The 227628-nt window shown below is 65.7% G+C and carries 205 protein-coding genes, 1 pseudogene and 1 riboswitch (2 of these 207 running past the window's edge); of the genes and pseudogenes, 87 read left to right on the top strand and 119 right to left on the bottom strand.

All coding sequences use genetic code 11. From position 1 onward, the window contains the following. A protein-coding gene (locus tag M2650_RS11920; protein WP_425602544.1) for a serine hydrolase domain-containing protein crosses the window boundary here: on the bottom strand, positions 1-123 show its start. The gene continues 1269 nt to the left of window position 1, outside the view; 123 of the gene's 1392 nt are visible here — the first part of the coding sequence; it begins with the start codon at positions 121-123; its stop codon lies beyond the left edge, outside the window. A 94-nt stretch (positions 124-217) separates the two neighbouring features. Between M2650_RS11920 and M2650_RS11915 the strand changes: the two genes are divergently transcribed. Together M2650_RS11915 and M2650_RS11910 are read left to right on the top strand one after the other, a co-directional pair. Continuing rightward, entirely contained in the window at positions 218-814 is a 597-nt protein-coding gene (locus M2650_RS11915; protein WP_249474781.1) for a LemA family protein, read from the top strand. A gap of 157 nt (positions 815-971) precedes the next feature. Beyond that, positions 972-2876, top strand: a complete 1905-nt coding sequence (locus tag M2650_RS11910; protein ID WP_249474780.1) for a M48 family metallopeptidase — start codon at positions 972-974, stop codon at positions 2874-2876. Between the two features lie 821 nt (positions 2877-3697). On the opposite strand, the gene M2650_RS11905 is transcribed toward M2650_RS11910, so the two are convergent. Continuing rightward, complete coding sequence (locus M2650_RS11905; RefSeq protein WP_249474779.1) at positions 3698-4561, bottom strand: LysR family transcriptional regulator; 864 nt, start codon at positions 4559-4561, stop codon at positions 3698-3700. Between the two features lie 99 nt (positions 4562-4660). On the opposite strand from M2650_RS11905, the gene M2650_RS11900 reads away from it, so the two are divergent. Then, positions 4661-5431: a hypothetical protein gene (locus M2650_RS11900; protein ID WP_249474778.1), complete on the top strand. Its 771-nt coding sequence runs from the start codon at positions 4661-4663 to the stop codon at positions 5429-5431. Positions 5432-5626: 195 nt separating this feature from the next. Here the strand turns inward: M2650_RS11900 and M2650_RS11895 are convergent, their stop codons facing one another. Further along, complete coding sequence (locus tag M2650_RS11895; protein ID WP_249474776.1) at positions 5627-7222, bottom strand: GMC family oxidoreductase; 1596 nt, start codon at positions 7220-7222, stop codon at positions 5627-5629. Positions 7223-7350: 128 nt separating this feature from the next. Here M2650_RS11895 and M2650_RS11890 point away from each other — a divergent pair, with 128 nt between their 5' ends. The 3 genes from M2650_RS11890 to M2650_RS11880 all read left to right on the top strand — a co-directional run bounded on the left by M2650_RS11890 (position 7351) and on the right by M2650_RS11880 (position 9675). Further along, the gene (locus M2650_RS11890; protein ID WP_425602543.1) at positions 7351-8703 is read left to right on the top strand and encodes an NTP/NDP exchange transporter; all 1353 of its coding nucleotides are present in this window, start codon (positions 7351-7353) and stop codon (positions 8701-8703) included. Between the two features lie 94 nt (positions 8704-8797). Beyond that, complete coding sequence (locus M2650_RS11885) at positions 8798-9289, top strand: DUF922 domain-containing protein (RefSeq protein WP_249474774.1); 492 nt, start codon at positions 8798-8800, stop codon at positions 9287-9289. Between the two features lie 38 nt (positions 9290-9327). Beyond that, positions 9328-9675 (top strand): DUF1304 domain-containing protein, encoded by a 348-nt coding sequence (locus M2650_RS11880; RefSeq protein WP_249474772.1) that lies wholly within the window; start codon positions 9328-9330, stop codon positions 9673-9675. A 117-nt stretch (positions 9676-9792) separates the two neighbouring features. Here M2650_RS11880 and M2650_RS11875 read toward each other — a convergent pair whose 3' ends face one another. Together M2650_RS11875 and M2650_RS11870 are read right to left on the bottom strand one after the other, a co-directional pair. Then, complete coding sequence (locus M2650_RS11875; protein WP_249474771.1) at positions 9793-10266, bottom strand: hotdog fold domain-containing protein; 474 nt, start codon at positions 10264-10266, stop codon at positions 9793-9795. Positions 10267-10339: 73 nt separating this feature from the next. Beyond that, positions 10340-12814: an acyl-CoA dehydrogenase gene (locus tag M2650_RS11870; protein WP_249474770.1), complete on the bottom strand. Its 2475-nt coding sequence runs from the start codon at positions 12812-12814 to the stop codon at positions 10340-10342. A gap of 194 nt (positions 12815-13008) precedes the next feature. On the opposite strand from M2650_RS11870, the gene M2650_RS11865 reads away from it, so the two are divergent. The 7 genes from M2650_RS11865 to M2650_RS11835 all read left to right on the top strand — a co-directional run bounded on the left by M2650_RS11865 (position 13009) and on the right by M2650_RS11835 (position 28930). Beyond that, positions 13009-13596: a TetR/AcrR family transcriptional regulator gene (locus M2650_RS11865; protein WP_249474768.1), complete on the top strand. Its 588-nt coding sequence runs from the start codon at positions 13009-13011 to the stop codon at positions 13594-13596. 49 nt (positions 13597-13645) lie between these two features. Next, positions 13646-15451: a phosphoenolpyruvate carboxykinase (GTP) gene (locus M2650_RS11860; RefSeq protein ID WP_249474766.1), complete on the top strand. Its 1806-nt coding sequence runs from the start codon at positions 13646-13648 to the stop codon at positions 15449-15451. 243 nt (positions 15452-15694) lie between these two features. Then, positions 15695-18709, top strand: coding sequence for a TonB-dependent receptor (locus M2650_RS11855; RefSeq protein WP_249474765.1), 3015 nt, complete (start codon positions 15695-15697; stop codon positions 18707-18709). Between the two features lie 342 nt (positions 18710-19051). Continuing rightward, the gene (locus M2650_RS11850) at positions 19052-22072 is read left to right on the top strand and encodes a TonB-dependent receptor (RefSeq protein ID WP_249474763.1); all 3021 of its coding nucleotides are present in this window, start codon (positions 19052-19054) and stop codon (positions 22070-22072) included. Between the two features lie 464 nt (positions 22073-22536). Next, positions 22537-25578, top strand: a complete 3042-nt coding sequence (locus tag M2650_RS11845) for a TonB-dependent receptor (RefSeq protein WP_249474762.1) — start codon at positions 22537-22539, stop codon at positions 25576-25578. A gap of 132 nt (positions 25579-25710) precedes the next feature. Next, on the top strand, positions 25711-27288 hold the full coding sequence (locus tag M2650_RS11840; RefSeq protein ID WP_249474760.1) for a tetratricopeptide repeat-containing sulfotransferase family protein: 1578 nt from the start codon (positions 25711-25713) through the stop codon (positions 27286-27288). 73 nt (positions 27289-27361) lie between these two features. After that, a complete protein-coding gene (locus M2650_RS11835) occupies positions 27362-28930 on the top strand; it encodes a tetratricopeptide repeat-containing sulfotransferase family protein (RefSeq protein ID WP_249474758.1) in 1569 nt (522 codons plus the stop codon). Positions 28931-29055: 125 nt separating this feature from the next. Here M2650_RS11835 and M2650_RS11830 read toward each other — a convergent pair whose 3' ends face one another. Further along, complete coding sequence (locus M2650_RS11830; RefSeq protein ID WP_249474756.1) at positions 29056-29925, bottom strand: XOO1806 family protein; 870 nt, start codon at positions 29923-29925, stop codon at positions 29056-29058. Positions 29926-30042: 117 nt separating this feature from the next. Beyond that, positions 30043-30972, bottom strand: coding sequence for an Hsp33 family molecular chaperone HslO (gene hslO, locus M2650_RS11825; RefSeq protein WP_249474755.1), 930 nt, complete (start codon positions 30970-30972; stop codon positions 30043-30045). Between the two features lie 41 nt (positions 30973-31013). Between hslO and mtgA the strand changes: the two genes are divergently transcribed. The 3 genes from mtgA to M2650_RS11810 all read left to right on the top strand — a co-directional run bounded on the left by mtgA (position 31014) and on the right by M2650_RS11810 (position 33248). Next, the gene (gene mtgA / locus M2650_RS11820; RefSeq protein WP_249474753.1) at positions 31014-31742 is read left to right on the top strand and encodes a monofunctional biosynthetic peptidoglycan transglycosylase; all 729 of its coding nucleotides are present in this window, start codon (positions 31014-31016) and stop codon (positions 31740-31742) included. A 104-nt stretch (positions 31743-31846) separates the two neighbouring features. Beyond that, a complete protein-coding gene (locus M2650_RS11815; protein WP_249474751.1) occupies positions 31847-32860 on the top strand; it encodes a glycosyltransferase family 2 protein in 1014 nt (337 codons plus the stop codon). Then, positions 32820-33248, top strand: coding sequence for a CBS domain-containing protein (locus M2650_RS11810; RefSeq protein ID WP_249474750.1), 429 nt, complete (start codon positions 32820-32822; stop codon positions 33246-33248). The genes M2650_RS11815 and M2650_RS11810 overlap by 41 nt, the downstream gene beginning before the upstream one ends. A gap of 834 nt (positions 33249-34082) precedes the next feature. On the opposite strand, the gene M2650_RS11805 is transcribed toward M2650_RS11810, so the two are convergent. The 7 genes from M2650_RS11805 to M2650_RS11775 form a co-directional block, all read right to left on the bottom strand. Next, positions 34083-34439, bottom strand: coding sequence for a hypothetical protein (locus M2650_RS11805; protein ID WP_249474748.1), 357 nt, complete (start codon positions 34437-34439; stop codon positions 34083-34085). 57 nt (positions 34440-34496) lie between these two features. After that, positions 34497-36452, bottom strand: coding sequence for an AsmA family protein (locus M2650_RS11800; RefSeq protein ID WP_249474743.1), 1956 nt, complete (start codon positions 36450-36452; stop codon positions 34497-34499). Beyond that, entirely contained in the window at positions 36449-36826 is a 378-nt protein-coding gene (locus tag M2650_RS11795) for a hypothetical protein (protein WP_249474742.1), read from the bottom strand. The genes M2650_RS11800 and M2650_RS11795 overlap by 4 nt, the downstream gene beginning before the upstream one ends. A 74-nt stretch (positions 36827-36900) precedes the next feature. Further along, a complete protein-coding gene (trhA, locus tag M2650_RS11790) occupies positions 36901-37542 on the bottom strand; it encodes a PAQR family membrane homeostasis protein TrhA (RefSeq protein ID WP_249474740.1) in 642 nt (213 codons plus the stop codon). Positions 37543-37768: 226 nt separating this feature from the next. Beyond that, entirely contained in the window at positions 37769-39373 is a 1605-nt protein-coding gene (locus M2650_RS11785) for a peptide chain release factor 3 (protein WP_249474738.1), read from the bottom strand. A 170-nt stretch (positions 39374-39543) separates the two neighbouring features. Next, a complete protein-coding gene (locus M2650_RS11780) occupies positions 39544-40461 on the bottom strand; it encodes a peptidoglycan DD-metalloendopeptidase family protein (protein ID WP_249474736.1) in 918 nt (305 codons plus the stop codon). Beyond that, positions 40449-41552 carry an NHL repeat-containing protein gene (locus M2650_RS11775; RefSeq protein WP_249474735.1) on the bottom strand — a complete coding sequence of 368 codons (1104 nt, stop codon included), beginning with the start codon at positions 41550-41552 and terminating at the stop codon, positions 40449-40451. The genes M2650_RS11780 and M2650_RS11775 overlap by 13 nt, the downstream gene beginning before the upstream one ends. 94 nt (positions 41553-41646) lie before the next feature. Then, positions 41647-41766: riboswitch (SAM riboswitch) on the top strand. A 79-nt stretch (positions 41767-41845) separates the two neighbouring features. Between M2650_RS11775 and metX the strand changes: the two genes are divergently transcribed. Genes metX through M2650_RS11760 form a run of 3 tightly spaced genes read left to right on the top strand, consistent with a single transcriptional unit; the run spans position 41846 to position 45182 of the window. Beyond that, positions 41846-42877 (top strand): homoserine O-succinyltransferase MetX, encoded by a 1032-nt coding sequence (metX, locus tag M2650_RS11770; protein WP_249474733.1) that lies wholly within the window; start codon positions 41846-41848, stop codon positions 42875-42877. Then, the gene (locus M2650_RS11765; protein ID WP_249474732.1) at positions 42874-44091 is read left to right on the top strand and encodes an O-succinylhomoserine (thiol)-lyase; all 1218 of its coding nucleotides are present in this window, start codon (positions 42874-42876) and stop codon (positions 44089-44091) included. Before metX ends, M2650_RS11765 begins: the two co-directional genes overlap by 4 nt. Positions 44092-44102: 11 nt before the next feature. Then, positions 44103-45182, top strand: coding sequence for a homoserine dehydrogenase family protein (locus M2650_RS11760; protein WP_249474730.1), 1080 nt, complete (start codon positions 44103-44105; stop codon positions 45180-45182). 252 nt (positions 45183-45434) lie between these two features. Here the strand turns inward: M2650_RS11760 and M2650_RS16555 are convergent, their stop codons facing one another. The 4 genes from M2650_RS16555 to M2650_RS11735 all read right to left on the bottom strand — a co-directional run bounded on the left by M2650_RS16555 (position 45435) and on the right by M2650_RS11735 (position 53464). Then, the gene (locus M2650_RS16555; RefSeq protein ID WP_345779860.1) at positions 45435-47489 is read right to left on the bottom strand and encodes a glycosyl hydrolase family 18 protein; all 2055 of its coding nucleotides are present in this window, start codon (positions 47487-47489) and stop codon (positions 45435-45437) included. Between the two features lie 1291 nt (positions 47490-48780). After that, positions 48781-50064, bottom strand: a complete 1284-nt coding sequence (locus M2650_RS11745; RefSeq protein ID WP_249474729.1) for a c-type cytochrome — start codon at positions 50062-50064, stop codon at positions 48781-48783. Further along, positions 50061-50618 carry a (2Fe-2S)-binding protein gene (locus M2650_RS11740; protein WP_249474728.1) on the bottom strand — a complete coding sequence of 186 codons (558 nt, stop codon included), beginning with the start codon at positions 50616-50618 and terminating at the stop codon, positions 50061-50063. The genes M2650_RS11745 and M2650_RS11740 overlap by 4 nt, the downstream gene beginning before the upstream one ends. Further along, positions 50615-53464, bottom strand: a complete 2850-nt coding sequence (locus M2650_RS11735) for a xanthine dehydrogenase family protein molybdopterin-binding subunit (protein ID WP_249474726.1) — start codon at positions 53462-53464, stop codon at positions 50615-50617. The genes M2650_RS11740 and M2650_RS11735 overlap by 4 nt, the downstream gene beginning before the upstream one ends. 130 nt (positions 53465-53594) lie before the next feature. On the opposite strand from M2650_RS11735, the gene M2650_RS11730 reads away from it, so the two are divergent. Beyond that, complete coding sequence (locus tag M2650_RS11730) at positions 53595-54302, top strand: response regulator transcription factor (RefSeq protein WP_249474725.1); 708 nt, start codon at positions 53595-53597, stop codon at positions 54300-54302. Between the two features lie 132 nt (positions 54303-54434). Here the strand turns inward: M2650_RS11730 and M2650_RS11725 are convergent, their stop codons facing one another. Beyond that, positions 54435-55787, bottom strand: coding sequence for a sensor histidine kinase (locus M2650_RS11725; RefSeq protein ID WP_249474723.1), 1353 nt, complete (start codon positions 55785-55787; stop codon positions 54435-54437). Between the two features lie 340 nt (positions 55788-56127). Here M2650_RS11725 and M2650_RS11720 point away from each other — a divergent pair, with 340 nt between their 5' ends. Together M2650_RS11720 and M2650_RS11715 are read left to right on the top strand one after the other, a co-directional pair. Beyond that, positions 56128-62325 carry an ESPR-type extended signal peptide-containing protein gene (locus M2650_RS11720; protein ID WP_249474721.1) on the top strand — a complete coding sequence of 2066 codons (6198 nt, stop codon included), beginning with the start codon at positions 56128-56130 and terminating at the stop codon, positions 62323-62325. A gap of 153 nt (positions 62326-62478) precedes the next feature. Beyond that, a complete protein-coding gene (locus M2650_RS11715; protein WP_249474719.1) occupies positions 62479-64353 on the top strand; it encodes a S8 family peptidase in 1875 nt (624 codons plus the stop codon). Positions 64354-64530: 177 nt separating this feature from the next. Here the strand turns inward: M2650_RS11715 and M2650_RS11710 are convergent, their stop codons facing one another. The 3 genes from M2650_RS11710 to M2650_RS11700 all read right to left on the bottom strand — a co-directional run bounded on the left by M2650_RS11710 (position 64531) and on the right by M2650_RS11700 (position 67555). Then, positions 64531-65580 (bottom strand): DUF5700 domain-containing putative Zn-dependent protease, encoded by a 1050-nt coding sequence (locus M2650_RS11710; RefSeq protein WP_249474717.1) that lies wholly within the window; start codon positions 65578-65580, stop codon positions 64531-64533. Positions 65581-65796: 216 nt separating this feature from the next. Beyond that, positions 65797-66807 (bottom strand): alpha/beta fold hydrolase, encoded by a 1011-nt coding sequence (locus M2650_RS11705; RefSeq protein ID WP_425602542.1) that lies wholly within the window; start codon positions 66805-66807, stop codon positions 65797-65799. Positions 66808-66883: 76 nt separating this feature from the next. Further along, positions 66884-67555: an alpha/beta fold hydrolase gene (locus tag M2650_RS11700; RefSeq protein ID WP_249474714.1), complete on the bottom strand. Its 672-nt coding sequence runs from the start codon at positions 67553-67555 to the stop codon at positions 66884-66886. Positions 67556-67819: 264 nt separating this feature from the next. Between M2650_RS11700 and M2650_RS11695 the strand changes: the two genes are divergently transcribed. Then, the gene (locus M2650_RS11695; RefSeq protein ID WP_249474713.1) at positions 67820-68191 is read left to right on the top strand and encodes a helix-turn-helix domain-containing protein; all 372 of its coding nucleotides are present in this window, start codon (positions 67820-67822) and stop codon (positions 68189-68191) included. Between the two features lie 24 nt (positions 68192-68215). Here M2650_RS11695 and M2650_RS11690 read toward each other — a convergent pair whose 3' ends face one another. Further along, entirely contained in the window at positions 68216-69598 is a 1383-nt protein-coding gene (locus tag M2650_RS11690; RefSeq protein WP_249474712.1) for an L-serine ammonia-lyase, read from the bottom strand. Positions 69599-69647: 49 nt separating this feature from the next. Between M2650_RS11690 and M2650_RS11685 the strand changes: the two genes are divergently transcribed. After that, a complete protein-coding gene (locus M2650_RS11685) occupies positions 69648-69881 on the top strand; it encodes a glutaredoxin family protein (RefSeq protein ID WP_249474710.1) in 234 nt (77 codons plus the stop codon). A gap of 827 nt (positions 69882-70708) precedes the next feature. On the opposite strand, the gene M2650_RS11680 is transcribed toward M2650_RS11685, so the two are convergent. The 3 genes and pseudogenes from M2650_RS11680 to M2650_RS11670 form a co-directional block, all read right to left on the bottom strand. Continuing rightward, positions 70709-71290, bottom strand: a complete 582-nt coding sequence (locus M2650_RS11680) for a YceI family protein (RefSeq protein ID WP_249474708.1) — start codon at positions 71288-71290, stop codon at positions 70709-70711. 70 nt (positions 71291-71360) lie between these two features. Further along, positions 71361-71909: pseudogene (locus M2650_RS11675) on the bottom strand (cytochrome b); the annotation flags it as partial. Beyond that, a complete protein-coding gene (locus tag M2650_RS11670) occupies positions 71906-72604 on the bottom strand; it encodes a YceI family protein (protein WP_249474706.1) in 699 nt (232 codons plus the stop codon). The gene M2650_RS11670 and the pseudogene M2650_RS11675, both read right to left, overlap by 4 nt. Positions 72605-72753: 149 nt before the next feature. Between M2650_RS11670 and M2650_RS11665 the strand changes: the two genes are divergently transcribed. Further along, positions 72754-76272 (top strand): hybrid sensor histidine kinase/response regulator, encoded by a 3519-nt coding sequence (locus M2650_RS11665; protein ID WP_249474704.1) that lies wholly within the window; start codon positions 72754-72756, stop codon positions 76270-76272. Between the two features lie 31 nt (positions 76273-76303). Here the strand turns inward: M2650_RS11665 and M2650_RS11660 are convergent, their stop codons facing one another. The 6 genes from M2650_RS11660 to M2650_RS11635 all read right to left on the bottom strand — a co-directional run bounded on the left by M2650_RS11660 (position 76304) and on the right by M2650_RS11635 (position 81783). Then, on the bottom strand, positions 76304-76717 hold the full coding sequence (locus M2650_RS11660) for an REP-associated tyrosine transposase (protein WP_249474703.1): 414 nt from the start codon (positions 76715-76717) through the stop codon (positions 76304-76306). A 99-nt stretch (positions 76718-76816) separates the two neighbouring features. Beyond that, positions 76817-78337, bottom strand: coding sequence for a hypothetical protein (locus M2650_RS11655; RefSeq protein ID WP_249474702.1), 1521 nt, complete (start codon positions 78335-78337; stop codon positions 76817-76819). Between the two features lie 253 nt (positions 78338-78590). Next, positions 78591-79655 (bottom strand): uroporphyrinogen decarboxylase, encoded by a 1065-nt coding sequence (hemE, locus tag M2650_RS11650; protein WP_249474700.1) that lies wholly within the window; start codon positions 79653-79655, stop codon positions 78591-78593. 101 nt (positions 79656-79756) lie between these two features. Beyond that, positions 79757-80011 (bottom strand): WGR domain-containing protein, encoded by a 255-nt coding sequence (locus tag M2650_RS11645; RefSeq protein ID WP_249474698.1) that lies wholly within the window; start codon positions 80009-80011, stop codon positions 79757-79759. Between the two features lie 132 nt (positions 80012-80143). Next, positions 80144-81244, bottom strand: a complete 1101-nt coding sequence (gene aroB / locus M2650_RS11640) for a 3-dehydroquinate synthase (RefSeq protein WP_249474696.1) — start codon at positions 81242-81244, stop codon at positions 80144-80146. Continuing rightward, on the bottom strand, positions 81241-81783 hold the full coding sequence (locus M2650_RS11635; protein ID WP_249474695.1) for a shikimate kinase: 543 nt from the start codon (positions 81781-81783) through the stop codon (positions 81241-81243). Before M2650_RS11635 ends, aroB begins: the two co-directional genes overlap by 4 nt. Before the next feature lie 75 nt (positions 81784-81858). Between M2650_RS11635 and M2650_RS11630 the strand changes: the two genes are divergently transcribed. Continuing rightward, the gene (locus M2650_RS11630; RefSeq protein ID WP_249474693.1) at positions 81859-82062 is read left to right on the top strand and encodes a dodecin family protein; all 204 of its coding nucleotides are present in this window, start codon (positions 81859-81861) and stop codon (positions 82060-82062) included. 88 nt (positions 82063-82150) lie between these two features. Here the strand turns inward: M2650_RS11630 and M2650_RS11625 are convergent, their stop codons facing one another. Then, positions 82151-82987 carry a kinase gene (locus tag M2650_RS11625; protein ID WP_249474691.1) on the bottom strand — a complete coding sequence of 279 codons (837 nt, stop codon included), beginning with the start codon at positions 82985-82987 and terminating at the stop codon, positions 82151-82153. Positions 82988-83004: 17 nt separating this feature from the next. Between M2650_RS11625 and pdxH the strand changes: the two genes are divergently transcribed. From pdxH to M2650_RS11605, 4 genes are all read left to right on the top strand, one after another. Continuing rightward, positions 83005-83601 (top strand): pyridoxamine 5'-phosphate oxidase, encoded by a 597-nt coding sequence (gene pdxH / locus M2650_RS11620; RefSeq protein ID WP_249474690.1) that lies wholly within the window; start codon positions 83005-83007, stop codon positions 83599-83601. Between the two features lie 133 nt (positions 83602-83734). After that, positions 83735-84532 (top strand): cobalamin-binding protein, encoded by a 798-nt coding sequence (locus M2650_RS11615; protein ID WP_249474689.1) that lies wholly within the window; start codon positions 83735-83737, stop codon positions 84530-84532. A 196-nt stretch (positions 84533-84728) separates the two neighbouring features. Further along, positions 84729-85124 (top strand): DoxX family protein, encoded by a 396-nt coding sequence (locus tag M2650_RS11610; protein ID WP_249474688.1) that lies wholly within the window; start codon positions 84729-84731, stop codon positions 85122-85124. Between the two features lie 7 nt (positions 85125-85131). Beyond that, on the top strand, positions 85132-85629 hold the full coding sequence (locus M2650_RS11605) for a hypothetical protein (RefSeq protein WP_249474687.1): 498 nt from the start codon (positions 85132-85134) through the stop codon (positions 85627-85629). A 123-nt stretch (positions 85630-85752) separates the two neighbouring features. On the opposite strand, the gene M2650_RS11600 is transcribed toward M2650_RS11605, so the two are convergent. From M2650_RS11600 to M2650_RS11590, 3 genes are all read right to left on the bottom strand, one after another. Next, positions 85753-86229: a DUF4426 domain-containing protein gene (locus M2650_RS11600; RefSeq protein WP_249474686.1), complete on the bottom strand. Its 477-nt coding sequence runs from the start codon at positions 86227-86229 to the stop codon at positions 85753-85755. 10 nt (positions 86230-86239) lie between these two features. Beyond that, a complete protein-coding gene (gene proC, locus M2650_RS11595) occupies positions 86240-87094 on the bottom strand; it encodes a pyrroline-5-carboxylate reductase (protein ID WP_249474685.1) in 855 nt (284 codons plus the stop codon). Between the two features lie 67 nt (positions 87095-87161). Next, positions 87162-87860, bottom strand: coding sequence for a YggS family pyridoxal phosphate-dependent enzyme (locus M2650_RS11590; protein ID WP_425602541.1), 699 nt, complete (start codon positions 87858-87860; stop codon positions 87162-87164). 132 nt (positions 87861-87992) lie between these two features. On the opposite strand from M2650_RS11590, the gene M2650_RS11585 reads away from it, so the two are divergent. From M2650_RS11585 to M2650_RS11575, 3 genes are all read left to right on the top strand, one after another. Next, complete coding sequence (locus M2650_RS11585) at positions 87993-89030, top strand: type IV pilus twitching motility protein PilT (protein WP_249474683.1); 1038 nt, start codon at positions 87993-87995, stop codon at positions 89028-89030. Between the two features lie 143 nt (positions 89031-89173). Continuing rightward, positions 89174-90304, top strand: a complete 1131-nt coding sequence (locus M2650_RS11580; RefSeq protein WP_249474681.1) for a PilT/PilU family type 4a pilus ATPase — start codon at positions 89174-89176, stop codon at positions 90302-90304. 128 nt (positions 90305-90432) lie between these two features. Then, positions 90433-90888 carry an FKBP-type peptidyl-prolyl cis-trans isomerase gene (locus tag M2650_RS11575; RefSeq protein WP_249474679.1) on the top strand — a complete coding sequence of 152 codons (456 nt, stop codon included), beginning with the start codon at positions 90433-90435 and terminating at the stop codon, positions 90886-90888. Between the two features lie 132 nt (positions 90889-91020). On the opposite strand, the gene M2650_RS11570 is transcribed toward M2650_RS11575, so the two are convergent. Further along, positions 91021-91557, bottom strand: a complete 537-nt coding sequence (locus M2650_RS11570) for a DNA-3-methyladenine glycosylase I (protein WP_249474678.1) — start codon at positions 91555-91557, stop codon at positions 91021-91023. A gap of 92 nt (positions 91558-91649) precedes the next feature. Here M2650_RS11570 and M2650_RS11565 point away from each other — a divergent pair, with 92 nt between their 5' ends. From M2650_RS11565 to M2650_RS11550, 4 genes are all read left to right on the top strand, one after another. After that, the gene (locus M2650_RS11565) at positions 91650-92429 is read left to right on the top strand and encodes a sterol desaturase family protein (protein WP_249474677.1); all 780 of its coding nucleotides are present in this window, start codon (positions 91650-91652) and stop codon (positions 92427-92429) included. 46 nt (positions 92430-92475) lie between these two features. Continuing rightward, on the top strand, positions 92476-93039 hold the full coding sequence (locus M2650_RS11560) for a YqgE/AlgH family protein (RefSeq protein ID WP_249474675.1): 564 nt from the start codon (positions 92476-92478) through the stop codon (positions 93037-93039). Next, entirely contained in the window at positions 93032-93514 is a 483-nt protein-coding gene (ruvX, locus tag M2650_RS11555; RefSeq protein ID WP_249474674.1) for a Holliday junction resolvase RuvX, read from the top strand. The genes M2650_RS11560 and ruvX overlap by 8 nt, the downstream gene beginning before the upstream one ends. Positions 93515-93666: 152 nt before the next feature. Further along, entirely contained in the window at positions 93667-94593 is a 927-nt protein-coding gene (locus tag M2650_RS11550; protein ID WP_249474673.1) for an aspartate carbamoyltransferase catalytic subunit, read from the top strand. A 152-nt stretch (positions 94594-94745) separates the two neighbouring features. Here the strand turns inward: M2650_RS11550 and M2650_RS11545 are convergent, their stop codons facing one another. The 4 genes from M2650_RS11545 to mgtE form a co-directional block, all read right to left on the bottom strand. Next, positions 94746-95537, bottom strand: coding sequence for a carboxylesterase family protein (locus tag M2650_RS11545; protein WP_249474671.1), 792 nt, complete (start codon positions 95535-95537; stop codon positions 94746-94748). 15 nt (positions 95538-95552) lie between these two features. Further along, a complete protein-coding gene (locus tag M2650_RS11540; protein ID WP_249474669.1) occupies positions 95553-95921 on the bottom strand; it encodes an MmcQ/YjbR family DNA-binding protein in 369 nt (122 codons plus the stop codon). Positions 95922-95984: 63 nt separating this feature from the next. Continuing rightward, on the bottom strand, positions 95985-96596 hold the full coding sequence (locus M2650_RS11535) for a CPBP family intramembrane glutamic endopeptidase (RefSeq protein WP_249474667.1): 612 nt from the start codon (positions 96594-96596) through the stop codon (positions 95985-95987). Between the two features lie 36 nt (positions 96597-96632). Next, positions 96633-97994 carry a magnesium transporter gene (mgtE, locus tag M2650_RS11530; protein ID WP_249474665.1) on the bottom strand — a complete coding sequence of 454 codons (1362 nt, stop codon included), beginning with the start codon at positions 97992-97994 and terminating at the stop codon, positions 96633-96635. A gap of 159 nt (positions 97995-98153) precedes the next feature. On the opposite strand from mgtE, the gene M2650_RS11525 reads away from it, so the two are divergent. Next, positions 98154-98531: a hypothetical protein gene (locus M2650_RS11525; RefSeq protein WP_249474663.1), complete on the top strand. Its 378-nt coding sequence runs from the start codon at positions 98154-98156 to the stop codon at positions 98529-98531. Between the two features lie 993 nt (positions 98532-99524). On the opposite strand, the gene ptsP is transcribed toward M2650_RS11525, so the two are convergent. The 16 genes from ptsP to M2650_RS11445 form a co-directional block, all read right to left on the bottom strand. Continuing rightward, positions 99525-101234 carry a phosphoenolpyruvate--protein phosphotransferase gene (ptsP, locus tag M2650_RS11520; protein ID WP_249474662.1) on the bottom strand — a complete coding sequence of 570 codons (1710 nt, stop codon included), beginning with the start codon at positions 101232-101234 and terminating at the stop codon, positions 99525-99527. Next, positions 101234-101503: an HPr family phosphocarrier protein gene (locus M2650_RS11515; RefSeq protein WP_249475047.1), complete on the bottom strand. Its 270-nt coding sequence runs from the start codon at positions 101501-101503 to the stop codon at positions 101234-101236. The genes ptsP and M2650_RS11515 overlap by 1 nt, the downstream gene beginning before the upstream one ends. Before the next feature lie 32 nt (positions 101504-101535). Further along, on the bottom strand, positions 101536-101928 hold the full coding sequence (locus tag M2650_RS11510; protein ID WP_249474661.1) for a PTS sugar transporter subunit IIA: 393 nt from the start codon (positions 101926-101928) through the stop codon (positions 101536-101538). Between the two features lie 263 nt (positions 101929-102191). Next, positions 102192-102575 carry a hypothetical protein gene (locus M2650_RS11505; RefSeq protein ID WP_249474660.1) on the bottom strand — a complete coding sequence of 128 codons (384 nt, stop codon included), beginning with the start codon at positions 102573-102575 and terminating at the stop codon, positions 102192-102194. After that, on the bottom strand, positions 102572-103528 hold the full coding sequence (locus M2650_RS11500) for an RHS repeat-associated core domain-containing protein (protein ID WP_249474658.1): 957 nt from the start codon (positions 103526-103528) through the stop codon (positions 102572-102574). The genes M2650_RS11505 and M2650_RS11500 overlap by 4 nt, the downstream gene beginning before the upstream one ends. Positions 103529-103542: 14 nt before the next feature. Continuing rightward, positions 103543-108834, bottom strand: coding sequence for an RHS repeat domain-containing protein (locus M2650_RS11495; RefSeq protein WP_249474657.1), 5292 nt, complete (start codon positions 108832-108834; stop codon positions 103543-103545). Between the two features lie 217 nt (positions 108835-109051). Further along, positions 109052-109945, bottom strand: coding sequence for an RNase adapter RapZ (gene rapZ / locus M2650_RS11490; protein WP_249474655.1), 894 nt, complete (start codon positions 109943-109945; stop codon positions 109052-109054). Positions 109946-110112: 167 nt separating this feature from the next. Next, complete coding sequence (hprK, locus tag M2650_RS11485) at positions 110113-111060, bottom strand: HPr(Ser) kinase/phosphatase (RefSeq protein WP_249474653.1); 948 nt, start codon at positions 111058-111060, stop codon at positions 110113-110115. Continuing rightward, positions 111057-111539 carry a PTS sugar transporter subunit IIA gene (locus M2650_RS11480; protein WP_249474651.1) on the bottom strand — a complete coding sequence of 161 codons (483 nt, stop codon included), beginning with the start codon at positions 111537-111539 and terminating at the stop codon, positions 111057-111059. Before M2650_RS11480 ends, hprK begins: the two co-directional genes overlap by 4 nt. 16 nt (positions 111540-111555) lie before the next feature. Continuing rightward, positions 111556-111882, bottom strand: coding sequence for a ribosome hibernation-promoting factor, HPF/YfiA family (hpf, locus tag M2650_RS11475; protein WP_249474649.1), 327 nt, complete (start codon positions 111880-111882; stop codon positions 111556-111558). A gap of 179 nt (positions 111883-112061) precedes the next feature. Further along, positions 112062-113495 (bottom strand): RNA polymerase factor sigma-54, encoded by a 1434-nt coding sequence (locus M2650_RS11470; RefSeq protein ID WP_249474647.1) that lies wholly within the window; start codon positions 113493-113495, stop codon positions 112062-112064. 44 nt (positions 113496-113539) lie between these two features. Continuing rightward, a complete protein-coding gene (gene lptB / locus M2650_RS11465; RefSeq protein WP_249474646.1) occupies positions 113540-114259 on the bottom strand; it encodes an LPS export ABC transporter ATP-binding protein in 720 nt (239 codons plus the stop codon). Further along, a complete protein-coding gene (lptA, locus tag M2650_RS11460) occupies positions 114259-114792 on the bottom strand; it encodes a lipopolysaccharide transport periplasmic protein LptA (protein ID WP_249474645.1) in 534 nt (177 codons plus the stop codon). The genes lptB and lptA overlap by 1 nt, the downstream gene beginning before the upstream one ends. Continuing rightward, a complete protein-coding gene (lptC, locus tag M2650_RS11455) occupies positions 114770-115336 on the bottom strand; it encodes an LPS export ABC transporter periplasmic protein LptC (RefSeq protein WP_249474643.1) in 567 nt (188 codons plus the stop codon). Before lptC ends, lptA begins: the two co-directional genes overlap by 23 nt. Beyond that, positions 115333-115884: a KdsC family phosphatase gene (locus M2650_RS11450; protein WP_249474641.1), complete on the bottom strand. Its 552-nt coding sequence runs from the start codon at positions 115882-115884 to the stop codon at positions 115333-115335. Before M2650_RS11450 ends, lptC begins: the two co-directional genes overlap by 4 nt. A gap of 8 nt (positions 115885-115892) precedes the next feature. After that, positions 115893-116894, bottom strand: a complete 1002-nt coding sequence (locus M2650_RS11445; protein WP_249474639.1) for a KpsF/GutQ family sugar-phosphate isomerase — start codon at positions 116892-116894, stop codon at positions 115893-115895. 140 nt (positions 116895-117034) lie between these two features. Here M2650_RS11445 and M2650_RS11440 point away from each other — a divergent pair, with 140 nt between their 5' ends. From M2650_RS11440 to M2650_RS11430, 3 genes are all read left to right on the top strand, one after another. Continuing rightward, on the top strand, positions 117035-117271 hold the full coding sequence (locus M2650_RS11440; RefSeq protein WP_249474638.1) for a BolA family protein: 237 nt from the start codon (positions 117035-117037) through the stop codon (positions 117269-117271). A gap of 106 nt (positions 117272-117377) precedes the next feature. Continuing rightward, complete coding sequence (murA, locus tag M2650_RS11435; RefSeq protein WP_249474637.1) at positions 117378-118634, top strand: UDP-N-acetylglucosamine 1-carboxyvinyltransferase; 1257 nt, start codon at positions 117378-117380, stop codon at positions 118632-118634. A 2-nt stretch (positions 118635-118636) separates the two neighbouring features. Then, entirely contained in the window at positions 118637-118951 is a 315-nt protein-coding gene (locus M2650_RS11430) for an EF-hand domain-containing protein (protein ID WP_249474636.1), read from the top strand. Positions 118952-118989: 38 nt separating this feature from the next. Here the strand turns inward: M2650_RS11430 and M2650_RS11425 are convergent, their stop codons facing one another. The 5 genes from M2650_RS11425 to purM are packed head-to-tail and all read right to left on the bottom strand — an operon-like array spanning position 118990 to position 122722. Beyond that, complete coding sequence (locus M2650_RS11425) at positions 118990-119682, bottom strand: DUF3108 domain-containing protein (RefSeq protein ID WP_249474635.1); 693 nt, start codon at positions 119680-119682, stop codon at positions 118990-118992. A 2-nt stretch (positions 119683-119684) separates the two neighbouring features. Continuing rightward, entirely contained in the window at positions 119685-120485 is an 801-nt protein-coding gene (locus M2650_RS11420; protein WP_249474633.1) for a DUF3108 domain-containing protein, read from the bottom strand. After that, positions 120482-121147, bottom strand: a complete 666-nt coding sequence (gene purN, locus M2650_RS11415; RefSeq protein WP_249475045.1) for a phosphoribosylglycinamide formyltransferase — start codon at positions 121145-121147, stop codon at positions 120482-120484. Before purN ends, M2650_RS11420 begins: the two co-directional genes overlap by 4 nt. Positions 121148-121152: 5 nt before the next feature. Further along, entirely contained in the window at positions 121153-121644 is a 492-nt protein-coding gene (locus M2650_RS11410; protein ID WP_249474631.1) for a hypothetical protein, read from the bottom strand. A 43-nt stretch (positions 121645-121687) separates the two neighbouring features. Continuing rightward, the gene (gene purM / locus M2650_RS11405; RefSeq protein WP_249474630.1) at positions 121688-122722 is read right to left on the bottom strand and encodes a phosphoribosylformylglycinamidine cyclo-ligase; all 1035 of its coding nucleotides are present in this window, start codon (positions 122720-122722) and stop codon (positions 121688-121690) included. 123 nt (positions 122723-122845) lie between these two features. On the opposite strand from purM, the gene M2650_RS11400 reads away from it, so the two are divergent. The 3 genes from M2650_RS11400 to hda are packed head-to-tail and all read left to right on the top strand — an operon-like array spanning position 122846 to position 125795. Then, positions 122846-123919 carry a DUF2066 domain-containing protein gene (locus M2650_RS11400; RefSeq protein ID WP_249474629.1) on the top strand — a complete coding sequence of 358 codons (1074 nt, stop codon included), beginning with the start codon at positions 122846-122848 and terminating at the stop codon, positions 123917-123919. A 5-nt stretch (positions 123920-123924) separates the two neighbouring features. Next, the gene (locus tag M2650_RS11395) at positions 123925-125100 is read left to right on the top strand and encodes an AI-2E family transporter (RefSeq protein ID WP_249475043.1); all 1176 of its coding nucleotides are present in this window, start codon (positions 123925-123927) and stop codon (positions 125098-125100) included. Continuing rightward, positions 125097-125795: a DnaA regulatory inactivator Hda gene (gene hda / locus M2650_RS11390; protein ID WP_249474628.1), complete on the top strand. Its 699-nt coding sequence runs from the start codon at positions 125097-125099 to the stop codon at positions 125793-125795. Before M2650_RS11395 ends, hda begins: the two co-directional genes overlap by 4 nt. A gap of 172 nt (positions 125796-125967) precedes the next feature. On the opposite strand, the gene murU is transcribed toward hda, so the two are convergent. From murU to M2650_RS11370, 4 genes are all read right to left on the bottom strand, one after another. Further along, positions 125968-126720 carry an N-acetylmuramate alpha-1-phosphate uridylyltransferase MurU gene (gene murU / locus M2650_RS11385; protein WP_249474626.1) on the bottom strand — a complete coding sequence of 251 codons (753 nt, stop codon included), beginning with the start codon at positions 126718-126720 and terminating at the stop codon, positions 125968-125970. Next, positions 126717-127724, bottom strand: a complete 1008-nt coding sequence (locus M2650_RS11380; RefSeq protein ID WP_249474624.1) for an aminoglycoside phosphotransferase family protein — start codon at positions 127722-127724, stop codon at positions 126717-126719. The genes murU and M2650_RS11380 overlap by 4 nt, the downstream gene beginning before the upstream one ends. Before the next feature lie 950 nt (positions 127725-128674). Further along, positions 128675-128962 (bottom strand): GlsB/YeaQ/YmgE family stress response membrane protein, encoded by a 288-nt coding sequence (locus tag M2650_RS11375; protein WP_249475040.1) that lies wholly within the window; start codon positions 128960-128962, stop codon positions 128675-128677. 69 nt (positions 128963-129031) lie between these two features. Continuing rightward, positions 129032-130522, bottom strand: coding sequence for a M20 family metallopeptidase (locus M2650_RS11370; protein ID WP_249474622.1), 1491 nt, complete (start codon positions 130520-130522; stop codon positions 129032-129034). Between the two features lie 196 nt (positions 130523-130718). Here M2650_RS11370 and M2650_RS11365 point away from each other — a divergent pair, with 196 nt between their 5' ends. Then, positions 130719-131051 (top strand): ComEA family DNA-binding protein, encoded by a 333-nt coding sequence (locus M2650_RS11365; RefSeq protein ID WP_249474620.1) that lies wholly within the window; start codon positions 130719-130721, stop codon positions 131049-131051. Between the two features lie 149 nt (positions 131052-131200). Next, positions 131201-131797 (top strand): HutD/Ves family protein, encoded by a 597-nt coding sequence (locus tag M2650_RS11360; protein WP_249474618.1) that lies wholly within the window; start codon positions 131201-131203, stop codon positions 131795-131797. A gap of 918 nt (positions 131798-132715) precedes the next feature. Here the strand turns inward: M2650_RS11360 and M2650_RS11355 are convergent. The 17 genes from M2650_RS11355 to M2650_RS11275 form a co-directional block, all read right to left on the bottom strand. After that, positions 132716-134344 (bottom strand): flavodoxin domain-containing protein, encoded by a 1629-nt coding sequence (locus tag M2650_RS11355; RefSeq protein WP_249475038.1) that lies wholly within the window; start codon positions 134342-134344, stop codon positions 132716-132718. 8 nt (positions 134345-134352) lie between these two features. After that, on the bottom strand, positions 134353-135318 hold the full coding sequence (locus M2650_RS11350) for an FAD:protein FMN transferase (RefSeq protein WP_249474616.1): 966 nt from the start codon (positions 135316-135318) through the stop codon (positions 134353-134355). Positions 135319-135381: 63 nt separating this feature from the next. Continuing rightward, positions 135382-136188 (bottom strand): DUF4198 domain-containing protein, encoded by an 807-nt coding sequence (locus M2650_RS11345; protein ID WP_249474614.1) that lies wholly within the window; start codon positions 136186-136188, stop codon positions 135382-135384. A 46-nt stretch (positions 136189-136234) separates the two neighbouring features. Continuing rightward, entirely contained in the window at positions 136235-136750 is a 516-nt protein-coding gene (locus M2650_RS11340; RefSeq protein ID WP_249474612.1) for a DUF2271 domain-containing protein, read from the bottom strand. Between the two features lie 21 nt (positions 136751-136771). Continuing rightward, complete coding sequence (locus tag M2650_RS11335) at positions 136772-137419, bottom strand: PepSY-associated TM helix domain-containing protein (RefSeq protein ID WP_249474610.1); 648 nt, start codon at positions 137417-137419, stop codon at positions 136772-136774. Beyond that, a complete protein-coding gene (locus tag M2650_RS11330; RefSeq protein ID WP_249474608.1) occupies positions 137416-138102 on the bottom strand; it encodes a Fe2+-dependent dioxygenase in 687 nt (228 codons plus the stop codon). Before M2650_RS11330 ends, M2650_RS11335 begins: the two co-directional genes overlap by 4 nt. Before the next feature lie 50 nt (positions 138103-138152). Continuing rightward, positions 138153-140561: a TonB-dependent receptor gene (locus M2650_RS11325; RefSeq protein WP_249474607.1), complete on the bottom strand. Its 2409-nt coding sequence runs from the start codon at positions 140559-140561 to the stop codon at positions 138153-138155. A 93-nt stretch (positions 140562-140654) separates the two neighbouring features. Then, the gene (locus M2650_RS11320; RefSeq protein WP_249474606.1) at positions 140655-140975 is read right to left on the bottom strand and encodes a non-heme iron oxygenase ferredoxin subunit; all 321 of its coding nucleotides are present in this window, start codon (positions 140973-140975) and stop codon (positions 140655-140657) included. Between the two features lie 128 nt (positions 140976-141103). Next, positions 141104-141661, bottom strand: a complete 558-nt coding sequence (locus M2650_RS11315; RefSeq protein WP_249474605.1) for a GNAT family N-acetyltransferase — start codon at positions 141659-141661, stop codon at positions 141104-141106. Continuing rightward, a complete protein-coding gene (locus M2650_RS11310; protein WP_249474603.1) occupies positions 141658-142896 on the bottom strand; it encodes a cysteine desulfurase in 1239 nt (412 codons plus the stop codon). The genes M2650_RS11315 and M2650_RS11310 overlap by 4 nt, the downstream gene beginning before the upstream one ends. Beyond that, positions 142893-144140, bottom strand: a complete 1248-nt coding sequence (gene sufD / locus M2650_RS11305) for a Fe-S cluster assembly protein SufD (protein WP_249474601.1) — start codon at positions 144138-144140, stop codon at positions 142893-142895. Before sufD ends, M2650_RS11310 begins: the two co-directional genes overlap by 4 nt. After that, a complete protein-coding gene (gene sufC, locus M2650_RS11300) occupies positions 144140-144904 on the bottom strand; it encodes a Fe-S cluster assembly ATPase SufC (RefSeq protein WP_249474599.1) in 765 nt (254 codons plus the stop codon). The genes sufD and sufC overlap by 1 nt, the downstream gene beginning before the upstream one ends. Position 144905: 1 nt before the next feature. Beyond that, positions 144906-145364, bottom strand: a complete 459-nt coding sequence (locus M2650_RS11295; protein WP_249474597.1) for a lysozyme inhibitor LprI family protein — start codon at positions 145362-145364, stop codon at positions 144906-144908. After that, positions 145361-146800 carry a Fe-S cluster assembly protein SufB gene (sufB, locus tag M2650_RS11290; protein ID WP_249474596.1) on the bottom strand — a complete coding sequence of 480 codons (1440 nt, stop codon included), beginning with the start codon at positions 146798-146800 and terminating at the stop codon, positions 145361-145363. Before sufB ends, M2650_RS11295 begins: the two co-directional genes overlap by 4 nt. 11 nt (positions 146801-146811) lie before the next feature. Then, entirely contained in the window at positions 146812-147261 is a 450-nt protein-coding gene (locus M2650_RS11285) for an SUF system Fe-S cluster assembly regulator (RefSeq protein WP_249474594.1), read from the bottom strand. A gap of 113 nt (positions 147262-147374) precedes the next feature. Then, on the bottom strand, positions 147375-147611 hold the full coding sequence (locus tag M2650_RS11280) for a hypothetical protein (RefSeq protein WP_249474593.1): 237 nt from the start codon (positions 147609-147611) through the stop codon (positions 147375-147377). Positions 147612-147622: 11 nt separating this feature from the next. Continuing rightward, positions 147623-148060 (bottom strand): hypothetical protein, encoded by a 438-nt coding sequence (locus tag M2650_RS11275; protein WP_249474592.1) that lies wholly within the window; start codon positions 148058-148060, stop codon positions 147623-147625. On the opposite strand from M2650_RS11275, the gene M2650_RS11270 reads away from it, so the two are divergent. Both M2650_RS11270 and M2650_RS11265 read left to right on the top strand, forming a co-directional pair. After that, positions 148050-148520 carry an SET domain-containing protein gene (locus M2650_RS11270; RefSeq protein WP_249474591.1) on the top strand — a complete coding sequence of 157 codons (471 nt, stop codon included), beginning with the start codon at positions 148050-148052 and terminating at the stop codon, positions 148518-148520. The genes M2650_RS11275 and M2650_RS11270 overlap by 11 nt on opposite strands. 147 nt (positions 148521-148667) lie before the next feature. Continuing rightward, positions 148668-150896 (top strand): DUF5916 domain-containing protein, encoded by a 2229-nt coding sequence (locus M2650_RS11265; protein ID WP_249474590.1) that lies wholly within the window; start codon positions 148668-148670, stop codon positions 150894-150896. A 217-nt stretch (positions 150897-151113) separates the two neighbouring features. Here the strand turns inward: M2650_RS11265 and M2650_RS11260 are convergent, their stop codons facing one another. The 13 genes from M2650_RS11260 to fusA form a co-directional block, all read right to left on the bottom strand. Then, positions 151114-151851, bottom strand: a complete 738-nt coding sequence (locus M2650_RS11260) for a hypothetical protein (RefSeq protein ID WP_249474588.1) — start codon at positions 151849-151851, stop codon at positions 151114-151116. Then, positions 151848-152579, bottom strand: coding sequence for a hypothetical protein (locus M2650_RS11255; protein ID WP_249474587.1), 732 nt, complete (start codon positions 152577-152579; stop codon positions 151848-151850). Before M2650_RS11255 ends, M2650_RS11260 begins: the two co-directional genes overlap by 4 nt. Continuing rightward, positions 152576-153133, bottom strand: coding sequence for a DUF1439 domain-containing protein (locus M2650_RS11250; protein WP_249474586.1), 558 nt, complete (start codon positions 153131-153133; stop codon positions 152576-152578). Before M2650_RS11250 ends, M2650_RS11255 begins: the two co-directional genes overlap by 4 nt. A 58-nt stretch (positions 153134-153191) precedes the next feature. Next, positions 153192-153614 carry a hypothetical protein gene (locus tag M2650_RS11245; protein WP_249474585.1) on the bottom strand — a complete coding sequence of 141 codons (423 nt, stop codon included), beginning with the start codon at positions 153612-153614 and terminating at the stop codon, positions 153192-153194. A gap of 67 nt (positions 153615-153681) precedes the next feature. Continuing rightward, the gene (locus tag M2650_RS11240; RefSeq protein WP_249474583.1) at positions 153682-154239 is read right to left on the bottom strand and encodes a M23 family metallopeptidase; all 558 of its coding nucleotides are present in this window, start codon (positions 154237-154239) and stop codon (positions 153682-153684) included. A 10-nt stretch (positions 154240-154249) separates the two neighbouring features. Then, a complete protein-coding gene (locus tag M2650_RS11235) occupies positions 154250-154954 on the bottom strand; it encodes a tellurite resistance TerB family protein (RefSeq protein ID WP_249474582.1) in 705 nt (234 codons plus the stop codon). Positions 154955-155031: 77 nt separating this feature from the next. Further along, positions 155032-155571 carry a hypothetical protein gene (locus M2650_RS11230; protein WP_249474581.1) on the bottom strand — a complete coding sequence of 180 codons (540 nt, stop codon included), beginning with the start codon at positions 155569-155571 and terminating at the stop codon, positions 155032-155034. Positions 155572-155667: 96 nt separating this feature from the next. Beyond that, positions 155668-156306 (bottom strand): LysE family translocator, encoded by a 639-nt coding sequence (locus M2650_RS11225; protein WP_249474580.1) that lies wholly within the window; start codon positions 156304-156306, stop codon positions 155668-155670. A gap of 124 nt (positions 156307-156430) precedes the next feature. Continuing rightward, positions 156431-156730, bottom strand: a complete 300-nt coding sequence (locus M2650_RS11220; protein WP_249474578.1) for a hypothetical protein — start codon at positions 156728-156730, stop codon at positions 156431-156433. A gap of 105 nt (positions 156731-156835) precedes the next feature. Beyond that, positions 156836-157246: a DUF2784 domain-containing protein gene (locus M2650_RS11215; RefSeq protein ID WP_249474576.1), complete on the bottom strand. Its 411-nt coding sequence runs from the start codon at positions 157244-157246 to the stop codon at positions 156836-156838. Positions 157247-157337: 91 nt separating this feature from the next. After that, positions 157338-157724, bottom strand: coding sequence for an HU family DNA-binding protein (locus tag M2650_RS11210; RefSeq protein WP_249474574.1), 387 nt, complete (start codon positions 157722-157724; stop codon positions 157338-157340). Between the two features lie 220 nt (positions 157725-157944). Further along, positions 157945-158442: an REP-associated tyrosine transposase gene (locus M2650_RS11205; RefSeq protein ID WP_425602548.1), complete on the bottom strand. Its 498-nt coding sequence runs from the start codon at positions 158440-158442 to the stop codon at positions 157945-157947. A gap of 229 nt (positions 158443-158671) precedes the next feature. Beyond that, positions 158672-160735: an elongation factor G gene (fusA, locus tag M2650_RS11200; protein WP_249474570.1), complete on the bottom strand. Its 2064-nt coding sequence runs from the start codon at positions 160733-160735 to the stop codon at positions 158672-158674. 250 nt (positions 160736-160985) lie between these two features. On the opposite strand from fusA, the gene M2650_RS11195 reads away from it, so the two are divergent. Continuing rightward, complete coding sequence (locus tag M2650_RS11195) at positions 160986-161417, top strand: OsmC family protein (protein ID WP_249474568.1); 432 nt, start codon at positions 160986-160988, stop codon at positions 161415-161417. Positions 161418-161427: 10 nt separating this feature from the next. On the opposite strand, the gene M2650_RS11190 is transcribed toward M2650_RS11195, so the two are convergent. Continuing rightward, on the bottom strand, positions 161428-163281 hold the full coding sequence (locus M2650_RS11190; protein WP_249474566.1) for a TonB-dependent siderophore receptor: 1854 nt from the start codon (positions 163279-163281) through the stop codon (positions 161428-161430). A gap of 189 nt (positions 163282-163470) precedes the next feature. On the opposite strand from M2650_RS11190, the gene M2650_RS11185 reads away from it, so the two are divergent. The 5 genes from M2650_RS11185 to M2650_RS11165 all read left to right on the top strand — a co-directional run bounded on the left by M2650_RS11185 (position 163471) and on the right by M2650_RS11165 (position 169172). Next, positions 163471-164364 (top strand): LysR substrate-binding domain-containing protein, encoded by an 894-nt coding sequence (locus tag M2650_RS11185; protein WP_249474565.1) that lies wholly within the window; start codon positions 163471-163473, stop codon positions 164362-164364. Then, positions 164361-165035, top strand: a complete 675-nt coding sequence (locus tag M2650_RS11180) for an alpha/beta fold hydrolase (RefSeq protein WP_249474563.1) — start codon at positions 164361-164363, stop codon at positions 165033-165035. Before M2650_RS11185 ends, M2650_RS11180 begins: the two co-directional genes overlap by 4 nt. Before the next feature lie 103 nt (positions 165036-165138). Then, entirely contained in the window at positions 165139-165894 is a 756-nt protein-coding gene (locus tag M2650_RS11175) for a glycine zipper 2TM domain-containing protein (RefSeq protein WP_249474562.1), read from the top strand. Between the two features lie 473 nt (positions 165895-166367). Beyond that, positions 166368-167249, top strand: coding sequence for a bile acid:sodium symporter family protein (locus M2650_RS11170; protein WP_249474560.1), 882 nt, complete (start codon positions 166368-166370; stop codon positions 167247-167249). Positions 167250-167504: 255 nt separating this feature from the next. After that, positions 167505-169172, top strand: coding sequence for an amidohydrolase (locus M2650_RS11165; RefSeq protein ID WP_249474558.1), 1668 nt, complete (start codon positions 167505-167507; stop codon positions 169170-169172). Positions 169173-169259: 87 nt separating this feature from the next. Here M2650_RS11165 and M2650_RS11160 read toward each other — a convergent pair whose 3' ends face one another. After that, a complete protein-coding gene (locus tag M2650_RS11160; RefSeq protein ID WP_249474556.1) occupies positions 169260-170135 on the bottom strand; it encodes a PhzF family phenazine biosynthesis protein in 876 nt (291 codons plus the stop codon). Positions 170136-170208: 73 nt separating this feature from the next. On the opposite strand from M2650_RS11160, the gene M2650_RS11155 reads away from it, so the two are divergent. The 5 genes from M2650_RS11155 to M2650_RS11135 all read left to right on the top strand — a co-directional run bounded on the left by M2650_RS11155 (position 170209) and on the right by M2650_RS11135 (position 176972). Then, entirely contained in the window at positions 170209-172827 is a 2619-nt protein-coding gene (locus M2650_RS11155; RefSeq protein ID WP_249474554.1) for a bifunctional aspartate kinase/diaminopimelate decarboxylase, read from the top strand. Continuing rightward, the gene (locus M2650_RS11150; RefSeq protein WP_249474553.1) at positions 172817-173332 is read left to right on the top strand and encodes a hypothetical protein; all 516 of its coding nucleotides are present in this window, start codon (positions 172817-172819) and stop codon (positions 173330-173332) included. Before M2650_RS11155 ends, M2650_RS11150 begins: the two co-directional genes overlap by 11 nt. Next, positions 173333-174691, top strand: a complete 1359-nt coding sequence (gene murL / locus M2650_RS11145; RefSeq protein WP_249474551.1) for a UDP-N-acetyl-alpha-D-muramoyl-L-alanyl-L-glutamate epimerase — start codon at positions 173333-173335, stop codon at positions 174689-174691. Then, positions 174672-176057, top strand: coding sequence for a UDP-N-acetylmuramoyl-L-alanine--D-glutamate ligase (murD, locus tag M2650_RS11140; RefSeq protein ID WP_249474550.1), 1386 nt, complete (start codon positions 174672-174674; stop codon positions 176055-176057). The genes murL and murD overlap by 20 nt, the downstream gene beginning before the upstream one ends. 183 nt (positions 176058-176240) lie before the next feature. Next, positions 176241-176972 carry a dienelactone hydrolase family protein gene (locus M2650_RS11135; RefSeq protein WP_249474549.1) on the top strand — a complete coding sequence of 244 codons (732 nt, stop codon included), beginning with the start codon at positions 176241-176243 and terminating at the stop codon, positions 176970-176972. Positions 176973-177142: 170 nt separating this feature from the next. Here M2650_RS11135 and M2650_RS11130 read toward each other — a convergent pair whose 3' ends face one another. Then, positions 177143-178141 (bottom strand): polyprenyl synthetase family protein, encoded by a 999-nt coding sequence (locus M2650_RS11130; RefSeq protein ID WP_249474548.1) that lies wholly within the window; start codon positions 178139-178141, stop codon positions 177143-177145. Between the two features lie 163 nt (positions 178142-178304). Here M2650_RS11130 and M2650_RS11125 point away from each other — a divergent pair, with 163 nt between their 5' ends. Then, on the top strand, positions 178305-178778 hold the full coding sequence (locus M2650_RS11125) for a single-stranded DNA-binding protein (RefSeq protein WP_249474546.1): 474 nt from the start codon (positions 178305-178307) through the stop codon (positions 178776-178778). 348 nt (positions 178779-179126) lie between these two features. Beyond that, positions 179127-180809: a right-handed parallel beta-helix repeat-containing protein gene (locus tag M2650_RS11120; protein ID WP_249474545.1), complete on the top strand. Its 1683-nt coding sequence runs from the start codon at positions 179127-179129 to the stop codon at positions 180807-180809. Positions 180810-180837: 28 nt separating this feature from the next. Here M2650_RS11120 and M2650_RS11115 read toward each other — a convergent pair whose 3' ends face one another. Further along, positions 180838-181752 carry a c-type cytochrome gene (locus M2650_RS11115; protein WP_249474544.1) on the bottom strand — a complete coding sequence of 305 codons (915 nt, stop codon included), beginning with the start codon at positions 181750-181752 and terminating at the stop codon, positions 180838-180840. Positions 181753-182066: 314 nt separating this feature from the next. Between M2650_RS11115 and M2650_RS11110 the strand changes: the two genes are divergently transcribed. Next, positions 182067-183734 (top strand): GAF domain-containing protein, encoded by a 1668-nt coding sequence (locus tag M2650_RS11110; RefSeq protein WP_249474543.1) that lies wholly within the window; start codon positions 182067-182069, stop codon positions 183732-183734. Next, a complete protein-coding gene (locus tag M2650_RS11105; protein WP_249474540.1) occupies positions 183731-184381 on the top strand; it encodes a response regulator in 651 nt (216 codons plus the stop codon). Before M2650_RS11110 ends, M2650_RS11105 begins: the two co-directional genes overlap by 4 nt. A gap of 11 nt (positions 184382-184392) precedes the next feature. Here M2650_RS11105 and M2650_RS11100 read toward each other — a convergent pair whose 3' ends face one another. Continuing rightward, positions 184393-184812: a nuclear transport factor 2 family protein gene (locus M2650_RS11100; protein WP_249474539.1), complete on the bottom strand. Its 420-nt coding sequence runs from the start codon at positions 184810-184812 to the stop codon at positions 184393-184395. Positions 184813-185239: 427 nt separating this feature from the next. Next, positions 185240-185869 (bottom strand): glutathione S-transferase family protein, encoded by a 630-nt coding sequence (locus M2650_RS11095; protein WP_249474537.1) that lies wholly within the window; start codon positions 185867-185869, stop codon positions 185240-185242. A gap of 290 nt (positions 185870-186159) precedes the next feature. Here M2650_RS11095 and rfbB point away from each other — a divergent pair, with 290 nt between their 5' ends. From rfbB to rfbD, 4 genes are read left to right on the top strand one after another with little or no spacing between them, the layout of a single operon-like run. Next, the gene (gene rfbB, locus M2650_RS11090; RefSeq protein ID WP_249474536.1) at positions 186160-187215 is read left to right on the top strand and encodes a dTDP-glucose 4,6-dehydratase; all 1056 of its coding nucleotides are present in this window, start codon (positions 186160-186162) and stop codon (positions 187213-187215) included. After that, positions 187216-188097 (top strand): glucose-1-phosphate thymidylyltransferase RfbA, encoded by an 882-nt coding sequence (gene rfbA / locus M2650_RS11085; RefSeq protein WP_249474535.1) that lies wholly within the window; start codon positions 187216-187218, stop codon positions 188095-188097. 10 nt (positions 188098-188107) lie between these two features. Then, entirely contained in the window at positions 188108-188665 is a 558-nt protein-coding gene (gene rfbC, locus M2650_RS11080; RefSeq protein ID WP_249474534.1) for a dTDP-4-dehydrorhamnose 3,5-epimerase, read from the top strand. Continuing rightward, positions 188662-189558 carry a dTDP-4-dehydrorhamnose reductase gene (rfbD, locus tag M2650_RS11075; protein WP_249474532.1) on the top strand — a complete coding sequence of 299 codons (897 nt, stop codon included), beginning with the start codon at positions 188662-188664 and terminating at the stop codon, positions 189556-189558. The genes rfbC and rfbD overlap by 4 nt, the downstream gene beginning before the upstream one ends. Positions 189559-189760: 202 nt before the next feature. On the opposite strand, the gene M2650_RS11070 is transcribed toward rfbD, so the two are convergent. After that, positions 189761-191488: a peptide MFS transporter gene (locus tag M2650_RS11070; RefSeq protein WP_249474530.1), complete on the bottom strand. Its 1728-nt coding sequence runs from the start codon at positions 191486-191488 to the stop codon at positions 189761-189763. 265 nt (positions 191489-191753) lie between these two features. On the opposite strand from M2650_RS11070, the gene M2650_RS11065 reads away from it, so the two are divergent. The 3 genes from M2650_RS11065 to M2650_RS11055 all read left to right on the top strand — a co-directional run bounded on the left by M2650_RS11065 (position 191754) and on the right by M2650_RS11055 (position 197283). Then, a complete protein-coding gene (locus tag M2650_RS11065; protein WP_249474528.1) occupies positions 191754-193718 on the top strand; it encodes an OPT family oligopeptide transporter in 1965 nt (654 codons plus the stop codon). Between the two features lie 120 nt (positions 193719-193838). Further along, on the top strand, positions 193839-195908 hold the full coding sequence (locus tag M2650_RS11060; protein ID WP_249474526.1) for a S9 family peptidase: 2070 nt from the start codon (positions 193839-193841) through the stop codon (positions 195906-195908). Between the two features lie 121 nt (positions 195909-196029). Next, positions 196030-197283: a DUF819 family protein gene (locus tag M2650_RS11055; RefSeq protein WP_249474524.1), complete on the top strand. Its 1254-nt coding sequence runs from the start codon at positions 196030-196032 to the stop codon at positions 197281-197283. Positions 197284-197375: 92 nt separating this feature from the next. On the opposite strand, the gene M2650_RS11050 is transcribed toward M2650_RS11055, so the two are convergent. The 7 genes from M2650_RS11050 to M2650_RS11020 form a co-directional block, all read right to left on the bottom strand. Continuing rightward, positions 197376-197600, bottom strand: a complete 225-nt coding sequence (locus M2650_RS11050; RefSeq protein WP_249474522.1) for a YbdD/YjiX family protein — start codon at positions 197598-197600, stop codon at positions 197376-197378. 40 nt (positions 197601-197640) lie between these two features. Further along, positions 197641-199722, bottom strand: a complete 2082-nt coding sequence (locus M2650_RS11045; protein WP_249474520.1) for a carbon starvation CstA family protein — start codon at positions 199720-199722, stop codon at positions 197641-197643. A 148-nt stretch (positions 199723-199870) separates the two neighbouring features. Then, entirely contained in the window at positions 199871-200872 is a 1002-nt protein-coding gene (gene corA, locus M2650_RS11040; RefSeq protein ID WP_249474518.1) for a magnesium/cobalt transporter CorA, read from the bottom strand. A gap of 16 nt (positions 200873-200888) precedes the next feature. Then, complete coding sequence (locus tag M2650_RS11035) at positions 200889-202112, bottom strand: lipoprotein N-acyltransferase Lnb domain-containing protein (RefSeq protein ID WP_249474516.1); 1224 nt, start codon at positions 202110-202112, stop codon at positions 200889-200891. Further along, entirely contained in the window at positions 202099-202968 is an 870-nt protein-coding gene (locus M2650_RS11030) for a CorC family transporter (RefSeq protein ID WP_249474514.1), read from the bottom strand. Before M2650_RS11030 ends, M2650_RS11035 begins: the two co-directional genes overlap by 14 nt. Before the next feature lie 177 nt (positions 202969-203145). After that, entirely contained in the window at positions 203146-203634 is a 489-nt protein-coding gene (gene ybeY, locus M2650_RS11025) for an rRNA maturation RNase YbeY (RefSeq protein WP_249474511.1), read from the bottom strand. Between the two features lie 38 nt (positions 203635-203672). Continuing rightward, on the bottom strand, positions 203673-204653 hold the full coding sequence (locus tag M2650_RS11020) for a PhoH family protein (RefSeq protein ID WP_249474509.1): 981 nt from the start codon (positions 204651-204653) through the stop codon (positions 203673-203675). 100 nt (positions 204654-204753) lie between these two features. Here M2650_RS11020 and M2650_RS11015 point away from each other — a divergent pair, with 100 nt between their 5' ends. The 6 genes from M2650_RS11015 to M2650_RS10990 all read left to right on the top strand — a co-directional run bounded on the left by M2650_RS11015 (position 204754) and on the right by M2650_RS10990 (position 212072). Further along, the gene (locus tag M2650_RS11015; protein WP_249474507.1) at positions 204754-205455 is read left to right on the top strand and encodes a TetR/AcrR family transcriptional regulator; all 702 of its coding nucleotides are present in this window, start codon (positions 204754-204756) and stop codon (positions 205453-205455) included. Then, positions 205452-206426: an HlyD family secretion protein gene (locus M2650_RS11010; RefSeq protein ID WP_249474505.1), complete on the top strand. Its 975-nt coding sequence runs from the start codon at positions 205452-205454 to the stop codon at positions 206424-206426. Before M2650_RS11015 ends, M2650_RS11010 begins: the two co-directional genes overlap by 4 nt. Positions 206427-206678: 252 nt before the next feature. After that, positions 206679-207620: an ABC transporter ATP-binding protein gene (locus M2650_RS11005; protein ID WP_249475036.1), complete on the top strand. Its 942-nt coding sequence runs from the start codon at positions 206679-206681 to the stop codon at positions 207618-207620. Continuing rightward, positions 207617-208720, top strand: coding sequence for an ABC transporter permease (locus M2650_RS11000; protein ID WP_249474503.1), 1104 nt, complete (start codon positions 207617-207619; stop codon positions 208718-208720). The genes M2650_RS11005 and M2650_RS11000 overlap by 4 nt, the downstream gene beginning before the upstream one ends. A gap of 105 nt (positions 208721-208825) precedes the next feature. Continuing rightward, positions 208826-210652 (top strand): DUF1800 domain-containing protein, encoded by a 1827-nt coding sequence (locus tag M2650_RS10995; protein WP_249474501.1) that lies wholly within the window; start codon positions 208826-208828, stop codon positions 210650-210652. Between the two features lie 25 nt (positions 210653-210677). After that, a complete protein-coding gene (locus tag M2650_RS10990; protein ID WP_249474499.1) occupies positions 210678-212072 on the top strand; it encodes a DUF1501 domain-containing protein in 1395 nt (464 codons plus the stop codon). Positions 212073-212186: 114 nt separating this feature from the next. Here the strand turns inward: M2650_RS10990 and M2650_RS10985 are convergent, their stop codons facing one another. From M2650_RS10985 to miaB, 3 genes are read right to left on the bottom strand one after another with little or no spacing between them, the layout of a single operon-like run. Further along, on the bottom strand, positions 212187-212402 hold the full coding sequence (locus M2650_RS10985) for a hypothetical protein (protein ID WP_249474497.1): 216 nt from the start codon (positions 212400-212402) through the stop codon (positions 212187-212189). 20 nt (positions 212403-212422) lie between these two features. Continuing rightward, complete coding sequence (locus M2650_RS10980; RefSeq protein WP_249474495.1) at positions 212423-212917, bottom strand: GNAT family N-acetyltransferase; 495 nt, start codon at positions 212915-212917, stop codon at positions 212423-212425. After that, entirely contained in the window at positions 212914-214305 is a 1392-nt protein-coding gene (gene miaB, locus M2650_RS10975; protein WP_249474493.1) for a tRNA (N6-isopentenyl adenosine(37)-C2)-methylthiotransferase MiaB, read from the bottom strand. The genes M2650_RS10980 and miaB overlap by 4 nt, the downstream gene beginning before the upstream one ends. Before the next feature lie 148 nt (positions 214306-214453). Here miaB and M2650_RS10970 point away from each other — a divergent pair, with 148 nt between their 5' ends. The 6 genes from M2650_RS10970 (at position 214454) to M2650_RS10945 (ending at position 219544) form a co-directional block, all read left to right on the top strand. Next, a complete protein-coding gene (locus tag M2650_RS10970) occupies positions 214454-215371 on the top strand; it encodes a lytic transglycosylase domain-containing protein (RefSeq protein WP_249474491.1) in 918 nt (305 codons plus the stop codon). Positions 215372-215647: 276 nt separating this feature from the next. Continuing rightward, a complete protein-coding gene (gene petA / locus M2650_RS10965) occupies positions 215648-216271 on the top strand; it encodes a ubiquinol-cytochrome c reductase iron-sulfur subunit (RefSeq protein WP_249474490.1) in 624 nt (207 codons plus the stop codon). Between the two features lie 3 nt (positions 216272-216274). Continuing rightward, positions 216275-217546 carry a cytochrome b gene (locus tag M2650_RS10960; RefSeq protein ID WP_249474487.1) on the top strand — a complete coding sequence of 424 codons (1272 nt, stop codon included), beginning with the start codon at positions 216275-216277 and terminating at the stop codon, positions 217544-217546. 79 nt (positions 217547-217625) lie between these two features. Next, positions 217626-218324, top strand: coding sequence for a cytochrome c1 (locus tag M2650_RS10955; RefSeq protein WP_249475034.1), 699 nt, complete (start codon positions 217626-217628; stop codon positions 218322-218324). 148 nt (positions 218325-218472) lie between these two features. Beyond that, positions 218473-219108 carry a glutathione S-transferase N-terminal domain-containing protein gene (locus tag M2650_RS10950; protein ID WP_249475032.1) on the top strand — a complete coding sequence of 212 codons (636 nt, stop codon included), beginning with the start codon at positions 218473-218475 and terminating at the stop codon, positions 219106-219108. A gap of 10 nt (positions 219109-219118) precedes the next feature. Continuing rightward, entirely contained in the window at positions 219119-219544 is a 426-nt protein-coding gene (locus M2650_RS10945; protein WP_249474486.1) for a ClpXP protease specificity-enhancing factor, read from the top strand. A gap of 110 nt (positions 219545-219654) precedes the next feature. On the opposite strand, the gene M2650_RS10940 is transcribed toward M2650_RS10945, so the two are convergent. The 4 genes from M2650_RS10940 to M2650_RS10925 form a co-directional block, all read right to left on the bottom strand. Then, the gene (locus tag M2650_RS10940; RefSeq protein WP_249474484.1) at positions 219655-219975 is read right to left on the bottom strand and encodes a DUF3301 domain-containing protein; all 321 of its coding nucleotides are present in this window, start codon (positions 219973-219975) and stop codon (positions 219655-219657) included. A gap of 155 nt (positions 219976-220130) precedes the next feature. After that, positions 220131-221504, bottom strand: coding sequence for a DUF2272 domain-containing protein (locus M2650_RS10935; protein ID WP_249474482.1), 1374 nt, complete (start codon positions 221502-221504; stop codon positions 220131-220133). A 65-nt stretch (positions 221505-221569) separates the two neighbouring features. Continuing rightward, on the bottom strand, positions 221570-222433 hold the full coding sequence (gene nadC / locus M2650_RS10930; protein WP_249474480.1) for a carboxylating nicotinate-nucleotide diphosphorylase: 864 nt from the start codon (positions 222431-222433) through the stop codon (positions 221570-221572). Further along, positions 222430-222699 (bottom strand): Trm112 family protein, encoded by a 270-nt coding sequence (locus tag M2650_RS10925; RefSeq protein WP_249474479.1) that lies wholly within the window; start codon positions 222697-222699, stop codon positions 222430-222432. Before M2650_RS10925 ends, nadC begins: the two co-directional genes overlap by 4 nt. 58 nt (positions 222700-222757) lie before the next feature. Between M2650_RS10925 and purE the strand changes: the two genes are divergently transcribed. Continuing rightward, positions 222758-223261 carry a 5-(carboxyamino)imidazole ribonucleotide mutase gene (purE, locus tag M2650_RS10920; protein ID WP_249474477.1) on the top strand — a complete coding sequence of 168 codons (504 nt, stop codon included), beginning with the start codon at positions 222758-222760 and terminating at the stop codon, positions 223259-223261. Then, positions 223258-224400, top strand: a complete 1143-nt coding sequence (locus M2650_RS10915) for a 5-(carboxyamino)imidazole ribonucleotide synthase (protein ID WP_249474475.1) — start codon at positions 223258-223260, stop codon at positions 224398-224400. The genes purE and M2650_RS10915 overlap by 4 nt, the downstream gene beginning before the upstream one ends. A gap of 80 nt (positions 224401-224480) precedes the next feature. On the opposite strand, the gene M2650_RS10910 is transcribed toward M2650_RS10915, so the two are convergent. Continuing rightward, positions 224481-225227 carry a hypothetical protein gene (locus M2650_RS10910; protein ID WP_249474473.1) on the bottom strand — a complete coding sequence of 249 codons (747 nt, stop codon included), beginning with the start codon at positions 225225-225227 and terminating at the stop codon, positions 224481-224483. 158 nt (positions 225228-225385) lie between these two features. After that, on the bottom strand, positions 225386-225964 hold the full coding sequence (locus M2650_RS10905) for a superoxide dismutase (RefSeq protein ID WP_249474471.1): 579 nt from the start codon (positions 225962-225964) through the stop codon (positions 225386-225388). A 125-nt stretch (positions 225965-226089) separates the two neighbouring features. Between M2650_RS10905 and grxD the strand changes: the two genes are divergently transcribed. The 3 genes in view from grxD to M2650_RS10890 are tightly spaced (each overlapping or abutting the next) and all read left to right on the top strand, a layout consistent with a single transcriptional unit that may run on beyond the window. Beyond that, on the top strand, positions 226090-226410 hold the full coding sequence (gene grxD / locus M2650_RS10900) for a Grx4 family monothiol glutaredoxin (protein ID WP_249474469.1): 321 nt from the start codon (positions 226090-226092) through the stop codon (positions 226408-226410). Beyond that, complete coding sequence (locus M2650_RS10895) at positions 226407-227156, top strand: SDR family NAD(P)-dependent oxidoreductase (protein WP_249474467.1); 750 nt, start codon at positions 226407-226409, stop codon at positions 227154-227156. The genes grxD and M2650_RS10895 overlap by 4 nt, the downstream gene beginning before the upstream one ends. Further along, on the top strand, positions 227153-227628 hold the 5' portion of the coding sequence (locus M2650_RS10890) for a YhgN family NAAT transporter (protein ID WP_249474465.1). It continues 121 nt past the right edge of the window; the window shows 476 of its 597 coding nt (coding positions 1-476); its start codon is at positions 227153-227155; the stop codon falls past the right edge of the window. The genes M2650_RS10895 and M2650_RS10890 overlap by 4 nt, the downstream gene beginning before the upstream one ends.

The raw sequence follows: 227628 nt of genomic DNA, 5'->3' as shown, positions 1-227628 counted from the left end.
CTGCGAAGCGCTGTTCCAGCGCAGGGGCGTCTGCGCCCCCGACGTCAGCGCCAAAGGCAACAGCAGGCCGACCAAACCCATCCGCCAATGGCGCCGATGCGGTCGGATGCGGTTGCCTTTCATCGGAGGTCTCCCCTGCGTATGCTGCGGCTTCAGCCGTCTTCTGCCGGATACTAATCGGTATTAAACGGACTTTGCATGAACAAGGGGAACTTTGATGCTTACTCTGTTGATCCTGCTGGGTATTGTGGTGGTGTTGGCATTTTGGGCGGTAGGCATCTACAACGGCCTGGTGACGGCCCGGAACGCGTTCAAGAACGCCTTCGCCCAGATCGACGTGCAATTGCAGCGCCGCTTCGACCTGATCCCCAATCTGGTCGAGACCGCCAAGGGCTATCTGAGCCACGAACGCGAGACCCTGGAAGCCGTCATCGCCGCCCGCGGCGCCGCGGTGTCCGGCCTGGCGGCGGCCAAGGCCAGCCCCGGCGATCCGGCCGCGATGGCCGAGCTGGCCAATACCCAGGGCGCCCTTAACAGCGCGCTGGGCCGGCTGCTGGCCGTGTCCGAAGCCTACCCGGACCTGAAAGCCAACCAGAACATGATGCAGCTCACCGAAGAGCTGACCAGCACCGAGAACAAGGTCGCATTCGCGCGCCAAGCCTTCAACGATTCGGTGATGGCCTACAACAACAAGCGCGAGGTGTTCCCGTCCAGCGTGGTCGCCGGCATGTTCGCTTTCGCGCCCGCCGCACTGTTGGAGATCCCGGAAGAGAAGCAGGCCGAAGTGCGTGCGGCGCCGAAGGTGGAGTTCTGAGGAGTGCTTTAGTCCCTCTCCCGCTGGGAGAGGGGTTGGGGTGAGGGTGCGGCGGAGTGACGACGCAACACGATCGCCGTAGCTTCGCCGAACCCTCATCCGCCCTCCGGGCACCTTCTCCCGAGGGGAGAAGGGAAGAGCAGGAGCATCGCACCCGATGAACTTCTTCGAACGCCAGGCCGCCGCGCGGCGCACTTCCACGCGCCTGATCGTGCTGTTCTCGCTAGCGGTGATCGGCATCGTGCTGGCGGTGGATCTGGCCATGTTCGTCGTATTCGGCGGCGGTGCCGGAGGATTGGCGCTGACCACGATCGTCACGCTGGCCATCATCGGTTTGGGTTCGCTGTACCGCATCGCCTCGTTGCGCGGTGGCGGCGAATCGGTCGCGCTGCAGTTCGGCGGCGTGCCGGTGCCCGAGGGCGCTACCGATACCAAATTGCGCCGCCTGCGCAACGTGGTCGAAGAGATCGCGATCGCTTCGGGCGTGCCGGTGCCCAAGATTTACGTGCTGGAGCACGAAGCGGGCATCAACGCGTTCGCCGCCGGCTATTCGCCTTCCGATGCGGTCATCGCGGTGACCCGCGGCGCGCTCGAGCAACTCAATCGCGACGAACTGCAGGGCGTGATCGCGCACGAATTCAGCCACGTGCTCAACGGCGACATGCGGCTCAACATCCGCCTGATCGGCGTGCTGTTCGGGATCCTGATGTTGGGCCTGATCGGCCGCAAGATCCTGCAGCACGGCGGCGGCCGCGGCCGCGGCGCCGGCGCGGTGCTGGTCGCAGCGCTCGTCGCGCTGGCGGTCGGCTATATCGGCCTGTTTTTCGGCCGCATGATCAAAGCCGGCGTTAGCCGCACCCGCGAATCGCTAGCCGACGCGTCCGCAGTGCAATTCACCCGCCAGACATCGGGCCTGGCCGGCGCGCTGAAGAAGATCGCCGCCGGCGAAACCGGCTCCGCGCTCGCCCAGCGCGGCGATGCCGAGGAAGTCAGCCACATGCTGTTCGGCGACGGCGTCGGCTTCTCCGGCCTGTTCGCCACGCATCCGCCGCTGCTGCAGCGGATCCAGGCGCTGGAGCCGTCGTTCCGCGCCGACGATCTGGAGCAGCTGCGCAGGCGCTGGCGCGCGGACCCGCCGAGCGCCTCCGACGAAACGCCGGCCTCCGGCGCGGCATCCGAGCGCCGCTCGCCGCTGCCCATCGCGCCGGTGCTGCTGCCTGCCGCCGCTGCGGAATTGAGTCTGACTCCGCCGATGGTGGCCGAGCAGGTGGCGCGTCCGTCGCCGGACGATTACCGGCGTGCCGACAGTATCGTCGCCTCGATCCCGGACGACCTGCGCGACCTGGCCAAGCAGCGCGACGCAGTGATTCCGTTGCTGCTGGGCCTGCTGCTCGACGCCGAGCCGCAAGTGAAAGCCAAGCAACGCACCGAGATCCAGGCGAGGCTGGGCGCGGACACGGCGACCGCTGCCGATCGGCTGAAGGTCGAGCGGCTCGATCCCTTGCATCCGATGCTGCGCCTGCCGCTGGCGGCGTTGGCCTTCCCGGTGCTGCGCCTGCGGCCGCGGCCCGGGCTCGATGCGTTCATGGACACGGTGCACGCGGTGGTCAATACCGATGGCCGCGTGTCGCTGTTCGAATACTGCCTGGGCCGGCTGTTGGAAGTGCAGGTGCGCGAATCGCTGGACCCGTCGCGCTACGCGCGCTTCGGCAGGCGCAAGCCCGGCAACGTGAAGCAGGAGTTCGCGACCTTGCTGGCGGTGGTCGCCCAGGCCGGCCACGAGAACGCCGCCGACGCGCAGCGCGCCTATCTGGCCGGCATGCAGCGCGTGCTGCCGCGGGACCACTTGCCTTATGCGCCGCCTGCGGCAGGCGCGCTGGCGCTGGATGCCGTGTGGGAACCGCTGGACGCGCTCGACCCGCTGGCCAAGCAAGTGATGGTGGAGGCGATCACGGCGGCGGTCAGCCACGACAATCGCGTCACCGTCGCTGAAGCCGAGTTGCTGCGCACGATCTGCAGCGTGCTTCATTGCCCGCTGCCCCCGATGCTGGAACGCAGCTAACCGCTTTTTTGTCGAGCGGGCTCGCCCCGCCGCGCTTGCTCCACCTCTGTAGAGCGGAGCTCGCTCCGCTGCTCTTCGCTCTTGAGCCGTTCGCTCTTGAGCCGTTTGCCCTTGAACCGTTCGCCCTTATGCCGTTGCTCTCATGCCGTCATCCCAGCGAACGCTGGGACCCATCTTGCTTGTGCTCCTCAAGCCGTCATCCCGGCGAAGGCCGGGACCCAGGCCCGCGCCCTGGCCAGTTGCGCTGCGACTCGCGCCATGGACAAAGGCTTCCGGGCTGCGCCCGGGTCACTTTCTTTGCTGGCCCAAAGAAAGTAACCCAAGAAAGGGCCTGAACTGCGGTGCGAAGCGTCGCACCTGAAGTCCGCCAGCGGCCCGGCTTTCGTCGTGGGTGACCTTCTTACGCAGGTACTAGATTTTGATTCGTAGCCTATGGGTGACGCGGCTTTTGCGGATGTGCGCTAAGGAGGCGTTCTGATCGATCGCCTCGGATCTAAATGTCGAAGCGACGGAGGAATCACGAGAGCCGGTGAGAAGGGCCAAGAACACGGGGGAGCCCCATCGCCGGGATCCCTTCCAAAGGCCCTTTTTCTTTGGTTACTTCTCTTTTTGGGCCCCACAAAAAGAAAGTAACTCGGCCGCGGTTTGAGCGGACGAAACCCCGGCCTGAAAGGCCGGCAGATAGCCAGAACCCCCAAGCCAAGGCAGCGGAGCAAGCTCCGCTCTACACAGACCAACCGCAAAGGCGCTGGATCCCTTCGCGGGGATGACGGCTTGAAGGGCAAGAGCGGCGGGGCAAGCCCCGCTCTATAAAGAACTGACTACGCGGAGATCGCCGCCAATCTGAGCAATGCCGCGTCTTCGCTGCGTAGCTCCCTCTCGCTGCCGACCAAGTGGATCTCGTTCGTGCACACGCGCCGCTTGAGGCGATGCACCTGCACTCGCGAGCGGTAGGCGCGGCCCAGCGCCGAATCCAGCGGCACCACCGACCAGCCGCGGCTGTTCGCGACGCTTTCCAGGGCTTCCTCGAGCTCTTCGAAATGATCCGTGCGGTTCCAGGGCTGCGGCAGCGGGATGCCGTTGGCTTCGAACCAGCGGAAGAAGACGTATTCGAATTCTTCGTAGGTGACGAAGGGCAGGGCCGGGATGTCTTCGGGCGCAGGCGAGCCACGCCGCGATTTCGGTCCGACCAGCGCCAGTTCCTCCTCGCCCAACAACACCGAAGCGATGCCTGCAGTGACCAGCGGCCGATAGCTGACGCCGAGCGCGACGCGCCCGGTTTCCAGCAGCGTTTGCACGCCGCCGGCGGTGCGGAACAGCACTTCCACCGGCCGGTCGCGCGACAGCAACTGCAGCAGGCGCGGCACTAGGCGATAACGTCCGAATCCGGATACGCAGGCGATGCGCAGCGGCTCCAGACCATCGGCCTCGCCGATGCTTTCCCAGGCGTGCTGCAGGTCCAGATAAGCGCGTTCGATCGAGGCGGCCAGGGCCCGTCCGCGCGGCGTGAGGGCCAGCCTTCTCCCGGATTTGCGGAACAGTTTCGCGCCGAGCAGGCGTTCGAGTTGTTGCAGGTCGTAGGTGACCGCGGACGGTGATTTGTGCAACTCGCGCGCGGCCGCGATCACGCCGCCGCTGGCGACCACGGTGCGGAATACGGACAGGCGCTTGAAGTCGGGCTGCATGCGTCCATTCTAGGGGCTGGAACGCAAGCGCGGACATTTGAAATAGTCCTCGCGGCCCGTTGCGGCTAGCCTGATCGGGTCCGAAAAGAGACCGGCTCCATGAAACGCTTGATCCTCGCGCTGGCCGTGTCGGCGACGCTGTCGGCGGCGATCCCGGCCGCCGCGCAGACGTCCACCCGCGACAGCGGCGACGCCGCGCATCTGTACGGCTATTTCGCCAAGCCCGGCATGGAGGCGCAGTTCGATGAGGGCTATCGCACCCATCTGCGCTGGCACAAAGCCAAGCGCGATCCGCTGGTGTGGTACGGCTGGTACGTTGGCCATGGCGACCGCGTCGGCATGTTCATCGACGGCAGCTTCGGCGCGCCGTTCGCGGCCTTCGACCAGCGCGTCGACCCTGCCGGCGACGGCGCGGATGCGCAGAAGAATTTTTCGCCGCACGCGCAGACCGCCTTCCGCGCGAGCTATCGCCTGCGCCGTGAATTGAGTACGGGGTTTCCGTTGGAGCGGTGGAAGCCGTCGAAGAGCGTGCAGGTGTTCCACTACAGCGTGCGTCCCGGCAGTGCCGCCCGCTTCGAAAGGGCCGTGCGCGCGGCGCGCGAGTCGTTGCTGCGCCAGGCCGACGCGCCACCGCATACGTGGTACGAGTTGATCGTCGGCGGCGACACGCCCGGTTACATGCTGATGGTCGCGCGCGACGATTGGGCCGGTTACGACGCGCGCGGCGAGAGCCTGGAATCGCTGGTCGCTGGTGTTGCGGACACGACCCGCAGGCAGGGTTTACTGGAAGACCTGGCCGCTTCCTTCGCTGAAGCGAAAGTCGAAACCTGGGATTACCGAGAGGATTTGAGTCTCATACCGCAATCTTGATTTTCTCGTTTTAGCTGTCATCCCGAGCGCAGCGAGGGATCTACTCATCCGATCCCTGAAAGCAGATCCCTCGCTGCGCTCGGGATGACAGCTAAAAGAGAAGCGTCGGATCCGTAGGGTGGGCCTTGGCCCATCATCACACCATCGCATTTCGTCACGATCTTTCGGGTTCGCGATAGTGGGCGAAGGCCCGCCCTACATGCGGATCAGGTCTGCGGCGCGCTCGGCGATCATGATCGTCGGCGCATTGGTATTGCCGCCGATCAACGTCGGCATCACCGAAGCGTCGACCACGCGCAAACCGTCGACACCGCGCACGCGCAGCTGTGGATCGACTACCGACGCCCCGTCGCTGCCCATGCGGCAGGTGCCGATCGGGTGGTAGACCGTTTCGGCCTTGGCGCGGACGAATTCGGCCAGTTCGGCGTCGGACAGGTCGCTGCGCTCTGGGAAGATCGGCGCGCCGCGGTAAGGATCGAAGGCCTTCTGCGCGAACACTTCGCGCGAGATCTTCGCGCATTCCACCATCATCTTCAGGTCGAAACCTTCCGCATCGCTCAGGTAACCGGCCTCGATCCGGGCCTTGGCCGCGGGATCGGCGCCGTTCAGCCGGATTCGGCCGCGGCTGCGCGGACGCAGGAAGCAAGCGTGCAGGGTGTAGCCGTCGCCTTTCAAACGTTTCCTGCCGTGGTCGTCGAGCATGGCCGGCACGAAATGGAATTGGACGTCGGCGCGCTCGTCCGGTGCGTAACGCGAGCGCACGAAGCCGCCGGCCTCGGCGATATTGCTGCTGCCCGGCCCGCGATGGCCGCGCAGGTAGTAGTTGAAGGCGATCGTGGCGTCGCCGACCCGGTCGTAGCTGACGCCTTTCGTGCAGTGCTGCAGCGTGCAGATATCAAGATGGTCCTGCAGGTTCCGGCCGACGCCTGGCGAGTCGACCGCCACGTCGATGCCGTTTTCGCGGAGTTCCGCCGCCGGGCCGATGCCCGACAGCATCAGCAGCTGCGGCGAGTTGATGGCGCCGCCCGATAGCAGCACTTCGCGTTCGGCGCGTGCGAGCGTCTGCCTGCCTCCGTGCGAATAGGCGACGCCTGTCGCGCGGCCGTTGTCGATGACGATGCGCTGCGCCAACGCGCCGGTGTGCACGCTCAAGTTTGGGCGCGGCTTGACCGGGTCGAGATAAGCGACCGCCGACGAACAGCGCGCGCCGCCGCGCTGCGTGACCTGGTACAGGCCCACGCCTAGCTGCGTCGGACCGTTGAAGTCGGTATTGGCCGGGTAACCCGCCTGCTGGCCCGCAGCGATGAAGGCATGCGACAACGGGTTCGTATAGCGCAAGTCGGACACGGTCAACGGGCCATCGCCGCCATGCAGCGTGTCGCCTCCGCGGCTATTGCCCTCGCTGCGCTTGAAATAAGGCAGCGCAGAAGCCCAATCCCAACCGGTGGCGCCTTGCGTGGCCCAATCGTCGTAGTCGCCCGGCACGCCGCGGATGTAGCACATCGCATTGATCGAACTCGACCCGCCGAGCACCTTGCCGCGCGGCCACCACAGCATGCGGTGGTTGAGTTGGGGTTCGGGCGCGGTGTCGTAATTCCAGTTGACGCCTTTCTGGCCGACCAGCTTGGCCAAGCCCGCCGGCATGTGGATGAAGGGATGCCAATCGCGCGGGCCGGCTTCCAGCAGCAGCACCTTGATGGCGGGGTCTTCGGACAGCCGGTTGGCCAATACGCAGCCGGCCGAACCCGCGCCGATGATGATGTAGTCGTACGTCGCGGAAGAATCGGGCATCGGCGGAAGGTAGGTGGCGAAGTTAGAGCATATGCTCGGCGCAGGTGTCGGGCGCAGCGGTAGCGCGTCGCGCAGGCATCGGCTAACGTGCCGCGAACCTGACCAAGGCCGCGTGTCCCGCGCCACCCGTGAACAGCCCAGCTCCCGCGCATCGCCTATCCCGTTTCCGCGCCGCGTTAGGCGATTCGCCGCCATTGTGGTGGGCGATGCTGTACTTCTTCTGCCTGCTCACCGGCTACTACTTGCTGCGTCCGGTGCGCGAGGCGATGGGCGCTTCACGCGACGCCGCCACGGTATTCCCGCAATGGATGATCGATTGGTTCGCCATTCGCGGCATCGCGCTCGAAGAATTCATGCTGCAGGCGCTGTTCACCGGCACTTTCGTGATCATGCTGCTTCTGCAGCCGGTTTACGGGGCGTTGGTGAGCCGGTATCCGCGGCGAGTGTTCCTGCCGGTGGTGTACGGCTTCTTCATCGCCTGCCTGGTGGCGTTCTATTTCGCTTTTCGCGCCGAATTGCCCGGGCGCGGCATGGTGTTCTTCATCTGGCTGACGGTGTTCAACCTGTTCGCGGTGGCCGTGTTCTGGAGCTTCATGGCGGACGTGTTCAACAACGACGAGGCCAAGCGCGTTTACGGCTACATCGGCGCGGGCGGCACGCTGGGCGCGATGATCGGCCCCACCTTGACCCGTTTGCTGGTCGAGCGGATCGGCATCGCCAACCTGCTGCTGGTATCGGCGCTGCTGCTGAGTTTGTGCATCGTCTGCATTCTGCGGTTGCGCATATGGGCGGTGCAGCGCGAGCGCGAGCGCGGCCGCAAGAGCGGCGAAGTTCCGATGGGCGGCCAAGTGCTGGCGGGCCTCAAGCTGATCGCGCAGGAGCCGCTGCTGCGGGCGCTGGCGATGCTGACGTTCTTCGGCGTCGGCGTGGGCACTTTGCTCTACAACGAGCAGGCGGCGATCGTCAAAAAATTCTACGACACGCCGGAGGCGAGGACCGCGTTCTTTTCCAGCATCGACCTGGCGGTGAACGGCCTGACGTTGACGGTACAGGTGCTGCTGACGCGCTTCCTGCTGTCGCGCTACGGCATCGGCCCGGTGCTGCTGATTCCGGCTATGGCCATCCTGGTCGGTTTCTGCGCGCTGGCGGCCTCGCCTTTCCCGATGCTGGTGGCGGTGATGCAGGTAGTGACGCGGGCGAGCGAGTTTTCGCTGGCCAAACCGGCGCGCGAGACCATCTACACCCGCGTCGGCCGCGAATGGCGCTACAAGGCGGCCACCGCCATCGATACGGTGATCCACCGCGGCGGCGATGTCACTTTCGCCTGGGTGCACAAGGCGTTGTCGGCCGCCGGCTCGAGCATGGTGTTCCTGGCCGGCGTCGGCGTAGCCGTAGGCATGACCTTCGGCGCTTGGCGCGTGATCCGGGCGCAGCGCACGCTGCCGGACAATGCGGATGCCGCGGAAGAGACGCGACGATGAGTCGCTGCAGCAGAGTCGGATGAGGCGAGCTGCCGTTGGATTGTTTGCGCTGGCCGCATTTTTCTGCAGTCAAGCCGCCGCTGCGGAAGCGGACTTGAAGGTCGAGGAATCCACCGTCTATTACCCGGTGTACGGGCGCAATCCGGAGGAACTGTTGCGCACGCTGCGCGTGCCGGACGGCCGCGGCGCGGAGCACGGCCTGACTCGCTCCGATTTCCAGGTCGAAAGCAGCTTCGTCCAGGACAACCGGCGTTGCCTGGTGCGGGACCTGACGATCCGGCTGAAGATCCGGATCGACCTGCCGCGCTGGGACGATGCGTCGCCCATGCCCGCATCGCTGCAGGAAATCTGGGGAACGATCAGCGAACGCACCCGGCAACACGAGCTGCGGCACCGGCAGAACGCGCTCGATGCCGCCGAAGAGCTGCGCCGCATACTCGGCGAACGGCCGCCCGAGACGGACTGCGCGGAACTGTCGAAGGCGCTGCGCCGCGAAACCGGCCGCGTGCGGGCGCGCTGGGAGTTACGCGATCGGCTGCTGGACCAGCGCGACGTCCTGCATCTGCAGATCCGCCGCTCGCGCTGAAGGCGTAATATCGCCGCCATCCCGCATCGGATCCGGCCATGCAGATACTGGCCCAAGCCCTCACCGTTATCGTCGCACTGCTGCACGCCTATTTCCTGGTGCTGGAGATGTTCCTGTGGACCAAGCCGCTCGGGCTCAAGGTCTTCGGCCAATCGCGGGAAAAAGCGGAGCAGTCGAAGGTGTTGGCCGCCAATCAGGGGCTGTACAACGGATTCCTCGCCGCAGGCCTGGTTTATGGATTGGCGACAGACTCACGCGAGTTCTGCCTGTTCTTCCTGGCCTGCGTGGCGGCGGCCGGCGTTTATGGCGCAGCGACGGTCGGCCGCAAGATCCTGTACGTGCAGGCGTTGCCGGCCTTGTTGGCGATCGCCGCCTGGCTGTTTTGAATTTCGCGGGGAACGGCTTTCCGTGGGAGCGGCTTTAGCCGCGAGCTTTTTCAAACCAGGAAGATTCAGGTCAAAAGCTCGCGGCTAAAGCCGCTCCCACAAGCCGCTCCCACGGAGTCAGCGCGACGGCCGCGGCGACAGCCACATCAGGATCCGCGCGCGGAACACGGTTTCGTCGTCCGGGTCGGTGACGGTCACGTGCACCGGCAGCTCGTAACCTTCGTCGGACTCGACGATGCGCTGTCCAGGCAGCGCCGTGGCGCACATCGTACCGGCCGCCTTCTTCACGTATTCCACCGTCATGCCCTTGGGTATCCAGCGCATCGACGGCGGCAGGCTGGCATCGGTCATCAGGCCTGCGCTCAGTTCGGCGATATTGCACAGCGCGATCGCGTGCACCGTGCCGAGGTGGTTGGTGACGCGGCGGCGGTGCCGGAACGTAGCCACGCAGCGGTTCGGTTCCAAGGTCTTGATCAGCGGCGAGATGCTGGCGAAGTAGGGCGCCTTGAAGCAGACCGCGCGCGTGAAAAGCCAATGGCCGGCGGGCCAGCGGATGATGCGTCGGTACAGCGAAAGCACGTTGCTGGCCATCGTGGGCTCCTGCAATGAGAACGGCGAGCCTGGGCTCGCCGTTCGAGGGTTCATCTCCGTCGTCCCAAAGCGCTCACGCTGCAGCGCGCGACACCTGCTGCGCGTGCTGGTTGCGGTACGAGGCCGCGCGCAGCTCTTCCGGGTCGAAATCGTCGACCGTGATCGCATCCAGCGTGATCCGGCGCAACTCTTCCAACTGCGCGCGTTCCTCGGCCGTGATCCAGCCTTCCTTGACGCCCTCGTCGAGCTGCGCGTCGAACTCAAGCGCTTCGATATCGCTGTTCTTCAGCGCCTTGAGGAACTTGCGTTCGACTGGCTCGGCCAGGATCGCCGTCGGCAGGTAGCTGTTGATGCGGCCGGCGGGATTGTTGGCGCACGGCGTGAGGAACACGCCGGCGGCGAGGCGATCGCGCGCGTCGCACGGCGTCATCAGCAGCGCGGCGACGCGATGGCCCAGTCGGTCGCTCGGCGCTTGCGCGCGGCGGCCCCACGGGAAGATCAGCGCCCACAGCAGCCAGCCGACCGGGCGGATCGGGAAGTTGCGCAGCGCGCCGGACAGCGCCAGTTCGATCTTGTGCACGCTGTCGTGGAAGGCCCAGGCCAGCAGCGGCTGGTCGCCGGCCGGGTTGCCTTCGTCCTGGTAGCGCTTGAGCATGGCGCTGGCGATGTACAGGTTGCTGAGCACGTCGCCGAGCCGACCCGACAGCGATTCCTTGAACTTCAGCTTGCCGCCGAGCAGCAGCATCGAGGTGTCCGACATCACCGACAGGCAGGCCGAGTAGCGGTTGAGCTTGCGGTAGAAGCGGCGCGTGTAGTCGTCGCCCGGCGCGCTGCCGATGCGCGATGCGGTCAAACCGAACCACCAGCTGCGCACCGCATTGGAGATCGCGTAGCCGATATGGCCGAACAGGTTGGCGTCGAATTCGTCGATGCGCTGTTTCGGATCTTGCAGTTGGGCCGCCTTCATCTCCTTCATCACCCACGGATGGCACAGGATCGCGCCCTGGCCGAAGATCATCAGGCTGCGGGTCATGATGTTGGCGCCTTCCACCGTGATGCTGATCGGCGTGGCCTGCCAGGCGCGGCCCAGATAATTGCGCGGACCGAGGATGATGCCCTTGCCGCCATGGATGTCCATGACGTCCTTGATCACTTCGCGGCCCAGCTCGGTGCAGTGGTATTTCGCGATGGTCGACGGCACCGCCGGGTTCTCGCCGCGCGCTACGGCCGCGGCGGTGGCCTGCGACAGCGCGCTGGCCGCATAAGCCTTGCCGCCGATGCGGGCGAGCGCTTCCTCGACGCCTTCGAAACGGCCCACCGACAAACCGAACTGCTTGCGGATGCGCGCGTACGCGCCCGACACCACCGCGCCCATCTTGACGCCGCCGCTGGCGGTGGAGGGCAGGGTGATCGAGCGGCCGATCGACAGGCATTCCATCAGCATCTGCCAGCCGCGGCCGGCATAGTCTTCGCCACCGATCAGCTGCGACAGCGGCACGAACACGTCCTTGCCGTGGATCGGGCCGTTCTGGAACGGCGTATTGAGCGGGAAGTGGCGGCGGCCGATCTCCAGCCCCGGCGTGTCGCTGGGCACCAGCGCCAGCGAGATGCCGATGTCGCGCTTGTCGCCGAGCAGGCCGTCCGGGTCGTACATGCGGAACGCCACGCCGATCAGCGTCGCCACCGGGGCCAGCGTGATGTAGCGCTTGTTCAAGGTCAGGCGGATGCCGAGCACGCTGGCGCCGTTCCAGTCGCCCTGGCAGACGATGCCGTAATCGGGGATGGAGGTCGCATCGGAACCGGCGAACGGCCCGGTCAGCGCGAAACACGGCACTTCACGGCCGTCGGCCAGGCGCGGCAGGTATTGCTGCTTCTGTTCGTCGGTGCCGTAGTGCATCAGCAGTTCGGCCGGGCCCAGCGAGTTGGGCACGCCGACGGTGGAGCTGACCGTCGAGGAAATCGAAGCGAGCTTCTGGATCACCTTGTGGTTCATCAGCGCCGAGAAACCCAGGCCGCCGTATTCCTTCGGGATGTTCAAGCCGAAGAATTTATTGCGCTTGATGTAGTCCCACATCTCCGACGGCAGATCGGCGCGCACATGGGTGATGTCCCACTCGTCGATCATCGTGCACAGCTCTTCGCAGGGGCCGTCGAGGAAGGCCTGTTCCTCGGCGGTGAGCTGCGGCTTGGGCAGCGACAGGAGTTGGTCCCAGTCGGGCTTGCCGGAGAACAGCTCACCCTCGAAGCCGACCGTGCCCGATTCCAGCGCGGTGCGCTCGGTTTCCGACAGCGGCGGCAACAACTTGGTGTAGAACTTCAGCAGCGGCGCGGTGATGAAAGGCTTGCGGATCTGCGGCAGCAGCAGCGGCACGGCGATGAGCGCGACCAGCACGCCGGCGACGATGGTCGCCGCGGGACTGGCGCCCAACAACCAGCAGGCGACCAGCAGGCTGGCGGTCAGCGCGGCCCAGACCGCAAGACGCAGGCGGTGATAGGCGGCGAAAGCGCCCGCGAGCAGGAAAGCGATAAAGGGAAGCGCGACGCTCATGGCTATGCTCCGGCGAGCCCGCAGGCTCAGGCAAGGTTAGGGGCCAGCGCGTGAGGCGGGTGTTCGCCTTACGGCTTTACCATACGCATAAGTATGGATAGTATTCCAGGCTACGTCAACGCATTCAGTCAGCCGGGCTTACCCGGCAATGTTCGATACTGTCCCTGACCCTACCGTATGGATAAACTCTCGCCATGACCCTCGCCGCCGCCAAATCCGAACGCAGCGGCCGCCTCAGCGCCGACGATTGGGCCCAGGCCGCCTTGGATCTCATCGCCGAGCAAGGCGTCGCGGCCGTCGCGGTGGAACCGCTGGCCCGGCGGCTGGGGGTGACCAAGGGCAGCTTCTACTGGCATTTCCCGTCGCGCGACGCCTTGTTGGTGGCCGCGCTCGAGCGCTGGGAGAAGGTCGAGCAGGAAACCGTGTTCGGCCAGCTCGAGCCCATCCCCGATCCGCGCCAGCGCCTGCGTTCGCTGTTCCACCTGGTGGCCAACGAGGTCAAGTCGCACATCATCTATTCCGAGCTGCTCAAGGCGCTGGACCACCCGGCCGTGCAGCCGGTAATCGGCCGTATTTCCGAGCGGCGGCTGGAATATCTCACCGCCTCGTTCCGCCAGGTCGGCCTGAGCCGCACCGATGCGCGCTACCGGGCGCAGCTGCTGTACGCGGCCTACGTCGGTTTCCTGCAGCTCAACCTGCAGTTGCACCAGACCCGCATGCAGCACGACGAGTTCGAGGCCTATGTCGAACACATGATGGACACGCTCATCCCCAAGGCGTGAGCGCGGCAGGCCGGCAGCACGGATACCCCGTTTATCTCGAAGGATCGCTATGAGCACTTCCACAGAACATTTCGGCAAACCGGTACCGCAGCCGCTCGCAGCCGAAGCCAGCCAGCTGGACGCGCTCAACCAATGGGTGATGGAAGTCGCCCGGCTGACCGAGCCGGCGCGCATCCAGTGGTGCGACGGCAGCGACAGCGAACACGACGAGCTGGTCGAGCTGATGCAGGACGACGGCACCCTGCTGCCGCTGAATCCGGACACGCATCCCAACAGCTGGCTGCACCTTTCCGACCCCGACGACGTGGCCCGCGTCGAGCACCTCACCTTCGTCTGCACCGGCGACGCCGAGACGGCCGGCCCCAACAACCACTGGATGGCGCCCGACGAAGCCCACGCCAAGATGGACGCGCTGTTCGCCGGCTGCATGCGCGGCCGCACCATGTACGTGGTCCCGTACTGCATGGGCCCGATCGATTCGCCGCTGGCGCGTTGCGGCGTGGAGGTCACCGATTCGCCGTATGTGGTCGCCAATATGCGGATCATGACGCGGATGGGCGCGGCGGCGCTGGCGCGCATCGAGCGCGAAGGAAGCTTCGTGCGCGGACTGCATTCGATCGGCGAACTCGATCCCGAACGCCGCTTCATCATGCATTTCCCCGAAGAACTGCTGATCAAAAGCTACGGGTCCGGCTACGGCGGCAATGCGCTGCTGGGCAAGAAATGCCATGCGCTGCGCATCGCTTCGTACCAGGCGCGCCAGGAAGGCTGGCTGGCCGAGCACATGCTGATCGTCGGCATCGAGAATCCGCAGGGCGAAACGCATTACATCGCCGCGGCCTTCCCCAGCGCCTGCGGCAAGACCAACCTAGCCATGCTGATCCCGCCGGAAAGCTATCGCCGGGCCGGCTGGAAGGTATGGACCGTCGGCGACGACATCTGCTGGATGCGTCCGGGCGCCGACGGCAGGTTGTGGGCGATCAATCCGGAGGCCGGCTATTTCGGCGTGGCGCCGGGCACATCGGCCAAATCCAACCCGAATGCGTTGGCGTCGATCCAGCGCGACACTATCTTCACCAACGTCGCCACCACCGCCGACCGGCAGCCGTGGTGGGAAGGCTTGGATGACCGCGTCCCGGCCAAGGATTGGCAAGGCCGCGATTACGACCGCAACAACAGCCCCGCCGCTCATCCCAATTCGCGCTTCACCGTCAGCGCCAAGCAGTGCCCCAGCTATTCGCCGCATGCCGAGGACCCGCAGGGCGTGCCGATCAGCGCGATCGTATTCGGCGGCCGCCGCGCCTCGCTGGTGCCGCTGGTGTTCGAAGCGCGCGACTGGACCCACGGGGTGTTGGTCGGCGCTTCGATGGGTTCGGAGACCACCGCAGCGGCCACCGGCGCGGTCGGCGTGATGCGCCGCGATCCGATGGCGATGAAGCCGTTCTGCGGCTACAACTTCGCCGACTATTTCGCGCACTGGCTATCGTTCGACAAGCCGGGCGCGAAGCTGCCGAAGATCTTCCACGTCAACTGGTTCCGCAAGGGCGACGATGGCCAGTTCCTGTGGCCGGGCTTCGGCGACAACCTGCGGGTGCTGGAATGGATGATCGGCCGGGTGAAGGGCGAAGCGCGCGCCGTCGACACGCCCATCGGCGCGTTGCCCAAGGCCGACGACCTAAATCTGGAAGGGGTCGAGTTGACGCCCGAGGCCCAAGACAAACTATTCGCCTTCGAGCGGGAAGGCTGGCTCCGCGAATTCGACGGCATCGCCGGCTACCTGAACGAATACGGCGGACGGTTACCTTCGGCACTACTGGTCGAGCAGAAAAATATCGCAGCAACCCTTCGCGGGTAGTGTGCTGCAACGCACTATGCGTCTCGCAAGATGTTGAGACTTGATTAAAAATTTATAACTAGTTCAATAACTTAGACTTCGAAGCCTTATGGTTTTAGCGCCAAGCTAAAATTCTTATGTGAATTTAGCCTGAAAGGCTTGTTAATTATTTGTGTCGCCCCCTATAGTCCGATGGTCATGCCAACTTTGGGCATAGACGGACTGTTTTTTTGATCACTTTTGATCCGTAGGGGGTTACACAGAATGGCACGTCAATTTACAAAGGGCTTCAAGCGAAGCGCCTTGACCGTCGCGCTGGGTATTTGCTTCGCCGGCAGCGTCAGTGCGCAGAGTTCGGTGGGGTCGATCTTCGGCGAAACCGCTCCGGGCGGGAAGGTCACAATCCTAAACGTTGACAACGGCGTCACTCGCGAGATCACCGCCGGTAGTGACGGTAAGTTCACCTTCCCGCAGCTAGCGCCGGGACGTTACACGGTTACTTCTGCACAGGGTTCTCGCGACGTGCAGGTGCGCGTAGGCACGGGCACGCCGGTGAGCTTCACCACGCCTACGGGCGGCGGCGCGACCAACCTGGGGGCGGTAACGGTCGTCGGTGAGGCTGCGTTCAATCCGATCGACGTCTCGTCGGTTGAATCGACAACGATCTTCTCGGCTGAACAAATTCAGCAGTTGCCTGTGGCAAGGGACATCACAAACGTGGCCTTGCTCGCGCCAGGTACGGTCAAGGGCGATACGGGGTTCGGCAATCTCGCTTCGTTCGGCGGCTCGTCTGTTGCGGAGAACGGTTATTACATCAACGGGTTCGATGTCACCAATATCCATCGGTTTACTTCGTACGCGTCGATGCCCTTCTCTGCCATCGCCGAGCAGCAGGTGAAAACGGGCGGGTACGGGGCTGAGTTCGGCCGTTCGCTCGGAGGCGTGATCAACATAGTGACCAAACGTGGTACCAACGAGTGGCACGGCGGCGTCAGCGCAATCTATTCTCCTTCTTCCTGGCGCGAGCGAGGAAAAGACGTTCTGACTAGGAACGCGGCGCAGGTTGAGGCGAATCCGCTAGACAAGTATTACGCGTACCGTTCGCAAAACGAGTCGGACGATCTGACCTTCAACCTGTGGGGTAGCGGGCCTCTGATCAAGGACCGTCTCTTCTTCTTCGCACTGGCGGAAGGGCGGCGCGAAACTGACGACGTTTACCGTCGTACGACCAGCACCTCGACCAAGAACACCAAGCCGCACGGTATGGTCAAGCTCGATTGGAACATCACGGACAATCATCTGCTTGAGTTCACGGGCATTAGCAATCGTGACTACGATGAGACCGTCGATTATTCCAATCATGATCTTTACGACGGCGCGCATGGCGACGAATCGGCACGGTACGAGGTTCAGAATGGCGGCGAGGTCTACATCGGAAAGTACACGGGTTATCTCACCGATACCTTCACCGTCAGTGCGATGGCGGGCAAGCTTAAGAGCCTGAATAACGCGCAGTTTCCTGCGTCGCTTCCCGGCGCGGAGTGCAATGCGGTCTATGACAGCCGTGGTCCTAACGCCAACGTCACAAATCATCTAGGCTGCTGGAACGAGTCCCAGCTGCAGATCCGCGACCCGGACGCTGGCCCCGACTTCGATGAGCGCAAAGCCTATCGTTTGGATGCTGAGTGGCAGCTAGGCGATCATCGCCTGCGTTTCGGTTACGACCATGAGAAATTCACCTCTTTCCAGGCAGGTCTGACTTATTCGGGCACCAACGATTATTACCGGTACTTCACGGCGAACTCTGGCGTGGTGAACGGCGTCGCAGTGCCGGTAGGCACGGAATACGTGCGCCTGCGCCACTTCGTGTCTTCGACTGGCAGCTACGACATCATCAATACGGCGGCTTATGTCGAGGACAACTGGCAAGCCACGCCCAATCTGATGCTGTATCTGGGCGCGCGTTTGGAGTCGTTCGAGAACAAGAACGATCTAGGGCAGACGTTTATCGAAGCGGATAAGCAGTTTGGTCCTCGCCTAGGGTTTGCGTGGGATGTGAACGGGGATTCCAGTTTCAAGGTCTTCGGTAATGCAGGCCGCTACTTCATTCCCGTAGCGTCGAACACCAATATCCGTGCTTCTGCCGTCGAAGGCATCACTAACCAGTTCTTCACCTTCACGGGTATTGACCCTACTACCGGCGAGCCCATTGCTTTGGGTACGCAGCTGGGCCCCACGCAGATCAATGGTTCCACGGTCGCTCCGGATCCTCGGACGGTCGCCACTCGGAATCTAGATCCGATGTACCAGGATGAATTTATCTTGGGGTTCCAGAAGCAACTGTCCGCGAATTGGACCGTCGGCTTAAGGGGAATCATGCGCAAAGTGCGTAACGGCATGGACGATTACTGCAGCAATCAGGCTTTCATCGACTGGGCGAACGACAATGGCCACCCAGATTTCGCGCCCGACGACGGTGTGGGCACCGACATGGCCAGTTGTTTTGTGATGAACCCGGGCAAGGACGTCGAGTTGTCGATCGACTTGGACAACACGGGTAATCTGACCGAAGTTACGGTGCCGGCCAGCTACTTCGGCTTGCCGGAGTACAGCCGCAGCTACCACGCGGTGGAATTCTTCTTCGAGAGGGCAAAAGCCGATAACTGGTACCTGCAGGGCTCGTATACTTATGCGAAGAGCAGGGGCAACGCCGAAGGCTACGTGAACTCGACGCTGGAGCAGGGCGACGCTGGTCTGACTCAGGACTTCGACCATCGTTTATTCGAGGATGGGGCGTACGGTTATTTGCCTAATGACCGTCGTCATACGCTGAAGCTGTTTGGCAGCTATCAGATCTCAGATGATTGGCGCGTCGGTGCCAATTTCCTCATTCAATCCGGTCGACCTGTCAATTGCAATGGTTTCATTCCGCTCGATGACTTGGGCAATGATGAGGGAACGTTGTTCAGCTATTCGGCTTCCAGCTTCTATTGCATAAACGAGCAAGGTGTTACTACGCTCGGTCATCGTGGGGATCGGGGCCGGACTCCTTGGAGCCGGACGTTTGATGCCTCGCTGGCTTGGACTCCCAAGTTCGGTCCGGGTCAGCTGACCATCCAGCTGGATGTGTTCAACCTCCTCAACTCCCAAACGGTTACCGAATACAACGAAACGGGAGAGGTGAATCGCGCCGCGCCTACACGCGATCCTGATTTCTTAAACGAGCAGAACTTCCTCACCCCCCGGTCCGCCAGGCTTACGGTGGCGTACGAGTTCTAAGCAGTCGACAAAGTTGGGATAGAGACCCTAGCCGCTGGCTCCCCGCCAGCGGCTCTTTTGTTGGCGCCTAGCCCATTGGTCATGCCGGCTGAACATGTCAAACGTGTTGTGCAGTGCAGCAATTGGCGCTCTACCTCTACGAAGTGGGTGGGCTTTTGGGAGCCACGTCCTGAATGAATTCAAAGCTTCAGCCTGAATAGGTGGGTTATCTAGGTAAATTCCCGCTGAGGCCCTTGTTAAAGAATTGTTGGCTGTTCTATAGTCGGCCGGTCATGCCGCCTTTCGGCTCTTGACGTAAACGCATTTCTTATAGGGTCAACTGTCCCATGGGGGTTACAAACAATGGCTTCTAAGTACCTTGCCAAAGGCTTGAAGCGAAGCGCGCTGACCGTTGCACTCGGTCTGAGCTTCGTGGGCGGCGTCCAAGCACAGACCAATACCGCGGGTGTGGTATCTGGTCGTGCTGTCGCCGGCGATACCATCACCGTCGAGAATCCGGCTACCGGCTTCTCGCGTACCATCACCGTGGGTGCCGACGGCAACTATCGCCTGTCGCAAGTGCCGATCGGCCAATACACCGTTACCCGCAAGGGCGTCGACGGCTCGACCAGCAGTCGCACCACCAATGTCAGCGTAGGCACCTCTTCCAACGTCACCTTCGTCAGCGGCACCGGCGACGCGCAGACGCTGGATACCGTGACCGTCGTGGGTACTGGTGCTATCAATCCGATCGACGTGTCGTCGGTCGAATCGACCACCATCCTGACCGCGGAACAGATCGCCAAGATTCCGGTCGCCCGCGATGCCACCAGCGTCGCGCTGTTGGCCCCGGGCACCGTGCGCGGCGATGCCGCGTTCGGCAACCTGGCGTCGTTCGGCGGTGCTTCCGTGGCCGAGAACCAGTACTACGTCAACGGCTTCAACATCACCAACACGTTCCAGAACCTCAACTTCGCGCAGATTCCGTACGAAGCTATCGCCGAGCAGCAGATCAAGACCGGCGGCTACGGCGCCGAGTTCGGCCGTTCGCTGGGCGGCGTGGTCAACATGATCACCAAGCGCGGCACCAACGAGTTCCACGCCGGCGGCAACATCTTCTGGGAACCGGAAGACCTGCGCGAGGAAGTCAAGAACACTTATCTGACGACCGGTGTGCTGCGCCAGGATAATTCCAAGGATTCGCAGTGGCAGGCCGTCGCTTCGGTTTGGGCCAGCGGCGCGCTGATCAAAGACAAGCTGTTCGCCTACGGCCTGATCTCCTATGGCCGCAAGGACAATGAGATCTACGGCAACGTCTTGTCTTCCACCAACTCCAGCGATCAGACGGAAACCCCGAACTGGTTGCTGAAGATGGACTGGAACATCACCGACAACCATCTGCTCGAGCTGACCGCGTTCTCGGACAAGACGGAAACCGACAGCGACGTTTACCTGAATCCTGTGGGCGAGTTGAACCGCACTACGTTCCTCGGCACCAACTTCACAGAGCAGGGTGGTGAGAACTATGTGCTGAAGTACACCGGCTATTTGACGGACAACTTCACCCTGTCCGCCCTGGCCGGCCACAGCAAGTTCTCGCGCGGCCAGCGTCTGCGGACAGCGGGCGGCTTGGACGTGTCGTACGGCGGCGATATCAACAACCCCGCCACCGGCTGCCCGATCATCACGGATTTGCGACCGGGCTACCGCCGCGCGATCGACGGCACCCGTGCGAGCACCTGTAACATCACTGGCGCCCAGATCGTCCGCCAGGACGCCGAGGACACCCGTGACCAGTACCGCATCGACGCCGAATGGCAATTGGGCGACCACCTGCTGCGCTTCGGCTACGACGTCGACGATTTCGAGTCGGTCGATGGCGGTTCGTTCGAGGGCGGCCGCGTGTGGAGCTATCGCACTGACGATCCGGACGATATCCCGAACAACGGCGACGAAACCGATTTCGTCCGCGAGCAGATCGTAAACCAGGGCGCCACCGTCAAGGTCGAGCAGCGCGCGTACTACATCCAGGACAGCTGGAACGTTACCGACAACTTCGTCGCCTATATCGGCGGCCGTTGGGACAGCTTCAAGAACATCAATGGCCAGGGTCAGGCTTACGTCGATATCGAAAACCAGTTCGGCCCGCGTCTGGGCTTCTCCTGGGACGTGAACGGCGATTCCACGTTCAAAGTCTTCGGTAACGCCGGTCGCTATGCCTTGCCGTTGACGGCCACCGTGGCCGTGCGTGGCGCCAGCGCCTCGCTGTTCACTCGCGAAGAGTTCGACTACACCGGCTTCGACCCTGTGACGGGCGAGCCGACCGGTCTGACCTCGTGGGGTAACTTCCGTTTCGTCAATGGCGAATTCGGTACTGCCAAGAATCCGCTGACCATCGCCTCGAAGAACCTCGATCCGATGTATCAGGACGAGTACATCCTGGGCTTCCAGAAAGCGTTGAACGACAACTTCTCGCTCGGTATCCGCGGCATCTACCGTGAGCTGAAGGCGGCGATCGACGACAACTGCGATTACACCGCGATCCTGAGGGCGGGCGGTTTCGCACAGGATGACGACGGGCATTGGCTGCGCAACGGTCAGGAAGCTGTGTTGCCGAACGCCGGTTTCCCGTACTGCCGTATGTTCAATCCCGGCGAAGACGCAGTCTTCCTCACGGATTTCTTCAACACCGGCGTTCTGGAAGAAACCACGGTTCCCGGCGAGCTTCTTTCGCCGAAGGCCAAGCGCAAGTACGCCGCGCTTGAGTTCTTCTTCGACGGCAACTGGGACAAGTTCTTCCTGCAGGGTTCGTACACCTACGCCAAGAGCAGGGGCAACACCGAAGGCGGCGTGAAGTCGGATATCGGCCAGTCCGATACCAACGTGACCCAGGACTTCGACTACCTCGAACTGACGGTCGACAGCTACGGCTATCTGCCGAACGATCGCCGCCACAGCCTGAAGCTGTTCGGCAATTACGAAATCAGCGACGAGTGGTCGGTTGGCGCCAACCTGTTGGTGCAGTCTGGCCGTCCGATGAACTGCCTGGGTGTCCTCGACACTGACCCGGTTGAGCCGGGCGTCCAAGCTCACCCGTATGGTTCGTCGTTCTTCCGTTGCGATGGCATTCCGACCCCGCGTGGTACTGGCGGTCGTCTGTCCTGGAGCTCCAACGTCGACCTCAACGTGGCCTACCGCCCGTCGTACGTCGAAGGCCTGCAGTTCAAGGTTGACATCTTCAACCTCATGAACTCGCAGAAGGTGACCTCGGTGAATGAGCAGGTCGAAGACGGTACGTCCGGCACCCGCTTGGAAACGGCATTCCTGCCGGCGTCGTTCCAGGCGCCGCGTTCGGTCCGCTTCATGGTGCAGTACGACTTCTGATAAGCGGTAAAAAATCAGAGGATGTTGACCTTGACCGCTGGCCTTCGGGCCAGCGGTTTTTTATGGGCCGGCCCCGGCGATCGCATACGGCCGCTCAAGCTACAAAAAAATTTCGGATCCAGTCGCAAATGAGCCTGCGACGCAAATGGACGAAATGGCTTAGGTCGTCATGACCTTCAGATATGACTTCCGGCATAGAAAAAGCGTGCCTTCCGCCGCAAATGCCCCAAAACGCGACCGAACCGCGCGACCTATCGTTGTCTGTATGACTATCGGCACGGTGACCGATAGCACAAGCCACGACCTTATGGCTTGGCATATGTGGCTGATTTTAAAGAAAATTTTTGCCATTCGACCCTTGTTAAGGATTTGTTGACTGCCTATAGTCGGCCGGTCATGCCGCTTTTCGGCCCTGACTCCACTTGCAGTTCTTTTAGGTCAACAGTCCTACGGGGGTTACACCAATGGCTTCTAAGTACCTTGTCAAAGGCCTGAAGCGAAGCGCACTGACCGTTGCACTCGGTCTGAGCTTCGTGGGCGGCGTCCAGGCGCAGAGCAATACCGCAGGCGCCGTGTCCGGCCGTGCCACGGCCGGCGATACCATCACCATCGAAAACACCAATACCGGCTTCTCGCGCACCATCACGGTCTCGGGCGACGGTAGTTACCGCTTGTCGCAGCTGCCGATCGGCCAGTACACGATCACCCGCAAAGGCGTGGACGGCGCTACCAGCACGCGCACCGCGAGCGTCAGCGTAGGTACTGCATCCAACATCGACTTCGTCAATGCGAGCGGCGCGCAGACGCTCGATACGGTCACCGTCGTCGGCTCCGCCGCGATCAACCCGATCGACGTGTCGTCGGTCGAGTCGACCACCATCCTGACCGCCGAGCAGATCGCCAAGATTCCGGTGCAACGCGACGCCACCAGCGTCGCGCTCCTCGCGCCGGGCACCGTGCGCGGCGACGCCGCTTTCGGGAAATTGGCTTCGTTCGGCGGTTCGTCGGTCGCCGAGAACCAGTACTACCTCAACGGTTTCAACATCACCAATACGTTCAAGAACCTCAATTTCGCCCAGATCCCTTACGAGGCGATCGCCGAACAGCAGGTCAAGACCGGCGGTTACGGCGCCGAGTTCGGCCGTTCGACCGGCGGCGTGATCAACATGATCAGCAAGAGCGGTACCAACGAGTTCAAGGCTGGCGGCAACGTGTTTTGGACGCCGGAGTCGCTGAGCGAGCCCACGCCCGACCTGTACTACAACGATGGCCGCCTGGTATCCGACAATTCGAAGGACACGGGCTGGGAAGCGACCGCTGCCGTTTGGGCCAGCGGCGCGCTGGTCAAGGACAAGTTGTTCGGTTACGCCCTGCTGCAGTACGGCCGTACCCAGAAGGACGCCTATCCGGGTTCGACCGACGGCATCAGCGGCGGCAGGAACACGCTCGAAGAGGAGAAGTCGCCCACTTGGCTGTTGAAGATGGATTGGAACATCACCGACAACCATCTGCTCGCGCTGACCGCGTTCTCCGACACTCGCAAGACCGAAACCAAGTACTACAACACCGGCTTCGGCACCGATGCGGCCCCCAATGCCGCCAATCCGAGCCGCCGGGACTACGTCGGCAGCCTAAAGACGGAAGAGGGCGGTGACAGTTACGCGCTGAAGTACACCGGTTACTTGTCCGATAATTTCACCCTGTCGGCACTGGCCGGTCACGGCGAGTTCAAGCGCCGCAACTATGCGATTTTGCCCAACGGCTCGCGCATGCAGTACAGCGGCAACCTGAACGATCCGGTCGGCGGCTGCCCCATCGTCCGCGACTTCCGTCCCGATGCGGTGCAGCAGGCTACGGGTACGCTCGTCGGCTGCGATTTTGCAGGCTCGCTGATCCGCGCAGACGCCGGCGACGAACGCGACCAGTACCGCATCGATGCGGAATGGCTGCTGGGCGACCACCAAATCCGCTTCGGCTATGACGTCGACGATTTCACCACGGTCGACGGCTCGGTCTATTCGGGCGGCTACTACTATCAGTACTACCAGCTCGCCGGCCAGGATTTCGTGCGCCGCTACGACATCCGCCAGGGCGCCACCGTAGAAGTAAACCAGGAGGCGTTCTACCTGGAGGACAGCTGGCATGTCACCGACAACTTCATGTTGTACGGCGGCGTGCGCTGGGACAGCTTCGAGAACAAGAACGGGGCGGGCCAGAGCTATGTCAAGATCGACGACCAGTTCGCGCCGCGCCTGGGCTTCTCGTGGGACGTCAACGGCGATTCCAGCTTCAAGGTGTTCGGTAACGCGGGCCGCTACGCGCTGCCGCTGACGGCCAACGTAGCCATCCGCGGTGCCAGCGCCTCGCTGTTCGTGCATCAGGACTTCTTCTACGACAGCATCGCCACCGACGGCAGTTCGGCGCCGCAAGGGTTGACGCCGTGCACGTTGGACGCCTGCGATGCCGCGCCGTTCTACCATAACGGCGAAAGCGGGGCGGCCAAGGATCCGCGCGCCATCGCTTCGACGAATCTGGACCCGATGTACCAGGACGAGTTCATCCTCGGCTTCCAGATGCAGTTGACCGACCACTTGTCGGCCGGCGTTCGCGGCATTTATCGCAAACTCGAGCGTGCCATCGACGATACCTGCGATACGGCGCCGATCGAGAGCTGGGCGATCGCCAACGGCTTCGACCCCGATAGCATCGCTTACGGCAATCCGGCCTTCCCTTACTGCCGTCTCTACAACCCCGGCAGCGACGGCGTCTGGAACCTGGACGTGGACGGCAACGGCACCCTGGAAACTGTCACGGTCCCCGCCGATCAGCTCGGCCCCGAAGCGAAGCGCTCTTACAGTGCGCTCGAATTCTTCTGGGAAGGTAGCTGGGACAAGTTCTTCCTGCAGGGTTCCTACACCTATGCGCGCAGCAAGGGCAACAGCGAAGGCGGCGTGAAGTCCGACATCGGCCAGGGCGACACCGGCACCACTCAGGACTTCGACTACCCGGCATTGATGCTTGGCTCGTACGGCTATCTACCTAACGATCGCCGCCACAGCCTGAAACTGTTCGGCAATTATGAGATCACCGACGAATGGTCGGTGGGCGCGAACTTGGTCGTGCAGTCGGGTCGCCCGGTGAACTGCTTCGGCGTGTACGGCGACGATCCGACGGGTTACGGCGCGTCCTACTTCTCCTGCGGCAACACCGAGCCGGTGGGCGGAAGCAACGACAACGGCACCACCATCGTGCACCGCGGTTCGGCAGGCCGCACGCCCTGGACGAATACGGTCGACCTCAATGTAGCCTACAGCCCGGCTTACGTCGAAGGCCTCACGTTCAAGGTCGACGTGTTCAACGTGTTCAATTCGGACAAGCCTACTGCCGTAGACGAAGTGGGCGAAGACGATACGGGCAGCATCGTGGGTGCGGCCAGCACCTACCTGACCCCGTTGAACTGGCAGACGCCGCGCTCGGTCCGCTTCATGGTCCAGTACGACTTCTAAGCCGAGCGATCGGTTCTACGATGTCCAGCGGCCGCCTTCGGGCGGCCGCTTTTTTATTGGGTTCCTGCGCGCCGCCAGCAGGATCGGCGCCGCGGCGGTTATCCTATGCCGCTAGCCTTTCCGGGAAGATGGATGGATCAGCGACTGGCGCAGCATTGGGCCCAGGCCAAGGGCCACGAGGGCGCGCGCGATGTGGCCGCGGCCAAAGCGGCCTACGAAGCGATCCTCAAGCTGGACGCCGGGCAGGCCGCTGCCTGGCTGCGGCTGTCGGCGTTCGCGACGGCCGAAGACCGCTATCGCACCGCGCGGTTGAATGCGCTCAACGCCGCGAAAGCCGTCGCCGACAGACGCGACTGGAAGCATCTGCCTTTCGTCACGATGCGGCTGCTGAGCTTCGACGAGCGCAACACGATCCGCGACCTGATCCTGAACGCGGATTGGTCCGATCGCGAGGTCATCGGGCAATCCGCCGTCCTGTCGCAGCACCTGTGGCTGATCGGCGAGTACGACGCCTCATTGCGCTTGATCGACGAAGCGGAACGCTTCGTGCGCGGCCATCCGCTGCTGAGCTATTCGCGCGCCAATGCGCTGCGCTACTGCGGGCGCATGGACGAGGCCACCGCCGAATACGAGCGCTGCATCGCCCTGGCTCCCGGTTACGCCTACGCGCATTGGTCGCTGGCTTATCATCAGAAAGCCAATCCCCTCGGCAGCCGCGTGGACAGGATCGCGCGGGCAAAACGCGCCGCCGCCGAAGGTTCGCTGGAACGCATCCACCTCTGCTATGCGCTGTTCAAGGAGTTCGACGACGCTGGCGATCCGGACAAGGCCTGGCCGGAACTGCAGGAAGGTGCGGCCGCCATGCGCCGGCTGCTGCGGCACGACAGCGGCGAGGAAGCCCGGCGGCTTGCGGCATTGCAGACGCTGACCGACGACGACTGGTTGCGCGGCTCGGACGCGGCTGCCGATACGCGGATACCGGTGTTCATCGTGGGCATGCCGCGCAGCGGAACCACGCTGGTCGAACGCATCCTCAGCAACTACGAACAGATCGCCACCGGCGGCGAATTGAACGATTTCGGCCAATCCGCCAGCTGGGAAGCCGACCATTTCTTCACCAGCCCCTTGCGCGAAGCTTCGCTGGAGCGTTGGCTGGCGGCCGACTATGCCGCGATAGGCGCGGAATACGTGCGCCGGACCGAGCGGTTGGCTGCGGGAAAAAACTATCTGATCGACAAGAATCCGCTGAACTTCTTCAACGCCGGCTTCATCCGCAAGGCGCTGCCCCAGGCCAAGATGATCTGCCTGGTGCGGGAGCCGATGGACGCGTGCTTCTCCAATCTCAAGGAGCTCTTCTCCGGAGATGCCTACCCCTACAGTTACGACCAGGAAGAGCTCGCCGACCACTACATCGAGTTCGACAAACTAAGGTCGCACTGGGAAGAAACGATGCCCGAGCACCTGCATACGGTGCGCTACGAGGACCTGGTCAAGGACCCGGCCGGCGTGACCCGATCCATGATGGCGTTCTGCGGCGTGCCCTATGCCGCCGACAGCATCGATATCACGCGCAACGCGACGCCGGTGTCGACGGCCAGCAGTTCGCAGGTCCGGCAGCCGATACACGCCGGCAACGTCGATGCGTGGGAAAAGTACGCCGCTCGTCTGGAGCCGCTCAAGCGCAGGCTGAGCGCGGGGCGCATGCTGTGAGGCCTGCGTCTAGAATGCGCTTGCGCGCATGACGGCGCCTCCGGAATCTTTTGCGACCCTTCGATCACGACAGATGACAGTGCCTCCCGCCCAGATCCAAAAGCTGCTCGCCGACGCGGAATCGCACGCGGCCCGCCAGGAATGGCCGCGTGCCATCGCCAGTTACGAAACGGCCCTGAAGCTCGCGCCTGGCGATGCGAACGTGCTCGTTCAGCTGTCTTACGTGAATTCCCTCGCCGGACACTACCGCGCCGCGCGCGATTACGCCTTGCGCGCGGCGGCGGCCAAGCCGCGCGATCTGCAGACGATCAAGGAACTGATCGCGCGGCTGCGCACTTTCAACGAGGCGGGCGCGCTGCACGAATGCGTCGCGAGGCTGCCGCCGCTGGAGCAGGTGAGCATCCCGTTGCTGTTGGCGTTCGCGGCGCAATTGAGCTATCTCAACGAACAAGGGGCTGCGCTGGTTTTCCTGGACGAAGCCAAGCGCGCGGATCCCGATTTCCCGCCGACGCTGCTGTCGCGCAGCCAGGTGCTCACCTACCTCGGCCGCTTCGACGAGGCCGAGGAGGACTTGCGGCGGGTGTTGTCGCGCGCGCCGGAAATCGCGCAGAGCTACTGGCTGGTCTCGCGCCTGCGCAAGCAGAAACCGGATTCGAACCACGTCGATGCGATCCGCAAACAGCTGGCGCGCCCAGGGCGCAATGCCGACGAGATCGCGCTGCTCGCTAACGCGTTGCACAAGGAACTCGACGACCTGGGCGACTACGAGGGCGCATGGCAGGCGCTGGAACAGGCTTGCCGCGCCAAGCGATCGCGCCTGAATTACCACGCCGAGGATTCCCGCGCGCTGGTCGACAAGCTGATCGCGCTGCCGTTGCCGCCGCGCGGGCCTTCGTTCCAGACGATAGAGGGCGGGCGTACGCCCATCTTCATCATCGGCATGCACCGCTCCGGCACCACCTTGCTGGAGCAGTTGCTGGACGGGCACGGCGAAGTGCGCGGAGTAGGGGAGCTGTACGACTTCACCAGCCAGATGCGCAACGCCACCGACCATCATTGCCGCGGCGTGATCGATGCCACCATCGTCGAGCGCGCGCGCGGGATCGATTTCGGCGCGGTCGGCGCGGGCTATCTGAAAGGCATGGAATGGCGCCTGGGCGAAGAGCGCTGCTTCACCGACAAGCTGCCGTCCAACTTCCTCAATGCAGGCTTCATCTGCCGCGCGTTGCCGCAGGCCAAGCTGCTGCACATGGTCCGGGATCCCATCGAGACCTGCTTCTCGAATCTGCGAGAGCTGTTTTCCGACGCCAATCCCTATTCCTACGACCAACTCGAACTGGCCGACTTCTACCGGCAGTACAAGCGCCTGATGGCGCATTGGCACGAGGCCTATCCCGGCCGCATCATGGATGTCGATTACGCCGCGCTGACCCGCGAGCCAGAGGCGGCGATGCGTCGCACGGCGGCGTTCTGCGGTGTTGACTACCAACCGGCCATGCTCGACATGCAGCAGCGCTCGCGCGGCGTCGCGACCGCCAGCGCAGTGCAGGTGCGCGAGAAGGTGACCGCTCGCGAACAACCCAAGTGGCTGCCCTATGAAGCTAAATTGCGCCCTTTGATAGAGGCTTTGGAGGCGGGCTGAATCGCTCGCCAGGCGCTGATATCGCCTGAACTAATGGGCCCGCGAAGAGATTCGGTGCGAGTGAATGCTGAGCCATCTGCCGAAATAGCGTCCCGCGCATAGCCGCGAGGGTCGCTCGAACTGGATCAGAGATCCTGCTCGTAACGCACGTACGGCACGGTGCCGTCGTCGCTTTCGGTGCTGTCGCTGGGCAAGAAGGGGTTCTTGCCGCGGGTGACCACGTTCTCGGCGCCGACGGTCAACTGGCCGCTCCATGGCGTGCGCCAGGTGACGCCCAAGCCCAGGCCTTCCCACTTGCCGGCGCGACCGGGCACGTCGACGACACGGCCGATGATGTTGGCGCTGAAGGCGCCGACGCCGCCGCCGACGGTCAGGCTCTTGGTGTTCCAGCGGTCGGTCAACCCGGCGGGCAGGTCGGCCGCCGGTACCAGCCTGGCTTTGGCCGTGGTGCCGCCGATGCTGACCACGCCGTTGCGGCCGATGCTTTTTTCGGCGAACAGCGTCAGGTCGTTCTGTTCGAGCTTGGTGCTGTTCATGCCGTTGGCGGTGAGCCAACCCGGCAGGGTGTCGCGGCCGGCGCTGCTGGTGATGCCTAACCGGGCGCCGCCGCGATTGAGCACCGCGCCGATGTTGGCGCGCTTGCTGGCGGAGTCGTACTGGTTGCCGAGCGAACCGACGAAGCAATTTTCGGTCAGGCTGCCGATGGCGGTGGAGATGCCGGTCTTGCGATCGCACAACAGGGCCAGCGAATCGCCGGCACCGAGACCGACCATGGTGTCGAGCGAATACTTGCCGAAATGCCAGCGCGCGCCGGTGGCGGTGTCGCCGGTAGGTTCGAGATACAGTGCCGCTTCGACCTTGCCGCTGGCGTTGTTCCAGATCGGCAGAATCGCGGTATCGGCCGGATCCGCGGATTGGGATTGCGCATGCGCGCCCGCACTCGCGCCAAGCGCGAGCAGCAGGGCAAACGGCAGTCGTAGCAACAACGATCGCATGGCTCGATATCGACCCGTTTTTCGGGCCCGAAGTTCCCCTTCCAGCGGACGATCAGGCTAACCGATTTATGTTTCTTTAACAATCCCCGCGGAGGTTTCCCGCCCTCCGTTCGTCGGTTATTGCAGGCGGTCCGACGAGACCGCGTGAAGACCCGAAGATGCGAATAGGGCGTCTATTTCGTCCGGGTCGAACCGGTATTGCTGGCCGCAGAATTCGCAGTGGATTTCGGCCACGCCCTCCTGCAGGGCGGCCCGGGCCTCTTCCAGGCCCAAGGACTGCAGTACGGCCCCGACCCGCTCGCGAGAGCAGGAGCAGGCGAAGGACAGCGGCCGCTCGGCCAGCACGCGGGCCTCCTCCTCATGGAACAGGCGGGTCAGCAGGGTCGGTCCGGTCACCGCCAGCAGTTCCTCGGCGCCCAGCGTGTCGAACAGCGCGGTGGCGCGCGCCCAGCCGTCGTCGTCGCCGTGGTCGCCCGGCAGCTTCTGCAGCATCAGGCCGGCGGCGCGTTCTTCGTCGACGGCCAGCAGCAACCGAGTGGGCAATTGCTCGGATTGGCGGAAATAGTCTTCGAAAGCGCCGGCCAGCGCTTCGGATTCGATCGGCACCAGGCCCTGGTAGCGGGCCGGGTCGCGCCCGTGCGGGCTGGGGTTTTCGATGGTGATCGCCAGCACCGCGCCGCCGCCCAGTCCGCGCAGATCGCGCATGAACGGGCCGGCATCGCCCCCGATCTGGGCGATGCCGCGCAACGTGCCGGCGGCGGTGCATTCGGCGAACAGGGCGCGCAGCGGGCCTTCGCCACGCAATTGCACCGACAGCCGGCCTTCGACCTTGGCGTGGCCGGTGAACAGCGCCGAGGCCACGGCAGCCTCACCGAGCAGCTCGGAGACAGCGGGCGGATATTCGGCGCGTTCGCGGATCTGCCGCCAGGTCTGTCGCAGGTGCACGTGCACGCCGCGCACGCCGGCATGCGGCAGCAGGAAGCGGGTCAGGCGGTCTTGGTCGTCGGTCACGGTCGTCAGGATATTCGCGGAGGAAAGGCTGCGCATCGAAGATAATGCGCACGGCACGCATGTGGGAGTAGCCGTAGATGGGGGTGGGTTACCTGGACGACAAGCCGCCGCGACGGCGGCGGCTATGGCGGTGGCTGCTGACCCTGCCGCTGTTGCTGGCCGCGCTGTCGATAGCGCAGGTGGTGGCGCTGCGCTTCGTCGACCCGCCATTCTCGGCCTTCATGTTCAATCGCCAGCTGGTCGCCTGGACCGAAGGCGACTGGGACTTCCGCCTGGCGCACGATGCGCGCGACCTGGAGGACATGTCGCCTTATCTGCCGCTGGCGCTGATCGCTTCGGAAGACCAGAACTTCATCGTCCACCGCGGTTTCGACTTCAAGGCGATCGAAAAGGCGCGCAAGAACAACGCGCGCGGCCGCCGCGTGCGTGGCGCCAGCACGATCAGCCAGCAGGTCGCCAAGAACCTGTTTCTGTGGAGCGGACGCAGCTGGCTGCGCAAAGGCATCGAGGCCTGGTACACGGTGCTGATCGAAACCCTGTGGCCCAAACGCCGGATCCTGGAGATGTACGCCAATTTCGCCGAATTCGGCGACGGCGTGTACGGCGCGCAGGCAGCCGCACGCAGTTACTTCGGCAAGGACGCCAGCCGCCTGAGCGCCGCCGAAAGCGCGCGGCTGGCCGCCGTGCTGCCCAATCCCAAGCGCTACAGCGTGAACAGGCCCGGGCCGTACGTGCAGCGGCGCAGCAATGCCATCCAACGGCAGATGCGTGCCCTAGGCGGCACGGCCTACCTCCGCGAACTGTAGGTCGGGCCAACGCGCCCGACGCACGCTGAAAGAAGGCCGCGCGTCGGGCGCGTTGGCCCGACCTACAGGTCCACCCGGAGCCACGCCTCAGATACCATCGCGCCATGAGCTTGGACCGCCTGACCGTCGTCGTCGCCGCCTACAACGAGGCCGAGGTGCTGCCGATGCTGCACCCGCGCATCGTCGCGGCGCTGGCGCAGGTCGGCGTGGACGGCCGCGTGCTGTACATCGACGACGGCAGCCGCGACGGCACCTGGCCGACCATGCAGGGCATCGCCAACGGCGATCGGCGGGTGTCGCTGCTGCGGTTGTCGCGCAATTTCGGCAAGGAGGCGGCGCTGACCGCCGGCCTGGACCACGTCGATGCGGGCGCCGCGCTGATCCTGGACGCTGACGGCCAGGACCCGCCGGAGCTGATCCCGCAGTTCGTCGCCAAATGGCGCGAAGGCTACGACGACGTGCACGGCACGCGCGTGCTGCGCGAAGGCGAGGGCTGGCTCAAGCGCGTGACCGCGCACGGCTTCTACCGCGTGATCGGCCGCCTGTCGAAGACGCCGATCCCGCAGGACACCGGCGATTTCCGCCTGCTGTCGCCGCGCGCGCTGGCCGCGTTGCGGCAGTTGCGCGAGCGGCACCGTTTCATGAAGGGCCTGTTCGGCTGGATCGGCTTCAATTCGGTCGCGATCCCGTATGCGCGCGAGCCGCGCGCGGCAGGCCGCAGCAAGTTCGGCTTCTGGAAGTTGTGGAATTTCGCGCTGGAGGGCATCACCAGCTTCTCGACCGCGCCCTTGCGGGCCGCCACGTACCTGGGTCTGGCCACCGCGTTCGCGGCCTTCGTGTATGCGGTCTGGATCGTGCTGAAGGCGCTGTTGTGGGGCGATGCTGTCGCCGGCTGGCCCACGATGATGGCCGTGATCCTGTTCCTGGGCGGCGTGCAGCTGATCGCGCTGGGGCTGATCGGCGAATACCTGGGCCGGCTGTACGAGGAGTCCAAGCAAAGGCCGCTATACCTCGTCGACAGCTGGCAACCGGCGGCTGGGGTATCCTCGGCGGCAATTCCTGGCGAAGGAGACGGCCATGCGCAGCGTACGTCAACTGCTGGAATCCAAGGCGCCTGAAGTCTTCGCGATCGGGCCGGACGCCCCGGTAATCGACGCGATCCGGCTGATGGCCGAAAAACGCATCGGCGCGGTGGTGGTGATGGAGGGCGGCCGCTTGGCCGGCATCCTTTCCGAGCGCGATTACGCGCGCAAAATCGTGCTGCAGGGGCGCTCTTCGGCCAATACGCCGGTGCGCGACATCATGACCGCCGACGTGGTCACGGTGAGCCTGCGGGACAACATCGACCGTTGCATGCAGGTCGTCACCGAACGCCGCATCCGCCATCTGCCGGTGGTCGAGGACGGTTCGGTGCTCGGCGTGGTGTCGATCGGCGACCTGGTCAAAGCGGTGATCGAAGACCAACAACTGCAGCTCGACCAGTTGCAGCGCTACATCGCGAGCTGAGCGAACCGTTTTTTGATTTTGTAGAGCGGGACTTGCCCCGCTGCCTTGCCCTCAAAGCCGTCATCCCCGCGAAGGCGGGGATCCAGCGCCTTAGCTTGTCTCCCCTCTTTGAAAAAGAGTGGCTGGGGGAGATTTGCACTTGCTCTTGTAGAGCGGAGCTTGCTCCGCTGCTCTTTGCTTGGGGTTTGTGGCGACCTGCCGGCCCTTTGGGCCGGGGTTTCGTCCGCTCAAACCGCGGCCGAGTGACCCTTCGGCAAGCTCAGGGCATGCTTTCTTTTTGTGGGGCCCAAAAAGAGAAGTAACCAAAGAAAAAGGGCCTTTGGAAGGGATCCCGACGATGGCGCTCCCCCGTATTCTTGGCCACCGCTCGCCAGCCCTCGGGATTCCTCCGTCGCTTCGACATTCAGATCCGAGGCGATCGACAAGGACTACTCCTTAGCGCCCATCCGCAAAAGCCACGTCACCCATAGGCTACGAATCAAAATCTAGTACCTGCGTAAGAAGGTCACCTGCGACGAAAGCAGGGCCGCTGGCGGACTTTCAGGTGCGAGGCATCGCACCGCAGTTCAGGCCCTTTCTTGGGTTACTTTCTTTGGGCCAACAAAGAAAGTGACCCGGGCGCAGCCCGGAAGCCTTTGTCCATGGCGCGAGTCGCAGCGCAAGCCGTGAGGACGCGGGCCTGGATCCCGGCCTTTGCCGGGATGACGGCTTAAGAACGAGCGCAAGCGCAATATGGGTCCCAGCGTTCGCTGGGATGACGGCATGAGAGTAACGGCTTAAGAGTGGGCTTAAGAGCAAGAGCAGCGGAACTAGCTCCGCTCTACCGAGCGATGGCTATTGGATTGGCTTGCAATGCACGGCCACGCCGTCGTTCTGGATCAGCATGACCGCTTTCTCGCCGATCGCGAAGCGCAGGCCGCGGCCCATGTAGCTGGGCGGGCGGCTTTTCGGGACGTAGTGGATCGTGACGGTCTGGCCGTCGCTGAGCGTGATGCGCGCGAAGCGTTCGCCGACCAAGTCGACGCGGTGCGCGTCGTCGCAAACGTAGCTGGCGGTGACGGCGGGATCCTGGCTGGGGCCCAAATCGATCGGCGCCGGTTTCGCGGCCGGCTCGGGAGCCGGCGCCTGCTTGCAACCCGCCAGCGACAGCACGGCCGCGCAGATCGTCAACAAGAACGCGATGGACCGCATTTCGGGCGCCTCCGACAGCGTCGATTCAAGCCGTCGACAGCATATCGCGCCGCGAGGTCATTTCGCATACTGCCCGCCGCAATCGGCGTCCTCGCCGCCGCCCAATTCGGTGGTCGCCAGCAGCGCCGCCGGCGGCGCGATCGTGGCCAGCGCCAGCGCGGCGCCGCCGCGCAGGCCGATGCGGGCGTAGTCGGGCCGCACGTTCGGGTTCTTGAAGGTGCCGTCCACGTACAACGGCACGCGCAGCGACAGCAGGCTGCGGCCCTTCGGCCGCGGCCGCATCGTCAGGTCCAGCGTTTCGTCGCGCAGGTTGACCGTGCCCGAGCCCAGCACGATGGTGTCGGTAGTGTCGAAGGCCATCGAGCGCGTCGTCATCAGGCCGTCCTTCACCGCGAAATCGCCGAACGCGCAGCGGATCGGAATGGGTTTGTCGCCGGTCAGCTTGGTGCGTATCGCGCCTGCGAGATTCAGGCCCGCGAGCTTCATCAGCAGCTTGCTGACCTGGCCCTGGCCCATGCCGACCGCGATGTCGCCGTCGGCATTGCCGAGCATCGCGGCGATCGAATTGCCCTGCGTATCGACCACCATCTTGCCGCCGATCTTGCCGATGGACTCCTGCGCCAGCGTGCCTTGCGGCATCAGCTTGGGCAGGCTCAACCCGCGCAGGGCGACGTCGGCGCGCGTTCGGATCACCGACTGGCGCGCGTCCATGCGGATGTTGGAACGGATATCGCCGTCGGCGACGCCGAAATTCAGCGGTTCCAGCCGTAACAGGCCGTTGTCGAGCAGCAAGTGCGCATCCATGTCGTCGATCGGGAGCGACGGCGCGTTGATCCGCGCCGCCCTCAGCCGCACATCGGCATCCATCGCGCGCAGCTTGCCCAATTCGTAAGGCGTGTCGGGCAGCACCCGCGGACTGGCCGCTTGTTTGGCGGCGAGCGCCTGCAGTTCCGGATTGGTCGATTCGCCCCCTTCGGCCTTCGCCCCGGCGCCGACGAAACCGGATAGATCGTCGAAATCCAGGCGTCTGGAGCGCAGGTCGGCTTTCAGGAACGGCCGGGCCCGTCCGGTGGTCACGTGCGCATAGCCGCCCAAGTCGCTGTTGCCGACCTTGCCGGTGAAACCGTCGTAACGCCAAGTGTCGCCGCTGTGGGTCAGACGCCCGTCGAAGCTGTACGGCGGCGTCGGCGGAATGGCGACGCCGATCAGCGGGTACAGGTCGTCCAGGTTCTGGCCGGACAACGCCAGACGCAGATCGAAATCGCGCAGGCGCAACGGGTCGAGCAACGTGCCGCGCGCATGCGCGCGCGTCGGGCCGGCGGCGGCGCGCAGGTTGATGCGGTAGGGCTCCTCGACATTGGCCAATTCCAGCGGCGATTCGGCGCGACCCGCCAGCGCGAAACGATTGCCTTTCCAGCGCCCGCCGCCGTCGATTTCGATATTGGGCGCGGCGCCGGGCCTGCGCGCGTCGCGGCTCTGCAGATCGATGTCGATATCGGTTTTGGCGCGCGCATCGATGAAACGCAGCCGGCCGTCGTCGACCCACAGCCGGCGGAACTGCGGCGGTTCGCCGCCGGTATCCGGGCCGAACACCCAGTTGCCTTTGCCGTCCGGTCCGGTCTCGAGATAGGCATCGGGCTTGCTCAGGCGCAATTCGGGGATCAGCACTTCGCGCCGCTGGATCAAGGCGGGCCACACTTCCAGGCGCATTTCTACGCGGTCGGCCGCCGCCATTTGCGGTTGCTTGGACCAGGCCGCGTTGCCGAACTTCACCTGGTCGGCGCGGATCGTGACGGTCTTGCCGAGATCGACGTCGAGATCGCCGCCGATGTCGAAACTGCGGCCGGTGCGCGCTTCGACCTGGCGTTCAATCGGTCCCCGCAGCCAGTTCCAGTCCCAGAACACGATCAGCAGGATCAGCGCCAGGACGATGAGCACGGCCGCCGTCAGCCAGGGATGCTGGGTCACGTCGTCGACGAATGGCGTGCGCTCCCGTTGCGGCTTCGTATTCATGGCGAAGTGCAGTCCGCGACATCGCGCCCATCGCGATGGAGCTGCGCGCTGCGCCCTTGGCGCAGCACCGAGAGCGCGTCGCCTACGAACGCGTCGCCGCCGCCTTTAGAAGCTGACTCGGCGCGAGGCAGGGCGAACTTGCGGCCGTCTTCGAGGGTCACTTGCGCCTCCAGTCCATCCGCGGCGATGTCGATCGCGGCGCCGTCGTTGCAGGCGTAACGGGTGCTTTTCGCAGCCGCACTGGAAACACGCCCGGGCACCGGTCGTTCGGCGGGCGCCGGCGCGGTGCCTTCGGGCGCTGCAGGTCGGCTGCATGCGGCGGCGCACAGCGCGATCAGGACAGGCGGGACGACACGGCGCGGAAGCGAATTCATCGCGGATTTCCCAGGAATTCCGCAACACCATGGTCAGATGCAGGTAAAACGACGGTGAAAGCGTTGCGCGGCGTTCAGCCAGCCGGCAGCACCTGCGCCATGACCGCCACATAGTGGCAAACGCTGCCGGCGATCACGAACAGATGCCACACCGCATGCGAATAGCGCAGCGAAGGACGGTGGTAGAACACCGTGCCCAGCGTGTACAGCACGCCGCCCGCCAGCAACCAGCCGAAGGTCCAGTTGTCCAACGCCGCCAGCAGCGGCTTGATCGCCAGGATCACCAGCCAGCCCATCGCGATGTAGATGAGGGTCGACAGCAGCTTGAAGCGTCCGGTGTAGAACAGCTTGAACACCACGCCGATCAGGGCCAGCGACCAGATCGCCGCGAACAGCCACCAGCCGACCTGGCCGCGCAGGCCGATCAGCGTGAACGGCGTGTAGGTGCCCGCGATCAGCAGGTAGATCGCGCAATGGTCGAACACTTTCAGCCGCGCTTTGGCGACCGGATGCTGGATGGCGTGGTACAGCGTCGAGGCCACGTACAGCAGCAACAGGCTGATGCCGAACACGATCGAAGCGATCAGCTGCCAATGGTCGCCGTACAGCGCAGCCGCCGTGATCAGCACCGCACCGCCCGCCAGGGCTGCCGCGGCGCCGACGCCGTGGGTCAGCGCACTGGCGAATTCTTCACGCAGGTCGGCGGCGTGCTCCATGGATACAGAGTCTGCGCCAAGAATCGAGCAAATGCTCGACCCCGGTTTTTTTGTAGAGCGAAGCTTGCTCCGCTGCTCTGGCTTTAGCTTTATTGTGGGGGAGGCTTCAACTGCGAGCTTTTTTGGTCGGCGCGTACAAGATCAAGGGCTCGCGGCTGAAGCCGTCCTTGCGAAAAGCAAGGCAACGGCAGCGGAGCAAGCCCCGTTCTACAAAAGCCGCGCGTTGTCAGTCGACGCCGACGGCGTGGGCGTGCTCGCGGGTGGCCAGGAAAGCCACATCCGGCGCGCGTTCCTGCGCTAGCTGCAGGTTGACGCGGGTCGGCGCCAGATAGACCAATTCGCCCGCGGCGTCGATCGCCAGGTTGAGTGCGTTCTTGTCGCGGAACTGCTCCAGCTTCTTGGCGTCGTCGCAGCGGATCCAGCGCGCCGTGGCCACGCCGACCGGTTCGAAGCTGGCGTCGACGCCGTATTCGTCCTTTAACCGGTAGGCCACCACGTCGAACTGCAGCGTGCCGACCGCGCCCAGGATCAGGTCGTTGCTCATCAGCGGCCGGAAGAATTGCGTGGCGCCTTCTTCCGACAGCTGCGCCAGGCCTTTCTGCAGTTGCTTGAGCTTGAGCGGATCGCGCAGCCGCGCCCGCCGGAACAGCTCGGGCGCGAAGTTGGGAATGCCGGTGAAGGTGATCGCTTCGCCTTCGCTGAAGCTGTCGCCGATCGAAATGGTGCCGTGGTTGTGGATGCCGATCACGTCGCCGGGCCACGCGCTCTCGGCGATCTCGCGATCGCTGGCCATGAAGGTCAACGCGTTGGCCAGCTTGACTTCCTTGCCGCTGCGCACGTGGAAGGCCTTCATGCCGGCGCTGAACTTGCCCGAGCAGATGCGCATGAAGGCGACGCGGTCGCGGTGCTGCGGATCCATATTGGCCTGGATCTTGAACACGAAGCCGGTGAGCTTGGGTTCGTACGCGCCGACTTCGCGGCCGGTCGTCTCGCGCGGCTTCGGCGCGGGCGCGTGCTCGACGAAGAAATCCAGCAGCAGCTGCACGCCGAAGTTGTTGACCGCCGAGCCGAAGAACACTGGCGTTTGTTCGCCGGCCAGGTATTTGGCCGGATCGAACGGATGCGAAGCGCCTTCCACCAGTTCCAGCTCTTCGCGCAGCTCGCGCAGCATGTCCGCGCCGATGCGCGCTTCGAGCGCGGGGTCGTCGACCGAGGCGAAGATGGTCGAATCCTGGCGGGTGAAGTTGCGGCCCTGTTCGTACAGATGCACTTCGCCGCTGACCAGATGCACGACGCCCTTCAGGCGCTGGCCCATACCGATCGGCCAAGTGATCGGCGCGCACTGGATGCCGAGCACGCTTTCCACTTCGTCCAGCAGGTCGATCGGATTCTTGCCCTCGCGGTCGAGCTTGTTGATGAAGGTCATGATCGGCGTGTCGCGCAGCCGGCACACTTCCATCAACTTGATCGTGCGTTCCTCGACGCCCTTGGCCACGTCGATCACCATCAGCGCCGAGTCGACCGCGGTCAGCACGCGGTAGGTGTCCTCGCCGAAGTCGGCGTGGCCGGGCGTGTCGAGCAGGTTGACGATGCGGCCTTCGTACGGGAACTGCATCACAGACGACGTCACCGAGATGCCGCGTTCCTTTTCCAGCGCCATCCAGTCGGACGTCGCGTGGCGCGCGGCTTTGCGGCCCTTGACCGAGCCGGCCATCTGGATCGCGCCCCCGAACAGCAGCAGCTTTTCGGTCAGCGTGGTCTTGCCGGCGTCGGGGTGCGAAATGATCGCGAAGGTGCGGCGGCGGGCGGCTTCGGTGGAAACGTCGGACATGGCTGGGCGCGCCGTCGGGCGCCGGATTCGATGCGGGAAGAGGGGATTATAGCGGTTCGGCTGTCGTCCCGATCCCATCAACTTGTCATCCCGAGCGCAGCGAGGGATCTGCTGGCAGGTCCACGCGACCCGACAATAGATCCCTCGCTGCGCTCGGGATGACGGCTTTTTTAGCGGGCGATCTGCAGCACACCCTGCGGCCCGCGCATCCGGAACGGGATCGACTCCAACCGCATGCCCCGGTTCACCTGCACCGCGAAATGCAGGTGCGGGCCGCTGGTGAAGCCGGTATTGCCGGACAGGCCGATCTGCTGGCCCTGCCGCACCGCCTGGCCGACGCGCACCAGCGCGCCGTCGGGCTGCAGGTGCGCGTACAGGGCCATGGTGCCGTCGTCGTGCAGGATGCGGACGAAGTTGGCGCGACCGCCGTATTCTTCCTCGCTGAGCCCGGCCTGGGCGAAATCCGATTCCACCTGCATCACCACACCGCCGCGCGCGGCCATCACCGGCGTGCCGATGTCGGCGGCGAAATCCAGCGCATAGCGGTTTTCATTGCCGGCATGGCTGAATTGGCCGTCGAAGCCCTGGTCGACGCGCAGCGCCTGCCGCTGCAGCGGAATCAGGTATTCGAAAGGCCGCGGCTTGGCGCTGGGATCGCCCACCACCGCATCGAGTTCGACTTCGAAGTTGCCCGGGCGGGCCGCATCGGCGGTGAACAGGTTCGCCACTAGCGTCTTGCCGTTGGCGGCTACGGTGGCGCGCGCAGGCAGCAGCGGCTGGCTGGTCATGTTGTGGTTGCGGTCGAAGCGCAGCAGCACTTCCACCGGCCCCGCCAATGCGTTTTCGGCCCAGGCCGAATAGCGGCCGGCGCCGTCTTCGTCGATGCGCAACCTGACCGCAGCGTGCGGCCCGCTGGCCAACGGGATTTTCTGTACGCGGCCATCGGGCGATTCCGGCGCGTGGTCGCCGTAATGCACGGTGCCGGCGCGATCCTTCCAGCGATAGGCCTGGTCGCCGGCGATGGCGCCGACCGCGGCGATCAATAAGAACGCAGCAAGCGTCCAGCGCGATGGCGTCAGCGCACGCACGCCGGGTTCAGTTGCAGGCTATGGGCCACGTCGGCCAGGTCGAACGCGGACATCGCCTTGTCGCCGTGCACGGCGAACAGCGCGCCGGACGGGAAGCGCGGCGTGGCCGCCGCGTGCAGCGCGATGCCGTCGGTGTGGCCGGTGGCGGTGCCGACGAAGCTGCCGCGATACGCCAGCGTGGCGCGGTCGAACAGCAAGAACACAGTGCGCGGGTCGGCTTGGTCCACGGCGATCCAGTAACCCTGGTCGTTGCGGCAATCCCACAGCGCCACCCCTTCGGCCTGGGCGCGGAAACGGCCGGGCGCCAGGCTTTTGCCGACATAGCGGCCGGCCAGATCGTATTCGCGCAGGTCGGTGCCGACGCGCGTGTCCTCTTCGGCGATCAGCAGGCGGTCGTTGGCGGGATCGCCGCCGATCGATTCGACCATGCGCAGCGCGGCGTTGGGCGAGGTATCGCCGAACGAACCCAGCGACTCCACCTGCAGGGCGTCGTCGCCGATATGCACGCGGTAGCGGCGCACGCGCTGGTCGAGCTGGGCCAGCGGAGGCACCACGTCGAACTTCTTGCCTTCCATGAAGCTGTCGGTGACGTAGACGTCGAGCTCGTCGGGCTCGATCTCGTGCAGCCACAAGCCATAAGGGCTGCGCAGCTGGTCGGCGCCGAAGGTGGTCAGCGGTTCGAATTCCGGCAGCGACAGCACCTGCACGCGATGGTTGTCGCGCTCTACCACGAACAGGTAGTCGCCGAACACGGCGACGCCGTTGGGGCGGTTGAACCGGCCAGGCCCGGCGCCCTTGCCGCCGAACTCGCGCAGGCGCTCGCCGCTGTCGCCGTCGAACACCACCAGGCGATGGGTCGATTTGGCGGTGCCGATCACCCATAGCCCGCCGTCGTCCTTGGGCCAGGCCGCCAGCGAGTCGAGCTCGTCGGCGGGGTGTTCCTCGCTGATATACGCCTCGGTCACCAGGGTCGCATCCGCGTCCGGAACCGCATTCTGGGCGGATTTGCTGGACGGCTCCGGCACCGTGGCGCAGCCGGCCAGGCAGGCCAGGGCGAGCGCGGCGGCCGCGCGATACATAGGTTTACTCATCGGTTCAGTATGAAGGATCGGTCTTCGGAAAAATAATATCGCTTCATGCGAATGAAGCGATTGACAGCCCGGGAAACCGCTGGCAGTCTATGGCCATCCATCGAGACCGGCTGAGGGACAGGCCCTAAGACGCCGGGGCAACCTGATGGAGCGAAAGCTCCGTCATAGGTGCCAAGTCCTGCGGGGACCTGAGTGTCCGCCGTGAAGATGGTTGCGCCGTGCCCTTCGGGTGCGGTTCGACGTCCTAAGCGCCCGCATGCATCGATGGCTTTGTCCACTCTTCGGATATCGCCATGAGCCTCGTCGAAAGCGCCGCGCAATTCGCCTCCCATCCTTTGGTTTCCCCTTACGCGTTCGAGCCGGCGCAGGCCCGCGATGCCGTGCGCGGCACGGTCGAACTCGATCTGCCGCTGCGCCACGCCGGGCAGCGCAAATTGCGCGTCGGCTACGAGGCGGTGGGTCCGGCCGACGCGCCGGCCGTGCTCGTTGCCGGCGGCATTTCCGCCAGCCGCCACGTGATCGCCAGCGAGGCGTTCCCGCAGGCCGGCTGGTGGCAGGCGCAGGCGGAAACTTTCGATACGGCATCGCTGCGCGTGATCGCGATCGACTGGATCGGCGCCGACGGCACGCTGGACGCGCCGATCGACAGCGCCGACCAGGCCGACGCGATCGCCGGCGTGCTCGATGCGCTCGGCGTGCGCACGCTGGCCGCCTTCATCGGCTGCTCGTACGGCGCGATGGTCGGCCTGCAGTTCGCCGCCCGCCATGGCGAACGCCTGCAGCAACTGGTCGCGATCAGCGGCGCGCACCGCGCGCACCCGTATGCCAGCGCTTGGCGCGCGCTGCAGCGCAAGGTCGTCGCGTTGGGCCAGTTGCAGTGTGCCGAAGACCAGGGGCTGTCGCTGGCACGGCAGCTGGCCATCTTGAGCTATCGCACGCCGCAGGAGTTCGCGGAGCGTTTCGCTTCGGCGGCGGTGATCGACGGGCCGCGGGCGCGCTGCGCATCCGAGGACTATCTCGACGCTTGCGGTTCGCGTTTCGTCGAGCGTTTCGACGCCACGGCCTATACGCGCCTGTCCGAATCGATCGACCTGCATGCGGTCGACGCGTCGCGGATCTGCGTGCCGACCACGGTAGTGGCGGTCGAAGAGGACCAATTGGTGCCGATCGAAGATGCCTACGCCCTGGTCGAACGGGTCAAAGCGGACACCCGCGTGCGCATCCTGCGTTCCAAGTACGGACACGATGCCTTCCTGAAAGAGGCCGATGCGATCGCTGCGATCCTGCGCAGCGCCCTGGCTGACTGTTGCGAGGCCGCGGCATGACCGTCCAGGATCCGAAGTCTTCCGATTATTGTTCCGCCACGCGCGCGGTGCGCGCCGGCATCGATCGCGACGCCGCTTTCGGCGCGGTCACGCCGCCGATCGTGCTGTCCAGCAATTTCAGCTTCGCCGGCTTCAACGACAAGCGCCAGTACGACTACACGCGCAGCGGCAATCCGACCCGTGATCTGCTCGGCGAAGCGCTCGCCGAACTCGAGGGCGGCGCGGGTGGCGTGGTCACCGCGACCGGCATGGCCGCGATCACGCTGGTGCTGAACGCATTGCTGCAGCCGGGCGACCGACTGGTCGTTCCGCACGACGGCTACGGCGGCAGTTGGCGGCTTTTCAAGGCGCTGGCTGCGAAAGGGCAGTTCGAACTCGTGCTGGCCGACCTGACCGACCCGCGCGCGTTGACCGCTGCGCTGGAGCCGGCGCCGAAAGTGGTATGGATCGAAACGCCGTCCAATCCGCTGCTGCGCATCACCGACCTGCGTTTCGTGATCGAAGCCGCTCACGCCAAGGGCGCGCTGGCCGTGGTCGACAACACCTTCCTGTCGCCCGCGTTGCAGACGCCGATCGATTTCGGTGCCGACGTTGTCGTGCATTCGACTACCAAATACATCAACGGGCATAGCGACGTGGTCGGCGGCGCGGTGGTTTCCAAGACCCAGGAACACCACGAATTGTTCACGTGGTGGGCGAATGCGCTCGGCATCACCGGCTCGCCGTTCGATAGTTTCCTGACGCTGCGCGGCCTGCGCACGCTCGATGCGCGGCTGCGCGTGCATCAGGAGAACGCGACGGCGATCGCGTTACAGCTGGATGAGCATCCTGCCGTGTCCAAAGTCTATTTCCCCGGCTTGGAATCGCACCCCGGCCACGCGCTCGCCGCGCGCCAACAGAGCGGCTTCGGCGCGATGCTCGGCGTGGAACTCGATGGCGACGAGGAGGTGGTGCGCGCCTTCCTCGACGGCCTGCAATGCTTCACCCTGGCCGAGTCGCTGGGCGGCGTGGAAAGCCTGATCGCGCATCCGGCGACGATGACGCATGCGGCGATGTCGCCGGAAGCGCGCGCCGATGCCGGCATTTCCGACGGCTTGCTGCGTCTGTCGGTGGGGATCGAGGCCCTGCAGGATTTGCAGGCCGATCTCGCCGCCGCGCTAGAACGCGCCCAGCTCGTCATCGACGCCGGCAAACGCAAACGGGTGGATGCGTGACGCTCGCGGCGATGGCCACCCAAGCCCCGGCGCCCATCGCGCAGGCGCGCGCGCCGCAGCAGCCGCGGCTGGCGTTGCTCGGTACCGGCACGGTGGGACGCGCTTTCGTTGCCCGCCATCAGCGATTACTGCAGTGTGGGATCGCATTGCCTGTTTTCGAGCTGCTGGCGAACTCCCGCGGCAGTTTCGATTGCGATGGTGCGCCGGATCTCGCGCTGCAGATCGCGATCGACGCGCTGCGCGGCGATGAGCCGCATCAAGTCGACGCCGCACGCTTGCGCCGCGGCGACATCGTCGTCGACGCCACCGCCAGCGATGCGGTCGCATCCCGGCATGCGGAATGGCTGTCGCGCGGCATCCGCGTGGTCACCGCCAACAAGCTCGGCAACGGCGCCGACCTGCTGCGCGCACAGGCGATCGCCCGCGCGCAGCGCGAAGGCCATGCGCAGTACGGCGATAGCGCCACCGTCGGTGCCGGCTTGCCGCTGCTGCGTTCGATCCGCGAGTTGGTGGCCGGCGGCGACCGCATCCATGCGGTCGAAGGCGTGCTGTCCGGCTCGTTGGCCTGGCTGTTCGACCGCTACGACGGCATGCGGCCGTTCTCCAGCTTCGTGCGCGAGGCGCGCGAAGCCGGCTACACCGAACCCGACCCGCGCATCGATTTGTCCGGCGAGGACGTGCGGCGCAAGCTGCTGATCCTGGCGCGTGCGGCTGGGATCGCGCTCGAAGCGCACGAGATCCGGGTCGATTCGCTCGTCCCATCCGGGCTCGCCGCGCTAGCCGACGACACGTTCGATAGCGGCCTTCCGTCGCTCGACGCGCCATTGCGCGAGCGTTATCAGGAGGCTTATCGCGACGGCGCCAAATTGCGTTTCGTCGGCTGTTTCGGCTCCGATGGCGCAAGCGTCGGCTTGCAGGCCCTGCCGGCCGACCATCCGCTCTGCGGCGGCAGCGGCACCGACAACCGCGTCGCGATCCGCAGTGATCGCTACGCCGACCAGCCGTTGGTCATCCAGGGGCCCGGCGCTGGCGCCGAGGTCACCGCTGCCAGCCTGCTCGACGACGTCCTCCGGATTGCGCAGACACCGTAGGGTGGGCCAAGGCCCACCCTACAATCGCGAACTGTGCCGTTTGGCCGGGCATGGCGTAAATCCTCCCCGGCCCTCCTTTTTCAAAGGAGGGAGAACAGCCGATTACCGCTTGCTCCCAGTCCACCGAACTCCCCCTTTGAAAAAAGGGGAAACCAAAGGGAGATTTACGCTAACCCGCAAAAAAAAGCGCCGGTCTCCGTAGGGGAGACCGGCGCCGTCGTTAGCCGGCACGGGGGTGAACCGGCTATGCGATCACTTCAATCCATCGCTTACCGCCGTCGTCAAACTGCCCTGCGCATCGTCCCCGCTGAACTCCCAGACGAACGCGCCGCCCAGGTTCTGCGCTTTCACATAGGCCATCTTCTCGGTAATCATCGCTGGCGTGTCGTAGCTCCAGAACGTGTTGCCGTCGTACTTCCAAGTGGCGCGAGCGTTGGCGTCGGTGAAGATGGTGCCCGGCCGGTTCTTCAGCACCTTGTAGTCCTCGTTGCCGGCTTCGTACGTGCCGGGCGCGGGAGTGCCGTTCTGGTACAGGCCGTTGTTGGCGTTGGCCACGCCGGTCCAGCCGCGGCCGTAGAAGCCGATGCCTACGTTGAGCTTGGATGCGGGCACGCCGCGCGACAGGAAGGCTTCGATCGCATCGTTGGTGTTGTAGAAGCGCTGATCGCCCGTCGACGGATCGTTCGGTGAATCGAACAGGGCCGAGTGATGGTTGGTCTGCGCATCCCACGTGCCGTGGAAGTCGTAGGTCATCACGTTGATGTAATCGAGATATTGGTGGTACGCGGCAGGATTCGTGACCCGGACCTTGTCCACGCCTGCGCCTGCCGCGATGGTGAGCAACAGGCCCGGACGCACCGCGTTGAGCTGCGAGCGGAACTCGGCGAGCAGGGCGGTGAAGTTCGCGCTCTCTTCCGGCGTGCCGCAGGTCAGGCCGCAGGCGGCTGGATATTCCCAATCCAAATCGATGCCGTCGAACACGCCGGCCGCGGCTCCGGTGCCGCCGGCGCCGTCGGTGACGGGCAGGTTGCCTCGGATATACGCGTCGACGCACGAGGCGACGAAGGCCTGCCTGTTTTCCGGACGCGCCGCGCTGGCGAAGCCGCGCGACCAGGTCCAGCCGCCCAGCGAGATCAGCACTTTCAGGCCGGGATACTTCGTCTTCAGTTGCTTGAGCTGGTTCCAGTTGCCGCGCAACGGTTGGTCCCAGGTATCCGCCGCGCCGCTGACGCTCTCGCTGGCGCCGAAGGCCTTGGTGTAATCGGCGAACGCATCGCCGCCCGCGCCGGTGTTCGGATCGGAAGGCTGGGTCACGCCCACTTCGCAGCGGTTGTTGCGCACGTTGCCGAAGGCGTAGTTGATGTGCGTGAGTTTGGCGGCGGAACCGCTGGTGTCGATGTTCTTGACCCGATAGTTGCGGCCGTAGATGCCCCATTGGGTGAAATAGCCGATCACGCGCTTGTTGCCGCCGCCGCCGCCGGTCTTGGTGGTCGCGCTGATTTGCCCGCTCTGTGCCGAAGCATTGGCGGCGTTGTCGCGCGCGCGCACGCGATAGTTGTACGTGGTGCTCGCGGCGAGGCCGGCGTCGGTATAGCTGGTCGCCGTCGGCGAACCGACCAGGCTGCCGTTGCGGTACACGTCGTAGCCCGCTATGCCGCTGCCGCCGGCGTTGTCGGTCGACGCGTTCCAGGTCAGCGATACGCTGCTGCTGGTCTGCGAAGGCGATGCCAATCCGGTCGGCACGCTCGGTGCGGTGGTGTCGGTCGGCGGCGTGCCCGTGACGGTGATCGTCGCGGTGGCGGACGTAGTGCTCGCATTGCCGTTGTCGGTGGCGACGGCCTTGAAGGTGTGGCTGCCGGCAGTGGCGTTATTCCAGGTCACGCCGTACGGCGACGTGGTATCGACGCCGAGCGAAGCGGTGCCGCGGAAGAATTCGACCTTGGCGATGTTGCCGTCGCTATCGGCGGCCGTCGCGCTGACGGCGATATTACTGCCGGCGTTGTGGGTCGAACCATTGGCCGGTGCGGTCAGCGTCACGGTGGGCGGTTGATTGCTGCCGGTGCCGCAGGCGCCGAGGTCCTGATACCAGCCGCAGCTGGGGCAGTGCGTCGGCGGCGCGTTCCAGATCGGAACCAGGGCTTGATACAGCCGGTTCTGGTAGACGAGCTTGTCGCCGGGGTTGTAGATGGTCGCTGCATTCCAGGCCGGCACGCCGGCGCAGGACGCGGTCTGCGCCTGGGCCAGGGGTACGAATGAAATCAGCAGCAGGGACGACAGTAATAGCTTCCAAGCATGTGCGTGTCTCATGAGCTTTCCTCTCCCAAAGTTCACGATCGCGTGCGTTGATCCTGCGGATCAGGCGAGCCCCTGTCGTTTTCGTCGGATCTGTGTCTTCTCCGCGGATGGCCTCGGTGCCGGTCGTTCCGGCCCGCCTGACAACGTTGTCACAACTTATTTTAAGTATTTGCGAAATACCGCACGTTTTTAGTATGACAACGTTGGTTGTCGGTATGTCGTTCTGGGAGGCGATATGACTTGCCGTTGTCTTGCGCTATGTCCGCGGGCGCGGCGTTTTCGGAGCCGACATTAGGACAAAAATTGACGTACAGGGAGCGCGCGAAGGACTGCCCGGGACTCATTTGCTTTCGCGGTTGTCGTTGTCGCGCTGCGCGCACTCACCCAGCGGCTTTGCGCTCTGCAGAGCCGAGCTCGCTCCGCTGCCCTTGTTCCCGCTCTGTAAAGCGGAGGCTGCCCCGCTGTTCTCGCTCTTAAGCCGTTCGCTCTTAGGGCCGTCATCCCAGCGAACGCTGGGACCCATTTGCTTTTGCCCTTGCCCCTATGCCGTCATCCCGGCGAAGGCCGGGATCCAGGCCCGCGTCCTGGCGGCTTGCGCTGCGACTCGCACCATGGGAAAAGGCTTCCGCGCTGCGCGCGGGTCACTTTCTTTGTTGGCCCAAAGAAAGTAACCCAAGAAAGGGCCTGAACTGCGGTGCAATGCGTCGCACCTGAAAGTCCGCCAGCGGCCTAAGCTTTCGTCGTGGCTGACCTTCTTACGCAGGTACTAGATTTTGATTCGTAGCCTATGGGTGACGTGGCTTTTGCGGATGGGCGCTAAGGAGGCGTTCTGATCGATCGCCCCGAATCTGAATGTCGAAGCGACGGAGGAATCCCGAGGGCCGGCGAGCGGTGGCCAAGCACACGGCGTAACCCCATCGCCGTAATCCCTTCCAAAGGCCCTTTTTCTTTGGTTACTGTTCTTTTTGGGCCCCACAAAAAGAAAGTCACTCGGCCGCGGTTTTAGCGGACGAAACCCCGGCCGGAACGGCCGGCAGATCGCCAGAACCCAACAGCCAAGGCAGCGGAGCAAGCTCCGCTCTAAAAGTGTAGGTGCGAATTCATTCGCACGCTTTTCGACGTATCAAGAGCGTGCGAATGAATTCGCACCTACGAAAAGCAAGAGTATCGGGCAAAGCGCTGGGTTACTCGCTTCGCTCGCCCTCCGGGCCATCTGCTGACGCAGAGGTTCGCTCCGGCTTTCGGCCTCCGCAGTCCGTCTTCGCGGGGATGGCGGCTTCAGGACGAAAGGGCGGCGTATTCGTCAGCGCCTGGCGGAAGATCCATGCGGACCGCTTGCGCGCAGCTCCGCGACCGATGCTGCCGCGATCGCCTGCGGCTGGCCGCCATGGCGGTGGCGCAGCCAGGTGCTCAGCGCCGCGATATCGGCGTCGCCCAAGTCCTGCGCGAAGCCCGGCATCTCCTGCATGCGCTCGTTGCCGGGGAAGTCGTGTTCGGGCAGGCCGTCCAGGATCGCGACGATCAGGTTGTGCGGATCGGCATCGCGCACGCTGCTGTTGTCGCGCAGACTCGGCGCTACGTGAGGCACGCCTTCGCCGTCGCGGCCATGGCAACCTGAGCAGAGATTCAAGTAGTGGCTACGGCCGGAATCGGAAACCGCGGCGTTCGCCACTCGTACAGCGCGGGGCGGCGCTGGCCGGTCGCCGAGCAGATAGACGATCATGGCCTTCAGGTCGTCGGCGCTGAGCCGGCTCGTCGACAATCTGACCACCGGCAGCATCTCGTCGGAGGCCACCGCGCGTTCGCTCACGCCGGTAGCCAAATACTCGCGCAGCAGCGCCGCGTTCCAGCCGCGCGCGGCCAGTCCGGCTGGCGTGATGTCAGGCGCGGCGAAGCGCCCCATTTCATTGTTGCCGCCCAGCGGGCGGTCGCGATCGACCTGTCCCAACGCGCCGCGCGGGCTATGGCACTCGCCGCAATGGCCCATCGTCTCGACCAGGTATTTGCCTCGCCGCCAAGCGGGCGACGCGCCCTGCGACGCCGGCACGGCTTCGGCGCGCGCGAACAGCAGATTCCAGAGATGGATGCCGCTGCGGATATTGAACGGAAAGCCGACGCCGTTCTTTTTGTTTTCCTGCTTCACCGCCGGTTGGTTCATCAGATAGGCGTAGATCGCATCGCTATCCGCGCGCGCCATCGTCTTGTACGAGACGTACGGCATCGCCGGGTACAGCTGATGGCCGTCTCGGGCCTCGCCCTTGGTCATCGCCTGGAAGAAATCGTCCGGCGTGTAGCGGCCGATGCCGGTATCCGGATCGGGCGTGATGTTGGTGCCGTGGATCGTGCCGAAAGGCGAGGCCAGCGGCACGCCGCCGGCGAACGGCGCGCCGCCGTCTGCGGTATGGCAGGCCGCGCAATCGGCTGCGGCGGCCAGGTAGCGGCCGTGCGCGAGCTGTTGCGGCGTGGCGGCCACCTGCTGCACTGGTCCGCGGCTCGCGAGGAAACGCATCGCCGCCATCAGCAGCAACCATAACAGCAGCAGCACCAGCAGCCAGGCCGCAATCCTTCTCCATCCGACGCGGGTCATGGCGCTTTCTCCCGCACCAGGCCGGGCGTTTTCAGCACGAGTTCCTTCACCGCCTGGTAATAGCGCACGTAACCGGTGCAGCGGCACAGGTGCGGATTCAACGCGTCGGTGATCGTCGCTTCGACTTCGTCGGCGGCGATCGGCGATTGCGCCAGCTTTTCCATCAGCACCGTCGCCGCGTTGACGAAACCCGGCGTGCAGTAGCCGCACTGGAAGCTGAAATGGTCGAGGAAAGCCTGCTGCACCGGCGAAAGTTGGACGATCTTGCCGCTGTCGTCGCGCTTGGCATGGCCCTCGACGGTGCGGATGCGCTTGCCTGCGAACCAGTGCGCGCCGGTGATGCAGCTGCGCACCTCGCGCGGGCCGCCGTCGCCATCGACGATCACCGTGCAGGCATGGCAGACGCCCTGGCCGCAGCCGAAGCGGGTGCCGGTAAGGCCGAGGTATTCGTGCAGCACGTCGATCAGCATCATCTCCGGAGGCGCGTCGATCGGCCCGTAGTCGCGGCCGTTGATGCGCAGCGTCAGCCGATGGGTCAGGATCGGTATGGTCATGCCGCATCCTCCTTCGGCAGCGCCTCGCCGGACAATGCGGCCAGCACTTTCTCCGGCGTCACCGGCAATTCGCGGAAACGCAGGCCGGTGGCGTGGGCGATGCCGTTCACGATCGCCGGCACTACCGCGATCATCACCACTTCGGCCATGCCTTTGGGCGGATCGGTTTCCGACACCGGCGGCAGCACTTCGCTGCTCTGCGTCCACACGGCGACATCGCGCGCGCGCGGCAAGGCGTAGCGATTGAAATTCCAGGTGCCGTTGCCCGGGCCGTCCTCGTACAACGGCAAGTGTTCGTGCAATGCGTGGCCGATACCCATCGCCAGGCCGCCCTGGATCTGGCCCGATACCAACTCCGGCACGATCTGATTGCCGCATTCCAGGATCGAATGATGGTCGAGCAGTTCGACCCGGCCGCTGCCGGTATCGACGGCCACTTCGGCGATCGTGGCCATCGTCGCGTAGTAGACGACACCCGCGTTGTTGCGCTGCGCCGGCGGATAGTGGACGCGGCTGCGCTCGATCATGCGATAGCCGTTCGCGGTCGCGCGGCCCGCGCCGGCCGGCGATCCGTCGCCGTAACGCAGGGCCAGGCCGTCCAGAGGCAAACGCTGCGTGCCGGTGGCGAGCGGGAATTCCGCTTCGGCCCATTGCCAGCGGTTGAAGGTATGCACTACCGCACCGGTGACCAGGCCCAGTTCATGCGCTTTCGCGGCGAGCTGCGGCAAAGCCAGCGGCGCCAGTCCGCCTGCGGTGAGCTTGCCTTCGACCCAGCGCGCCTCTTCGGCGCGTACCGACAGCGGCGCCAGTTGGCCGCCGCCGAAGCCGGCGCTCCATATCGCTCGCGCCGCCGGCCACAAGCCTTCCGTGAACAGCAGGCGTGCGGCTTCGCGCGTGGCATGGCCGCAGAAATACGCCGAATTGCTGGCGCTGCTGGGGCTCATGTAGTTGGGCGTCCAGCGCGGATCGGCCTGGCGCGCGTCCTGCACGCTCTGCTGCATCAGCCACGGGTCGTCGGTGGCGTACATGGGCAGCGCCGACCAATCGGTTTCGCCGGTGCGCACATCGTCGGCCGGGCGGCCCAGCCATTCCGCGCACAAGGCCGCCTGGCTGGTGGCCGTGCCGGTGCCCATCTCGATCGCGCCATGGCGCAGCAGGATGCGGCCCTCTTTCGACACGGCGACTTCGACGAAAGCCGCCTCGGCGCCGGTGCCGAAATCCTTCTGCACGCAGCCGAAGCCGACGCCGTAGCGTTTGCCGGGATGGGCCGTTTCGTATTCGAGCTTGCGATTTTCGCGGTCGCGCCATAACGGATGCGTACGCGCTTTCGCCAGCACTTCGTCGGCGCGCATCGCGCCGCCGGGAATCGCGCCCTGCGTGTTCTTCATGCCGGTCTTGAATACGTTGCGCTGGCGCAGTTCGATCGGATCGATCTTGAGTTCCGCGGCGACCTCGTCGACCAGCATCTCGGTCGCGCCCATGCTCTGCAGCGTGCCGTAGCCGCGCGCCGAACCGGCGTCGAGCGCGCGCGAAGCGATCACGGTGCTGGCCAGGTCGCTGCGCGGAAAATAGTAGATCGACTGCGCCGCCGTCGCGGCGACCAGGCATACCGACGGCGAGAAATTCTGCCGGCCGCCGCCGTCGCCGACCATGTCGCCCTGGAAGATTTCGAACTTGCCGCTCTTGCGGTCCACGGCGATGCGGTAGCGCATGCGGAAACTGTGGCGCTTGAGGCTGGCTTGGAACTGCTCGTAGCGATCGTTGGCCAACCGCACCGGGCGGCCGTCGCCGTACAGCCCCGCCATCAGCGCATAGAACGGGAACGGATTATGGTCCTTGGAGCCGTAGCCGACCGTGTAGCAGGGATGCAGCACCAGCGTCTTCACGCCCAGCCCGCTGGCGGCGAGCATCTTGGCGCCGGCTTCGGCGACTTCCTGCGGCGACTGCGTCGCCACGACGAAATGGACGGTGGCATTCGCGGTATCGAACCAGGCGTTGCCGTTGTCCAATTCGAATGCGGCGGTGTCGATCGATTGCGAAAAATACTCGCGCTGCAGCACCAGGGTACCGTCGTCCGGCTTGTCGAGCGCGGCGGCGATCTGGCCGGCGAACGCCGCGCCCTGCGCATCCAGGCCGCCGTGCGGATTGGCCTGCGGCCATTGCGGCCGCTTCTTGCTGTAGCTCAGCGGGAACAGGGGCGTATCTTTCAGGCTGGAATACGCATCGTCGTCGAACGGCGTGGCGCCGCCGACGCGCACGTAGCGGAACGCGGCCCAAGGATCTCGTTCCAGCGGCCCGGTTTTCGCGCCCCAACGGATCACGCCGTCGCGGAACTTGAGCGCGCTCTTGGCAGTGCGGAAGCGGGCGAAATCGTGCCAGACCAGCAGTGCGACCGCGTGGCCCAGATACGCCGGCGTCTTGCCTTCCGGCAGCAGCATGTCCTCGCCGTAGAACTGCGGGAACTGCACGCCGTCGCGTTGCAGGTCGGCGGCGGTGACGATGCGGTCCGGCCGCAGGCCGTCGCCGAGCGCGGAGAGGTCGAAACCGGCGTAGGCACTGTCGGCGCGCGTCGCCCGCAACAGCATCGCGTGCGCCTGCCGCTGCGGCCAGCCGGGCAGGTCGGCGGCGCGCATGTCGTAGCTGAATATCTTCTCGCCGGTGACCTTGGCGGTGGCGTCGGTGCGGTAGCGGATCTTGCCGGTGGCCGCATCCCAAGGCATCGGCCGCAAGCGTTGCTGCTCGAAAAGCGCGGCCAGCGCGGCGCTGCCCGGTGCGGCGACATAAACCGAAATCCCGGCGATCACGCTGCACTTGAGGAAATCGCGGCGGGACAGGCTGGCGGTCATGCGGACATGCTCCGGCGGGCTGGCCCGATATTACCCCCGGGGCGTGTGAAGCCCGCTCAAGGCCCGTTTTGTCCGGCCGGTTCCAGTAAAATCGCGGTGTCGAGTCCCCCGGCTCGTTGCCGATATCGCGATGCCCCCGAACCATGCCGATAGCGCATTGCGAATCGCCTTGCTGGAAGACGATGCGATGCTGCGCGAGCGCATCCTGGTGCCGGGCCTGGCCAATTTCGGTTTCGCGGTGGTAGGCACCGAAACCGCCGCCGCGCTGCATCATCATCTCAACACCCAGCCGGTGGACATGGTCGTGCTGGACGTGGGCTTGCCGGACCAGGACGGCTTCACCGTGGCGCGCAACGTGCGCGCGACCTATCCGGAGATCGGCATCGTCATGCTCACCGGCCGCGGCACCACGCCCGACCGCGTGCGCGGTCTGAGCGAAGGCGCCGACGCTTATCTGTCCAAACCGGTCGAGATCGAATTGCTTGCGGCCACATTGCACAGCCTCGCCCGCCGTTTACGCGGCCAAACCGCGCAAGCCGCGCCCAAACGCTGGCATCTGGACGGCAACGGCTGGTGCCTGGTGTCGCCGTCGGGGCGCAACGTCGCGCTCACGCGCACCGAGCGCCGCGTAGTCGAGCGGCTGACCGCGGCGTCGGGACAGTTGGTGACGCGCGACGAACTCATCGCTACGCTCACCGACAACGTGTACGACTTCGACGCCCACCGACTGGACTCGCTGATCTACCGGCTGCGGCGGAAAGTCGCCGACAGTTGCGGTGAGGCTTTGCCGCTGGTGGCGGTGCATGGCGAAGGTTACGTGCTGAACGATGCCGGCTGACCGCAGAGGGGCGTTGCGGGGCTCGCTTCGTCGTATTTCGTAGGTGCGAATTCATTCGCACGCTTTTCGCTTCGTGCATAAAAGCGTGCGAATGAATTCGCACCTACGAAAAGCAGCGGAGCAAGCTCCGCTCTACAGAGCCGCAGGTTCGGTCTCGACCAACGGCAGGCGCAGGTAGAACGTCGAACCCTTTCCGATCGCGCTGTCGACGCGGATATCGCCGCCAGCCGCCGCTGCGATATCGCGTATGACCGACAAGCCCAGCCCGGTGCCGTCCGCTGCGGATTTCGTGGTGAAGAACGGCTCGAAGATGTGCCGCTGCACCTGCTCGTCCATGCCGTGGCCGTCGTCGGTCATCGCGATCTCCACGCTATCGCCCGCGCGTCGCGTCGCGACCAGGAAACGTCCGCCCTCGGGCATCGCATCGCGCGCGTTCGCGGCGATGTTGAGGATCATCAACTCCAGCTCGCTGCGGTCCATGCGGACCGGCAGCGGCGCCGTGTCCGTCACCGATTCCAGCCGTACCGTCGGCGGGAACAGCTGGCGAAGCATCGGCTGCAATTCCGACAAGGCCTGCGTCACGTCGAAAACCTGCAGCTTCAACAGGTCGCTGCGGCTGAAACTGAGCAGCTTGCGGGTGATCGCGGTGCCGCGTTTGGCTGCCACTTCCACGCCTTCCAGCGAGTCGGCGAGCGCATCGGAGCGTTCGCGGTCGCTGCCGACGTCCTGCAGCCGGTGCCGCTGATAGGAGAAACCCAGGATCACGTCGAGGATGTTGTTGAAATCGTGCGCCACGCCGCTGGCCAGGCGGCCGGTGGCTTCCAGCTTCTGCGCATGGATCAGTTGCGCCTGCGCGCGCTCGCGTTCGGCCATCTCGAGCTGCAGTTCCCGGCGGCGCGCGTTGGATTCGGCGAGGCTTTCGCGCAAAGCGGTCAGGGTGCGGTCGAGGATGATGGTGATGATGAGATAGCTCAACACCAGCGACGGCGCGTTTCGCATCGAATTGCGGATCCATTGCGCGGTCTGCTCCGCGTTGTTGGCGTCGGCGACGAAGCCGACCGCGAATATCACCATCAGCAGGGCGAACACGATCCACAGGGCGCGCCTTCCCAGCACCAGCCCGCTGATCACCAGGGTCAGGATCACCGACACCTGATCGATCAGTTGCGCCTGCGCGCCGAGCATGTGGTAGGCGAGCAGCAGCGATGCGAGCAACGCACCGACGAACAATTTGATGGCGAGCCTGAAATCGCCGCGCCGGATCAGGAACACGCTGAACAACGCCAGCGAGGCGGTGATCAGGTCGAGCACCAGCACGATCGTCCAGCCTTCCGGTATCGGGCGCGACGACAGGTGCCAAGCCCAGTTCGCCGGCAAGGCGATGCCGTAGAACAGCAACAGCAACTGCATCACCGGCGCATTGCGGCGATCGACCTCGTCGGTGATCGGCGCGCCGCGCAGCCAACGTGTGACGCGGTTCAACATCTTGGACGAGGGCCTCGAATGCGTGTTCGATCCGTCGAACGGCGTGGAGCATCCGGCTTGCCGCGCATGGCGCGGACCGAACCGGCCACGGTGAGATTTCCGTGAGTATTGGGTGAGAAGGCGCGCGTGACAAGCCGCCGGGCGCCGCTTTAGGTTCGCAAACAACCCGCCGCCGCCACTTGCTGACGTTTTTGGTCGGCGTGCGGCGCGGATACCGAAGTCCGCCTCGGGGGCGTGAGGGCGGACACCACCACTGCAACGGCTAGCCGGTCTCCCGTCCGCGGGCGCCGCCTGAAGCCCTGTTTGCACTTCGAAAACGCAATTCCGGGAGAGAGGTTCGATGAACAAGGTTTTCAGTCTGGTGTGGAGCCGGTCGTTGCAGGCGCTTGTGGTCGCTTCGGAACTGGCGTCGGCCAACGGCAAGCCTTCGGGCCGGCCGAGCCGCCTGCGCCGCGCCGCCCTGGGCACGGCGGTGCTGTCGGCGAGCTTCGCGCTGGCGCCTTTCGCGCAGGCTGCCGGACCGGCCAAGGACATCTGCACCATCACGCTTCCGGGGCAGCGCGGGATCGCGGTGGAATGCGCGCAGCTCGAAAAAGTCGTGGCCGCCGCCAAGGCCGACAAGGGCAGGAAGAGCCGCCCTGTCGAGGACAGTTTCGATTCGGACTATTTCAAGGCCAACGGCGCCGGCGACGGCAGCGACGATGCCAGCGCGCAAGGCGAAGGCGCCATCGCGATCGGCAGCGGCGCGCAGACGCGGCCATGGGTGAGCGACGAGCTCGGCGAGGCGTTCGAAGCCGACGGCGCCGTCGCCATCGGCAAACAATCCACGGCCGAAGGCTGGGAAGCGACGGCGTTGGGCGCCAACAGCTTCGCTTCCGGCAATTCCTCGGTCGCGGTCGGCGGCGAAAGCATCGCTGCCGGCATCGGCGCGGCCGCGTTCGGCCAGGGCTCGATGGCGTTCGGCCATGCCAGCACGGCGATCGGCCAAGGCGCGGCGACGTTCGGCTTCGGCAACACGGCGGTAGGCGCCGGCTCCGAAGCCAGCGCCGAACAAGCGGCGACCGCATTGGGCGCGTTGAGCGTAGCGGCGGGCATGGGTTCGACGGCAGTCGGCGGCAATGCGCAGGCTTACGGCGACGGCAGTTTCGTCGGCGGCTTCGGCGCCGGCGCCAATGGCGAGGCCGGCGTTGCGCTCGGTGCGCATTCGCGTGCGGTCGCGGGCGACTTCAACGTCGCGGTCGGGGGTTACAGCACCGCGATCGGGCAGGGCAGCGTCGGCGTGGGTTCCAACAGCCTCGCCAACGGCCAGCATTCGGTCGCGGCCGGCTACAACGCGGCGGCGAACGGCGAAGACACGGTCGCGATCGGCGGCAGCGAGTGGACCGATCATGACGGCGACGGCATGCCCGATGTCGGCGAAGCGACGCTGGCCGAAGGGCAGGGCGCGGTCGCCGTCGGCAGCATGGCCGGCGCCAGCGGCAACGATGCGCTGGCCATCGGCCACCAGGCGAGCGCGTTGGCCGCCAACGCCACCGCGACCGGCGCGCAAAGCCTCGCGCAAGGCGAATCCAGCACCGCCACCGGCGCGCTGAGCCAGGCCAATGGCGCCGAAAGCACCGCGACCGGCTATCAATCCGTCGCCGATGCGGACTATGCCACCGCGGCAGGCAGCGGCAGCTACGCCGGCGCGATGGGTGCGAATGCTTTCGGCGCGGGCGCGACCGCGTTGGGCGAAACGTCGAATGCGATCGGCTACGGCAGTGTCGCGACCGGCTGGGATGCGGTCGCCGTCGGCACATCTTCTTATGCGTCGGGCGTGAATGCGGTAGCGATGGGGTATGCCTCGAGCGCGAATGCCGATCTTTCGGTTGCGATCAATACCGGCGACACGGTGGGCATGTGGACCGACGCGGTTCCCGGCGTCGGCGCGAACGCCAACGGCGGCGTCGCGATGGGCGCCGGCGCTTCGGTCGGCGCAGATGCCACTGCCGGTGTCGCGCTCGGTCTCAGCGCTACGGTTGCGCAAGGCGCCTATCAGGGCGTCGCGATCGGCGTAGGCGCCAATGCGGGCGATGCGCAGAGCATCGCGATCGGCGGCTTGGGCGTGGATCGCGATTGGTTCCTGCGCCCGACCTACGCGGGCGGCGTCGGTTCGATCGCCATCGGTCTTGGTTCCAATACCTTCAACGATTATTCGACCGCGCTCGGCGCATTCAGCACCGTGGAAGCGGACAACGCGGTCGCGCTCGGCACCAATTCGGTGGCCGATCGCGACAACAGCGTTTCCATCGGCCAGGTCGGCGACGAACGCCAGATCACCAACGTCGCCGCCGGTACCGAAGCCACCGACGCGGTGAACAAGTCGCAATTGGATGAAGTGGCCGAAAGCGTCAGCGATTCCAGCCACTACTTCGCCGCCAACGGCGCCGAAGACGGCAGCGACGACGCCAATGCGCAAGGCGAAGGCTCGATCGCGATCGGCCGCAACAGCATGACCACCCAGAACGCCAGCACCGCGATCGGCGCGGAGAGCATGGCCGACGGCCTGGGCGCCAGCGCGTTCGGCCAGGGCGCGATGGCGTTCGGCGATTCCAGCGTCGCCATCGGCCAGAGCGCGGTGACATTCGGTTTCGGCAATACCGCCGTGGGCGCAGGCTCCGAAGCTTCGGCCGAGCAGGCCGCAACCGCGATCGGCGCATTGAGCGTCGCCGCGGGCATGGGATCCACCGCGATCGGCGGCGATGCGCAGGCTTACGGCGACGGCAGCTTCGTCGGCGGGTTCGGCGCAGGCGCGAATGGCGAGGCGGGTGTTGCGCTCGGCGCGCATTCGCGTGCGGTCGCCGGCGATTTCAACGTTGCGGTCGGCGGTTACAGCACCGCGATCGGACAGGGCAGCGTCGGCGTGGGTTCCAACAGCCTCGCCAACGGCCCGCATTCGGTCGCGGCCGGCTACAACGCGGCGGCGAACGGCGCAGACACGGTCGCGATCGGCGGCAGCGAGTGGACCGATCATGACGGCGACGGGATGCCCGACGTGGGCGAAGCGACCTTGGCCGAAGGGCAGGGCGCAGTTGCCGTCGGCAGTCTCGCCGGTGCAAGCGGCAACAACGCGCAAGCGGTCGGTTACCAGGCCAACGCCATGGCGGACAATGCCACGGCCACCGGCGCCATGAGCATGGCCGGCGGCGAATCCAGCACCGCCACCGGCGCGAACAGCGTCGCCAACGGCGTGCAGAGCAGCGCGTATGGCGCGATGAGCGATGCCGAAGGCGATTATTCGACGGCTGTCGGCAGCGGCAGCCTGGCTTTGAGCGAAGGCGCGACCGCGATCGGCAACGGCGCCAACGCACTCGGCACCCAGAGCGTGGCCAACGGTTACGGCAGCTTGGCCAGCGGCGAGTTGTCGATCGCTCAAGGCAGCGACAGCCAGGCGCTGGGCGAAGCTTCGATCGCGCTCGGCACGCAGAGCCTGGCCGAAGGCATCGACAGCATCGGCGTGGGCGCGGGCAGCTACGCCGGCGATTTCGGCACGGCCACCGGCACGCTCAGTCACGCAGGCGTATTCGGCGCGACCGCGTTCGGCCACAGCGCCTGGGCGGACAACTATTACGCCATGGCGCTGGGTACGGCCTCCACGTCGCTCGCCGAAGGCGGTATCGCCATCGGTACCGACAGCTATGTCGATGCCGGCGCTTACCAGGGCATCGCCATCGGCAGCGTCGTGTCCGCGATGGGGCATCGCTCGATCGCCATCGGTTCGCAGTGGACCACCGCCGGGGGCGACAGTTCGGTCGCGATCGGCGGCACGATGGCTTGCGCCGACTTCGTTTGCATCGAGCAGAACACCGCCGCCTGGGGCATGAACAGCGTCGCGCTCGGCGCAGGGGCGCAAAGCCAGGCGGATCGCGCGACTGCGGTAGGCGGCGGCGCGGCGGCCGGCGGCATCGATTCGGTCGCCGTGGGCCAGTACGCCCGTGCCTGGAACGATACGTCGGTGGCCCTGGGCAGCAACACGCTGGCGATGGCCAACGGCGCGGTCGCCTTGGGCGCCGACTCGCTCGCCGACCGCGACAACACCGTGTCGGTCGGCAACGCCGGCACCGGTCTGACGCGCCAAATCGCCAATGTCGCCGCAGGTACCGAAGCCACCGACGCGGTCAACAAAGCGCAGCTCGACGAAGTCGCCGACAGCGTCGGCGACGCCAACGACTATTTCGCCGTCAACGGCGCCGGCGACGGCAGCGATGTCGCCATCGCCGATGGCGAAAACGCCACGGCCGCAGGTGCGAACAGTTCGGCCAACGGAACCGAAAGCAGCGCTTACGGCTACCAGAGCAATGCCGCCGGCGACTACTCGACCGCGGCCGGCGGCAGCAGCCTCGCGCTGGGCACCGGATCGTCCGCGTTCGGCACCGGCAGCAACGCTATCGGCGAATTCAGCAGCGCTAGCGGTTATGGCGCGGTCGCGGAAGGCGACAACAGCAGCGCGGTCGGTGCGAACGCGTATGCGGCGGGCGGCTCCAGTTTCGCTGGTGGCGCAAGCGCGCAATCCAACGGCGGCGGCAGCGTCGCTTTGGGCGCCAACAGCATCGCCAACGGATCCAACGGCGTGTCGGTCGGCGCAGGCAGCGAATCGAACGGCTTCTTCGCGGTCGCCGTCGGCGGATTGGCATGGGCCAACGCGCCGTTCACCACCGCGATCGGCGCTTTCGCAACGGCCGACGGCTGGCAGAGTACGGCGATCGGCAACGGCGCATTCGCTACCGATTTCAATGCGACCGCGATCGGCTCGGGCAGCATGTCCGGCGTCGGCGGCGTCGCCATCGGTTCGGGTGCGGCGTCCGGCTACTGGTCGTTCGATGAAGAGACGGGCGAAAACACATTCGTCGGCACGCAGGGCACTGCCGTCGGCCAGAACGCCGCAGCGACTGGCCAATACAGCACTGCGCTCGGCGGCTTCTCCGATGGCTCCTTCAGTTCCGCCGGCGCCACCGGCCAGTACAGCACCGCGATCGGTGCGGGCGCTTACGCCGGTTCGTACGGGGACAGCGAACTGGTCGGCGATCGCACGACGGCGGTGGGCGCGGAGAGTTGGGCGATCGGCGGTTCCGCTACATCGCTGGGCTTCAACAGCTTCGCGCAATCGGAGAATGCGACGGTGCTCGGCGCCAATGCGTGGACCACGCCGGAGGCATCGAACAGCGTCGCGCTCGGCCAAGGTTCGCTGGCCGATCGCGCCAACAGCGTCTCGGTGGGCGCTGCAGAAGATTGGACCGATGCAGGCGGCACCGTGCATGCGGCCATCGACCGGCAGATCACCAACGTCGCCGCAGGCACGCAGGACACCGATGCGGTCAACCTCGCGCAATTGAACGAAGTCGCCGACGGCGCGGCGCAGACCAGCAAGTTCTTCAAGGCCAACGGCGAGGAAGGCTCGACGGCAGGCGGCGAGAACAGCGTCGCGGCCGGCGCATCGGCCAGTTCCGGCGGCGCATTGTCGGTAGCGGTCGGCGCGGCCAGCAACGCGCAGGGCGATCTGGCCACCGCAGTGGGCAGCGATGCGCAGGCGCAGGGCGTCAATAGCGTCGCGCTGGGCGCCACCAGCCGCGCTCAGGCGCAGGCGACCGCGCTCGGCGCCAACGCCAATGCCGGCGCCACCGGCAGCGTCGCGATCGGCCAGGGCGCCAGCGTGAGTTCGCTGGCCACCAATGCGGTCGCGCTCGGCGCGAATTCGATCGCCACCAGCGCCAACACGGTGTCGATCGGCAGCACCGGCAACGAGCGTCGCCTCACCAACCTGCGTGCGGGCACCAACGCTACCGATGCGGTCAACGTGGCCCAGATGCAATCCATCGCGAACGGGCTCGGCGGCGGCGCCGGATTCTCGGCCGGCGCGTTCATCGCACCGACTTATATGATCCAGGGCGGAAGCTACAACAACGTCGGCGCAGCGTTCACCGCGGTCGACAACAAGTTGAACGATCTGCAGGGCCAAGTGAACGACATCCAGGTCGGCACGCAGGGCAACGCATCGGAAGGCGCGGAAACCACGGCGCCGGCGACGGCCGTCGCGTCGAGCGATGCGGCAACGCCCGACACGGCTTCCGCTGCCGCGCAGGCATCGGGCACGGGCCCGGTCGCCATGGCCTCCGCTCCTGCGCCGTCGCGCAACACCACCGAGGCCGACGCTTCCGCGCAAACGCTGTCGTCGGCCAGGAGCTACACCGATCTGCGCTTCAACGCCGTCACCGACGACTTCAACCAGTTGCGCATGGACATGGAAACCCGTTTCGTGCAGCAGGACCAGCGCATCGACCGCATCGGCGCGATGGGCGGCGCGTTGACCGGCATGGCGATGAACAGCGCAGGCCTGTCCGGCCAGAACCGCATGGCGGTCGGCGTCGGTGCGCAGAACGGACGCCAGGCCTGGGCGCTGGGTTACCAGCGTGCGGTCGGCGAACGCGCCAGCGTGTCGCTGGGCGCGGCATTCTCCGGCAGCGAAAGCACCGTCACCGGCGGCGCAGGCTTCAGCTGGTGATCCAAACGCATCGCGTGTCCGCACGCGATGCGGTTCCACCCCTTCCATTCCATCCAACCGCGTTCCAACGCGAAGGCGTCGGGTGTCCGGTTCCCCCGAAACGGCACACGGCGCCTATCGCCCCACCTTCGTATCCACGGGAGAGAGCAACAGATGAACAGGAATACCCGCCACCTGGCCGCCGGTGCCCTGACCGCAGCCGTGCTGGTTGCGCTGACCGCCTACGCCGCAACTCCGGATCGCGGCGCCCCTCATGCGCCGGCAGCGATGGCCGCGACCGCGGCGATCGCAAGCCAAGCCTCGGCCACGCCGGCGGCGCGGTTGATCTCCAGCCGCAGCAAGCTGCCGCTGGCGCGCACGCAGGCAGCCGACGGCTACCAGCGCTTCATCGTCAAATATCGCGACGGCAGCGTCGCGTCGCGCGGCGCTTCGGCGCTGGTCGACAACGCCAATGCGGCGCTGCGCAGCGCCGGCATCGCAGGCGCCAGCGGCGTGCGCGCTGCCTTGTCGCTGTCGCACCTGCGCAAGACCGGTGTCGGCGCCGATGTGCTGCGCGCTTCGCGCCGCCTGAGCGCGAGCGAATCGAACGCTTTCCTGCAGCAGCTGCGCAAGGATCCGGCCGTGCTGTACGCGCAGCCGGACTACATCAAGCAGCGCTACGAAGTGGTGCCCAACGATCCGTATTTCTCGCAACTGCAGTGGGATTACACCCATCCGGTCGGCGGCATGAGCGCCAGCACCGCGTGGGACATCTCGCAGGGCGAAGGCGTCGTCGTCGCCGTGCTCGACACCGGTTACGCCGATCACAGCGATCTGAACGCGAACCTGGTGCCCGGCTACGACTTCATCCACGACGAAGCGGTCGCCGGCGACGGCGACGGCCGCGACGACGACGCGCACGATCCTGGCGATTGGTACGGCCCTTACGCCAGCTCCTGGCACGGCACGCACGTCGCCGGCACGGTCGCGGCGGTGACCGACAACGGCGCGGGCCTGGCCGGCGTGGCATACAAAGCGAAGGTGCAGCCCGTGCGCGTGCTCGGCCACGGCGGCGGTTACACGTCCGATATCGCAGACGCCATCGTCTGGGCTTCGGGCGGCACCGTCGACGGCGTTCCGGCCAATGAAAATCCGGCCGAAGTGCTCAATCTCAGCCTGGGCGGCAACGGTTCCTGCAGCCAGGATCCGGTCACGCAGGAGGCCGTCGACGGCGCGATCGAACGCGGCGTCACCGTCGTCGTCGCCGCAGGCAACGACAACCAGGATGCCGCATTCCATTCGCCGGCCAGCTGCCGCGGCGTGATCACGGTCGGCGCGAACGGCATCGACGGCGCCAAGTCTTGGTTCTCCAACTACGGCGCCACCGTCACGCTGTCCGCGCCGGGCGGCAACGCCACCAGCGGCTCTTCGCCGGACGACATGTGGATCTGGTCGCTGGGCAACAGCGGTGCGGAAGGTCCGGAAGAAGAAGGCCTGATCGGCATGATCGGCACCTCGCAGGCCAGCCCGCACGTGGCCGCGGTGGTCGCGCTGATGCAGAGCGCAGCCGTTGCCGCCGGCAAGCCGCCGCTGACGCCGGCGCAGGTGAAGAACATCCTGCGCGGCACCGCGCGTCCGTTCGCGGTCACGCCTCCGGTCAGCACGCCGATGGGCGCCGGCATCCTCGACGCCGCCGCGGCGACCTTCGCCGCCACCCAGGACATCGGCGACGAAGAAGCCGAGCTGCTGGTCAACCGCGTAGCGATCACGCAGCTCACCGGCGCCGCCGGCGACGAGCTGCTGTACAAGATCGAAGTGCCGGCCGGCACGCGCAGCCTCAACCTGCGCAGCTACGGCGGCACCGGCAACGTGTCGCTGTACGTGTCCTACGACAGCGCGCCGACCAGCACCGTATTCGACCGCAAGTCGGCCAAGCCGGGCAACAGCGAAGCGGTGGTCTACACCAACCCCGCCGCGGGTACGTACTATGTGCGTCTGGTCGGCGAACAGGCTTTCGCGAATGTGGCCGTGCTGGGCATCTATCAGTAAGCGATTTACCGTACCAAGCGGTTCTTGGTCGGAGGGGGCGGGTGACCGCCTCCTCTTTTTTCTGCCTGTCGCCGCAGTCACGTTTTTTTGTAGGAGCGGCTTTAGCCGCGGGCTTTTCCGTCCGTCGCAACCATGGGGAAAGAGCTCGCGGCTAAAGCCGCTCCTACGAAAAGCAGGCTAGCGCGCCAGCGATGCCGCCAGCCGCGCGTCCCACAGCGGCAGAGGTATTTTCTGCGATTGATTTTGCAGAGCCGCCGCCTGGTTGTAGGTCGACAGCAATTGGCCCGGATCGCAGAAGGCGTCGATCACTCGTTGCCGGCCGAACTGCGTTTCGATGGTCGTCGCCATCTTCCAGCCCACCGTGTACCAAGGGCCCTGTATGCCGAAATAGCCCATCATCTTCTTGCGGACAGCGGCCTCGTCGCCGGCCTTGCTGTCCAGCACGCTGAGGAAATACGCGTTCTGTTCGGCCATGTCCTCGCCGAAGCGGGCTACGTTGCGGTCCCAATCGGCTTGTTCCTTGCCGCCCCGGTCGGCCAGCGGATCCGGGCGCGGGCCGCCGGCGGCCGCCAACACCGCCAGGCCTTCGGAGAAGGATCCCGTCCATTCCCGCATCCGCTCGGTGTTCTGGTCCGGGGCGATTTTCTTGTCCGATTTCCGCGGGCATACCGAGTTCTGGCCGATGTGGTGGAGCTCGTGGATCATCGTATTGCGGGCCTTGGCGGCGGATACGTCCGGATCCAGATACAGGAAGATCGCCGGATCTCCATACGTGTCGTAGACGAATTCGTTCTTTTTCGGCTTGATCATCGGGAAGATGGTCGCCTTCATGCGCGCATCGGCCGGCAGATAGGCGAAAGCGACCCTCGCCGATGCTTCGATGGGCTGCGAACTCCATTCCCGCAACACGCGCCGCAGCGCCGCGATCTGCGCAAGCGTGCGCGGCTCTTCCATGAAAGCCTTGAACTCGGCGTCGGTGAAGCTGCGCCCCATGGAATCTTCCCGGTCTTTCAGGCGCCGGTAGCCGGCGGTCGAGAACAGCGCCTGCCAGTCGCGCTCCGTCACCGGGTCGCCCTTCGCCTGCTTTTCGAAGATGGCTAGCGCCGCTTCGGCCTCCGCGATGTCGAATTTCACATCCACGGCGCCGGCCGGCTCGGGTTCCGAGGACGAAGCGGGCATGGCCATGACTGCTGCCGCGACCAATGCACTGATGACTGTGTTTTTCATGGCGGTGCCCCGTCGGCGGCCCGGACTAGCGGGTCGGTTCCGCTATGGATGCATTCGGGCAAAAAAGAGTCGCAGCGGGCGCACGCTTGACTTATAGCCGTCATTCCCGCGAAGGCGGGAATCCAGTGTCTTTAGCTTTCCATTCCCGCCGAAGGTGAAGGAGCAAAGTCACTGGATTCCCGCCTTCGCGGGAATGACGGCCCTGAAATAACATGCCTAAGGCGCCAATGCCCTCAACAGGGCGGCGTTGAAGCGCTCGGGCGCTTCGACCTGCGGGGAATGGCCCAAATCGTCGAATTCGACCAGGTTCGCCTGCGGAATCAGCCGCGCCGCGCGCTTGCCCAATGCCGGATAGTCGCCAAGCCGCTGCGCCACGTCCGGCGGCGCCTGATCCTTGCCCATCGCGGTGCGGTCGCGCTGGCCGATCATCAGCGTGGTCGGCACGCGGATGCGCGGGAATTCGTACAGCACCGGCTGGCTGAGCACCATGTCCGAGGCCTGGGCCTGGTTCCACGCCACCGCCTCCTTGCCGGGCCCGGCATAGAGGCCGGCCAGCATCGCGGTCCAGTGTTCGTACTCGGGTTTCCATTGGCCGTGGTAGTAGACCGTCTGCTGGTACTTCTTGATGCTGTCGAAATCGGTCTTCAGTTCTTTCGCATACAGCGCATCGATACCGCTCCAGGGCACGCCTTCCGCGCGCCAGTCCTCCAGCCCGATCGGGTTGACCAGCACCAGACGTTCGGTGTCCTGCGGATATTGCAGCGCGTAGCGCGCAGCCAGCATGCCGCCCATCGAATGGCCGACGATGGCCGCGCGCTGGATTCCCAGCTTCCGCAGCAGGGCATGGGTGTTGTCGGCCAGCTGGCCGAACGAGAATTGATAGCGCTCCGGCTTGCTGGACTTGCAGAAGCCGATCTGATCCGGTGCGATCACGCGGTAACCTGCGCCGGCCAACGCGGAAATCGCCGACTCCCAGGTCGCGGCGCAGAAGTTCTTGCCGTGCAGCAGCACGGCGGTGCGGCCATTGGCCTCTCGCTCGGGCGCGATATCGAGATAGGCCATCGACAGCGCCTGCCGTTGCGACTCGAAATCGAAACGCTGCACCGGATACGGATAGTCGAATCCTTCCAGCTGCGGCCCATAGGCCGGCTGTTGCGCATACGCAGGGAACGCGAGGCCGAAGAGCGCAATGCCCAGGAACGGAACGGGGGAAATGCGAGTGCGCATCGCAGCCTCCATGAAAACGAAACGCCTATGCTAAACCGGCCTCGTTGGAGGTGCGGTGACGGGATGCGCGGCGCCGCTACTTCAGGGCGGCGGCGCATTCCAGCGGCTTGGCCTGCAGCAGGAAATGCGGGCCTTCGATCTCGATGCAGACCGCGTTGCGGCAGAGATCGCGGATGCCGCGCCAGCCCGCACCGCCGATCAGGCGGTCGCGGCTGCCTTTCAGATACAGCAAGGGGCAGTCGATATCCGCGATTCGCGGAGTCGCATCCGTCTCCGCTGCAGCGAGCAGACGGGCGCGCATCGCTTCCGCGCTCACGCTGCGCACCGCGTCGCGCACGCGGCGCGCCCAATCGCGCGTGGACCAGCGGCCCATGAGCCACGGCATCGCCGGAGCGATCGGCAGCTTGTTCGACGGCAGGATGCGCTGCATCGCGTCGAACGCGCGCAGCATCCGCGACCGCGGCGCGCGCGCGAACGAGGCGCAGAGCACCAGGCCGACCAGGCCTTCGGGCTTGCGCGCTGCGAGCTCGATCGCGATCGGGCCGGAAAACGATTCGGCGATCAGCACGTACGAACCTTCCCGCGGCAGCGATTCGGCGACCAGCGCGGTCAGCGCCTCGTACCCGAGCGCGGCGTCCCTGGGATACGAGACGACCTTCGCGACCAGCTCCGGCGCCAACGCCGTGGCGAATTCCGTCAGCAGTTCGCCGGTGCCGTCCATGCCCGGCAGGATCAGGGCGCGGATCATGGCGCCGCGCCTGGCGATATCGAACGTCGAGCGGGGGCTTCGGAACGCATATTCTGATGTCGCCGTGCCGGTGGACTGCGGTGGGGGGATTGTCACATTCTCCATGCCGGCATGCTGCGACCGTATGCGCAAAGCGACGGCGGCGTGCCCGTTCGGGCCGTCGGAACAGGGCGTGTCGGGACGCTGTCGTGATGCTGTCGTGGCGCCGGGCCATGCGGTGGACTAGCTTGCGAGACCTTCCTTATCCTTGGAGAGGTCGTTGCCGTGAGTACGGAGATGAAGATAAACGCGGAGCTGATCAAACGGCTGCGAGAAGAGCGCGGCTGGTCGCAGGAGCATCTGGCGGCCGTCTCGGGATTGAGCGCGCGCACCATCCAGCGCCTGGAGGCCGATGGGAAGGCCTCGCACGAATCCAGGCTGGCCCTGGCCTCGGCTTTCGGGGTAGAGCCTTCCGTTCTGGGCGCGGCTCAAGCGAATGTAGATCCGCTTACCTCGAAGCCAGCGAACCCGGCATCCGCATTGCAGGCGTGGCTCGAACATCCGTCCTGGCGGTGGTTTTTCGTGATGTTGGCCGCGTGGTTCATCTACCAGGCGGGGCGCGCGGCGGGCGAGGCCTGGTACTACATCATGCACTGAGCCGGCGCGGGCGCCGGCCGAAGATCAGCATTCGATCACATTCACGGCTAACCCGCCGCGCGACGTTTCCTTGTACTTGTCCTGCATGTCGCGACCCGTATCGCGCATGGTCTTGATGACCTTGTCCAGCGATACCTTGTGCTTGCCGTCGCCGCGCTGGGCCATGCGCGCGGCGTTGATGGCCTTCACCGCGCCCATCGCGTTGCGTTCGATGCATGGGATCTGGACCAGGCCGCCGATCGGATCGCAGGTCAGGCCCAGGTTGTGCTCCATGCCGATTTCCGCGGCATTTTCGATCTGCCCGGGCGAGCCGCCCATCGCGGCGACCAGGCCGCCGGCGGCCATCGAGCAGGCGACGCCGACTTCGCCCTGGCAGCCGACTTCGGCGCCGCTGATCGATGCGTTTTCCTTGTACAGGATGCCGATCGCCGCGGCGGTCAGCAGGAAATCGAAGATGCCTTGTTCGTTGGCGGCCGGGCAGAAGCGTTCGTAATAGTGGCCGACCGCGGGAATGATGCCGGCCGCGCCATTGGTCGGCGCCGTGACGACGCGGCCACCGGCGGCGTTTTCCTCGTTCACCGCCAGCGCGTACAGGTTCACCCAGTCGAGCACCGTGAGCGGGTCGCGCATCGCCGCTTCGGGCTTCGACGCCAGTTCGGCGTGCAAGGCGGGCGCGCGCCGCGCGACGTGCAAGCCGCCGGGCAGGGTGCCGGTCTCGCGGATGCCGCGGGCGACGCAGCTCTGCATCGCTTTCCAGATCTCCCGCAGGCCGTTCTTGATCTCGTCTTCGCTGCGCCAAGCCTTTTCGTTGGCGAACATCAGCTGGGCGATGCTCAAGCCATTGCGTTCGGCCTGCGCCAGCAACTCGTCGCCGCTGTGGAACGGATACGGCAGCGCGGTGGTATCGGCGACGATGCGGTCTTCGGCCGCTTCGTCCTGGTTCACCACGAAGCCGCCGCCGACCGAGTAGTAGTCGCGCGTGGCGATTTCGGCATCGTTGGCATCGTAGGCGGTGAAGCGCATGCCGTTGGTGTGGTAAGGCAGTTTCTGGCGCTTGTTCATCACCAGGTCGCGCTTTTCGTCGAAAGCGATCTCGTGACGGCCGAACAGGTTGATCTTCTTCTGGCCGCGGATGCGTTCCAGCGCGGCGGGGATGATGTCCGGGTCGATCTGGTTCGGCCAATGGCCTTCCAGGCCCATCAACACCGCTTTGTCGGTGCCGTGGCCGCGGCCGGTCAGCGCCAGCGAGCCGAACACTTCGGCGCGGATGCGGGCCACATCCTGCAAACGGCCTGATTCGAGTAGCCATTTTTCGACGAAACGCGCGGCCGCGCGCATCGGCCCGACGGTATGCGAGGAGCTCGGCCCGATGCCGATCTTGAACAGGTCGAAAGTGCTGACAGCCATGCCGCTATTCTATGCCTTATCCGCGTCCGCCACGGCCCCCGGAACCGCAATGCCGCTCACCCTTTACCAACGCGACGATTGCCCGCTGTGCGACCAGGCGCTGGCGGTGCTGGCGGCCGCGCGCGCGCCTGAATTCGATAGCGTATGGATCGACGACGACGATGCGCTGGAGGCCTTGTACGGCCACCGCGTGCCGGTGTTGCGCGACGATGCGGACGGGCGTGAGCTGGACTGGCCGTTCGATGCCCGGACCGTGCAGTCATTCCTCGCCGCCGCCTCGTAGAGCGCGGCTTGCCCAGCTGCCTTGCTTCGGCACTGTAGAGCGGAGCTTGCTCCGCTGCTCTTCGCTCTTAAGCCGTTCGCTCTTAGGCCGTTCGCTCTTAGGCCGTTCGCCCCTAAGCCGTTCGCCCTTAAGCCGTTCGCTCTCATGCCGTCATCCAGCGAACGCTGGGACCCATGTTGCTCTGGCGCTTGCCCCTTCAGCCGTCATCCCGGCGAAGGCCGGGATCCAGGCCCGCGTCCTCACGGCTTGCGCTGCGACTCGCGCCATGGACAAAGGCTTCCGGGCTGCGCCCGGGTCACTTTCTTTGTTGGCCCAAAGAAAGTAACCCAAGAAAGGGCCTGAACTGCGGTGCGATGCGTCGCACCTGTAAGTTCGCCAGCGGACCTGCTTTCGTCGTGGCTGACCTTCTTACGCAGGTACTAGATTTTGATTCGTAGCGTATGGGTGACGTGGCTTTTGCGGATTTGCGCTAAGGAGTAGTTCTGGTCGATCGCCTCGGATCTGAATGTCGAAGCGACGGAGGAATCCCGAGCGCTGGCGAGCAATGGCCAAGAACACGGGTAACCCCTCGCCGTAATACCTTCCAAAGCCCCTTTTTCTTTGGTGACTTCTCTTTTTGGGCCCCACAAAAAGAAAGCATGCCCCGAACTTGCCGAAGGGTCATTCGGCCGCGGTTTTAGCGGACGAAAACTCCGGCCGGGAAGGCCGGCAGGTCGCGACACCCCCACGCAAAGAGCAGCGGGGCAAGCCCGCTCTACACAGAGCAAGCGCAAATCTCCCCCGGCTTTTTTTCAACGAGGGAGAAAGGGGAGTGCGTTGAGCGCGGTTTACTTGGCGGGCTGCAGGACGACCTTGGTGCTGACCGCCACCTCGTTGGGGATGGCCTTGGTGTCGGCCCAGTCGCCGGTGCCGACGCCGAAATCCAGGCGTTTGACGGTGGCCTTGCCGGTCAGCACCGGTTTGGCGCCGGGCGTCCAGGTGAAGGTGAGCGTGACCGGCTTGCTGACGCCGTGCAGCGACAAAGTGCCGTCGGCGGCGTATTGGTTGCCGCCCAGCGCGCGGAACTTGCTGGCGGTATAGCGCGCTTGCGCATGTTTGGCGACGTCGAAGAATTCCGCGCCTTGCAGGGTCGAATCGCGATCGGCGTTGCCGGTCTTGGCGCCGGCCAGCGGGATCGTCACATCCAGCTTGGCATTGGCCAATTGCGCCGGATCGAAGCTCAGCTTGGTCGAGAAACCGGGGAAACTGCCGGTGAACGTCTCGCCGTCGTATTGGCTGGCGAACGCCAGCGTCGAGCCCGGCGCCTGCACGTAGTCGGCGGCGAGGGCGGGTGCGGACATCATCGCCACTAGGGCGGCGGCGACGGCGGCGGGTGAAGACAACTTATGCGGTTTCACGTTATCTGACATCGGGGAATTCCTCTTGGGGTCGGTCCGTCGCGACGGTGTCCGGCGGGTTTTGCGGCTGACCGCGCTTGCTCCAGCCTTTCGGCAGCATCCGCATCAGCGTGGCGTCGTTCTGGAAGACGTGGTGGTAGATCGCGGCGCCGGCGTGCAGCACGACCAGCACCAGCAATACCAGGAACAGCGTTTCGTGGACGTCGTGGGACAGGTCGCTGAGCGATTTGTCCGGCGGACTGAGCTTGGGCACCTCGAACAGGCCGAACCAGCGGAACGGACGCAGGCCGCTGGACGAGTCGTACAGCCAGCCGGACAAAGGCATGGCGAAGATCAGCGCGTACAACAGCCAATGCGTGACGCTGGCGATGCGTTCCTGCCAGGTCGGCGTGCCGGGCACCGGCTGCGGGGCGCCGGCGTACAGACGCCAGGCCAGCCGCAACACCGCCAGCGTCAGCACGGTGAGCCCCAGCGATTTGTGCAGCGTGTAGACCCAGAAATACTTCGGCGTCTTCGGCAGCTCGCCCATGGTCAGGCCGACGGTGGCGATCACCAGGATCAGCAGCACGATCAGCCAGTGGAACGTCTGGCTGACGCCGCCCCAGCGTTCGTCGGTGTTCTTCAAGGTCATGGCGTGGTCACCGGCTCGGTTTCGGGCGTGACGGGAGGCGCTTGGGCTTCATCCGGCTCCGTTGCGTCCTCAGGCGGAGGCGCATCGATCGCGGGTTCTTCTTCGGCGCCGCCGCGATCGCGTACGGCCTCGGCTTCGATGCGCAGTTCCACCGTGTCGCCGATGACCGCTTTCCACGCATCGATGCCGAAATCCATGCGGTCGAGCGTTGTCGTCGCCGAGAAACCCGCGGTGCGGCGGAAGGGCGGCATCGGATGGCGCTTGAGCGCGTTCAAGGTAACGTCCAGTTTGACTTCCTTGCTCACGCCGTGAAGTCGAAGCGTGCCGTAGACAGAGGCGCGCTGGGCGTCGATCGGTTCGATCCGGGTCGAAACGAAGGTGGCCTGGGGGTGATCCTTCACGTCCAGGAGCCGGTTGGCCATCGCTGCCTTGTTCCATTTCTCGTCGCCCAGGTCGATGCGGTCCAGCGGCACGCTGACCTCGAGCTTGGCGCTGGACCAATCGTCCGGATCGAACAGCAGCGTGCCGGTGCTGCCGGAGACGGTGCCGATGGCGTTCGAAAAGCCCGCGTGGGATACCGCGAACATCACCCGCGTATGCACCGGATCGAGCCGATATTGGACCGGACCGGCCGCGAGCGCGGCTTGCGCGCCGAGCAGCGACAGCAAAGCGAGTAGCCAGCGGGTGAGCGTCATAGGCGGGTGCCGGGGCGGTTCTGGGAACTACGCCCGGATTCTAGGCTGCCGGGAATGAATGCGGCAGCCACGGAAGACAGGGGCGTGGGCTTGCGGCCGCAACGCTGCGTTGCGAGCATTGCCGGGCCGGCGGAGCCGGGGAGGGGTTCATGTTGCGCATATCGATGCTGCTGCTGGCGCTGGTTTGGGCGGCAGCGGCGCACGCCGGCTTGCCCGAAACGCCGCAATTCCGGCGTTTCGGTTTCGAGCAGGGCTTGCCCAAGAGCGCCATCCATCTGGCGGTGGATCAGCAGGGCTATCTGTGGATCGCGACTCTGGACGGGCTGGCGCGCTACGACGGCGTCGAATTCAAGATGTGGCGGCAGCGCGTAGGCGCGGCCGATTCCCTGCCCGACAACGTGCTGCAAGTGGTGCATGTGGACGCGCAGAACCGCATCTGGGTGGCCAGCAGCACGGCGTTGAGCATGCTCGACAAGGACCGCCGCGGCTTCACCACGATCCGTTTCACGCCGGAAACCGCCAGTTGCGGGCGCGAGATCACTTCGATCGCCTCCACCTTCGACGGTGCGCTCTGGTTCGGCACCTACGACGGCGACCTGTGCCGCCTGGATCCGCAAGGCGCGGTCAAGCGTTACGCCGCCGATCCTGCGCAACCCGACAGCCTGCCGGTCGCGCCGGTGATGTCCTTGCTGGTCGATCGGCAGGGGCGTTTGCTGATCGGCACCGACGACGGGCTGGTGCGCTTCGAGCAGGGCCGTTTCATGCGGATCGCGCCGGCGGTGCTGGGCGGCATCAAGGTCGGCACCTTGAGCATCGAACCCGATGGCACGGTGTGGGCCGGCAGCGAAAAAGGGCTGCACCGGCTGACGGCGGACGATCGGCTGGTGCCTGCGCCATGGACGTTCCAAGCCAACGCCACCCACGGCGTGGTGGTGCGCGATCAGCGCGGCGGACGCTGGATCGGCACGATGGGAGGCCTGTACCGCGAAAAGGACGGCGCGTTCCAGATGATGGAGCGCGATACCAACATCGGATTGTGGGGTCCGGAAAGCGGCGTGCTGTGCATCGCGCAGGATCTGGAAGGCGGCGTGTGGTTCGCCACGTATTCGCAAGGACTGGTGTACCTGCCCCCGAATTGGGACCGCTTCGCGACGGTGACGTCGGTGGACGGCTTGATGCTGGACAACCTCGATCTGCGCGATGCCGTCGCCGACAAGGAAAGCGGATTCTGGGTCGCCACCGCGACCGATCTCTACCGGCTCGAACGCGACAGCCGCAAGCTGCGCAAAGTGGCCGGCGCGAAAGAGCTCGGCTTGCAGTGGATCCACTCGCTGAGCCGGCGCCACGACGGCAAGCTGTGGATAGGCCATTCCGCCGGGCTGGTTTTGTTCGATCCGGCCACGCGGCAGGCGCAACGTTGGCCGTTCGGCGCCGCTGCCGATCTGGGCTACACCGTTTCGCAGGCGATGGAATTGCCGGACGGACACGTCTGGGTCGCGTTGTTCGGCGGCGTCGTGCGCGAATACAGCGCCGCCGGCAAGCTGCTGCGCGAAGTGGATCCGGAAGATACCGGCAGCTGGCGCGGCGCCTCGATGCTGGTCAGCGGGCCGGACGGGATGCCGTGGGTGCCGTCGGGGCAAAGCCTGCAGCGCTGGGACGGGCAGCGTTTCGTCGCGGTGCCCGTCGCGCCCGGACAACCGGTCTACACCCTGGCGTTCGCGGGACCACAGCGCGTATGGGTGGCGCGCCTGGGCGCGCTGGAGGCCTACGACTGGAACGGCCGCGATTTGAAGCTGCGCGAGAGCATCGACAGCAGCGACGGCCTGCCGGACGTGGACATCGACGGCATGATGGTCAGCGCCGGCGGCCAGATCTGGCTGAGCACGATACGTGGCTTGCTGCTGTATTCGCCCGAACGGCATCGCCTGCGCATGTTCGGCGCGCACGACGGTTTGCCCGATCCCGATTTCTCGTTCACTTCGCCGCGGATGGGCGCGCAGGGTGACGCACTGGCGGTATCGGCCGGCGGCCTCGCCCTGTTCGATCCGGAAATGAGCATTCCCGAGCCCGATCCGCCGCCGCTGGCGATCGAGAGCCTGAGCGTGCTGCGCGACGAGGACGAAAGGCCCTTCGACCTGTCCGCGCCCGTGGTGCTGCAGCCGCGAGACCGCGATTTGCGCATCACCGCGCGGCTGCTGTCGTTCGCCGATCCGCGTTCGCACAAGTACCGCTTCAAGCTGGAAGGCTACGATCCGGACTGGATCGAACAGCCGGGCAACGGCGTGCGCGTTTTCTCGCGGCTGGAACCGGGCCGCTACCGGTTGACGGTGCAGGCGGCCAGCGCCGGCGGCGCATGGTCGCTGGCGCGCGATTTCGACATCACCGTGCAGCCGCCGTGGTGGCGTACGGCCTGGGCCATCGCCGCCTTCGTCGTGCTCGGCGTGGCATCGCTGGTCGGCCTGGCCTGGATCTATCAGCGGCGCTTGCGCGGCAAGCAACAATGGCAGCTGGCGCGGCACAAGCACGAACTGGCCGAACAGGCGTCCGAAGCCAAGACACGCTTCCTGGCCACGCTCGGCCACGAGGTGCGCACGCCGATGACCGGCGTGCTGGGCATGAGCGAACTATTGCTGGGCACGTCGTTGGACGAGCGCCAGCGCGGTTACGCGCAATCGATCCGGCGCGCCGGCGAGCACCTGCTGCGGCTGGTCAACAACGCGTTGGACCTGGCCCGCATCGAAGCCGGCCGGCTGGATCTGGATCACGTCGATTTCGACTTGCACGAACTGGTCGCCGACGTGATCGCGTTGATGGCGCCGGTGGCGCGGTCGCGCGGATTGCGCTTCGACGACACCATCCATCCCGACACGCCGCGGGTGCTGCGCGGCGATCCGATGCGGTTGCGGCAGATCCTGCTGAACCTGCTCGGCAACGCCATCAAGTTCACCGAACACGGCAGCGTCGGCCTGCACGTATCGCCGCTGCCGCCGCAAGGCGTGCGCATCGGCGTGACCGATACCGGGCCGGGTTTGAACGAAGAACAGCGGGCAAGGCTGTTCCAGCGTTTCCAGCAGGCGGAAGGCGCGCGCACCGCGGCGCGCTACGGCGGCAGCGGGCTGGGGCTGGCGATCTGCCAGGAGCTCGCCGCCGCAATGGACGGCCGCATCGATGTCGACAGCGATCCGGGTCTGGGCAGCCGTTTCACCGTCGATCTGCCCTTGCCCGAAGGCGACGCCGCCGCGCTGGCGCAAGCGCAGACGCCTGTGGCATTACCTGCCGTCGCCAAGCCGGCTTCGCTGCGCATCCTGCTGGTGGAAGACGATGCGACCGTCGCCGAAGTGATCGCGGCGTTATTGCGCACGCGCGGACATCATGTCGTCCATGTCGCGCACGGGCTCGCCGCGTTGACCGAGGCGGCGATGACGGCATTCGACCTGGCCATGCTCGACCTCGATCTGCCGGGCATGGACGGCTTCGCGTTGGCCCGGCAGTTGCGCCTGCAACGCTTCGCGGGCCCGCTGCTCGCTGTCACCGCACGCGCCGATGCGGACGCGGAACCGCAGGCGCAGGCGGCAGGCTTCGCCGGTTTTGTGCGCAAGCCGGTGACCGGCGACATGCTGGACGAGGCGATCCGCGCGGTGTTCGAGCCCGAGCAGATCTATGCTTAACGTAGGGTGGGTCGGGGCGAAGCGATACCCATCACCCACGCTCCCCGAACGCCCCATCGTAACGGGCGGTCATGACGCCGCCCCAATCCGGGGCCAGCAGTCCTTGTTTCATATCCCGATGGAATGTGGAGAAAGGCCAATCGTGGACGCGTACGACGCCGCGGCGCCGCTCGCCCTGCGGCATATGCCTTGAGAACCATGTCTTGATCAACCGCCACCTGAGCGAATGGTCAGCATCGGCGGGCGGCAATGTCCACACCGCGTGGATGTGTTCCGGCATCACCGTCATTGTGTCGATGGCGAACGGATGCCGGCGGCGGGTATAGCCGATGGCATCGCGGAGTGCGTCGATCCGGTCCACGAGCAACGTCGTGTCCCGATTGGCAGGGTTTACCGTGAAGAAATAGGTCGCGCCCGCGATGTAGACGCGACGATAGCTGGTCATCCTTAACCTTCCTTGGAGAAATGATGGTATCGCTGCGCTCAACCCATCCTACGAATGCCGCAGGATGGGTGAGCGCAAGCGATACCCATCGGTGCGAACTTACAACTCGCCGCCGAAACCGATGCTGGCCGAACGCTCCGAGCCGCTGAATGCGCCGCCCAGGGTGAACACGTGACGTTCGCCGATGCGCTTGCCCCAGCCGATCGCCAGCGCCTTCTCGCCGCCCTGTACCGCGGCGCCGATGCCGTACGAACCGCGCGCACCGCCGCCCATTGCGGCGATGGCGCTGGACTGGGTCATCGCTGCACTCAATGCGCCGACGCGGCTGATGCGGCGGTCCTGCTGGCCGAAGCGTTGATCGATGCGGTCGAAGCGATCGTTCAAAACGCCTGCATCGAAGCCGACGAATTTCTGGTCGGTGTAGGCGTTGGCGGCCGACAGCGTTTGCGCATCGCCGGCTTCCATATCGCCGCGGATCGCTTCTTCGCGGTTGTCGGTGTAGGCGTTGGCGGCGGTGCCGCCCAGCGCCACGGCAGTGTCGGTATAGGCGGTGGCTTGGACATATTTGGCTTCCAACTGCGCCACGTTGACGGCGTCGGTTTGCTCGGTGCCCGCGGCGACGTTCACGATCTGGCGCTCGTTGCCGGCGGAGCCCACCGACACCGTATTGGCGCGAACGGCCTGCGAACGGCTGCCGATGGCGACGCTGTCGTCGGCGAAGGCGAAGGCGCCGGAGCCGAGCGAGGTGCTGCGCAAGCCGGTGGCCCAGGCGGCGGCGCCGACGGCGGTGGCTTCCTGACCGGAGGCGAGGGCGGTTTCGGTGCTGGCGTCGAGGATGCCGTCGTTGTCGGTATCCGTGTCGAGGGTGATATCGCCGTCGTTGTCGAAGTCGATCCAACTGCCCAGGGCGATGCCGCTGGTGTTGCTGGCGACGCTGCCCGTTCCCAGCGCGGCGCTTGCCAAGCCGCCTGCGATGTTGAAGAAGCCAACGGCGCTGCTGCTGTCACCGCTGGCAGTGTTGCTGCGGCCAAAGGCGCTGCTGTCGGCGCCGCTGGCGGTGTTGCCGCGGCCAAAGGCGCTGCTGCTAACAGCGCTGGCCGTGTTGATGGAGCCAAAGGCGCTGCTGCTAAGGCCGCTGGCCGTGTTTACGAAGCCAAAGGCGCTGCTGTTTTCGCCGCTGGCCGTGTTGAGACGGCCAACGGCGTTGCCGCCAGAGCCGCTAGCTTCGTTTTGTAGGCCCACCGCAAGGGATAGGTTACCGGTGGCGCGAGTCGCCGCGCCAATGGCCGTGGACCTATCGCCGGATGCCACCGTCAACTCGCTGCTCGCATCGGGGATATTGTCGCCATTGGTGTCGAGATCTATATCCGCGATGCCATTGCCGTTGGCGTCCCAAAAGGTGCCCACGGCTATGGCTGAATCGCCTGGCGCGAAGGCGCCGGTGCCGCAAGCGAACGCATCGTCGCCTGAAGTGCTGCCGGCATTGCCTTCGGTGTTGGGATCGCCATCGAACGTGGCGCAAGTGTTGCCGGCCTGGGCCGGGGCGAAGGGCACCAGTGCCGCCAGGGCTAGCGCCAGCAAGGCCGGCCGCGCGAAGGCTGGGGAAATTGGGGTATTCATCTGGTCGGGCTCCGTCAGTTGGCTGCCGCAAGTCCGGCAGTGGGCTAAAAGACGGATTTCCAAGAAAAAATGGCCATGCAATGGATGGCAGATTGCGTAGGGTGGGCCTTGGCCCACCGTCACGACATCACACGCTCGCCGTGGGTCAAGGCCGCCCTACTAGGCTTGTCGGTTTGTGGGAGCGGCTTCAGCCGCGAACTCTTGGCACAAGCGAAAAGCTCGCGGCTGAAGCCGCTCCCACAATGATGCTGGCTCAGCGCTTGCTGTATTCGTGCACGGCATCGACCAGCGCGCGAACGTGCTCCGGATCCATATCCGGCGACAGGCCATGCCCCAAGTTGAAGACATGGCCCTCGCGCGAACCGCCGTTGCCTTCGGCGTAACTGTCGAGCGTGCGCCGCACCTGCGTGCGGATCGCGTCGGGCGACCCGTACAACGTCGCAGGATCGATATTACCCTGCAGCGCGATCTTGCCCTGCGTGCGGCGCGAGGCTTCGGACAATTCCACCGTCCAGTCGACGCCGAGCGCTTCGGTGCCGCTCGCAGCGAGTTCTTCGAGATAAGGCGCGTTGCCCTTGCCGAACAGGATCAGCGGCGTATCGCCGCGATCGAGTTCCTTCGCGATGCGGGTGAGATACGGCAGCGAGAACTCGCGATACATCGCCGGCGACAGTACGCCGCCCCAGGTGTCGAACACCTGCAGTACCTGCGCGCCCGCGGCGCGCTGCGCTGCGAGATAGGCGATCACGGCATCGGTATTGACCGACAGCAACTGATGCAGCGCTTTCGGGTCATTCAACGCCAGCGCCTTGATCTTCGAGAAATTATCGCTGCCGCCGCCTTCCACCATGTAGCAGGCCAGCGTCCACGGGCTGCCGGAGAAACCGATCAGCGGCACGCTGCCGTCCAGTTCGCGGCGGATCGTGCGCACCGCGTCCATCACGTAGCGCAATTCGGTTTCCATGTCCGGCACTGCGAGCTTCGCGATCTCGGCGGCATTGCGCACCGGATGGCGGAACTTGGGGCCTTCGCCGTCGACGAAATACAACTCCAAGCCCATCGCATCGGGAATGGTGAGGATGTCGGAAAACAGAATCGCGGCATCCAGATCGAAGCGAGCCAGCGGCTGCAACGTCACTTCGCAGGCCAGCTCGGGATTCTTGGCCATGGCCAGGAAGCTGCCGGCGCGTTGGCGCGTGGCCCGGTATTCGGGTAGATAGCGGCCGGCCTGTCGCATCAGCCAGACGGGCGTGCAGTCGACGGGTTCGCGGCGGAGGGCGCGGAGGAGGCGGTCGTTTTTCAAGAGCAGGTTAGTCATTGTGGGTGCTTATTTTTCTGTCGTCCCGAGCGGAGCGAGGGATCTGCTTACACGTAGGCACTGAAAGTAGATCCCTCGCTTCGCTCGGGATGACAGCCGAGTTATTTGGGGGCGTCCGCACCCTGCACGAACATCAGCTGGAAGCCGCGTTTGAGCTGCAGGTCGCGGGCATGTTCCAGCGCGGCCAGGGCGCTGGCATGGTCCAGGTATTGCTCGCGCTTGAGCTGGCTGCGGCCGCCGATCTGGCCCGATTCGCGCACCAGCGCCCAGCCGCCGAGCAGATCGGCTTCCAGCATCAATTGCACGAAGCGCGGGGCTTCGCGGCCATCGGGGCGTTGTTGCAGGAGCAGGCGCATGGGGGCGCAATTGTAGGCGATTGGTGCTGAGGACCGTTCGAAGCCGCCTTCGACGAGGAAAGGGAGAGCAAAATGGGTCCAGCTTGCGCCGGGATGACGGCTGGAAATTGCGCGGACTTCCTGATGAGCCGGTTACGTATCCAGTACGGTCAGCACCGCCTCGTCCGGCACGCCGGCCACCGCCCGGGCCTCCCCGATGCCGCCCCAAAGCACGAAACGCAGGCCGGCGGCGTCGGCCTTCTTGTCCAGCCGCATCCGTTCGAGCAAGGCCCCGGCCTGCAATCCGGCCGGGATCGCGACCGGCAGTTGCAGGCGGGCGAGCAGGACGGCCAGGCGTTCGGCGTCGGCCGCGGGCGCCAGGCCCAACCGCGCCGACAGCCTGGCGGCCAGCACCATGCCGACCGCGACCGCCTCGCCATGGTTGAGGCCGCCGAAACCCTGTTCGGCCTCGATCGCATGGCCGAAGGTGTGGCCGAAGTTGAGCAGCGCGCGTTCGCCGTGCTCGTAGGGGTCGCGGGCCACGATCTCGGCCTTGTGCCGGCAACTGCGCGCCACCGCTTCGCTCAGCGCGTCGTCGTCGCCATCCAGCAGCGCGGCCGCATGCGCCTCGATCCAATCCAGGAAAGCGGCGTCGCGGATCGCACCGTACTTGACCACTTCGGCCAGGCCCGCGCGCAATTCGCGTGGCGGCAAAGTGAGCAGCGCTTCGGTGTCGGCGATCACCGCGCGCGGCGGATGGAAGGCGCCGACCAGGTTCTTGCCCTGCGGCAAGTCGACGGCGGTCTTGCCGCCGACCGAAGAATCGACCATCGCCAGCAACGTGGTCGGCACCTGCACGCAATCGATGCCGCGCATCCAGCAGGCCGCGACGAAGCCGGCCAGATCGCCGACCACGCCGCCGCCCAGTGCGACGATGCAGGCATCGCGGGTGGCGCCGATCGCGGCCAGCGCATCGATCGCTTGGGAAAAATGCGCCAGCGTCTTCGAGGCTTCGCCCGCGGGCAGCACGTAGCCGTCGACGCGCAGGTCGGGCTTGGCGCTGCGCAAGGCGCGCGTCACGCGATCTGCGTACAGCGGTCCGACGTTGCCGTCGCTGATCAGCAGCACGTGGCGGCCGCGCAAGGTCGCGGCCAGCGCCGCGCCGTCGTCCAGCAAGCCCGGGCCGATCGAGATCGTGTACGGCTTGGCGTCGCCGACTTCGACCGTGGCGATCCTGGCGCGCGTGGTCGTCATGCGGCTGCCGCGTCCGGTTTCCAGCGCTCGGCGAGCAGTTCCGCGAGTCGCGAAGTCGCTTCCGTGGGCGACAGGTCGCGCGTATCGAAACGCAGGTCCGCCGCGTCCGCATACAACGGCTCGCGCGCGGCGGCCAGCTCGCGCAGCACCGTTTCGCGGTCTTCGCGTTGCAGCAGCGGCCGGTTGGTGCAGCGCGCCAGGCGCTGCAGCTGGCCTTCCACGCCCACGTGCAGGTGCACCACGAAGCCTCGCTCGCGCATCAGCGCGCGGCTGCCGGCGTCGAGCACGGCGCCGCCGCCGGTGGCGATCAGCGTGTCGCGGCCGTCGAGCAGCCGCGCCAGCGCGGCGCGTTCGCGTTCGCGGAAGCCGGCCTCGCCCTCGCAGTCGAAGATCGTGGCCACGGTCACGCCGGTATGCATCTCCACCTCGCGGTCGGCGTCGACGAAGGCCAGCCCGAAACGCTCGGCCAGGCGTTTGCCGATCGAGGTCTTGCCGGCGCCCATCGGGCCGATCAGTACCAGGTTGGGGGCGGTGTCCATCGTCCGATCTTAACAATCAGGGGCCTAGTCTGGCCGCTCCGGCGGATTCCCCGCCGCTCCACGAGGAGAATGCGCATGTCCGTCGCCAAAGTCATCGAACTGAACGCCGCTTCCAAGACCAGCATGGAGGATGCGGTCAAGGCCGGCCTGAAGAAGTGCGCTGAGACGGTCAAGGGCATCCAGGGCGCGTGGGTGAACGAGATCAAGGTCGTCACCGACGGTGGCGGCAATGTGACCGAATGGCGGGTCAATCTGAAGATCACGTTCCTGGTGCAATAGCGCCCGGCTGTTGCCCCTTTGAAAAAGAGGGCAAGGGGGATTTGCTTTTGATCTCGCCGAGGCGCGCAAAGTCAAAAGCAAATCCCCCTCAATCCCCCTTTTTCAAAGGGGGAGGTACAGCGGGGCGTCGCCGGTCGTCCAGTTGCACGGTCCAATCCGCGATGCCGGGCAGCGTGCGCCACGCCTGGCGGCCGACGCGTTCGAAATGCTGCACGAAGCGTTCGAGCTGGGCGCGACTCATCGCCGTGCGCGCCGGATCGGATGCCTGCAGCGCGAGTTCCTGTTGCCAGCGCCACTGCGGCACGATGTCGAAACCGGGGCCGTGCAGCCAGAGCAGGCGGTCGATGCGCGCCCATATCGCCGGGTAGTCGCGTCCGAGCGCATCGTTGCAATAGCGCCGCCAGACGCCATCGGCATCTTCGGCAAGTTCCAATGCATTGACCGGTTCGCGCAATTCGGTTTCGGTTTGCGGCGGCGTTTTCAGGAACCAGCCATCCAATATCGCGAAATCGTAATCCTGCGCCCGAGTCCATCCGGAAGCGGGGCGCCGGTCGTCCGCGATCTTGTCGAAGGCGGGCAACGCGCAGGGAGCTCCGCCGCTGAGCGCGTGCAGGGTTTCGCCGGCCAGCGCCAGATCGTGGGTGCCGGGCGGACCGCGCGTGGCCAGCAGCGGATGTGTCCCGTGCGCCAGTTGCAGGCGTTGCGCCCGGGTCAGGTAGAAATCGTCGATCGACACGACCGCGACCCGGCGCCCTCGCGACCCGGCCAGCGCCGCGACCTGCGCCGCCAGCGTGGATTTGCCGCTGCCCTGCAGGCCGCCGATGCCGTAGACGCGGCTGCCGTGCGCCAGGGCGTCGTCCAGCACGGAAGCGACGAACGCCGGCGCGAAGCCGGCGGGCGGGGCGGGATGCAGCGGCGCGGACATCGCGCGACAATAGCGCAATGACCGATCTCTACGCCGAGGCGCTCGCCACCTTCGATCGCCTGTTCGACGAGGCCGCCGCGGCCGGCGAGCCCGACCGCACCGCGATGGTGCTCGCGACCGCGGCGCTGAACGCGCGCCCGTCGGCGCGCACGGTGCTGCTGAAGTCGCACGACGCGCGCGGCTTTGTGTTCTACACGCATCTGGACGGACGCAAGGGACGCGAACTGCAGGCCAATCCGCACGCGGCGCTGCTGTTCCATTGGCCGCGCGTGCGCCACGGCGTGCAGGTGCGCATCGAGGGGCCGGTGGAAATCGTCAGCGATGCCGAGGCCGACGCCTACTTCGCCACGCGCCCGCGCGGCAGCCAACTCGGCGCGTGGGCGTCGAAGCAGTCCGAGACGCTGGAATCGCGCGAGGCTTTCGAAGCGCGGCTGGCCCAGGCCGATCGCCAGTTCGAGAACCGCGAGGTGGCGCGGCCGGCGCGATGGACGGGCCTGCGGGTGAAGCCGGAGAAGATCGAATTCTGGTACGGCGCCGATTTCCGTCTGCACGAGCGCGAGTTGTACGAGGGCGACTGCACCGGCGCGTGGAGCAAGCGGATGTTGTATCCGTAGTCGGGCGCCTCTGTGGGAGCGGCTTCAGCCGCGAGCTTTTGATCCTCTGTCGCTATGTGAAAAGCTCGCGGCTGAAGCCGCTCCCACAAAAAAGCGGGCCTCGCATTACACGCGCAACTGGCACAATGCGCGCATGAGCGGTCCCCAACGCATCGTCTGCCTGACCGAAGAACCCACCGAAGTGCTGTACTCGCTCGGCGAGCAGCATCGCATCGTGGGCATCAGCGGCTTCACCGTGCGGCCTGCGGCCGCGCGCAAGGAAAAGCCCAAAGTCAGCGCCTTCACCAGCGCCAAGATCGGCGAGATCCTGAAGCTGCGGCCTGACTTCGTGGTCGGTTTTTCCGATATCCAAGCGGATATAGCCGCCGAGTTGATCAGGCATGGCATCGAGGTCTGGATCAGCAACCACCGCAGCGTGGACGGCATCGTCGATTACGTGCGCCGGTTGGGCGCGCTGGTCGGCGCGGCCGACAAGGCGAACGCCTATGCCGACGGACTGCGGCGCGGGCTCGATGCTATCGAACGCGAGGCGAGAAACCTGCCCCAGCGCCCGAAAGTCTATTTCGAGGAATGGGACGATCCGCTGATCACCGGCATCCAATGGGTCGCCGAGCTGATTCGCATCGCCGGCGGCGACGATGCGTTTCCGGAGCTTTCGGGGGAGCCGCTGGCGAAGAACCGGATCTTGGCCGATCAAGGTGAAGTCGTGCGCCGCGCGCCGGACATCGTTTTCGGTTCTTGGTGCGGCAAGCGTTTCCGGCCGGAAAAAGTGGCGGCGCGGGCCGGTTGGGATGCGATCCCGGCGGTGCGCGACGGTGAATTGCACGAAATCAAATCGCCGATCATTCTGCAGCCGGGACCTGCGGCGTTGACCGATGGCGTACGCGAGATGGCGCGCATTGTCCGCACCTGGGCCGACCGGACAGGGTAGTAGCTCCTTCCCCCTCCGGAGAGGGGTTGGGACGAGGGTTCGGCGAAGCGACGTGGTCCGACGGCGTCGTACTCCGAACCCTCATCCGCCCTTCGGGCACCTTCTCCCGGGGGGAGAAGGAACGGCAACCCTCCGCTTCGGACACGGACCTTTTCCATTGCTACGTTATGATCGCTTCGTCCTATCGGGAGGCAGCATGAATCCAGCAGCGCAACAAGACCTAGGCAAACTCGTCCTTCGCGTTGTACTCGGCGCACTGATCCTGCTGCACGGCATCGCCAAGATCCGTTCCGGCCTGGGGCCGATCGAGGGCATGCTGCAGGCGCACGGCCTGCCGCACTACCTGGCCTACGGCGCGCTGGTCGGCGAGGTGCTGGCGCCGCTGCTGCTGATTCTGGGGTGGTACGCGCGCATCGGCGCTGCGCTGGTGCTCGTCAATATGGTCTTCGCGTTCGCGCTGGCGCATATGGGCCAAGTGACGCAACTCAACGACCAGGGCGGATGGGCGCTGGAGTTGCAGGGCATGTTCCTGGCTTCTTCTTTGGCTTTGCTGCTGCTCGGGCCGGGCAAATATTCGGTCAACCAGCGCTGAGGCGGATATGCGGATCGCTGCGATCGGATGGTTGCTGGCCGCAGGCGCGGTTTCGGCGCAGGATGCGTCGCCCCAACCGGGCGAAGCCGAACAGTTCGTGGTGCGTTTCACTCGCGCGCTCGAGGTCGATCCGCTCGGCGAGAACTCGTCCAGGGTCCGCGGCACTTTGATCGAATGGCTGCGGAACACCCAGGACTACACCGTGGTGGTTTGCGACATCCTTGGACCCATCCCGGGCGAGAAGCCGCCGCACAGCGCGGAATTGCTGGTCCAGCAGATGTTCGGCAACGTCGCCTACCAGATCGAGCACCCGAGCGAGAAGGATCGGAACCGCTTGCAGGTGGCCGGCGTGGAAAGCGTGCTGAAGGCCTATTCCGCGATCCTGGCCGAGGACGCTCAGGCGCGCATCCCCTATCTCGACGGACTGCTCGCGGAACGCAAGAAAGGCGCGCTGGCGCGGCACATGGGCCCGATCATCGCCAAGGGCTGCGCCGGCAAGAAGTGACGCCGTCGCTTTTCGTGGGAGCGGCTTCAGCCGCGAGCTTTTTTCGGCGATGAGGAAGCATATCAACAGCTCGCGGCTGAAGCCGCCCACAAAAGCCGCCACAAAGCCGCTCTGCAGAAAAAGTTAGCGCGGATAGAACTCGCGGTTGAACTTGAGGTTGGATGTCGCGCCGCCCTCGCGCACTACCGTCACCTCGAAACGCAGCGTTTCCGGCAACGAAGTTTCGACGGTGCCGATGTAGTCGAGCAAATCTCCCGTCCGCAGCTCGCGCATCGCGATGGCCTGCTTGCCGCCGCTCAAACCGCCGGCGCTGGCCGTGACTTTCGCCGGCAGGCTGGTTTCGTCCGCCCCATCGCTCTTGCGCACGGCGACCAGCAGCAGTACGGACTTGTCGTCGCGTGCGATGCCGTATCGCTTGGCGACGGTTTCGTCGAGGGTGGAGGTTTGCAATGCGCTGGCGCGGATCGTCACGTCGCCTGCGGTTTCGGTCGCTTCGCCGGTATTCGCGGCCGATGCGGCCGGAGCGGGCGGGGCGTTGCCGCCGCAAGCCGAAAGGCCGAGCAGCGAAACCAGAAGAACGGTACGGATCGTCCACTTCATCGCAGTCGCCTCAATCGTTGGCCGCGGACAGTTGGCGTCCGCGCTCGGTCGCGTTGTCGATGGCTTTCACGACCAGATCGCGGAAGCCGCCGGCTTCGAATGTCTCGATCGCGGCTTGCGTGGTGCCGCCCGGCGAGGTGACGCGCCGGCGCAGTTCGTCCGGCGGCTCGTTGGATTCGGTGAGCATGCGCGCTGCGCCGAGCACGGTCTGCAGCACCAGCGCGCGCGCCGCGTCGTCCGGCAGTCCTTGCCGGCGCGCGGCCGCTTCCATCGCTTCGGCGAGCAGGAAAACGTAGGCCGGACCGCTGCCGGAGACGGCGGTCACCGCGTCCATCAACGCTTCGTCTTCGATCCACACCGTTTTGCCGGCGCTGGCCAGCAGCGATTCGGCTTGCGCGCGTCCATCGGCGCCCACCTGCGCATTGGCGAACAGGCCGGTGACGCCCGCGCCGAGCAAGGCGGGCGTGTTCGGCATGCAACGCACCACGGCATTGCCGCCTCCCAGCCAACGGTCGAGCTGCTCGGCGGTGATGCCTGCGGCGATCGACACCGACAAGGGCCGCGTCGCGCGCGCCTGCACGGCCAGGTTCTCGCAGACGGCGCGCATCACTTGCGGCTTGACCGCGAACACCCAGGTGCCGGCGCCGGCCACCGCATCGATGGCCTCTTCGAAGACGAGCACGCCGAAGTCGCGCATCAGCGCTTCGCGCAACGCGGCCACCGGTTCGGCCACGCGTATCGCAGAGGCCGGCGTGCCGGCGGAGATCAGGCCGCCGATCAGGCTGCGCGCCATGTTGCCGCCGCCGATGAAGGCGATGGGCGCGGAACTGGGGATCGGGGATTGGGGATTCGTGGAAGCGGTCATGGGCTTGCTCAAGGTTTCGCCAGTGAATGGATGGATTTATGACGGCAGTGGGGACATTGCGGTGTTGCTAATCCCGAATCCCCAATCCCGAATCCCTACTTCTCGCCCCGAACAGCGCAGTACCCACCCGGACCATGGTCGCACCTTCCTCGACCGCGATGGCGTAGTCCTCGGTCATGCCCATCGACAGGGTATCGGCCTGCGGGTAGCGCGAGGCCAAGGCGTCGAACAGGCGCTTCATGTCGCGGAACGCAGTGCGGCGGCCTTCCGGGTCGGGATCCGGCGCCGGGATCGCCATCAGTCCGCGCAGGACCAGGCGCGGTTGCGCGGCCACGGCCTCCGCCAGCGCCGGCACGTCTTCCGGTCGGCAGCCGTGCTTGCCGGCTTCGTCGTCGATGTTCACCTGGATCAGCACGTTGAGCGGCGGCTGGTCGTCGCCGCGGGCGGCGGCCAGCAGCGGCACCAGTTTGGCGCGGTCCAGCGTCTGCACCCAGTCGAAAGCGGTCGCGGCCACGGCCGCCTTGTTCGATTGCAGGTGCCCGATCAGATGCCATTCCAAACCGGGCGCATTCAGGTTCTGCTGCTTGGCGAGGGCCTCCTGCACGTAGTTCTCGCCGAACGCGCGCTGGCCCGCGGCGGCCAGTTCTGCGACCGCGGTCGCAGCTTGCGTCTTGCTCACCGCGAGCAGGCGCGGGCTTGGCCGGCCTGCGTTCCGTGCCGCGTTTTCAAGTCTTTGCAGGACTTCGTGCAAGGCGTCCGATAGCACGTTGGGGTATCCGTCTGAAAGTTCCGGTTGACGGCCGGATTTGAGCGCTATACTGCCTGCGGGGACACCAACCGTTCCAGTCGCGGCAACGTCGCGGCCGGGGCTTCGCAACGCCGCTCGGGGAAGCAGCGCATGGATATCGCCGAACTACTGGCCTTTTCGGTCAAGAACAAAGCCTCCGACTTGCATCTTTCGGCCGGTCTGCCGCCGATGATCCGCGTCGACGGCGACGTGCGCCGGATCAACATCCCGGCGCTCGACCACAAGCAGGTGCACGCGCTTGTGTACGACATCATGTCGGACAAGCAGCGCCGCGATTACGAAGAATTCCTCGAAGTCGACTTCTCGTTCGAGATCCCGAGCCTGGCGCGCTTCCGCGTCAACGCCTTCAACCAGAACCGCGGCGCCGGCGCGGTGTTCCGCACCATTCCGTCGGAAGTGCTGACGCTGGAAGACCTCGGTTGCCCGAAGATCTTCCGCGAGCTGATCGACCAGCCGCAGGGCCTGATCCTGGTCACCGGGCCGACCGGCTCGGGTAAGTCGACCACGCTGGCGGCGATGCTGGACCACGTCAACAAGAACGAATATGCGCACATCCTCTCGGTCGAGGATCCGATCGAGTTCGTGCACACCTCGCAGAAGTGCCTGATCAACCAGCGCGAAGTGCACCGCGACACGCACGGTTTCAACGAGGCGCTGCGCTCGGCGTTGCGCGAAGACCCGGACTACATCCTGGTCGGCGAAATGCGCGACATCGAAACCATCCGCCTGGCGCTGACCGCGGCGGAAACCGGCCACCTGGTGTTCGCCACGCTCCACACCAGTTCGGCGGCCAAGACCATCGACCGCATCATCGACGTGTTCCCCGCGGGCGAAAAGCCGATGGTCCGCTCGATGCTGTCCGAATCGCTGCGCGCGGTGATCTCGCAGGCGCTGCTGAAGAAGACCGGCGGCGGGCGCACCGCGGCCTGGGAAATCATGGTCGGCATCCCCGCCATCCGCAACCTGATCCGCGAGGACAAGGTGGCGCAGATGTATTCGGCCATCCAGACCGGCCAGCAGTACGGAATGATGACGCTCGACCAGCATCTGCAGGACTTGGTCAAGCGCGGCATGGTCACTCGCCACCAGGCCAAGGACTACGCCAAGGACAAGCGGTTGTTCGAGTAACGGAATTAGGGATTCGGGATTTGGGATTCGTTTAAAGCCGAGATGCGGAAGCTGGGGAGTGATCCGCGAACCAAGGGCGAGGCCTTTTGTGTTCGCGAGTCCCGAATCCCCAATCCCGAATCCCGGCTCCGCAGGAGCCAAACATGAGCACCATCGATTTCACTTCATTCCTCAAGCTGATGGCGCACCAGAAGGCGTCGGACCTGTTCATCACCGCCGGCATGCCGCCGTCGATGAAGGTCAACGGCAAGATCTCGCCGATCACCCAGAACCCGCTCACGCCGCAGCAGAGCCGCGACCTGGTGCTGAACGTGATGTCGCCGCCGCAGCGCGAGGAGTTCGAGAAGACCCACGAATGCAATTTCGCGATCGGCCTGTCGGGCGTGGGCCGGTTCCGCGTCAGCTGTTTCTACCAGCGCAACCAGGTGGGCATGGTGCTGCGCCGGATCGAGACCAAGATCCCGACGGTGGAAGAACTGAACCTGCCGCCGATCATCAAGACCCTGGCGATGACCAAGCGCGGCATCATCATCTTCGTCGGCGCCACCGGCACCGGCAAGACGACATCGCTCGCGGCGATGATCGGCTACCGCAACGCCAATTCGACCGGCCACATCATCACCATCGAAGATCCGATCGAATTCGTGCACAAGCACGAGGGCTGCATCATCACCCAGCGCGAAGTCGGCATCGACACCGACAATTGGGAGAACGCGCTGAAGAACACGTTGCGCCAGGCGCCGGACGTGATCATGATCGGCGAGGTGCGCACCCGCGAAGGCATGGACCACGCGATCGCCTTCGCCGAAACCGGCCACCTGGTGCTGTGCACGCTGCATGCGAACAACGCCAACCAGGCGATGGACCGCATGATCAACTTCTTCCCGGAAGACCGCCGCAGCCAGCTGCTGATGGACCTGTCGCTGAACCTGAAGGGCGTAGTCGCGCAGCAGCTGCTGCCGACCGTGGACGGCAAGAGCCGGCGCGTGGCGATGGAAATCCTGCTCGGCACGCCGCTGGTGCAGGACTACATCCGCGACGGCGAGATCCACAAGCTCAAGGAAGTGATGAAGGAATCCACCAACCTGGGCATGAAGACCTTCGACCAGAGCCTGTTCGAACTGTACCAGGCCGGCGAGATCAGCTACGAGGACGCGCTGCGCTACGCCGACTCGGCCAACGAAGTGCGCCTGAAGATCAAGCTCGCCCAGGGCGGCGACGCGCATACGCTGGCGCAAGGGCTGGATGGCGTCGAAGTCGCCGAGGTTCGCTGATCCCGGTTCGCCGCGGATCGGAAAAGCCGGGCATGTCCCGGCTTTTTCATGCGCCGGATAAGCATTATTTTAACGTCGTCCGCGGCATAGTCCGCTGCTGCAAAACGCGACCAGGACAGGGAGTTCGCATGGAAATCGCAGATCGCCGCATCGCCACGATCCACTTCACGCTGTTCGACCACGAAGGCAAGCAGGTCGGCAGCACGCACGGGCACGATCCGCTGGTGCATATGTACGGCACCGGCGGCATCGTTCCGGGCCTCGAAAAGGCGCTGGCGGGCAAGAATGCCGGCGACCGCTTCGAAGTGGAGGTCGCGCCGGAAGAAGGCTTCGGGCCTCACCACCCCGAATTGGTGCAAACCTTGCCGCGCAGCACGTTCAACGGCGCCCAGGCGCCCAGCGTAGGCAGGAAGCTGATCGCGCAGACTTCGAAAGGGCCGTTGGAAGTGAGGGTCACCGGCCTGGATGGCGACACGATCACCGTCGACGGCAACCATCCGCTGGCCGGCAAACCCTTCCGCTTGGAAGTGGAAATCCTGGAGGTGCGCGTGCCGACGCCGCAAGAGCTGCAGTTCGGCGTTTGATTTTCTGCCGTACCTCCCCCTTTGAAAAAGGGGGAACGAGGGGGATTTGCTTTTGCTGTTGCATTGCTCTCGAGTCAAGATCAAGAGCAAATCCCCTGTATCCCCCTTTTCCAAGGGGGAGAAAGCAAGAGCTTAAGCAGACATCCACTTCGGCTTGAGCTTGGCGATGCGCTTCATCGCCGGGCAATCCGCGCGGTGCGCGCCGGGCAGGTAGCCCAGGCTCATCAGGAACTCGCCGGTGATTTCGCCGCCGGTGAAGCGGAAGGTCTTTTTGAACAGTTTCACCCATTCGGCTTTCGGCAGCGGGTGGTGCGCGTCCAGCCATTGGACGAAGCCGCCGTGCGATTCGCGCAGCGATTGCACGATTTTGGCGTTGTGGATCGCCGCGTCCACTTTCAATCCGTTGCGGATGATGCCGGGATCGGCCAACAGACGTTTCCGCGCGCGTTCGCCGTAGCGGGCCACCTTGTCCACGTCGAACCCGTCGTAGGCGCGGCGGAATCCTTCCCGTTTCTTCAGAATGGTTTCCCAGCTCAGGCCGGCCTGGTTGATCTCGAGGATCAGGCGTTCGAACAGCACCGCTTCGTCGCGTTGCGGGAAGCCGTATTCGGTGTCGTGGTAGGGCCCGTGGATCGGGTGGCCTGGGGCGAAATCGCAGTATCCGGACATGGCGCTATGGTAGCCCGGGTAAGCGAAGCGCACCCGGGACGCGACCCGGGTGCGCTTCGCTTACCCGGGCTACGGTGTGACAGGATATCGCCATGGGCACCGGCCAATTCTTCGTAACACTCGGCAACGGTTTCGCCGCATCCAGTCCCTGGGCCGCGATGGGCTGGGGCCTGGCCTTCTTCGCTTCGATCTATCTCGTGATCTGCGGCGGCAACTGGTTACTGACCCGCCGTCTGCTGCCGGCCTTGCGGATCGGCCGCCGGATCGATCCCAAACCATTAAGAGACGGCCAGACCCGTTACGAACTGTCGCTGTCGGCGGTCTCGATCCTGATTTTCGGCATCGGTACGGTCCTGCCGTGGGCCTTCCTGCGCCTGGGCTGGGCACAACTGGCGCAGGATCCGGGGCCGCTGCGGATCGCGCTGGAAATGGCTGTGCTGCTGGTCTGGAACGATATCCACTTCTACGCCAACCACCGCTTGCTGCATACCCGGCCGCTGCGCAGTTTCCACGCCCAGCACCATCGTTCGCTGGTGACCACGCCGTTCTCCACCTATAGCTTCCACCCGCTGGAGGCGGCGCTGCTGGGCAATGTGATCCTGCTGCCGATGCTGCTGCACGATTTCAGCTTCGCGGCGCTGCTGTCGCTGCCGGTGACGAGCCTGTTGCTGAACAACTTGGGCCATTCCAACTACGACTTCGCCCCTGCCGCCGGCCACGACCATTGGCTGTCGGCCAGCCGCCGCCACCATCTGCACCACACCCGCTACCACGGCAATTACGGATTCTTGTTCAATTTCATGGACGGCTGGTTCGGCACCCGGCTGCCGGACGAAGCGCCGCCGCCGGCCCAGACGGCGGTCGAAAGCTGAAAAACGGCCTCGCAGGGGCCGGGAGCGACGCTGCTAGAATGGACCCATGTCGGACGACACGATCCAACTCGCGAACCAGCTGCTGATCGCGCTGCCGGCGTTGGCCGACCCCAATTTCTCGCGCACGGTGGCGCTGATCTGCCAGCACGACGACGACGGCGCGATGGGCGTGCTGCTCAACCGGGCATCGGAATACACGCTGGGCGACGTGCTGGCGCAGATGCACATCCAGACCGACGACGCGTCGCTGCGCAACCAGATCGTGCTTGCCGGCGGGCCGGTGCACCCCGAACGCGGTTTCGTGCTGCACGACGGCGGCGACTGGGATTCCACGCTGACGATCGCCGACAACCTGCGGCTGACCACCTCGCGCGACATCCTCGAGGCGATGGCGCGCGGCGAAGGTCCGGCGCAGGTCGTCGTCGCGCTGGGCTGCGCGGGCTGGGGCGCCGGGCAACTCGAGCACGAGCTCGGCGAGAACAGCTGGCTCACCGCGCCGGCCGACGCCGAACTGCTGTTCGATCTGCCGTTGGAGGAACGCTGGCACGCCGCTGCGGGCCGCATCGGCGTGGACATGTCGCGGATGGCGGATTATGCCGGGCATGCCTGATCAAAGCCGGCCCGACATCGCCGCGATCAAGCGCGACGGCACCGTGCTCGGTTTCGACGTGGGCGCCCGCCGCATCGGCGTAGCGGTCGGCAGCGCTTTCGGCCACGGCGCGCGCGCGCTGGCCGTGATCGATGTGCACGCCAATGGACCGGACTGGAACGCGATCGACAAACTGCGCAAGGAATGGCGGCCCGACGGCATGGTGGTCGGCGATCCGATGACGCTGGACGGCGGCGACCAGCCGATCCGCAAGCGTGCGCGCGAGTTCGCGCAGACGCTGCTCGCGCGCTATGCGTTGCCGGTGGTGATGGTGGACGAGCGCACCAGTTCGATCGAAGCCGCGCAGCGGTTCGCCTCGGACCGCGCAGAAGGGCGCAAGCGCCGCCGCGATGCTGCGGCGCTCGATGCCGTCGCCGCTGCGGTGATCGTCGAGCGTTGGCTGGCTTCGCCGCAGGATGCGACGGAAGTGGTGTGAGGTTTTGCATTTCTCCTTCTCCCGCCGGGAGAAGGTGCCCGAAGGGCGGATGAGGGTACGGAGAAGTTGCGTCGTTGAAGCGACAGCGCTGCTTCTCCGGACCCTCACCCCAACCCCTCTCCCCCGGGAGAGGGGCTTTACAGCGAGCTAGCATGAATCAAGTCGACGAAAACGGACGCCTGCGCCACCTGCTGACGCTGGAAGGCCTGTCGCGCGAAATCCTGCTGCAGCTGCTCGACCGCGCCCAAGCCATCGCCGACGAAGGCGCGGACCGCTCGCTGTCCGGCACCGCCGTCTGCACGCTGTTCTTCGAACCGTCCACCCGCACCCGGCTCAGCTTCCAGCGCGCCGCGCAGCGGCTGGGCGCGGACGTGCTCAATTTCGAGGCCGCCACCTCGTCGGCCACCAAGGGCGAGACCGCGCGCGACACGCTCAAGAACATCGAAGCGATGGGCGTGCGGGGCTTCGTCGTCCGCCATTCCCAGGACGGCGCGGTGGCGGCGCTGGCCGACGCGGCCGACGCAGGCACCGCCTTGATCAACGCCGGGGATGGCCGCCATGCGCATCCCACCCAGGGCCTGTTGGACATGCTGACCTTGCGCCAGGCCAAGGGCGATTTCGGCGGATTGAAGGTACTGATCGTAGGCGACGTGAAGCATTCGCGCGTGGCCCGTTCGGACTTGCATGCATTGCGCACGCTGGGCGTGGCTGAGATCCGTATTTGCGCGCCTGCCGCGCTGCTGCCGGATGCGGGCGTGATCGCCGGCTGTCGCATCGGCGAAGATCTGGATGCCGCGTTGGAAGGCGTCGATGCCGTCATGATGCTGAGACTGCAGCGCGAGCGCATGGAGGAGGGCCTGATCGCTTCCCTCGACGACTACCATCGCGACTATGGCCTGAATTCCGCCCGCTTGCGCCGTGCCGCGCCCGAAGCGGCCGTCATGCATCCCGGTCCGATGAACCGCGGCGTGGAGATCGACGACGACGTCGCGGACGGCGCGCAGTCGCTGATCCTCAGGCAGGTCGCGAACGGCGTCGCGGTGCGGATGGCGGTGTTGGAAGCGCTGCTGGCGCCGTAAGCCGTATATGCGACCGGCTTTCTGTGGAAGCGGCTTTTGTGGGAGCGGCTTTAGCCGCGAGCTCTTTCCACCCAGCTTTCCGCGACCTGCATCAAGAAGCTCGCGGCTAAAGCCGCTCCCACAAAAGCCGCTCCTACAAAAAAACGGGCGCTTCAACGCCGCTGCGCGAACAACCAAATCCACAGTTCCGGCGTCGCGTACGCCGGATCCCATGAGTTGTGATTGGCATCCGGAAATTCGGTATAGCGCGCATCGGACGCGCCGGCCACCTTCAACGCCGCGGCCATGCGCCGCGATTGTTCGGGCGGCACCGCGTCGTCCTTCGCGCCGTGGAAGATCCAGACGGGCGTACGCCGCAGCCGCTGGGCGGCGGCAGCGAAAGGATCGGCTTGGCCCTGCACGAAACGGGCTGCCATGGTGGGGCGATCGGGATGCGGCTCGATGCCGCCGCACACGGGCACGAGTGCGGCGAAACGCTGCGGCTGCATCAGCGCCAGATCCCAAGTGCCGTAGCCGCCCATGGATATGCCGGTGAGATAAGTGCGGGCCGGATCGCCGCCGAATTCCCCGGTGGCCGCATCCAGTGCGGCGAAAGCGAGCGGGGCGTTGTCGCTCCACTCCTGATCGTCGGGCGCCTGCGGGAACACGACGATCGCGGGGAACGCGTCGGCATGGGCGCGCACGTACGGGCCCAATCCCACCAGAGTCGGTTTGACGCCATCGCTGCCGCGTTCGCCGGAGCCGTGCAGGAACAGGATCACGGGCGGCTTGCCGTTCGCCTCGGTTCGCTTCGGGACGAAGACTTGGTAGCGATGCGTTGCGCCATCCACCATTACTTCGCGCGCCAAGAAGGGTCCACCATCCTGCTGCATGTCGGTCCTCGAGCATCCTGCGAGCGCCACCAGAAGCGCAGCGGCCATCGCGAAAAAGCGAAAAATCACCATGCGATCCTCTCGGGTTCAGGCGCCGCCTTTTCCTTCATGTTCCGCCAGCTGCCTGCGGCTGGCAAGCCGGCGCCAGGCGTCTTCGAGCAGGCCGGGCAGCGCCTTGCGCGATAGCTTGGACAAGTCGATCAGCACGAGCGGGTAGTCGCGGTAATGATCGGTGACGAAGAAGACGTCGGGCGCCGCCTGCATCAGCATTTCGCGGTCGATCGATTCGCACTTGAGGACCAGCGTGGTGCCGTCCTCGCGTAGCCGAGCCAGCAGCTTGCCGCGCACCTTCAGTGCGGGCGCGCCGTACGAGGTGCCTTCTTCGACGCCGGGGAAGCGCGCCGCGGCCCGGCGGACGGTGTCGTAAGTGACGGCGTTTTCCTTGCGGGTCGACATGACTTGATTCTGACCGCTTTTCGTGAAGGCCAAAGCTTGCGGCCGAAGCCGCTCCTGCAAAAGTCAGGGTGCAGTGCCCGCAGCGACGTACAGACAGGTCGCGGTATTGAGCGCGCCGTGGATCAGCCATGGACCGATGATGGAGCCCGACTTGATCCGCAGCCAGCCGGTTAGCAGGCCGCCAACGAACACGGCCGGTAGCACCGGCCACAGGGCGGGACGGCTGAGCAGGATCAGCAGGTGTGGCGCCAGAAAAATGAGCGCTTGCAGCACGTTCGCCCACAGCAACGGCATCCGTCGCGACAGGCTGCCGGCGATCAGGCCGCGAAACAGGAATTCTTCGCTGAACCCGGTTTTCACCATGCCGTAAAGCAAAGCCATGGCAATGGAGGCAGCACTCATCCCCAGGCCCACAAAAGTGCGCTGCGGCGACGTGGCGCCGGTGAAGGAATCCAATGCCGGCCGCCACGCAAGCAACAGGCCGACGCAAGCCGCAGCCGACAAAACACTGTAGATCAAGTATTTCTTTTCGCCGAGCTGCAATCCCGCGCGCCGTGCGATTTCGCCGAACCCGCGCTTGTGGCGCAAGCGGTGGTACAGATAGTAGCCGAACAACGGCAATCCAGCGAGCAGCACCAGATTCACCAGTGCAGACAACACGGCGTCGGTCATCATCTGCGCCTCCTGACGTCCAGAGGACGATGCGGAAGATCAACCCAAAAGGATCAGCGTCGCCAAACCCAGGAAACTGAGGAAGCCCATCACGTCGGTGACCGTGGTCAGGATCACGCCGCCGGCCAGCGCCGGATCGAAGCCCATGCGCTTGAGCGTGACCGGCACGAACACGCCGGCCAGCGCCGCCGAGCACAGGTTGATGGTCAACGCCGTGGCGATCACCGCCGACAGTTTGATGTCGCGGTACCACAGCCAGACGATGGCGGCGAGCAACAGGCCGAGCGCCAGACCGTTTATCAGCGCCACGCGCACTTCCTTCCACACCAGGGTCGGCACGTTCGAGCGGCCGATCTGCCCCAGCGCCAGGCCGCGCACCATCAGCGCGAACACCTGCGTGCCGGCATTGCCGCCCATGCCGGCGACGATCGGCATCAGCACCGCCAGCGCCACGATTTTTTCGATGGTGGCTTCGAAGCGGCCGACCACGCTCGCCGCCAGGAATGCGGTCCCCAGGTTCACGCTCAACCAGATCAATCGGCGCCGGAAGGCGCGCCGCACGGGGCTGAACAGGTCCTCGTCCTCGTCGAGGCCGGCTGCGCTGAGCGCCTGGTGCTCGGCCTGTTCGCGGATGATGTCGACCACGTCGTCGATGGTGATGCGGCCGAGCAGGATGTTGTTGTCGTCCACCACCGGCGCGCTGATCCAGTCGTGGTCGGAGAACTGGCGCGCGACTTCGTCGGAGGATTCCTGCACATCGATCGCCGGCTGCTCGTCGTCGAGCAGCTGGTTGATCGGCGTGTTCGCCTCATGGGTCAGCAGCGACTGCAACGCGATCCGGCCCAGGTATTGGTGGCGCCGGCTGACCACGTACAGGTGATCGGTGTGTTCGGGCAATTCGCCGCGCAGGCGCAGGTAACGCAGCACCACATCGACCGTGGTGTCGGCGCGCACCGTCACCACGTCCGGATTCATCAGGCGGCCGGCGGTGTCCTCGTCGTAGGACAGCACCTGCTCCAGGCGCTCGCGGTTCTCGCGGTCCATCGACTTGAGCACTTCGTCGATGACGGTGTCGGGCAAATCTTCGACCAGGTCGGCGAGGTCGTCGATATCCAGGTCTTCGACCGCGGCGACGATTTCGTCGGGATCCATGTCCGCGAGCAGGCCTTCGCGCACTTCGTCGCCGACGTGGACCAGCACTTCGCCGTCGTCTTCCGGATCGACCAGGCCCCAAACCACTTCGCGCTTGCCCGGCGGCAGCGATTCGAGCAGGTTGCCGATTTCCGCAGGCGACAACGTATTGACCAGCCGGCGCACAGGACCGAGCCGGCCGCTGTCCAGGGCATCGGACAGCAATCGCAGCTGGCGCGCGGTCTTGTCGTGGCGGACGGCTTCGGCCATGCAGGCTTCCGGTGGCGGCGTCGCACCACGCGGGCGCGACAGGGTCAGGCGTTCATGCGGACATTATCGCCTGCGCGGCGCGCGAAGCCCACCCATCGCTTGCATCCGGCCGTCACGCGGCTGTGGTTAGGCTCGCGCCGGACCTTGGGAGGTTTGCACATGAGAAGCGCATTGCTGTTAACGGGCATCCTGCTGCTGGGCGCCTGCGGCCGCGAGCAGGCGCAGCCGGGCCCGACGAAGGCGTTCCAGCAGGAAGGCGTCGTCTTCAAGCTGGATCCGCAGCCCGCTGCCGACTGCAAGGCGCGCGGCCAGCGCTATCGCGGGACGGTGCAATGGCAGGTGCCCGCTGCCGACAAGATCGATCTGGAATTGCGCCTGCGCACGACGGACGGACAGGTGTTCCTGGGCACGAATCAGGCCAGCGGCACCCAGCAAACGGGCGATTGGGTGGAGCCGGGGCTGTGGTTCCTGCTGCTGGATCACCGCAAGGGCGAAACCGTGGCGGCGTTCCAGGCAGGGCCAAGTCCTTGCCAATAGCACCCGCTATCTTCCTATTCGAGAAAGAGGGCCAGGAAGATTGTCCATGCTTCCAGCCGTGACGTCGTACGCCGGCATCCATCGCCTTCGCCCTTAAAGCCCGCCTTCGCCCTTAAAGCCGTCATCCCGGCGAAGGCTGGGATCCAGCGACTTTGCTTGTCTCCCCCCTTTGAAAAAGGGGCCGGGGAGATTTGCTCATGCTTTCTTTTGTAGAGCGGAGCTTGCTCCGCTGCCTTGGCTTGGGGTTCTGACGACCTGCCGGCCCTTTGGGCCGGGGTTTCGTCCGCTCAAACCGCGGCCGAGTTACTTTCTTTTTGTGGGGCCCAAAAAGAACAGTAACCAAAGAAAAAGGGCCTTTGGAAGGGATCCCGGCGATGGGGTTACCCCGTGTGCTTGGCCACCGCTCGCCAGCGCTCGGGATTCCTCCGTCGCTTCGACATTGAGATTCGAGGCGATCGACAAGAACTACTCCTTAGCGAAAATCCGCAAAAGCCACGTCACCCATAGGCTACGAATCAAAATCTAGTACCTGCGTAAGAAGGCCACCTGCGACGAAAGCAGGTCCGCTGGCGGACTTTCAGGCGCGACGCATCGCACCGCAGTTCAGGCCCTTTCTTGGGTTACTTTCTTTGGGCCAGCAAAGAAAGTGACCCGGCGCAGCCGGAAGCCTTTGTCCATGGCGCGAGTCGCAGCGCACCTGCGAGGACGCAGGCCTGGATCCCGGCCTTCGCCGGGATGACGGCTTAAGGGCAAGCGCCAGAGCAACATGGGTCCCAGCGTTCGCTGGGATGACGGCTTAAGAGCGGGCCTTAGAGCAAACGGCTTAAGAGCAAGAGCAGCGGGGCAAGCCCCGCTCTACAAAGAAGGCGGCGCAAAGTGGCTGGATGACATGCCGCTGCCCTTCGGCCATCCGTTGTGCCGACAGTCGCTGGGATCCTTACCTGCGCGGTCCCGCCTTCGCGGGAATGAGGCTTAAAGCAAGTGTAAATTCCGCTAAGAATGCATCCACCGCTCGATCGCCTCGCGATCCCGTGCCCGCAGCAACGCGCTGCTGCGCTTGCGCAGGTCGGCCAGGTCGCATTCGCGTACCGCTTTGCGCACTTCCAGCAGCGTCGCCGGATGCAGACTGAATTCGGTCAGGCCCAGCGACAGCAATAGCGGCGTAAACACCGCGTCCCCGGCCATTTCACCGCACACCGCCACCGGTTTGCCGCGCATGTGCGCCGTCCGGATGATGGCGTGCAGCAGCCGCATCACCGCCGGATGCAGCGGCGAATACAGATCGGCCAGCGCCTCGTTGTTGCGGTCGGCGGCCAGCAGGTATTGCACCAGGTCGTTGGTGCCCACCGACAGGAAGTCGACCGCACCGATGAAGCTGGGCAGAGCGATCGCCGCAGCCGGCACCTCGATCATCGCGCCCAGCGGGATATGGTCGGCGATTTCGTGGCCACTGCTGTTCAGGTCGCGGATCACGCGCTTGAGCAGCTTGCGCACCGCCACCACTTCCTCGCGGCAACTCACCATCGGCACCAGCACGCGCACCGGCCCGTAGCCGCTGGCGCGGACGATGGCGCGCAGTTGGGTCTCGAACAGAGCTTGGCGCGACAACGACAGGCGCACGCCGCGCACGCCCAGCGCCGGATTGGGTTCGTCGCTCATCACCAAGCCGGTGCGGTCGGCCTTGTCGGCGCCCAGGTCGAGCGTGCGGATGGTGACCGTGCGGCCGGTCATGCCCAGGACCACGTCGCGGTAGGCGCGGAACTGCTCCTCCTCGTCCGGCACTTCGTTGCGCTGCAGGAACAGGAATTCGGTGCGGTACAGGCCGATGCCGGCCGAGCCCAGCGCATGCGCCTCGGCCACGTCCTCGCGCGATTCGGCGTTGGCGTACAGCTTGATGTCGATGCCGTCGACGGTGCGCGCCGGTTCGCGGCGCAGCCGGTACAGCTGTTTGCGCTCGCGCGCCAACTCGCGCACCCGCGCGCGGTACGAGCGCAGGTCGGCGGCGTCGGGCTCGACGATCAGTTCGCCGTTGCCGCCGTCGACCATCAGGACGTCGCCGTCGTTGATCCGCTGCAGCGCCTGCGCGGCGCCGACCACCAGCGGCAGATGCAGGCTGCGGGCGAGGATGGCGCTGTGCGACAGCACGCTGCCGGCCGAGGTGACGATCGCCACCACGCCCTGCGCCTGCAGCTGCGCGATCTCGGCCGGCGCCACGTTGTCGGTCACCAGGATTTCGCCGGAGGTGCCCTTGGCGCCGACGTCGCGGCGATGCAGCGCGGCATGGATGCGCCCGATCACCTGGTCGATATCGTCGACACGGCTGCGGAAGTACGCATCGTCCATGCCGGCGAACACCGCCGCCAGCCGGTCGCGTTGCAGCCGCAGCGCATAGTCTGCGCTGTAGCGGCCGGTGCGGATCAGGTCGTCCAGGCCCTGCAGCAGTTCCGGGTCGTCCAACAGCAGCGTATGCAGGTCCAGGAATTCGCCGACTTCGTGCGCCAGCGCGCCGTGCAGGCGCTCACGCAGGTCGCGCATCTCGCCGCGCACGGTATCGATGGCGGCATGCAGTTTGGCCAGTTCCGCATCGACCGCATCGGCGGCGATGTGCTCTTCCAGTACGTCCAGCGCATGCGGCAACCGGACCCGGGCACGGCCCAGCGCGTTGCCGCGCGATGCACCGTGGCCGGGCAGCGGCTGCCGCATCAGGAACCCTCGTCGAAATTGCGTGCGAACAGATCGACGGCGGCGGCCGCCGCATCCGCTTCGTCTTCGCCGTCCACGCGCAGCATCACCGACGTGCCTTGGCCTGCGGCCAGCAGCATCACGCCCATGATGCTTTTGGCGTTCACTTCGCGGCCCTTCGCGGTGAGCGTCGCGTTGCAGCGGTAGCCGGACAGCAGCTGCACCAGCTTGGCGGTGGCGCGGGCATGCAGGCCCAGGCGGTTGCTGACGACGAGTTCGCGCTCAAGCATGGTGACGGTCGCGGTTAAGGGTGGGGGAGGGGTCACGCGTCATCGATGATGGTTCCGTTGCGGGCGCCGGCGGCGGCGATCGCCGGCAGTTCGTCCAGCTCCAGGTCGGCATAGTTCATCACCCGCAGCAGCATCGGCAGGCTCAGCCCGGACACCCGCCGCACCGGCGTGCCCAGCCGCGCGATTTTGGCCGCCAGGTTGCTGGGCGTGGCGCCGTACAGGTCGGTCAGCACCAGCACCCCGCCGCCGCCGTCCACCCGCCGCAAAGCCGCGCTGGCCTGCGGCAGCAGGGCGTCCGGGTCGCCGTCGAAAGGCACCTCGAACGCCTCCGCTCGCAGCGGCAGCTGGCGCAGCAACTGGGTGGCCACCGCGATCAGCGGCGCGCCGATGCCGGGATGGGTGATGAGCAGGATGCCGACGGCCATGGGGCCAAGTTAGCAGACCCGGGTGACGGCGAGAAAGCGGGGGTGGCGGGATGCTGGGTATCGCGCCGGAACGGCGGATCCGTAGGTTGGGGTGAAACCCCAACATCGTCATTCTGAGAATCCCGCGACCTCGAACACCGATAAGAAAGCAAGGTCGCGGTTGCTGCTGACAGGTATGCGTCTTCGAAAGTCATGATGCAGGGGTTGACTCCAGCCTGCGGCCCTTACACATCAGAAGAGGGCGCTCTGTCCCCATTTTGCAATCAGTAGGTTTCGCTCGCAATCAACGTGCACTGACGGATTGAGAGAGCTAGCGTACCCATTTTCTGGGAGTCGCCAGAAGTCTTTAGGAAAGGAATAGTGAGGATGTTCTTCTTTCCATTTTCGTCTTTATCTTCCAAGAACTCGACGCCATTCAGGCTAATAACCCCCGGAACAGATACGCCCAAGATATTCCCGCTACAGCGTTCATTTTTAATACTGATCTTGTTAATCAAATTCCGTTTGTTGTCGACGGTAATAATGATGCCGTCCCCATTTTCATTCTTGAAGGAAATTTCAGTCCATGGAGATGCGCCAAGTGACTCCGCGTCCACTCTGGAACAAGTTACAAGAGCCATTACTAGCGATAAGAACTTGATATTCATGGGAGTTTTCTGACCTTTCCGTTCAAATAGTTGAACAGATTTCTTTCCGTTGTTAGATAAATATTGGTGACGCCTTTATCCATACTAGAAAAGACTAAGCCAGGAGGGTTCCTCTGGCCAAATCTTATTGCATCATTTCGGCTAACATCGAGTGCTGTGCCGATATATGGGCGAAATGAATGTGTGTGGTTTTGTCCATGTGACATAGCCCCACCTCCGCAAGGCATAGCCACACACCACGCACGGGATCCTTGAGTAACAATCTGCGCGGAATATCCAGTTACGTAACCCTCCCCATTGAAGATTGGGCAAAAGTTTGCGCACGCCTCTTGATTAGTGATTGCAGTGAATTCTCGCATCGGTGTGGCAGTTGCCCTGGCGATACCATCGGTGTCGCCAGCACCAGAAACCGTAACATTGCCTAACACTGTCGTTTGTGAACGGATAAGAACTATATCCGACCTCTGTTCACGGTCTCTTTGCTCTTTCTTCTCGCGACGCGACGGACATGGTTGGTCCCCACAATCCTGAGGCGGTGGAGAATTGTCTTCGGGTTTCCGCCCGTCGGGATCGACGAATCGATAGGGGTTGTTATTTGCATACCAATACCGATTGAAATTCCCACCAACACTGGTCGCCGTCACCGGATCCACCGTCGGAAACTCGCCCAGATCGTCGTCGTAGTAACGCTGCTGCATATAGATCAACCCGGTCTGGGCGTCGGCCACGTGGCCGGCATAGCCCGGGCCGTCCTGCAAGGCATGGTTGACCACCTTGCCGTAGGGTTCGTACTCGTTCTTCTCGATGACCGTGCGGTTGGCGTCGGTCACTGCCACCACCGAGCCCAAGGCATCGGTGTGGTAGTAGACCACGGTCTGGGCCCGAGCCAACGGCGCGGCCAGCAGCAATACCGGCGGGGTCAGGCAGGTGATGAGTCGGTTCGCGATCGTCATGGTTGGCGTCCTCATCACAGCACCAGCGGGCCTTTCCAGGCCGAGCATCCCGCAGCGTTGCAGGCGCGCACGTTGAACGTGCGCGTGCCTTTGCCGGAGGTCATATAGTTGGTGAGCGGACCGCTGTAGACGGTCGTGCCGCCCTCCTGCAACTCGTAGGAGGTGGCGCCGCTCACAGCGCTCCAGAACACATAGAAGTTACGCGAGCCGGGCAAGTCGGGATCCGGATCAGTATTGCCGGTCAGACTGGCGGGCATGGCTGGCGGGAACTGCACCGTGGTGGTCTTGGTCGCACTGAAAGCCGAGCATCCCGAGCCGTTGCAGGCCTGCACCCGGTAGCCGTAACTGCCTGCGCCCAATCCGCTCTCATTGAAGGACAGATTGGCGCCGCTGTAACGGTTGCTCCAGGCGCCGCCGTTGACGCTGCGCTGCAAGGTGTAGCTGGTGGACGTGGCCACCGCGGTCCAGCTGACCGCGTAACTGCCGGTGGCGTTGCTGGCTGGCGCAGTCAGGCCCGGCGCCGCTGCCGGCGGGAGCAGCACGCTCACCGTCTTGAGCGCCGAGTAGGCGCTGCAACCGGCCACATTGCAGGCCTGGGCGCGATAGCGATAGCTGCCGTTTGCCTTGCCGCTGAAGGTCTTGCTGAGGGCCGCCGCGTCCTGGACCAGCGTCCATGCGTCGTTGTTCACGCTTTCTTCGAGTCGGTAGCTTGCGGCTGTGACGATTGCGGCCCAGCTGACCGCATAGCTGCCGTTCGTGCTGCTGGCCGGTGCGTTGAGCACAGGCGCGGCCGGCGCATAGACGGCTTGCACGGTCTTGGCCGCCGAGTAGGCGCTGCAACCGAACTCGTTGCAGGCTTTGATCCTATAGCCGTAGCTGCCGGCCGACTTGCCGGTGTAGGCCTTGCTCAAGTTCAGGCCGGTATACGCGGCCGTCCAGGCACCGCCGTTAGTGCTCTCTTCCAAAGTATAGCCGGTGGCGCCGCTGATGGCGCTCCAACTCACGTTGTAGTTGCCGTTGGCGGCCGTGGTCGGGGCCGTCAACGTCGGCGCAGAGGCCGGCGGCTGGTTCACCACCACCGTGGCGGCCGCGCTCCAGTTACCGCAAGGCCCACTCTTGCAGGCGCGGGCGCGGTAGCCATAACTGCCTGCCGGCTTGCCCCCGATCGCCTTGTTGGTGCCGGCGCCCACGTACGCGGCCTGCCAGGCGCCGCCGTTGATGGACTCCTGCAGTTCGTATTGCGTGGCCGCCGTGACCGTCGTCCATTGCACCGTGTAATTGCCATCGGGGTCGCTGGCCGGCGCACTGACCACCGGCGTGCCGATCACCGGCGTGGTTCCCGTTACGCGCGCGACCAGGCTGCCGTTCAAACGGATGTAGTCGTAGGCTTCGGTCCGGCGTTCGTCGCGCTGGCTGCGCAAGGCGCCGTCCTGACCATAGAACGAATAGATCGTGCCCGCTGGGGCCAGTGCCGCCACGCGGCGGCCGTGGCCGTCGTAACGGTAGGCTTCCTTGCCGGTCGCCTCGCGCAGGCGGTTGCCGTAGTCGAAGTCGAACGTCTGGCCGTTCTTGTTGGCTATGTTGCCCTGTACGTCGTAGCCCAGGCCGATCACGCTGGTACCGCTGCAGTTGCCGGTCTTCACGTTGGTCAGCCGGTTCGCGCCGTCGTAACAGTAATAGTGGTCGCGTATGGCCGGCCCGCCGATCGTCACCCGGGTCAGGTTGTCCAGCACGTCATAGCCGTAGCTGGCGTTGCCGAACATCGGCGACACCGCGGTCTGCAGACGATCCAGTCCGTCGTAGGTCATCGTTCGGTTGCCGCGGTGCTCGGCATCGCGCCCGTCGCTGATCGCGGCTACGTTGCCGTTCTGATCGTAGTCGTAGCCGTCGTCCAGGTAGTGTGTGGATTGGTAGATGTCCAGGCTACGATCCGGCAAGCCGCGGGTGTTTTGGGTCAGTTGATGGATCACGCCGTTGCCGTAGGTGAACTGCTGCATCGCGCCGTTGGGGTAATAGCTCACGCCCGTGGCGTAGCTGCCGGCCTGCGTAGGCTGGCCCAGGGCGTTGGGCGCATAGTTCACCACCAGGCCGCCGGGATATTGGTGGCTCGCCAGATGGCCGTTCGCGTTGTAGCCATAGCCCAGTGCCCAGCTGTAGTTGCCCGGCTCGGCGATGCTCTCGCTCTGCAATAGCCGACGTTTGTTGTAGGCGTAGGCGTTGTCCACTTGCCCGCCCATCGCGATGTCGTTGTAGGTCGTGACCTGTTTCACCAGGCCATCGTCCCAGTACTGCCATTGCTGGTTGCCGCGGCCGTCGGGGAAACTCAGCAGCTCGAGACGGTTGCGGGCATCGTAAGTGCGGTCGACGCGGCGCGGTGCGATCACCGAGTGGTCGCCCTCTACATCGCAACCGATATTCGTCGGCAGACCCGCGGCCGACCACTTCAGGTTGCCGGCGCCGTCGTAGCCGAAGTCGGTCGCGCCGGTCTCCGGTTCGATCGTGCGGCACAGCTCCTGGCTGGCGAAGTAGGCATAGCTGCGGGCCAGCGAGACCGTGCCGGCGTCGTTGCGGCGGGTCAGCGTCTTGAGCTTGCCGAACACGTCGCGGTCGATCACGGTACGGGTGGCTTCCGGATGCCAGATCTCGACCGGCATGTCGTAGTTGGGCTGGTCGTAGGCCTGGAACCAGGTGCGGGTCTGGAAGCTGCGCGGGTTGGTGACTACGGTGTACGGGCCATCGGCGTTGCTCAGATAGGCAGTGGTGGTGGTCAGCACCCCCAACTCGCTGTCTTGTTTCACATGCACGACGCGCCCGAGCGCGTCATACGTGGTGCCGGTGCCCGGCAGGGTCAGGGCGATGGCCGGGTTGGCCCAAGTGTTGTACACCGCTGCGCTCAGTTCGCGTTGCGGATACGATATGAAGATGGAGCGGCCGTCGCTGTCGTAGCGGGTCACCGTCTGGCTGAGCGTGCCAGGAATGTTGGCGTTGTCGTAGGCAGTGGCTACCACCGGCCGCCACAGGGCATCGAAGTAGGTCACCTTGCGGCCGTTGCCGGTGACGACCGATTGGTACCAGTGGCCGGCCGGCAAGCCGTAGACCGCGCTGCCGTTCTTGGCGAAGCTCAGTGTGGTCTTGGCCCAGGTGGTGGTATTGCACAGGTTTGCAGCGGCTTCGGACGGGTAGGTGATGCCGGTCAGGCGGCCCATGACGTCGTAGTCGTAGCAGGTGCGGTAGCGGTTCTCGTCCTCGACCCAGGTGAGCTGACCAAAATCGTCGACCGAAGCAGATTTGTACTTGGTGTCGGCGTAGGTCACCTTCTGCGGAACGCCGCGCTTCCAGTTGGCGAAGGTGGTGACGTTGTTGTTGCCGTCCTTGGCCGTGGCCAGGGTGCCGTCGGCGTGGTAGGTCATCGTCTGCCGCAGCTTGCCGAAGGATTTGGTCGACAGCGGCTGCGCGGTGACGTTGTCGTAGTCGGTTTCCACCTCCACCAGGCCGGTGTTGGTGTTGGTGGAAGTCGTCACCTGACCGATCACCCACTTGCCGAAATTGTGGTCGTAGAGAGTGGTATCGGTGCGGGTATAACCGCCAGGCGCGCTCGAGCGCGTCACGCTAAGCGGCTTGGCGAAGGTGTCGAAGTTGTTCACCTGCCAGAGGTAAGTGGTGCCCTGCTGCACCAAGGTGCGCTTCTTCATTGGCGTCCATTGGAAAATGGCGCCGCCCAGATTGCCGTTCGCCATCGGGCTGCCGAGCATGGCGGGCCACGGGCCTTGATTGGCGGCGGCGTACTCGTATGTCTCGCTGCGCAGGAGCGTGGCACCGTCATAAGTGTCCTGGTCCAGCAGCCGCCCATCGGTGCCCTGCGATATGCTGTACGTGTAACGGGTGCGGTCGGCGTCAGGTTCGGTGACGTCCACCCACTTGGTCGTCGGGCAAGTGCCGTTCTGCGCGCAAGGATCGTAAGAAGCTGCGCCCACAGCGGGCTGGTAAGCATAGGTCCAGGTCTGCGTCGCCAAGCCCGGGCCGGAGACCTGTTTCTGGATCAGCGATTGGGTGGTGAACAGCGCCGGGGTCTCTTCGTAGGGGTCTATGTTCGGCATCTGCACGCATGCACTGACCACGTAGCGCGCATGCCAGACCTGCTTGTAGGTGAACGTGCCGGTGGCGCCGCTAGGGCTGGTGAGCGTCTGCGTGGCGGTGGCGCTGCTAGCCGGCAAGCCGCTGCGGATGCCGCAGGGCCTCATGTTGGTCTGGATCCACGACGTCTGCGGATGCAGACTGAAACTCCAGCGCGTCAGATCCGGCAATACCACGCCAGTCAGTTGCGAGGTGGTGTCGCCCAGGTTGGTGTATTCGTAACGCCACACGCGCGGCTCGACTGCCGCCGGCTGCACGGTGATGCTGTCGACCAATGCGTAATCGGCGCGCCAGGCGATATCGACCCTGCGGCCGTCGCTGGCGGTGATCGAGGTGAGTTTTTTATCGTCGTAGGCGTAGGTGAGGTAATTGCCAAAGCGGTCCTCGATGCGAGTGACGAGCATGCGTGCACGTCTCAGGCTTTGGCGCACGATCACGCCGTCGTCCATCTCCTTGATCGTTTCCAGCCCGTCGCCGACCAGGCGGTCGAACCAGTATTTGGTGCCGTCCGGCGACACCGCCAAGAACGCTTCGCCCACCTCGCCATTGCTGGTGTTGGGTAGGCACCCGATCTGCCAGTTCTTTTCGGTGACCACCGGAAAGACCACCGGTTGGCCATTCAGGGTCATCGTCGGCTTGGCGGTATTGTCCGGGTCGCGTTTGAGCAGCGCCTGGCGTTCGCCGTCCTCGGTGATCATTTCGTAACCCTCCCACCAGAGGGTGTTGACGACCGAGTCCGTGTCCAGCGGGCCGATTTGAGTGCAGCGAGCGTAAGGTGTCTGGAGGCTATCGATATCCCAGTACTCGGCTATGGTGCCACCGCCAAATCCTGGCTTGCCTGCGATGGTGTGGATTTGCGGTACCGACAGCGTCCAGTCACCGAAGGCGTGGGGTACCAGCGATCGATAATTGTTACGCGGCGTGAGCGTGTCGCGCACCAGCGAAATCGTCGGCCCGTTGCCAGGAACGACCACATCGGCTTGCTTGAAGCTGACCGAACCGATGTAGGGGTTGACCTGCTCGCCGAACGGCGTGTCGCTCTGCGGCTTCACGCGCTCATCGATCTGCATGCTGCGTAGTGCGCCGTCGAAGGCGGACAGTTCGTCCGCCGCTGCGGTGCCGCAGGCCACCAGGAAAAAGACTGCCGCCAACGAAGCGATACGGCGGAACAAAAGACCCTTCCGGGCCTGGCTGTCGAATCGCATGAAACCCCCTGTTTCGCGGCCGTCCGTTGCCCAGCCAGCATGGCCCGGCTTGTGTATCACGCGCCGTGGGCGCGCGGACTGGCGCCAGCGTCAGTTGCTGCGGGATTCGTGACGGCTATTCCATATTCGACGGCCGCCGTTTCATGGCGCGCGACCCGGCAAGGGGGGTTAAAGCCGCGAGGTCTTAGTCCAGTTCGCGATGATGCACCGCCACTTCCGCCCACCCGCGTTCGCGCGCGTGTTCGGCCAGGCGCTCGGCCAGATACACGGAACGGTGCCGGCCGCCGGTGCAGCCGAAGGCGATGGTGACGTAGCTGCGCGTGTCCGATTGCATGCGCGGCAGCCAGGTGTCGAGGAAGGCGGCGACTTGCGCGACGTATTCGCCGGCTTCCGATTGCGTCTCCAGGAATTCGCGCACGGCCTGGTCGCGGCCCGACAGCGGGCGCAGCTCCGCGTTCCAGTGCGGATTGGGCAGGCCGCGCGCATCGAATACGAAGTCGGCGTCGGCGGGCACGCCGCGGCGATAGGCGAAGGATTCGAACAGCAGCGACAGGGTCGAATCCGAACTCAATCCGAATTCGGTGATGATCTGGCGGCGCAATTGATGCACGTTGAGCATGCTGGTGTCGACGACGATGTCGGCCAGCGTGCGCATCGGCTTGAGCACCTGCCGTTCCAGCGAGATCGCGTCCGCCAGCGCCAAACCGAGATGGCTCAGCGGGTGGCGGCGGCGCGTGTCGGCGTAGCGCTTCAGCAGCACTTCGTCGCGGGTGTCGAAGAACACCAGCTTGGGATCCAGGCCCAGCTTGCCGACTGCGGACAACCATTCGGGCAGGTTGGCCAGGTCGCCGCGGCTGCGGATGTCGATGCCTACAGCGAGCTTTTCCGGCGTGCCGTCGGCGCGCGCCACGCTGCGCACGAATGCCGGCAACAGTTCGGCCGGCAGGTTGTCGACGCAGTAGAAGCCGAGGTCTTCGAAAGTTTTCAGCGCCACCGACTTGCCGGAACCGGACATGCCGCTGACGACGACCAAGGCCTGGGTGATGTCGTTGCTGCTTGTCGGGGCTGGGCTGTTCATGGGTTCGGGGCTTGGCCTGGGGAATATCCGCTTTCGCATTGTAGAACCGAGCTCGCTCGACCGCCTTCTCCCTTTGTAGGAGCGGCTTCAGCCGCGAGCTCTTTCCCACACGTCGCCATGATCTGAAGGAAAGAGCTCGCGGCTGAAGCCGCTCCTACAAAAATGTGTCAGGTGGCGCGTTCTAGGAAATGCGAATGCCTGGCCATGAACGCCGCCGCCGGATCCACGCCTTTCGCGCGCAGGATGTGCGTGCGCGTGGCCGCTTCGGTCAGTACCGCCAAGTTACGGCCGGGCATCACCGGCAGCGTGATCATCGGCACGTCCAGGTCCAGCACGCGGCGCTGGCCGATGTCGCCGGTGAGGCGCTCGATGCCGCTGGGCAGCGGCTCCAGGTGCGGGCGGGTCAGGTGCACGATCAGGCGCAGGTATTTGTTCCGCTTCACGGCGGTGTCGCCGAACATCTGGCGGATGTTGAGCACGCCCAGGCCGCGCAATTCCAGCAGGTCCTGCAGCATTTCCGGGCAGGTGCCGTCGAGCACGTCGGGCGCGATCTGGGTGAATTCGGGCGCATCGTCGGCGACCAGGCGGTGGCCGCGCGTCACAAGCTCCAGCGCCAGCTCGCTCTTGCCAGAGCCGGATTCGCCGGTGATCAGCACGCCGATAGAATAGATCTCCATGAACACGCCGTGCAGCGTGATCCGCGGCGCCAGCGTGCGCGCCAGGTGGTATTGCAGATGGTTGAGCAGTTCGTGGCCGCGCTTGGGCGAGCTCCATAGCGGCGTGTCGGACTCTTCCGCGGCGCGGCGCAAATCTTCGGGGCAGGCCTGGTTCTTGCTGATCACCATCGCCAGCGGCCGGAACTGGATCATCTTTTCGATGGTTTCCCAGCGTTGGCGCGAATCCAGCGCATCGAGCCAAGCCAGTTCCTCGGTGCCCAGGATCTGCACTTTGTTCGGATAGATGATGTTGAGGTAGCCCGACAGCGACGGACGCCGCGCCACCGTGTCCACCGATTCCAGCACGCGGTCGGCGCCGCGCTCGCCGGCGACCCAGCGCAGCATGAGGCGTTCGCGTTGCTGCTCGAACAGTTCGCGGGCGGTGATGCGTTCGTTCATGCGTGTCCAGTGCCCGCACGCAGCGCGGTCCGCGGCGGTTCGGACAACAGCCGTTGCAGCGCGCCCGCGTCGGCGGCGTCGCGCAAAGCGTCGCGATAGTCTGCATCGGAAAAACGTTCGGCCAGTTCGGACAGCAACAGCAGGTGCTCCTGGGTGAAGTGTTCGGGCACGATCAGCGCGAACACCAGATCGACGGGCTGCTCGTCGCTGGCGCCGAAATCGATGGCGTGCCGCAGGCGCAGGAATGCGCCGCGCGGTTCGGCGAGGGCGCTGCTGCGGCCGTGCGGAATGGCGATGCCGTGGCCGATGGCGGTGCTGCCCATGCGTTCGCGCTGGCGCAGGCTGTCGGCGATGGCGGCGGCCTGCGCCGGATCGTCGCCGGACAGCAGGCGGGCGGCGGTCTCGAGCACCGCGCCGCCGTCGTCGGCGGGGACCGCGGCGGCGATCCGGTCCGCGGTCAGCAATGAGGCGAGCGGCATGGCCGATGGCGATCCGTCAGCCGAAATCGCCGCTGCGCGCGATGCCGTCGCCGCGGCGGTGTTCGACCAGCTTCTTCTTGTGCTTGACCAGCAGGCGGTCGAGCTTGTCGGCGAGCAGGTCGATGGCGGCGTACATGTCGATGGCGTTGGCGTCGGCATGCAGGGTGCGGCCGGCCAGATTGACTGTGGCTTCGGCGCGATGGTCGGGTTTGTCGATGCTGAGCTGGGTGCGTACGTCGAACGGCTGGTCGAAATGCCGCTCCAGGCGGGCGAGCTTGGTTTCGACGTAATCGCGCAGGGCCGGCGTGATTTCGATTTGCTGGCCGTGGGTTTCGATGCGCATCGGGACCTCCTGCTTGTTGTTGACTGCGTGGGTGTGCCTTGGACACCGCTTCGGCGGGACACCATCACGGCATGGGAGTCGCGATGGTGGGCCAAGGCCCACCCTACGTGCCCAGCTTCGCCGATAGGCAGCAAGGCTAGGGTGAAACCTAGGTTAAGCCAAAAGACCATCGGTCGGCATCAGCCGATCCGGATGCGTTCATGGGAGGAGGGGATGTGCATCGCCTCGCGGTATTTTGCCACGGTGCGGCGCGCGACCGGCACGCCGGCGGCCTTCAGCGACAGCGCCAGACTGGCGTCGGACAAGGGTTTGCGCGGGTTTTCGCCCTGGATCAGTTCGCGGATCATGGCCTGGATGGCGGTGCTGGAGGCGCCGCCGCCGCCCTCGGTGTCGATGCCCGAAGCGAAGAAGGCGCGCAACGGCACCGTGCCGCGCGGCGTGCGCACGTATTTGCGCGCGATCGCGCGCGATACGGTCGATTCGTGCAGGCCGACTTCGCCGGCGACCTCGCGCAGGGTCAGCGGGCGCAGCGCCTGTTCGCCGAATTCCAGGAAACCCGATTGCTGGCGCACCAGGCAGCGCATCACCTTGAGCAGGGTTTCGCCGCGCGCCTCGATGCTGCGCAGCAGCCAGCGCGCTTCCTGCAGCCGGCCGCGCAGATAGCCGGCGTCCGCTTGCGAGGCGCCGCCGATCATGCGTTCGTAACCGCGGTGGATCGATACCCGCGGCGAATAGTTGTGCGCCAGCGCGGTGCGCCAGACGCCGTGTTGGCGCCACACCACGCAATCGGGCGTGACATAGGTGTCGTTGGCCATGCCGCCGATCTGTGCGCCCGGCCGCGGGTCGAGCGAGCGCAAGGCCTGCACGGCCAGGGTCACTTCTGCGGAATCGCAGCCCAACTCGTGCGCGAGGCCTTCGATGCCGACCTTGGGCAGGCGCTCGATCGGGCCTGCGGCGATCCGCAGCGCCAGTGCTTTGCCCGGGGTTTCGTCCGGCAACAACGCCAGTTGCAGCGTCAGGCATTCGCCCAGCGAACGCGCGCCGACGCCGGCCGGGTCGAAGCGTTGGATCTGGCACAGCACGGCGAGGATTTCCTCGTTGCTGGCGTGGACGTCGGGGCGCAGGCTTTCGGCGATGGCTTCGATCGGTTCGCGCAGATAGCCGTCGCCGTCGAGCGCGTCGATCAGCATCGCGCCGATGCGCCGATCGCGCAGCGAGAGGTGGGTCAGGTGCAGTTGCCAGAGCAGGTGGTCGCTGAGCGTTTCCGGCTCGGCGACGCGTTCGGCGGCATCGTCGTGCTCGTCGTCGCGGTCGGAGGAGGGGCCGATGCGTTCGCGCCAGGCCTCTTCGCCGATCGTCCAAGGCTCATCGGCTTCCTGGGCCGCAGCCGGAGCTTCGGTGGCGTCGCCATTGCCCATGCGGTCGCCGTCGGACACGGCGATTTCCGGGGGCGTGGCCTCGTCGGTCCAGTCGAGCAGGGGGTTGCTCTCCACGGCCGCCGCGATTTCCGCCTCCAGTTCGGCCGCCGACATCTGCAACAGCTGGATGGCCTGACGCAATTGCGGCGTCATCACCAACTGTTGCGACAGGGAGGTCTGCAGTCTGGGCTTCATATCCATAACAGACAACGCATCCGGGCGGGCCCGGCGGCCGTGCGTTACAGGCGGAAACCTTCTCCGAGGTAGACGCGGCGGACATCCGGGTTCGACAGCAGCGCGTCCGGAGCCCCCTGCGCGAGCACGCCGCCTTCATGCAGGATATACGCGCGGTCGCAAATGCCCAAGGTCTCGCGGACGTTGTGGTCGGTGATCAGCACGCCGATCCCGCGGGCCTTGAGATGGCTGACGATACGTTGTATATCGCCCACCGAGATCGGGTCCACGCCCGCGAAAGGCTCGTCGAGCAGCATCAGCCGCGGACGGGCGGCCAGCGCGCGCGCGATCTCGACCCGGCGCCGTTCGCCGCCGGACAGGCTGGCGCCGATCTGCTCGGCCACATGGCCCACCTGCAGTTCGTCCATCAGGCTTGCCAGCTCTCGCTCGCGGCCGTCGGAATCGAGATCGTTGCGCAGCTCCAGCACCAGGCGCAGGTTGTCGGCCACGGTCAGCTTGCGGAATACCGAGGGTTCCTGCGGCAGATAGCCCACGCCCAGCTTGGCGCGGGTGTACATCGGTTCGGTGGTGATGTCGCGGCCGTCGAGCACGATCTCGCCGGCGTCGGCCGGCACCAGCCCCACGATCATGTAGAAGCAGGTGGTCTTGCCCGCGCCGTTGGGGCCTAGCAGGCCGACCACTTCGCCGGCGTCCAGCGTCAGCGCGAAATCGCGCACCACTTCGCGCGAACGGTAGGTTTTGCGCAGTCCGCGCGCGACCAGCATTACTTCTTCCCTTGAGCGGGCTGGGCCTGCGCGGACTTGGGCATGATCGTGGTCTTGACCCGGCCGCCGCTGCCGTCGCCGCCGCTGTCGATGCGGCCGGTCTTCATGTTGTAGCTGATCCGCGGGCCGCTGGTGCTGCCGCGCGGCTGCTCCACGAAGGCGTTGCCGATCAGCACGATGTTTTCGCCGATCATGTCGTAATCGATCTTGTCGGCGCGAGCGGTCATCGGCGAGCCGTCGTCCATCTGCTGTTTCATCACCACCGGCGCGCCGGTGAACACGACGCGGCTGGCTTCGCCGTTCTTCAGCGTGACTTCGGCGCGCTGCGATCGGATGTCCAGCGAACCCTGCTGGATCTGCACGTTGCCGCTGATCACGTTGACGCTGTTGTCGGTGTAGGTGCCGGCCTGCTGGTCCGACGAGATGTTCATCGGCTGGTTGCGGTCGGTGGTCTTGGCCGCGACCGAGGCGACGGAAGCCGCCGCCAGCATGGCGCAGAGCAGGGCGAGGCTAACGGCGGGTCGAAGGGTCATAGCTGGATCGGACCTGTGATTTGAACTGGTATTGCTTGGTCTTCAAATTGGTTTCGAAGCCGCGACCGCGCAGTATAAAACCCGGCTGGGTGACGGTGACCAATTCGGGCGTGCGAGCCAGGCTCGCGTCGGGGAATACGTTCAGCTGTGAAGTGACCATCTTCACGGGACGCGCGGTCCCGGGGGGGCTGTCGACGTTCACATCGCCCGTCAGCCGGACCTCGTCGGCCTTGGCGCTCACCCAGGCGCTGCGCGAGCGGGTCTGCCAATAGGCCCCATCTTTGTCCGGGAACAGGAACAGCGGCGTATCCAACGTCATCGTCTTGTCGTCCGGGCGCCGCTTGAGGTGCGGGGCGCGCAGGGTGAAGGCTTCCTTGCCCTGCTTGTCCAGCGCGACCACTTCGAAATCCTTCAGCACGTAATCGGGACGATCGCTGCGTACGGCCGAAGGCTGGCCGCGCTGGTGCTGTTTCCACAGCGACCAGCCGCTGAACACCGCGGCCAGCAGCAGCAACAGGCCCAGCAGCCCGCGCCAGGTGGTCATCGGCCCAGGGCCTTCTGCAGCAGGCCTTCGGTGCGGCCCTGCGCGCTCAGCACCAGATCGCAGAATTCGCGCGCCGCGCCTTCGCCGCCGTGCGCCTGGGTCTGCCAGTGCACGTGCGGCAGCATCGCCGCATGCGCATTGGCCGGCGCTACGGCCAGGCCGGCGCGCGACATCACCGCCAGATCGGGCAGGTCGTCGCCCATGAAGGCGGTCTCTTCCAGCCCCACGCCCAGGCGCTGCGCGAGCGCGCGCACGCAGGCGAGCTTGTCCTCGACGCCGATGAAGGCTTCCACGCCCAAATCGGCAGCGCGTTTCTCGGCTGCCAGGCTGGCGCGCGCGGTGACGAAGGCGACATGGACGCCATGCTTGCGCAGCAATACCAGGCCTTGGCCGTCGAGCACGTGGAAGGCTTTCGACTCGCGCCCTTCGCTATCGAAATACAGGCGGCCGTCGGTCAGCGTGCCGTCGACGTCGAAACAGGCCAGCTTGATCCGCGCGGCGCGCGCGAGCAGATCGGAGTCGTAGGCGATGGGCGGGGGAGAATGCACGGTACCGGTTAAACCACGCGCGCGCGCAACAGGTCATGAATATTGAGCGCGCCCACCACGCGGCGCTCGCCGTCCACCACGAGCAATGCGTTGATCTTGTGCGCCTCCATCAGTTGCGCGGCCTCCACCGCCAGCCGGTCCGGCGCGATGGTCTTGGGCGAATGGGTCATCACTTCGGCGATGCGCGTGTTGCGCAGGTCGGCGCGATCGTCGTCCAGCGTGCGGCGCAGGTCGCCGTCGGTGAACAGGCCGAGCAGCCGGTCTTCGGCATCGACCACCGCGGTCATGCCCAGGCGCTTGCGGCTCATTTCCACCAGCGCTTCGCTCAGGCGCGCGGTTTCGCGGACCTTCGGCACTTCGCTGCCGGCGTGCATCACATCGGCGATATGCAGCAGCAGGCGGCGGCCGAGCGTGCCGGCCGGATGCGAACGCGCGAAATCGTCGGCGGTGAAGCCCCGCGCTTCCAGCAGCGCCACCGCCAGCGCGTCGCCCATCGCCAGCGATGCGGTGGTGCTGGAGGTCGGCGCAAGGTCGAGCGGACAGGCTTCGGTCGGCACGCTCACGTCCAGATGCACGTCGGCTTCGCCGGCCAGCGTCGACGACGGCCGGCCGGTCATCGCGACCAGTCGGTTGCCCTGGCGCTTGAGCACCGGCAGCAGCATCAGCACTTCGTCGCTCTCGCCGGAATAGGACAGGGCCAGCACCACGTCGGCGTCGGTGATCATGCCCAGGTCGCCGTGGCCGGCCTCGCCCGGATGCACGTAGAACGCAGGCGTGCCGGTGGAGGCCAGCGTCGCGGCGATCTTGCGTGCGATGTGGCCGGACTTGCCCATGCCGGTGCAGACCACGCGGCCGTGCGCGGCCAGGATCAGCTCGCAGGCGGCGGAGAAGGCGCCGTCGATGCGCGCGCCCACGGCGTCCAGGCCGCGCGCCTCGATCTCGAACACGCGGCGGCCGCTGACGGCCAGCGAGCTGGGCGCGGTGCGGGTAGCGGGAAGGTCGTTTGCCATTTCGTGGACGCGGGCTTTCCGCTAGGCTATTGCGGTCATTTTACGCGCTTCGCCCGCCAAAACCGCACTTCACGCCGCGGCAGCGGCCCGGCCGGCGCCAGTCCTCGTTTTTTCCCGATCCTGCAGGCGGTTCTCCCACATTGGACGCAAACACCATCCGTGACCTGATCGAAAAAGGCCTGCCCGGCGCGAGCGCCGCGGTTTCCGGCGCCGACGGCGTGCATTTCGAGGCGACGGTAGTGGCCGAAGCGTTCCGCGGCAAGCTGCCGCTGGCCCGGCACCGCCTGGTCTACGCCACGCTCGGCGAGCGCATGGGTGGCGAGATCCATGCGCTGGCGCTGAAGACGTTGACGCCGGAAGAAGCCGGGACGGCTTAGGTTTCGCAGGTGCGAATTCATTCGCACGCTTTAATTTCTCCGAACGGCTTGAAAGCGTGCGAATGAATTCGCACCTGCAAAGGCCGGTCATCGCAATCGGACACCCATGCAAAAGATCGTAGTCACCGGCGGCACGCCGCTCCACGGCGAAGTCCGCATCTCCGGCGCCAAGAACGCCGTGCTGCCCATCCTCTGCGCGGCGCTGCTGGCCGACGAGCCGGTGACGATCAGCAATGTGCCCCATCTGCACGACGTCAAGACCACGATGCGCCTGTTGGCCGAACTCGGCGTGAAGGTCGGCGAGAACGGCGGCTCCGAATTGACGCTCGATGCGCGCGATGTGCACAGCCACGTCGCACCCTACGAACTGGTCAAGACGATGCGCGCCTCGGTGCTGGTGCTGGGGCCGTTGCTGGCGCGCTTCGGCGACGCCGAAGTGTCGTTGCCCGGCGGGTGCGCGATCGGCTCGCGGCCGGTCGACCTGCACATCAAGGGCCTGCAGGCGCTGGGCGCGGACATCAACGTCGATCACGGCTTCATCAAAGCCCGCGCCGGCCGCTTGAAGGGCGCGCGGGTGGTCTTCGACACGGTGTCGGTCGGCGCCACCGAGAACGTGCTGATGGCCGCGGCGCTCGCCTCGGGCACCAGCGTGCTGGAAAACGCAGCGATGGAGCCGGAGATCGTCGACCTGGCCGACTGCCTCAACGCGCTCGGCGCCGATATCGAAGGCGCCGGCAGCGCGCGCATCGTGGTGCGCGGCGTCGAACGCCTGCACGGCGGCGCGCATGCGGTGCTGCCCGACCGGATCGAGACCGGCACCTTCCTGGTGGCCGCGGCGATGACCGGTGGCCGCGTCACCGCCACCCACGCGCGCCCGGACACGCTGCACGCGGTGCTGGCCAAGCTCGAGGAGGCCGGGGCGCATATCGATAGCGATGCCGACAGCATCACCCTGGACATGGGCGGCCGGCGGCCGAAGGCGGTGAACATCGTCACCGCGCCGCATCCCGCGTTCCCCACCGACATGCAGGCGCAGTTCATGGCGCTGGACTGCATCGCGCAGGGCGTGGGCAGCATCGACGAGACCATCTTCGAGAACCGCTTCATGCACGTGCAGGAGCTGATGCGGCTGGGCGCCGACATCCGCGTCGACGGCAACCACGCCACCGTGCACGGCGTTGCGCAGCTCAGCGGCGCGCCGGTGATGGCGACCGACCTGCGCGCCTCGGCCTCGCTGATCCTGGCCGGCCTGGTCGCCGACGGCGACACCACGATCGACCGCATCTACCATCTCGACCGCGGTTACGAGAACATCGAGCAGAAGCTGAGCGGCCTGGGCGCGCGGATACGCCGGATCGGATGAGCATGAATAAGGCTCCACGCAGCCGTTTCGGCATGCGCCGCAAGATATTCCTCGGCCTGTTCCTGTTGCTCGTCGCTTATGCCGGCTATGCGTATTACGCCGGGCTGGCGTTCATCGCCGGCATCCCCAACAGCGAGATGGATTGGAACGGCGACGGCACCGTGACTTCGACCGAGGTCGCGCAGGCCTGGTATGCGGTGATCGTGAAGAATACGCGCCAGGGGCAGCGCGAGTGCAACGCGTTCTACTGGCGCGGCAGCGACGAAGCGTTCCGCGTGCAGTGCCGCACGACGATGGCGCCGGCCGAAGAAGGCTGAATTCTCTCCCTCTCCCATTTGCGGGAGAGGGCTTCGCATCAGCGCATCGCCTGCAGCGTCAGATCCATCTCGTCCTGGCCGTTCCTGCGCTGCAGGATGCGCGCCGGCACCGGCAAGCCTTCGACCACCCAAGCGACGGTCTGCTTCTCGCCGTCGTTGCGCACTACTTTGGTGGCGGATTGGGACTTGCCTTGCACCGTGATCGTTTCCTTGCCGGCGACTTCGTAGCTGAGCTGCTTGGCGCGGCCGTCCTCGACCATGCGGTAGTTCAACGGTTTGCCGGCGGCGACGTCGCGCGCGATCGCCAGATTGATCAGCATGCCGTCCATGTCGCCGGCTTTCAGCTTGACGGGGCCGGCGCGGTCGGCCTTGACGTCGCCGCTCCAGCGCGCCTCGCCCTTGTCCCAATCGTAGGTCGCGATCTTGTTGACCTTCTTGATCAGCACGAACGAAGAGTCGTTGCTGGACAACGGACGCCATTGCCCGCCGCGGTCCTCGAACACGGTCGACTGGGTGAGGTTGGCGACGTTGCTGCGGATGGTGAGCGTGTATTTCCAGCGGTTGCCGCCTTCGGGCGCGAGCGTCATCTTGCCGTTGCCGACCATGCCCATGTAGTGGGCCTGGTAGTCGGCAGTGAATGCATCGATCGCCGCAGCCGGAAAGCTGGCGGCGGCGAGCGCGGCGGCGAAGGTTGCGGTCGCTGCGGAGAAGATTCGGCTTTTGGCGTTCATGCTCACTGGCTCCTGGTGTACTGGATGAGGCGCAGGTCGGTGACGTCCTGGCCGTCCTTGCGCTGCACCATGCGGATCGGCGTCGGCACGCCGTACGAGACCCACAGAATGGTCTCTTCACTGCCGCTGCGCACGCGGTTGACGCGCATCGCGTTGTAGTCGAGGTCGTCGACGGTGACTTTCTCGAGTTCTGGCGAGACCAGATATTCGTGGTTGCGCACGCGGCCGTCGTCGACGAAGCGGTATTGGAGCTGCTTGCCCGGCGTCGCGTCGCGCACGATCGCCAGGTTGATCAGCAACGCGCTCATGTCGCCGTCCTGCAGCGGCACCGCGGCGCGGCGATCCTTCTTGACGTCGCCCTGCCAGATCGCCGAATGCGTGCTCCAGTCGTACACGCCGGTGTTCTTCTTGCCCGAGAACAGCGCATGGCGCACGGTGCTCTGGCTCAACGGGCGGTATTGGCCGTCGGCGACGTCGAACAGCGTGCTCTGTTCGATGTTGAGCCCCACCAGCCGAACCAGGCCGCGCGTGCCGCGCAGGCCCAGGTCGACGCGCCAACGGTCCGCTTCCAGCCTGACCACCTGCAGCGTCGCGTCGCCGACGCGCTTGCCGTCGCGGTACACCTGGTAATCGGCCACGAACGGTTGCAGCGGCGCCTGCGCGGGCGCTGCGAGCGGCAGCAGGGCGGGATCGGTCGCCGCGGCGTCCTGAGCCGGCACCGCCTCCTGCTGCTGCGGAGCGGTTTCCTGCGCATGCGCGAGAGCGAACGGCAGCGACACGAGCAGGGCGAGGGGACGGATCATTCGTTTCCAGAAGGTGCGAGTCGGCCGGCGCAATCTAAGTGCAGCGGCGTAAACAGGGTATGACCATCCACGGTTACGGTTGTTCCGCGTTCATTAAGACGGCCGGAAACCGCCAGCTGCAGCACGGCCACCAGCAGCGGATGCTCGCGTTCCAGCACGCGCCGGGCCAGGGATTCCGGGTCGTCGCCGGGCAGGATGGGGATCCGCGCCTGCGCGATCACGCTGCCTGCGTCCAATTCCGGTATCACGAAGTGCACGCTGACGCCATGCTCCGTGTCGCCGGCTTCCAGGGCCCTGGCGTGGGTCTTCAGGCCGCGGTATTTGGGCAGCAGCGACGGGTGGATGTTGAGCAGGCGTCCGCGGAAGCGTTCGACGAAAGCGTCGCCCAGGATGCGCAGATAGCCGGCGCAGACGATCCAGTCCGCCGCGCTGGCGGCGACCGCATCGGCCAGTTCGCGGTCGAAGCTCTCGCGGTCCGCGTAGGATTTCGCGTCGCGGCTCCAGCGCAGCGCCGGCGGCACGCGTTGCAAGGCCTGCGCCGCCGGTTTGTCGGAAAACACGCCGACGATTTCGGCATCGAGGCCGCCGGCGGCGATCGCATCGAGCAGGGCCTGCAGATTGCTGCCGCGACCCGATGCGAGTACGGCGATGCGCGGCTTCATCTGTTTCAACGGGAGACCGTGGGCCGACGGGCGCCCTCGGTCGAGCCAGCTTCCAGAAGAGACTTGAGCTTATTGCGCGCCTTGATCGCCTCCGGAAAGAATCCGGCAGCCAGCAGCAAGGCGCCGAACGCGAACATGCCGGCGGGCATCGCCGTCTTGGACGTCAAGCCGCTGCTGGAAACCGCCGTCAATGCCATGAAGCCGACTACTCCCAGCCAGAACGCCATGAACAGCGCTGCGAAGACGTTCAGGCGCATCGTTACTTCGATCAGCGACCCGGGAAATTCGGGAGTGATTTTCCCTTTGATCACCGGGAGGAAAGAGTTGCGATAGCGGATGTTACGATGGATCGAAAAACGGTCGTTATCCGTTTCGCCGATGAAATACTCGTTGCTGGGCACGCCGCCCAAGCTGAAAACCCCCGACAACATTTCGCCGAAGCCCAATTCGTCCCGGACCGACGACGCCAGCCGTTGCATGGCATCGGCCGGGGACAATCGCGTACGCATCCGCAACCGATAAAAGGGCATCCGTCCGTTCCTAGGCGATCTTGACGCGTTCGCCATCGCTTGCGGAGACCACCGCGCCGATCTTGCGATGCGCCAGACCGAGCCGATCGAGATCGCTCTCGATCGCGGCGACATCGCCCGGCGCCGCCACCAGCACGAAGCCGACGCCGCAGTTGAACGTGCGCCACATCTCCTCGCGCGGCACCGCGCCTTCGCGCTGCAGCCAGTCGAACACCGGCGGCAACACGATCGCGGAGGCTTCGATGTCCAGACCCAGGCCGTCGGGAACCACGCGGATGATGTTCTCGGTGAGGCCGCCGCCGGTGATGTGCGCCATCGCATGCAGGTCGTGCTTGCCGAGCAGTTCGAGGATCGGTTTGACGTACAGCGCAGTCGGCGCCATCAGCGCGTCGATCAGCTTGACGCCGCCCACTTCGACATCGGCCGGGCGGCCGGCACGGTCGTAGATGCGGCGGATCAGCGAATAGCCGTTGGAGTGCGGGCCGCTGGACGCGATGCCGATCAGCACGTCGCCCGCGCGCACTTTGGCGCCGTCGAGCAGCTTCGATTTCTCCACCGCGCCGACGGTGAAGCCGGCCAGGTCGTATTCGCCCGGCGGATACATATCGGGCATCTCGGCGGTCTCGCCGCCGATCAGCGCGCAGCCGGCCAGTTCGCAGCCTTTGGCGATGCCGCCGACCACGGCGACCGTGGTATCCACGTCCAACTTGCCGGTGGCGAAATAGTCCAGGAAGAACAGCGGCTCGGCGCCCTGCACCAGCACATCGTTCACGCACATGCCGACCAAGTCGATGCCGATCGTGTCGTGCCGGTTCAGCTGTTGCGCCAATTTGAGTTTGGTGCCGACGCCGTCGGTGCCCGAAACCAGCACAGGTTCTTTGTATTTGCCGGACAGGTCGAACAGCGCGCCGAAACCGCCCAGGCCGCCCATCACCTCGGGCCTGAAACTGCGCTTGACCAGCGGTTTGATGCGTTCGACGACTTCGTTGCCGGCATCGATATCGACGCCGGCATCGCGGTAGGTGAGTGGGGTGGGAGTCGTCACGGCTGCTCGCAGGTCGCTGGGACGGCGATTTTAGCAGTGCCGGGCGCGCCGACATGGACGCCGGAGCCCCGCTGCGGCACCATTTCGGCTGGCGCGGCACGATCGCGTGGCAGGATAGGGACGATGCATCGAGCAATCCGATGGGCCGGAACGACGATTTGGCTGCTTGCGGGCGTGTTGGCACTGGCCGGCACGGCATCCGCACAGCGGGTCGAAGGCGACCGCGCCGGCGCGCAGGGCGTCTACGAGGCCGAAGTTCCGGTCAACAGCCAGAGCGAGAGCGAGCGCAATGCCGGTTTGGCGCGTGCGCTGGCGCAGGTGCTGGGCAAATTGTCGGGCGAGGGCAATGCCGCGATGCGCCCCGGCGTGGGCCAGGAGCTGCGCCGTGCCAAGGACTACGTGAAGAGCTACGACTACCGCCAGGACGAAGGCGTCTCGGCCAGCGGCGCGCCGACCTTCCGCACCACGCTGATCGCCCGCTTCGACCAGGACAAGGTCGACGGCATGGCCGCCTCGCTGGGCGTGCCCGTGTGGCCGGAACCGCGGCCCAAGCCGGTGATCTGGCTGGCGATCGACGACGGCAAGGGCCCGCGCCTGGTCGCCCTGCCGCAGAACAACGTCGCCAGGCCGCTGACCCAGCGCGCCGTCGAGCGCGGCTATCGCCTCGGTTTGCCGGGCGGTTCCGCCGCCGAACAGGCCGCGGTCGGCGCGATCTGGCGCGGCGACACCGGCGCCATCGCTCGGCTCTCGTCGCGCTACAGCCCGCCGATGCAGCTGATCGGCAAGCTATACCGCGCCAAGGGCGGCTGGACCGCCGACTGGACATTCGTCGACAACGGCAAGGTGCTGCTGCAGAAGTCGGTCGATTCCGGCGATGCGCGCCGCGCGCTGGCCTCGGGCGCGGATGTCGCCGGCGACGCGCTGTCGCGCAAGTACGCCAAGCGCAATGCGGTCGGCCCGGCCGGCACTTACCGCGTCGCCTTCACCGGTGTGGACAGCGCCGAAGACTTCATCCGTCTCTCCGCCTACCTGCAGAAGTTGCCGGTGGTGCGGAAGGTCACGCCCGCTCGTGCCACGCCGACCGCGATCGAATACGACCTGGAACTGGTGACCGGCATCGCCGGCCTCAAGCGCATGGCCGACGAGGACGTGCTGGTCGGCGGCGACGGCGAGCCCGCCACGTTCGAGCTGCGCTGATGGCCATGCCGCCGAGCAACGACATGGCTATGGCCGACATCGCGCTGTTCCTCAAGCGCCTGCAATGGGGCCTGATCGCGCTCGCCGCCGGCTGGCTGGTGTGGCTGCTGGCGCCGATCCTGACCCCGTTCGTGATGGCGGCCTTGCTCGGCTGGCTCGGCGACCCGCTGGTCGACCGGCTGCAGCGCGCCGGACGCTCGCGCAATGTCGCGGTCACGCTGGTGTTCGTGACGATGGCGCTGCTGATGGTGCTGGTGCTGCTGTTGTTGGTGCCGGTGATCGAAGAGCAGATCACCACGCTGGTCGAATCGCTGCCGCATTACCGCGACTGGATCATGCAGACCGCGCTGCCCTGGCTGGAGAAGAAGACCGGCCTGCAGTTGACGGTATGGCTGGATTTGAACCACATCATCGAACTCGTGCGCGGCAACTGGGAGCGTGCGGGCGGCGTCGCCGCCACCATGCTGGGCTATCTCTCCCGCTCGGGTTTCGCCGTGCTGGCCTGGGTCGCGAACATCGTGCTGCTGCCAGTGCTGACCTTCTTCCTGCTGCGCGACTGGGACATCTTCGTCGAGCGCGCCGCAGCGCTGGTGCCGCGCAAGCACATCGACACCGTGTCGCGGCTGGCGCACGAATCCAGCGAAGTGCTGGGCGGCTTTCTGCGCGGCCAGCTGCTGGTGATGGTGATCCTGGGCATCATGTACGGCCTGGGCCTGTGGCTGGTGGGGCTGGACCTGGGCATCCTGATCGGCATCATCGCCGGCTTGTTCACTTTCGTGCCTTATCTGGGCCCGACCAGCGGCGTGGTGTTCGGCGTGATCGCCGCGCTGGTGCAGTACGGCGATTGGAAACACGTGGCCGGCGTACTGGCGGTGTTCGGCATCGGCCAGGTGATCGAGAGCTATTGGCTGACGCCCAAGCTGGTAGGCGACCGCATCGGTCTGCATCCGGTCGCCGTGATCTTCGCGGTGCTGGCGGGCGGGCAGCTGTTCGGCTTCCTGGGCATGCTGCTGGCGCTGCCGGTCGCGGCCATCGCCAACGTGCTGCTGCGCTATGCGCACCAGCGCTACACGCACAGCAAGCTTTACGGCGGCGACGGGCCCGAGATCCTGCTCGATCCGCACGCCAGCCCAGGCGGCATCATCGTGCCGGAAGAGCATCAGGGCGCCGACAAGGCGTGAGCGCGCAACTGCCGCTGGCATTGCGCTACTCGCCCGACCAGCGCTTCGAAACCTTCGTCGGAGCGCCGGCCGGCGCTATCGCCGCGTTGCGGGCGTTGGCCGAAGGCGCATCGGCCGATTGGCTGTACTTGTCCGGCCAAGGCGGCGTCGGCAAGACGCATCTGGCGCTGGCCGCCTGCGCGGCCGCCGAGCAGGCGGGCCGCTGCGCCGCTTATCTGCCGCTGAGCGCGGCCGCGGGTCGCCTGCGCGAGGCGCTGGACGCGCTGGAAGGCAACGATGTGATCGCGCTGGACGGGATCGAATCGATCGTCGGCAGCAGAGACGACGAGATCGCGCTGTTCGATTTCCACAACCGCGCCCGCAGCGCCGGGCTCAACGCGCTGTACACCGCCGCGGCGATGCCGGACGGGCTGGCGCTGGGCCTGCCCGATTTGCGCTCGCGCCTATCGCAATGCGTGCGCATCGCGTTGCTGCCGCTGGGCGACGATGGGCGCAAGGAAGTGCTGCGCGAGCGCGCGAAACGGCGAGGGCTGGTGTTCGACGACGCCGCCATCGACTGGTTGCTCAAGCGCGCCGACCGCGATCTGGCGTCGCTGACCGGGTTGCTGGACAAGCTCGACCGCGCCTCGCTCGCGGCGCAGCGCAAGGTCACGGTGCCGTTCCTTCGCGAAGTGCTGGACGCAGATCCTTCCTGATGCTTGTAGGAACGGTTTTTTGTAGGAGCGGCTTCAGCCGCGAGCTTTTTTTCTTTTCATCCCGAGCGTAGCGAGGGATCTGCTTGGTCGACTAAGCAGATCCCTCGCTACGCTCGGATGACAGCTAAGAGCAAGAGCTCGCGGCTGAAGCCGCTCCTACAAAAGCTCGCTGCTACGAAGCGCGAAGGCTTTCGTCGAGCTGCGCAAGCCGCTCCGGCGTGCCCACGTCGGTCCACCGGCCGCGGTGGTGCTCGCCCGAGACGCCGCGACGCGCCATTGCCGCACGCAGCAGCGGCGCCAGCTTGAAGCGTGGCGGCGTTTCGTCCACGCCCGGGGCATCGCCGATCACGCCGCGCCAACCATCGAACAGCGAAGGCCGGTAGACGCCGATGCCCGAGAACGTGAGCTTGCCCGCTGCGCCGCCGCCGAAGAACAGGCCCGTTGCGTTCGCGCCCGCAGGCACGGACTCGGCGGCCAGTAATCCATCGGCCGAGAGCGAGAAATCGCCCTGCGAGTGTTGCGGCGGGTTGTCGACCAGCACCAGGTGCGCCTGGCCGTGCGGTTCGCGCGGCAGCCTTGCGAAATCGTAGTCGGTCCAGATGTCGCCGTTCACCGCCATGAACGGCGCGTCGCCCAGTAGCGACAACGCGCGCAACATGCCGCCGCCGGTTTCCAGCGGCGTCGCGCCTTCATAGGAATACTGGATCGACAAGCCCCAGCGTGCGCCATCGCCGAGCGCCTGCGCGAACTGCTCGGCCAGCCAGCTGGTATTGATCACCACCTCGCGCACGCCTTGCGCCGCGAGTTTTTCCAGGTGCCAGGCGATCAGCGGCTTGCCACCGGCGACCAACAGGGGTTTGGGCGTGGCGTCGGTCAGCGGGCGCATGCGCTCGCCCAGGCCCGCTGCGAAAATCAAGGCCTTCATGCGGCCTGTTCCGCGAGCGCAGGGCGGATGCGGCGATCGAGCAGTTCCGCCAGCGCCGCCAGTTCCGGATGCCGCGGCAGCACTTCGTCGAGATAAGCGATGAAGCGCGGCGCATCCTGCAGGTAGTGCGGCTTGCCGTCGCGATATTCGAGTCTGGCGAAAATACCCAGGATCTTCAGATGCCGCTGCACGCCCAGCCAGTCCGCATCGCGCAGGAACGTGGTCCACGCCGGCACCGGCAGGCCGGCGGCGCGCGCACGCGCATGGTATTGCGCCAGCCAGCCGTCGACGCGTTCCAGCGGCCAGCTGAGGAAGGCGTCCTTGAACAGGCTGACCGGATCGTAGGCGATCGGGCCGCGCACGCAGTCCTGGAAATCCAGCACCGCGGGGCCTGGCGTGGCGGGCATCAGGTTGCGCGGCATGAAGTCGCGATGGGTCAGCACGAAGGTTTGCGCCAGCGCATTGTCCATCAGGCGGCGCTGCGCCAACTCCAGCCGGTCGATGTCGTCGCAATCCAGCAACAAGCCCAAGTGGCGGCGCAGGAACCATTCTTCGAACAGGCCCGCGTCGCGCTGCAACAGAGCTTCGCCGAATTCGCCCATGTCCGGTGGCGGCGCGATCGCCTGCAGCCGCAGCAACTGTTCGATGGCGGCTTCGAAGTAAGCATCGGCATTGCCTTCGTCGAGCACCTTGGCCAGCGTCGGGCCGCCCAGGTCTTCGAGCAATAGGAACCCCGCATCCGCATCGCGCGCCAGCACCTCCGGCACGCGCACGCCGCCGCGCTCCAGCAGGTCGCGCATGCGCAACCAGGGCCGCACGTCTTCCAACCCCGGCGGCGAGTCCATCACGATGCGGCTGGGTTCGCTGCCGAGCGTGCGCCAGTAGCTGCGGAAGCCGGCGTCCACCGATGCGCGTTGCAACTCGACGTCGGGGTCGCCCAAGACGCTGCGAGCCCAGTCGAGGCGGGCATGCTCTCGGTCGATGGAATCGGATGCGGCGCTCATGCGGGCTCCGGTGGCGAGGCGCATAGAGTAAACCGACCCCAGCCACTCCTGCTCTGTAGAGCGGGGTTTGCCCCGCTGCTCTTGCCCTTCAAGCCGTCATCCCCGCGAAGGCGGGGATCCAGCGCCTTTGCCGTTGCTCTGTGTAGAGCGGAGCTTGCTCCGCTGCCTTGGCTTGTGGGTTCTCGCGACCTGCCGGCCGTTCCGGCCGGGGTTTCGTCCGCTAAAACCGCGGCCGAGTTACTTTCTTTTTGTGGGGCCCAAAAAGAACAGTAACCAAAAGAAAAAGGGCCTTTGGAAGGGATCCCGGCGATGGGGTTACCTCGTGTTCTTGGCCACCGCTCGTCAGCCCTCGGGATTCCTCCGTCGCTTCGACATTCAGATGCGAGGCGATCGATCAGAACGCCTCCTTAGCGCAACTCCGCAAAAGCCACGTCACCCATAGGCTACGAATCAAAATCTAGTACCTGCGTAAGAAGGTCACCTGCGACGAAAGCCGGGCCGCTGGCGGGCTTTTAGTTGCGACGCATCGCACCGCAGTTCAGGCCCTTTCTTGGGTTACTTTCTTTGGGCCAACAAAGAAAGTGACCCGGGCACAGCCCGGAAGCCTTTATCCATGGCGCGAGTCGCAGCGCAAGCCGCCAGGACGCGGGCCTGGATCCCGGCCTTCGCCGGGATGACGGCTGAGGGGCAAGGGCAAGAGCAACATGGGTCCCAGCGTTCGCTGGGATGACGGCATGAGAGCGAACGGCTTAAGAGCGAGAGCAGCGGAGCAAGCTCCTCTCTACAGAGCCGGAGCAAGGGCAGCGGAGCAAGCTCCGCACTACAGAGCCGGAGCAAGAGCAGCGGGGCAAGTCCCACTCTACAAAGTCGGAGCAAAGTCACTGGATCCCCGCGTTCGCGGGGACGATGGCTTTAGGACAAAGGCAGGACAGTCGAACTCGAAACGGAATTCAGCGCGGCGGCAGCGTCGTGCGCTTGCGCCGGAACAGGCTGACGATGACCAGGATCACGATCGCGCCGATCAGCGCACCGACGAATCCCGCCGCCTGGCCGGGCGCATACCAGCCCATCCGCTGGCCGACGAAACTCGCCGCGACCGCGCCGGCGATGCCCAGCAGCGTGGTCAGGATGATGCCCATCTTGTCGTTGCCCGGCTTCAGGAAGCGCGCCAGCAAACCGACTACGAAACCGATCAGGATCGTGACGATCCAGTTGTTGTCGCCCAACAGGCCGCTCAAGTCTTCCATGCCCCCTCCGATGTGGAAAAGCCGGGCCGAGGATAACAGGACCCGGCAGCGGCGCCAGTGTCAGCAGCAGCCATGTTCCCCGTGCTGGTCGCCGCCGGCTACGGCGGCTACGCCGACGGTTTCGCCGCGCACGCTCGCGGCGTGATGCTCGGCGATCACCCGCGCCACCGAGGCGGTGACGCGCTTGCCCATCGGGATGTGCAGGAACTCGTTCGGACCGTGCGCATTGGAATGCGGACCCAGCACGCCGGTGATCATGAATTGCGCGCCCGGGAATTTCTCGCCGAGCATGCCCATGAACGGGATCGTGCCGCCTTCGCCCATATACATCGCAGGCGCCTTGAAGAATTCCAGGCTGGCGGCGTCGATCGCCTTTTCCAGCCACGGCGACATCGCCGGCGCGTTCCAACCGGTGGATGCTTTTTCCAGATCTAGCGTGACCTGCGCGCCGTTCGGCGGATCGCGCAGCAAAGCTTCCTTAAGCAGTCCGCCGCCGCGCTTGCCTTCCAGTGTCGGCGGCAGGCGCAGACTCAGCTTCACCGAGGTCGAAGGCCGCAGCACGTTGCCGGCCGATGACAGCGGCGGCAGGCCGTCGGCGCCGGTCACCGACAGCGCCGGCCGCCAAGTGCGGTTGAGCACCAGCTCGGTCAGGTCGTCGGCCATCGGTTTCATGCCCGGCAGGAACGGGAATTTGCTGTAGACCTCGTCGCCCAGCACTCCGGCGACTTTCTTGGCCTGGGCCAGGCGATCGGCGGGGATTTCGGCGTGCAGGCCTTCGACCAGGATGCGCCCGGTCTTCTCGTCCTCGATCCGCGACAGCAGCTGCCGCAACAGGCGGAAGCTCGACGGCACGATGCCCGACGCATCGCCCGAATGCACGCCTTCTTCGAGCACCTTCACCGTGAAATTGCCGCCGGCCATACCGCGCAGCGAAGTCGTGCACCACAGCTGGTCGTAGTTGCCGCAACCCGAATCCAGGCACACGACCAGCGACGGCTTGCCGATCCGGTCGGCGAGGTGGTCGACATAAGCGGGCAGGTCGTAGCTGCCCGATTCCTCGCAGGCCTCGATCAGCACCACGCAGCGCGCATGCGGCGCGCCCTGTTCCTGCAGCGCCTGGATCGCGGCCAGCGAACCGAAGATCGCATAGCCGTCGTCGGCGCCGCCGCGGCCGAAAAGCTTGTCGCCCTTGATCACCGGTTTCCACGGGCCCAAGTCGTCGTCCCAGCCGGTCATTTCCGGCTGCTTGTCCAGGTGTCCGTACAGCAGCACGCAATCGTCGCCGGTTTCCGGCCCGGTCGCGGGAATGTCGATGAAGATCAGCGGCGTGCGGCCTTCCAGCCGCACCACTTCCAGGTGCATGCCGGGGATCGACTGCGCCCGCGCCCAGGCTTCCATCAGCTTGACCGCGTCTTCCATGTAGCCGTTCTTCACCCAGTCCGCATCGAACATCGGCGACTTGTTGGGGATGCGGATGTATTCGACGAGCTGGGGAACGATGTCGTCGTCCCATTTCTCGGCAACGAACCTGTCGACTTTGTTGGCGTCCACGGCGGACCTTCGGTCTGGGAAGAAGAGCGCGGATTCTAGCGCCCGCGGCGTTAGCTAGGGGTTTTCCTAGGTCCGATCGCGGCCTAAGCCGTCTTCGGCATGGCTTGTACGGCGATATCGACCAAGTGGACTGCTGCCGAGACTGGATTCGCCAGCCGCGCACGGCTGGAAACCCACTCAAACACGGAGTTCCGTCATGAAACCTTTCAAGCTGGTCCTGAACTCGCTGCTGCTGTCCCTGGCGCTGCTCGGCAGCGCCCTGGCCGCCGACGAGAAGGTCAACATCAATACCGCCGACGCCGCCACACTGGATCGCGTGCTGATCAATGTCGGCGCGTCCAAGGCCGAAGCGATCGTCGCCTACCGCAAGGAAAACGGCGCGTTCAAGAGCCCCGAGCAGCTGGCCCAGGTCAAGGGCATCGGCCTGAAGACGGTCGAGAAGAATCGCGACCGCATCGTGGTCGGCGGTGCGGCGGCGCCGAAGCCGGCGGCGAAGACGGGCGCAGCCCCTCAAGCCGCGAAGCGCTGAACGAAGACCGCCGGGGCCCGGTTAAAACATATCGGTGCCGGTCCGGCGGCAGGCCGGGTAGGGGAGGGACGTCGCCCGGCTGCGCGCGAATGGCAGCCGGGCGGCGGTTTTGCCGTTTCCTAAGCCAGCCGCACCGCTAAACTCTTGCGATGAGCGAACGTACCGGAACCTCCTGGGTAGTCCCCGCCAACGAATACCGGCGCGAGCGCTGGAAGAACGGCGCCGGTTGGACGCGGGAGATCGCCCGCATGCCGGACGAGGCCGATGGTTGGCAATGGCGCCTGTCGATCGCCGAGATCGAGCAGGACTCGCTCTTCTCGATCTTCCCGGGCGTTCAGCGCGAGCTGGTGCTGTTGAGCGGCAACGGCTTGCGGCTGCGTTTCGACGATGGCGAGATCCATGTCCTGCAGCCGCCGCACGAACGGATACGCTTCAGCGGCGAACGCGGCGTGGTGGGCGAGCTCGTCGACGGCCCGACGCACGACTTCAATCTGATGTGGCGCCCGGATGCTGTCGATGCACAGCTGTGGCACCGGCCGCTGGTCGGGCCGATGGTGATCTTCATAGATCCGGGCGCGACCTGGGCCGTGTACTTGCTGGCGGGTACCGCGCGCTTCGTCGACGACTCCGGCCTGCCGCCGCTGGCCGCAGGCGATACCGCCTTCATGCAGGCCGATACCGAACGCCGGCGCCACGTCATGGAAGGCGCTGGCGGGGCGCTGTTGGTCAAGATCCAACCCAAGTAGCCGCATTCGCTCTGTAGAGCGGGGCTTGCCCGCTGCTCTTGTTTTTTGACTTAAGCCGTTATCCCCACGAAGGCGGGACTGCGGAGGCCGAAGGCCGTAGCGAGCATCTGCGTCAGCAGATGGCCTGAAGGGCGAGCGAAGCGAGTCATCCAGCGCTTTGCCCCCGCCGCTCTTTGCTTTTCGTAGGTGCGAATTCATTCGCACGCTTTTCGGCCTATCAAGAGCGTGTGAATGAATTCGCACCTACATTTGTAGAGCGGAGCTTGCTCCGCTGCCTTGGCTCGGGGGTTCTCGCGACCTGCCGGCCGTTCCGGCCGGGGTTTCGTCCGCTAAAACCGCGGCCGAGTTACTTTCTTTTTGATGGGCCCAAAAAGAGAAGTAACCAAAGAAAAAGGGCCTTTGGAAGGTATCCCGGCGATGGGGTTACCTCGTGTTCTTGGCTACCGCTCGCCCGCGCTCGGGATTCCTCCGTCGCTTCGACATTTGGATTCGAGGCGATCGACAAGAACTGCTCCTTAGCGCAACTCCGCAAAAGCCACGTCACCCATAGGCTACGAATCAAAATCTAGTACCTGCGCAAGAAGGTCACCTGCGACGAAAGCAGGTCCGCTGGCGGACTTACAGTCGCGACGCATCGCACCGCAGTTCAGGCCCTTTCTTGGGTTACTTTCTTTGGGCCAACAAAGAAAGTGACCCGGGCGCAGCCCGGAAGCCTTTGTCCATGGCGCGAGTCGCAGCGAGGCCCGCAAGCACGTGGACCTGGATCCCGGCCTGCGCCGGGATGACGGCTTAAGGGCAAGCGCACAAGCAAGATGGGTCCCAGCGTTCGCTGGGATGACGGCATGAGAGCAACGGCCTAAGAGCGAACGGCTTAAGAGCGAAGAGCAGCGGAGCAAGCTCCGCTATACAGAACAGAGCTTAGTAGACATCGCGGCGATAGCGGCCTTCGATGCGCATCCGCTCGACGAGATCGTCGCCCAGCAAGTCGCGCAACACCGCATCGACGCCTGGCGCCATTCCCTGCAGGCTGCCGCAGACGTAGATAGCGGCACCGGCTTGCATCCAGTCGCGCAGCGTTTCCCCAGCCGCCGCCAACGCATGTTGCACGTAGGCGCTTGCAGCGCCATCGCGAGAGAACGCCAGGTCCAGGCGTTCGATGAAGCCTTCATCTCGCCAACGCCGGATCTCGTCACCGTAGAAGAAATCGCGATCCGCGTTGCGTTCGCCGAACAGCAGCCAGTTGCGGCGTGCGCCGGCGGCGATGCGCGCCTTCAAGTGCGCACGCAAACCTGCCGCGCCTGTGCCGTTGCCGATCAAGATCAGCGGCCGCGCCGACGGCGGCGCGTGGAAATTGGGATTGCTGCGGATGCGCAGCGCGATCTCGCCGCCGAGCGCGGCGTAATCGCACAACCAGCCGCTGCCGATCCCCGGGCTGCCGTCCGGCCGCAGCATGCGCCGCAACAGCACATGGATGGCGCCGTCCGACGGCAGCGAAGCGATCGAGTATTCGCGGTGCGGCAACGGCTGCAGTTCCTCAGCGAAGGCCTGCGCATCGAGACCGCTGGCTTCGGCGAGGCTTGGCAGATGCGAGCGCGCCAATACTTCGTCGATCCGTTCGCGCTTGCCGTCGCGATCGACAGGCGTTGCCGCATCGAGCGACAAAGCCTCCAACAGCGCAGAAACGGCTTCCGGCGAATTGCGCGGGCCGATTTCGGCGATGTCGCCGGCCTGCCATGCGGGCATATCGTCCTGCGGCGGGAGCAGGGCGATATGGAAAGCGGCGGCGCCGGCGCTGCCGGGGTTCAGTTCGCGGCGCTCGGCCAGTCGCCAGGGCTGATAAGCCGGTGCGGTCCAATCGGGCAGGTCGGGCTGCCCTGCGATCAGCGACAGATGGTGCTGCCAATGGCGCAGTGCGCCTTCGTCGCCGTTGTCCACTTCCACCAGGTCGAACAGCGGTTCGGCGCCCGAATGCCGCAACCAATCGTCCACCGCATGGCCGAAGCCGCAGAAATGGTCGTACTCGCGGTCGCCCAACGCGAGTACGCCGTAACGCAGCGACGGCAACGGCGCTTGTCGGCCCATCGCATCGCGCACGAAAGCCAGCGCCGGGTCCGGCGCATCGCCTTCGCCGGTCGTGCTGACCACGAACAGCGCTCGTTCATAGCCGGCCAACGCCTCCGCTTGCAGGCGGCCGAGGTCGCGCAAATGCACGGCCAACCCGGCATCGCGCAGATTCTTGGCGCTGCGTTCGGCGAGCTGCTGCGCGAAACCGGTCTGGCTGGCATAAGCCAGCAACAGCTGCGATGGCGGCGCCTGTGCGTCCGTGCGCTCGTCGTCGGCGTGCCGGATCCGAGAACGCCGCAATATCCAGCCGCTGAAACCGAGATAGGCCAGCGCAGTGAAGCCCGCCGCCCACCAACGCGAGGTATCGGATGCTAGGGGCAACCACCTGCCATCGTGCAGCTTCAGGAAGGCGATCGCGATCGCAAGCAGGCACAGCAGCAGTGCGCCATTGCCGATGGCGGCACGCGAAGGCTGGGTGCGGATTGTGGTGCTCACGCGTCGACGTAGCTTTCGAACTGCGGCGTCGCGGTCGCGGCTTCGCCGTGCGCGACGAAACGCGCCGCCAAAGAATTCTTGCGTGCGAACGCCAGCCCCGCTTCGGCGCCCATCACGGTCAGCGCCGTGGCCCAGGCATCGGCGCGCATGGCATCGTCGGCGACGACGGTGACCGCCACCGGCGCGCGTTCAACCGGTTTGCCGGTCCGCGGATCGAGGGTGTGCGCATACTCGCGGCCTTCGTTTTCGTAACGGTGCCAACGGTCGCCGGACGTGGCCACGGCCTTGCCGGATAGCCGGAGGATGTGGGGAACTTCATCGTCGCGGTCCGGATCGGTTTCGACCAGCACGCGCCAGGGGGTTCCATCGGGCTTGCAGCCGTAGCCATACAGCTCTCCGCCGACTTCGACCAAGGCGTTTTCGATTCCGCGCTGCCGCAGATCCTTCGCTAGCAGGTCGACGGCATAGCCTTTTGCGATCGCCGACAAATCGACTTGCACGCCGCCGGGCTGCAAGGCTTCGCGCGAATCGGGCCGCAACGCGAGACGGTGCCAGCCGATCTTCGCGCTGGCCGCCGCAAGTTCCGCTGCATCCGGAATGCCCGATCTGCGGCCTTGCGGTCCGAAGCCCCACAGGTCGACCAATGGACCGACTGTCGGATCGAAAGCGCCGCCGCTGGCTTCGGCGATGCCCAGCGCGCAACTCAACACCGCGAACAGCGCTTCGGGCAGGAGAACCCAACTGCCGGCTGCGGCGCGATTGAAGCCGCTCAAATCCGAATCGTCTCGCCACGTGCTCATCTGCGACACCACCCGGTCCAACTGCATTTGTACGCCATCGTGCAGCGCGTGCATGGATGCGTGCGGCGCGACGAGCCTGATCGACCAGGTGGTGCCCATGGTTTCGCCGGCCAGCGTATCGATGGCGGGCGGCGCAGCGGTGGAGGAGATCGCAGAATTCATCGGTTCATGCATTCCCTCGCCCGGCATTCCGGGGCGAGGGCGCCTGCAGGCTGATGTTGCCGCCTACTGCGGCAACACTTCGAGCGTGGCCACGTAACCCAGGCGGCGCTGCTTCGCGCCCGGCACGGTGACCTTGTCGTCCTGCGACGTCGCTTCGAGCCAGTACATGCCCGGTTCCGGCCAGGTCACGGCGAATTCGCCGTTGGCGTCGGTCTTGAGCTTGATTTCGTCCTGCGCATTGCGGTAACGCGTGCCGCCGCGGATGATCTGCACGTCCAGGCCGGCTGCCGGCTTGCCGTCGATCTCCAAGCGGAACTTGGCCTCTTCCTTCGCGAACAGGTCGTTGGGGTGCGTTACCGGCACCATTTCAAGCCCATTGCCGCTCGGCTTGATCGCGGTGTCGTTGGGCGAGCCGTTGGTGACGAAGGTTTCGACGCGGCTGACCGATTGGCCCACCTGCAAACCCTTGGCGTTCTTGGGCACTTCGGCGGCGAACGTCGCCGGCGTGCCGCGCCAGCGCTTGGGCTGTCCGTTCTCTTCCCAGCTTGCGGTGGCGTAGTCGTTGATCACGCCGATGCGGTAGGTGCCGGTCTGCTTCAATTCGACGTCGAACACGCTGCGGTACTTGCCGGTCGCAGGATTGGATGGCGCTTGCTTGCTGCCGTCCGGCGCGACGATGGACAAGTTGTCCAGCTTCAACGGCACATGGTTGAAATAGAACAAGTCGTTGGACACCGCGGCGTCGACGGTGACGACCGGGTTCTCGCCTGCGATCACGGTTTGCGAAGGCTGCAGCCAAGCTTTGTGCGCCATCGCGGCGAACGGCAGCGTGGCCAGGGCGAAAGCGATTGCGAGCTTGGAACGTTTCATCGATGACTCCAGCGGATGCGAATGATGTCGGTAGATGTCGTGTCGGTCAGGGTTTGGCTGCGAGCGTGATTGCGCCCAGTTCGCTGCTGCCTTGCGCCTTGCCCGATTGCGGCGCCTTGATCGGCCAGACGAAAGGAATTTTCAGCAATTCGCGCCCGCCGACTTCGCGCGCGGCTTCCACCACCAGCGTGTAGTTGCCGGGCGCGAGCTTGGCGAGCTCGGGCTGCTTGTCGTCGAATTTGAGTGCGTGCTTGCCTGCCGGACGCGTGGGGCCGGTCACGCCATCGACCGGCACCTTCAAAGTGCGTCCCGAACGCCGCCACCATTGGCGCAGGTCGGGCAGCCACTTGGTGCCGTGGCCTTCCTTGGTGTCCTTGGTCATGTACCAGACCGCCAGGTTGGCCGCGGCTTTCTGGTCCGCGCCTTCGACCCACATCGCGACGTAGGGGCGATGGTACTCGGCGGCGTTGATGCGCGGGATCTCGACGTTGATCTCCAGCTCGGCGGCATAGACCGGCATGGCCAGCAGGGTGCCCAGCGCGATCGTCAGTTTGGCTCGCATATCGGTTTCTCGGTCGAAGGATCAGTGGATGAAAAGCAGAGCAAGCAACACCGGTATCACCAATCCCAGCCCCACATAAGGCCAGGTCATGCGCCGCTGCCGCGCATGCAGTTGCAGCAGGAACAAGCCGGTGATGCAGAAGACCAGGCAGGCCACAGCGAATACATCAATGAACCAGCCCCATGCCGGCCCGGAATTGCGGCCTTTGTGCAGATCGTTGAAGTAAGATATCCAGCCGCGGTCCGTGCGTTCGAACTCGACCGCGCCGTCGCCGCGTTGGATGCTGATCCAGGCATCGGTGCCGGGGCCGGGCATCGATAGGTACACTTCATCGGCCGACCATTCCGCATCGCGCGCGTCGACGCTGGTGCCCAACTGCTCGGCGAGCCATGCGACCACGCCTGCCGGCAGCGGCGCATTGCCTTGCTTGCGTTCGCCAAGCGACTCCAGCAACGGCGCGGGCAGCGTCAGCGTGCGATGCTCGACCTGCGGTTCGGACTCGATCTTGGACGCATGGTTCAGCGTGATGCCGGTGACCGCGAACAGCAGCATGCCGATCAGGCATACCGCAGAGCTGATCCAGTGCCATTGATGCAGGGTGCGCAACCAAAAACCGCGACGTTGCTGGCCGCTGATCGCGCTATCCGCGGAGCGGGAGGCGTCGCTCACGGTTCGGCCCAGCGCCGCAGCAGGTTGTGGTACACCCCGGTGAGCTGCACCAGCGCAGGATGCTCGGGCACCGATTGGGTCAACCGGCGGATCGAGACGTCCAGCTCGAACATGAGCCGCCGCTGCGCATCTTCGCGCAGCATGCTTTGGATCCAGAAGAAGGACGCCAACCGCGCGCCGCGCGTCACCGGCAACACCTTGTGCAAACTCGTGCCCGGATACAGCACCAGATCGCCTGCGGCCAATTTGACGCTCTGCGTGCCGAAGGTGTCTTCGATCACCAGTTCGCCGCCGTCGTAGTCTTCGGGCGCGCTCAGGAAGAGCGTCGCCGATAGATCCGTGCGCAGCGCTTCGGCGCGGCCGCCGCTGCGGTCGTAGCGGATGGCGTTGTCGACGTGGTAATCGAACGATTGCCCGCCGGCATAACGGTTGAACAACGGCGGGAACACGCGCTTGGGCAACGCCGCGGAGAAGAAGGTGCTATTGCGCGACAACGCCTCCAGAACGATCGCACCCAATTCGCGCGCCACTTCCGAATCCTCGGGCAGCTGCGCGTTGTCCTTGGCCTTGGCCGATTGGTGGCCGGCGGTGATGCGGCCGTCCGCCCAATCCGCGCTTTCCAGCCGCGCGCGGCAATGCGCCACTTGCTCGGCGGTCAGGACGTTGGCGATCGGCAGCAGCATGGCGTTTTCCCGGGACGGCGCGCCGCGGAGGGGCGGCGCGCCATTTTGCCTCAGAACCGGTACGTGGCCGTCAGCGTGGCCGCGCGCGCTTCGCCCGGCGTGGCCCAGCCGTTGTTGCGGATGCGCAGGTAGTACTCCTCGTCCAGCAGGTTGCTCACGTTCAATTGCAGCGCGAAATTGCGGTTGAAGTCGTAGGCGACCATGGCGCGGTGAGTCCAGTAGTCCGGCGTCTTGTACAGCGCGGTCTGGCTGGTCACTCCGCCGGTGGTGGCCAGGAAACTGTTGTTCAGATAGAACTCGCCCTGGTAGGTGGCGCCGTAGCCGAAGGTCCATTTGCCGAGCGCATAGGTCGTCCAGAGGCTGGCCGAATGCTTGGGCGTATTGGTCAGCGGGTTGCCCTTCTGCGGGTCGGGGAAGGCGGCGCTGTTGCCGCAATTCGCCGCGCCCGGATTCGCCAGGCAGAAGTCGGACACGCTGCGCAGCACTTCGCTGTCCAGGTAGGTGTAGTTGGCGAACACCGACCAGTCGCGAGTGATGCGGCCCGCCGCGCCCAGCGCGACGCCCTGCACGCGTGCGCGGCCGTCGAGTGCCTGTTCGCCGGTCAAGTTGGTCGGATCCGGATCGGCGACGCGGAAATTCTCGCGCTCGTTGCGGAATACGGCTGCGGTCAGCGCCAGGCGCGAATCCAGCACCTCCCACTTGGTGCCCAGCTCGATGTTGACGGCTTCCTCGGGATCGACCGTGCAGTTCGCCGCACCGGTCGCGCTGGTCAGCGTGCAGGTGCCGTTGACCGAAGCCTTCGACGGCGTCTTCGAGTTCGCGTAAGAGAGATAGACGGTGCCGTTGTCGGCGGGCTTGTAGACCAGGCCCGCGCGGTAGGAAAACAGGTTGTCCGTGTTCTCGGCGTAGGCTGCGAGGTCCTTGCCGTCGTTCTTGCCGATCGAGCCCGTCGCCGTCGAAATCTTGTAGGGGACCGAATCGCCTTCGTTATGCTCGTAGCGCGCGCCGAGGTTCAGCATCCAGCGCTCGCCGAACTTGAGCGTGTCGAAGACGTAGACGGCTTGGTTGGTCAGGGTGCCGTCGGTCTTGTTGACCAGGATCGGGTTGTACGGGCCGGTGTAACGCGAATCCGGGTTGTAGATGTCCATGAACGGCAGGTGGTTCGGTGCCGTATAAGGATTGGTGCCGTCGGCGTTGCGGAAGACGTTCAACGTCTCCAGTTCGAAGGTCTCGCGCGAGAACGACACGCCAGCGACCACGGCGTGTTCCACCGTCCCGGTGGCGAAGCGCGCGGTCAGGTCGGTCTGGCTGATCGCGATCGCGTTGCTGGTGTCGCGCATATGTCCGCGCGGGCCGCTGGGCAAGTACTGTCCTGGAGGAACGGCGATGGCGTTGTCGCCGGTGCCGGAAACGCAGGCGCCGCCGGTCGGCGTCGTGTTGCTCGGCAGACACCACGTGCCCTGGGTCGCATCGACGATCGTCAGCTGGTCGACCTTCTGGAACCGCGCCAGGCTGCGCAGGCTCAAGCTGTCGTTGAAATCGTGCTCGAAGATGCCGGTCAGCATGTCGACCGTGATGTCCTGCTTGTCGACATTGTGGTAGCCGTAATAGTTGCTCGAATCCACGCCCGGCAGCGGGCCGTCGTTGAAGGCGTTGCGATAATAGGGCACGCCGTACTGCGGGGTGTTGTCGTCTTCCTGGTGCAGGTAGTTCAGCGTGAAGCGCGTGTCCGAGCCCAGGCCCAGCGCCAGCGACGGGGCGATGCCCCAGCGTTCGAACTTCTCGTAGTCGCGGCCTGGCACGTCGTTCTGGTGCGCCATCGCATTGATCCGGAACGCGGTGCCGTTGCCGAAGTCGGTATTGTTGTCGACGGTGATGCGGCCGTAGCTGTCCGTTCCGGCGCCGGCGGTGAACGCGGTCGCGTCGCCCGCATGCGGCTGCTTGCTGACCAGGTTGATATTGCCGCCGACCGAACCCGAGCCGGAATAGACCGAGTTGGCGCCGTTGATCAGCTCCAGCGATTCCAGGTTGAAGGTGTCGGTGCGCGTGTACTGCGCGCTGTCGCGGACGCCGTCGGTGGTGATGTCGCTGTTGGCGCTGAAGCCGCGCAGGTTGATGCTGTCGCCGTAACCGCCGCCGCCTTCGCCTGCGCCGAAGGTGATGCCGGGCAGGTTGGTCAGCACGTCGCGCAGCGACAGCAGGCCCTGCTGGTCCATCGTTTCCTTGCTGACCACGGTGATGGTCTGCGGCGTGTCGTTGAGCGCTTCGGTGTACTTGGGCGAGGCGGCTTTAGTGACGAATTTGCCTTCGACCTCGACCTTGTCGAGCTGGGTCGGGTCCTTCTGCATCGCGGCGGAAGCGGCGACTGCGCCGGTCTGGGCTTCGGCGGCGACGGGGAGGGAGAGGGCAGCAGCCAGGGCCGCCGCCAGCGGAGCGACGGCGTACGTGCGGGAAATCATTGCGAAACCTACCAATTCCGGCCGGATGGCCTTGTCGGGCGGAATTGTATTGATAATGATTCGCAATTACAAACCGTTCAGATTACTTCCCGGTCAGCGGTCGTCGCGCGTCCAGACGGCCTCGGCCTCGACCTTCACCGGGAACTTGACCACCGGCGCATAAGCAGGGGCATTCAGCGCGCGGCCGTCGCGCACGTCGAACTTGGAGCCGTGTAAAACGCATTCGATGGTCGCCTCTTCGCCATCGAATTCCCCGGCGGACAGTTCGAAGTCTTCATGACTGCAGCGATCTTCCAACGCGTAGTAGTCGCCGTCGTAGTTGACCACTAGGATCGGCGTGTCGCCGTCCCAGGCGACCTTGCTCTCGCCGGGCAGCAGTTCCGATGTGGCGCAGACCCGTATCCAATCGCCCATCTTCTTCTCCGTTCTCTTTCCGGATTTGCGGGAACGGCTGTTGTGGGAGCGGCTTTAGCCGCGAGATTTTTCGGTGGTGGAAAAGCTCGCGGCTAAAGCCGCTCCCACAAAAAAACGCTCCCAACAAGCTACAACAGTTTTTCCAGCACCTCGAAACGCAGATCGTTGCGCTTAGGCAGACCGAAACGCTCGTCGCCATGCGGGAACGGCTTGTAGACGCCGGTGCGCCGGTAGCCGCGCCGTTCGTAAAAAGCGATCAATTCGTCGCGGATGTCGATCACCGTCATCCGCATCGCCGGCAAGCGCCATTCGTCGCGGACGATGCGCTCGGCTTCCTCGAGCAGACGCTTGCCGATGCCGCCGCCTTGCAAGGTCGGACGCACCGAGAACATGCCGAAGTAGCCGGCACCGTCCTCCTCGGCTATATGCGCGCACGCGAGCAGTTCGGCGAGCTCCGCCGGAGCTGCCGATTGGCGCTCCAGCAACAGCACGCGGCTACGCGGACGCGCGATGTCGTGACGCAGCACTTCGGGGTCGATGCGGTTGCCTTCGAGCAGATCGGCCTCGGTCGTCCAGCCGGCGCGGCTCGCGTCGCCGCGGTAGGCGGAGGTGACCAGCGCGACCAGCGCGTCGACGTCGGCCGGCGTCGCATCGCGAAACCGGAGAGGGGCGGCGTTATCGTTCATGCCAGGAGTCCGCGGACTTTTATCAGGGCAGCGACGAAGCGTTCGATTTCGTCGTGCGTATTGTAGAAGGCCAGCGACGCGCGGCACGTGGCGGCGACGCCGTAGAAATGCATCAGCGGGTGCGCGCAATGGTGGCCGGAGCGCACCGCCACGCCTTCCAGGTCCAGCAGGGTGGCCAGGTCGTGCGCGTGCGCGCCTTCCACCAGGAAGCTGACGACCGCGGCCTTTTCCCGGGCGTTGCCGAAGATGCGCAGGCCGTCGATCCCGGCCAGTTCTTCGTTCAAGTGCGCCAGCAATTCCGCTTCGCGCGCTTCGACCTGGGCCATGCCGAGGGCATCCAGATAGTCGACCGCAGCGCCCAGGCCGATATGGCCGGCGATATTGGGCGTGCCGGCTTCGAACTTGTGCGGCGGCTCGTTGAACACGGTGCCTTCGAAACGCACTTCCTTGATCATCTCGCCGCCGCCGATGAACGGCGGCATCGCAGCGAGGTGCTCCTTGCGCGCCCACAACGCGCCGGTGCCGGTCGGCCCGCACATCTTGTGGCCGGTGAAGGCGTAGAAATCGCAGCCGATCGCGGCGATGTCGACCGCACGGTGCGGCAGCGCCTGCGAACCGTCGACCAGGGTGGCGATGCCGCGCCGGCGCGCCTCGCGGCAGATCTCGCGCACCGGATTGACGGTGCCGAGCACGTTGGACACGTGCGTCACGCCGAGCAGCTTCACTTCCGGCGTCATCGCCGCGTGCAGCGCATCGAGGTCGAGCGTGCCGTCCGGCGCGATTTCGGCGACCTTGATCGTGGCGCCGGTGCGCCCGGCGACCAGCTGCCACGGCACGATGTTGGCGTGGTGTTCCATCCGCGTCAGCAGGATCGCATCGCCCGGCTTCAACCGCGGCAACGCCCACGAATAGGCGGCCAGGTTGATCGCGAACGTGGTGCCGCTGCACAGCACCAGCTCGTCCGGGTGGACGTTGACGAAGCGCGCCAGCTTCTTGCGGGCGCCTTCGTAGGATTCGGTCGCCTCGCTGCCCAGCGTGTGCACCGCGCGGCTGACGTTGGCGTTGTGGCGGCGGTAGAAATCGTCGACCGTCTCGATCACGCTGCGAGGCTTCTGGCCGGTGTTGGCGCTGTCGAAATAGATCAGCGGCTTGCCGTTGACCTGGCGCTCGAACACGGGGAAATCGCCGCGCACGGCGTCCCAGTCGATGTTCTTCGCCGCGGTCATCCGGTTCATGCGATCGCCAATCCTTGCAGCCTGTTGTCCATCGCTACGGTCAGGCGCTCGTGCAGCGCAGGATCGGCGATCACGTTCAGCGGTTCGCGGCAGAACGCGGCGGTGAGCAGTTGCCGCGCTTCCGCCTGCGGCAGGCCGCGCGAGCGAAGGTAGAACATCGCGGTCGCGTCGAGCCGGCCGACGGTGGCGCCATGGGCGGCCTTGACCTCGTCGGCGTGGATTTCAAGCACGGGTTGCGTGTCGATTTCCGCATTCTCGCTCAGCAGCAGGTTCTTGTTGGAAAGATTCGCATCGCTGCCATCGGCGCCGGCATGGATGGTGATGCCGCCGTGGAACACCGCGCGGCCGCGCCCGCTGCCGATGCCGCGCCACAAAAGATCGCAGGCGGTGTCGCGGGCGGTGTGCTCGATGCCCAGACGCGTATCGACGTGCCGGCGGCCGTCGGCCAACAGTACGCCGTTGGCGAACAGCTTGGCGCCGTCTCCTTCCAGACGCACGTTCAGCTCATGGCGCGACAGCCCGGCGCCGAGTTCGAGATCCAGGCGGCGGTATTCCGCTCCAGCGTCCAGGACCGCGTCCGTGCGCAGGAAAGACGTAGCGCGTGCCGCATCCTGCTGCACGCGGGCGTGCGACAGGCGGGCATTCGCTGCGATCGCAATCGAGAACAGGTGATTGGCGAGGTGGGCATGGTCGCCGGCGGCAAGATGATGCTCGACGAACGTCGCGCGCGCATTCGCGCCGATTTCGATGCGGTGGCGCAGGTGCCAGGCGCTATCCGCATCGAGCGCCGCGCCGGCGAACACTAAGCTGATGGGGGCGGCAATCTCGGCATCGGCCTCGACGCGCAGCACCAGGCCTTCGTCGGCCAGCACGGCGTTGAGCCTGGCGAAGACTTCGTCGGCGCGTTGGAAGACGGGTCCGCCGCGATCGCGCTCCGGCGACGAAGACAGCGGTTGCAGGCTCAAGCCCGCCGGCAGCGTACCGATATCGGAATGGGTGGCGTCGAAACGGCCATTGACGAACACCAGCCGCGGCGCGGCGATGCCTGCGAGAAGCGCAGGATCGATCAACGGCAATGCCGCAGACGCGACGAACGAACGGCGTTCCAGCGCGCGCAGCGGCGTGTACTTCCAGGCTTCGCTGCGCGGGCCCGGCAGGCCGTCGCGCAAAGCGGCGTCGAGCGCGGCGCGGCGGGCGGCGTCGCCGTCGAAGCCGGAAGCGAGCGAATCGAGCAGGACGCTCATCAGGCCGCTGCCTCCGGCGCAACGCGGTCCTTCACCCAGGCGTAGCCGTGCGCTTCCAGTTCCAGCGCCAGTTCCGGCCCGCCGCTTTCGACGATGCGGCCGTCGGCGAGCACATGCACCACATCCGGCCGGATGTAATCGAGCAGGCGCTGGTAGTGGGTGATGACCAGGAACGCGCGTTCCGGCGAGCGCAGCGCGTTGACGCCCTCGGCGACGTTCTTCAGCGCATCGATATCGAGGCCGGAATCGGTTTCGTCGAGGATCGCGAGCTTCGGCTCCAGCACCGCCATCTGGAAGATCTCGTTGCGCTTCTTCTCGCCGCCGCTGAAGCCTTCGTTGACGCCGCGCTGCAGCAGCTTGTCGTCCAGGTGCAGAACGGCGAGCTTTTCGCGCACCAGCTTGAGGAACTGCATCGAATCCAACTCCGGCTCGCCGCGCACCTTGCGTTGCGCGTTGAGCGCGCTGCGCAGGAAGTAGGTGTTGTTGACGCCCGGAATCTCGACCGGGTACTGGAAGGCCAGGAACACGCCTGCCGCGGCGCGTTCTTCGGGCTCCAGCGCAAGCAGATCGATATCGCCGTAGCGCACGCTGCCCGCCGTCACTTCGTAGCCTTCGCGGCCGGCCAGGATGTTGCCCAGCGTCGACTTGCCGGCGCCGTTGGGGCCCATGATGGCGTGCACCTGGCCCGCCTTCGCTTCCAGCGAGAGGCCCTTGAGGATTTCGCGGCCGCCTATGCGGGCGTGGAGGTTTTCGATCTTCAGCATTTCAGCAACCGAATTCTGGGAATTTGGGCGTAACGTCGACGGCTTTGCACGCGGCCGTGGAGCCGCGCTGTCCGCGCAGCTGCAGGCATAGCTGCGCGGTACGCACGCGCGTCAGGGATTCGAGCGCCATCGCGTGGCATTGCGGATACATCGAGCCGTAGGCCAGCATCTTGTTCTCGGCCGGAAAGTTCGACTCGATCTCCAGGTCGCGGAACGCGATCCAGGCGCGTTGCGCGTTCTTGATCGCTGCGACGGCGAGCGCGTCGCCGCTCTGCGCCCGGATCAGTTCGCGGTAGACGGCATTCAACTGCGCGTCCGCCGCGTCCGCGCTCTTGCGCGCGCACTGGTTGATCGAATACTGGTCGTTGGCCATGCCCATGCATTCCAGGTCCTCCGCGTTCGAAGCCGTCGCGGCGAGGCCGGTAACGATGAGCAGGCAGAAAACGAGCGCGATCCTCATCCGACCGACCCCTCCAGGCTGACTTCCAGCAATTTCTTGGCTTCCACCGCGAATTCCATCGGCAGCTCGCGGAACACCTGCTTGCAGAAGCCGTCGACGATCAGCGACACCGCGTCTTCCTGCGAAATGCCGCGCGAGCGGCAGTAGAACAGCTGGTCGTCGCTGATCTTGGACGTGGTGGCTTCGTGCTCCACCGTCGCGCTCGGGTGCTTGACCTCGATGTACGGGAAGGTGTGCGCGCCGCATTGCTTGCCGATCAGCAGCGAATCGCACTGGGTGTGGTTGCGCGCGCCCTCGGCGCTGCGCTCCACCTTGACCAGGCCGCGGTACGAGTTCTGCCCGCGGCCGGCGCTGATGCCCTTGCTGACGATCTTGGACTTGGTGCGCTTGCCGACATGGATCATCTTGGTGCCGGTGTCGGCTTGCTGGCGATGATGGGTGAGCGCGACCGAATGGAACTCGCCGGTCGAATCGTCTCCCAACAGCACGCAACTGGGGTATTTCCAAGTGATCGCCGAACCGGTCTCGACCTGCGTCCACGAGATCTTGCTGCGCGCGCCGCGGCACTCGCCGCGCTTGGTGACGAAGTTATAGATGCCGCCGCGGCCTTCCTCGTCGCCCGGGTACCAGTTCTGCACGGTCGAATACTTGATCTCCGCGTCGTCCAGCGCGACCAGTTCGACCACGGCCGCATGCAGCTGGTTCTCGTCGCGCATCGGCGCGGTGCAGCCTTCCAGATAGGAGACGTAGCTCTTGTCTTCGGCGATGATTAGGGTGCGTTCGAACTGGCCGGTATTGAGCGCGTTGATCCGGAAATAGGTGCTCAGTTCCATCGGGCAGCGCACGCCCTTGGGAATGAACACGAAGCTGCCGTCGGAGAACACCGCCGAATTGAGCGCGGCGAAGTAGTTGTCGCCGGTCGGCACCACGCTGCCCAGGTATTGCCGCACCAGTTCCGGGTGCTCCTGGATGGCTTCGGACATCGAGCAGAAGATGACGCCCTTCTCGGCGAGCTCCTTGCGGAAGGTGGTGCCGACGCTGACCGAGTCGAACACGGCATCGACCGCCACGCCCGCGAGCTTGGCGCGCTCGTGCAACGGCACGCCGAGCTTGTCGTAGGTGTCGATCAGTTCCTGCGGCACTTCGTCCAGCGAAGCGTACTTGGCCTTGGGCGCGCTGAAGTAGCTGATCGCCTGGAAATCGATCGGCGCGATCTTCAGCTTGGCCCAGTGCGGCACCGGCATGGTCAGCCAGTGGCGGTAGGCGGACAGGCGCCACTGCGTCATCCACTCCGGCTCGTTCTTTTTCGCGGAAAGGGCGCGGACGACGTCCTCGCTCAAGCCCGGCGGGAACGAATCGGATTCGATATCGGTGACGAAGCCGGCGTCGTAGCGGCGGCCCAGCTGTTCGATGATATGTGCGTTTTCGATGGCCATGATGGCTTACCTCAATTCGCGGCCAGCGACGCGGGGATCGCTTTTTTGGCCTGCGGCCTGGGCGGGCCGACCATGTCGGCCAAGCTGACGCCGCGCAGCGCGTCGGCGACGACGTCGTTGATGCGGCGCCAATTGGCGCGCGCGGTGCAAGAGCGTTCGATGCCGCAGGCGCCGGCGTGGACGCTGCATTCGGTCATGCCGAGCGGGCCTTCGATCGCTTCGACGATCTCGATCAGCGAGATATCGGCCGGCGCGCGCGCCAACCGGTAGCCGCCGTTGGCGCCGCGGAAGGCCTCGACCAGGCCGGCCTGGGCCAGCGGCTTGAGCACCTTGGCCACGGTGGGCGTTTCCAGGCCCGCCCGCTCGGCCAGTCCGGTAGCGCTGAGCACGGCGTCGGGCTCGCTGGCCAGCACGGTCAGCACCACGCTGGCGTAATCGGTGAGTTTGGTGACCCGGAGCATGTCGTCTGGCTTGAAGCCGGCCCGCGGGCGGGCGGCTTCTGGCTGTCCTAATGAGTACTGAAATTGTACTGATTCAGGAGGCCGACGCCAAGCGACTGGTTCAGGGAAGAGGTTCAGCCCGACTGGGCGGGTGCCTGGGCGCCTGGCAATACCAGCTCGAGATAGGGAGGCGCCGGTTTGTGGCCCGGCGGCAGAACCGCCGGCGCCGGGCCGCCGCCGGGCCCCAACGATTTGATGAAGCGGTAGATGGCACGACGGTCGGCTTCCGTCATGGCGCGCAGTGCGAAATCCGGCATCAGCGGACGGGTACGCAGCTTGGCGCTGTACTCGAGCCACTGCGTCTCGTTCATGCCGGCGAGCTTCAAGCGCAGATTGGCGGCGTAGGTGGTGCCCCACGGCCCCTTGTGCCCATCGGCGAGCCGGTGAGCCATTGCGACTTGTCGACGTTGCCCTGCTGCTCGGCATAGCCGGCGGTGTGGCAATCGTTGCAGCCGGTGGTGCGGATCAGATATTCGCCGCGGGCCAGCAGATCTTCCTCGGACAGGCTCTGCCGGAAAGGCGTGGCCGCCGCGGTGGGCTGCTTACCGCCGGCGTAAGACGAGTCGGCGCCGCAGCCGGACAAAGCGGCGATGGCGCCGAGGGCGAGCAGGGAAAGCGAGCGCATGACGTCGGGTTTAAAGAGAGGGGACGCAGCCGAATACGCCGAAATCGTCCGTGCCAGGCCATCGGCCATAGCCTCGGCAAGACGGTTCGGCGACAATATCGTCTCCCGACCACGGAAAAAATCGATGCCGCGCAAGAAGATCGCCGCCCGCCTGTCCCCGATCCACGGCAATGGCGTTTTCGCCACCGAAGAGATCAGCAAGGGCGAGCGCATCGTCCGCTACAAGGGCAAGTTGCGCACGCACGACGAAGTGGACGAGGCCTACGGCGAAGTCGACGAGAACGGCCACACCTTCCTGTTCACCCTCAACGACGATTACGTGGTCGACGCCAACGTCGACGGCAACATCGCGCGCTGGATCAACCACAGCTGCAAGCCCAATTGCGAGGCCGTGATCGAGGAGAACGCGAAGGGCAAGCGCCACAAGGACAAGGTGTTCATCGAGGCCATCCGCGACATCAAGCCCGGCGAAGAGCTCACTTACAACTACGGCATCGTCCTGGACGAACCGCATACCGCCAAGGCCAAGAAGCTGTGGGCATGCAAATGCGGTGCCAAGAACTGCACCGGGACGATGCTGCAGCCCAAGCGCTGACGCCGCGGGCGGACCGGAAACGCCGGCCCTGCCTGACGGATGCGGGAAATGCCGAAAAGGTTGCCATGACTAACGCCAGTCGGTAACGGCTTGCATTGTCGGTAATTTGCGCGTCATTGGGGCCGGGGCCCGATTAGGAAAGACCGAATGCGCGCTGCACGCTTGGCCGTTGCCGTCCTGATGGCGCTATCCGCGCCGGCTTTTGCGGTCGAGGTCGACGGCCGTATCGATCCGGCCGAATGGCAGGGCGCCCAGCACGTCACCGATTTCCGCCAGGTGCAGCCGCTGAGCCTTGCGCCGGGTTCGCAGCCGACCGAGGCCTGGATCCTGTCCACGCCCGAAGGCCTGGCCATCGCCTTCAGGAACGTGCAGCCGGCGAGCGTGCCGCGCACCCGCCAGCGCGTGCAGCGCGATTTCGAAGACCAGGTCGACCGAGTCAACCTGATGGTCGATTTCGACGGCGACGGCCGCACCGGCTACAACTTCACCATCGCTTCGACCGGCGGCGTGGCCGACGCGGTGATCACCAACGAGAACCAGTTCAACGACGACTGGGACGGCAACTGGAAGCACGCCGTCAGCGAGGAAGGCGACACCTGGTCGGTGGAAATGCTGATCCCGTGGTACATCGCGCCGATGCACAAGGCCGATGGCGACCGGCGCAAGATGAAGATCTACCTGGACCGGGTGATCGGCTCCAGCGGCGAGCGTTCGGCATGGCCGACGGCGAGTTTCGAGCGCCCGCGCTTCCTGTCCGACTTCAAAGAGGTCGAGATGGCGCAATACAGCCAGTCCTTGATCGCGCTGACGCCGTATGTGTCCGGCCTGTACGACAACATCAACGGCGACAGCGATTTCGACGGCGGCGTGGACATTTTCTGGAAGCCGAACGGGCAATTCCAGGCGACGGCGACGATCAATCCCGATTTCGGCCAGGTCGAGAGCGACGACTTGGTGGTCAACTTCAGCGCCACCGAAACCTTCATCAGCGACAAGCGCCCGTTCTTCACCGAGAACCAGGGCATCTTCGAATACACCACGCCATCCGACTTCAGCCAGCTGCTGTACACGCGCCGCATCGGCGCGCCGGCCGACGACGGCAACGGTGCCGGCGACATCACCGCGGCGGTCAAGCTCAACGGCAGCTTGGGCGGAACCAAATACGGCGTGTTCGCAGCCGACGAGGCCGATGAAGTCGGACGTTCGTTCTACGCGCTGCGCATGGTGCGCGATTTCGCGAGCCAGAACCTGGGCATGATGGTCACCCAGGTCGAGCGCCCGTATTTCGACCGCGAAGCTACCGTGCTCGGCATCGACCACAACTGGCGGCCGACGCAGCGCTGGAACATCCAGACCCGCGTCTTCGGCAGCAAAATCGACGACGCCGGCGACAGCTTCAGCGACACCGGCGCGACGGTCTGGGCCGACTACGAGATGGACCACGGCTGGCGCCAGCAGTGGATCGCGATGCATTTCGGCAACGATCTGGAAATCAACGACGCCGGCTACCTGTCGCGCAACAGCACCAATTACGTGCATTGGGAAGTCAAGCGCCGTTTCACCGACTTGCCGGCCGATTCGCGCTACTCGTCGAAGGACTGGCGCGCACGGATCAGCAGCGACCACAACGATCACGGCGACGACCTCGGCTCGCAGTTCCGCTTGAGCCGCGAAGGCAGACTGCGCAACGGCAGCTACGAATACGCGCAGATCAACGTCAACGGCCCCGGCTACGACGACTTGCTTACCCGCGGCAACGGCCTGGTGAAGTTGCCGGCGAATTTCAATGCCTATTTCGAATACCAGCGTCCGCGCAAGGGGCGCTGGTCGCACACGCTCGAAGCGGAATTGCTGACCGGCGGCCTGGCCGGCAACGACAAGATCGGCTGGAGCCTGTCGTACGAACCGACCTATTTCATCAGCGACGCCTTCAGCCTTTACGCCGGCTTCTACGCCGACGACACGCCCGACTGGCTGCTGTGGGAACGCGACAACCTGATCGGCAGCTTCCGTGGCCGCGAGTGGCACATCAATGCCGGCGTGACCTGGAACATCGACGACAGGCAGGAATTGCGCGTCAAGCTGCAGTCGCTGGCGATCGATGCGCAGCTCAAGCAGGCCTATCGCGTTGACGTTGCGGGCAATGCCATCCCCAGCGAAGATCCGATCGAAGATTTCAGCCTCAGCAATCTCGGGTTCCAGATCCGCTACCGGTACGAAATCGCGCCGCTGTCCTATCTGTACGTGGTTTACGGACGCGGCGGGTTCGACAGGCAGGAATTCTCGGATGGCGCCGGCCACCTGCTGCGCGACAGCTTCGAGTTGCGCGACGACGAGCAGTTGCTGGTGAAGTTCAGCTATCGCTTCGAGCTGTAAGGCAGGGTTTCGTGCGAACTTATTCACACGCTTTTGATGAAGCTTGCCGAGGCATAGCGCGAAAAGCCGAGCCCTCTCCCTAGCCTTCGGCCTGTCCCAGCTCCGCGCCCCGGCCCTTGCTATTCGCAAGGGCATTCAGGGGGCATGCGAATCGGTGATCCGCATGTAAGCCCCCTTCACCCCGTAAAAGGGAGAGGGGAAAAGCATCGCCGCGACGCTAGTTGTCTTGCTTGCCCGGGAACGAAACGGCGATCTCGCCGACGATCACGTAGTCGCCCTGCCGCGGGTATGCGGGATCGTCGCTGGAGAACTCGCTGTCGCCGATCGGGTAGGCGTCGTCGGGTTGCGGATTGTCTGCTGTCGAGTTGGAGCCTAGTTGGATGATGCGCTTCACGGGCGCATCCGGTGGTGGTTCCAGCTTGCCGCCGTTGAACGAAGTCACCGTGCCGCCGTAATCCCAATCCAGCCCGTAATACTTGATCGGCTTGCCGTTCATGGCTACGACTTCCTTCAACGGCGTGCCGATGCGCAATCCGTTGTCGAGCGACCACTGCGTTTCGTGGTCGAAGGCGCGGACCAGGTTCAGGCCGGCCAGCGCTTTCTCGTCGTCGAAATAGAGATAGGCACGGCGTTTGGGATCGTCGGGAAACAAGACGATGCCCGATACCGTTTCGCCCTCCGCGCCCGGCACTTCGCCGGTGCGGACGTTGGCCTCGCCGAAGCGCGCTTGCAGGTCGGCCAATCCGGTGCCGGCGTCGAAATCGCCGGGCAACACGTAAGCCGCCGTCTTTTCGCCCGTGCCGGCCGGTTCGGCGGGCGCAGGCGGCGGAACCGAGTCCGCGGCCGCGGGTTCGGGCACTGCCGGTTGCGCAGGCGCGGCTGCGTCGGGCGTGCGCTGGCAGGCGGACAGCAGCAGGCAGGCCGCGATGGCGAGACGAGCGCGCGACAGGTTCATGGCTTCACTTCCCTGATGTCGGCCGAACCTATCCGCCAGGCGCGTTGCTCGGCGCTAGCGCCGTCCACCACGGCGCGGCGCAGCGTGTAAGCGCCGACGTATTTGCGCACGCTGCCGTCCTTGCGCGTCGCGCTGATCGCCACCGGCACTTCGATGTAGCGCGATCCCGCCGCGGCGTCGACCCGGCCGGGCTGTTGGATCTCGACATCGACTTTGGCCGTTTCGGCGAACCCCGCCGCAAATTGCTCCGGCGACTGCCCGCTGCTGCGGCCGCCGTCCGACCACAGCGAATACGCGCGCGCGAAGCTGCCGCTATTGATCGAATCGTAGTAGTCGCGGACCACCGCGATCGCATCCTCGGGCGTGGGTTCCGCAGCGGTTTGCGATGCGGAATCGTCCGGGGCCGGATCCGATTCCGGCTCGACGCCGCCGGGCAGCAGCCCGGTTTCCGGATTGGCGGGATCCAGCTCGCCGTCGATCACGATCGGCATTTCCGGCGGCGGCGGTTCCCCGGTGACCGGCGCCGCAGTGCCGGGACCGGGATCGTCCGGCATGCCGGTGACCGAACCGGAGGCGCGGGCGGGCGCCGGCAATCCTTTTTCGTCGGTCTCGCCTTGCTTCGCCGCGTCGGCATCGTCCTTTCCGCAGGCCGCCAGTATCGATGCCGACAGCAACAGGACCGACAGCGCCGCCGCGCACCGCTTCATCTGCGTCGCGATCGCGTTCATTGCAGGCGCACCACCACGCGGCCGTCGTCGATGTCGACCGCGCCGATGCGTTTGCCGGCGGGCAGTTTTTCGAGCAGGTCCGGCTCCAGCCGGTACACCGGCTCGCTGCGCGCGTACTCGGCCAACAGGCTGTTGACGATGCCGCGCGCGCCGCCCTTCAACAGCGAGCCCGCACCAGGCAGGTCGAACTGCAGCAATTCCGGATCGGACAAATGCAGGCCTTGCGTGGCGGCGTCGTAGCGCAAGCCGCTGCTCAGCGCCAAATGCCCGCTCGGCGCGCCTTGCCCGCCGAGAGCGCCGATGCCCATGTCGAATTCCAGCCGCAACCGATGTTCGCCGGGCGGCAGCGAAAGCCTCGGATTGGCTAGCGTAACCGAGACCAGCCCGCCGAGCTTGTCGAAATCGCGCGGGAAGCGCCGATCCAGATAGCGCTGCAACTGCGGCGCGCTATAGGACACCTGGTTGTTGAGCCAGGCCGACATCGCGCCGATCGTGGAACAGGCGGCGATGGCGGTCGCGACGAAAGCGGCGAAGAAAAAACGGTGGCGATGCATGCGGTGCTCCGTGGCTGGCATGCAGCCTACGCGGCGGCGGTGAACGTGCGGTTAGCGGTCAGAGTACCGGTCGGCGCGGCTGCAGGTACGCGATCAGCAAGCCGAGCAGCATGAAACGGATCGTGTCGAAGGCCACCTGCTTGGCGACGAGCGCGCCGGACAGCGGCTGGATCGCGTAATAGATCAGGTGCAGGGGAACGGCCGCCAGCAATGCGATCGCGAAGCCGAAACGCAAACCCTGGGCGGCGGTCGACCGGCCTTCCGAAAAACCGAAACGGTAGAGCCAGGTCATGGCGAAACCGATCAGCAAGTCGGCCACGATCAGCCATGCGAAGTAGGGTTCCTGCTGTTCGGGCGTGCGCAGCAGCGTGCCGTACAGAGGCGCGTAGTCCGCGGCCAGCAACCCGCCGTGCACGGCATAGCCGGTCAGCAGGGTCGCCACCGACATCGCCAATCCGCAGATCCAGAAACGCTTGTCCATGTGGATTCCAGGAGGTGGGGCGCTTCGGCCGAATGTTACTCGATGCCGCCGATCCTGGCGCCGGCCGTCAACGGCTGGAAGCGGCCGTTCCGGACTTCGCGGCGGCCCGCAGCAATGGCAGCGGATCGTAGGCGCCATCGCGGCCGTAGATGCCGTAATGCAGATGCGGCGGCGTGCCGCGCGCGTTGCCGCTGTCGCCGACGCTGCCGAGCCTGTCGCCGGCGCGGACGACGTCGCCGGCCGCCAGGCCCGGCGCCCAGTCCTGCAGGTGCGCGTAATAGTGCCGCTCGTGCGCCGGGCCCAGGATCCACACCTGCCTGCCGCCCAGGCCGCCTTCGCGAACCGACAGCACGAGTCCGCGCGTGGTGCTGGTCACCGCGGCGCCGCGTGCGGCGAAGATGTCGACGCCCGCATGGCGGCGGTCGGCGCCGCGCGGCGCGCCGTAGGTATCGGCGATGCGCCGCGCGTCGACGCCGTCGACCGGACTGGGCAGGGAAACCGGCGGTCGCAACCGGGACAATTCCCACCAGGTGCGCGGCTGCAACATGAAGGGCTGGCGCCACGACCAAAACGCGGCCGCCGCTAGCAGCGACAGCGCGACTGCGGCTTTCAGCAGGCCATGCATGGCAGCGGAGTCAGGCGGCGGCGTCGCGCACTTGCTGCTCGAGTTTCGCCTTCAAGGCATCGTCGAGCTTGAGCTGGCGCGCCAGTTCGTCCAGGTAGGCGCGCTCCATGAAGCTTTGTTCGTCCGCGGCGAGCACGCTGGCCAGGTACATTTCCGAAGCCATTTCGGGCGTGGTCGCCGCACGCGCGACTTCGGCCGGATCCAGCGGGCGCTGCAGTTCGCTGCTGAGCCATTGCCGAAGCTGCGGGTCGTCGTCGATGCGGCTGAACTCGCCTTCGATCACCGCGCGTTCGCGTTCGTCGATGTGGCCGTCGGCTTTGGCGGCGGCTACCAAGGCTTTCAGGATGGCTTGGCTGTGCAGCTCGGCTTCCGGCGCCGGCAGGCGGTCGACGGTGCGCGGTTCGGCGGACGACGCGCCTTCCTGCTGGCGCTTGTAATCGCCGTAGGCCTTGTAGGCCATCACGCCGAGCGCGGCCAGGCCGCCGTAGGTGGCCAGCTTGCGCGTGGTGCGGTTCCTGCCCAGCAGCAATCCCAGCGCACCGCCGGCGAGCGCGCCCTTGCCGAAATCGGCGTTCAGCAAGCCCTTGTCGGGCGCTGCCCCGGTTTGCGGCTGCGACGTGCGCGCGCCGCCGCCGAGCAGCCCGTCCAGGGCGCCGTTGCCCAATCCTTGTTGGGCGGTCTTGAACAGTTGATCGAGGAAACCCTGTGCTTTCACGAATAGCTCCGTCGCGGTTCGTTCCAATACGGATGTGGGCGAAGCGGCGGGCTTCAAGCGCGGCAGCGCGATCGGCGTCAAGGCGTGCGCACCCTGACCGAGGCCGAGGTGATCTTCCACGGGCCCTGGACCGGATTGGCGGCGCGCAAGCGATACCAGCCCGAGTAGTGGCGCACCGGCGCGCCTTCGACGCTGATGCGCAGTTCGATCGGAATTTCCAGCGCCGCCGGCACCGCTTCGGAATCCAGCGGTTTGGGCGGATCGTTCTGGATGCGGGCGCTGGCGCCTTGGAGCGTGCGCAGGTCCGCTTCGGCCGGCGCCGCAGCGGGTTTTCCGTCGGCCCAGAATGCATTCGCTTTGGCATGGTCGCCGGTACTGATCGCGAACAGGTAGCGATGCAGCGTGTCGACCGCCGTGGAGATGGCTTGCTGGCGTTGGCCCTCCGCCGCCGCGGCACCGGATTCGGGTCCAGACGCGTCTGCGGCCGCATCGCTCGCTGCGGGCGCGACCGCGGCGCTGTTGCCGGCCGTATCGTCGCGCGTGCAGGATCTGCCCAGCAACAATGCGATCCCCACCAGCAGCGCGAGCGCGAACAGCCAGAGGCTACGGTGGGCCATGCGCGATTCCCCTGTTGTCGACGCAACGCATGCTAGCGTCCGGCGACGGGCGCGGCAAAGGGCGCCGCGTCCGCGTCGCGGGCGGACACGGGTGCGTCAGGCCTGGTGCTGCGCCGCCAACCGCACGCCCAAGCCGACGAAGACGGTGCCGATCAGTTTCTGCCGCCAGCGCGCGAAACGCGCATCGGCCGACAAGCGGCGGCCGAAGCGGCCGATCGCGAAGGCCAGCACGCTGCTGTGGCTGAAGCCGATCAGCGACAGCAATACGCCCAGCACCAGGAACTGCAGCCACACCAGGCCGCGTTCCGGGTGCACGAATTGCGGCAGGAAGGCGAGGAAGAACGCCGCGACTTTCGGGTTGAGCACGCCGGTGAGTACCGAGCGGCGGTACACATGGCGTCCGAGCGTCGGCGTCTGCGCGGACGGCGCGGTTTCCATCGCCGGCTTATCGCGCCAGGCCTTGATGCCCAGCCACACCAGGTAGGCCGCGCCGGCGTACTTGAGCACTTCGAAAGCGATCGCCGAAGCGGCCAGCAACGCCGACAAACCCAAGCCCGCGGCGAGTGCATGGATCAACGTCGCCGTTTCGAGTCCGAGGCCCGCCTGCAATCCGCGGCGCGTGCCGCCGGCGACGGTTTGCGCGACGATCCAGGCCGTGCCCGGCCCCGGAATCAGCACCAGCACGGTGGCTGCGGCGAGATAGGCGAGCAGGGTGGGGAGGTCGAACAAGGACATGACGGTAGTGCCGGTATCTGCGACGCGCCAAGCCTAGCGCGTCGTGCGGGCGCATAGGCGCGCCGGTGCGTTCCATTCGGCGAACCGTATCCGCACGGTCGTTCGTGCCGATGCGGCCTTACTCTCAACCAGGGCGTTTGGCCGCAGCGTTCTTGGCCATGCCGACGATCGCGGTGAGGATCGCTCCGGCCACGCCGCCGCCGACCAATTGGCCTGCCAGTGCGCCGACATCGAAGCCCGCCGACTGCGCGGTATTGGCCAGGAAACCCAATTGCTGCATCAGGGCGCCGCCGCCGATGCCGCCGATCAGGCCGACGATGGTGTCGCCCATCGTGCCCAGGCCTTTTTCCTTCATCGCCTTACCGGTGGCGCCGCCACCGACCGCACCCGCAACCGCATTCACAAGCAGACCGACGATATCCATCGACTTACTCCCGCTGAGTTGATGAGGTGTCGTTGCGGCTCCATGAACCCCCCAGAGACGATCATGGACCTGTCCGGTTCGATTTGCATGCCGCGGTGCGGCGGCTTAGCGGCCCTTCCGGCGCGGCGCCACCCAATACCAGCAGGCCAGCGCCACGGCGGCGAAAGCGCTGTAGGCGGCGACGAAGGCCCACCACGGCGCCTGGAAGAAGATCAGCCGCGAAAGCCAATGCTCGATGAAGGATGCCGCGTAGGCGGTTTGTCCGGCATGGCCGCGCAGCGCCTGTTCCCACACGGTCAAGGGACACAACTGGCCGAGCCAAGCCTGCAGCGCGATGAACAGCATCAGCGCGAGATGGGCGATGCGGAAGCGAAAGTTGCGGATCCAGCGCCAGCGGCGCCAGGCGCCGATCAGGATCGCGGCCTGGCCGAACACCACGAAGGCGACGATGCCGACATGCAGCGCCAGGATGGCGTCGGCGAGAAAAGCGGCGAAGGCAGGAGAGAGCGCGTCCATGACCCGCAGTCAACGCGACGGCCGGCGTGCGCGTCGGCCGCAAACCGCGCGGAACGGCAAGATTGCCGTTCCGGCGGGAATAGCATCGCGATCAGGCGGCAGCGTCTTTCAGCTTCTTCAGCGGACGGACCTTGACCTTGACCGAAGCCGGCTTGGCGGCGAACCACTGCTCTTCGCCGGTGAAGGGGTTCTTGCCCTTGCGCTTCGGCTTGGCGGCGACGGCGACCGAGGTCACCTTGAACAGGCCCGGCAGGGTGAAGGAACCAGCGCCCTTCTTGCTGATCGAACCGGCGATGGCCGACTCCAGCGAAGCCAGCACGGCCTTGACGTCCTTGGCCAGCACGCCGCTCGATTCGGCGATGTGTGACACCAGGCCGGACTTGCTCAGCGCTTCCTTGATCGGCTTGGCCGGGCCCGCCTTGGCGGCGGACTTCTTCGGAGCGGCTTTCTTAGCGGCTTTTTTCGCACTCTTTGCCATAGTTATCCTGTCGATACTCTTGGTTGGTTGTCTGGGCCGACCCCGTCGGCAAGCGAAATGTAGGGCATGCGCAGCGCCACGCCAAGCCTTTTTTTCAGGCATTTGAAAGAAATCGATGGACGGGGATGCCGAGAAAGCCGCCAGATCGACCGACTCAGCTCCAGCGTAGCCCGGGTGGAGCGAAGCGATACCCGGGGCTTTTTCCTCGCAGATGCGGTGCTTACTCGCCTTTCTTATGGTGTGACTCGAAAACGCCGGCCCAATCCTTAAGCAGGTTTCCATCTCTGCAGAAACGATGGAACGAGGAATGCGGCCAGTCCGAGACACGGTCGGTTAGGCCATGCTTCACCGGGTTGAAGTGGATGTAATCGATATGGCGCGACAGATCCATCTCGTCGCGGATGGCGTGTTCCCAGAAACGCGGTTGCCAGACGGCGCGTTCATGGCACCGGCGATTGGCACGTATCCCGCTTGCGGCGAGAGACGCGGTGAACCGGGTCTTGATCGATCGCCGGCGCGTCGGATAGTCGGCATCGCCTTCCGGCAACGTCCACAAGCAGTGCAGATGGTCGGGGAGGGTGACGATGGCATCGGTCTGGAAGGGGTGCCGCTTGCGAACCGACGCATAAGCTAGGCGAAGGCTTTCGATATGTTCGGTCAGCAGCCGTTGTGAGCGATCGCTCAACGGCAAAGTGAAGAAGTACGTGCCGCCGGGGATGCGTTGCCGGCGATGGAGGACCGCGCTGCCGCGTCATCCGTTTGCGATGTGGGCGCAACGCGCCGCCGCGCGCTGCGTATGGCCAATTACGACGGTTTTTTCGGTCTCGGCATTCCGAGCGAAGAGCAGCCGCAATCGATGGCTCGCAGCGCGCGGCGGCGCGTTGGGATGGCATCGTAAAGGAGCGACCCGATGGCGCGGTATCGCCTTCGGCTCCACCCGGGCTACGTCAATCTTCTTCGTGTTTGGGTTTATAGGCTTCCACGAGTTTCTGCTGCACCTGCGCAGGCACGGGTTCGTAATGGCTGAAATCCAGCGAGTAACGTCCGCGGCCTGCGGTGACCGATTTCAACTCGGCGGCATAGCCCTCCAGTTCGGATAGGGGCACTTGCGCCTTGACGACGATTTCGCCGCCGCGCGCCGAATCGGTGCCGTTGATGCGCGCGCGCTTGCTGGCCAGGCCGCCGCTGATGTCGCCCATGTGCTGCTCCGGCGCATTCACGTCCAAGTCGACGATCGGCTCCAGCACTTGCGGCTTGGCTTTGCCGATCGCATCCAGGAAGGCCTTCTTGCCGGCGGCGACGAAAGCGACTTCCTTGCTGTCGACCGGATGGTGCTTGCCGTCGTAGACGATGACGCGCACGTCCTGCATCGGATAGCCGGCGATGGCGCCGCCGGACAGCACCTGGCGCACGCCTTTCTCGACCGCGGGCAGGAACTGGCCAGGAATCGTACCGCCCTTCACTTCATCGACGAATTCGAAGCCGCTGCCGCGCGGCAGCGGTTCGATGCGCAGGAACACCTCGCCGAACTGGCCCGCGCCGCCGGTCTGCTTCTTGTGGCGGTGGTGGCCCTCGGCCTTGGCGCCGATGGTTTCGCGGTAGGCGATGCGCGGCGGGCGGGTGGTCACATCCACGCCGTACTTGTCCTTGAGCCGCTGCAGGTTCACGCGCAGATGCAAGTCGGACAAGCCGCGGATCACGGTCTCGTTGGTTTCGGCTTCGTGCTCGACATGGAAGCAGGGGTCTTCTTCGGACAGCTTGTGCAGCGCGGTGGCGAGTTTCTGCTCCTGGCCCTTGCTGGCGGCGTTGATCGCCAGGCCGAACATCGGTTTGGGGAAGGAGAGCGGCGCCAGGTGGATCTGGTCTTCGTCGTGGCTGTCGTGCAGCACGGCATCGAAATGCAAGTCGTCCACCTTGGCGACCGCGGCGATGTCGCCGGGCACCGCCTGCGCGATCTCGCTGTGGTCCTTGCCCTTGAGCTTGAACAGGTGCGCCACCTTGAACGGCTTCTTGCCGTCGTCGACGAACAGCTGCGTATCCTTCTTCACCGTGCCCTGGTAGACGCGGAACACGCCGAGCTTGCCGACGAAGGGGTCGTTGACGATGCGGAACACGTCGGCGATCACGTGCGCCTTCGGATCCGGCTTGGCCTCGATCGGCTGCGCGTCGGCGCCGTTGCCCTTATGGAACGGCGGCGGATTCGCCTCGCCCGGATGCGGGAACAGCTTCTCGGCCACGTCCAGCAGTTCCTTGACGCCCGCGCCGCTGCGCGCCGAGACGAAGCACACCGGCACCAGATGCCCTTCGCGCAGGCATTGCTCGAACGCATCGTGCAGCTCTTCGCCGCTCAGGCCGGCTTCGCCGAGGTCGAGGTAATGGTCCATCACGGTTTCGTTGATCTCGACCACCTGGTCGATGATCTTCTGGTGCCAGTCGGCGACCGGTCCCAGGTCGCTGTCGCCCGACGACTGGCCGAAACAGTCCACGACGGCCTTGCCGCCATCCGCGGGCAGGTTGAGCGGCAACACTTCCGGCCCGAAGGCGTCGCGCAATTCGTCGAGCAGGCGGGCGCTGCTGGCGCCGTCGTGGTCGATCTTGTTGACCACGATTACCCGGCACAGGTTGCGCGCCTTGGCGTGCTCCATCATGCGGCGGGTGCCGTAGCCGATGCCGGTGTCGGCGTCGACCACGATCATCGCGGTTTCCACCGCGGCCAGTGCGGACAGCGTGGGGCCGCGGAAATCGGGGTAGCCGGGCGTGTCGATCAGGTTGACGTGTACAAGTGGTTGACCCGCCGCGGCGTGGTCGATGCTGGCGATAGCGGCATCGATGGAGTGGCCGCGTTCCTTTTCCAGCGGATCGAAATCGGAGACCGTGGTGCCGCGTTCGATCGTGCCTGCCGTCTGGACGGCGCCGCCGGCATGCAGCAGGGCTTCGAAAAGCGTTGTTTTGCCGGCGCCCGGGTGGCCTGCAAGAGCCACGTTGCGGATTTGTTCTGTGCTGTAGGACATGAGTCCGTCTCTCCCTGGGGTCTGGGTTGAAGAGGACGTCATGGTCGGCGTTGCGGAAGCTGCCCCTGGTCGCGTTTGCCTGGCTGGCAGGCGACCGCGCGTCGGTCATGGCGGATCGTCACCTTAGCGCGGCATCGCGCCCGTGCCCAGACCCGGATCGCCGTTGCAGCGCAGCATGGCAACGCTTACGTAACGATCGCCTGATTAGGCTGGGCGCGACCGCAACATCCACACACCTACGGAGGACGACATGGGCATCTCGCGCCACGCCACCGCGCACTGGGAAGGCGACCTCAAGACCGGACAGGGCCAGCTCAGCACGCCGCAGAGCGGGCTGATGGAGAACACGCGCTACGGCTTCAACACCCGTTTCGGCGATGTCAAAGGCACCAACCCCGAGGAACTGATCGCCGCCGCGCACGCCGGCTGCTTCACGATGGCGCTGTCGGCCATGCTGAGCGACGCCGGCCATCCGCCGGAAGCGCTGGATACGCGCGCCGAGGTGGATCTGTCGATGGAAGGCGGCCCCACACTCAGCGCCATTCGTCTGAAGACCAAAGCCAAGATCCCGGGCATAGACGAAGCCAAGTTCCGCGCCATCGCCGACAACGCCAAGCAAAACTGCCTGGTGTCCAGGGCGCTGAGCGCGGTGCCGATTACGCTGGAGGCGGAACTGGTCTAACCGGGCCGGTCTATTCGCCCAGCGCCAGGCTCAGCATCACCCGGCGTTCGGGTTCGTAGGACTGGATCCCGCTGCCGCCCACTGTCCAGGCGTATTTGTCGGTGGCGTTGTAGACGCGCAGGCGCAGGGCCGCCGGCAGGCCATTCCAGGCGAACCGGTAGCGCATGCCGACGTTGAGCAGCGTATAGCCGGGCGTGCGGTAGCGATTGCGTTCGTCGACGAAGCGCGGCCCGTAGTAGGTCGCGTCGGCATCGATCGAAACGCCGCGCCATCGCGAAGGCGCGTAATCGAAGCTGGCCAAGGCCAGCTTCGCCGAGCGTCCGACCGGATGCTCGCCGATCTGGCCGGCGTCCACGCGATCGCCCTGCAGCCGCATCCGCATCCAGGTCGCGCCGGCGACCACGTGCAGGCCTTCGGCGATGTCGCCCGCCAGGGAAATTTCGGCGCCGCGGTGCTGGACATCGTCCAAAAACCGATAGGCATTGCCGGCGTCGAAGCCGGGCTCGGGTTTTTCGATCTCGAACAAGGTGCCGATCAGCGACAGCGACGCGTCCGGTTGCCACTTCACGCCCAGCTCCGACTGCTGCGCCAGGATCGGAGGCAGCACCTGGAAACGATTGCTGGCGTTCTCGGGAGCGCTGCCCGCTTCTTCGATGCCGCGCGTCGTGGAGGCGAAAGCCGTCGACCGCGCCGACAGCGGCAGCACGATCGAGCCGTTGTACAGCCAGGCGCCAGAGCTGCGCATCGTGCGTACGCCGTTGGCCTGCAGCGCGGTTTCGTCGATCGCGACGCGGCGCAAACCGGCATTGGCGGTGAAACCGCCGCGGTGCTGATAGCGCCAGCCCAACCCCCATTCGCGTTGCTCGACCCCGGCGCCGCCCTGAGGTCCGTGATCGTCCGCCGCGCGCGGCGCTTGCGGTACCTGACCCAGCAACGAGGCGTCGCCCACGTCGACCGACGTCGTGCGCGGGTTGCGATAGTCCGAGCGCCGCGAGCGGGCGAGTGCGGTCAACTCGTGGCGATGGCGTTCACCGGTCCAGTCGCGGCGTGCGATGGCCTCCAGCGCTTTCGAATCGATCGTGCGGTCGCGCGCGACCAAGGCCGATGCCGACGCGCGGCCCGCAGCGTCGATTTCGGTGAACAGGTTGAAGTCCGACCGAGGCCGGTCTACGCGCGAACGAACGGCCGACAGCGAATAGTCCCAAGCGTTGTCGCGCGCGTCGGAAGCGGCGATCGCGCCTGAAGTGACGTTGCGGGTGTCGAAGCGCGACCACGTCTGCCCGAGGTAACGCAGCCGGTCGGGTTGCGGCAGGCGCACGCCGTCGGCGGGCACGAATCCCACGTCGGCCTGGTAGCGCTGCACGTAGAGGCCATGGAAACCGGTGAGCTGCCAGCGCTGGCCCAGCCGCAGCCGCGGCACCAGTCCGACGCCGTAGTATTCGGCTTCGTTGCCGAACATGTAACGCGCGCTCGGCGAACCCAGCACGCCGCCCGACAGCGAGAAACGCCCGTCGTCGGTGCGGCGGGTGAAGAAGCTGCGCAGATACGGCCGCGGATTGCTGTCCAGCGCATGCTGGAAGCCGATTTCGATGCGGCTGCGGTCGCGATCGCCCGGCAGCAGCGTGTATTGCACGATGCCGGACGGCGCCGGGAAGTCGATCGGTAGCGCGCTTGCGCCGACCCGGACCTGCGACGACGCGACGATGGCGTCCGTGGGCCCCGCCGCGCGCACGAAATAGGCGTCGCCGATGCGGTAGTTGCCCGCCTGCTGCAGGTCGAACCCGCGCACCAGCGATTCGGAATACAGGCCGATGCTTTCCTGGCCGATGCGGCTGCCGAACGCATCGTCGGCGCTGCCGGCCACATCGTCCTGGGCTTGCGCTGCGGCTGCAAAAACGGCGGCGCCGAGAGTCGCGAGGTAGCGGGCGCGTCTGCGCGTACGGCACGGTCGGATCGGGTGGCGCATAGGAAGGCGGGTAGGGAAGACGCGCCCATGCTCGCCGCGGCCGGGCTGTTGACATAGCGCAACGATCGATGATGTGCTGTGCGCCACATGCACAGCTCATCCTTGCCGCCGCTGGACGGACTGACCGCCGTGATCGCCGCGCACCGCACGGGGTCGTTCACTGCCGCCGCCGAATCGCTGGAACTGACCCATGGCGCCGTCAGTCGCCGCGTGCAGTCCGTCGAGCGCTGGCTGGGCACGCCTTTGTTCGAGCGCCACGGCCGCGGCGTGCGCGCTACGCCTGCGGGTCAGCGCTTCGTCGCGCAGGTAGAGGAAGCGCTGGGCGCCATCCGCGAATCCGCCGACCGCTGGCGGCCGCGCCGCGAGATGCCGACGATCAGGATCAGCGTGGTGCCTTCGTTCGCGCGGCTATGGCTGCTGCCCAGGTTGCCCGCCTTGCAGGAATCGCCCGCGCAACGGCGGATCGAACTGGCGATCGAACATCGCGTCGCAGATCTCGCCGCGGGCCAGAGCGATCTCTCGGTGCGTTACGGAAAGGGCCAGTGGCGGGGTGTCCGCGCGCAATTGCTGTTCGCCGAACAGCTGTATCCGGTGGCTTCTCCCGATCTAGCCGCCAGCCTGGGCGCCCACGCAAAACCCGCGCGCCTGGCCGAGCACGCCTTGCTGCACGATTCGGACACCAGCCAGTGGCGCGACTGGCTGGCCGCGCAGGACGTGCGCTTCCGCGCCAAATCCGCCGACCGCCGTTTCGAGGATTACGACCTGGTGCTGACGGCCGCGCAGGCGGGGTTGGGCATCGCCTTGCTGCGCTCTCCGCTCGCCGACGATGCTGTCGCCAGTGGACGCCTGGTGCGCGTCGCCAAACCGGCGATCCGCAATGTCGCCGGCCATTACCTGGCGATGGCCGCGGCCGAGGATCGCGAATCGGTGCGCCGGGTCGCCGACAAGCTGCTGGCGATGACGGCGGCCTTGCGGCGATGAAATCGGCATTGCTGATCCACGGCGCCGGCGGCGGCGGCTGGGAGTGGAATCTTTGGCGCGGGGTGTTCGCGGCGCGGGGACTTCAAGCCCACGCCCCCGATCTGCAGTCTTCGCCCGCCGGTGTGCAGGCGACCGTGTTCGAAGATTACGTCGCGCAGGTGCGCGACGCGCTGCGTACGCTGCCACGCCCGCGAGCGCTGATCGGCGCGAGCCTGGGCGGCTTGTTGGCCGCGTTTACGGCCGACGAGGCCGACGCGCTGGTGCTGATCAATCCGCTGCCTCCGGCGCCGTTCCACGAGGGACTGCCGCATCGGGCATGGCCCGATGTCGTGCCGTGGCGCCGCGATGCTCGGCTGGCATCGACGCGCAAGTCGATGCCCGATGCCAACGATGCATCCGCGCTCTACGCCTTCAGGCGCTGGCGCGACGAAAGCGGTGCGGCGATGCGCGCGGCGCAAGCCGGAATCGCCGTCGCGAAGCCGCTATGCCGGGTGCTCTGCCTAGTTTCTGAAGACGACGAAGATGTACCTGCGGCAACCACGCTGGCGCTGGCGGCGGCTTGGCGGGCCGATGTGATCCGTTTGCCGGCCGCCGGCCATGTGGCGCCGTTGCTGGGTGCAAGCGCCATCGACGCGGCCCGGCAGTCGATGGCGTGGCTGTCGGCGAGGTAAACCCCTTGTTGGCCGTAGCGCTGTAATCGGTTTCGATTCAGCACGGCTTTACCTGCCCGACTCTAGCGTGCGAGGCGCGCCATTCCGGCGCCCGGAGCACACCATGAAACGCCTCGCTACTTCGATCCTTGCCCTGGGCTTGGCCGCCACGGTCGGCACCGCCTCGGCGCAATCCTCGGGGTATTACTCCCAGTACGGCCAGCCGACGGTCGACCGTTACGGCCAGTCGTCGGGCAGCCACTACGACTACGCGCGCGTGCTTCGGGTGGACCCGGTGATCCAGTCGGATTACGGCTATGGCAATACCGGCGCGCATTCGAATGGTTCGCAACGTTGCTATACGCGCAACGAGGGTTATGCGTCCAACGACCCTTACTACAACAATGGTTATGGCAACAACGGATACGGCAACGACGGATACTACGCTCGCGACGGCTACTATCGCAGCAGCAACGGCTATGGCAACGACGGCTATTACGGCAACAACGGTTATCGCGGCGGCAACGAAACCAGCCGTACGGTGGCGACGGTCGTCGGCGGCGTGATCGGTGCGGTGGTCGGCAGCAAGGTCGGCGGCGGCTCCGGACGTTACGTCGCCTCGGCGCTGGGCACCATGGCGGGCGGCATGGCTGGCCGCGCGATTTACGACCAGTCCGTGCGCCAGCGGCAGCGTCCCGCTTCGGTGACCGTGTGCGATCCGGAACCGGTCCGCAACGGCTACGGCTATAGCCGCGTCAACGACAACCGCGTGGCGGGCTACGATGTGACCTACGAGTACGGCGGGCGCAGTTACCGCACCCGAACCGATTACCATCCGGGCGACCGGATCCGTGTGCGGGTCGACGTACGCCCGGAGTAATCACCGCTTTGCAGGGAGAGTAGGAAGGGGCCGAAAGGCCCCTTCTTTTTGGCCAGCGATTGTCGCTTCCCTCGTCTTGGAGTTTGCCCGGTTCGCAGGGCCCACCTGTATTGACGCTAGGAGAAGCGAATGTCCCGCAATCTGCTCTTGAAATCGACGATGTTATCCATCCTGTTGGGATTGGCTGTGGTAGCTCCCGCAAAAGCGGGTCCTACGGTGCAAACGTGCATAGGTTGGCGCGAGTGCTTCATTTTGAGATTCGTTTGCGGAAAGTATGCTGGCGCTTACGGCGGTGTCGTCAACTTGGGCGATATGTCTGTCTCTGGCACTTGCGCTATCTGACTAGTCAACCGGCTCGACCTCACGCGAAGGTTGCCTTCGCGTGAGATCGAGTTCCGATCCAAGAAAGCTATGCACGCGGCGTCATATTCACGATACGATGCCTGGATATCGGTCGAGCCATGGGTTGACGCATGCAAGATAGCTTGCTGATCAAGTTCGCTCTGCCGCTGGCCATCGCGATCATCATGTGCGGCATCGGCATGACCCTGAGCGGCGGCGACTTCCGCCGCATCGCCGAACGGCCCAAACCGGTGCTGGTCGGCATCCTGGGCCATTACGCGCTGCTGCCGCTGCTCGGTTTCGCCGTGGCGTGGCTGTTCCCCATGCCGGCCGAATTCGCGATCGGATTGGTGCTGGTCGCGGCCTGCCCCAGCGGCACCACTTCGAACGCATTGACCTATCTGGCGCGCGGGAACGTCGCGCTGGCCGTGACGCTGACGGTCATCAGTGCGCTGGTGACGTTCCTCAGCGTGCCGCTGCTGGTGAACCTGGCCCTGCAGTTGTTCGGCGGCGAAACCCGCGACATCCGGCTGCCGGTGGGCCAAACCATCGTGCATCTGGCCGCGTTAGTACTGGTGCCGGTGCTGCTGGGCATGGGCGTCCGCCGTTCCGCGCCGTCGTTCGCGCAGCGCGCCGAGCCCTGGGTCAGCAGGTTCGCGCTCGCGTTCCTGCTGCTGCTGATCGTGGGCATCGCGATATCCGAACGCGCGAACCTGCCGACCTGGTTCGCGCAGATCGGCCCGGCCGCGATGACGCTGTGTTGCGCCGCCATCGGCCTTGGCTTCCTGCTCGGGCGGATCAGCGGACTGGCGGTACGCGACGCGATCACCATCGGCATGGAAGTCGGTGTGCAGAACAGCACGCTGGCGATCGTGATCGCGTTGACCTTGCTCCATTCGTCGCAGATCGCGGTGCCCGGGGCCATGTATGGGCTGCTGATGTATTTCCCGGCGTTGGCGATGGCCGCTTGGGGGCGGCGTGCGGTGGTACGGCACGAAACCTCCGGACAGTGAGCAACTGCTTTTCGTAGGAGCGGCTTTAGCCGCGAGCTTTCCGACCGATGACGAGATCGCCACGGTAATAGCCCGCTTCATGCGCCGCCTGAAGCCGTCCTTCGGTTGTTTTGCGCGCTTGCCTCTCCGCGCACCGGCGGCTCAGGGCAAGAGCCCGCGGCTGAAGCCGCTCTTACGAAGCGCTCAAGCGCGGCGGGTTGCCACGAAGCCCGAGCGCGCCGCATAGTTGACGGGTCCAACATCGGAATTACGCGAATGCGTCGTCTCGTTTTGACTGCTGCGTTATGCCTGACGCCGTTGGCGCTGTCGGCCGCCGAAGTGCATGTGCTGACCGCCGCGCGCATCCATACCTCCGACGCCGGGCAGCCGAACGCCGAGGCCATGGCCTGGGACGACAGCGGCCGCGTGCTCGCGCTCGGCGACGCCAAGACCTTGCTTGCGCGCTATCCCGGCGCCGAGCGCATCGATGCCGGCGGCGCCATCGTGATTCCCGGCCTGATCGACGCGCATGCGCACCTGATGGGCCTGGGCTACGCGCTGATGCGCGCCGACTTGGTCGGCACCAAGGACAAAGCGGACATCCTGCAGCGACTGCGCGAATACGAAAAGACGCTGCCAAAAGATGCTTGGCTGCTCGGCGGCGGCTGGGACCAGAACGACTGGCACGACAACAAGTTCCCGACCGCCGCCGATCTGGATGCGGCCTTTCCCGATCGCCCGGTCTGGCTGGAGCGCGTGGACGGCCATGCCGGCTGGGCGAATTCGGCAGCGATGCGTGCGGTCGAAAAAGGGCCGGCCGGCAAGACGCTCGACGGCGATTGGCAACCGGATGGCGGCCGTATCCTGCGCCAGGGCGACAAGGCCACCGGCCTCTTCGTCGATGGCGCGATGGACCTGATCAACCGCGTCGTGCCCGCGCCCGACGAGGCCTTCCGCGAAAAAGCCCTGCAGCGCGCACTGCAGGCCACGGCCAGCAACGGCCTCACCGGCGTGCACGATATGGGCACTTCGCGCGAAGACTTGGCGTTGTTCCGCCGCTTCGCCGACGACGGCCGCCTGCCGTTGCGCATCGATGCCTACGCCGATGGCGACAAGGCCGCGCTGCAGGACTTGTGCGCGAACGGCCTGTACCGCCATTCCGGCGGCCATCTGAAGATGCAGGGCGTCAAGCTGTATATGGACGGCGCGCTCGGCAGCCGCGGCGCGGCATTGCTGGCCGACTACAGCGACGAGCCCGGCAACCGCGGCCTGCTCGTCACCGTGCCCGACGCTTACGAAGCGGCGGTGCGCAAGGCCAAGCGCTGCGGCGTGCAGGTGGCCACGCACGCGATCGGCGATCGCGGCAACCGCCTGGCGCTCGACACCTATCAGCGCGTATTGGGCGACGACGCCAAGTCCGACCACCGTTGGCGCATCGAGCATGCGCAGATCGTGTCGCTGGACGACATCCCGCGTTTCGCCAAGCTCGGCGTGATCGCTTCGATGCAGCCGACGCATGCCACGTCCGACATGCCGTGGGCGCAGGATCGCGTGGGCAAGGAACGCATCGCCGGCGCCTATGCTTGGCGGCGCTTCCTCGATTCGGGGGCGCATATCGCGCTGGGCTCCGACTTCCCGGTGGAATCGGTCGACCCGCGCCTGGGCTTGTACGCGGCGGCGACGCGGCAGGATCGCCAGGGCCAACCGCCCGGCGGCTGGCTCGCCGACCAGAAATTGAGCGCGGCCGAAGCGTTGCGCGGCTTCACCGCCGACGCCGCGTATGCAGGCAAGGACGAAAAGGCGAGCGGCCGTCTCGCGCCGGGGTTGCCGGCGGATTTCGTGATCGTGGAAACCGATCCGCTGACGATGCCGGTGGCCGAACTCGACGATCTGAAGATCCGTTCGACCTGGATCGACGGCAAGCCGGTCTACGAAGCGAAATAGCCGCACATCCGCTTTTGTAGGTGCGAATTCATTCGCACGCTTTTCGATCAAGAGCGTGCGAATGAATTCGCACCTACGAAAAACCGCTTACCAGTCGATGTGGCCGCTCACCACGGTCACCACGCGCCCGCCCGACCACACCTGGCCGCCGTCGTCGACCTGCAGTTCGATGATCGCGTCGTGGCCCACTTCTCGGCCCTGGCTGATGCGGTAGAAGCCGGTTTCGCCGGGCAACGCGTCCTGCGACGCCAGCCATGCGGCCAGCGTGGCGTTGGCCGCGCCCGAAGCGGCATCCTCGAATTGCGCCGGCGCGCCCACCCAGGCGCGAACCGCCAGGTAGTACACCGGGTCGGTGCTGCGCGCGAAAACGCACAAGCCCATGCTCTCGGTGGCCTGCGCCAGGCGGCCGATCGCTTCCCAGTTCGGCGTCGCGGCGCGCAACGAAGCCTCGTCGCGCACTTCGGCCAGCCACCAGCGGCGGCCGCCGTCCATCAGGGCGGGCGGAAGCTTGCCCGGCGGCAACCCGGCCAACGCGTCCTGCAGGTGCGGTTCGCCCGGCCCGGCAATCCTCAGCACCCGTGCCTGCGGCGTGCGCACGGCGATGGTGCGCGAGCGGCCGCTGCCGGCCACGCGCAAAGGCAGCTTGCCGGCGACGCCGTCCTGCACCAGCAGCCCGTCGCGCGGCTGCGCCAGCCCGGCTTCGAGCACCGCATGCGCGGTGCCGACGCTGGGATGGCCGGCGAACGGCACTTCGCGGCGCGGGCTGAAGATGCGGATGCCGTAGCTGGCGTCCGGCGAGGCGGCCGGAAAAACGAAGGTGGTCTCCGGCAGCCGCGTCCAGCGCGCGATGGCCTGCATGGCCTCGTCGTCCAGGCCTTGGGCGTCCAGCACTACCGCCAGCGGATTGCCTGCGCCGGGGCGGTTGGCGAAGACGTCGAGTTGCGCATAGCGGCGTGGGGACATGCAGGGGGCTTCCGGCGTGGGCTTCGTCTAGAATTGCGCGTTCGCGCCCGATGCCCGGGCGAGCAAGCATTCTATGTCCTCCGTCACCCCTTCCGATCGCTGGATCGTGCTCAAGTTCGGCGGCACCTCGGTGTCGCGTCGCCATCGCTGGGACACCATCGGCCGGTTGGCGAAACGGCGCGCGGACGAGAACGGCGCGCGCGTGCTGGTGGTGGTGTCGGCGCTGTCCGGCGTCACCAACGAGCTGCAGGCCATCGCCGAGGGCGCGCCGCACCCGGCTGCGCGCATCGATGCGCTGGTCGAACGGCATCGCGCCTTCGCCCAGGAGTTGGCGATCGACGCCGACGCGGCGCTGGGCGAGCGCCTGGCCGCGTTGAAGGCGCTCGCTGCCGATGCGCGGTCCGCATCGCGCCCGCTGGACTGGCAGGCCGAGGTGCTGGGGCAGGGCGAGTTGATGTCGTCGACCCTCGGCGCCGCCTATCTGCGCGCGCAGGGATTCGATTTCGGCTGGTGCGACGCGCGCGACTGGCTCGACGCGATCGCGCTGCCCAACCAGAACGATTGGTCGACGCGCCTTTCCGTCTCGTGCCGGCGCGAAGCCGAGGGCGACTGGCGCCAGCGCTTCGCCGCGCAACCCGCCCGGTTGCTGTTGACGCAAGGTTTCATCGCCCGGCACGCCGACGGCAACACCGCCATCCTCGGCCGCGGCGGTTCGGATACCTCGGCGGCGTACTTCGGTTCGCTGCTCGGCGCGCAGCGCGTCGAGATCTGGACCGACGTACCCGGCATGTTCAGCGCCAACCCGCGCGAAGTGCCCGATGCGCGGCTGCTGACCCGGCTCGACTACGCCGAAGCGCAGGAAATCGCCACCACAGGCGCCAAGGTGCTGCACCCGCGCTCGATCAAGCCCTGCCGCGACGGCGGCGTGCCGATGGCGATCCTGGACACCGAGAAGCCCGACCTGCCCGGCACCAGCATCGACGGCGCCGCGCTCACCGTGCCCGGGGTCAAGGCCATCAGCCGCCGCAACGGCATCGTGCTGGTATCGATGGAAAGCGTCGGCATGTGGCAGCAGGTCGGCTTCCTGGCCGATGTGTTCGAGCGCTTCAAGCGCCATGGCCTGTCGGTCGACCTGATCGGCTCGTCGGAAACCAACGTCACCGTGTCGCTGGATCCCAGCGAGAACCTGGTCAGCACGGACGTGCTGGCCAAGCTGTCGGCCGACCTGGCCGAGATCTGCCGGGTGAAGGTGATCGCGCCCTGCGCGGCCATCACCCTGGTCGGCCGGGGCATGCGTTCGCTGTTGCACAAGCTGTCCGACATCTGGGCGGCGTTCGGCAAGGAACGCGTGCATCTGATTTCGCAGTCGTCCAACGACCTCAACCTGACCTTCGTGATCGACGAGGCGGACGCCGACGGCCTGCTGCCGCACCTGCACGCCGAACTGGTGCGCAGCGGCGCGATGCCGGTGCAGGACGCCAGCGTGTTCGGCCCGAGCTGGCGCGAGATCGTGCAGGGCCCGCCGGCGCCGCCGCCGGCGCCGTGGTGGCGCACGCAGCGCGAGCGCCTGCTGCGCATGGCCGCGCACGGCACGCCGCGCTACGTCTACAACCTCGCGGTGGTGCGCGAACGCGCGCGCGCGCTCAACGGCGCGACCGCGATCGACCGCCGCTTTTTCGCGCTCAAGGCCAATCCGCATCCGGACATCCTGCGCACGCTGCAGGCCGAGGGTTTCGGATTCGAATGCGTGTCGCAGGGCGAACTGCAGCACGTGTTCACCGTGTTCCCGCAGTTCGATCCGGGCCGCGTCCTGTTCACGCCCAGCTTCGCGCCGCGCGGCGAGTACGAGGCGGCGTTCGCGCGCGGGGTGACGGTCACGCTGGACAACGTCGAAGCGCTGCACAACTGGCCGGAGGTGTTCGCCGGCCGCAAGATCTGGGTGCGCCTGGACCTGGGCCGCGGCGAAGGCCATCACGCCAAGGTCAAGACCGGCGGCAGCGCGTCCAAGTTCGGCCTGCCGATCGCCGCGCTGGACGCGTTCGTCGCGCGTGCGCGCGCGCTCGACGTGCGCATCGTCGGCGTGCATGCGCATCTGGGCAGCGGCGTCGACCTGCCCAAGCATTGGCAGCAGGTCTACGCCGAGCTGGCCGGTTTCGCCGACGGCATCGGCACGGTCGAGATCATCGACATCGGCGGCGGACTGCCGATCCCGTACAAGCCCGACGCGAGCCCCTTCGACATCGCCGCCTGGGCGGCGGGCCTGGCCGAGATCAAGGCCGCCTATCCGCGCTTCCAGCTGGCGATCGAACCGGGCCGTTATCTGGTGGCGGAGTCGGGCGCGCTGCTGCTGCACGTGACCCAGGTGGTCGAGAAGGACGGCGTGCGCCGGGTCGGCGGCGACGCCGGCATGAACGCGTTGATGCGGCCGGCCTTGTACGAGGCCTATCACGGCATCCACAACCTGTCGCGCCTGGACGATGCGCGTCGCGCCGAGTTCGACATCGTCGGCCCGATCTGCGAATCCAGCGACGTGCTGGCGCATTCGCGCCTGCTGCCCGCAGCCACCGCGGAAGGCGATGTGTTGCTGATCGCCGACGCCGGCGCCTACGGCTACGTGATGGCCAACCATTACAACCTGCGCGACCTGCCGCACGAGGAAGCGATGGACGGGGACGGCATCGATGAGCCCTAAGGCCGCGCTGACGCTGGCCAGCGCGCTCACCGCGGCCGCGCTGGTGACGATCGCCTACGTCGCGATCGGCGCGATGAGCGGCGCGCCGTGGTCGGAGTGGCCGTCCAACGCACGCTCGGCCCTGGGCATCGCGCCTGCGGCGGCGATGACGGCCGGCTTGGCGGCGTGGCTGGTGGTCGGCTGGCGCGAAGGCGCGGACCTGGACCGCAAGTGGACGCCGATCGGCATGGCGTTCAAGACGGTAGCGCTGGCCTTCCTCATGTTTCCGGTGTTCGTGCTGATCTGCCTGATGATCGCCGAACTGCTGGACCAGGTATTCGCCGCTGCGCCGGGCACTTTCCGCGAGGCGTGGGTTTGGATGCCCTCGATCGCGTTGTACGCGCTTATTTTCGGCGTGATGCTCGGCGCCTTGCCGGCGCTGGCGGCCGAATTCTTCCTTTGCCGGCGTTACCTGCGGCTGACGACCAAGAATTTGTCGGATAAATACAATGGGGCGGTTGATTAGATGACGTTCGACAGGGATTCCATCCGCGCCTTCCGCTTCGTCCGCTGCGATTTCGATCCCGGCACCGGCATCGCGCGCTTGGTCTACGCGTTCGACGACGGCCCGGAGCTGGTCGAAACGATCACGATTCCGGGCGCACCGTTCGCGCTCGACGGCGCTCGCGCGCAGGCTGCGGAAAAGGCGCTGCGTTCGCTGCACCTGATCACCGGCGTCAGTTATTACAAGGCAGCGGTGCCTGCGGAAATCCGGATCGATTCGTACGGCATCGATGCCGACACCGCTGCATTGATGGAAGAACTCTACCTCAACGGCCTGGGCGAATTCGCGTATCGCAATGGCCTTAACCTGCACGGCCGGATCCGTTTTCCGGCTTCCGATCTCGCTCCCGCAAAGGCGGATGCGGCGTCGCTCGGTCTGCGCAGGCATGCGCTCGTCGCCATCGGCGGCGGCAAGGATTCGCTGGTCAGCATCGAAGCGTTGCGCGCGGCCGGCATCGAACAGACGGTCACCTGGGTCGGCGGCTCGCAATTGATCAAGGCCTGCGCCGAACGCACCGGCTTGCCGACGCTCAACATCGGCCGCCAGCTGGCGCCGGAACTGTTCGAATACAACCGTCAGGGCGCCTACAACGGCCATATCCCGGTCACCGCGATCAACTCGGCGATCATGGTGTTCGCCGCGGCGCTGCTCGGCGCCGATCAGGTCGTGTTCTCCAACGAGCGTTCGGCCAGCTACGGCAGCCTGATCGAAGGGACCGGCGAGGTGAACCACCAGTGGTCGAAAGGCTGGGCCTTCGAACGCGACTTCGGCGGCTACGTGCAGCGCCGCATCGCCGCCGACCTGAGTTACTACTCGCTGCTGCGGCCATTGAGCGAGCTCGCGGTGGCCCGGCAGTTCGCCAAAACGGATCGCTACGACGCGCATTTCTCCAGTTGCAACCGCAACTTCCACCTGCTGGGCGAACGTCCCGCCAGCCGCTGGTGCGGCGTCTGCCCCAAGTGCCATTTCGTGTTCCTGGCCTTGGCGCCGTTCATGCCCAAACCGCGGCTGGTGGCCATCTTCGGCCGCAACTTGCTCGACGATGCCGCGCAGATCCCCGGTTACGACGCATTGCTCGAGTTCCAGAACCACAAGCCTTTCGAATGCGTCGGCGAAGGCAAAGAATCGCGCGCTGCGATGGCGGCGCTGGCGCAGCGTCCGGAATGGCGGGAAGACGCCATCGTCGAACGCTTCCGCCGCGAGATCCAGCCGCAACTGCAGGCTTCCGAACTCGACATCGCTCCATTGTTGACGATAGACGACGAGCATCGCGTGCCGCCTGCGCTGTGGGACAAGCTAAGTGCGCATTTCGCAACTTGAAGGCCGGCGCGTCGCGCTGTGGGGCTGGGGGCGAGAGGGCCGCGCCGCTTACCGTGCGATCCGCTCGCGCCTGCCGCAACTGCCGCTGACGCTGTTCTGCAGCGCCGATGAAGCCGCCGACGCAAGCGCCGCGGGCGACGGAGCGCTCAGCGTCGAAACCGATGCCAGCGCGGGCCGTTTGTCCGCGTTCGATATCGTCGTCAAATCGCCCGGCATCAGCCCTTACAAGCCCGAAGCGCTGATCGCCGCGCACGAAGGCACTCGTTTTGTCGGCGGCACCGCGCTGTGGTTCGCCGAACGGCCGGATGCGCGCACGGTCTGCGTCACCGGCACCAAGGGCAAGAGCACTACCACCGCCTTGCTCGCGCATCTGCTGCGCGCGGGTGGGCACCGCACGGCCCTGTGCGGCAACATCGGCCTGCCGTTGCTGGAATTGCTCGAAGACGAGGCCGAATTGTGGGCGATCGAGCTGTCCAGCTACCAGACCCGCGACGTGGCCGGCTCGGGCGTGCGCCCGCATGTGGCCGTGGTCACCAATATCTTCCCCGAACACCTGGATTGGCACGGTGGCGAACAACGCTACGTCGAGGACAAGCTGGCGCTGCTGACCGAAGGAAAGCCGCGCATCGCCGTGCTCAACGCGCAGGATCGCAGGCTCGCCGCGCTGTCCTTGCCGGACAGCGAGGCGCGCTGGTTCGGGCGCGAGGACGGTTGGCACCTGCGCGGCGACGATTTGTTCCGCGGCGAAGATTTCGTTTTCGACACCCGTGCGGTAGCGCTTCCCGGCCGCCATAACCGCGGCAATCTCTGCGCGGTGCTGGCCGCGATCGAAGCTCTGGGGTTCGATGCGGCTTCGCTGGCACCTCTGGCCCGCGATTTCGTGCCGCTGCCGCACCGCCTGCAGACGCTGGGCGCGCGCGACGGGATCGCCTACGTCAACGATTCGATCAGCACCACGCCGCACGCGAGCCTGGCGGCGCTGGACGTGTTCCGCGGCCGTCGCGTCGCGATCCTGCTCGGCGGCCACGATCGGGGTATCGATTGGTCGGATTTCGCGCTCGCGATAGGAGCCAATACGCCGGCGGTCGTGGTGACGATGGGCCAGAACGGCCCGCGCATCCACGATCTGCTGAGCGGCGTTGCGCGCACGGCGGGCTTCCGGCTGCTGCATGCCGAAGATCTCGAACAGGCGGTCGCGCAGGCGCGCGCAGCGTTGGCGGGCGAGGGCGTGATCCTGCTGTCGCCGGGAGCGCCGAGTTTCGGTCCCTACCGCGACTACACCCACCGAGGCCGCCACTTCGCGCGACTGGCCGGCTTCGATCCGGATATCATCGCCTCGATTCCCGGCCTGGGCATCTCGCCGTAGAACGGGATGTCCGGCCGTTCGTAGGTGCGAATTTATTCGCACGCTCTTGCCGGTAAAAGCGTGCGAATAAATTCGCACCTGCGAAAATCCGCATGCTCACATCCATGTAGGGAGATTGCCGCTATGCGCCGTTCGTTACTCGCCGTCGGGTTATCGCTGTGCTCCGTTTCCGCTTTCGCCGCCATGAAATCCGAACCGATCGAATACAAGGTCGGCGACGACACCTTCAGCGGCTATCTGGTGTACGACGACGCCGACAAGGAAAGGCGCCCAGGCTTGGTGATGGTGCCCAACTGGATGGGCGCCACCCAGGATTCGGTGGAGAAGGCCAAGAAGATCGCCGGCGACGATTACGTGATCCTGATCGCGGACGTCTACGGCAAGGGCGTGCGGCCGAAGGACAGCAAGGAGGCGCTGGCGCAGGTGCAGAAAGCCTATTCCGACGGCGGCGCGACGCTACGGCGCCGTGCGCAGGCCGCAGTCGACACGTTGAAGGCGCAGAAAGGCAAGTTGCCGGTCGACGACGCCAGGATCGGCGCATTCGGCTTCTGCTTCGGCGGCTCGGTGGCGCTGGAGCTGGCGCGCTCGGGCAGCGACATCAAGGGCGGCGTCGTCAGCCTGCACGGCGGTCTGGAGGGCCATGTGCCGATCAAGGACAACAAGGTGAATACGCCGATCCTGGTGCTCAACGGCGCCGACGACAGCAGCGTGACGGACGAAAATATCGTCGCTTTCCAGAAAGAAATGGACGCGGCCAGGGCCGACTGGCAGTTCGTCGATTTCAGCGGCGCGGTGCATTGCTTCACCCAGCCCGAATCGAACGACCCGCCCAACTGCGTCTACAACGAAAAGGCGGCCAAGCGGGCGTTCCGGATGATGGACGATTTCTTCGAGGAGCAGTTCGCGGCGAAGTGAGTTTTCCTCTCCCCTTGCGGGAAAGGATGCCCGCAGGGCGGGAGAGGGGACGCGAGCGTAGCGAAGCGTGCTTTTGCTCTTCGTGTCAGATGGCGCGAAAAGCCGGACCCTCTCCCTGGCCTTCGGCCTGTCCCTCTCCCGCAAGCGGGAGAGGGGGAAAGCGTACGCCGTCAGCTCTTCCGATCGACGGCGTAATGCGCCAGTCCTCGCAACGCGGCGACGCCGTCGTTTTCTTCCAGCCCTTCCAACGCGCGTTCCGCAGCGTAGGCGTATTCGTTGGCGCGGCTGCGGCTGTATTCGAGGCCGCCGGTCGCATTGATCGCCGCCAGCACTTCCGGCAGCGCCGATACGTCCCCGTTCCCGACGACGCCGCGCAACCGCGCGGCGACCTCGGGCGGGCTATGCGCGATCGCATGGATCAGCGGCAGCGTCGCCTTGCCTTCGGCCAGGTCGTCGCCCAGGTGCTTGCCCAGGTCGGCTTCGTCGGCGCTGTAATCCAGCACGTCGTCCGCGATCTGGAAGGCGTAGCCCAGATTCATGCCGTAGTCGTGGAAACGCCGCTGCGACTGCGCGTCGGCGCCGGCCAGCAGTGCGCCCAGGCGCGTGGCGGCGGCGAACAGCACCGCGGTCTTGCGCTCGATCACGCGCAGGTAGGCGGCTTCGTCCGTGTCGGGGTTGCGCACGTGCAGCAGTTGCAGCACTTCGCCCTCGGCGATCGCGTTGGTGGTATCGGCCAGGATCCGCATCACTTCGACCCGGTCCAGTTCCACCATCAGCTGGAAGCTGCGCGAGTAGAGGAAATCGCCGACCAGCACGCTGGGCGCGTTGCCCCACAGCGCGTTGGCGGTCTTGCGGCCGCGGCGCAGGTCGGACTCGTCGACCACGTCGTCGTGCAGCAGGGTGGCGGTGTGGATGAATTCGATCACCGCGGCCAGCTGGTGCGCATCCGGCCCGGCATGGCCCAGCGCGCGCGCCGCCAACAGCAGCAGCATGGGCCGCAGCCGTTTGCCGCCGGCGGCGACGATGTGCTCGCCGATCTGGTTGACCAGGGCCACGTCCGAGGCCAGGCGGCGCCGGATCAGGGCATCGACGGCGGCCATGTCGGCGGAGGCCAGGGCCTGGATGGCGGCCAAATCGAGCGTTCGCAGACGGGAAGGCGCGGAATCCATGGGCGGGCCGGACGAAAAGAGGGCAATTATAAGAGGGGCCGGCGCCGTGCGATTCAGACAAGCCCGACGTCAGGCCGCGATATCGGCCTACGGCACTCCGGGGCGCGGCTATAATTCAATGATGCGGCCCGATCCGGGCAGGCACAGATTGAGGACGGCAAGCATGGCCCGCGGCGTAAACAAAGTGATCCTGGTCGGCAACCTCGGCAACGACCCCGAGACCAAGTACACCCAGGGCGGCATGGCCGTGACCACGATCAGCCTGGCCACCAGCAGCGTGCGCAAGGACAAGGACGGCAACACCCAGGAACGCACCGAATGGCACCGGGTGAAGTTCTTCGGCAAGCTCGGCGAGATCGCCGGCGAATACCTGCGCAAGGGCCGCCAGGTGTACGTGGAAGGCTCGATCCGCTACGACAAGTTCACCGGCCAGGACGGCGTCGAGAAGTATTTCACCGACATCGTCGCCGACGAGATGCAGATGCTCGGCAGCACCGAAGGCCGCGGCGAGCAGCGGACCGAGCGCAGCGGCGGCGGCGATCGCCCTTCGCGCCCGGCGCCGGCGCAGCGCCGCGAGCCGGCGCCCTCGCAGCAGCAAGGCATGGACGATTTCGCGGACGACGATATTCCGTTCTGAAACGGTCGGCAGGTCGACGTGCAACCGCAAGATCAAAATGGGTCCCAGCTTGCGCTGGGATGACGGCCTGAGGGCGAAGCCGCTGGATGACATGCCGCTCCTGCGCAGATGTTCGCTCCGGGATACTGCCTCCGCAGTCCGGCCTTTGCGGGGGATGACGGCTTAACGCGTTATTTTCGATGTCTCCTTTCGCCCGACAGGGATAAGATGTCGCGGCTGCTTGCCGGGCTGTCCCTGAAGCGCGTTCTGCGCGATCGGTCACATCTCCGGCGCGGACACTGACCAAAGTCGGTGTCTGGTTTCCGTTGCGGGAACCAGAATGGGATTTGGCTTTAGGGAGAATGGGCCATGCATAGGGATTTCCGCGTCGTCGCCTCGGCATTCGCTTTCATGCTCGCAGCCCCGGCGGCATCGGCCGCGACCTATACGGTCGGCCCCAGCGGCCGGCAATACACGCAGCTCTCCGCGGTGTTCAACGCCAGGAATCTTGCGCCGGGCGACGTCATCCTGGTCGACGGCAACGCGACCTATTCGGGCGGGATCGTAGTCGGCGAAGACGACGGCGGCGCTTTCGGCAGCCCGGTGACGATCCGCTGGCGGCGCGAGCCCGGCGCCTCGCGGCCGGTGCTAAGCGGCGGCGAGCACACCATCAAATTCGAGTTGTCCGATCATGTGGTGCTGGACGGCTTCGAGATCCGCGGCGGCAGCAAGACCTGCGTGTTCAGCGAAGCCCACGATGTCGTCGTGCGCGACAGCGTCATCCACGGCTGCGATGCGCACGGCATCCTGGGCGCGGATCTCCATTCAGGATCGTTCACGCTGGAATACAGCGAAATCTACGACGCCGGCGACGCCGCCACGAAGCATCCGATCTACATGCAGTCGGACGAAGTGGCCCATCCCGGATCCGTGTTCCGCATGCGCTTCAACTACGTGCACGACGGCAACGGCGGCAACCTGCTCAAGAGCCGGCACGAGCGCAACGAGATCTATTACAACTGGTTCGAAGGCGCCGCCTACCAGGAGATCGAGCTGATCGGGCCGGACTGCGAAACCCAGGACAACGACTGGACGCCTGGCTTGAAGACCGAGAACTCCGACGTGGTCGGCAACGTCATCGTCCACACCGGCGAATGGGCCAATGCGGTCCGCATCGGCGGCGACCTCAACGGCCGCAACATGGGCCATGTGCGCATGGCCAACAACACGATCCTGTTCGACCGCCTGGGCAGCGCCACCGCGGTGCTGGTGCAGCTGGGGCAGGGCAGGCTGGAAATGCACAACAACCTGATCTACCAGACCAGCGGCACGGGTCCGGCCGTCGTGCGCGAAAATCCCGCCAGCGCGCACGAAGAGCCACCGGTATGCGCGCCTTTCGACCTGGAACCCTGGGCGGCCGGACGCAAAGTCACCGGCAGCAACAACTGGGTGCAGACCAACGCCAGCAACGTGCCGGTCGAATGGACCGGCACGCTCAAGGGATTGGATCCGTTGCTGGCCAATATCGCCCAACGCAATCTGCGCCCGGCGAGCGGCAGTCCCGCGGTCAACAAGGGCAACAACGCGCCGCCTGCGCCATCCGGAGCGCCGTTCCCGTCGCCGCTGTTGTTGCCGGCCGCCGATCCCCCGATCCGCGAGAAACTCGGTTACGGCCGTTGGCGGCCGCGTGCCGTTCCCGGCGGCATCGATATCGGCGCGCTGGAATCGTCGAAATCGAACGAGCCGATGCCGCTGGAAGGCGGCCCACCGAAACTGCCCCCCAAGCCGCCTGCCGCGGGGGCGACCACTCCGCCGGTTGCGGGGCAACCGCGACAGGCCGCCGCGCCATTGTCGCCATCGGCGAGCAAGGCATCGGCGCAGCCGTCGCTGCGCTCATCGCCGCAAGTGATGGCGATGGCTGCACCCGGATCGTGGTCCTGCCTGCTGCAGTCGCCTCCGGCGTGGGATCTGCCGATCAATTTGTATTTGCGCGCGAACTGGTGCGGGCCGGGCTTGTCCGACGATTCGAACCACCTCTGGTCCGATCGGTAGGTCATCCGCCGGACGCCATCGCAAGGCGCTAAGGCGCCTTCGCGGCATCGCGCGCAATCGGCGGCAGGCTGCGCAGGAACAACCAGATCGAATGCAGTTCGGCATCGCTCGCCTGGCCCACCGCGCGCCAGGGCATGGCCTTGCCATCGATTTCGCTGCCGTCCGGCCGCCGCCCGGTTCGCATCGCGGCGATGAAGTCGCGTTCGCTCCACGCCGCAAGGCCGGTCGCATGCCGCGTCAGGTTGGCGGCTGGCGGCATGCCCGGGCCGCCGTGATCCATCCGCCCGCCGGCGAAATCGCCGCGATGGCAGCCGGTGCACAATTGCGCGGCATGGCGGCCGTATTCGAGCGTGCCGATCGGCGGGGCTTCGGCGACGGCGCTCGCGGCATGGTCGATGCTTTCGGCGGAGAGAAAGCTCTCCATCTTGCCGGCCACCAACAGCGTGCGGCCCACCGGTCCCAGCGCGCTGTCCGGCAACTCGCGACGCACCGGCGCGAGCGTGGCGAAGTAGGCCGATAGCGCATCGATCTCGCGCATGCTCAGGCTGGCGTATTCCTTGGACGGCATCATCATCAGCGGACGCGAATCCAGATCCACGCCGTGATGCAAGGCGCGGTACATGCGTTCTCGCACCGAGACCCGCGCATGGCCGGCCGGCATGACGGTGAGGTTGTCGCCGACGATCCGCCCGAACGGCATCTCGTCCAACAGCACTTTGCCGCCGAAATCGTCGCCGTGGCAGTCGGCGCAGCCGCGCGAGCGCGCCAGGCGGGCGCCTTCGGCGATCAGCGCCGGGTCGGGTTCGGCGGGCGCGACACGGATCGCGTAGTCCTTGCGCAGGCGGCTTTCGCTCAACGCATAGACCGATACGACCGCAACGAGGACCAAGCCGGCCAGAACGCCGGCGCCGTACATCGTTTTTCGCAATAGGGATTTGGGCATGCGGGGAATGATTGGGTGCGTGGCGACGGGCGCCTGCAGTGGAAAACGGCCGGACACCGGTGCCTAGGCCAGAATCGCCGATCATCGCCCGCCGCGGCGCCGCGAGGCACTGCGGATGGTCAGGCCTCGGGCGTCACGCATGTGGGTGTGCGGCCGTTGCGTGGCGCCTGAGTCCGGTTCAGAGTGTCGAGCAAGCCCGACGGGCCATACTCACTTTGGTCAGTGTCCGCTACCCACCGGGGGTACGCGCCAGCCTCCTGACTGCTGCGTACCATGCCTACGGCCCGCCCGCGAATGAGCGTCGTGAATCGCAAATGTTGGCTTCCGCTGCCGCACCCGCTAACGACATAGGCACGCAGCTCGAACTGCTGTCGCAGATGATCGAGGAAATTTCCGGCGAACTGGCGCTGGAGCCGCTGCTGCGCCGCATCGTCGAGCGCGCCTGCAAGCTGATCGGCGCCGACGACGGCGTCATCGGCCTGTACGTGCCCGAGCTCGACGCCATCCGCACCGCCGCCAGCTACAACATCCCCCACGACGAACTGCGCGCCGTGCTGGCGCGCGGCCATGGGCTCACCGGCCGCGTGCTGGAACTGGATGCGCCGCTACGCTGCCGCTACGGCGACCTGCCGTACCCCAGCAGGACGGCGGCCCGCGACATGAACATGCTCGGCATGCCGATCCGCGCGCGCGGCAAACTGATCGGCGTGTTCGGCATCGGCACCTGGCCGCCGCGCGTGCTGGACGAGCAGGCGCAGGACCTGCTGGACCTGTTCGCGCGGCACGCCGCGATCGCCATCCAGAACGCCCAGCGCTACGCCGAAGAACATCGCCGCGCATCGCGCTTCGCTTTGATCGCGCGCGTGGCCGCGATCGGCGCCACCGGCCCGGACCTGGAGAACCTGCTGCAGCAGGCCGCCGACGCCATCCACGAAACGCTCGAATATCCCAACGTCGACATACCGCTGGTCGATCCGGACGATCCGGAGACCTTGGTGATCAGCGTGCGCGGCGGCGACTACAAGCGCCTGATCCGGCACACCGATCGCCTGCCGGTGGGCCAGGGCATCATGGGCGCCGCCGCGCGCGAGCGGCGCGTGCAACTGGTGAACGACGTCGCCGGCGATCCGCGCTACGTCACGCCGCCCGGCGTGCGCAAGCCGCTCGCCGAACTTGCGATCCCGATCGTGCATGGCGACGAAGTGCTGGGCGTGCTCAACGTCGAAGGCGACCGCGCCTTCGACGAACTCGATCGCGCCAGCCTGGAGATCGTGGCCGAACACCTGGGCGTGGCGATCGTCAACGCGCGCCTGTACGAACGCTCGACCCGGGTCGCCTTGCTGGAGGAGCGGCAGCGCCTGGCGCGGGACCTGCACGACAGCGTCACCCAGATCCTGGCGTCGATGAGCCTGATCGCGCAGTCGCTGAGCGAAGCCTGGTACTACAACCCGGCCGAAGGCGAACGCCGCGCCGCGCGCCTGAGCGAACTGGCGCAACTGGCGTTCGCCGAGCTGCGCGGGCTGCTGCGCGAACTGTCGCCCAGCGATGCGCCGCGCAAGGGCGTATTCCCCGCGATCAAGCAGCAGCTGCCGGCGACGATGCAGCGCCTGCTCGCGGCGATGGTGCCGGCGCATATCCGTCTCAGTCTGGATACCTCGCATTATCGACCGCAACACAAGGCGCACGAAGAAGCGATCCTGCGCGTCTGCCAGGAAGCCGTTTCCAACGCCGTGCGCCATGCCGAACCCAGCCGCATCGGCATCGTGCTTTCGGTCGACGCCAAGGCGATGCGCCTGCGCGTGTGCGACAACGGCCGCGGCATGCCCGCTGCGGCCACGCCCGGCATGGGCCTGGGCAATATGCGCGAACGGCTCGCCGAGCACGGCGGCGAGCTGGTGATCGGACCAAGCAAACCGCACGGCACCCGTATCGACGCTTTCCTTCCGCGTGCCGATATCGAAACTGGCAAGAGGCAAAAATGAACGAACAACCGATCCGGATCCTGCTGGTGGACGACCATGCCGTCGTCAGGGAAGGCCTGCGCGGCCTGCTCGAACAACAGGAGAGCATGCAAGTGGTGGGCGAGGCGGGCGACGGGCTGGCTGCGCTGGACCATCTCGCGTCCGACGCGCCCGACGTGGTGGTGCTGGACATGAAAATGCCCGGTCCCAGCGCGGTGGAAACCATCGGCGCCATCAAGCGGCGCTCGCCCAACGTGAAGATCCTGGTGTTCACCAGCTACGCCGAGGATTCGCAGGTACGCGACGCGCTCACCGCCGGCGCAACCGGTTACCTGCTGAAGGACGCGCTGCGCGACGACCTGATCCGCGCGGTGCACGAAGTCGCGGCCGGCCGCGCCTGGCTGCATCCGCAGGCGCAGCGGCAGATGCTGGATTGGATGCGGCGACCGCCTTCGCCGATCGATTCGCTGACCGCGCGCGAGCGTTCCGTGCTCGGCCTGTTGGCCGAAGGCCTCAGCAACAAGCAGATCGCGCGCCAGCTGGACCTCACCGAGGGCACCGTGAAGGGTTACGTCAGCCAGGTGCTGGACAAGCTCGGCGTCGCGGACCGCACGCAGGCCGCATTGCTCGCGCACAAGGAAGGCCTGGAAGCGTTGGGCCGGAGCTGAATCCGTTCGCGTCAGCCGCCGGCGGGCGGCTGATGCTTGAGCCTGGCGATTTCTGGAAGCAGGCGCGACCGGTCGAAGTACACCTCGTTGCGATAGATCTTGCCGGCGCTATCCAGTTGCACGTTGCAGACGCCGTAGATCTCCAGCACCGTCGTGCCGACCGGGATCGTGGCCCGCCATTTGTTCAAGAACCCGTCCTGCAGCGGGATCGGCTCCACCAATGTCCATACCCACTCGGGGTTGTAGGCGAGCAGCTTGCGGAAGTGAGCCAGCAGCGCCGGCTTGCCTTTCACGCCGGCGGGTATGGCCGGGTCGAGATAGAACACGTCGTCGGCGTAGAAGTCCGCCAGGCGCTCGGGCTCGTTGCCGGTCCAGGCGGGCAGCCGCCGTTCCGCGAAGTTGCGGGCTTGTTCGATGCTGAGGTGCTCCATCGCGCTGATCTCCGATCCGTCGGCCGGCGGTTGGATTGAAAATCCTGCGCGAAGCGGCCGCCGGAAAAAAGCCACCTTCATTTTAGAAGCCCTTGCGGACATCCGTATTTCGCGAAGGCATGGAAGCGCTCCGACGACTCCCTTGTTCCGGGGGGAAACAAGCGAGCCGCCGGAGCGGTAAGACATCGGACCATGCCGTGGCGCGTGCAGGCGGCTGCTGCGCCGTCAAAAGACTTCCGACGAACCGCTCGCATAAAGGGGCGGATGGCATGCAGCGCGGTTCGCCGGAAGAAAACGCTCGTCATGGTGGGCGGGTCGTACCGAGGGCATCGCCCACCCTGGGATCAGCTTGCGCCGGCCGATCGATGCACGGTAGCCACTTGCGGCAGGTATGCGGCCTGCCTTTAGCCGGGTGCGCGGTTGCGGCTCAGGCTGCTTCGGCGATCGGTTCCAACCCTTCGGCCTGCAGCGCGGCGCGCACGCCCGGATCGGCTTCCATGCGCTGCTTGAACGCCTGCAGGCGATCGAGGCCGGACATGTCCAGGCGGTGCATCTCCGCCCAGCGCAGCATGACGTACAGATATGCGTCGGCGGCGCTGCGGAAGCCGGTGAACCATTCGCGTCCGTCCAACTGCGCGTCCGCGCGTTCGAACATCTTCCGCAAACGTATCGCGGCGGCGGCCTTGAGCGCATCGTGCCGGTCCGCATCGGGCAGGACGATCGCCGGGGCGAAGAACACTCCGAAAACCGGATGTATGTCGGTACAGCCCAGCGCGAGCCAGCGCATGGTTTCGGCGCGTTGCATGGCGCTGCCGTCGCCGAACAGGCCCGCATGCGGATAGGTTTCGGCGATATAGGTCAGGATGGCGATGTTCTGAGTCAACACGTAATCGCCGTCCACGATCGCCGGCACCGTGCCGGCGGGATTCAATGCCCGGAATCGCGCGGATGCGAGCGTGTCGCGATTCATGATTTCGACCTCGAAAGGCCGGCCGGTCCATTGCAGGGCGATGTGATCGGCGGTGGAGCACGCGCCGGGGTAGGTCATCAACTTCATTCGAAAATACGCGTAGTGGGGGAGAGCGATTTTCGGCGGTGCATGTTCGCGGCGGCACCGCGATAGGTAGGAGGCGGCGGCTAACCATCGTCGGTGCGCCGGCATCGGGATATATGGCGCGGAGCTGACCGTTCGAGCCTGGGGCCGCCGATGCGGCGGCAGCCTTCGGTTACAATTGCCGACTGGCCGAAAAGCCAAGCTTTTCGATCATAAGTTGCTGATTTTTATGAGGTTACGGATTGTCGATCGCCTCATGGCCGGCGCACCCGATATATATTAAGGAGCCTTGTGTGCAAACTTGGTTGGTGACCGGCGGCGCCGGATTTATCGGCGGCAACTTCGTACTCGGCGCTGTCGCAGACGGGATCAAGATCGTCAATCTCGATGCGCTGACCTACGCCGGCAATCTCGATACCTTGTCCACGCTCGAGGGCGACCCTCGCCATGCCTTCGTGCAGGGCGACATCGGCGACCGTGTGCTGGTGGCTAGGTTGCTGGCCGAACATCGCCCCGACGCCGTCGTCAATTTCGCTGCCGAAAGCCATGTCGACCGCTCTATCGACGGCCCGGCGGCCTTCGTGCAGACCAATGTGGTCGGCACGTTGTCCCTGCTCGAAGCCGCACGCGATTACTGGAAGGGCCTGGAAGGGCCGGCGAAGGATGCGTTCCGCTTCCTGCACGTGTCGACCGACGAGGTCTATGGTTCGCTCGGCGATAGCGGCAAGTTCACCGAGTCGACGGCGTACGCGCCCAACTCGCCCTATTCCGCATCCAAGGCGGCATCCGATCACCTGGTCCGCGCCTTCCACCACACCTACGGCCTGCCGGTGCTGACCACCAACTGCTCCAACAACTACGGCCCCTACCAGTTCCCGGAAAAACTCATTCCGCTGGTGATCGCCAAGGCGATCGCGGGCGAGCCGCTGCCGGTGTACGGCGACGGCAAGAACGTGCGCGACTGGCTTTACGTGGGCGACCATTGCTCGGCGATCCGCGCCGTGCTCGAGCGCGGGCGCGTCGGCGAAACCTACAACGTCGGCGGCGACGCCGAGCGGCAGAACATCGAAGTGGTGAATGCGATCTGCGCATTGCTGGACGAACGCCGGCCGCGCGAAGACGGCAAGCCGCGCAACTCGCAGATCGCCTACGTCAAGGATCGCCCCGGCCACGACCGGCGTTATGCGATCGACGCCTCCAAGATCCAGGACGAACTGGGCTGGAAACCGTCGCATACCTTCGAACAAGGCATCGCCGGCACCGTGGATTGGTATCTCGCCCATCAGGACTGGGTGCGGCGCGTCCTGGACGGCAGCTATCGTCTCGAACGCATCGGCCAGGAGGCATAAATGCGCCGCGGCATCATATTGGCGGGCGGTTCGGGCACGCGCCTGTATCCGCTGACGCAGTCGATCAGCAAGCAATTGCTGCCGGTCTACGACAAGCCCATGATCTATTACCCGCTGAGCGTGTTGATGCTGGCGGGCATCCGGGAAGTGCTGATCATCAACACGCCGCATGAGCAACCGCTGTTCACGGCGCTGCTCGGCGACGGTTCGCAATGGGGCATGCGCATCGAATACGCGGTGCAGCCGAGCCCGGACGGACTGGCGCAGGCCTATTTGATCGGCCGCGATTTCGTGGCAGGGCAGTCGAGCTGCCTGGTGCTGGGCGACAACATCTTCCACGGTCCCGGCCTGACCGCGCTGCTCAAGCGCGCGGACCAGCGCGACAGCGGCGCCACCGTGTTCGGCTATTGGGTGCGCGATCCGGAGCGCTACGGCGTCGCCGACTTCGATGCGGAAGGCAAAGTCGTAGGCTTGGAAGAGAAGCCTGCGCAGCCGCGATCGAACTATGCGGTTACGGGCCTGTATTTCTACGACGGCCGCGCCAGCGATTTCGCATCCACGTTGAAGCCTTCGGCGCGCGGCGAGCTCGAGATCACCGATTTGAACCGGCGTTACCTGGACGAAGGCTCGCTCCACCTGGAGCAACTCGGCCGCGGCTATGCGTGGCTCGACACCGGCACGCACCAGTCGCTGCTGGAGGCTTCGAACTACATCGAGACCATCGAGGCGCGGCAGGGCCTGCGCGTGTGCTGCCCCGAAGAGATCGCCTGGAACAACGGCTGGATCGATGCGGCGCAGCTGGAGACGCTGGCGCGACCGCTGGCGAAGAACGGCTACGGCCAGTATTTGTTGTCGTTGGCCGAACGCGGATTCGTGCCGTGAGGGCGGGCAGGTGAAAATCATAGAGACCGATCTGCCAGGGTGCCTGCTGATCGAGCCGCAGGTGTTCGGCGACGACCGCGGGTATTTCTTCGAATCGTTCAACCGCGACAAGATGGCGGCGCAAGGGCTCGCTCCGACCTTCGCGCAGGGCAACGTGTCGAGCTCGGTGCGCGGCGTGCTGCGCGGGTTGCATTACCAGTGGCCCAAGCCGCAAGGCAAATACGTGTCGGTTCTCGAAGGCGAGGTGTGGGACGTGGCGGTGGACATCCGGCGCGGTTCGCCCACGTTCGGTCGCTGGACGGCCGTGGTCCTGACCGCGGAGAACAAGCGCCATTTCTGGATACCGGAAGGTTTCGCGCACGGCTTCGCCGTGCTCAGCGAGCGCGCCACGTTCACCTATCTGTGCACCGAAACCTACGATCGCGAAGCCGACGCAAGCATCCGCTGGAACGATGCGCGCTTCGCGATCGACTGGCCGCTCAGCGATCCGCTGCTGTCGGACAAGGACGCCCGCGCCCCGTTCCTCGACGATGTCCCCGAGGAGCGCTTGCCGGTCTACCGGCCTTGAAGATCCTGCTGTTCGGCGGCAACGGACAGGTCGGCAGCGAACTGCGCCGCAGCCTGGCGCCCTTGGGCGAGGTCGTGGCCGCCACGCGTTCGGGAATGCTCGAAGACGGCGCCGCCTGCGAAACCGCCGATTTCGATGCACCGGACAGCCTACCCGGCCTGATCGAACGCATCGCGCCGGACGCGGTGGTCAATGCCGCCGCTTACACCGCCGTCGACCGCGCCGAAGACGACGCAGAAGCCGCGTTCCGCGCCAATGCCGAAGCCCCGCGCGCCATCGCATCGGCTTGCGCGTCGCGCGGCGCGTTGATGGTCCATTACTCGACCGATTATGTTTTCGACGGCGGCGGCAAGCGTCCGTACCGCGAGAACGATCCGACCGCGCCGCTCGGGGCTTATGGCGTCAGCAAGCTCGCCGGCGAAGCCGCAGTGCGCGAGAGCGGCGCACGTCATTTGATTTTCCGTACCGCGTGGGTCTACGCCGCCCACGGCAAGAATTTCCTGCTGACCATGCTGCGGCTGGCCAAGGAACGCGATGAGCTGCGCGTGGTGGCCGACCAGATCGGAACGCCGACCTCGGCGCGATTGATCGCCTACGCTACGGAGACGGCCCTGCGTTCGCGGCGCGATTCCGGCTTATGGCACCTCACCGCGTCCGGGCAGACCAGCTGGCATGGTTTCGCCGAATCGATCGTGCTGCAGGCGCAAGAGTCCGGCCTGATCGCACGCGCGCCGAAAGTGATTCCGATCGCCACGGCCGATTATCCGACGCGTGCCGCGCGTCCGGCGTATTCGGTGCTCGATAACGCGGCCTTCCAGCGCGATTTCGGCATCGAACTTCCGAATTGGCATGAGGGCATGGTGCAGGTGCTGGACGAGATAGCCGGCTTTTAGCCGTCATTCCCGCGAAGGCGGGGTTTTTAACAGCCGAATGGCTGGTCATCCAGTGACTTTAAGCGCCGCACCAGATCGTGACGGCGCTATCGGCAATTCCGCGCGCCCTCACCCAACCCTCTCCCGCAAGCGGGAGAGGGCTAAAGCAAAGTCACTGGATTTCCGCCTTCGCGGGAATGACGGCTAAGAGCAACGACACCCGTCACTTCACGCCATGCATCATCCGCCGCAACAACGGCGCCAGCGCGAACGCCACCACCGCGCAACCCAGACCGATCCACATCAACAACTGGAACAAGTCGGCGTATTTCGCCGCCGCGCCGGCGAAATCCATCGCGCCGCCTTCGGGCACTTCGATCGAAGCCAGTTTGCCGAACTGCGCGGCAAGCGTTTCCGAATACGCCGTAGCCAGCCAGAAGCCGCCCATCATCAATCCCACCACGCGCGCCACCGACAGCTGCGTCACCGCGGACAGGCCGATCGGCGACAGGCACATCTCGCCGACTTCCAGCAGGAAATAGGCCAGCACCAGCCACCACACGCTCGCCATCGCGCCGCCGCCCGCCGTCTGCGCGGCCGCGAGCAACGGCAGGAAGGCGAGTCCGGCGAACAGCAAGCCGATCGCGCTCTTGAACGGTTTGCCGGGATTGCGCCCGCGCTTCTCCAGCCACGGCCACAGCCAGGCGAACAGCGGCGACAGCAGCACGACGAAGAACGAGCCGAGGAAAGTCAGCGAGCCGGCGGTCTGCGGCACCAGCACCACGTCGCGGAAGCAGGCCACCACCATCGCCAGCACGAACAGCCACACCATCGCCCGCGCCAGGCCCGCATTGCCGCGATCGCTCGCGCGCAGCGCGATCACCATCAGCACCGGGCTGGCGGCCATCATGAACAACGACCAGGGCAGGGTGCCGCTGGCGTCGCTGACCAGCGACGGGAACAGGTCCTTGGTCAGCAACCGATCGGTGAACGTCACCCACGAACCGAAACTCTGTTCGTACAAGGTGAAGAACACCAGCACGCCGACGATCATCGCCAGCAGCGCGATCATCTGCTGGCGCTCGACCTTGCTGCAATGGCGGATCAAGAACCAGACGAACCACGCGCCGAAAGCGGCGGCTACCAGGTGCATCGCCCCTTGCACCGTCCACGTGCGCTGGATCAGTTGCCAGACCACCGCGACGCCTGCGAAGGCGGCCAGGTAGATCCACCACTCGCGCGACAGCGGACCGACCCGTTCGCGCAGTTTCGGCGCGTCGGGCGGCTCGGCATGGCCGTGCAGGTATTTCTGGCCCCACAAGAACATGGCCAGGCCGGCCAGCATGCCCAGGCCGGCAGCGCCGAAGCCGTATTTCCAGCCGTAGGTTTCGCCGAGAAACGCGCACACCAGCCCGGCGAACAATCCGCCGACGTTGATGCCGGCATAGAACAACGTGAAGCCCGAATCGCGGCGCGGATCGTCCTGCGCGTAAAGCTTGCCGACGATGGTGGAGATATTGGGCTTCAGGAAACCGACGCCCATGATGATCAGCGCCAGCGACAAATAGAACGCCTGCAACGCGCCTTCGTCGCGCACGATCGCACCGTTCACCAGCCGCGCCTGCTCGCCTTCCACCGCCATGCCCAGATGCCCCAGGCACAGCAGCACGCCGCCGAGAACCACCGATTTGCGCATGCCCAGCCAACGGTCGGCGACCAGGCCGCCGATCACCGGCACCGCATAGACCAGGCCGCCGTAGGCGCCGATCAGGTCGTAGCCGGCCGCATCGCCGAAACGGTGATGCTTGAGCAGATACAGCAACAGCAGCGCCTTCATCCCGTAGAAGGAGAAGCGCTCCCACATTTCGGTGAAGAAGCAAACATAGACGCCTTTCGGGTGGCCCAGGAAATCCTCGCGCGCAGGGATGTCGCTATAGGTCGTGGCGGACATGGCGGGGCCGGGTCGGGATCGGCGCGAGTATATCGGTGCGACGCATGGCCGCGCCGGCCCGTTCGAAGGTGGCGCGACTGCCTCCCCCTTTGAAAAAGGGGGATTGAGGGGCATTTGCTTTTGACTTACACAATGGACAGCGCAGCAAGATCAAGCGCAAATCCCCCTGCGCCCCCTTTTTCAAAGGGGGAAAAAGCTGGGGGGCGCTGGACTTGCCGGCACCTTGGCTTTAGCGTGTCGGGCTTCCGTGGAACAGGGAACCCCGATGAATACGCCTGCGCCTGGCACTCCGCAGCTCACTTTCCGCGCCGTGATACTGGCGATCATCCTGGCGGTGGTCCTGTCCGCGGCCAATGCCTACCTGGGCCTGTTCGCCGGCCTGACCATCGCAACGGCCATCCCGGCCGCAGTGGTGTCGATGGGCGTGCTGCGCCTGCTGGGCGGCGGCACTATCCTGGAAAACAACATCGTCCAGACCGGCGCCTCGGCGGGCTCTTCGATCGCCGCCGGCGTGATCTTCACCATTCCGGCGCTGGTGATCCTGGGTTACTGGCAGGACTTCCGCTATTCCTGGGTGCTGGCGATCGCCGGCCTCGGTGGTCTGCTCGGCGTGCTGTTCTCGGTGCCGTTGCGGCGCAGCATGATCGTCGAGGAACCGCTGGCCTTCCCGGAAGGCAAGGCGGCCGCCGAAGTGCTCAAGGCCGGCGAGAACCCCGGCCCTGGCCTGAAGATTCTCGGCCTGGCAAGCGCGGTCGGCGCCATCGTCAAGCTTGCCGCCGAAAGCGGCCTGCGCATGATCCCGGACAACGCTACGGGTGCGGGCTTCTTCGGCAAGTTCCTGGGCTACATGGGCACCGGCCTGTCGCCTGCGCTGCTCGGCGTGGGCTATATCGTCGGCCTGAACGTGGGCATCGTCGTCGTATCCGGTTCGATCCTCTCCTACAACATCGCCATTCCGATTTACTACGCGTTTTTCCAGCACACCGACCCGGCGCTGGCGGCCCAACTCGTCGGCCAGGGCGCCGCCGACGCCGCGCAGATCATCCGTGCCGAAAAGGTGCGCTACCTGGGTGTCGGCATGATGCTGGTCGGCGGCTTGTGGACGCTGTTCTCGCTGCGCAAGTCGCTGCTGTCCGGCGTCAAGAGCGGCTTCGCCGCCGCGCGCAAAGGCGGCGGCGAAAAGGTGGCCGAGACCGAACGCGATCTGCCGATGAAGTGGATGCTGGTGGCGCTGGTGCTGTTCGTGCTGCCGCTGCTGGGGCTGTACCAGGCCATCGTGAACAATTGGGGCGTGAGCATACCGATGACGATCATCATGATCGTCGCCGGATTCCTGTTCGTGTCGGTGTCGGCTTACCTGGCCGGCCTCGTCGGATCCTCGAACAACCCGGTGTCCGGCATCACCATCGCGACGATCCTGTTCGCTTCTGTCGTGCTCATGCTGCTGCTCGGCAGCGATTCGCCGATCGGCGCGGTGGCCGCGATCATGATCGGCGCCGTGGTCTGCTGCGCGGCGGCGGTCGGCGGCGACAATCTGCAGGATCTGAAGGCCGGCTACCTGGTCGGCGCGACGCCGTGGAAACAGCAGCTGATGCTCGGCATCGGCGCCTTCTCGTGCGCGCTGATCATGGCGCCGGTGCTGAACCTGCTGGCGACCGCGTACGGCATCGGTCCGTCCACGCCGGAGCATCCGCAATCGTTGAACGCGCCGCAGGCCACGCTGATGGCATCGGTCGCCAAAGGCATGTTCGGCGGCCATCTGCCGTGGGACATGATCGCCATCGGCGGCCTGATCGGCGTTGCGGTGATCGCGCTCGACGGATGGCTGAAGTCGCGCAATTCCAATTTCCGCGTGCCGGTGCTGGCTGCGGCGATCGGCGTATACCTGCCGCTGGAGCTGATGGTGCCGATCTTCCTGGGCGGACTGCTGGCTCATTTCGTCGAACGCAAGCACAAGGTGCACCCGCACGACGAAGCCGAGCGCGACCGCATCCACCGTCCCGGCATGCTGTTCTCTGCGGGCCTGATCACCGGCGAGGCGCTGATGGGCATCGGCATCGCGGTGCCGATCGTGCTGTCCGGACGCGGCGACGTGCTGGCGCTGCCGGAAGCCTGGCATTTCGGCCAGATCGTCGGGCTGGTCGTGCTCGCGTTCGTCGGCTGGCTGCTGTATCGCAGCGCGACCAAGATCGATACGACCGCAGCACCGATCGAATCGGGCCCGAAATAACTTTTGGCACTGTGGGAGGGGCATCGGTCCCGACAAGCTTCGTTGCGAGCTGTCGGGCCGAAGCCGCTCCCGCGCATCACTTGCGTCAGAACTTCCTCGCTCAAGCCGTCCGGAGTCGCCATGAAGCTACGCCACGCCATCCTTCCGTTCGCTCTCATGCTCGCCGTGCCGGCGCTCGCCGTCGCCGCGCGCGGCTTCGAAGTGCGCGACATGGTCAAGCTCGACCGTTATTCGTCGCCGACGCTGTCGCCGGACGGCCGCAAGCTGGTGTTCGCCAAGCGCGTTCTGGACGATAAATCCGGCAAGGCGAGCACGTCGTTGTGGATAGAAGACCTGTTCGCGCGCGATGCCGCGCCGCCGGTGCGCTTCACGCCGGAAGGCTGGAACGTCAATTCGCCGTCGTTCTCGCCGGACGGGAAAACGGTGTATTTCCTCAGCGCGAAATCCGGCAGTTCGCAGCTGTACGCGATGCCTGCGGCCGGCGGCGCACCGAAGCAGGTCACCGCATTCGCACTGGATGTCGATGGCTATAAGCTGTCGCCCGATGGCAAGAGAATCGCCATCGCTGTCGGCACGTTCGCCGATTGCAAGGCCGACTTCGCCTGCACCAAGAAGAAGCTCGACGACGAGGGCGCCAAGAAGAGCACCGGCAAGGTGTTCGACCGCATGTTCATCCGCCACTGGGATGCATGGAACGACGGCCGCCTGAACCGCGTTTTCATCGCCGATCTGCCGGCCGGCAAGGCCAAGGCCGCAGTGAGCGCAGGTTTGGTCGGCGCGGACGTGCACGGCGACGTGCCCTCGAAGCCGTTCGGCGACACCAGCGAGTTCGCCTGGTCGCCCGACGGCAAGTCGCTGGTGCTGAGCGCGCGCAAGGCCGACCGCACGGAGCCTTGGTCGACGAACTTCGATCTTTACCTCGTTTCCGCCGACGGCAGCGGCACGGCGAAGAACCTTACCGCTTCGAATCCGGCCTGGGATACCGGCCCGGTGTTCAGCGACGACGGCAACACGCTGTACTACCGCGCGATGAAGCGGCCCGGCTTCGAAGCCGATCGCTTCGCATTGATGGCGATGGACTTGTCGACCGGCGCAAGCCGCGAGATCGCGCCCAAGTGGGATCGCTCCGCCGACGGCATCATGCTGTCGAAAGACGGCAAGACGATCTACACCACCGCGCAGGACCTGGGCGAGCACCCGCTGTTCGCGGTCGACATCGCCAGCGGCCAGCCGAGCAAGCTGGTCGGTGACGGTTCGGTGTCGGCGTTCGAGATCGCCGGCCCGACGCTCGCCTTCGCGCGCAATACGATGAAGAGCGGCGACCAGCTGTTCGCAGCGGCGCCGGACGGCAGCGCGCAGCGCGCGATCACGCCCAGCGCGGGCGAGATGGCGAAGGACGCGAGCTTCGGCGATTTCGAACAGTTCAACTTCAAGGGCTGGAACGGCGACACGGTCTACGGTTACGTGGTCAAGCCCTGGAATTACCAGCCCGGCAAGAAGTATCCGGTCGCGTTCCTGATCCACGGCGGCCCGCAGGGCAGCTTCGGCAACGGCTGGAGCTATCGCTGGAATCCGCAGACGTACGCGGGGCAGGGCTATGCGGTCGTGATGATCGATTTCCACGGCTCCACCGGCTACGGCCAGGCCTTCACCGATGCGATCAGCCAGCATTGGGGCGATCGCCCGCTCGAAGACCTGCAGAAAGGCTGGGCGGCGGCGCAGAAGAAATACGATTTCCTCGACGGCAACAAGGCCTGCGCGCTCGGCGCCAGCTACGGCGGCTTCATGGTGAATTGGATCGCCGGCAACTGGAACCAGCCGTGGAAGTGCCTGGTCAGCCACGACGGCGTATTCGATCAGCGCATGATGGGTTATGCGACCGAGGAAATGTGGTTCACCGAGTGGGAGAACGGCGGCACGCCCTACGACAATCCGAAGGGGTACGAGAAGTTCAACCCGGTCAACCACGTCGCCAAGTTCCGCGTGCCGATGCTGGTGATCCACGGCCAGCAGGATTTCCGCATTCCGGCTGAGCAGGGCATCGCGTTGTTCCAAGCGCTGCAGCGCAAGGGCGTGGAATCCAAGTTCCTGTACTTCCCGGACGAGAACCACTGGGTGCTGAAGCCGCAGAACAGCGTGCAATGGCACGACACGGTCAACGGCTGGCTGAAGCAGCACATCGGCCAGTAAACGTAGCCCGGGCAAGGCCGAAGGCCGCACCCGGGTGTATCGCGACACGATCCCGGGTGCGGCCTTCGGCCTTGCCCGGGCTACGGATGCCGCGCCGCGTCCGCGAACGTTTGGAACAAAGATGACCGAACCCGCCAGCACCGCCCTGATCACCAACGATATCGTCGTGCTCGGCCTGATCGCCGCGACGCTGGGACTGGTGTTCTTTACCGAGTCGCGCAAGACCGGCCTCTGGAAAAAGTTCTACACCTATGTGCCGGCGTTGCTGCTGTGCTATTTCATTCCAGGCATCTACAACAGCATCGGCCTGATCGACGGCAACGCCAGCAAGCTCTACAACCCGGTCGCTAGCCGGGTGCTGTTGCCCGCTGCGCTGGTGCTGTTGACGCTGACGATCGACCTGAAGGGCGTCCTGCGCCTAGGCCCCAAACTCCTGGCGATGTACGCGGCCGCGTCGGTCAGCGTGATGCTCGGCGCTTTCGCCGCGTTCTGGCTGATGGGGTTGGTTCATCCGGAAACCGTGGCCGGCGACACCTGGGGCGGCATGGCGGCGCTGGCGGGCAGTTGGATCGGCGGCGGCGCCAACATGGTCGCGATGAAGGAAGTCTTCGCCGTCGACGAAACCACTTTCGGCCAGTTCGTGGTGGTCGATGTCGGCGTCGGCTACGTGTGGATGGCCGTGCTGATCTTCCTGGCCAACCGCGCGGAGGCGATCGACGCACGCAGCGGCGCGGATACGCGGGCGATCGAAGAACTCAAGGAACGCCTGGTCAGCTACCAGAAGCAGCACCAGCGTGTCGCCAGCCTGTCCGACCTGATGATCATCGTCGGCATTGCGCTCGGCGCGGTGGGCTTGTCGCACGCGGTGGCCGGCCCGATCGCGGCGTGGTTCGGCACGAACGTATCCTGGGCGAAAACGGTCAGCCTGCACGAGCCGTTCGTCTGGGTGGTGGTGCTGTCGACCTTCATCGGATTGGGCTTGAGTTTCACCCGCCTGCGCGAGTACGACGGCGCCGGCGCGTCCAAGATCGGCACTTTGTTCCTGTATTTCCTGATCGCCTGCATCGGCATGCAGATGGACATCATGGCATTGGCCGACAAGCCCTGGCTGTTCGCGCTGGGGGTGATCTGGATTTCGGTGCACATCCTGCTGCTGTGGCTGGTGGGCCGGCTGTTGCGCGTGCCGTTCTTCTATTTCGCGCTCGGTTCGCAGAGCAATATCGGCGGACCGGCTTCGGCGCCGGTGGTGGCGTCGGTGTTCCATCCGTCGCTGGCGCCAGTGGGCGCGCTGCTCGGCGCGCTTGGTTATGCGACCGGCACGGTGCTGGCCTACGTCGTCGGCATCGTATTGCGCGCGATGGCCGGCGCAGCTTAGCTTTTCGTAGGAGCGGCTTTAGCCGCGAGCTTTTCCCGCATCTCAAGCAACATCAAGAGCTCGCGGCTAAAGCCGCTCCTACGAAAAGCGGCTCAGCAGCAGCGGAAGCCGCCGCGGCCGCCGTAGCGCGCTTCCTGGCGCTCGCGGAAGAAGGTCGGGTAATCCATGATGTCCCGGTCGGGATGCTTCTCCAGCATGTGCCGGACGTAGTTGTCGTAGTCCGGCATCCCGCAGCAAAGCCGCGCGGTCTGCACCACGCGCCGCCACACCCTGCGATGGACGGCGTAGTGGTCGAGCGGGACGAGCGCGGTACCCATCATTGCATCCTCATCGCTGCATCCTCGCCATGGCCGCCGGTCATAGCCGCGCCTGCGCGGCTTGCTGCTCCGGGGTCAACGCCACATACGGGGTTTCCCGATCGCTGCGCTGCGGATTGCGCCGCGCCTTGACGATCGCGCCGATCGAATAGACCAGCACGCTCAGGACCACGAACAGGAACAGCGCGGTCAGCCCGGCGTTGATGTAGTTGTTGACCATCACCTGCTGCATCTGGCCGAAATCCTTCGACGGCGCGATCAGTTCGCCCGCCGCGATCGCATCGCGGTACTTGTTGGCCTGGGCAAGGAAGCCGACCGCAGGCGTGGCGTCGAAGATCTTGATCCAGCCGGCCGCGGTGGTGCAGATCAGCAGCCATGCCGTCGGCACGATCGAGACCCAGGCGTAGCGGTCGCGCTTCATCTTGAACAACACCACGGTGCAGAGCATCAGCGCGATGCCCGCCAGCATCTGGTTGGCGATGCCGAACAGCGGCCACAGCATGTTGATGCCGCCGAGCGGATCGGTGACGCCCTGGTACAGGAAGTAGCCCCATAGCGCCACGCAGCCGCCGGTCGCGAGCAGGTTGGGTCCCCACGCTTCGGTGCGGCGCAGCGCCGGCACGAAGTTGCCCAGCAGGTCCTGCAGCATGAAGCGGCCGGCGCGTGTGCCGGCGTCGACCGCGGTCAGGATGAACAGCGCCTCGAACAGGATCGCGAAGTGGTACCAGAACGCCATCATGCCTTCGCCCGGCAGCACCGAATGGAGGATCTGCGCGATGCCTACCGCCAGGGTCGGCGCGCCGCCCGCGCGCGAGAGGATGCTGTTCTCGCCGATCTCCTTGGCGGTCGCGGTCAGCACTTCGGGCGTCACCACGAAACCCCAGCTCGACACGGTCTGCGCGACCGTGTTGACGTCGGTGCCGATGATCGCCGCGGGGCTGTTCATCGCGAAGTACACGCCCGGGTCGATGATCGACGCGGCGACCATCGCCATGATCGCCACGAAAGACTCCATCAGCATCCCGCCATAACCGATGTACCGCGCCTGGCTTTCGTTCGCCAGCAGTTTCGGCGTGGTGCCCGAGGAGATCAGGGCGTGGAAGCCGGAAACGGCGCCGCAGGCGATGGTGATGAACAGGAACGGGAACATGCTGCCCTTCCACACCGGGCCGGTGCCGTCGGTGAACTGCGTCAACGCCGGCATGCGCAACTCGGGCATCACGATGACGATGCCGATCGCCAGCGCGATGATGGTGCCGATCTTGAGGAAGGTGGACAGGTAATCGCGCGGCGCCAGCAGCAGCCATACCGGCAGCACGGCGGCGACGAAGCCGTAGCCGATCAGCATCCACGTGATCTGCGTGCCGGTGAAGGTGAACGCCGGGCCCCAGGTCGGGTGCGCGGCCACCTGGCCGCCGAACCAGATCGCGAGCAGCAGCAGCGCCAGGCCGACCACAGAAATCTCGCCGATCCGTCCCGGGCGGATGTAGCGCATGTACACGCCCATCAGGATCGCGATCGGGATCGTCGCGATCACGGTGAACATGCCCCATGGGCTGTCCGCGAGGGCTTTGACCACGATCATCGCCAACACCGCGAGGATGATGATCATGATCAGGAATGCGCCGAATAAGGCGATGGTGCCGGGGACACGGCCCATCTCCTCGCGCACCAGATCGCCCAGGGAGCGGCCGTTGCGCCGGCTGGAAATCACCAGCACCATGAAATCCTGCACCGCGCCGGCGAGCACGACGCCGGCGATCAGCCATAGCACGCCGGGCAGGTACCCCATCTGCGCGGCCAGCACCGGGCCGACCAGCGGTCCGGCGCCGGCGATGGCGGCGAAATGGTGGCCGAACAGCACATGCTTGTTGGTGGGTACGTAATCCAGGCCGTCGTTGTTGATGACGGCCGGCGTGGCGCGCAGGGGATCCAACTGCACCACCTTGTCGGCGATGAACAGCGCGTAGTAGCGATAGGCGACCAGGTAGATCGACACCGCGGCTGCGACGATCCACAAGGCGTTGATCGGCTCGCCGCGCCGCAACGCGACCGTGCCCAGGCAGAACGCGCCCAGCAGCGCCAGCGCCGCCCATGCCACTTTCCCGAATCCACCTTTCATTTGCAGCCCCTCCGATCGGATAAGGCAGGGTCGCGCCTGGCGCGGTGCGGGTCAATGCGCGCCGCGGCAATCGGGTCGGCCAAGGCCTAAGACTTTGGTCGTAGGTCGGCTTTTTTGTAGGTGCGAATGAATTCGCACCTACGAAAAGCTACAACCAGCGCACCTTCTTGAGGTAGAAGTACAAACCGGCCACCACCACCACCACGATCCCGATCAGCACGAAATAGCTGTGCGGCCCGTGCAGCTCGGGCATGTGGGTGAAGTTCATGCCGTACCAGCTGGCGACCAGCGTCGGCGCGGCCAGCAGCGCGGCCCAGCCGGCGAGCTTCTTGACCACCTCGCCCTGGGCGATGGTGACCAGCGACAGGTTCACGCTCATCGCCGCGGTCAGCATCTCGCGCAGCGTGTCGATCGATTCGTTGAGCCGCACCACGTGGTCGAGCACGTCGCGGAAATAGAGCTTGGCTTCTTCGGCCACCTGGCCGGTCTGCACGCGCATCAGTTGCGAGAGGATATCCTGCAGCGGCGCCACCGCGATCCGCATCTGGGTCAACTCTTTCTTCAATTCGTAGAGCTTGACGATGGTGTCGCGCCGGTAGGTTTCGGCGAACACGTCCTGCTCGAGCTCGTTCAGCTCCTCGCGGAACTCGTCGACGATCGGCTGGTAGTTGTCGACGATATGGTCGAGCACGCCGTACAGGGCGAAGGCCGGCCCTTTCAGCAATTCCGGTTCGCGCTCGAAGCGCTCGCGCACCTTGGTGTACGACAGCGAAGCGCCGTGGCGCACGGTGACCAGGAAACGCGGGCCGACGAACATCTGGGTCTCGCCGAAGCGCACGTGGCCTTCGATCATCTGCGCCGTGTGCACGGCCAGGAACAGCGAATTGCCGTAGGCCTCGATCTTGGGGCGCTGGTGGGCGTGATGCGCGTCTTCCACGGCCAGGTCGTGCAGGCCGAATTCCTCCTGCAGCTTGTCCAGCAGCGCTTCCTCGGGTTCGTACAGGCCGACCCAGACGAAACTGCCGTCGTCGTGCGCGAGCACGTCGCTGATATGGTCCAGACCGATGTCGCGGCGCTGGCCTTCGGTGTCGTAGACCGCGCAGTTGACCACGCAGGCGGGCAGGTCCGGCTTGGCATCGTTCGCGCTCATGGCGCGCATCGTGACGCTATCGGCCGGCAGCGGCAAGCGAACGTTGCGTTCCGAAGGCGGACCACAGGGCCAGGTGCAACGGCAGCAGCAGGGCGATCCAGCGCAGGTTCTGCTGCGGCGCCACCGGCAGCCAGTACCAGAACAAGGCAAGCACCGCGCCGATCGCGACCAAGGTCAGTGCGCTGCGGAACACTTTGCCGCCGTCGCGGCCACGCGCCAGGCGCCATGCGCCGGGCAACAGCAGCAGGCACAAGGGGCTCAGCAGCAGAAGATTGGCATTGCGCCAGCCGGCCCAGTGGTCGGTGAAGCCCCACAGGAACAGCAGCAGGCCGCCGAGCAGGGCGCACAGCAGCCAGAAAGGGAATGCGAACGCCGCGACGGCGCGCGGACGGCGGCGGCCGGCCCACAGGATCGCGGCCGCGATCGCCAGACCGGCGAGGGCATACGGCCACCATGCGCGCGGCGCTTCGTCGGGCTCGGCGGCGATGCGGTGCGGCAGGATTTCCTGCTCCGAAGACACCAGCGGCCGGCCATCGGCCAGTCTGATCTCGCGGAGGCTGTCGGCGAGCCTGCGCGGCACGTAAGCCTCTTCCCACAACGACATCGCGCGATCGGCCAGCGGGCCGAAACCGATATCGAAACCCAACCACATCCACAGCGCCGGTTTGGTGAGGCGGGTCGCTTCGCTGCGATAGCTGTTGCCGTGCGAACTGGCCGACAACTGGCTGCGCAGGCGGCCGCCGAGCGCCTTGTCGACGGCATCGCGCACGCGGGTGGAGCAGTTGTCCAGGAAATAGTCGTAGCGATAGCGCGCGTTTTCGGGCCTGGCGTTCTCGGCCAGCGCGGCGGACAAGGCCTGCGCTTGAGACGGCGTCAGGTCGAGCCACTGCACGCGCACGCCGCGGCCTTCCAGGCGATAGGTTTCCAGATCCTGTTCCGCCGGCAGCGCGGCCAGCGAATATTGCATCTCGCCGCGCACGAAGCGGCCGACGAAGCCCGGTTCGCCGGGATCGAAGGAACCGAAGTTGTAGGAGATGGGCGAGGGTGCGGCCGGGTCGTCGACCACGATCGCGTTATGGCCGAAGCGTTCCCAGAACAGTTCGCCCGGCGCCATCGTCATCACGCCGATGCGGGGCGTCGCGAAGGCGGGCAGGGCGCATAGCCAGAGCGCCAGCAACAACCAAATCGACGGCGATCCCGCGCGCCGCGGCTTCGGGGCGTCGAACTCAGGCCTCGCCATGCACGCCCACATGGAAGGCATGCACACGGCGCGCATCGGCGCGGGCGACGCGGAACGCGAAGCGGCCCAAGGTCAGCTCCTCGCCGGCTTCGGGCAGGTGGCCGATCGCCGCGGTGACCAGGCCGCCGATGGTGTCGTATTCGTCGTCGTCGAAATCGGCGCCGAAGCGTTCGTTGAAATCCTCGATCGGCGTCAGCGCATCGACCACGTACTGGCCGTCGGCCTGCGCGGCGATCAGCGCCTGCGGGTCTTCGGCGTCGTCGTGCTCGTCGTCGATCTCGCCGACGATCTGCTCCAGCACGTCCTCGATCGTCACCAAGCCGGCGACGCCGCCGTATTCGTCGACCACGATCGCCATGTGGTTGCGCGACAGGCGGAACTCGCGCAGCAGCACGTTCAGGCGCTTGGATTCGGGGATCAGCACCGCCGGCCGCAGCAGTTCGCGCACGCTGCCCGGGCCGTTGTCCGCGACCACGCCGCGCAGCAGGTCCTTGGCCAGCAGGATGCCGAGGATTTCGTCCTTGTCCTCGCCATGCACCGGGAAACGCGAATGGCCCGATTCCACCACCTGCTTCATCAGGTCCAGGAAGCGGGCGTCGGCGGACAGCGCCACCATCTGCGAGCGCGGGATCATCACGTCGCCCACGCTCATGTCGGACACCGCGATGGCGCCTTCCATCATGCGCAGGGTATCGGCCGCGATCAGGCCGTCGCCCTGCGCGTCGCGGAGCAGTTCGACCAGGTCTTCGCGGGAAGTCGGCTCGCCGGAAAGCGCGGAGCCTATGCGTTCCAGCCAGCCGCGGCGTTTTTCCGGAAGGTCCGGCGCGGGGAAGCTGCTACTGTCGTCCTCGGGCATCGCTATCGTAAATACGCCCGGCTGGGCGATGGGGGAAGTTTAGCGCGAGTCGGTTGCGGGCCGGTGAAACGGGCTGCGGGGCCTTATCTAATGCGTAGGGTGGGCCTAGGCCCACCATTGAGACCTCACACGTTCGCGGCGGCGACTGGGTTTCGCGATGGTGGGCCAAGACCCACCCTACGGTTCGAGATAGGGGTCGGAGATGCCGAGTGCGGCCAGGATCTCGCGCTCCAGCTGCTCCATGGCCACGGCTTCGCGGTCGTCCTCGTGGTTCCAACCCAGCAGGTGCAGCGTGCCGTGCACGGTCAAGTGCGCGTAATGCTCGGCAAGCGGCTTCTTCTGCTCGCGCGCTTCGCGGGCCACCACCGGTGCGCATAGCACCAAGTCGCCCAGCAGCGGCATCTTCACGCCTTTCGGCATTTTGACGCCTTCGGCCATCTCGGCCGGGAAGCTCAGCACGTTGGTCGCGTAATCCTTGCCGCGATAGTGGCGGTTGAGCGCGCGACCTTCTTTGTTGTCGACGATACGGATCGCCAGATCCGCTTCGAGGATGCGCCCGGCCAGCGCCGCGGCCACCCAGCGCCGGAAGCTCACCGAAGAGGGCAGGCCGGTGCGGGGCACTGCGTAGCCGACAGAGACATCGAGGCGAACGGGTCCGCGCGTCATGGGCTAAAAACCGTCCCGGGCGTCAACAGCGATCAAGTCTACGCCGCTCCGGTCTCGGCGTCTTTCGCGTCGCGCGCCTCGTAGGCGTTGACGATGCGCGACACCAGCGGATGCCGTACCACGTCGCGCGATTCGAAAAAGGTGAAGCTGACGCCGTCCACGTTGTGCAGCACGTCGATCGCGTCGCGCAGGCCGGAGCGCACGTGTTTGGGCAGGTCGATCTGGGTCACATCGCCGGTGACTACGGCAGTGCTGCCGAAGCCGAGACGGGTGAGGAACATCTTCATCTGTTCGATGGTGGTGTTCTGCGCCTCGTCGAGTATCACGAACGCGTCGTTAAGCGTGCGTCCGCGCATATAGGCCAGCGGCGCGATCTCGATGACGTTCTTTTCCAACAGCTTGATGACTTTTTCCACGCCGAGCATCTCGTACAGCGCGTCGTACAGCGGGCGCAAGTACGGATCCACTTTCTGGGTGAGGTCGCCGGGCAGGAAGCCGAGCTTTTCGCCGGCTTCCACCGCCGGGCGCACCAGGATCAGCCGCTGCACGCGCGATTCGTTCAGCGCTTCCACCGCCATCGCCACGGCCAGGAAGGTCTTGCCGGTGCCGGCCGGGCCGACGCCGAAATTGATGTCGTGGGTGGCGATGGCATGCAGGTATTTGGCTTGATTGGGGCCGCGCCCGCGGATGGTGCCGCGCTTGACCCGGATCGCGACTTCCTGCGGCACCACGCCGTCGTCGTTGCGGCCGTCGACCGCCGCGCTCAGGCGCAGATTGATGGCGTGGTCGTCGAAGGTTTCTTCGGCCGCCTCGGCGTAGAGCGCGCGCAGCAGCTTCTCGGCCCGCGCGGCGGCGTCTTCGGGGCCGGTGACCCGAAAGACGTTGCCGCGGTTGGCGATTTCCACGCCCAGGCGCAGCTCGATCTGGCGCAGGTGGCCATCGAACGGCCCGGCCAAGTTGGCCAGGCGTTCGGTGTTTTCGGGGTCGAGGGTGAAATCGCGCTGATGGGGGTTCGGCATAGGCCGGAAAGGGTAGCGCGGGACTTGTTAAGCGAATAGCCGCGGCTGGGCGCCGGCAAAGGGGTTGCAAATAATTAATCGATAAATTAATATTATTTCCATGGACGATCGAATCGCCGCCAAAACGGCCGCCAAGGGCAGGCAGAAAGCAACCGCCAAGCGCGCAGTCGGCAAGAAGCGCACGCCCGGCCGGCCCTTGCGCGATGCCCAGGATTTGCGGCCCAAGCTGCTGGATGCGGCCGCGATCTGCTTCGTGCGCGAAGGCATGGCGGCGACGTCGCTGCGCGCGATCGCCAGCGAGGCCGGCGTCACCCCCGCGCTGCTGCATTACTACTTCGGCGACAAGGCGCAATTGCAGGAGGCCTTCCTGCAGGAGCGGATGATGCCTGCGTTCGCCCTGATCGGCGGCAGCGTGCAGCGGGCAGGGGACGACGTCGCCGCCACGGTCGCGGCCTTCGTCAACGGCGTCACCGAAGTGGTCAAGCAGTTCCCGTGGTGGCCGCAACTGTGGGTGCGCGAGGTGCTTTGCGAAGGCGGCGCCCTGCGCGACCTGCTGGTCAAGCGCATCGCGCCCGAACTGACCCGCGTGATCGCGGCGCGCTTCGCCGCCGCGCAGGCGCGCGGCGAGCTCAACCCCGACCTCGACCCGCGGCTGCTGATGACGTCGCTGGTCGGCCTGACCCTGTTCCCGATCGCCGGCACCCCGATCTGGCGCAGCGTTTTCGATGCCGAGGACCTCGGCCTGGAAGACATACGCATGCATGCATTGGCCTTGCTCGACCGTGGATTGGAGCTGAAATGACCGCCATCCCGTCTACCAAACTGCGCGCGCTGGCCCTGCTCGCCATCGCTTTGCTCGCCGCCTGCGGCAAGGAGCCGCAGCAGGCGCTCGGCACGCTGGAGTTCGACCGCATCACGCTGCCGGCGCCGGTTTCCGAGAAGATCGTGCGCATCGACGTGCGCGAAGGGCAGCAGGTCGCGGCCGGCGCGCCGCTGATGCAACTGGAACTCACGCGTACCCGGTCGCAACTCGATGCCGCCAAGGCGCAGGCGCAGCAGGCCCGCGAAGCGCTGAGCGAACTGGAAACCGGACCGCGCAGCGAGGACATCGCCCAGGCGCGCGCCAGCTTGTCCGCCGCGCAGGCGCAGGCCGCGGACGCGCAGGCGTATTACGCACGCTTGCAGCCGCTGGGCCGCCAAAAATTGGTGGCCGCCTCCGACGTGGATCGCGCGCGCGCCGCGGCCGGCAATGCGCAGGCGCAGGTGCGCGCCGCGCAGGCCGCCTTGCTGGCGTTGGAGCGCGGCACCCGCACCGAACAGATCGCGCAAGGCGAATCCGCGCTGGCGGCCGCCGAAGCGCAGGCGGCGACGCAAGCGGTGACGCTGGAGAAGCTGGACCTGGTCGCGCCGCGCGCGGGTCGGGTCGACAGCGTGCCGTACAAACTCGGCGACCAGGCCCCGGTGGGCGCGCCGCTGGTGGTGATGCTGGTCGGCGACGCGCCCTATGCCCGCGTGTACGTGCCCGAACCGATCCGCGCGAACGTCAAGGTCGGCCAAGCCGCGCGCGTGTTCGTCGATGGCCGCGACGGCGCTTTGAACGGGCGGGTGCGGATGATCCGCAGCGAGGCCAGCTTCACGCCGTACTACGCGCTGATCGGCAAGGACGCGGCGCGGTTGAGCTACCTGGCCGAGATCCAGCTGGACAAATCCGCGGCGGAGTTGCCTGCGGGATTGCCGTTGCGGGTCGAGTTTGTCGAGAGGGATGCGCAATGAGTGCTACCGGCGCCTTCACTCTTGCCGTTGCTTTAGGTCGTCATTCCCGCGAAGGCGGGAATCCAGTGACTTTGCTTGAGCCCTCTCCCGCTTGCGGGAGAGGGTTGGGTGAGGGCGCGCGGCATGGCAGATAGCCTCGTCGCGATCTGGAGAGGTCTTAAAGGCACTGGATTCCCGCCTTCGCGGGAATGACGGCTAAAAGCTAAGAGCGCATACATGAACGCGATACCGCGAAATTCAAACGACCTCGCCATCCGCGCCCGCGGCTTGAGCAAACGCTTCGGCACCCTGCTCGCGGTGAACGAAGTCGACCTGAGCGTGCCGCGCGCCTGCGTGTACGGATTCCTCGGCCCGAACGGCTCGGGCAAGTCGACCACCATCCGCATGCTGTGCGGATTGCTCACCCCGACCGCGGGCGAGATCGAAGTGCTCGGATTGAAAATCCCGGAACAAGCGGAAGAACTGCGCCGGCGGATCGGCTACATGACCCAGAAGTTCTCGCTGTTCGAGGACCTCACCGTGCGCGAGAACCTGGAGTTCCTGGCCGCGGTGCAAGACATTCCCAAGACCAGCGCTGCAGAACGCATCGACGAGCTGGTCGAGCAATACCATTTCCAGGATCGGCAGAAGCAGCTCGCCGGCACCCTGAGCGGCGGCCAGAAACAGCGCCTCGCCTTGGCCGGCGCGGTCATCCAGAAACCCGAGCTGCTCTTCCTCGACGAACCGACCAGTGCGGTGGATCCCGAGTCGCGCCGCGATTTCTGGGAAAAGTTATTCGACCTGGCCGACGCCGGCACCACCATCCTGGTCTCCACGCACTACATGGACGAGGCCGAGCGCTGCCACCGCATCGCCATCCTCGACCACGGCGCGTTGGTCGCCGACGGCACGCCGCTCGAGCTCACCGCCGCGCTGCAAGGCCGCACGGTGCTGGTCGAAGCCGCGCAACCGCGTCGCGCGCAACAGGCGCTGGTGGCGGTGCCGGGCGTGCTCAGCGTGGCGCAGATCGGCAACAGCCTGCGCGTGCTGGCCGACAAGAACGGAGATGTCGCCTCGCGCATCCGCTCTGCCCTGTCCGCGGCGGGATTGCAAGCCGAAGTCGGCGCTTCCGAGCCCAACCTCGAGGACGTGTTCGTATCGGCCACCGGCGGACGCAGCGACGACGATCGCCAGACCAAGGCGGACGCGGCATGAGCCTGCGGCGCCTGTTCGCGATCGTGGTCAAGGAACTGCGCCAGATGCGGCGCGACCGCATCACGCTGGCGATGATCGTCGGCATCCCGGTGATGCAGCTGATCCTGTTCGGCTACGCGATCAACCTCAACTTGCGCGGCCTGGACACCGGCGTGGCCGACCAGGCCAATACCGCGGCGTCGCGCGCGGTGGTGATGGACATGGTCGCCACGGGCGTGATCAAACCCATCAGGAGCGCGACTTCGCCGCAGGAGCTGATGGAATATCTGCGCCGCGGCGAGATCAGCATCGGTATCGCGATCCCCGCGGATTTCGACCGCCGCCGCTACGACGGCCGCGAAGCCGTGCAAGTGCTGGTCGACGGCAGCGACACCGTCGTGCAGAGCGCGGCGATCCAGCTGTCGCAGATGCCGCTCGACAACACGCCGACCAGCAACGCCAAGTCCCCGCGCATCGGCGGCGGCCAGATCAGCGTGGTCAGCTTCTACAACCCGGAACGACGGTCCGCGATCAACATCGTGCCCGGCCTGATCGGCGTGATCCTGACCATGACCATGGTGCTGTTCACCGGCGTCGCGATCGTGCGCGAACGCGAGCGCGGCAACATGGAACTGCTGATCGCCACGCCCGTCACCCGTTCCGAGCTGATGATCGGCAAGGTGCTGCCGTACGCGGCCATCGGTTTGGTGCAGACCACGGTCGTGCTGGCGTTGGGCGTATGGTTGTTCGACGTGCCGGTGCGCGGCGGCGTGTTCGATGTCTACTTGGCCTCGATCCTGCTGATCCTGGCCAACCTCACCCTGGGCTTGCTGATTTCGACCAAGGCGCAGTCGCAGTTCCAGGCCATGCAGATGACGTTCTTCGTGTTCCTGCCGTCGATCCTGCTGTCCGGCTTCATGTTCCCCTTCGCCGGCATGCCGAAAGTGGTGCAGTGGCTGGCCGAAGCGCTGCCGCTGACCCATTTCCTGCGCCTGATCCGCGGTGTGATGCTGCGCGGCGCGGACCTGTGGGAGCTGTGGCCCGACGTGCTGGCGCTGGTGGCGTTCACTGCGGTGATGATGACGCTGGCGATCTCGCGTTTCCGCAAGCGGCTGGACTGACCGCCGGCCGCGTAGCCGCGATGCCGATTCCGGAATGTGTGGTGCGTCATGAATCGCATTCTTGCAGCGTGTTAACGTCCGGCCGCCGATGGCGGGGGAATCGCTATGCGATGGGGTGGATGGGACGCGTGGCCGGACACTGTCCGATTCTGGGCTTGGCCGTGGCCGGGCCTGCAATTCCTATTGTTGGTCGCGGCGATGCTGGCGGTCCGTCAGGACGCGCCCAGACCGGTGCCGCCGGCGAAAACCGCCGCTAGCACCGCGCCTGCGGCGGCCGCAGCAGCGCCGGGCAAGTCCACGCCGCTGCCGGCGTCGGCGCGGCCGATCGACGCCAATTCGGCGGCGAGGTTCCTCGCCCAGGCCACCTTCGGCCCGACGCTGGAAGAGATCGAGCGCGTGCGCCAGATCGGCTATCGGGCCTGGCTGGACGACCAGTTCGCGCAGCCGACCTCGTCGCAGCTCAATTTCATTAAAGCCGCCGGCTCGGATACGCGCCGCGAGTGGCGCCTGGATGCGTGGTTCGTCAATGCCGTCGGCGGACAAGATCCGTTCGATCCCGCGCTCGTCCATCGCGACCAATTGCGCCAGCGCGTCGCGTTCGCGCTGAGCGAGATCTTCGTGGTGTCCGATGCCACATCCGATCAACTCGGCAATGCGCCGCACGGCATGACCAATTACTACGACCGGCTCGCCTACGACGCTTTCGGCAACTTCCGAACCTTGCTCGAGGACGTGACCCTGCATCCGGTGATGGGCATCTACCTGTCCATGCTCGGCAACCAGAAACCCGATCCCGCCAACAACATACGTCCCGACGAGAACTACGCGCGCGAAGTGCTGCAGCTGTTCAGCATCGGCTTGGTGATGCTCAATCAGGACGGCACACCCAAGCTCGACGGCGCCGGCAAGACGATTCCTACCTACAACCAGGACACCGTCAAGGGATTCGCCCACGTTTTCACGGGATGGACCTTCAAGGGCTGCGCGGGCACATGGGATGGTTTCGAGTGCTATATCTGGGATTCCACGGATCCTTCCTGGATCTCGCGGATGGAAGCCTTTCCCGAATACCACGCATCCGCGCAAGCCAAGCAGCTGTTGGTCTACCCCGGCGTTTCGCTGCCCAACGGCGTGCTGGCAGGCGGCGGCACCGCGGCCAGCGATCTGAAGGCGGCACTGGATAACATCTTCCGCCATCCGAACGTCGGGCCGTTCGTGGGCAGGCAATTGATCCAGCGGCTGGTGACCAGCAATCCGAGCCCGGGATACGTCTCGCGCGTCGCCGCGAAATTCAACAACAACGGGCAGGGCGTACGCGGCGATATGAAGGCGGTGATCCGAGCGATCCTGTTCGATCCGGAGGCGCGCGATCCCACGTGGCGTCCGCCGCACGGCGGCAAGGTGCGCGAACCGATCCTGCGTCTGACCCACTTGTGGCGCGCCTTGAACGCGCGTTCGCAGTCCGGGCACATGGACGAGTTCTGGACGCTGTCCGGCAATCTCGGCCAGGCGCCGATGTCCGCCTCGTCGGTGTTCAACTTCTTCAGCCCGCGCTACATGCCGACCGGCGAGCCGACCGCCCTGGGCCTGGCGGCGCCGGAGCTGCAGCTGGCGACCGATTACATGCTGCCCAGCACCGAAAGCTATCTGGGCTGGAAGGTCTACGACGTCTATATAGGCAATCCGGACCTGGGGCCGGACGAGATCGCGATCGACTTGAGCCGCGATACGCCGCTGGCCGCAAACCCCTCGGCGCTTGTGGACCGCTACAACCTTCTGTTCATGTCGGGACAGATGTCCGTGCCCATGCGCCATGCGCTCCTGGAGCGGCTGCAAGGCATGCCCGGGAGCACCGAAGCGCAACGCCGGACGCGCGTGCAGGAAGCGCTGTACTTGATCATCAATTCGCCCGAATACGTGGTGCAGAAATGAACGCGACACGGTCAAGGAGAGCGACATGAAACGCAGGGAATTCCTGCGCAACGCGATCTGCGCCGGGCTGGGCGGCGCGGGGTTGTATACGGCGCTGGGCAATCTGCGCCTGCTGCAGGCCGCGACCAGCGCATACGGCCCGACCGCGTTCAGCGACTACAAGGCGCTGGTATGTGTTTTCATGTTCGGCGGCAACGACGCGCTGAACATGGCGATCCCGCGCGACAACGCGCACTACACGCAGTACGCCAACGCGCGCGCGACCCTGGCGGTGCCGCAGGCGAACCTGCTGCCGCTGACGCCCCAGGCCGGAGGCGGCGCGTCGGACGGCGCGGATTACGGGCTGCAGAAATCGACCAGCGACACCGACGCGATCGGCATGGCGGGATTGCAGCAGTTGTTCAACAACGGCAAGGCTGCCTTGTTGGGCAACGTCGGCACCTTGATCCGGCCGGTGACGAAGGCCGAATTCCAGAACGGTTCCGCGCCGTTGCCGCCGCAGCTGTTTTCGCACAACGACCAGCAATCCTACTGGCAGGTCTCGCGCACCGGCGACGCCCAGAATCTGGGATGGGGCGGGCGGATCGCCGACCTGCTGCACGACGCCAACCCCGACGCGTTCATCCCGATGTCGATCTCGCTGAATTTCGAAAGCGCGCTGGAGCGGGCGGCCAACAGCAACCAGTACGTGGTGGGCAGCAACGGGCCGCGCTATTTCAGCCGTTTCGAATGGAACTCCGACAGCCGCCGCGCATTCCTCAAGCTGATGGACCCAGGCACGAAGGTGCACGCGTTCGAGCGCAGTTTCGCCAATTCCTTCCATCGCGCGCGCGAAAACGCGGATGCCGTCGGCACCGCTTTGGACGCGTCGCAGCCGTTGGTCACGCCGTTCCCGGACAACGGTTTGGCGCGCCAGCTGAAGATGGTGGCGCGGTTGATCAAGGTGCGCGCCGAGCTCGGCCTGAAACGCCAGATATATTTCGTATCGATGGGCGGCTTCGACCACCACGACCGCTTGCTCGAAGACCAGCCGGTGCTGCTGTCGGAGATGTCGCAGGCGCTGAAGGCGTTCTACGACGCGACGGTGGAACTGGGCGTGGCCAACAACGTGACCGCATTCACCGCTTCGGATTTCGGCCGCACGCTGTCCTCCAACGGCGACGGCTCGGACCACGGCTGGGGCGCGCACCATTTCGTGGTCGGCGGCGCGGTGAAAGGCGGACGCTTCTACGGACGCATGCCTGCGCTGCAGAACAACGGACCGGACGATGCGGGCTGGGGGCAGATCATCCCGACCACGTCGGTCGACCAGTACGCGGCGACGCTGGCGCGGTGGTTCGGGGTGGCGGATACCGATCTGGATTTGATCTTTCCGAACTTGGGCAACTTCGCCAGCCGCAATCTGGGCTTCATGGTTTAGCGAGCGCAGCGAAGCGAAGCGGGTTTTGCTCTTGCTCCGGTAGGGCGCGAAAAGCCGGACCCTCTCCCTGGCCTTCGGCCTGTCCCTCTCCCGCAAGCGGGAGAGGGAAGAGCGTTAAGCGTTCGGACCGCGGCGATGCTCGCGCCATGCGAGCAGCAGCGCCAGGACGAGCAGCAATAGCGAGCCGGCCAACCAGATCCATGCGACGGCCGTCGGGCCGCCTTCTCGGTGCGCCTTGCCGAAGAACTGGATCAGCCCCAGCAAGCCGATCCCCAGGAACCACAGGCTCAGCGCGTAGCGCGATCTCGGCGAGGGATTCGATGCGGGCATGCCGATGCGTCGCTATCGGATCACAACTGACGGAACATCACGTAAGCGTCCACCGGCCCGAGCTGCGCATGCCGGAACGCCTTGGGCAGGGTGCCGACGATCTGGAAGCCGTGTCGTTGCCACAGCTTCACCGCGCCGGTATTGGTGCTGACGACGAAGTTGAATTGCATCGCTGCGAACCCCGCGCGCCGCGCTTCATCCAGCGAATGTTCGCACAGCAGCGAACCGATGCCGCGGCCGCGCACGGCCGAGGAAACCATATAGCTGCCGTTGGCGACGTGGTCGCCCAGGCCGATCTGGTTCGGCGCCAGGCGGTAGGCGCCCAACACCTCGCCATCGGCTTCGGCCACGAAACAGCGCGCTGGCGGCGCGGTCCACATCGCCTGCGCCTGCTCGAAGCCCAGGTCGGGCGGGTAGGAGTAGGTGTCGCCGCGCGCGATCACTTCGCGGAAGAACGGCCAGACACGGCCGAATTCGTCCGCACCGATCTCGCGCAGCGAAATTTCGGCTGTCATGCGTCAGTTCCGGCCATCGCGACGCGGCCGCGCAAGGAATTGGTCAGCGCCTCGGTGATCGCCACGTCGACGAACTGGCCGACCAGGCGCGGGTGGCCGGGGAAGTTCACCGACCGCATGTTCTCGGTCTTGCCGGTGAGCTCGTTCGGGTTCTTCTTGGAGGGCCCTTCGACCAGCACCCTTTGTACGCTGCCGACCATTTTCTTGGAAATCCCGGCCGAGTAGGCGTTGATATGCGCCTGCAGCCGCTCCAGCCGCGCATGCTTCACGGCGTCCGGCGTGTCGTCTTCCAGGTCCGCCGCCGGCGTGCCGGGGCGGCGCGAGTAGATGAAGGAGAACGACTGGTCGAAGCCGACGTCCTCGATCAGTTTCATGGTCTTGTCGAAATCCGCGTCGGTCTCGCCGGGGAAACCGACGATGAAGTCCGACGAGATCGAAATATCCGGCCGCACCGCGCGCAGCTTGCGGATCTTCTGCTTGAATTCCAGCGCCGTGTAGCCGCGCTTCATCGCCGACAGGATGCGGTCGCTGCCGGCCTGCACGGGCAGGTGCAGATAATTGGCCAGTTGCGGCACGTCGCGGTAGGCCTCGATCAGCGAGTCGCTGAATTCGAGAGGATGCGAGGTGGTGAAGCGGATGCGGCCGACGCCCTCGATTTCGGCGATGGCGCGGATCAGCAGGCCGAGGTCCGCGACTTCGCCGTCTCCGTACGGACCGCGATAAGCGTTGACGTTCTGGCCAAGCAAGTTGATCTCGCGCACGCCCTTGGCGGCCAGTTGCGCCACTTCCACCAGTACGTCCTCGAACGGCCGGCTGACTTCCTCGCCGCGCGTGTACGGCACCACGCAGAAGCTGCAGTACTTGCTGCAGCCTTCCATGATCGATACGAATGCGCTCGGGCCTTCCGCGCGCGGTTCCGGCAGGCGGTCGAATTTTTCGATTTCGGGGAAGCTGATGTCCACCTGCGGCTTGCCAGAATCGCGGCGCGCGCGGATCAGTTCGGGCAGGCGATGCAGGGTCTGGGGCCCGAACACGAGGTCGACGTACGGCGCGCGCTTGACGATGGCCTCGCCTTCCTGCGAAGCGACGCAGCCGCCGACGCCGATGATCACCGGCTTGCCGTCGGCCTTCAGCGCCTTCCAGCGGCCGAGTTGGCTGAAGACTTTTTCCTGCGCCTTCTCGCGGATCGAACAGGTGTTGACCAGGACCACATCGGCTTCCTCGACGTTGTCGGTCAGCTCCAGGCCGTCGCTGGCGGCCAGCACGTCGGCCATCTTGGCCGAGTCGTATTCGTTCATCTGGCAACCGTGGGTCTTGATGAACAACTTGCCCTTGGCGGGCGGGGCAGGAGCGCGCTCGGGAGCGGCCGGCAAGGCGGTGTCGGTCATGGCGGTTCCGGGTGGGCGGCGATGAATCCGCGCCGGATGGCTGGGAAAGAGGCGAATAGTGTAGTCGGTCACGTCCGCGACGGCCCAGCGGCTGCGTTTAACAATCAAGGACTTGTGAACGTCGTCGAGAGAGGGGACACTCCGGCCGATGAAGGGGGTTAGGGGACTTCTGCTATTTGTCTGCGTACTGGCGGCCGCACCGGCCGTAGCCGGTACGGTCTACCGCTGCGAAACGGCGGACGGCGCGCGCAGTTATGTCAGCAAGCGCATTCCCCATGCGCGCTGCACACCGATCAGCTATGCAGGCGGCGGCTCGACCCGCGTCAAGAAGGACCCCGCCATCGCCTCCTGGCTGCCGCCCAAGGCCGCCGTCGGCAGCGCTACCGGACCGGCCGTGGTGGCCGGTTCGCCGGCTTCGGGCGTAGCCCCGGCGCTGACCGCTTCCACCGTGCCGGCCACTGCGGCGACACCGGCCGCCCGCAGTCCCCAGTTCAATAGCGGCACACGCTACTGCTACCGCAGCAATGGCGTGCTCAATTGCGGCCCGGGCCGTCCGCGCGGCGTGCCGCTGGCGTCGATCCGCAAGATCACCTACAGCTTCATGGAAACCTGCTTCGCCTGCGGCGCCAAGCCCGGCGTCAATTTCGGCACGCTGCGCTTGAACACGGCGGCCTACCAGCAGGAGATCGCCAATGCGGCGCGCGAATTCGGCGTCGAGGAGGCCATCGTCCGCGCCATCATCCATGCCGAGTCCGCGTTCAATCCCAATGCCCTGTCGCGAGTGGGCGCGCAGGGCCTGATGCAGCTGATGCCCGCTACCGCACGCCGCTTCGGCGTGGGCAACGCCTTCGATGCCGGCCAGAACATCCGCGGCGGCGTGCAATACCTGGCTTGGCTGCTCAAGCGCTTCAACGGCGATTTGACCCTGGCCGCGGCCGGCTACAACGCCGGCGAGGGCGCGGTCGACAAGTACCGCGGCGTGCCGCCCTACAGCGAGACCCAGCGCTACGTGCAACGCGTCGGCGTGCTGGCCGAGCGCTATCGCGGCGGCGTGGCCAAGCAATAGCCGGCTTTTCTTGTGGGAGCGGCTTTAGCCGCGAGCTCGTTCTTCGAGCCCCGTTGCACAAGATCAAGAGCTCGCGGCTAAAGCCGCTCCCACAAAAACGCGCTTCGATCGCGCCAGATCGGGGTTTGCGGACCCCGCAAACCGCTCTAGATCGCCAAAACGTTGTCGACGGATTCAGCGTTCCGTTACACTTTGCCGTCTTTTGCGGCCGGTTCCGGGCACGGGGCGGCTCGCGGCAGCCACATAGCTACCAAACGTTTTTTTGCGGAGTTCCGGATGTCCAACGAAGGGGTCAAAGGTCCCGAAAACCTGGGCCGGCGCCGGTTCCTGACCGCGACCACGGCCGTGGTCGGCGCGGTCGGCGCCGGGTTCGTGGCGGTACCGTTCATCAAGTCCTGGCTGCCCAGCGCCAAGGCCAAGCTCGCCGGCGCGCCGGTGACGGCCGATATCAGCGCGCTGCAGGAAGGCCAGCGCCTGATGCTGGAATGGCGCGGCCAGCCGATCTGGATCGTCAAGCGCTCCAAGCAGATGCTGGAAGTGCTGCCGACCCTGGATCCGCGCCTGGCCGATCCCAAATCCAATACCGAACAGCAGCCCGAGTACGCCAAGAACGAGCTGCGCTCGATCAAGCCGGAAATCTCCGTGCTGGTGGGCCTGTGCACGCACCTGGGCTGCGCGCCGGAAATGGTCGCCGAGATCAAGCCCGAGCCGTTCGATCCGGAGTGGAAGGGCGGCTATTTCTGCCCCTGCCACAAGTCGCGCTTCGACATGGCCGGCCGCGTGTTCGCCGGCGTGCCCGCGCCGATCAACCTGCTGGTGCCGCCGCACCATTACGAGAACGACACCACCATCGTCATCGGTGTCGACCCCTCGTCGTCGAACAGCACGGGGGCCGCGTAAGCCATGGCTAACTTCCTGACACGCTCGGCCAACGGCCTGATGGACTGGGTCAACGCGCGCGCGCCCGGCATGATGCCGGTCTACCGCAAGCACATGACCGAGTACTACGCGCCGAAGAACTTCAACTTCTGGTACTACATGGGCTCGCTGGCCCTGGTGGTGCTGGTCAACCAGATCGTCACCGGCATCTTCCTGACGATGCACTTCAAGCCGTCCGCGGCCGAAGCGTTCTCGTCGGTCGAATACATCATGCGCGACGTGGAGTGGGGCTGGCTGATCCGCTACATGCACAGCACCGGCGCCTCGCTGTTCTTCATCGTGATCTACCTGCACATGTTCCGCGGCCTGATGTACGGCTCGTACCAGAAGCCGCGCGAATTGGTGTGGATACTGGGCATGGTGATCTACCTGGTGCTGATGGCCGAAGCCTTCATGGGCTACGTGCTGCCGTGGGGCCAGATGTCGTTCTGGGGCGCCAAGGTGATCATCTCGCTGTTCGGCGCGATCCCGGTCATCGGCAACGGTTTGACCGAGTGGATCATGGGCGACTACCTGCCCGGCGACGCGACGCTCAACCGCTTCTTCGCCTTGCACGTGATCGCGCTGCCGCTGGTGCTGCTGCTGCTGGTCGTGCTGCACCTGGGCGCGCTGCACGAGGTCGGCTCCAACAACCCGGACGGCGTCGACATCAAGTACGGCCCCAAGGGCAACCGCTGGAGCGAGAAGGCGCCGAAGGACGGCATCCCGTTCCACCCGTACTACACGGTCAAGGATCTGGTGGGCGTCGGCTTCTTCCTGATCCTGGCCGCCTTCATCATCTTCTTCGCACCGACCTTCGGCGGCTGGTTCCTGGAGCACGACAACTTCACCGAGGCCAACCGCCTGGTGACGCCGGAGCACATCAAGCCGGTGTGGTACTTCACCCCGTACTACGCGATGTTGCGGGTGGTGCCGTCGTTCTTCGCGATCAAGCTGTGGGGCGTGCTGGTGATGTTCGCCGCGATCGCCGTGCTCTTCCTGGTGCCGTGGCTGGACAAGAGCAAGGTCAAGTCCTACCGCTACCGCGGCAAGCTGTCGTGGGCGATGCTGCTGATGTTCGCGGTGAGCTTCTTGTGGCTGGGCAAGATCGGCGCCGGTCCGGGCACCGACCCGGTCGAGACCATCATCGGCCGCGTGCTGACCTTCCTGTACTTCGCGTTCTTCATCACCATGCCGCTGTGGACCAAGTTCGACAAGACCAAGCCGGTGCCGGAACGGGTGACGATGCATGAATAAGGTTTACGCCCCTTCGCCCAGCCAGCCCTTCCGGAAGACCCGCATCGTGAAGAAGCTCGCCATTTTCGCCGCCGCGCTGATGGTCTCGTTCGGCGCGCTCGCCGCCGAGCACGGCGACCTGCAGCAGTCCGGCACTGACCTGGAAGACCGCGCCTCGCTGCAACGCGGCGCGCAGCTGTACATGAACTACTGCTCGGGCTGCCACTCGCTCAAGTACCTGCGCTATTCGCGCATGGCCGAGGACCTGGGCCTGACCGAAGAAGAGGTGATGAACAACCTCAACTTCACCGGCGCCAAGTTCGGCGAGCAGGTGATGGTGGCCATGCCGCAGGACGGCGCGACGAAATGGTTCGGCAAGATGCCGCCGGATCTCAGCGTGATTTCGCGCGTGCGCGGCAGCGACTGGATCTACACCTATCTCAAGTCGTTCTACCTCGACGAAACGCGTCCGCTGGGCTGGAACAACAAGCTGTTCCCGAACGCGTCCATGCCCAACCCGCTGTGGCAGATGCAAGGCCTGCAGCACGCCGAGCTCGGCAAGCCCGACGCCACCGGCGAGCGGCACGTCGAGAAGCTGGTGATCCCGCAGCCGGGCACGCAGAACGCGGAACAGTTCAACCAGACCGCGCGCGACATCGCCGCTTTCCTCGAGTATGCCGGCGAACCGGCCGCTCTCAAGCGCCAGAGCATGGGCGTGTGGGCGATCCTGTTCCTGGCGTTCTTCACGTTCCTGGCCTGGCTGCTCAAGCACGAGTACTGGCGGGACGTGGAGCATTGATGCGAATCCTTCGCAAGAGCCCTGCGCATCCCTGCGCGGGGTTTCCGAGAAACCCGTCTTTTCGCCAACAGGTTTCGAGGGCTTGCGGATTCGAAGGCGACCGTCGGCAATGGGCCGGCGGCGTTTGCTGGGAAAGGAGAGGTCGATGATGGCCGCCAGTCCGCGTATGCGTAATGCCCTGACGTTGTTCTCATCCGTCGATGACGTGCTGTGCCACCGGGTCCGCCTGGTGCTGGCCGCCAAGGGCGTGACCTACGACTTCGTGCCGGTCGACCCGCAGAAACCGCCGGAAGATCTGATCGACCTCAATCCCTACCACTCGGTGCCGACCCTGGTCGAGCGCGAGCTGGTGCTGTACGCCGCTTCGGTGGTCAGCGAATACCTGGACGAGCGTTATCCGCATCCGCCGCTGATGCCGGTGGATCCGCTGTCGCGCGCGCGCCTGCGCCTGGCGATGCTGCGCATCGAGCACGATTGGGTGCCGCAGGTGCAGGCGATCCAGCTGGGCAACAAGCAGCAGGCCGAGGGCGCGCGCAAGCGGCTAAAGGAACTGCTCACCGCATCGGTGCCGTTGTTCAAGGCCAGCAAGTTCTTCCTCAACCCGGAAATGAGCCTGGCCGACTGCGCGATGGCGCCGATCATCTGGCGCCTGGATTCGCTGGGCATTCCGCTGCCCAAGGACGGCAAGGTGATCGAGGACTACGGCAACCGCATCTTCCGCAATCCCGGTTTCATCCGCAGCCTCACCGACGAAGAGAAGAAGCTGCGCGAAGTCCCGGCGTGACGATGGCGGCATGAGCGAAGACTCGCCCCGCATGACCAGCCACCGCCCGTACCTGCTGCGGGCGCTGTACGAATGGATCGCCGACAACGGCATGACCGCGCATCTGCTGGTCGACGCCACCCAGCCCGGCGTGCAGGTGCCGCCGAGCGCGGTCAAGGAAGGCAAGGTGGTGCTCAACATCGCCGCGCGCGCGGTGGCGCGGCTGGAACTGGGCAACGACGCGGTGAGCTTCACCGCGCGTTTCGGCGGCGTCAGCCAATCGGTGCTGGTGCCGATGGCCGCGGTGCTGGCGATCTACGCGCGCGAAACCGGGCAGGGCATGGCGCTGCCGGAAGACGTCGGCGGGCCCGGGCCGGAAGACGAGCCGCCGACGCCGCCGGCGCCGGAAGAAGACGGCGCCGCCGCGAAACGCGCCCACCTGCGCGTCGTCAAATAGCTCCGCTCTTCCGCTTTTGTAGGAGCGGCTTCAGCCGCGAGCTTTTCAAAAACGCGGATATCCCACCGAAGAGCTCGCGGCTGAAGCCGCTCCTACAAAAGCGCGCGCGGTCAGTGCAGGGTTTCGCGCTCGGCGATCGGTCCGCTGAAGGACACGAGTTGCCGGCCGCGCAACACCAGCCGGCCGACGTGGCGGTCGCTGCCGTCGCGCGAATAATCGAAGCGAAAGCTGCGCTCGAAACCCAGCCTGCCATCGTAACCGCGGCGCAGGCGTATACCCGAGGCATGCACGCTCTGATCGAGCCATTGCACGTTCGCCGCGCGGCAGGCCTCGCGGCCCAGCTGCTCGGCGCGTTCGGCCGCGGCGCGGGCGCTGTTCCACAATGCGAAGGCGATCGCGCCGGCGATCATCAGTAGCGAAAGAGTAGGCATGACGGCGAGATGGCGTCCGCGGAGGCGGCTTGCAAGTGTCGCCCGAACCGCGGCCGGCTGGAAGCCATCGCGCGCAGGCGCCTTTGTAGAGCGGGGCTTGCCCCGCTGCTTTGGCCTTTTCCGCGACAATCAAAGGCAGCGGAGCAAGCCCCGCTCTACAAAACGCCAGGCGGCGAGGGTGGTGCCTGAGTCGCAGGCGAGGTCTGGGTTACTGTTTCGACGGGCGCCGGCTGCGAGGTTGAGGGAGTCGTCGTCGCGGGCTGCGGCTGCACGGGCTGCGGCTGCACGGGTTGAGGCTGCACGGGTTGAGGCTGCACGGGTTGAGGCTGCACGGGCTGCGGCTGCGCGGGTTGAGGCTGCGCGGGTTGAGGCTGCATGGGCTGCGGCTGCGCGGGTTGAGGCTGCGCGGGTTGAGGCTGCGCGGGTTGAGGCTGCGGGGGTTGAGGCTGCGCGGGTTGAGGCTGCGCGGGTTGAGGCTGCGCGTGGGGCTGCATTGGGTTTGTAGCAGGCGGAAGTGCCGTAGGCGCACGCGGCATCACGGCAGGGACGCCGGTCGCGGTGGTGGGGGACCCGAACCCCGGTTTCAGCTTGAGCAGCACCGCCCAGTTCTGCCGATTGAAATCGCAGGCGGCCTCGTTGCTCGGGCTGCAGTTGCTCGCATAGCTTCCGGCCTCGCCGTCTTCGTAAGTCGCCGACACCGGCCGCGGCAGTATCGCGCGGCCCTGCACGTCGAGCTTGAGCTTGCGCATGGTGACGCCATTGAACACGTTGCCGCCCACCAGCCGCAATTCGCGATCGCGGCCCACCACGATGTCGCAATGCGTGTTCAAGGACCCGCCGGCGCCGTTCAAGCGCGCGGTGAGGCCTTCGTAACCGGACACCGAGCCGTTCCCGCGCACGAAGCACAGCAGATCGCCGGGGTCGGCGCGCTGCGTGGCCGGATCCGCGTAGTAGTAAGGCCCGCCCGTCTCCGGATGGAAAGCCTGGCGTATGTAGTCGTAATGCCGCGGCGAGGCGCGGAAGCCGGGCACGCCCGCCTGCACCATCACGTACGAGACGAACGCCGCGGACCACGCATTGTCGAGGATGAAAGTCCTGCACTCGGCCTTGCCCTGAGCGAAGCCGGTCGGGAACTGGCAGGCGTAGGCGCCGGCGATATTGCTTTGCGACATCTCGTACAGCGTGCCGCTGTTGCGCCAATAGCCGAGCACGCGCTGCCAGGCTTCGGTGCCGTCGGCGAGCAAAGCGTTTTCCGCTTCGGAAACGCGATAGCTGGCCAGCCGGCCGTTGCCGTCGATGAAGGGCTGGTACCACATCGCATGCTCGCGCAGGGCGACGGCGACGATGCGCTGCGCGGTCGACCCGGACAGGTTCAGCGGAGGCAACGGCGCGCGCGCCTGCGGTTTCGGCTTCGGCGCCGTTGGCGCTGGCGGTGGAGGCAGCGGCTTTTTCGGCGCCGAGCCGCAGCCGGCCATCGCCAACGGGATCGCGACCGCGCAAACCAGGGCTCCGAATCTTCCTTTGCTCATGCCTTGCTCCATGATCGCAATGGCGCCGATGGTGGCAGCAGTGCGTGTGTGCGTCCCGCGAAAATTCAGCCGGCCGGGCTCGGCGGCGGCCCCAGCTTCAACGACAAGTCGATCGCCTGCACATGCTTGGTCAGCGCGCCGATCGAGATGCAGTCGACTCCGTCCTCGGCGATGGCACGCACGCCGGCCAGGTCGACGCCGCCCGAAACCTCTAGCGGAATACGTCCGTCGGCGATGCGAACGGCCATCCGGCGCGTGGCCGCGTCGAAATCGTCGATCAGGATCCGCTCGCAGCCTTCCCGCAGCGCTTCTTCCAGTTGCGCCAGCGTTTCCACCTCCACGATCAGCGGCAGCGAAGGATGCATCGCGCGGGCCGCGCGGATCGCCGCGGTCAGGCCGCCGGCGGCGCGGACGTGGTTTTCCTTCAGCATCACCGCGTCGTACAGGCCGATGCGGTGGTTGACGCCGCCGCCCGCGCGCACCGCGTATTTCTGCGCCAGGCGCAGGCCGGGCAGGGTCTTGCGGGTGTCGAGGATCTGCGCGCGCGTGCCGCGCACGGCGTCGACATAAGCGGCGGTGGCGGTCGCCGTGCCGCTGAGCGTTTGCAGGAAGTTGAGCGACGCGCGTTCGGCGCTGACCAGGCTGCGCGCATGGCCGCGTAACGTCGCCAATACCGCGCCTTTGCCGACGCGATCGCCCTCGGCGATGCGCCAGTCGATGGCGACCTGCGGATCGAGCGTGCGATGGCAGGCATCGAACCAGGGCCGGCCCGCGATCACCGCATCCTGTTTGCACAGCAAATAGGCGACATCCTCGACGTCGGGCAGCAGCGCCGCGGTCACGTCGCCGCCGCCCAGGTCTTCGGCCAGCGCGCGGGCCACGTCTGCTTGGATCGCCGCCGCGGGCGGCGGGGAGAAATCCCGGCTCATCCGCCCGGGAAACCATCGACCTGCGCGGTCGCGATGCCTTCCTCGACCAGCAGCACCGGGATGCCGTCGTCCAGCCGGTACACGGTCTTGCGGTCGCGCGTCACCAGCGCCTCGCGCACCGCATCGGCTTGCGCGCTGCCGTCGTTGCGCTTGACGCCGCCGGCGGCGACCGCGCGGTTCAGGGCGTCGAGCCCAGCCCTGTCCAGCAGCGACAGCGGCTGCCGGCTGGCGGGGCAGACGAGGATATCGAGCAGTTTCCGGTCCATTGACGATACCGAGACGACGTGGGGCCGGTAGAATACGTCTTTGCGACAGGGGACGACCATGTCTGCCAATCCCAACCTCCCGCTCGTGGGCATCGTGATGGGCTCCCGCTCCGACTGGGAGACGATGCAGCACGCGGCGCAGAAGCTCGAATTGCTCGGCGTGCCGCACGAGGTGCGCGTGGTGTCGGCGCACCGCACGCCCGACGCGCTGTTCGACTACGCGGCCCAGGCGGCGCAGCGAGGGCTGCGCGCGATCATCGCCGGCGCCGGCGGCGCGGCGCACCTGCCGGGCATGCTGGCGGCCAAAACCGCGGTGCCGGTGCTGGGCGTGCCGGTGCAGTCCAAGGCGCTCAACGGCATGGATTCGCTGCTGTCGATCGTGCAGATGCCGGCCGGCGTTCCTGTCGCGACGTTCGCCATCGGCAATGCCGGCGCATCGAATGCCGCATTGTTCGCGGCGGCGATGCTGTCCGCGGAGCATCCGCAGATCGCAGCCGCGCTGGAGGCGTTCCGCCAGCGCCAGACCGAAGAAGTCGCCAGCAACGACGACCCGCGGAAATGACCACGGTAGGCATACTCGGAGGCGGGCAGCTGGCCCGCATGCTCGCGCTTTCCGGCGCGCCGCTGGGCCTGCGCTTCCTGGTGATGGACACCGCACCCGACGCCTGCGCCGGCCAGTTCGTGCCGATGGTGGTCGGCGATTACCGCGACGAAGCCGCGCTGGCCGAATTCGCCTCGCGCGTCGACGTGGCCACTTTCGATTTCGAGAACGTGCCGGCCGAGAGCGCGCAATGGTTGAGCGAGCGCGTGCCGGTGTTCCCGAATCCGCGCGCGCTCGGTGTGGCGCAGGACCGTTTGGCGGAGAAGACGCTGTTCCGCAAGCTCGGCATCCCGGTGCCGGATTTCGCCGACATCGCGACGCGCGCCGGGCTGGACGAGGCCGTCGCGAAGATCGGATTGCCGTGCATCCTCAAGACGCGCAGGCTCGGTTACGACGGCAAGGGCCAGTTCCGCATCAAATCCGCTGCCGATGTCGATGCCGCGTGGCAATCGCTAGGCGCGCAGGCGCAGACGGTCGGCCTGATCCTAGAAGCGTTCGTGCCGTTCGAGCGCGAGTTGAGCGTGGTCGCCGTGCGCGGCCGCGACGGCGAGTTCCGCGCCTGGCCGCTGACCGAGAACTGGCATGTCGACGGCGTGCTGTCGGCCAGCCTAGCCCCGGCCGAGGCCGACGCGGGCTTGGCCGAAACCGCATTGGAATACGCGCGCAAGCTCGCCGACGCTTTGGATTACGTCGGCGTGTTCGCGCTGGAACTGTTCTGCCGCGCTGGACAATTATTGGCCAACGAATTGGCCCCGCGAGTGCACAACTCCGGGCATTGGACCATCGAAGGCGCCGAGACGTCGCAATTCGAAAACCATCTGCGCGCAGTGCTGGGCTTGCCGCTCGGCGATACGCGGATGCTTGGCCACGCCTGCATGCTCAACTGGGTCGGCGAACTGCCCAATGCCGCACCAGTGTTGCGCGAACCGGGCGGGCATTGGCACGATTACGGCAAGTCGCCGCGCGCCGGGCGCAAGGTGGGGCATGCGACGTTGCGTGCAGACAATGCGGCCGCGCTGGCGGGCGCATTGCAGCGCATCGGCGATGCGCTGGCACGGGGCGCACAGACCGCACCCGTGATCCGCTCATTGCAAGCCTGATCTACCCTCTCTTTCGGCTATCAGGTCAGCCCCGTTCTTCAGGCGGGCTTGGGCGCACGAAGCGGACCATCCGGCGCTACTCATCGTTGCGCAAGTTCATCGTCGATCAGCGCAATCAGCGACGTGACCTCGGCGTCCAACTTGCGTAATTGCTGGGCCTGGAAAACGTCCATGCCGACGCGCCAATCAAGCAGGGCGGCGAACTCCGTGGAATCCAGCAATGCATCGTAATCGAGCGGCGTGGCCGATTCGGCAAAACGGATGTCCTTGAAATGGGCGCTGTAAAAAGGGATCTGGTGGGTGTTGACGAAATCCCAGGCTTGATCCTGGAACGGCATGATGGATGGATACCGGACTCCGTAGAGGTGTCCGATGGCGTGCCGCAGGGCATCGTGGGTGATGGAACCCAGGCCGCGCTGCTTTAGCGTCTCGTAGGCGATCTCGTCGCGGACGGAATAGGTGCTGACCAGGATGCCGCCGAAGTCGACATCCAGTGCCTTGGCGTAGGGCTGATGTGCACGGAGGTGTTCCCGCAACCGTCGGGCGCTGGCCCCGGCACGTTCGTGAAGGCCAGCGTTGAACCGGATGTCATTGAGATCGTTGGCCAGTGCATCGCGGAGTTCGCGCAGGGTGCGGGTTTCCAGGGCGTGGTCCTGGCGCCCTTGCCACCAAGCATTGATCGCGAGCGCGATCAGCACGCCAGCCACGACGATCACGATCTCGGCGGTGAACCAGCGCAGCTTCTGCTGCCATTGCCAAGTGCCGGTGCGCGGCACCGGCGTAGTCGGGGTCGTCGCTGAGGCGGAAGGAGCCGGGCTGTCCGTCATCGGGCGCATTCCTGAGTCGACGCATGGCGTGCGTTCTGGCGCAGCCTAGACGAATCCTTCGCTAGGCGCAGCGACTGTAGCCCGGGTAAGCGAAGCGCACCCGGGAGCACCTCGCGATCGAACCCCGGGCGCGCTTCGCTTACCCGGGCTACGGGTTCTCACTTCATGTTCGACGCGACGAAATCCCAGTTGACCAGGTTCCAGAACGCCTCGACGTACTTCGGCCGCGCGTTGCGGTAGTCGATGTAGTAGGCGTGCTCCCACACGTCGCAGGTCAGCAGCGGGGCGTCTTCGCCGGTCAGCGGCGTGGCGGCGTTGGGCGTGCTGGCCAGGGCCAGCGAGCCGTCCGGGCGCTGTACCAGCCAGCCCCAGCCCGAGCCGAAGGTGCCGACGGAGGTCTTGGTGAACTCGTCCTTGAACCGGGCGAAATCGCCGAAGGCCTTGTTGATGGCATCGGCCACCTTGCCGGTCGGCTCCCCGCCGCCCAGCGGCTTCAGGCAGTTCCAGTAGAACGTGTGGTTCCAGATCTGCGCGGCGTTGTTGAACATGCCGCCCTGGGACTTGCGGACGATGTCCTCGAGCGCCATATCGGCGAACTCGGTGCCCTCGATCATCTTGTTGAGGTTGTCGATGTAGGCCTTGTGGTGCTTGCCGTAGTGGTAATCGAGGGTTTCGCCGGAAATATGCGGCTCCAGCGCGGTGCGGTCGTAGGGCAGGGGGGGCAGTTCTATGGCCATGGCTGGACTCTCGGTTGGGCTAGGCGGTGGGCATTGGGCTAAACAAAAGCGGCGCAAGGCCGCCAAGGTTTAGAATTGCAGTTTAACCGACGGGCCAAGCCGCCCGTCATGCAGGAGAAAGCGCAATGTCCGTAATGGAACGGATCCAGGCCGAGGTCGAAGGCCATCCGATCGTGTTGTTCATGAAGGGGACGCCGCAGTTCCCGATGTGCGGCTTTTCCAGCCGTACCGTGCAAGCGCTGAAAGCCGCCGGCGTCGGCGAGATGCACACCGTCAACGTGCTGGAAGAACCGGAAATCCGCGCCAACCTGCCGCGCTATTCCAACTGGCCGACGTTTCCGCAGCTCTTCATCAACGGCGAGCTGATCGGCGGTTGCGACATCACGCTGGAGCTCTACGAATCCGGCGAACTGGCGCGGATGGTGTCGGAGACGCAGCGCGCGTGAGCGCCGCCGCGACGCCAATCGCAATTGCCGCCGCCGCGCTGGCCGATCGCGTGGTGTTGATCGCAGGCGCCTACGGCGGCCTTGGCGCGGCCGCGGCGAAAGCCTGCGCGCGCGCAGGCGCCACCGTGGTGCTGCTGGGACGCAAAGTACCCAAGTTGAACCGGATCTACGATGCGGTCGCCAAGGAAGGGCCGGAGCCGTTGCTCTACCCGCTGGACCTGGAAGGCGCTTCGCCCGGGGACTACGCGGAACTCGCGGCACGCATCGAGTCCGAACTCGGGCACCTGGACGGCCTGCTGCATTGCGCCGCCGAATTCCGCGGCCTGACGCCGTTCGAACACGCCGACCCGGCGGCCATCGCGCGTGCATTGCACGTCAACGTCACCGCGCCGTGCTGGCTCACCCAAGCCTGCCTGCCGCTGCTGGCGCGCGCGCAAGACGCCGCGGTCGTGTTCGCGCTGGACGACATCGCGCGCGTCGGCCAGGCCTACTGGGGCGGTTACGGCCTGGCCCAGCATGCACGCGCCGGCCTGGTGGCCATGCTGCACGCAGAACTGGCCAACAGCAGCGTGCGAGTGTCCGGTTTGCAGCCCGGGCCGATGCGGACCGCGTTGCGCGCCGCCGCCTATGCGGAAGACGGCGACCGCGACGCGCGCGATCCGGCCGATTACGCCGACGCCTGCGTGGCGCTGCTGTCCGCCGCCGGTGCCGAGCGGCGCGGCCAAGTTTGGACAGTGCGCGCGTGACGATCGCCTCGGCCGCGCTGCTGCTGTTCCTGATCCTGGATCCGCTGGGCAATATCCCGGTCTTCCTCAGCCTGCTGCGCGGCATGCCGCCGCGCCGGCAGCGGATCGTGCTGGCGCGCGAACTGCTGATCGCGCTGGGCGTGCTGATGCTGTTCCTGTGGTGCGGTCAGTACGCGCTGGAAGCGATGCACCTGCGGCAGGAGTCGGTGTCGATCGCCGGCGGCATCGTCCTGTTCCTGATCGGCATCCGCATGATCTTCCCGCCGCCGGAAGGGTTGATGGGCGAGATCCCCGAAGGCGAGCCCTTCATCGTGCCGATGGCCATCCCACTGGTGGCCGGCCCCTCGGGCATGGCCGCGGTGATGCTGATGGGCAGCCAGGAGCCCGACCGCATGGGCGCCTGGAGCCTGGCTCTCGTTCTGGCCTGGGGCGCGACCGCCGCCATCCTGTTCTCGGCCACGCTGCTCTACAA

Origin of the sequence: Luteimonas galliterrae (genome assembly GCF_023374055.1) — a bacterium.
Classification (GTDB): domain Bacteria; phylum Pseudomonadota; class Gammaproteobacteria; order Xanthomonadales; family Xanthomonadaceae; genus Luteimonas_C; species Luteimonas_C galliterrae.
The sequence above is the reverse complement of the archived record's forward strand: the minus strand, read 5'-3'. Positions and strand labels throughout refer to the sequence as shown.

Excerpts from the sequence above, each read along its gene's own strand:
- M2650_RS11915 (WP_249474781.1), top strand. The coding sequence starts at position 218 with ATGCTTACTCTGTTGATCCTGCTGGGTATTGTGGTGGTGTTGGCATTT.
- M2650_RS11910 (WP_249474780.1), top strand. The coding sequence starts at position 972 with ATGAACTTCTTCGAACGCCAGGCCGCCGCGCGGCGCACTTCCACGCGC.
- M2650_RS11905 (WP_249474779.1), bottom strand. The coding sequence starts at position 4,561 with ATGCAGCCCGACTTCAAGCGCCTGTCCGTATTCCGCACCGTGGTCGCC.
- M2650_RS11900 (WP_249474778.1), top strand. The coding sequence starts at position 4,661 with ATGAAACGCTTGATCCTCGCGCTGGCCGTGTCGGCGACGCTGTCGGCG.
- M2650_RS11895 (WP_249474776.1), bottom strand. The coding sequence starts at position 7,222 with ATGCCCGATTCTTCCGCGACGTACGACTACATCATCATCGGCGCGGGT.
- M2650_RS11880 (WP_249474772.1), top strand. The coding sequence starts at position 9,328 with ATGCAGATACTGGCCCAAGCCCTCACCGTTATCGTCGCACTGCTGCAC.
- M2650_RS11875 (WP_249474771.1), bottom strand. The coding sequence starts at position 10,266 with ATGGCCAGCAACGTGCTTTCGCTGTACCGACGCATCATCCGCTGGCCC.
- M2650_RS11870 (WP_249474770.1), bottom strand. The coding sequence starts at position 12,814 with ATGAGCGTCGCGCTTCCCTTTATCGCTTTCCTGCTCGCGGGCGCTTTC.
- M2650_RS11865 (WP_249474768.1), top strand. The coding sequence starts at position 13,009 with ATGACCCTCGCCGCCGCCAAATCCGAACGCAGCGGCCGCCTCAGCGCC.
- M2650_RS11860 (WP_249474766.1), top strand. The coding sequence starts at position 13,646 with ATGAGCACTTCCACAGAACATTTCGGCAAACCGGTACCGCAGCCGCTC.
- M2650_RS11855 (WP_249474765.1), top strand. The coding sequence starts at position 15,695 with ATGGCACGTCAATTTACAAAGGGCTTCAAGCGAAGCGCCTTGACCGTC.
- M2650_RS11850 (WP_249474763.1), top strand. The coding sequence starts at position 19,052 with ATGGCTTCTAAGTACCTTGCCAAAGGCTTGAAGCGAAGCGCGCTGACC.
- M2650_RS11845 (WP_249474762.1), top strand. The coding sequence starts at position 22,537 with ATGGCTTCTAAGTACCTTGTCAAAGGCCTGAAGCGAAGCGCACTGACC.
- M2650_RS11840 (WP_249474760.1), top strand. The coding sequence starts at position 25,711 with ATGGATCAGCGACTGGCGCAGCATTGGGCCCAGGCCAAGGGCCACGAG.
- M2650_RS11835 (WP_249474758.1), top strand. The coding sequence starts at position 27,362 with ATGACAGTGCCTCCCGCCCAGATCCAAAAGCTGCTCGCCGACGCGGAA.
- M2650_RS11830 (WP_249474756.1), bottom strand. The coding sequence starts at position 29,925 with ATGCGATCGTTGTTGCTACGACTGCCGTTTGCCCTGCTGCTCGCGCTT.
- hslO (WP_249474755.1), bottom strand. The coding sequence starts at position 30,972 with ATGCGCAGCCTTTCCTCCGCGAATATCCTGACGACCGTGACCGACGAC.
- mtgA (WP_249474753.1), top strand. The coding sequence starts at position 31,014 with ATGGGGGTGGGTTACCTGGACGACAAGCCGCCGCGACGGCGGCGGCTA.
- M2650_RS11815 (WP_249474751.1), top strand. The coding sequence starts at position 31,847 with ATGAGCTTGGACCGCCTGACCGTCGTCGTCGCCGCCTACAACGAGGCC.
- M2650_RS11810 (WP_249474750.1), top strand. The coding sequence starts at position 32,820 with ATGCGCAGCGTACGTCAACTGCTGGAATCCAAGGCGCCTGAAGTCTTC.
- M2650_RS11805 (WP_249474748.1), bottom strand. The coding sequence starts at position 34,439 with ATGCGGTCCATCGCGTTCTTGTTGACGATCTGCGCGGCCGTGCTGTCG.
- M2650_RS11800 (WP_249474743.1), bottom strand. The coding sequence starts at position 36,452 with ATGAATACGAAGCCGCAACGGGAGCGCACGCCATTCGTCGACGACGTG.
- M2650_RS11795 (WP_249474742.1), bottom strand. The coding sequence starts at position 36,826 with ATGAATTCGCTTCCGCGCCGTGTCGTCCCGCCTGTCCTGATCGCGCTG.
- trhA (WP_249474740.1), bottom strand. The coding sequence starts at position 37,542 with ATGGAGCACGCCGCCGACCTGCGTGAAGAATTCGCCAGTGCGCTGACC.
- M2650_RS11785 (WP_249474738.1), bottom strand. The coding sequence starts at position 39,373 with ATGTCCGACGTTTCCACCGAAGCCGCCCGCCGCCGCACCTTCGCGATC.
- M2650_RS11775 (WP_249474735.1), bottom strand. The coding sequence starts at position 41,552 with ATGAGTAAACCTATGTATCGCGCGGCCGCCGCGCTCGCCCTGGCCTGC.
- metX (WP_249474733.1), top strand. The coding sequence starts at position 41,846 with ATGAGCCTCGTCGAAAGCGCCGCGCAATTCGCCTCCCATCCTTTGGTT.
- M2650_RS11765 (WP_249474732.1), top strand. The coding sequence starts at position 42,874 with ATGACCGTCCAGGATCCGAAGTCTTCCGATTATTGTTCCGCCACGCGC.
- M2650_RS11760 (WP_249474730.1), top strand. The coding sequence starts at position 44,103 with ATGGCCACCCAAGCCCCGGCGCCCATCGCGCAGGCGCGCGCGCCGCAG.
- M2650_RS16555 (WP_345779860.1), bottom strand. The coding sequence starts at position 47,489 with ATGAGACACGCACATGCTTGGAAGCTATTACTGTCGTCCCTGCTGCTG.
- M2650_RS11745 (WP_249474729.1), bottom strand. The coding sequence starts at position 50,064 with ATGACCCGCGTCGGATGGAGAAGGATTGCGGCCTGGCTGCTGGTGCTG.
- M2650_RS11740 (WP_249474728.1), bottom strand. The coding sequence starts at position 50,618 with ATGACCATACCGATCCTGACCCATCGGCTGACGCTGCGCATCAACGGC.
- M2650_RS11735 (WP_249474726.1), bottom strand. The coding sequence starts at position 53,464 with ATGACCGCCAGCCTGTCCCGCCGCGATTTCCTCAAGTGCAGCGTGATC.
- M2650_RS11730 (WP_249474725.1), top strand. The coding sequence starts at position 53,595 with ATGCCCCCGAACCATGCCGATAGCGCATTGCGAATCGCCTTGCTGGAA.
- M2650_RS11725 (WP_249474723.1), bottom strand. The coding sequence starts at position 55,787 with ATGTTGAACCGCGTCACACGTTGGCTGCGCGGCGCGCCGATCACCGAC.
- M2650_RS11720 (WP_249474721.1), top strand. The coding sequence starts at position 56,128 with ATGAACAAGGTTTTCAGTCTGGTGTGGAGCCGGTCGTTGCAGGCGCTT.
- M2650_RS11715 (WP_249474719.1), top strand. The coding sequence starts at position 62,479 with ATGAACAGGAATACCCGCCACCTGGCCGCCGGTGCCCTGACCGCAGCC.
- M2650_RS11710 (WP_249474717.1), bottom strand. The coding sequence starts at position 65,580 with ATGAAAAACACAGTCATCAGTGCATTGGTCGCGGCAGCAGTCATGGCC.
- M2650_RS11705 (WP_425602542.1), bottom strand. The coding sequence starts at position 66,807 with ATGCGCACTCGCATTTCCCCCGTTCCGTTCCTGGGCATTGCGCTCTTC.
- M2650_RS11700 (WP_249474714.1), bottom strand. The coding sequence starts at position 67,555 with ATGATCCGCGCCCTGATCCTGCCGGGCATGGACGGCACCGGCGAACTG.
- M2650_RS11690 (WP_249474712.1), bottom strand. The coding sequence starts at position 69,598 with ATGGCTGTCAGCACTTTCGACCTGTTCAAGATCGGCATCGGGCCGAGC.
- M2650_RS11685 (WP_249474710.1), top strand. The coding sequence starts at position 69,648 with ATGCCGCTCACCCTTTACCAACGCGACGATTGCCCGCTGTGCGACCAG.
- M2650_RS11680 (WP_249474708.1), bottom strand. The coding sequence starts at position 71,290 with ATGTCAGATAACGTGAAACCGCATAAGTTGTCTTCACCCGCCGCCGTC.
- M2650_RS11670 (WP_249474706.1), bottom strand. The coding sequence starts at position 72,604 with ATGACGCTCACCCGCTGGCTACTCGCTTTGCTGTCGCTGCTCGGCGCG.
- M2650_RS11665 (WP_249474704.1), top strand. The coding sequence starts at position 72,754 with ATGTTGCGCATATCGATGCTGCTGCTGGCGCTGGTTTGGGCGGCAGCG.
- M2650_RS11660 (WP_249474703.1), bottom strand. The coding sequence starts at position 76,717 with ATGACCAGCTATCGTCGCGTCTACATCGCGGGCGCGACCTATTTCTTC.
- M2650_RS11655 (WP_249474702.1), bottom strand. The coding sequence starts at position 78,337 with ATGAATACCCCAATTTCCCCAGCCTTCGCGCGGCCGGCCTTGCTGGCG.
- hemE (WP_249474700.1), bottom strand. The coding sequence starts at position 79,655 with ATGACTAACCTGCTCTTGAAAAACGACCGCCTCCTCCGCGCCCTCCGC.
- M2650_RS11645 (WP_249474698.1), bottom strand. The coding sequence starts at position 80,011 with ATGCGCCTGCTCCTGCAACAACGCCCCGATGGCCGCGAAGCCCCGCGC.
- aroB (WP_249474696.1), bottom strand. The coding sequence starts at position 81,244 with ATGACGACCACGCGCGCCAGGATCGCCACGGTCGAAGTCGGCGACGCC.
- M2650_RS11635 (WP_249474695.1), bottom strand. The coding sequence starts at position 81,783 with ATGGACACCGCCCCCAACCTGGTACTGATCGGCCCGATGGGCGCCGGC.
- M2650_RS11630 (WP_249474693.1), top strand. The coding sequence starts at position 81,859 with ATGTCCGTCGCCAAAGTCATCGAACTGAACGCCGCTTCCAAGACCAGC.
- M2650_RS11625 (WP_249474691.1), bottom strand. The coding sequence starts at position 82,987 with ATGTCCGCGCCGCTGCATCCCGCCCCGCCCGCCGGCTTCGCGCCGGCG.
- pdxH (WP_249474690.1), top strand. The coding sequence starts at position 83,005 with ATGACCGATCTCTACGCCGAGGCGCTCGCCACCTTCGATCGCCTGTTC.
- M2650_RS11615 (WP_249474689.1), top strand. The coding sequence starts at position 83,735 with ATGAGCGGTCCCCAACGCATCGTCTGCCTGACCGAAGAACCCACCGAA.
- M2650_RS11610 (WP_249474688.1), top strand. The coding sequence starts at position 84,729 with ATGAATCCAGCAGCGCAACAAGACCTAGGCAAACTCGTCCTTCGCGTT.
- M2650_RS11605 (WP_249474687.1), top strand. The coding sequence starts at position 85,132 with ATGCGGATCGCTGCGATCGGATGGTTGCTGGCCGCAGGCGCGGTTTCG.
- M2650_RS11600 (WP_249474686.1), bottom strand. The coding sequence starts at position 86,229 with ATGAAGTGGACGATCCGTACCGTTCTTCTGGTTTCGCTGCTCGGCCTT.
- proC (WP_249474685.1), bottom strand. The coding sequence starts at position 87,094 with ATGACCGCTTCCACGAATCCCCAATCCCCGATCCCCAGTTCCGCGCCC.
- M2650_RS11585 (WP_249474683.1), top strand. The coding sequence starts at position 87,993 with ATGGATATCGCCGAACTACTGGCCTTTTCGGTCAAGAACAAAGCCTCC.
- M2650_RS11580 (WP_249474681.1), top strand. The coding sequence starts at position 89,174 with ATGAGCACCATCGATTTCACTTCATTCCTCAAGCTGATGGCGCACCAG.
- M2650_RS11575 (WP_249474679.1), top strand. The coding sequence starts at position 90,433 with ATGGAAATCGCAGATCGCCGCATCGCCACGATCCACTTCACGCTGTTC.
- M2650_RS11570 (WP_249474678.1), bottom strand. The coding sequence starts at position 91,557 with ATGTCCGGATACTGCGATTTCGCCCCAGGCCACCCGATCCACGGGCCC.
- M2650_RS11565 (WP_249474677.1), top strand. The coding sequence starts at position 91,650 with ATGGGCACCGGCCAATTCTTCGTAACACTCGGCAACGGTTTCGCCGCA.
- M2650_RS11560 (WP_249474675.1), top strand. The coding sequence starts at position 92,476 with ATGTCGGACGACACGATCCAACTCGCGAACCAGCTGCTGATCGCGCTG.
- ruvX (WP_249474674.1), top strand. The coding sequence starts at position 93,032 with ATGCCTGATCAAAGCCGGCCCGACATCGCCGCGATCAAGCGCGACGGC.
- M2650_RS11550 (WP_249474673.1), top strand. The coding sequence starts at position 93,667 with ATGAATCAAGTCGACGAAAACGGACGCCTGCGCCACCTGCTGACGCTG.
- M2650_RS11545 (WP_249474671.1), bottom strand. The coding sequence starts at position 95,537 with ATGGTGATTTTTCGCTTTTTCGCGATGGCCGCTGCGCTTCTGGTGGCG.
- M2650_RS11540 (WP_249474669.1), bottom strand. The coding sequence starts at position 95,921 with ATGTCGACCCGCAAGGAAAACGCCGTCACTTACGACACCGTCCGCCGG.
- M2650_RS11535 (WP_249474667.1), bottom strand. The coding sequence starts at position 96,596 with ATGATGACCGACGCCGTGTTGTCTGCACTGGTGAATCTGGTGCTGCTC.
- mgtE (WP_249474665.1), bottom strand. The coding sequence starts at position 97,994 with ATGGCCGAAGCCGTCCGCCACGACAAGACCGCGCGCCAGCTGCGATTG.
- M2650_RS11525 (WP_249474663.1), top strand. The coding sequence starts at position 98,154 with ATGAGAAGCGCATTGCTGTTAACGGGCATCCTGCTGCTGGGCGCCTGC.
- ptsP (WP_249474662.1), bottom strand. The coding sequence starts at position 101,234 with ATGCGGCAGCCGCTGCCCGGCCACGGTGCATCGCGCGGCAACGCGCTG.
- M2650_RS11515 (WP_249475047.1), bottom strand. The coding sequence starts at position 101,503 with ATGCTTGAGCGCGAACTCGTCGTCAGCAACCGCCTGGGCCTGCATGCC.
- M2650_RS11510 (WP_249474661.1), bottom strand. The coding sequence starts at position 101,928 with ATGGCCGTCGGCATCCTGCTCATCACCCATCCCGGCATCGGCGCGCCG.
- M2650_RS11505 (WP_249474660.1), bottom strand. The coding sequence starts at position 102,575 with ATGAATATCAAGTTCTTATCGCTAGTAATGGCTCTTGTAACTTGTTCC.
- M2650_RS11500 (WP_249474658.1), bottom strand. The coding sequence starts at position 103,528 with ATGACGATCGCGAACCGACTCATCACCTGCCTGACCCCGCCGGTATTG.
- rapZ (WP_249474655.1), bottom strand. The coding sequence starts at position 109,945 with ATGAACAGCCCAGCCCCGACAAGCAGCAACGACATCACCCAGGCCTTG.
- hprK (WP_249474653.1), bottom strand. The coding sequence starts at position 111,060 with ATGAACGAACGCATCACCGCCCGCGAACTGTTCGAGCAGCAACGCGAA.
- M2650_RS11480 (WP_249474651.1), bottom strand. The coding sequence starts at position 111,539 with ATGCCGCTCGCCTCATTGCTGACCGCGGACCGGATCGCCGCCGCGGTC.
- hpf (WP_249474649.1), bottom strand. The coding sequence starts at position 111,882 with ATGCGCATCGAAACCCACGGCCAGCAAATCGAAATCACGCCGGCCCTG.
- M2650_RS11470 (WP_249474647.1), bottom strand. The coding sequence starts at position 113,495 with ATGAAGCCCAGACTGCAGACCTCCCTGTCGCAACAGTTGGTGATGACG.
- lptB (WP_249474646.1), bottom strand. The coding sequence starts at position 114,259 with ATGCTGGTCGCGCGCGGACTGCGCAAAACCTACCGTTCGCGCGAAGTG.
- lptA (WP_249474645.1), bottom strand. The coding sequence starts at position 114,792 with ATGACCCTTCGACCCGCCGTTAGCCTCGCCCTGCTCTGCGCCATGCTG.
- lptC (WP_249474643.1), bottom strand. The coding sequence starts at position 115,336 with ATGACCACCTGGCGCGGGCTGCTGGGCCTGTTGCTGCTGCTGGCCGCG.
- M2650_RS11445 (WP_249474639.1), bottom strand. The coding sequence starts at position 116,894 with ATGGCAAACGACCTTCCCGCTACCCGCACCGCGCCCAGCTCGCTGGCC.
- murA (WP_249474637.1), top strand. The coding sequence starts at position 117,378 with ATGCAAAAGATCGTAGTCACCGGCGGCACGCCGCTCCACGGCGAAGTC.
- M2650_RS11430 (WP_249474636.1), top strand. The coding sequence starts at position 118,637 with ATGAATAAGGCTCCACGCAGCCGTTTCGGCATGCGCCGCAAGATATTC.
- M2650_RS11425 (WP_249474635.1), bottom strand. The coding sequence starts at position 119,682 with ATGAACGCCAAAAGCCGAATCTTCTCCGCAGCGACCGCAACCTTCGCC.
- M2650_RS11420 (WP_249474633.1), bottom strand. The coding sequence starts at position 120,485 with ATGATCCGTCCCCTCGCCCTGCTCGTGTCGCTGCCGTTCGCTCTCGCG.
- purN (WP_249475045.1), bottom strand. The coding sequence starts at position 121,147 with ATGAAGCCGCGCATCGCCGTACTCGCATCGGGTCGCGGCAGCAATCTG.
- M2650_RS11400 (WP_249474629.1), top strand. The coding sequence starts at position 122,846 with ATGCATCGAGCAATCCGATGGGCCGGAACGACGATTTGGCTGCTTGCG.
- M2650_RS11395 (WP_249475043.1), top strand. The coding sequence starts at position 123,925 with ATGCCGCCGAGCAACGACATGGCTATGGCCGACATCGCGCTGTTCCTC.
- murU (WP_249474626.1), bottom strand. The coding sequence starts at position 126,720 with ATGAAGGCCTTGATTTTCGCAGCGGGCCTGGGCGAGCGCATGCGCCCG.
- M2650_RS11380 (WP_249474624.1), bottom strand. The coding sequence starts at position 127,724 with ATGAGCGCCGCATCCGATTCCATCGACCGAGAGCATGCCCGCCTCGAC.
- M2650_RS11365 (WP_249474620.1), top strand. The coding sequence starts at position 130,719 with ATGAAACCTTTCAAGCTGGTCCTGAACTCGCTGCTGCTGTCCCTGGCG.
- M2650_RS11360 (WP_249474618.1), top strand. The coding sequence starts at position 131,201 with ATGAGCGAACGTACCGGAACCTCCTGGGTAGTCCCCGCCAACGAATAC.
- M2650_RS11350 (WP_249474616.1), bottom strand. The coding sequence starts at position 135,318 with ATGAATTCTGCGATCTCCTCCACCGCTGCGCCGCCCGCCATCGATACG.
- M2650_RS11345 (WP_249474614.1), bottom strand. The coding sequence starts at position 136,188 with ATGAAACGTTCCAAGCTCGCAATCGCTTTCGCCCTGGCCACGCTGCCG.
- M2650_RS11340 (WP_249474612.1), bottom strand. The coding sequence starts at position 136,750 with ATGCGAGCCAAACTGACGATCGCGCTGGGCACCCTGCTGGCCATGCCG.
- M2650_RS11330 (WP_249474608.1), bottom strand. The coding sequence starts at position 138,102 with ATGCTGCTGCCGATCGCCAACGTCCTGACCGCCGAGCAAGTGGCGCAT.
- M2650_RS11325 (WP_249474607.1), bottom strand. The coding sequence starts at position 140,561 with ATGATTTCCCGCACGTACGCCGTCGCTCCGCTGGCGGCGGCCCTGGCT.
- M2650_RS11320 (WP_249474606.1), bottom strand. The coding sequence starts at position 140,975 with ATGGGCGATTGGATACGGGTCTGCGCCACATCGGAACTGCTGCCCGGC.
- M2650_RS11315 (WP_249474605.1), bottom strand. The coding sequence starts at position 141,661 with ATGAACGATAACGCCGCCCCTCTCCGGTTTCGCGATGCGACGCCGGCC.
- M2650_RS11310 (WP_249474603.1), bottom strand. The coding sequence starts at position 142,896 with ATGAACCGGATGACCGCGGCGAAGAACATCGACTGGGACGCCGTGCGC.
- sufD (WP_249474601.1), bottom strand. The coding sequence starts at position 144,140 with ATGAGCGTCCTGCTCGATTCGCTCGCTTCCGGCTTCGACGGCGACGCC.
- sufC (WP_249474599.1), bottom strand. The coding sequence starts at position 144,904 with ATGCTGAAGATCGAAAACCTCCACGCCCGCATAGGCGGCCGCGAAATC.
- M2650_RS11295 (WP_249474597.1), bottom strand. The coding sequence starts at position 145,364 with ATGAGGATCGCGCTCGTTTTCTGCCTGCTCATCGTTACCGGCCTCGCC.
- sufB (WP_249474596.1), bottom strand. The coding sequence starts at position 146,800 with ATGGCCATCGAAAACGCACATATCATCGAACAGCTGGGCCGCCGCTAC.
- M2650_RS11285 (WP_249474594.1), bottom strand. The coding sequence starts at position 147,261 with ATGCTCCGGGTCACCAAACTCACCGATTACGCCAGCGTGGTGCTGACC.
- M2650_RS11280 (WP_249474593.1), bottom strand. The coding sequence starts at position 147,611 with ATGAACGAGACGCAGTGGCTCGAGTACAGCGCCAAGCTGCGTACCCGT.
- M2650_RS11270 (WP_249474591.1), top strand. The coding sequence starts at position 148,050 with ATGCCGCGCAAGAAGATCGCCGCCCGCCTGTCCCCGATCCACGGCAAT.
- M2650_RS11265 (WP_249474590.1), top strand. The coding sequence starts at position 148,668 with ATGCGCGCTGCACGCTTGGCCGTTGCCGTCCTGATGGCGCTATCCGCG.
- M2650_RS11260 (WP_249474588.1), bottom strand. The coding sequence starts at position 151,851 with ATGAACCTGTCGCGCGCTCGTCTCGCCATCGCGGCCTGCCTGCTGCTG.
- M2650_RS11255 (WP_249474587.1), bottom strand. The coding sequence starts at position 152,579 with ATGAACGCGATCGCGACGCAGATGAAGCGGTGCGCGGCGGCGCTGTCG.
- M2650_RS11250 (WP_249474586.1), bottom strand. The coding sequence starts at position 153,133 with ATGCATCGCCACCGTTTTTTCTTCGCCGCTTTCGTCGCGACCGCCATC.
- M2650_RS11245 (WP_249474585.1), bottom strand. The coding sequence starts at position 153,614 with ATGGACAAGCGTTTCTGGATCTGCGGATTGGCGATGTCGGTGGCGACC.
- M2650_RS11240 (WP_249474583.1), bottom strand. The coding sequence starts at position 154,239 with ATGCATGGCCTGCTGAAAGCCGCAGTCGCGCTGTCGCTGCTAGCGGCG.
- M2650_RS11230 (WP_249474581.1), bottom strand. The coding sequence starts at position 155,571 with ATGGCCCACCGTAGCCTCTGGCTGTTCGCGCTCGCGCTGCTGGTGGGG.
- M2650_RS11225 (WP_249474580.1), bottom strand. The coding sequence starts at position 156,306 with ATGTCCTTGTTCGACCTCCCCACCCTGCTCGCCTATCTCGCCGCAGCC.
- M2650_RS11220 (WP_249474578.1), bottom strand. The coding sequence starts at position 156,730 with ATGGATATCGTCGGTCTGCTTGTGAATGCGGTTGCGGGTGCGGTCGGT.
- M2650_RS11215 (WP_249474576.1), bottom strand. The coding sequence starts at position 157,246 with ATGGACGCGCTCTCTCCTGCCTTCGCCGCTTTTCTCGCCGACGCCATC.
- M2650_RS11210 (WP_249474574.1), bottom strand. The coding sequence starts at position 157,724 with ATGGCAAAGAGTGCGAAAAAAGCCGCTAAGAAAGCCGCTCCGAAGAAG.
- fusA (WP_249474570.1), bottom strand. The coding sequence starts at position 160,735 with ATGTCCTACAGCACAGAACAAATCCGCAACGTGGCTCTTGCAGGCCAC.
- M2650_RS11195 (WP_249474568.1), top strand. The coding sequence starts at position 160,986 with ATGGGCATCTCGCGCCACGCCACCGCGCACTGGGAAGGCGACCTCAAG.
- M2650_RS11185 (WP_249474565.1), top strand. The coding sequence starts at position 163,471 with ATGCACAGCTCATCCTTGCCGCCGCTGGACGGACTGACCGCCGTGATC.
- M2650_RS11180 (WP_249474563.1), top strand. The coding sequence starts at position 164,361 with ATGAAATCGGCATTGCTGATCCACGGCGCCGGCGGCGGCGGCTGGGAG.
- M2650_RS11175 (WP_249474562.1), top strand. The coding sequence starts at position 165,139 with ATGAAACGCCTCGCTACTTCGATCCTTGCCCTGGGCTTGGCCGCCACG.
- M2650_RS11170 (WP_249474560.1), top strand. The coding sequence starts at position 166,368 with ATGCAAGATAGCTTGCTGATCAAGTTCGCTCTGCCGCTGGCCATCGCG.
- M2650_RS11165 (WP_249474558.1), top strand. The coding sequence starts at position 167,505 with ATGCGTCGTCTCGTTTTGACTGCTGCGTTATGCCTGACGCCGTTGGCG.
- M2650_RS11160 (WP_249474556.1), bottom strand. The coding sequence starts at position 170,135 with ATGTCCCCACGCCGCTATGCGCAACTCGACGTCTTCGCCAACCGCCCC.
- M2650_RS11155 (WP_249474554.1), top strand. The coding sequence starts at position 170,209 with ATGTCCTCCGTCACCCCTTCCGATCGCTGGATCGTGCTCAAGTTCGGC.
- M2650_RS11150 (WP_249474553.1), top strand. The coding sequence starts at position 172,817 with ATGAGCCCTAAGGCCGCGCTGACGCTGGCCAGCGCGCTCACCGCGGCC.
- murL (WP_249474551.1), top strand. The coding sequence starts at position 173,333 with ATGACGTTCGACAGGGATTCCATCCGCGCCTTCCGCTTCGTCCGCTGC.
- M2650_RS11135 (WP_249474549.1), top strand. The coding sequence starts at position 176,241 with ATGAAATCCGAACCGATCGAATACAAGGTCGGCGACGACACCTTCAGC.
- M2650_RS11130 (WP_249474548.1), bottom strand. The coding sequence starts at position 178,141 with ATGGATTCCGCGCCTTCCCGTCTGCGAACGCTCGATTTGGCCGCCATC.
- M2650_RS11125 (WP_249474546.1), top strand. The coding sequence starts at position 178,305 with ATGGCCCGCGGCGTAAACAAAGTGATCCTGGTCGGCAACCTCGGCAAC.
- M2650_RS11120 (WP_249474545.1), top strand. The coding sequence starts at position 179,127 with ATGCATAGGGATTTCCGCGTCGTCGCCTCGGCATTCGCTTTCATGCTC.
- M2650_RS11115 (WP_249474544.1), bottom strand. The coding sequence starts at position 181,752 with ATGCCCAAATCCCTATTGCGAAAAACGATGTACGGCGCCGGCGTTCTG.
- M2650_RS11110 (WP_249474543.1), top strand. The coding sequence starts at position 182,067 with ATGTTGGCTTCCGCTGCCGCACCCGCTAACGACATAGGCACGCAGCTC.
- M2650_RS11105 (WP_249474540.1), top strand. The coding sequence starts at position 183,731 with ATGAACGAACAACCGATCCGGATCCTGCTGGTGGACGACCATGCCGTC.
- M2650_RS11100 (WP_249474539.1), bottom strand. The coding sequence starts at position 184,812 with ATGGAGCACCTCAGCATCGAACAAGCCCGCAACTTCGCGGAACGGCGG.
- M2650_RS11095 (WP_249474537.1), bottom strand. The coding sequence starts at position 185,869 with ATGAAGTTGATGACCTACCCCGGCGCGTGCTCCACCGCCGATCACATC.
- rfbA (WP_249474535.1), top strand. The coding sequence starts at position 187,216 with ATGCGCCGCGGCATCATATTGGCGGGCGGTTCGGGCACGCGCCTGTAT.
- M2650_RS11070 (WP_249474530.1), bottom strand. The coding sequence starts at position 191,488 with ATGTCCGCCACGACCTATAGCGACATCCCTGCGCGCGAGGATTTCCTG.
- M2650_RS11065 (WP_249474528.1), top strand. The coding sequence starts at position 191,754 with ATGAATACGCCTGCGCCTGGCACTCCGCAGCTCACTTTCCGCGCCGTG.
- M2650_RS11060 (WP_249474526.1), top strand. The coding sequence starts at position 193,839 with ATGAAGCTACGCCACGCCATCCTTCCGTTCGCTCTCATGCTCGCCGTG.
- M2650_RS11055 (WP_249474524.1), top strand. The coding sequence starts at position 196,030 with ATGACCGAACCCGCCAGCACCGCCCTGATCACCAACGATATCGTCGTG.
- M2650_RS11050 (WP_249474522.1), bottom strand. The coding sequence starts at position 197,600 with ATGGGTACCGCGCTCGTCCCGCTCGACCACTACGCCGTCCATCGCAGG.
- M2650_RS11045 (WP_249474520.1), bottom strand. The coding sequence starts at position 199,722 with ATGAAAGGTGGATTCGGGAAAGTGGCATGGGCGGCGCTGGCGCTGCTG.
- corA (WP_249474518.1), bottom strand. The coding sequence starts at position 200,872 with ATGAGCGCGAACGATGCCAAGCCGGACCTGCCCGCCTGCGTGGTCAAC.
- M2650_RS11035 (WP_249474516.1), bottom strand. The coding sequence starts at position 202,112 with ATGGCGAGGCCTGAGTTCGACGCCCCGAAGCCGCGGCGCGCGGGATCG.
- M2650_RS11030 (WP_249474514.1), bottom strand. The coding sequence starts at position 202,968 with ATGCCCGAGGACGACAGTAGCAGCTTCCCCGCGCCGGACCTTCCGGAA.
- ybeY (WP_249474511.1), bottom strand. The coding sequence starts at position 203,634 with ATGACGCGCGGACCCGTTCGCCTCGATGTCTCTGTCGGCTACGCAGTG.
- M2650_RS11020 (WP_249474509.1), bottom strand. The coding sequence starts at position 204,653 with ATGCCGAACCCCCATCAGCGCGATTTCACCCTCGACCCCGAAAACACC.
- M2650_RS11015 (WP_249474507.1), top strand. The coding sequence starts at position 204,754 with ATGGACGATCGAATCGCCGCCAAAACGGCCGCCAAGGGCAGGCAGAAA.
- M2650_RS11010 (WP_249474505.1), top strand. The coding sequence starts at position 205,452 with ATGACCGCCATCCCGTCTACCAAACTGCGCGCGCTGGCCCTGCTCGCC.
- M2650_RS11000 (WP_249474503.1), top strand. The coding sequence starts at position 207,617 with ATGAGCCTGCGGCGCCTGTTCGCGATCGTGGTCAAGGAACTGCGCCAG.
- M2650_RS10995 (WP_249474501.1), top strand. The coding sequence starts at position 208,826 with ATGCGATGGGGTGGATGGGACGCGTGGCCGGACACTGTCCGATTCTGG.
- M2650_RS10990 (WP_249474499.1), top strand. The coding sequence starts at position 210,678 with ATGAAACGCAGGGAATTCCTGCGCAACGCGATCTGCGCCGGGCTGGGC.
- M2650_RS10985 (WP_249474497.1), bottom strand. The coding sequence starts at position 212,402 with ATGCCCGCATCGAATCCCTCGCCGAGATCGCGCTACGCGCTGAGCCTG.
- M2650_RS10980 (WP_249474495.1), bottom strand. The coding sequence starts at position 212,917 with ATGACAGCCGAAATTTCGCTGCGCGAGATCGGTGCGGACGAATTCGGC.
- miaB (WP_249474493.1), bottom strand. The coding sequence starts at position 214,305 with ATGACCGACACCGCCTTGCCGGCCGCTCCCGAGCGCGCTCCTGCCCCG.
- M2650_RS10970 (WP_249474491.1), top strand. The coding sequence starts at position 214,454 with ATGAAGGGGGTTAGGGGACTTCTGCTATTTGTCTGCGTACTGGCGGCC.
- petA (WP_249474490.1), top strand. The coding sequence starts at position 215,648 with ATGTCCAACGAAGGGGTCAAAGGTCCCGAAAACCTGGGCCGGCGCCGG.
- M2650_RS10960 (WP_249474487.1), top strand. The coding sequence starts at position 216,275 with ATGGCTAACTTCCTGACACGCTCGGCCAACGGCCTGATGGACTGGGTC.
- M2650_RS10955 (WP_249475034.1), top strand. The coding sequence starts at position 217,626 with ATGGTCTCGTTCGGCGCGCTCGCCGCCGAGCACGGCGACCTGCAGCAG.
- M2650_RS10950 (WP_249475032.1), top strand. The coding sequence starts at position 218,473 with ATGGCCGCCAGTCCGCGTATGCGTAATGCCCTGACGTTGTTCTCATCC.
- M2650_RS10945 (WP_249474486.1), top strand. The coding sequence starts at position 219,119 with ATGAGCGAAGACTCGCCCCGCATGACCAGCCACCGCCCGTACCTGCTG.
- M2650_RS10940 (WP_249474484.1), bottom strand. The coding sequence starts at position 219,975 with ATGCCTACTCTTTCGCTACTGATGATCGCCGGCGCGATCGCCTTCGCA.
- M2650_RS10935 (WP_249474482.1), bottom strand. The coding sequence starts at position 221,504 with ATGAGCAAAGGAAGATTCGGAGCCCTGGTTTGCGCGGTCGCGATCCCG.
- nadC (WP_249474480.1), bottom strand. The coding sequence starts at position 222,433 with ATGAGCCGGGATTTCTCCCCGCCGCCCGCGGCGGCGATCCAAGCAGAC.
- M2650_RS10925 (WP_249474479.1), bottom strand. The coding sequence starts at position 222,699 with ATGGACCGGAAACTGCTCGATATCCTCGTCTGCCCCGCCAGCCGGCAG.
- purE (WP_249474477.1), top strand. The coding sequence starts at position 222,758 with ATGTCTGCCAATCCCAACCTCCCGCTCGTGGGCATCGTGATGGGCTCC.
- M2650_RS10915 (WP_249474475.1), top strand. The coding sequence starts at position 223,258 with ATGACCACGGTAGGCATACTCGGAGGCGGGCAGCTGGCCCGCATGCTC.
- M2650_RS10910 (WP_249474473.1), bottom strand. The coding sequence starts at position 225,227 with ATGACGGACAGCCCGGCTCCTTCCGCCTCAGCGACGACCCCGACTACG.
- M2650_RS10905 (WP_249474471.1), bottom strand. The coding sequence starts at position 225,964 with ATGGCCATAGAACTGCCCCCCCTGCCCTACGACCGCACCGCGCTGGAG.
- grxD (WP_249474469.1), top strand. The coding sequence starts at position 226,090 with ATGTCCGTAATGGAACGGATCCAGGCCGAGGTCGAAGGCCATCCGATC.